Source organism: Bacillus sp. FSL M8-0063, from assembly GCF_038005545.1.
In the GTDB taxonomy this organism is placed as follows: domain Bacteria; phylum Bacillota; class Bacilli; order Bacillales; family Bacillaceae_G; genus Bacillus_A; species Bacillus_A wiedmannii.
The window spans coordinates 3,245,669-3,476,354 of the sequence record NZ_JBBOTJ010000001.1; the positions used below are offsets into that span (position 1 = coordinate 3,245,669).

Consider the following 230,686-nt stretch of genomic DNA (forward strand, 5'->3'; position numbering starts at 1 on the left):
ACTGGGCCTCGAGGTAACACAGGCGCTACTGGTGCCACTGGGCCTCAAGGGAACACGGGCGCTACCGGACCTCAGGGCGTTCAAGGGAACACAGGCGCTACTGGTGCTACTGGACCTCAAGGGAACACGGGCGCTACCGGACCTCAGGGCGTTCAAGGGAACACAGGGCGTGGACCTCAAGGGAACACAGGTTCAAGGGAACACAGGTGCTACTGGACCTACGGGTGCTCGGACCTCAGGGCGTTCAAGGGAACACAGGCGCTACTGGTGCCACTGGACCTCACCTCAGGGAACACAGGCGCTACCGGACCTCAGGGCGTTCAAGGGAACACAGGCGCTACTGGTGCTACTGGACCTCAAGGTGTTCAAGGGAACACAGGCGCTACTGGACCTCAGGGTGTTCAAGGGAACACAGGGTGCTACTGGTGTTGGACCTCAAGGGAACACAGGCGCTACTGGTGGACTCTCACTGGGACCTCAGGGCGTTCAAGGGAACACAGGCGCTACTGGTGCTACTGGACCTCAAGGTGTTCAAGGGAACACGGGTGCTAGGACCTCAAGGTGTTCAAGGGAACACGGGCGCTACTGGACCTCAGGGCGTTCAAGGGAACACGGGGAACACCTCAGGGTGCTCAAGGGAACACACTACTGGTGCTACTGGACCTCAGGGTGTTCAAGGGAACACTCAGGGCGTTCAAGGGAACACAGGGCTACTGGTGCTACTGGACCTCAGGGTGTTCAAGGGAACAACACTGGTGCTACTGGACCTCAAGGTGTTCAAGGGAACACGGGTGCTACTGGGACCTCCCTCAAGGTGTTCAAGGGAACAGGGTGTTCAAGGGGGTGCACTGGACCTCAGGCGTTCAAGGGAACACAGGCGCTACTGGTGCTACTGGACCTCAGGTGTTCAAGGGAACACAGGCGCTACCGGACCTCAGGGCGTTCAAGGGAACACAGGCGCTACTGGTGCCACTGGACCTCAAGGTGCTCAGGGGAACACAGGTGCTACCGGACCTCAAGGTGTTCAAGGGAACACGGGTGCTACTGGGCCTCAGGGTATTCAAGGACCTCAAGGGAACACGGGCGCTACTGGCATAGGAGTTACCGGACCTACTGGACCTCAGGGGCCTCAAGGTAATACTGGTGCTACTGGGCCTCAAGGTGTTCAAGGGAACACAGGCGCTACCGGACCTCAAGGTGCTCAAGGGAACACGGGTGCTACCGGACCTCAGGGCGTTCAAGGGAACACGGGTGCTACTGGGCCTCAGGGTATTCAAGGACCTCAAGGGAACACGGGTGCTACTGGGCCTCAGGGTATTCAAGGACCTCAAGGGAACACGGGCGCTACTGGCATAGGAGTTACCGGACCTACCGGACCTTCTGGCGGGCCTCCTGGACCTACTGGACCTCAGGGGCCTCAAGGTGTTCAAGGGAACACAGGCGCTACTGGACCTCAAGGTGTTCAAGGGAACACGGGTGCCACTGGACCTCAAGGTGTTCAAGGGAACACGGGTGCTACTGGACCTCAAGGTGTTCAAGGGAACACGGGTGCTACTGGACCTCAAGGTGTTCAAGGGCCAACAGGCGCTACCGGTGCCACTGGTATAGGAGTTACTGGCCCTACTGGACCTAGCTTCCCTGTAGCAACAATTGTTGTTACAAACAACATTCAACAAACAGTACTACAATTTAATAACTTTATTTTCAGTACTGCAATTAACGTAAACAATATTATCTTTAATGGCACAGATACAGTTACGGTTATCAACGGCGGTATTTATGTGATTAGCGTATCTATTTCTACAACTGCGCCAGGATGCGCTCCTCTTGGAGTAGGCATTTCAATTAATGGAGCAGTCGCAACTGATAACTTTTCTTCAAATTTAATAGGCGACTCACTTTCATTCACTACAATCGAAACGTTAAGAGCTGGCGCAAACATTTCTGTCCAATCTACTCTTAACGAGATTACGATCCCTGCAACAGGAAACACTAACATTCGCCTTACTGTATTTAGAATTGCTTAAATTTCACTATGTATTGTTTATAGCAAATAAAAAAAGAGCGAGAAACTCGCTCTTTTTTTGTTATGTACAATAATTCATTACTACTCTAATTCAATTGAAACATTTTTTTGTGGTACAAATGTAGAAATTGCATGTTTATAAATAAGCTGTTGCTTACCCTCTGTTTCCAGTAGGACTGTAAAATTATCAAATCCTTTAATTAATCCACGAAGCTGGAAACCATTTAATAAGTACAGCGTAACAAACGTATTTTCTTTACGGAGTTGATTTAAAAACTGATCTTGAATATTGATTGATTGCTTCATGTCGAATCCTCCTCTTTTTCTCTACTTACTATTATTCGACTTTAGTTGTAATTTTCCTTCTATGTATCGTAAAATTTCTGACGTTTTTTCACCGCCTGTAACATCAAACCACGTGACATCCATCTTATTACGGAACCACGTTAATTGACGCTTTGCATAACGACGTGAATTAGTCTTTAATTGTGATACCGCTTCTTCTAAAGAGACACGATCCTCAAAATAATCATATATCTCTTTATACCCAATCGCTTGAATAGATTGACAATCTCGTATCCCTCTATTATACAATCCTTCTACTTCTTCTAATAACCCTTGGTCCATCATTATATCAACTCGTAAGTTAATGCGATCGTATAGCATTTCTCGATCCATTGTCAAGCCAATCAAGGAAACATCGTATAATAACTCGTTTTCTTGTTTTTCAAGTTGATCACTCATTTTTTCACCCGTCGTGTGGAAAATTTCTAACGCTCTAATGACACGACGTACATTATTTGCATGAATACGCTCAGCACTTTCTGGGTCTACTTCTTGTAATTTCTTATGTACATATTCCACACCACGTTCTAATGCTAACTTTTCCATTTGTTCTCGGTATATAGTATCGCCAGCATCATCCGTAAACTGATAATCGAATAAAACAGATTGTATATACAGACCAGTTCCACCAACGATAATTGGCAATTTACCACGCTCTGTAATCTCTCGAATATGCTTACGAACACGTTCTTGAAATTCGGCAACAGAAAATGATTCTTCCGGATTTTTTATATCGACCATATAATGCGGCATTCCATCCATCTCTTCTTCTGTCACCTTTGCAGTTCCAATATCCATCGTACGATAAATCTGCATGGAATCTCCACTTATAATTTCACCATTCAACGCTTTGGCAAGATCAATACTTAACTTCGTCTTTCCAACAGCAGTTGGTCCAATGATGACAGCAACTTTTTCACGTTGCACTTCTCCCATATCATTCAACTCTCTTTATGTAATGTACTCCATCTATTGATTATATCCAATCTTACCAATTTTAACGGCATGATTGCAAGTTCTTTCATTTCGGTACATGAAATTATAAATAAAAAAGAACATAGTTTGTCCAATTCCGCATATACATGATTAAAAATACCTTCGAGAGGATGAGTTGACTATGAAACAATCCACCATTAATTTTTCATCTTTAACAAAAGACCTTATTTTAGCTACTGCTACAAAAGAACAAAATTGTTCACAAGAAGAATTATATTTCGCCTTAAATTGTTTGCTACGTTCTTTTCATTCTACTCTCCAAGAAACAACATTACATCCAGAAAATAAAAATACAGAGTATATACAAAATCAATTTTGCAGTGCCTATAAAATTATTACAGGTAAAACTATTTATCCTTTTCAATAACCTATAAAAGGCGGTTGCTTACATACTTTCAAGCAACCGCCTTTTATATTAATACATATACACTATTTGATCACTTTCACTTTTACAGATTTGCGCCCCCAGCTATTGGCACTACCATCTGAACCGACTAATACATCAATACGATTTCCTTTAATCGCACCACCAGTATCTCCAGCAATCGCTTCTCCATATCCTTCTACCCATACTTTTGATCCAAGCGGAATTACTTTAGGATCAACAGCAATTACTTTCATATTCGGATTTGCTGTTAAATCATGCCCCATTGCAGTTAATACACGACCACCATACGTACCATTCTCACTTGGATGGGCTGTATACGCTGTCGCTTCTACTGTTATTTCACGTCCACCAGCAGGTGCACTTGTTTCAGTAGATTTCGTAACTTGTTTCGTAGTTGACTGTTGTTTTGCGACAGGTTTACTTGATTCTACATTTTTAACAGACTCTTTGCTCTTAACTACTTTATTATTTTTAACTGGCGTATTTACTCTTACTGGCGCCTCTTCTTGCGTTACAACTTCTTTCTTTTCTATTACAGGTGCCGTCCCTGTTAAAAATGGCATGTGAACATATCCCGTTTTTCCATTATAGTCAAATTGTAACCATTCATTTTGAACTTGATTTGTCGTTTCAATTACATCATCTTTATTCAGTTTACCAAGAATTTCAGAGTCAGTATTCGCTCCAGCACGAACATTTAACGCGCCCGCCGTTACATAATATGTACTTTTTGTAAATTCAGCACTTACAAACGCTTCTTTACCATTTAATTTAATTTTTGCCCATCCGTTTTCTGTATTTATAACATCTAATTTATTTCCACTTAACATTTTACCTACAAGCTTTGACTCTACAGTTGGGTTTTCTCTAACATTTAATACGTCTGTTGTTACAATCGTTTCTGCTTTCGCAGAACCTGCAAAAATCCCAAGACCAAAAACTGCCGCCGTTGCTATACCTAATAATTTTTTCATGAATAGCCTCCATTTGCTTTGTTTTCGTATTTTCATTATAGCAACAGATTTTTAAGATTTTTAGAAATCACACAATTACAAACCATTCGTAATACACGATTAATGAGTTGTAACATAAATTTCCATATTAATGAATTCCATTTCTAATAGAATTCCCAATAGTTTTCATATATTTTCTACATATCAGCCCAGAATTTTTTTCCAAAAAAAATTACAGTATTACTTTTTTGTTACAAAAAAACCATATTTCATTACATCTTTTACCAAAATTCATCATTCTCCAATTATTAATCTCCTTTTTTGTAATAAAAAAGAGCAGCTAATAAAAGCTACTCCTTTTTCATGTGTTATTTAACTTTCTTTTTCCAAATCCCCATCATAAGAGCTGAAATAACTGTCCCTATAAATATCGAGAAAATATATAGCACCGGTTTATTTACTAATGCGATAACAAACAATCCACCATGCGGTGCTGGTAATGTAATTTGGAATAACATAGATAATGCACCCGCAATACTTGAACCAACAACACAACTTACTATTACTCGAATCGGATCTGCAGCTGCAAATGGAATCGCACCTTCTGTAATAAACGATGCTCCCATAATATAATTTGTTAAACCAGATTTACGTTCTGCTTCAGTAAATTTCGATTTAAAGAAAGTAGTTGCGAATGCAATCGCTAATGGTGGTACCATACCACCCGCCATAACAGCAGAGTGCACGCCAAAGTTCTGCGCTTCTATTGCAGCAATACCAAATGTAAATGCAGCTTTGTTAATTGGACCACCCATATCAATTGCCATCATACCACCTAATATAAGACCTAGTAATATAGCATTTGTACCGTTCAAACCATTTAACCAACCTGTTAACATTTCATTCAATGCTACTACAGGCGGAATTACTACTTTTTGCATAACAACTCCTGTAATCAACAATCCAAAGACCGGATATAACAATACAGGTTTAATTCCTTCTAACTGTGCTGGTAATCCTGAAAACAATCTTTTCAATCCTAAAACAACATACCCAGCTAAGAAACCAGCAATTAATCCCCCTAAAAATCCAGCATTCGCATGTGCTGCTAAGAATCCACCGACAACACCAGGCATAAATCCTGGACGATCAGCAATAGAACTCGCAATAAATCCAGCTAAAATTGGTACGAGGAATAAAAACGCACCTGTTTTGCCTCCACCAATAGACATTAACAATTCAGCCAATGGTCCTTCTGCTTTTATACCACCAATCCAAAATGCTAGTGCAATTAAAATCCCGCCACCAACAACGAATGGAAGCATATTACTTACACCACTCATTAAGTGCTTATAAATCCCTAATCCTTTTTCTTCCTCTGTACTTTCTGTCTTCCCATCTTCCTTTATTCCTTTAAAGATTGGCGCATCTTGTTTTACAGCTCGATTAAGAAGCGCTTCCGTTTTTCTAATCCCATCAGCGACTGGCACTTGAATGACATGTTTCCCAGCAAAACGGTTCATTTCTACTTGTTTATCTGCCGCAACAATTATAGCCGTTGCGCGTTCAATGTCCTCTTTCGTTAAACCGTTTTTTACTCCTGTTGATCCGTTCGTCTCAACTTTAATTGCTATACCTAGCTCTGCTGCTTTTGCTTTCAAGCTATCCGCTGCCATATAGGTGTGAGCGATTCCAGTTGGGCAAGCCGTAACTGCTAGTACGTATGGTTCGTTTCCTTCTGGTTTTGCAACTTCAATGTCTTCTTCTTCTTTTTCATTCTCTTTTTCATCAAATAAACGAAGAAGTTCCTCTTCATCCTTTGCTTCTAACAATTGCTTACGAAATCCTTCATCCATTAATAATGTAGATAGGCGCGATAACGTTTCTAAATGAGTATTATTCGCCCCTTCGCTCGCAGCAATCATAAAGAATAAATGCGCTGGCTGTCCGTCAAGCGATTCATAGTTGATACCGCTTACACTTCTACCAAAACAAATCGCTGGTTGTTTAACAGCTTTTGTTTTCGCATGAGGTATTGCAATCCCTTCCCCTATGCCAGTTGTACTTTGTGACTCCCGCTTTAAAATAGCTTCTTTAAATTCAGCTTTACTATTTAAACGATTTGCGCCGTCTAATTTCTCAACTAATTCATCTATGACAGCTTCTTTATTTGAAGCTGTCAAATTCATAATAACTGTATCCCTTTTTAATAGTTCTGTAATTTTCATATGTTGCTCCCCCCTATCGCTTAGCTACAATTACTTGCGACAATAATTCTTCTACTTTTTCTTTTTCACATAAATCAGCTGAAAATGCTGTTGCACTCCCTGTTGCAACGCCATATTGAAATGCCTTTTCAATATCTTTTGTCTGTTCATATTTACCCACAAATCCTGCAACGAGAGAATCTCCGGCCCCAACCGAATTAATTACAACACCTTTTGGAACAGTTGCTTCATATATACCTTCTGCCGTAAATAATAAAGCCCCATCTCCAGCCATTGATACGATAACATGCTCTACACCTTGTTCAACTAATTTTCTTCCAAACGGTAAAACATCTTCTACTGTTGAAATCTCTACTCCGAATAACTCACCAAGTTCATGATGATTAGGCTTTATTAAAAATGGTTTATTTTTAATTACATGCTGCAGCGCACTTCCACTTGCATCGACTACTACGCGAATACCTTTCTCAGCTCCGAGCGTTGCGATTGATTCATAAAAAGTAGTTGAGATAGACGCCGGTACACTTCCAGCTAGTACAACACAATCTCCCTGCCTCATACTTTCGATTTGTTTCATTAATTGTTCAAATTGTTCATTTGTCACATTAGGACCTTGCCCATTTAATTCTGTCTCTTCTTGCCCTTTTATTTTCACATTAATTCGGGAATCACCGTCTACTTGGACGAAGTTTGTTGTTACACCTTCCGCCTGTAATACATCTTTAATAAATCGACCGGTAAATCCACCAGTAAATCCAAGCGCTACATTTTCAACACCTAAACGATGAAGAACACGAGAAACGTTAATACCTTTCCCTCCAGGAAATTTCATATCTTTCTCTGCTCGATTTACTGCGCCTAAATCGAAGGAATTAACTTGTACTACATAATCAATAGATGGGTTTAAAGTAACTGTATAGATCATTGTTTATCAGCCTCAATTACATTGGTTTGTCTTTTATATTTTTCTAAATCAATTTCTAAATGGTTTGTAATAATATTCGCTTCTTCAACATTGGCTATTTTCGCAAACGCAACTTCTGAAAACTTACTTTCATCAATTAAGAAATATCCTTCGTTCGCAAATGTTAATGCCATTTGTTTTAAAAGTGCCTCTTCTGGATCTGGAGTTGTAAAACCAAGCTGTTCATGTACACCATTCGCTCCTAAGAAACATTTATCAAAACGGTACTTCTGCATGCTTTCCTGTGCCATAGCACCAATTAAAGCTTTCGTCCTACTTTTCATCATTCCACCTAGTAAATACGCACGAATATTATTTTCAGCTAAAGCTTCAATATGCATAAGTCCATTCGTAACGACAGTAACATCTTTATTTATTAAAAATGGAATCATTTCAAATGTTGTACTTCCTGCATCTAAATAAATGCAATCACCTTGTTCAACAATGCTAGCCGCATAGTTAGCAATTTGTTGCTTTATTTGAATGTTTTTGGATGATTTTTCAACCATCGTTGGCTCTTGCCCTTTTCCTGTTAAAACAGCAGCACCACCATGAACTCTTTTTAATAACCTTTGCTTTTCCAATTGCGCTAAATCACGACGAATTGTTGATTCAGAGCTTTCTGTTCTTTCCACTAATTGCTGTAATTTAACAACCTTCTGCTCTTTTACAAGTTGCAATATCATTTGATGACGTTCAGGAGTTAACATTTTATTCACCTCTTCTTTGATTACAGTATAATGAAAACGATCACAAAAATCAACCATAAACATTCACAAATAACCAAAACCGGTCATAAACAGTTATAAACAATAAAAAAGAAACCCATTTGATTGTTATATCAAATGGGTTTCTTTTTTCGATTCACTTATAAAGAAGCTTTATATATACTTAAAACATCGTCTTTATTTAATTTTTTAAAGTTACCAAATTCACCATAAGCCATCGCTTTATCAGCCATTAAATCAATTTCATTTTCCCCAATACCGTAATCCGCTAACCTTACTGGTGCCTCAATTGAAGTCCAAAATTGACGTAACGCCTCAATTCCTTCTAGCGCAATTTCTCGATCAGCCTTTTCATCTGTTTCTACATCGAATACACGAATAGCGAACTGTTTAAAACGACTTACATTTTCATCTACAACACGCTTCATCCAGTTCGGGAATAAAATCGCAAGGCCACCCCCGTGTGGTATATCATGAACCGCAGATACTGCATGTTCAATATTATGAGTCGCCCAATCTCCTTTTACTCCCATCGCTAAAATACCGTTTAACGCCATAGTACCGCAATATAAAATAGTTTCTCTATGCTCATAATTTTCTAAATCACTTAAAAGCTTAGGAGCAGTTTCAATTACTGTTTTTAAAACAGATTCACAATAACGATCTTGTAATTCTGTATTTGTTCCATGATGGAAGTATTGCTCTAATACGTGCGACATAATATCTACCATACCGTAAATTGTTTGATCCCTCGGCACAGAAACAGTATGAACTGGATCTAAAATCGAAAACTGCGGGAAAGTAACTGGGCTACCCCAGCCATATTTTTCATTCGTTTCCCAGTTTGTAATGACAGAACCAGCATTCATTTCAGATCCTGTTGCCGCAAGCGTAAGTACCGTACCAAATGGTAACGCCCCACTAGCAAATGCTTTTTTCGTTACAATATCCCATACATCTCCATCATATTTGCTACCAGCAGCAATCGCCTTCGTACAGTCGATTACACTTCCTCCGCCAACCGCCAATATGAATTCGACGCCATTATCTTTACAGATTTGAATCCCTTTCTTTACAGTTGATACACGCGGATTCGGTTCAACACCTGTCAATTCAAATATTTCTGCATTTATATCTTTTAAAATAGAAATTACATTATCATAAATACCATTTCTTTTAATACTGCCTCCCCCGTATACGAGAAGAACCTTTTTACCGAACTGTGGAATTTCAGTTTTCAACTGTTCTAATTGACCTTTACCGAAAATAAGTTTCGTTGGATTACGAAATACAAAATTTTGCATATTTCTTTACCATCCCTTCTATATGAAAAGCAACTATACTTTTGTATACCATATTTTTTTCATTTCACAAAAATATTTGCCTAACAAAAAAATCCCAGCCTACAGGCTGAGATTTTTTTATTGGTAATAAGGTGAGATCATTAAGTAAACAATAACACCAGATAAACTTACATATAACCAAATTGGCATCGTCCAACGTACAATTTTACGATGACGTGTTAATTGATTTGTAAAACCAAATACAAGTGCAAACAATGCAAGTGGTACAATAATAGCTGCCAGGATAATATGTGTAATTAAAATAATGAAGTACACATATTTAATGAATCCTTCCCCACCAAAATGTGTTGCCGGCGCCAAGTAATGATACGATAAATAAGAAACACAAAATAGCAACGTCGTTGTAAATGCTGCGAGGATGAAACCACGGTGCATTTTCACATTCTTCTTAATAATAGAGTATAAAGCTGCTAATAAGAATACGAACGTAAAGCTATTAAAAATTGCATTTAACATTGGTAAAATTGTTACATCAAAATGTACTTCTCCTTCATAGCCAACAGGTCCAAAGAACAAAAATAAAATAATCGCATTTACAATTACAGAAAGCGTTATCACAATAGGAGCATAGCTTTTCTGATTCGTTGATTGATCCACCAAAATGGTCACTCCTCTTCCTTCAAATATGTATACGTAACCTCACTATTTTAACATATTATTCACAGTGTAAATGTGACAATAGTTTGACACAGTAAGACAAAGCAAAGAAAAAAATCCTTCTTAATAAAACTTCTTAAGAAGGATTTTATCGCTTTATTATTTAAATAGCAATGTAATTAGTTTTTGTTAAAAAACGTATTGCTATATGCTTGATAAATTTCAGACACTTGATATCCCATTAAAGAAATTGCTGTTAATGAAAAGAAACCAATCATAAGAAATCGAAACCACATATAAATCTCCTCCTTGTATTTAGCTTAAAAAGCAGTCGCTATATTACAAGTTGAGTGGCACTCTTCATCGTCACTTTCCTTTTTCTTTACAATTGCTGTTATAAATCGAAGCATAAAGAAAATCACAAAAGGAAATTGTTCGTAATTTACCTTGGCATAGTTTGGCAACGGCTCGCGTTGCACATCGAACGGAGATGCGAAGGAATAGAACATACCTTGCTCTTCCATATATACAATTACAATTTTCATACAAAACATTATTCCTAGAAACGAAACAATATCTTGCCATTCTGTCGTATATAACAAGTTATACAGCTCTAATACGTACTCTTCCATCGTCATCCCCCTTCCTTTTTTATCATTTTGCTCGCCTTCGTATAAAAAGTCAAGAAAAAAGTTTATATTCACTATGACAATAGTAATTACTTGTTTCTATGATTATATATGATTCTTTTATAGCAATGATTGGGTGTAACTCTCTTCTAAAACAAGAAATTAGAATCGAACAGATTCCTCATTCTTACTTTTAGGATTCAACAATGTACTATTTTTATTTCTATTAAAAATAAAATAAGAAATTATTATAAGAACAGTAACAAGCATTGTTAAAAGCGCTTGTGAACGTAAAGATTCAATTGCGATCATGGCAACTAAAACTGCTATAATCGCAGCAATTGTAACATATGTTACATATGGAAAAAGCCACATTTTCACTTTCAAATTTTGTTGTTCCGCTTTCCCCATTTTTTTACGTATCTTGAAATGTGAAACTGCTATAACGAGATAAACGAGTAACGCAATCCCGCCAGATGCATTCACTAAAAATAAAAATACTTTATCTGGAGATATGTAACTAAAAACAACTCCAATGTAAGCAAAGAAAGTTCCAAATAAAACCGCCCGAACTGGAACACCACTACTATTCAATTTCAAAAATGCCTTTGGCGCATCTCCTCTTTCTGCCATTGAAAAAAGCATTCTTGAGTTCGTATATAAACCCGAATTTAAACAAGAAAGTACAGCTGTTAAAACGATAAAATTCATAATTTGTGCTGCCGCTGGTATCCCTATATGTTCCAGTACCGCCACAAACGGACTTTTTAGTATGTTCGCTGAATTCCACGGAAGGAGTGTAACAACTACAGCAATCGATCCAATGAAAAATACGAGAATACGCCAAATTACACTATTTGTTGCTGTTTTTACTGCTTTTACAGGTTCGGCAGATTCACCAGCGGCTACTGCAACAATCTCAGATCCCATAAATGAAAATATAACGACGGTAATTCCAAGTAGCACCGAACTTATACCATTTGGCATAAATCCTCCTTGCCCTACTAAATTCGAAGTGCCAGGTGCTTCCGTTCCTGGTACAAATCCTAAAATAACAGCGAGCCCAAGACAAAGGAACAAAACAATACTTATTACTTTAATAAATGAAAACCAATATTCAAATTCTCCAAATGATTTCACCGAGAAAACATTCGTCAACGTTAATAAAATCGTTAATATTAAGCTTAATAACCAGAGCGGGATTTCTGGAATCCAATATTGAATAATACCAGCACCTGCTGTAGCTTCTATTGCAATAACAATTACCCAGAAAAACCAATATAGCCACCCAATTGTATAACCCGCCCATGGACCAATTGCTTCTCTTGCATATGTTGCAAATGAACCACTTGTCGGGTTAATAGCTGCCATTTCCCCTAGCATTCTCATAACGAAAATAACTAGAAGTCCTGCTAATGCATATGAAACGATAGAACCTGGTCCGGCTGAATGCACAACCGCACCGCTTCCAACAAACAAACCAGCTCCTATTACGCCACCAATGGAAATCATTGTAATGTGGCGTATTTTGAGGTCTTTCTTAAGATTTTTATCCAACTCTTGTACATCCCCTTCCAAACTTAATTTTGAAATTTATGTAAGAGTATTATGCGAAAAATCTTGTCCTATATTTTAAAATATATCAAAATATTCTGAATTTAACAATCGTAATTCGACCTCCTTCAAAAATTATTTCATTAGGTTTAATAGTTTTCCATATACAATTGTTGAGAAAATTATAATCGACTTACAAAAGAATGAATTTTCAGATATTATTAAACGAACAAGATTATACATCTAGACAACTTTTTGTATAGGAGTGTTGATATGTTAAACAAGTTCAAATTCATTTGTTGCGCTTTAGTAATTTTCTTACTGCTACCGCTAGCTCCCTTTCAAGCACAAGCAGCAAACAATTTAGAATCAAAATTACTCGTTGGATACTGGCATAACTTTGATAACGGTACTGGCATTATTAAATTAAGAGACGTTTCACCAAAATGGGATGTAATCAATGTATCTTTCGGTGAAACTGGGGGTGATCGTTCCACTGTTGAATTTTCTCCTGTGTATGGTACGGATGCAGAGTTCAAATCAGATATTTCTTATTTAAAAAGTAAAGGTAAGAAAATAGTTCTTTCAATAGGTGGACAAAATGGGGTCGTTTTACTTCCTGACAATGCGGCTAAGCAACGTTTTATTAATTCCATACAATCTCTGATCGATAAATACGGTTTTGATGGAATAGATATTGACCTTGAATCAGGTATTTACTTAAACGGAAATGACACTAATTTCAAAAACCCCACGACTCCTCAAATCGTAAATCTTATTTCAGCTATTCGGACAATCTCAGATCATTATGGTCCAGATTTTCTATTAAGCATGGCCCCTGAAACAGCTTATGTTCAAGGTGGTTATAGCGCATATGGAAGCATCTGGGGTGCTTATTTACCGATTATTTACGGAGTAAAAGACAAACTAACATACATTCACGTTCAACACTACAATGCTGGTAGCGGGATTGGAATGGACGGTAATAACTACAATCAAGGTACTGCAGACTACGAAGTCGCTATGGCAGATATGCTCTTACATGGTTTTCCTGTAGGTGGTAATACAAATAACATTTTCCCAGCTCTTCGTTCGGATCAAGTCATGATTGGACTTCCTGCAGCACCAGCAGCTGCTCCAAGTGGCGGATATATTTCTCCAACTGAAATGAAAAAAGCTTTAGATTATATCATTAAAGGAATTCCTTTTGGAGGAAAGTATAAACTTTCAAATCAGAATGGCTATCCTGCATTCCGCGGCCTAATGTCTTGGTCTATTAATTGGGATGCAAAAAACAACTTTGAATTCTCTAATAACTATAGAACATATTTTGATAGTCTTTCCTTGCAAAAATAATAAAAAACAACAATAGGTTTTATATGACCTATTGTTGTTTTTTATTTATGTAAATTACTTTTTCACTTCTACATGATGAAGAGATTCTTTTCCATCTCTTACATAACTATTTACAAGACTTAAAAGTAATTTTCCACCAATTAACATTGCTCGTTCATCAAAATCAAATTGAGGATGATGATGTGGATATGTTGCTCCTATTTCTTCATTACGCGCACCTGTGAAAAAAAATGCTCCTGGAACACATTCTAAGTAATATGCAAAATCTTCTCCACCCATAATAGGTGGCACTTCAATGACCCTTTCTCTTCCAAGGTCACGTTTCGCAATCTCCATAAAATGACTCGTTTCATCTAAATGATTTATTAATATTGGATAGCCTCGTTTATATTGAATACTAACCTCAGCATGAAGAGACTGACAAAGCCCCTCAACAACTCGTTTAAATTCATTCTCCATATATTCTCTCACTTCAGGATCTAGCGTTCGAATGGTTCCTGTAAACGTAGCAGTATCCGCAATGATATTATCCGCCTGACCAGCATGGAATGTACCAACTGTTAATACCGCAGATTGAAGCGGATCTATTTTTCGACTCACTAAAAGTTGTAACTGATTAATTACTTGTGTTGCAACGATAATAGCATCAACAGTATGATGCGGCATACCGCCGTGACCGCCTCGCCCTTGAATCTTTACTTCAAATGTATCAGCTGCCGCCATCATTGCTCCAGCTTTCGCTCCAACCATTCCTATAGGCATTTGAGAAGATAAATGTGTTCCAAACACAACATCTACACCTTCTAAACAACCATCCTCAATCATAGCAATTGCTCCGCCAGGCTCTTTCTCTTCTGCATGTTGATGTATAAGAACTATTTTTCCAGAAAGCTGGTCTCTATGATCACTTAATATTTTTGCAACGCCTAAAAGTGTTGCTGTATGTCCATCATGTCCACAAGCGTGCATTACGCCGGGAACCTTTGATTTATATGAAACTTGCTTTTCATCTTGAATAGGTAGTGCATCAAAATCAGCACGTAGCGCTATCGTCTTCCCAGGTTTTCCACCTTCAATTACGCCGATTACCCCTCTTCCCCCAACATTTGTTGTCACATCAATATGAAAACTTTTTAAGATTTCAGCTATTTTTTTCGGTGTTTCTATTTCTTGAAACGATAGCTCTGGGTATTGATGAAAATCTCTTCGCCACAAAACCATTTCGTTATATAAACTTTCCAATTCTTTATACCATGTTTCTATCATAGAAATGCCCCTTTCTTTTTTAACACTTTAATTAAAAGTTACATAATATTCCGTGTTTAATCAATAAAAAAGAGCACTTTCTTTGAAAGCCCTCCTACTACTCTAAAATAGTCTAGTTACTATTTTGCTTCAATACAAATACTGAAAGTTCAGGTACACTCCAAAATCTAACAGGCATTCGGGTTGTCCCAATACCACGATTTACGTATAAATGTAACGGCTTATTCTTCCCTTCTAATTCATACATACCTTCAACATGACTCTCAGCTAACTTTGTAGTAATTAATGGACCTATAAAAGGAATTTGAACTTGTCCTCCGTGACTATGGCCTGACATTTGAAAATCAACTGGGTAACGAGCTACTCTATCTACAACATCTGGCTCATGTACTAATAGCATATTGAAATCTTGTTGCCTTATATGTTTTAAAGTCGAGTCTATTTGCGGCTTACCTAATAAAAAATCATCCAAACCTGCTATTGTAATATACTTACCGTTTTCCGCTTTTATTTTCTGCACTTCATTTACTAACACAGAGAAACCAGCTTCCTCCATATACTTTTTATAAAATAAACTACCTCCCCCGCCCCTATCATGATTCCCAAACACAGCATATTTCCCTAAAGGCGCATGTATTTTCTGTAAAATACTTTTCGCTTCTTCTCTTTCGGCTTTATACGATCCAAACTTATCTATTAAATCCCCTGTAAAAACTACTACATCTGGATGTAACGCATTCATCTTCTCCACCAAATTTTCTAGTTGTTTCAGTGTAAATTCTGGCCCTAAATGTACATCTGAGAATTGTAATATTTTTTTATTATTAAACTCTTTAGGAATTGTAGATGCTTCTATTTCATTCCACGTAACTGTTACTAGTTTTCGTTCTATTTCTGTCGCATAGAAATACAAACTTACTGAAATCATTATTATACTTATGAAACTGATTGCAAATATTTTTATGATTGATTTTTTTTGTTCTTTTTTTACATGATGCGTATTCATGTTCTCACCTCTAGAAATACTTTAAAGCCTTATTGTTACATTAATGTGACAACATGAACAATGTTAGTTATATCCAATTCTACCCATTCACTTTGACAATTTTATACAGAAGGCATAACATATTTTTATAATACATAGATTCTTAAAAACATTCCTTCTATTTATTCTATCATTTTATTAAGGAGAGATTATTCATGTCTGTATTTACACCAGAAGAAATTACGGAACTTGCTGCGAATTCCGGAAGAAAAAAAGCTCATTTATCATTACTCCCTATGTTAATTCTCGGTTTTTTTGGTGGTGCTTTCATAGCATTAGGGTATTTACTCGATATTCATGTTATTGGAACAATGCCAAATTCTTGGGGATCATTTACTAGTTTTCTAGGTGCCGCTGTATTCCCTATCGGTCTTATACTCGTTATTCTTGCAGGCGGTGAGTTAGTAACTGGCAATATGATGACCGTTTCAATGGCGTGGCTTCACAAAAAAATCGACTTATTTCACTTCATTCAAAATTTAGTTATTGTTACGTTTAGCAACTTCATAGGTGCTGTATTCGTTGCTTATTTTTTCGGTCATATCGTCGGATTAACAGAGGGAGCTTTTTTAACGAAAACAGTTTCTATTGCGCAAACTAAACTACAAGATACACCACTACAAGCCTTCATTTCTGCAATCGGATGTAATTGGCTCGTTTGTTTAGCTGTTTGGCTCAGTATGGGAAGTAAAGAATTTATCGGAAAGATTATCGGCATTTGGTTCCCAGTTATGACTTTTGTTGCGATTGGATTTCAACACGTTGTAGCTAATATGTTTGTCATCCCAGCTGCAATTTTTGCCGGTCATTTAACTTGGATTGAATATTTTCCAAACTTCATTTTTGTTTTCTTCGGAAACTTAGTAGGAGGTATGTTATTTGTAGCATTACCTTATTTCATATCCTATAATAAGAAACTCCCTTCCAATAAAGAGCAAACTGCATTAAAGAAAAAATCTGTATCCGCTTAAATTGAATGTCTATAAAGTAGCTCTCAAAAATATTACAAATTTCATTTTTTTTACGAATATATGTACGTACACTTGTTCTCGAATGTTTTATACGTTATAATAACAACTTAAATAGCATTATTTACATATGAGGTGAAAAACATGAACAAAACAGAATTAATTAAAAACGTAGCACAAAATGCTGAGATTTCTCAAAAAGAAGCTACTGTAGTTGTACAAACTGTAGTAGAATCAATCACTAACACTTTAGCTGCTGGTGAGAAAGTACAACTTATCGGATTCGGTACATTCGAAGTTCGCGAAAGAGCTGCTCGTACAGGCCGTAACCCACAAACTGGTGAAGAAATGCAAATCGCAGCTTCTAAAGTACCTGCTTTCAAAGCTGGTAAAGAACTAAAAGAAGCTGTAAAATAATGAAAAAATAGCCTTCTCGTTTACGAGAGGGCTATTTTTTCATTACATAATTAATAAAAATCTGACCATTATGCTGTTTCTTTTGTTCCTTTATGCAAATAAAACCTTTACTTTCAAAGAAAGGTTTTGCTGTAATACTCGCCTCTGTATATACCTCCCCATGCCCCAAGTTCACTGCTTTTTTTTCTAACTTCTGTAGTATATAGGAAGCTATCCTTTTCCCTTGATAATCTTTATGCGTAAATAAGCGATCTACGTAATGATCTTCATTATAATCCCCAAATCCCACTATCACACCGTTATGATCCGCTACATAACTAATATTCCTCTCTAAAGAATTTAACCAGCTTTCTCTATCTAGTCAATCCGGTGCCCATGCCTGTAGCTGTAATACGTTATAATCTTTTGCATTAATTGTATGAACTGTTTCATAGAACAACTGTAATACTTGTTCTAAATCCTCTTTATGAAATGTTCTAATAATCGTGTCTTTTAACATATACGAACCTCCTTACTAAACTATCATTTAACTTTTCTACCATCTAGTATTCAATATTTCTGCTTTATTATATCTTTTTTCTTTCTATAGAAAGAAAAAAACAATACTTATTTCAAAGTATTGTTTTTTTGTTTGTAAGCATCTGCAATTACTCTATAGATTTTTATTTTTTAAATTTCACTCTTTGCAGTCGTAATGCGTTTAATACAACGGATACAGAACTAAATGCCATCGCGGCTCCAGCAACCCAAGGTGCTAAGAAACCGAACGCTGCAATCGGGATGCCTAAGCCGTTATAAGCTAGTGCCCAAAATAAATTTTGCTTAATATTTCTTATCGTCATCTTACTCATAAAGATTGCATCAGCAATACTATTTAAATCACCACGGATTAACGTAATATCTGCCGCCTCCATCGCTACATCCGTTCCTGTTCCAATTGCCATACCGATATCCGCCGTAGCAAGTGCAGGAGCATCATTTATTCCATCCCCAACCATTGCTACTTTCTTACCTTGTGCTTGCAGTTTTTTCACTTCTTCTGCTTTTCCTTCTGGTAATACTTCTGCAATTACGTGATCAATACAAACTTGCTTAGCGATTGCCTCAGCAGTTTGTGTATTATCTCCTGTAATCATAACAACGTCTAGACCCATTTTCTTAAGTCTTGAGATAGCTGCTTTTGAAGTATCTTTTACAGTATCTGCAACGGCAACTATTCCAGCATACTCCTTATCTATTGCTATTAACATTGCCGTTTTTCCTTCTCGTTCTAGGGCTTCCATCGATTTAGAAACTTCTTCAATATCAATATCGAATTTCTTCATTAATCGACGTGTACCAATTAATAATTGTTTCCCTTCTACGACTGATTCGATGCCGAATCCCGGAATTGCTTCAAACGTTTCTGAACTTGGGATTTCAATTTTCTTTTCTTTAATTCCTTCTACAATCGCTTCTGCAAGTGGATGTTCAGAATTTTTTTCTGCCGCACCTACTAAACGTAGTATTTCTTCTTTGTGGAATCCATCTGCTACAATTACATCTGTTAGCACCGGCTTCCCATTTGTCACAGTACCTGTTTTATCTAAAATAACTGTATCTAATCGGTGCGTTGCTTCTAAATGCTCCCCGCCTTTAAATAAAATACCATACTCTGCTGATCTTCCTGATCCCGCCATAATAGATGTAGGCGTTGCAAGACCTAATGCACATGGACAAGCGATAACAAGTACGGCTATCATTTTTTCAAGTGCTCCGCCAAAATCACCAGGTGTAACAAATAGCATCCACACTGCGAATGTGATAATAGCAATCACAACTACAACCGGTACGAAAATACCAGAAATTTGATCTGCTACCCGTTGAATAGGAGCTTTTGAACCTTGCGCCTCTTCTACTACTTTAATAATTTGAGCTAATGCAGTATCTCTTCCTACCTTAGTTGCTTTCACTTTTAAAAAGCCATTTTTATTTATTGTAGAACCAATTACTACATCCCCAATTGTTTTATCAACCGGAATACTTTCACCTGTTAACATCGATTCATCTATTGCTGACTTTCCTTCTACAATTTCCCCATCTACTGGGATTTTTTCACCAGGCTTTACATAAACGATATCACCAGCTACCACTTCTTCGATTAAAATTTTTATTTCTGTTCCATCTCGTACAACAGTAGCAGTTTTCGCCTGTAATCCCATTAATTTTTTAATCGCTTCTGACGAGCGTCCTTTTGCTTTCGCCTCAAATAATTTACCTAAAATAATTAATGTAATAAGTACTGCACTCGTTTCAAAATACAAGTCTGTCATATGTTCCGAAGAACCAATCGACCTAATACTTAAATACACACTGTAGAAATACGCTGCAGACGTTCCAAGTGCCACGAGAACATCCATATTGGCGCTTTTATTTCGTAACGCTTTATAAGCCCCAACATAAAACTGCCCACCAATGATAAACTGAACTGGAGTTGCAAGAGCTAGCTGCACCCAAGGGTTCATAAGCATATCAGGTAAATAAATAAATGATGTAAATGAGAAATGACTTACCATTGCCCACAGTAACGGGAATGATAAAATAAACGAAATGATAAATTTCTTCTTTTGTCGCTCAATTTCTTGTAAGCGATGATCAGTTGATCCATCTTGCTCATCTGATTTCACTTCTAATTTATATCCTAATTTCGTAATTGCACTCTTCATTTCATTTACATTAATTTCATCAGGATTAAAATCTACTGTAGCTGATTCCAAAGCGAAATTTACTGTCGCTCCGTTCACACCTTCTAACTTATTTAAACGCTTTTCTACTCTATTCGCACATGCTGCGCATGTCATCCCAGAAACAGTAAACTCAGCTTTATCACTGACAATTCCATATCCTAACGATTCAACTTTTTCCTTAAATTGTTGCGGATTTGTTTTTTTGGGATCATACATTATTTTTGTTTTTTCAAGTGCAAAATTTACATTTGCATCATGAACACCTTCTACTTTTTTTAGACCTTTTTCAATTCTATTTGCACATGCCGCACATGTCATTCCTGATATTTGAAGATTGGCCTCTTTCTGTTCATTCATGTCTCTCACCTCTATATACCCTCATAAGGTATAATTATTAACAAAATAAATCGTACTTCCTATAAAGTACGATTTATTTCCATATCTAAAAATAATTATTGAACATCGTACCCTTGATCTTCAATTACAGCAACGATATCTTTTAACGTTACAACTGATGAATCGATAGTAACTTCAACAGTACCTTCTGCTAATTGAACTTTCACTTGCTCAACACCGTTTAGTTCTTTCACACTGCTTTCAATAGAATTTACACAATGTCCACAAGACATACCTTCAACTTGTAATGTTAACTGTTCCATTTAAAATCCTCCTCTTGTTTCTTCATTGTTTGTTAATCACAATTACATTTTACCATACCCCCCTAAGGTAATCAATGGTTTTATATCATGATTTTTCAATTATTTTCTAAAAGTTTATTTTACACACACTTTTTCACACCAATACCTCGAAATCCTATATAAAAATAAACAAAAAAACAAGCCAGTGACATACTAGCTTGTTTTTACGCTTTTGAAAAACGTTCAAATACTGTCATTAATTCTTCAATTGCTTCGTCACCATTGCCATCTTTAATAGCACCTGAAACACAATGACTTGTATGGTTTTTTAATACACCCATTCCTACTTTTTTCATTGCTGCATTAATCGCTGAAATTTGCACTAAAATATCCACGCAATAACGATCATTTTCAATCATATTTTGAATACCGCGGACTTGTCCTTCAATTCTCTTTAATCTATTTATAATTTGTTCTTTTTCTTTTTCTGATCTATGTGTTACCGCTTCATGATCTTTATGATCCATATTATCACCTTCTTAAAGTTTCTCTTCATCCAATAAAACAATTGCTTTTACGAGTATACCAATTATAGCATTAAATATCTACGTATGATACCCCATATGAGTATATTTCTGCTCTATGCTTATTCTTAACAACTTATTAGCTTCTCAGACTCAATTATTATGATACCCTTACCTTTTTTTCAAAAAACAATAATAAGCAGGGATTATTCCTCCCCGCTTATTATTCATCCACAAATATAAAAGTCTCAATTTTCATACGTGTAAATTGAGACTTTTTTTCTTCCTATATATAATTATTGCTGATCACATACTTTTGTGTCATTCACTACTGAAGTTCCTTCAACGGTTACCGTATGAAAACAGTCATTTACACGAACTGTCACGACATTATCTTGCCGATCAATGATATGATATTCATTAAAATTTTTATTCAGAGCACTGCGAATTTGTTCTCCTTCATAAATTGGAATGCCATGTGATAAAACCCAAATAAGCCCAGCGATAGCAAGAATAGTTTTCATACGATCTACCTCCTTGAGAATATAGTGAACTTTTAATCCATGCTTTTTCAGCTCTACTAATCATGACTGGAATGAATCAAGCCTTTTTGGAAATAAGTTCATTTCGTCTATTTTATGTTTATGCTAATTGTGACCGAATTGTGACAACTTTTTGTCTCTTTAGACGAAAAGTTGAAACAAAACTTTCAAAAAGGACAATTCTACTTGCACAAACAAAAGGCTATGGAGAATTTCCCCATAGCCTTTTGTTTGCATTTTATTAGACAATCATTTCATTATGTTTAATGTTAAGTGTTTCAATTTGAATTGTAGCATGTTCAATATGGAACTCTTTTTTTAGCATATCAATAATATTTTGAAGTACTTCTTGATCATCCTGTTTTTTATCAATTATTACATGGACACTTAATGCATCTAATCCCGATGTAATTGTCCAAATATGAAGGTCATGTAAATCACGTACACCTTCTACTCCTTTAATTGCTTGCTTCACTTTCTCTATTTCAATTGCAACCGGTGTACCCTCCATAAGTATATGAATAGAATGTTTTGTTACTCCCCATGCGCTCTTTAAAATTAATAAAGCTACAACTACTGAAATAATTGGATCTGCAATATACCATGAGAATAATGACATAAGTACACCAGCTACTAATGCTCCCACTGACCCTAAAGCATCCCCAAGAACATGTAAATACGCGCTACGTAAATTCACGTTATTTTTCACGTCACCTTGTCTCATAAGTGCCCATGCACTAATTAAATTTGCTAATAAACCAATTGATGCGATTAACATCATTGGACCACTTGCTACAGTTGGTGGTTCAAAAAAACGACCAATTGCTTCCCATACGATAAGCCCTGCTACAACAAATAATGTGATTCCATTAATTAATGCTGCTAAAATTTCAAAACGATAATATCCATATGTTTTTGTAGAAGTAACCGTTCTAGCTGCAAGTCCGATTGCAATTAAACTTAATAATAATGAACTCGTATCACTTAACATATGTCCTGAATCTGATAATAAAGCTAAACTATTTGTAACTAGTCCTCCAAAAAATTCAAGAAACATAATAGTTGCTGTAATTACTAAAGCTGTAATTAATCCTTTTTTATTCCCTTTTCTACTCTCCTCAAAATGATGATGTCCATGGGAATGCCCGTGAGCATGCCCATGATGTTGGTGACCGTGATGATGTCCCATATAAATTCCTCCTTTTAATTTTGTTTTATCCTTAATACTTCCTCTATTGAATTTTCATTTTCTTTATAAATGGTTCTTTTCTTACCTGAATTGAACTTGTTGGGCAGCCATCACTAGCCGCCAACATTGCTTGCAAGAAAGTTTTTGGGATCCCCATTATTCCTTGATTACTATCTAATAGACCAAATGATTTTCCTCTTCCATCTAATTGATATATATCAGGTGCTATAGAAGTGCATAATCCACATGACTCACAATTCTTTTTATCTACAACCGTATAATGTAACACTATAAATCTCCTCCGTTATTTATATACAATACATAGGTAGGGTATATAAAACCGTTTGTTTTATACCAAATTTCCTTCCAAAGTTTCTATTTCCCTATTTAAATAATAATGGCATATCGGTTTTAAATCATTATCCAACTCATAAACCAATGGTGTTCCTGTTGGAATGTTTACATTTTCTATTTCTTCATCTGAAATTTGATCTAAATGTTTTACTAAAGCACGTATTGTATTTCCATGTGCTGCAATAATTACTTGTTTACCAGCTTTTACATTAGGAGCTACCTCTTCATTCCAATATGAAACAACTCGTTTCTCTGTATCTTCTAGATCTTCTGTAAGAGGAAATTCATACTCTTTTACATCTCTATATTTCGGATGTGCTGCTTCATATCTTTCGTCATCTTTTGTAAGTGCTGGTGGGCGTACATTTGTTGAACGTCTCCATAAAGTTACTTGCTCATCGCCATATTTTCTCGCTGTTTCTTCCTTATTTAATCCTTGAAGCGCACCGTAATGGCGCTCATTTAATTTCCATGTTTTATGAACAGGTATCCACATCAAATCCATTTCTTCGAGAGTGATCCATAAAGTACGCATCGCTCTTCTCAAAACAGACGTATATGCGATATCAAATGAGAAACCATTCGCTTTCAGCATTACTCCGGCTTCTCTTGCTTCTTCCAAACCTTTATTGGATAAATCAACATCCGTCCAACCAGTAAACCTATTTTCAACATTCCATTCACTTTGTCCGTGTCGTATTAAAACTAGCTTTACCATACTTGCTATCTCCTCTCCTTTTAAAGTTGCATTTTCATAAAGAAGTATCTTTATGAAAATGCGCGATTACATATCAAGTTCTTTATTCTTCATTTCACTACTATGACTAAACGCTAATTCAATTAATCCATTTACGTGAGAATCATCTAATGAATAAAAAACAAGTTTCCCCTCTTTACGCTTTTTCGCTAATCCTATCGTTTGTAATAGTCTTAAGTGATGTGAAGCTGTTGCAATACTACTATGAATAATACTTGCGACATCACGTACACAAAGTTCTTTCTCCGTATACAACGCATAAGCAATTTTCAAACGTGTTTCATCTGCAAGTGCTTTAAACATTTTTGCTACACTACTTATATTTTCTTTCTCTAGCATATCACTTGCATGTTTTACTTTTTGTTCATCATGATAACAAAGTTCACAATGCTCTTCGCTCATATGTAACACCTCTTATTCAAGTATATATTTGATTATGTATGTAGTATACCTTATAAACGAGAAACATTCAAACGTTTATTTGAATGTTTCTCGTTTATCCTAAAAACCCCACTAATTATTAGCCCGCAGTAATCGATCTTATGAGCTGTCCGACCGTTAATACCGGATAAATTAAACCATTTTTCTTTTAGTATTCCCCCTTTAAAAAACAAAACTTAGAAAAAAGCTCCCATATAAGTTCGTTTCTACTGCCTACTCCGACCTTTTCAAAAATTGACTTGAAATGATCCTGAACTGTATACGTAGAAATACACAATTCTTTTGCCACTTCTTTCGTTGACATCCCCCTAACAATTCCTACTATCACTTCTTTCTCTCTTTGAGACAAACTATAAGAATCTGCAAGAAGAGGAAAAACTTCTTCTGGCCGTGCACTTTCGAACAAAACCCTATATCCTGTATGACAACTACTGTAACTTTCTAACCTACTTGCACGAATAACCAAAAATTGTCCACACGTTAAACTTATACAGACTGTTGCTTCTTTATTAGTTTCATTTGCTTTTACTTGCGAACAAACTGCACGTATCGGCCTTGGAATGTCCTCTTCAGTCAATTGTTCATACTTTCTAAAGTTTGATAACCATATGTATCCTGTTTCATCCCAATAATTTAGTTTAAGATTTTCATTTAATATAATCATGCCCATTCCTACTACTTCTATTTTTTCTTCTGAACGGGTTATAAAGGATGTTCTTAAAGTATCTCCTGCCAATAAACCCACCTTCGATAAATACTTACATTCATCATGCTGAAAAGGTATTTTTGTATTATCTCGAAACAAACTTAAGTGTCCAAAACATTTTCCTTTACTCATACAAACCACTCTTACTTCATCTATAAAACCGGCTGGTTTTAAAATATTTCGATACCTAGCGCTTTTTATCGAATTATCATTTGTGACAATACGTATCGCACCAACATGAGGAGGCTTTCGTGCTAACTCTTTAAATTTGTTATAATCATCCTCTAAAAATTCATTCATAAATAACTGCGGATGCAGTTGTTCAATTCTTTGATCTGTATATGCTCCGGTTGATAAAAATGTACGCGGGTCTATAGCGGTGAAGCAGGAAGCATCAAAAGGAATTACCTTTTTTAATATATTTAAAAAATCTTTTTGAAATTGTCTAGTTGAGCTCTCGCTTTTCATTAACAGTGTTATTTCTTTCGTTGCCTGTTCATAAATCATCTTTATTCCCCCCAGATTTATGGGATTGTTTCCTCTAACCATTTCATTTCATAATAAAGTGAAACTTTATTGGAAAAGAGGAGGCTAAAAAATGAGCTGGAATGATCATACTGTACATACATATGAACGAACAATTCCGTTGAAAATCCCTGGATATTTTACCCTTTATAACATGATGAATCATTTTTTACTTACTACACTCCCTAAAGAAAATATGAATCCCAATTTAATAGTTATAGGTGCTGGTGGTGGACAAGAAATTCTCTCAATAGGCAAACAAAATAGCAACTTATCTTTTACAGGTGTTGATCCATCTGAAAGCATGCTACAGTTAGCTAAAAAAAGAATTGAAAACGAAGGCATACAAAATCCAATTCACTTTGTACATGGAACTGTGCATTCATTATTAACCAATCCATTATTTGACGCTGCTACTTGTATGCTTGTTCTTCACTTCATCCCAACTATTAAGGAGAAAAAAGAGTTACTTAATGAAATTAGTAGTCGCTTAAAGCCTGGTGCTCCATTCTTTCTCTCTTCAATAAATGGTGTACCCCATACAAGTATGTTTTCTGCACAATTAAATGCTTGGCACAACCATATGATGCAAAATCAAATTCCATTAGAAGATTGGAACAGATTTGAAAATTCTTTTGAAACGGAAATATTCCCTATTTCCGAAACGAATCTACTAACTATTATGGAGGAATGTGGCTTTACTCAAATTACTCGCTTTTTTACTAGTTTTTTAATTGATGGATACGTTGCCTTTAAACAATAAGGAAAAAAGGTAAGCAATTGCTTACCTTTTTTCTACCTTCTATACGTGACTAATAAATCTTAACCCTTTACTTAAAGAGGTCGGCACAACTGATGCGTGATTCTCCCCTTCAGCCTCATAAAACGTAAATCTAAACTGATCGTGTTTTACTTGAAGAAGGCGCTCTGATAATTCGTTTGCCCCTACAACCATATGCTCTCGTTCTAGTGATCCGACTGTAAGGAACACTCCTGTTTCAAACTTAGCGTTGTTTAATTCACTTATAAGGTTCTCTTCTTTTTCAAGTACGGATTGGTTATTCCACCAAATAGATGGACTACTTATAAAATAATTTTGAAAGGCATTTAAGTTGGTAAATAGTATATGTAAAGCAAATAAGCCACCTAACGAATGCCCAAATAACGTTTGCTTTCCTTTATCAATCTCATAATTATTTTCAATTTGAGGTTTCAGTTCTTCTTCCAGAAATGTAAAGAAGTTATGTGCTCCTCCTGTTTTAGGCCACGGTTTGCCATCTGGTTTTAAAGGTGCATCTTTTGAAATTACACTAGGCGTAAAATCATAGCATCTTTCTTCACCTGAAAATGCCCCTTCAATTGGATAACCAATACCTACTATAATGGCTGGTGAAACACCTGTTTTTTCCGCTCTAACTGATTGTATTTTAACCGCTTCATGGAATGTTTGAAAAAAAGCATTGCCATCTAATACGTATATAACAGGATATCCTGACTCTGGCGCTGGTCGCCTCGGCTTTGAAATATGAATTTGATATTCCTTACCTTCTAATTTCGAATACATTTTCCACTGTTCTGTATTACTTGTTATAATCTGCTGTTTTTCAATAGTAGTATTCATCTTATATCCCTCCCTCTTAACTCGTTACATATATTTCTACTTTCTCTTCTTGAGAGACAACACTATCGTATCCAAAGCAAACAGGAGATCCATTATACGGATCAATCATGACACGCGCATCAATATGAAATACTTCTTTTAACACTTCATTTGTAATGATTTCTTCTGGGATACCAGTTGTAACGATTTCCCCTTCCTTCATTGCAATAATCTCATCTGAAAACCTTGCTGCATGGTTAATATCATGTAGTACCATTACAACTGTACAATTATGTTCTTTATTTAACTTCTCCACAATTTGTAATACATCTAATTGATGAGACATATCAAGATATGTCGTTGGTTCATCTAGTAGTAACACTTCTGTCTCTTGTGCTAAAGCCATCGCTAGCCATACCTTTTGCCTTTGACCACCTGATAAATTGGCAATTTGTCTCGTTCGAAATTCAGAAGTTTTCGTTATATCTAATGCCCAGTCAATCATCTCTTTATCTTTTGAAGTTAACTTATTTACATTATTTCGATGTGGATAGCGTCCATAAGAAATTAATTCTTCCACTTTAAGTTCTCCTGGTGCAATTGGAGTTTGCGGGAGTAAAGCTAACTGCTTCGCAATTTCTTTCGTTGGAATCGTATTTAAATCCTGTCCTTGCAAATATACTTTACCGCTCTTTTGCTTTAAAATTCTTCCCATCGTTTTTAACAGTGTTGATTTACCGCACCCGTTTGGCCCTATAATTGTCGTTACTTTTCCTTCTTGTATTTCCACATTTAAATCGCGAAACACTGTAAGCTTTTCATAACTCGTTTCTAAATTTTTTGCACTTAAAATACTCACTTTTATTCCTCCTCTTACGCTTTCGCCTTATAAAGTAAATATAAGAAATACGGTACACCGACAATAGAAATAACGATCCCAACAGGTAACTCTACAGGGGTGAAAACTGTTTTTGCAATAAAGTCTGAAGCTATTACAAGGAACATTCCGATTACTCCACACGTAGGAATGATATGCTTATGTTGAATACCAACAAGTCTTTTCGCTATATGCGGTGCCATTAAACCAATGAAACCAATACTTCCTGAAACTGCAACACATGCACTGACAAGTCCGATACTACTTAGTAGTAAAATAGATTTCTCTCTTTCTACCGAAACACCTAAACTTGTAATACTCGTTTCTTCCAATTGAAATAAATCTAATAAATAAGCTTTTTTTTGTATAAGCGGAATTAATATGATAAGCCACGGCAACATAGCAACAATATACTTCCAGTTTGCGCTATATATGCTTCCTGACACCCAAACTGCAGCCATTTCGAAATCAGTTGACTTCATTTTGAGTGATAAGTACATAGAAAATGCTCCAAATCCTGATCCAATTGCAATCCCTGTTAATAAAAGACGTTGCGAGTCTAGCTTACCGTTTTTCCATGAAAACAGATAAATGATGATAGCTGCACCTAATCCGCCGACTAAACCAAACATTGGCATCATCATAATAGACATCCAGTCTGTGCTCTTTAATTGCCCTTGAAAGAAAAACATAAAAATAACGATGGCTGTGCCGGCCCCAGCATTCACTCCTAAAATACCTGGGTCTGCCAATCCATTCCTCGTAATCCCTTGAATAACAGCACCTGCAACGCCTAGGCCTAATCCTACTAATCCAGCGATTACGATGCGCGGAAGACGAAACTCAAAAATAACTAAATCATGATCTGGTACTGGATCTATTCTAAAGAGTGTTTTAAATACATCTTTAATCGTAATATCAAACGTACCATTCGTTAAACTAATATAAATTGCACATAGTATTAAAAATATAATAATCCCCATTGTCATTCCAAAGCGCTGACTCGAACTTTTAAGCATGTCTCTCTCCTCCTCTTGTACGGATTAAATAAAGGAAGAAAGGAATTCCAATTAAGGAGGTAACGACTCCAATTGGTGTTTCAAATGGATAGTTTACAAATCTACTTAAAACGTCACATAACGCTAAAAACACGCCACCAATCACGCCTGCACATGGCAATATCCACTTATAATCTACTCCAATGATAAAGCGAGTAATGTGCGGAATAATTAAGCCTACAAAACCAACTTTCCCCACTAAAGCAACTGCCGTTCCTGTTAAGAAAATAACCGATAAAATAGCCATCGCTTTAACTAGTTTTGTACGCTGTCCTAGATTAATAGAAACTTCTTCTCCTAAAGAAAGAATAGTAATAGATTTTGATATTAACAGCGCTAAAACTATTCCAATTATCCCAAACGGTATCGTGATTTTAATGATATTAGGGTCCACTTGGTCTAACTTTGCATTAAACCAAAAACTAACATTTTGAGAAATTTGGAAATATGAAGCCATTGCAGCAGATACACTACTTAAAAATGTTCCAATAACTGTTCCGATAATCGCTAACCTAACTGGTGATAAGCCATTTTGAAGGAGCGAACCAAAACCAAAAACGATACCGGCTCCTAGTGCAGAACCAATCATTGAACATAAAACCATACCAATTGATGACATTCCTGGAAGAAAAATCATGCAAAGTGTAATAACAAAGGCTGCCCCATCCGTCACACCCATAATAGAAGGGGATGCAAGATAGTTTCTTGTCATCCCCTGCATAAGTGCTCCTGATATGGCTAGAAACGCTCCGACTAAAAGAGCTGCAACTACCCTTGGTAAACGTGAAGTAATAATAATATTATGATTTACATCGCTTGAATCAAAATGAAATAATGCGTTCCACACTGTTTCAGCATCAATACTTTTCGCCCCATACAAAATAGAAAGTATAACTGTAAATAAGATCAGTATGGGTGCTATACATAATATGGTTACTGGTACTGCATTTGTTTTCTGCATATCATTCAACGCACCTTACTTATTGTATTATTTAGATAAATTTTTTACTGCTTCTTTTAAGAATACTGTTTTACTCCAAGCTGTACCACCTTGTGCCATTGGGTCTACAACGTTTACAAATACTTTCTTTTCCTTCGCAGCATTCATACTTTGCCAAATTGGATTGCTTTCAATTTCTTCTAGCACTTTCGGATTTTTATTTTCACTTGCCTCATATTGTAAGAAAATATAATCTGGGTTAAGTTCAGCAAGTTTTTCAAATGAAATTTTCTCTTGTGCTTTTACAGCTTTAAGTTGTTCTGGAGCAGTTAGCCCAAGATCTTTATAAATGACAGGGTTGAAGTATACTCCTTCTGGATATAGGAATAATTCGTTTGCTCTTAGTCTAATGACAAGTACTTTTTTGTCTTTTAACTTATCTCCTAGTTTTGCTTTTGCTTTTTCAGCATCTGCATTGTAATCTTTAATAATTTTTTCTGCTTTATCTTTTTTACCAGTTAATTCTCCCATTAACTTTAAGTTATCTTCCCAATCTGTTGAAACATGTGATACTGGGAATGTCGGAGCTACTTTCGTAAACTTTTCAGCTGTTTCTGCTGGGAATTTCGTACTTGATGTAATAACGTCTGGCTTTAATTGTAGTAATGTTTCAAAATTTGGTTGCATTTTCTCACCAACAGATTTCGCACCCTCTAAATCTTTCTCAAGATACTTCGGTAATTTACCACCTACAGTAATGGCACCTACCGGCTTAATACCAAGTACCGCTGCATCTTCCATTGACTCTAAACTAGCTGTCGCAATTTTATCTACTTTTGCTGGTACTGTATATTCTTTACCTAAATATGTAATTTTTCTTTTTTCGTCTTTTTTCGTTTCCGTAGCTTTTGTCTGTTGCTTTTGTTCTCCTGAAGTTTTATCCGTACTATTGCATGCTGCTAGTCCTACACTTAATACTGTAACCATCCCTAATGTAAATAACTTCTTATTCATCTTTATATATCTCCTCTCGAATTTTCAAACAATATTCTTAATAAAATTTAACTATATGAAACTTATCTTACATATATATTTCATTAAATTAATAATTCTATCCAGAACTCATTCTCGTTCACTTCCCCTAAGCTATAATTCTTTTTACACCTCATCCTTTGATAATCTTCCCCACTGATAATGATTATCGTTACTAAGTATATATTTAATATGCGATTATTTCAAGAAAGATTTGAAAAATTTTAACAAAATGAATAAAAAAAGAAGTATCTGCCTAATCCTAGGAAGATACTTCTTTTTTTAGAAATTTATATGTAATTCAACTGGGCAATGATCTGATCCCATTACTTCACTATTAATTTTCGCCTCTGTTATTTTATCTTTCATTCTTTCCGAAACAACAAAATAATCTAAACGCCATCCAATATTTTTTGCTCTCGCTCCCATACGATACGACCACCACGAATATGCACCTTCCTGATCAGGATACAGATAACGATACGTATCAATAAATCCCTCTTCTAAAATACGTGTGAATTTCTCCCTTTCCTCATCAGAGAATCCAGGATTTTTACGATTACTTTTTGGATTTTTTAAATCGATTTCTTTATGAGCAACATTTAAATCTCCGCAAAAAACAACGGGCTTTTTTTTATCTAATTGCTTAATATAAGCCCGGAAATCATCTTCCCATTTCATTCTGTAATCTAATCGTTCTAATCCACGTTTTGAATTTGGTGTATATAACGTAATTATGTAAAAATCTTCGAATTCTAAAGTGATAACTCGTCCTTCTTGATCATGCTCTTCAATTCCTAAACCGTATGTAACAGCAAGCGGTTCTTTTTTCGAAAAAATTGCTGTTCCTGAATAACCTTTTTTCACGGCATAATTCCAATATGCATAATATCCCTCTGGATTTAAATCAATTTGTCCATCTTGTAATTTAATCTCTTGTAGACAAAATATATCAGCACTTGATTCCTCGAGATATTCTAAAAATCCACCTTTTGCGATAACAGCTCGCAAGCCATTTACATTCCATGAAATTAACTTCACTTATAGCCCTCCTCTTGATGTTTATTTCCAAATTTCATGCTATCACAAAATAGAAAAACAATCATATTTTCACCTTTGTAATCTTGCTCTTACATTTGTGAATACATACATACGCACTTTATTCAGGTTATACTAATTTCAGAGGTGATGTTCTTTGCACAATGAAGGGGTTACGTTAACAAATGAGCATTGGCAAGCAATTATTCATAATGATTCTTCCTATGATAGTAAATTCTTTTATGCTGTGAAATCAACCGGAATCTTTTGCAGGCCATCATGCAAATCAAGAATACCGAATAGAAACAATGTACGAATTTTTCATCACGCAGAGCAAGCATTGAGTGAAAACTTTCGCCCGTGCAAACGTTGTAAGCCAAATGGGATCACTTTACCTAATGAAGAGTGGGTAAAACAAATTAAAGATTGTATCGAAAAAGACTTTAACGAATTATTAACTCTCGACATACTTGCTGAAATGTGCCATGGTAGCCCATTTCATTTACAACGCACTTTCAAAAAAATGACTGGGATAAGCCCAATAGAATATATACAACAGTTTAGGATTGTTAAAGCGGCAGAGCACCTTTTACAAACAAATCAATCCATTAAAGAAATTAGTACTGCTATCGGGATAGAAAACCCAGAGTATTTCGCAACTTTATTTAAAAAGAAAACCGGGTTTACTCCTACTGAATATCGAAAAAAGAACGAAATGAAAGAAGGATACAATAATGAATTCCTCCAAAAATAAATTTATATATTGGACGCTACTTACACATGAAGATTGGCATTTTCATATTGCTGCAACTGAAAATGGACTATGCTTCATTGGATCACAAGATGAAAGCTTTGAAGAACTAAATATATGGGCTAGAAAAAAATTGCCACAACATATATTGGCATGTAATCCAGATTACCTGCCATCATATACGAAAGAAGTTATCGAGTATTTAGAAAGTAAGCGAGAAACTTTTACATTCCCTATCGATGCTTACGGAACTGATTTTCAATTATCTGTTTGGAATACGGTACGTGAAATTCCTTATGGAAAGACATATTCTTATTCAGAAATTGCCGAAAGAATGCACAAACCTACTGCTGTGCGTGCCGTTGCTACTGCTATTGCTGCCAACCCTCTTCTCATTACAATTCCTTGCCATCGTGTTATTGGAAAGAATGGTAAACTAACTGGTTTTAGAGGTGGATTAGGAATGAAGAAAGAGTTGCTTACATTAGAAAAGTCGCAGGTAGAATTCATATGACAACAGAATATACTAACGCATTAACTTTAGCAGTTCCAACAGAATTTAGTTTCCAAGAAAATTTACGCTATCTATCACGTTCTAACAATGAATGTATGTTCCAAATTGAAGATAACAAAATTTATAAAGTTATTCCTGTTCACGATGTAAATCCTTTAGTTGAAATTAGTATGAATACGAATGGTAATATTCAAATACGTTTTTTAGAAGAATTATATACATCTGAAGAATCGGTATGCGAAGCTGTAGCTACTTATGTGAAGGATTGGTTTGATTTAACTACTGATTTAGCTCCCTTTTATACATTAGCTAAACTTGATGTACTCCTTCAAGGACCAATTGAACAATATTATGGCCTTCGTACTTTAGGTATTCCAGACTTATTTGAAGCACTTTCCTGGGGAATTATCGGTCAGCAAATTAACCTCACATATGCTTATACGCTAAAAAGAAGATTAGTCGAGCAATTTGGTAATTATGTAGAATGGAATGATAGAAAACATTGGATATTCCCTTCTCCTGAAACGATTGCACATTTACACGTAGAGGAACTTAAAAAATTAAAAATGACGACTAGAAAATGTGAATATTTAATCGGTATTGCAAAGCTTATTACAGAAGGAAAACTATCAAAAGAATCTTTACTGCAAATACAAGATGTGAAACAAGCTGAAAAACAATTAACTGCTATACACGGTATAGGACCGTGGACTGCCAACTATGTTTTAATGCGTTGTTTACGATTTCCTTCCGCTTTTCCAATTGACGATGTTGGCTTGCACAATGCAATTAAATATATAACAGGTTCTGAAAGTAAACCGACTAAACAGGAAATAAAAGATTTTGCGGCAAATTGGACCAACTGGGAGTCTTACGCAACTTTTTATTTGTGGCGAGTATTATACTAAAAAACCAAGTAGCGCATCCGCACTACTTGGTTCTTTTTTAAGCTTGTTCCTCGAATCGTCTTGCGATTTCCACAATAACTTGAACAGCTTTTTCCATCGTATCCACCGAAACATATTCAAATTTACCGTGATAGTTTTCACCACCTGTGAAAATATTCGGCGTTGGTAATCCCATATACGATAATTGTGATCCATCTGTTCCACCACGAATCGGATGAATGTTTGGTTCGATATTTAAACTTTTCATCGCTTCATATGCAATATCAACAATTTCTCTCACTGGTTCGATTTTTTCAAGCATGTTATAGTATTGATCATTCATTTCTAAAACGACTGCATTTTGTCCATACTTCTCTTGCATTTGCTTCACAATATTTTCAACGTTATGTTTACGCGCCTCAAAATTTTCACGATCAAAATCTCGAATAATATAATACGCTTTACTTTGCTCAACATCACCATTTAATGAAAGTAAATGATAGAATCCTTCATAGCCTTCTGTATATTCTGGTGCCTCTTCTACTGGTAAATATCCATTAAACTCCATAGCAAGTTTAGTTGCGTTACGCATTTTATTTTTCGCTGTTCCAGGATGTGTATTCGTTCCATTAAACGTTAACTTAGCGCCTGCAGCATTAAAACTTTCATACTCTAAACCACCTAATGGACCGCCATCCATCGTATAAGCACATGATGCACCAAACGCTTCTACATCAAAATGCGCTGGCCCACGGCCAATTTCTTCATCCGGCGTAAATGCAACTCTTATTTTCCCATGCTTAATTTGTGGATTATGTATTAAATAGTTCATTGCAACCATAATTTCTGTAAGACCAGCTTTATCATCTGCTCCTAGAAGTGTCGTACCATCCGTTGTAATAATCGTATGTCCTTTATATAATGGTAATTCTGGAAACTGTTCTGGCGTTAACACAACATTTAGCTCTTCATTTAACGTAATCGCATTGCCATCAAAATTTTCATGAATTTGTGGTTTTACGTTTTTCCCTGTAAAATCTGTTGCCGTATCTAAATGTGCTAAAAAGCCGATTACTGGCACATCCTTATCCGTATTAGCAGGAAGTGTTGCCATTACATACCCATTATCATCCATTGTTACTTCTGTTAAGCCAATCTCTTTTAACTCTTCCACTAATAACTTACCAAACTCAATTTGTCCAGGTGTTGTTGGTACTGTATGACTTTCTTCATTTGATTGTGTATCAATCTTTACATATCTCGTAAATCTTTCAATAAGCTCTTGTTTCAAACTCGTTCACTCCCTTTTATATTTCTTTCTCTATTATAATCCTTGAGACGAAATATTTTAACTTTTTTGACTGTGAATGCATAAATTTCATTTGTATTCAACAGTTTTAAACAAACCCTAAAAAGTCGTAATATTTGTACATCAAAACTCTTACATGTAATATACATAATTATACAATATAGGAGGTTTTAAAGATGAGGCTAACTCTCTTTCGCTATTTTCTTTTTTTCTTAGGGTTAATTTTCTTTGGCCTTGGAAATGCTCTTGCAGTCAAAGTAAAATTTCTCGGTTTACATCCTTGGGAAGTTTTAAATATGGCTCTCTACCAAAGATTTGGATGGACCATTGGTACGTGGAGTGTCATATGTGGATTATGTCTCGTTCTCATTTCTTTATTAGTAGATCGAAAATATATAAATGTGGGTACATTTTTAAATGCACTACTTATCGGTCCCATTATGGACTTTTTCTTACAATCAAACATTCTTCCAAACGCTAGTAATTATTTATGGATAAACTTACTCATTTTATTTGCTGGTATTGCAATTACAGGTATTGGGGGAGGGATGTATGTTGCGGCTGGGATTGGTGCTGGCCCTCGAGATGGATTCATGCTTACTATTTCCGACAAAACAGGGCTATCTATTAGTCGTGCTAGAATCATAGTAGAATGTGTTGTACTAGTTATTGGATTTATGCTAGGAGGTCCTGTTTTCATCGTAACTTTTCTTTACACCTTTATTCAAAGTCCAATCTTTCAGCAATCATTTAAGATGTTTCAAGCCCTCTTACATACTTTACATAACAAAGAGAAAGTTAGTGAACATATTTAAAATACAACTTAATACAAAGTATTCACCCTATTTACGATTCTCATCGCAAATAGGGTGTTTCTTTTTTTATCTCACAATTTAAGAATATATACTACTCATTCACAATAAATGTATATATATCATCATAAATACAACCATTTACTTTAATAACATACTTCCCTGGTTTACTAAAACGAATTGTGTATTTATTTAACTGAATTGCTTCTTTATCTCCAGAAAGAATATCAATACTTCTACCACTCAATACATAAAATGCACTTTGATTCATCGTTACATCAATTGCATTGAAATTTTCTTCTTTTACCTGCTGGGTTTCCGCAGCGCTTACACTTGGTTCTAAAAATAGTAGTCCACTTAATCCAACCGTACCTGCTAAAGCTACTCCCGCAAACTTTTTAATCTTTTTCATCACATTGTCCTCCTTATAAATTTTGTATAAAGGTGATTTTCCCCTTTACACCACAAAGCCTATATGTAATGAAATGAAAAGTAAACGGGGACCGTAAGACAAAATTCTACATCTTTTTTTCCAATTGAATAGAAATCCAACGTTTGGAGTTTTGTCACATTTAAAATTGTTTCCTTAAACCAACTTCCATTTATATTATTCAGAAATTGAATAATTACTTATTAATTTAACATTCTAAAAATAGTTGATAAAAATGCATTCTATAAAAAAGAGTGTGTTTTATAAGTACAAATTAAAACACACTCCATATATGCAGTTTCATTCTCCTATCCATAATCTTTCTACATTCATGAATTGCTCCTCTTTAAATTCCAACTTATATATGTCAGGCTTTGATGTATGTATTAAAAATTCAAACCCATATTGGTTATTGAAGTAATTCATCATTAATGTCATTACAAGTCCATGTGTGCCAATTACAATTTTTTGTCCTTGAAAATTCATTAATATTTTCTTTAACATTTTCACTACCCTTACCTGACAATCCTTATATGACTCTCCTTCTGTTAGTGCAAAATCCGGATCAGAGAACATCTTCTTTACAAGTGGATACACCTCTTTATCTGATATAATCTTATCCTCACTTAAAAACATACACTCTTTGAGATTCTCATATACTACTACTTCTTTTTCATAGAAATCGGCTGATTTTTCTATCGTTAACACAGCCCTCTTATACGGACTTGAAATGAAAGTATCGATTCCCTCTGTTTTTAATATGTCTGTTACTCTGTGAGCGTCTAAACTTCCCTTTTCAGTTAAACCACGTGTTCTTTCACTCCCTTCTAATTTTGATGATTCACCGTGCCTAACCATATAAATATATGTATTCATACTTCCTCCTTGAAAATATTCATTCGTTTTTTATAAATTTTGTTGTTTTGTTCGTGTAATCCATTCTCCTACTAAACTCTCGAATAGTTCAGGCTGTTCAATTTGCAAATTATGTCCCGCCATATCAAGCACCGCTAATGTTGCTCTTGGATAATCTTCAATAATTTCTATAATATCTCGATAACCTACCGATATATCTTGTCTTCCTGCTAATAAAAGAACGGGTTTCTCATATTTCTTTCGGTGAAACTCCATAGTAAGAGAATAATTTTTTTGCAACCTTTCAATAAATTCATAATTAGCAACATCTAACCCCGGCTTAATTTCTTCTTTAAATCGTTTATATGTATATTCATTTGCTACCACTGCTAACTCGCTAAATTCTTTTCTTTCGGTAGAAGTTAACGTATTTAAAAACTCCTTATCTTGTACAATTATCTGTTTATCCGGTAAACGTCTTTCTTTTTGCAGCGCAACAACCACAGGACATATTAATAATAATCCATTGACTCTCTCAAACATTTTTGAAAGTATCCCTCTAGCTAAATATCCGCCGAAAGACTCTCCTACTAGTAAAAAATCTTTCTTTGGAATGATTTCTTCAATAAATATAGTTAACACTTCTAATATATGATCTGAACTATTTATCCAATCTGGAGCGTTCGACTTTCCCATTCCAGGTAAATCAATATATATTCGTTGATAACCTTCATATTTTTGAAATACTGATTCCATACATTTCATCATTAACCTATGATCCGGCGCACAGCCATGTATGATAAGGACCGGTTTCCCCTCTCCAACAATTTCATAGTATATTTCCGCACCTTTCATTCGCCATAACATAAAAAGTCCTCCCTATTTAGTGAAAATACTATCCACTCTGTAAGAATACATGTTCTTATTTTATATCCCTTTGTAACATTTTTACAAATGTTAATTTTCAGATTAAAAATAAAAACCTTACTTAAAATAGCCTATAACAATCAAAAGATCAGCTAGAAAGAGGATTCTCATCATTTTATATGCAATTGTGCATCTCCACTTACAAATTACTAAAAAACCTTTACAATTCAAAGGATGACTAAATATACAATTTCCATTTAAAATCTTGATGAAGTACATATTATCAAACTCAATATTTTTCAATTTTAAGAAGTATTAAACTCTTCAATAGTTTCCTTATAAACAAGATTTTTACAAGGAAATCTGATACAATTCTTAAATAATATTATTATGTATAGATATTACGAATATAGTGCATAATTAAAGAAGGTGATTTCATTGAAATTAAATAAAAATTTACAACTATGTATATTAATCGGAACATTAATATGCTATTCAATCTATTTTATATTTTTTTATCTGTTCCCTACTCATTTTTCAAATTCGGATGTACGCTTCGCTTCACTTATCGTTGAAGCCATTACATTTGTATCACTAATTTATTCTATATATTCTAAAAAAGTCAGTTCAAATCCATTTTGGGTATGTATCACAATAGCAATTGGGAGTTTTTTATTAGGAAAAATAGTATATACATATCAAGATAGCTTCTTCGAAATTCCAATACATCGTTTTACTATTTCTGATGTATTTTACATGTTTTTTCTACTCTTTTGTCTTATCGCTTTCAGTTATAAAATTTTAAAAGAATGCGATAAATGGGAAAAAGCGTTCTTTATTTGTGATATATGTATAGTACTTACTTCCATATTCACATTAGAGTGGTATTTATTTAATCAGCCAAATTTAAATATATTCTCTCTTTCACTAGGAGATGTATTCCTTTCATTTCTATATCCAATTGCAGATTTATTATTTCTTCTACTAGGCGTTAGTCTCTTTTTCCGTCCGACAATTTTTAATTCTAAACGGAAGATTTATATCTTTATTTTTGTATTAATAAGTTCTGCAACTTTTAACTATATTTACTTTTACTTAAATAACCATTTATCAACTGAAACGATAACATTATTACGTCTTTTATATAGAATACCTATATTATTTATTGCAATAGCTGGATCTATTTCAGCAGATCGTAATAGCCATAAAAATTATTTCATTGTTAACCCTATAATAGGAAAAAAGGCTTTAGTTGTATTTCCCTATCTTGCTGTTGCAATACTAATTGGGTTTACATTAAAAGAACAAACATCATCTTCAACTCTCATTACAGGAAATTGTATTACTTTTATTTTCGTACTCATTCGTCATTCTATTGTACGTATGCAAAACAATTCCCTAACGAAACGTTTACAGGCATTTAATGCGCAACTAGAAGAAAAAGTGACTTTACGGACTTCTGATTTAGTTCATAAATCAGAGGCTCTATCTCAAAAACAACAAAAGTTTAAATCGTTATATGAATATCACCCTGATCCTATTTTTACAATTGATTTACATGGCGTATTCTTAAATGTAAATCAAGCCGGGAGTATACTACTTGGGGCACCAACGAACGAGTTACTCGGTGAAACATGTTTTTCGATTATTTTAGATGAAGACAAACATAAACTAACATCTGCATTAGAAAAGGTGAAACAACAAGAATCGGCATACTTACAACTAAGTTCTAAATATAAAGATGGTTTTACTTATTTCTTATACGTTACCATCGTCCCTATTATAATAGACGGACAAATTTCAGGAAGCTATATTATGGTAAAAGATATTACCGCACTAAAAAAGCAACAAGAAGAAATAAAGTATTTAGCATTCCATGATACTGTAACAAAAATTGGAAACCGTGCCTTTTTCCATAAGAAATTAAAAAGAGTTATAAAACATGCTAAAACGACAGAAAGCGAGTTTGCATTATTATATTTAGACTTAGATCGCTTTAAAGCGATTAACGATACACTTGGACATTCGGCAGGAGATCACATATTAGAAGAAGTAGCGAAGCGATTCCAATCATGTCTTCCATCACATACTCATCTGTCAAGAATCGGTGGCGATGAATTTACAATCTTAATTGAAAACTATACTGACGAAGATTCCTTATTCGATTTATGCAACCAGTTATTTGAATGCATGGAAAAACCGTTTGTCATACATGAGCATACATTAACTTTATCACTTAGTATCGGCATCGCTATTTATCCACATTCCGGAATCGATACCGCTACACTTTTGAAAAACGCTAATGTTGCAATGTATGATGCAAAGGCAAAAGAGCTTAACTCTGTCTCTATTTATGACGATGTAATCGCTAAAAAAATTGAAAGACGATTACGATTAGAAAAAGATTTACCAAACGCAATACAAAATGAAGAATTGTTCCTTTTATATCAACCTCAAGTTGATAGTGAATCTAATAAAATTATCGGTGCAGAAGCTCTAATCAGGTGGAATCATCCTGAATTAGGCGTTATTTCTCCATACGAATTTATTCCGATTGCAGAAGAAACACTACAAATTATTCCAATAGGAAAATGGACATTGCAGCAGGCCTGTGAGCAAATGAAACGTTGGCACACACTCGGATATTCTCATTTGAAAATTGGTGTAAACTTATCTGCTAAAGAATTTGAACAAGAAGATTTTGTAAAGTCTATTTCTTCTACATTAGCAACTACATGCTTACCGGCAAGTTCTCTCGACCTTGAATTAACAGAGCGCATTGCAATGATGGATGAGCGAGAAACATTGATAAAGCTCCGCACACTAAAGAGTTTAGGAGTTCACATTTCAATCGACGACTTTGGTACAGGTTATTCTTCACTAGCGTATTTACCTTTATATCCAATAGATACGTTAAAAATCCCAAGAGAATTTATAACAATGTCTGAAACGTGTGAAGATGGAATGGAAATTATTAAAACGATTATCACATTAGCACATACATTAGAAATGTCTGTCATTGCTGAAGGTGTAGAAACGAAAGAACATGTGAATTTCCTTCAAAAAAATAAATGTCAGTTTATTCAAGGTTACTATTATAGTAAACCTATCCATACTCATGCATTTACTGAGCTATTAGAAATCGGTATTCACCCATAGTATATAGCTAATATGGATAAGTAATAATGAATTTGAACAACTATAGTAAAAAGGAAAGAAGATACCTTCTTTCCTTTTGTTTTTTTATTTAAATTTCTATTACTTCACCACTTCATTTATTATATCTATTAATTGACGAATCCCCTCATCATTTGTTTTCTTATATCCATTCATGTTTTGAATATATCTCTCCTTATTTGTATGCAACTTATTTATTGCATGTATGAATACATTCGTACTTATTCTGTCCTGGAGTATAACTTCCGCATATCCTTGCCGAGAAAAATATTCAGCATTTAAAACTTGATCTCCCCTACTGGAACTGTTAGTTAACGGGATAAGCAACATCGGTTTCTTCAAAAATAGCAATTCAGAAATAGCAGTAGAACCCGCTCTAGAAACTACAACACTCGCCATATTTAGTATATGCGGCAACTCGTCCCCTATATACTCAAATTGCATATAACCCTCCATACCAATAGATGAATCCACCTTACCTTTACCGCACATATGAACAATATTAAAATTTAATAGTAATGTTTCCAAACTTTCCCTTACCATATCATTTATCCACTTAGCACCTTGACTCCCACCCATAATTAACAATACTGGTTTATCTTGCTGAAATTTACAATAGCTTCTTCCCCGCAATACGTTGCCCCTCTCAATTTCTTCCCTTACAATTGGTCCTACATAAACCTTCTTCTCATTACTGACAGTTTCTCCTGTCTGAGGGAATGTTGTGCATAGTTTTGTAGTAAAAGGTAATGCTATTTTATTTGCTAATCCTAACGTACTATCTGGTTCACGTATTATTACAGGCACTTTATTCATCCACGCTCCTATTACTACAGGAACGGACACAAATCCTCCTGCCGAAAAAACAACATCTGGTTTTATTCGTTTCATCAATTTATAACTTTGTATGCAACCTTTTATTATTTTAAAAGGATCTTTAAAGTTCTCCCAATCCCAATATCTCCTAAGCTTCCCCGTTGAAATACTATTGTATTTCACATTTTGAACTAATAGTTTTTCAATTCCATTTTGAGATCCAATATACTCAACTCCCCATCCTTTTTCCATAAATTTAGGAATCAATACCATATTAATCATTACGTGTCCGGCTGTACCGCCCCCAGTAAAGAGAATCTTTTTATTCATAATTTATATCCACCTTTATCATTAAAAATCTTGTTTTATACTAATCTATTAAATGTAAGTAAACTTACTATTATTTATATAAACATGTAACTCAAATCCTATATCTTGCAAAAAATCTTTAATGAGATCATAAAAATCATTTCCATACTCACTACATTCATAATGAGCAAAGACTTGAATTACATGCCTAGTTCCTGGACCTATTACTGGATTTTTCCTATCATCCTTTTTACCTTCCACATAGGCTCGACATTTATTTATCGCCTCATAGATATACAAAACATGCTCTTCCTCATCTTTCCAGTCCAGCGTATCAACAATTAAAAGAAATAGCGTATTTTGATTATCTATTGTTTTATAGCCATTCATATATTTCTTACACCCTTTTTATTTTTCATTGAATGCAGATTTCACTACACTTCGCATACTCGAGTACATCTTTTAATGATTGATGGAATTGAATTTCTGGGACCCAACCTAACCTTTTTATATCCTCTATTACTAAACTCTCATTTGATTCGCTCCCACTATGCTCGGCTTCTTTTATGGAAAAATTCAGCTGTGTTAATTCTTTGTATTGTTCTAGTACATCTAATAAAGATCGTTTCACTCCTGACCCGACATTATATTGTTTTCCATTTATCCCATCTCGTAATAACACATGATACGCTTTAACCGCATCACGTACATCTAGAAAATCCCTACTATCTTTCAAACTGTTTACTTCAATAATTGCTTCACTTTTGTTCGACTCTATAGTTATCATTTTTTTTGCAAGAATAGAACAAATACCATTCGATACTCCTGGACCAATTAAATTCGAGGGCTTTGCAATGATAATATTTGAATTCATTAATTCACTCCACGCCTCTGCAATAATGATTTGCATCGTTTTACTTAAACTATATGGATTTGAAATTTTTATTTTGTTCATACTATCTGCTTGCAAAGCAGATCCTATAACCAATATCCTACAATGAGGTGCTTCTTGCTTAATTGCTTCTAATAAATATAATGTCCCTATTACATTAATCTCTACATATTCAAGAGCGGCTGTCCAAGACTCTATGACCGAATTCTTTCCTGCTAAATGCAATACATAATCTGGCTTTATTTGTTTCATTACCTTCATTACTTCGCTCTTATTAGTTAAATTACAAGTAATACCATTCCCAATTATTTCTCTATGCGCACGATTTTGAAACATGGGAATTACATGAAAACCCTGCTCTAAAAAATATTGGCAAGCATGGCGTCCTGTGAAGCCATTTGCACCAGTTATTAAGAGCTTCGCATTTTTTTTCATCGTAAAAACCCTCCTTTTAATAACATTTGTTTCACCTCGTGTTTTGCAAGTAAGTCTTGTTGAGAACTAAAACTCTTCACATCTACTAGCGGATAACTAGTATAATATTCTTGCAGCCCTTCTATAGGAATAGTCGGTAGTACCACAAAATAATTTTGATCAAAGCTTATACTTGTTTTACTCTCTACCTCAGATAAAAGCATTTCACTTAATTTTTCACCCGGCCTTATCCCTATCTCTTTTAACTTCACGTTTTCTTTTTTTGAATCTTCAATTAACACTTCTGCTAAATCTGTTATTTTACATGCTGGCATTTTCATGACAAAGATTTCTCCACCTCTACCTTGATATACGGCTTTAAATAACAATCCAACAGCATCTTCAATCGTTAAGAAAAATCTAGTCATATTTGCATCGGTAATCCCTACTTGTGAAGATTTTTTAATTTGGTTTTTAAAAAGTGGTACCACACTTCCGCTCGTCCCTAAAACATTTCCACCACGAACACAAATAAATTTTGTTTTCTTCGTTTGCATATTCGCATGAACCATTAACTTCTCACCAATTGCTTTTGTCATCCCATACGTATTTGATGGGTCAGCTGCTTTATCCGTTGAAACATATATAACTTTCTCAACTTGCATCTGTATAGATGCTTCAATTACATTTTGTGTACCATGTATATTAGTTTTTATAGCTTCATAAGGATAATACTCACATACTGGAACATGTTTTAAAGCTGCAAGATGGAATACATAATGTACACCTTGGCATGCATAGGCTATTTGATCTTTATCACGAATATCTCCAATAATAAATTTTAACCTATCATCATTTATAAACTGTTGCTGCATTTCAAACTGAACCGTTTCATTTCTTGAAAAAACCCTAATTTCTTTCGGGGATTTTTCTAATAGTTGTTTTATAAGTTCATGTCCCCACGAACCTGTACCACCAGTAATTAAAATTATTTTATTCAGCATCTCTTTTCCTCCTACCAAACATTTCAATTCATATAGTATTTATAAAATTTATTGAATTATTTTCAATTGATTTAAATCATAATCGTCGTTTGTTACATTTAATTGACAAAATAAAAAAACAGAAACTATTAAAAATAGTTTCTGTTTTTTTATTTCACCTCACAACAGTAAGATTTTTTATACTTTTTGCATGATAACTAAACCTTTGTAAAAAACACCGCTCATTTATTTCTTATACTCGTAATAAAATAAATAGAATGATTCATAGCCAATAATCATGTTTAAATTTATGAAAAATGGAGGTAACGGAATGTACCGAAGCAATTCAAATCATACAGATAACGGACCTTCCAAAGCACTGCCTCTCTCCCTATTTGATGTAAAAAATGAATTAAAACAAAAAAGCAAACTCATACATTCTGGCACGATGTATAAATTAACGAAAGAAGAGCAACTCATCATCAACAACATAAAAATACAAACAGAACAACTAAATAAAAATAATGTGACAAGAACACGCGCATACTACCAATTTTACATTCAATATCCAGAAATACATTGGGCACTACTTGGGCATATGGTATCACGTAACGGCGGTTGGAATATGACTGATTTAAAGGGCGATTTATATACGAAAATTTTATCAGAGAAAGATCAAATCACATTTTTTTCTTTTTTAGAAAGAGGAAATTGGCTTATTTTCCAAGATGTATATCCTCAATTTCTGCTTTATGAACAAAGTGTAAAAAGAGCACAAAAGCTATTTCACCTTCTCCCTCACCTAAATGTTTCTACATTTATGGAAACGATGTGGAACGATTTTTGGAAAACAGGTAACAAAAAAACATTAGCTATTGCAACTATTATTAATGAACAAAACTACTTAGAAAAAAGAGTGATTCAAAATATACAATTTAAAAAGACTGTACTTAATAGTATTGGATTTAAACTCTTTGATTTCTTTCAGTTTAATCATATCCTTTTCCCATTCTACGAAAATGATAAGAAACACAAAGTATTACTATTTGGTGATACAATGAAACATTTTACTTCCTTACACGAACGAATCTTAATTGGAAAAAGGTTGTATTCATTATTATTTCGAGACACACATGTTTTATCTCAAATAATAAGCTGGGCCCAGCACCATCCGCATACAGGATCAAGGAAAGATTACTGGCCCCATTTATTCTCAAGTGTAAATGAATCTTTTTCCCGTGAGTTTTATAAACGTCGAATAAAGAAATGCCAGTTGCGTACTGGCACCTATCGTATATACAGTCCTGCACTTATCTATGCATGGCGAGATATGAAGCATGAAGAAGTTGACAGTGAAGATTGGTTTACGGACTGGCAAGTTGTAAATTACTTAGTAGATAAGGAGGAAAATATAAATGGACAAATTACAGAAGACTACTGTAAAACACTCGAAAAAATTGAGTTGGCAATTCTTGCAAAGAAAAACGTCCTCCTTCGAGAAGAAGAATGATTTTCTAGCATTAGCAGTTACAATCTTACTCTCTTCTATTATCGGCACTTGCTTAGATGCTTTCTTTGTTGCAAAACAAATCTATTCCTTTCCCGTTAGACCATTCTCATCCATATTTTCAGTTAACATTGGCTTTACTTTGTTTGTACTACCGATTTTAACAACGATTTTCATACAAATTTCAAAAACATTATCTGCAGTTTCTAGAATTTTATTTATTGTTTCAATAGGTATTTGTGCTAGTATTTTTGAACAGATTGCAGAAAGATTCGGTTTCTTTATTCATAGCGTAGATTGGAATCATACATACTCTTTATTTGGCTATATGATTTTCTTTTCTTTTATTTTGAAAACATATCATTTCATACAAAAATAAAGAGACCATAATCGATCTCTTCTTAAGCATAATCTTCAGTTATTGTTAATGATATAGGATTTTGAAGACTTTTTGAACGTAAACGATAGGCAACGATTTTCTTCTTATATTGCTTGATTACATCAACATGTTCCTCATGGCTATACAGAGAAAATCTAATCTCTTTATTCCCTTTCTTCGTATTAATAACGATTGGTGTTCCTTCCCCGTGCGGTGGGAAATAATGTTTATCTAAAAATAAAGCCTCATTAAATTCATGAATAACTTGTAGTTTCATTTCTCCCACTATATTTTTTCCATCTATCGATATAGAGGTATTCTCTTCTTCAAGTTTTTGATGCAATTCAAATCTACTAATAATTGATTCTACAACAGAAGTTGGCATACTAGAAACTAGTACTTTAAGAGCGCCAAAAATAAATAATGTAACTATAAACCATGTTGTCATTTTCATCATCTCCATTATATTTTAAAATATAAATTTCGTTCCATAAGGTATAAATATACTAATGAGTATTCCGGTTACAATCATCGTCACTGAACCGATCGTCGCCTCTTTCTCGCCTTCCTTCACGAGACGGCTCACACCAATAATATGTGATGCGCAGCCCATCCCCACTCCTTTTCCAATCGTACTTGTTATACGGAAAAACTTAAGTACTGTTGGTCCGATAATAGCACCTGTTATTCCTGCAACAACTACAAAACTAGAAGTCATAGATGGAATACCACCAATTTGATCCGCTAATGAAATGGCGATAGGCATCGTCGCTAATTGCGGCAGTGTTGTTAATATGAGTTCCTTATCTATATTTAACATTCCGCCTATCACTACATTCATACTCGTTAAAGCCACTATACCTACCGCTACGCCGATAAGTATCGACAAAAAATTTTTCATAAGTATATTTCGCTCTTTAAATAAAGGTATCGCTAACGCTACAATTGCAGGACTCAATAAGCCGGAAAGAATGTCTCCCCCATTTTCTCTATACTCATGATGAGAAATACCCAAAATCAGAAATAAGCAAATCATACTTGCTGTAACTGTTAACACCGGTAACGTAAATGGAAACGGAATTTTTTTATATAACTTTGTCGCCAATACATACATTACTACAGTAATAATAATTAAGACCATTTGCATCTTGCACCTTGTCGATTTTATTTTTTTGATGCTACTAATAATTGACTTATATACCCTGAAACAATCAATGTTACTATTGTGCTTGCAACTACTAAAAGGAATATAACACTCCCCTTACTGAAAAGAAAAGACCCATATTCCATCAGCCCTGTTGTCGAAGGAATTAGAAATAACGGTAAAAATATAATTAACTTTTCCGCACCTTCCTCAAACCACTTTAATGGTAAAATACGAGTAGCAAGGAGTAAAAACAGCATTAACATCCCTATTAAACTTCCTGGCATTGATAAATGGAATACTTCCTGAATCCACGTACCAACTAAGCTAAATACATATAGCACGCCTACTTGAAGTAAAAGCGTCACGTACTTCATTTCTTTCCCTCATTTCAATATGCATCACTATTATGAAATCTCGTTTAATGTTTCCGCAAACCTCGTGATTCCCAGTTGAATTTGTTCGACATCTACTCTTCCAAAAGTAAAACGAATATATTCACTTTTAGTACCTAAAACACTTCCTGGGACAAACGCTACACCATTTCGTATAGATTCGCCTAATAAATGATATTCATCAAACGTTCCTTGCACTTTGCACCATAAATGTATTCCACCCTCTGGAACAAAAAATTCAACCTGGTCCCCCAATATTTCTTCGAGCTTTCTAATTAACACATCTCTTCTTTCTTTCAATTGTTCACGAAGCATTGCAATATGTGCATGAAAATCTGCTGATTCTAAAAACTGATTTGCCACCCACTGCGTAAATACACTATGGCCAAAATCAACTTGCTGCTTCGCATCTGCTAAACGTTCTATTACACGTGTAGGGCCAATTACCCAGCCAATACGTAATCCTGATGCAACAATTTTTGATAATGAACTTATATAAAGAACATTCCCGTTTTGATCCATTGATTTTAATGTTGGATTCACTTCTCCATTAAATGAAGTTAAACTATACGGATCATCTTCTACAATCGGTATCCCAAATTCAGAAGACAGTTCTAAAATTTTTTTACGTCTCGCCAATGAAAGCACAGTTCCCGTTGGATTTTGATAATCTGGATTCAAAAACACCATACGAATACGATGCTTTTTATGCAAATCAATTAAATCATCTGGATTCATTCCATACTGATCAACAGGTAAATGGAATATTTTTAAGCCAGCGGATTTAAACATCGGCAATGAGAAACAATACGAAGGGTCCTCAATTGCAATCGCATCGCCAGGTTTTAATAAGCATTGAACGATAAGATTAAGTGCCTGTTGTGCGCCAGATGTAATAAGGATAGAATTCGAATCCGCTTCAATTTGTTTATATTGCTGAACATGTGCTGCAATTGTTTTTCTCAACATTTCATTTCCAAGTGGATGGTCATAACCGAGGTTCCCCATAAATGTTTTCTCCGACAAAATCGTTCGGAATCTATCACTCGGAATTAATTCTGGTGACAATTCACCACTCGCTAAATTAATTAAGTCATCTTTTTGTGTTTCCGTTCTAATTTGTTGAACGAGTGGTACATTAGGTAAGAACGATCCATCCTCAACGTACCTACCCCAGTTCGGTATTCGTTTATGTGAAACACCCCATATGTCTGTATTTACCCGTGTTCCGCTTCCTTTTTGCCGTTCTACTACTCCCAGTGATTTTAATTCTTCATATGCAGCTACTATCGTACTTCGGTTCACCTGTAATTCTTTCGCTAACGTACGCTCAGAAGGTAACTTGCTGTCAGAAGGAAACTCACCTGAAGAAATACCCCTTTCAATATAATCCGCTATTTGTTTATATACAGGCGTCTTATCTGCACGATTTGGTTTCCATTCCACCTTCTTGCCCCTCTCAAAACGAAATATACTTGATTTCCTACTAACAGTATTGACTGTAATAATAGTATTAATTAAGCGCATGATTTAAAAACATTTTTACAGTCCTATTAAAGCTAGTCGGCTGTTCTAAATAAGGTAAGTGACCACTACTTTTCAACTCAATGAAAGTTGTATTTTTCAAATGTCGTTCAAACTCTCTTACATATTTCTCAGGGACAAAATCATCATTTTCCCCTCTTATAATTAAAATAGGACATGAAATATTTGATAGAAACGGTCTTTGATCATAGTCCACTAATTCAGCAAATAACCTTTGAATATGCACCGAATTAATTGACTGTAAAGATTGATAAAATCCCCTGACAATTACTTCATTATCTGCTACTCCCATCGCCTTCAATAATGTATCCGCCCATGTTTTTCCGTCATCGTGCAAGCTAAGTAAATCATATACTTCAATTCGTTCTTTTCGATCTTCAGGCTCCAAATAGGGAAATGCATTTACAACAATTAAGCTAGAAACAAAGCCTGGATATTGAATAGCAAAATCGATACCGACTCTAGCTCCTTTTGAAAGACCACACATAACTACTTTTTGTAGCTTTAAATAACTGCATAACTCATACAAAACATTTGTATATTCTTTAAAAGGGATTTCCAGCCCTTCAGATTTCCCATGCCCCGGTAAATCAAGAGAAATCACCGTCCAATTCTCTTTGAAATATTGCCTTTGATATAGCCAATTGTTTGCGTTCCCACCAAGACCGTGTATTAACAATATAACAGGGCCCGACCCTTCTATATTGTAAGAAATTTTCCAATTATTATATTCAAAATACATATTCATCACCTTCAGCTATAACGTCACTTACTCTTATCTTTGAATGAATATATCCAAAATGGTTCCTTTTCTAACCACTCTACTATTTCCGGTACACCTTCTTCATACTCTCTTTTTAGTTCCGTTACTTTCGTCGCAAATTGTGATGCATGTGCTTGCAATGCCTCTAACTTTTTGGGAACATATTCTTTCACTTCATTTTTAAAATGCGGAGGACCTATTTCCGCTTCATGATTCTTCGAAAAAGCTACCGCATAAAATGTTGGCCTTTTATATTCCGGAATATTAGCTAACACCTCTGCTACCGCTTCTCCTGTTGCATCATGATCTGGATGAACCGCATATCCCGGATAAAAAGAAATGACTAACGAAGGATTCAATTCTTCTACACATTTTTGTATTACACATCTTAACTCTCCGGGAGTTTCAAATTCCAGGATTTTATCACGATATCCCATCATACGTACATCTTTAATCCCTAAAATATTTGTAGCCCTCTTTAGTTCCTTCTCTCTTATAACATATAATGATTCACGTGTTGCAAAAGGAGGATTTCCCATCGTCCTCCCCATTTCCCCTAACGTTAAGCAAACATAAGTAAGAGGAACATTTCGCTGCGCATAAGCTAAAATTGTACCTGCCACGCAATATGACTCATCATCTGGATGCGGAAATACAATTAAAACGTGGCGTTCATTTTTTATCAAAATCATACTCCTCCATCATACACAATATTAACCTTTTTCTTTCAAAACTATTAAATCACTACCGCATACCACGTTACCCCAACAAGTAGTACGAAAAGAAGGAGAATATAAATAGTTGATAAGTTTTTCACATTTCTCTTTGTAGACTTGCCGTAATTCTCCTCCACATTTCGTGCAACTAGCACGGTCCCAAACAGCGATACAATTACAATAATAACCACTAGTGAAATTGCAAAACTCATTGTATTTTCACCTCTCTAAAGACAATCTATTTTAATAAAGAACTTCCTCTTTAAAACATTAATAACATACTACCTTTCTTCTCTTATCATAATGTATGTTTGCAAAAAACGGACCAACCACTTTTGTGTTTTTTTGCTCATCCACTTTGAAAATAAAAAACAACTGATCACTTTGGACTCAGTTGCTTTTCACACGATAAATTATTTTCTTTTTTTATTTGAAATTAATTCGATTTAAAAGTTTAGTCTTTTCATAATGAAACATCGATTGAGATAACTCGAAAATTGTCCCGTTTACAAGACATACTGTATTTTCAATAAGAAGCGCCGGCTCACCTTCATTTAATTCTAACAGCTGCGCGTTTTCTTTATTTACTTTTTCACAACTAATAACTTTATCGGCAAAGCCAATATTTAATCGTAAATCTTCAATGAAATAACTGTATACAGAGCTTAATGCTATTTCTTTATTCAAATATGGAATAATATCCTTTTTGAAATAACTTACTTCAATAGAGAATGGTTTACCATCTACAATTCTTAAACGCTTCAAAAAATATATTCTAGTTCCAGCTTCGCATTGCATCCGCTTTGCTATATCTTCATCCGCATCTATTACTTCAAGCTCTAACACTCTCGTTTTAATATTTTGCGAAACGAGATTTTTCGTTAATCCACGTAAACTTCCTAAATTAATGTAATCTGTTACAGAAGTTTCGCGTAAAAACATACCACTACCTTGCACTTGAAAAATATAACCTCTATTTACAAGCTGGCTACTTACTTTACGTATCGTATTACGGCTTACTTCAAATCGATTCATCAACGCTTCTTCTGTAGGTAGTTTTTTCGTTTCATTAAAAAGCCCATCTCGAATGTTTTGCTCTAACACATCTGCAATTTGTTTATACTTTGCACTCATACACTTTCTCCTAAAATACTCTTTTATCTGTTATAACTCTTCTCCTCTCGTTTCGATCACATGTTTATACCAATGAAACGAAAGTTTTTTCTTACGTTTTAAGTTATCATTATGATCGACAAAAATAAAGCCATATTGCTTTTTATATCCATTTAACCAACTTAATAAATCAATTACTGACCATGCATAATAACCTTTTAAATTGATTCCCTCTTCAATTGCACGCTTTATTATTTTTAAATGCTTTTCAATAAATTTAATTCTCGGAACATCTACAACTTCTCCTTCAATGATTGGATCTTCATCACCAAGTCCATTTTCCGTTACATACATCTTTATGTCACCGTAACGCTCTTTCAACATATGCAATCCATCTAAGAAACCTTCGGGAGATATTTCCCATCCCCATTTTGTATATGTTTTATCATCCATTTTTACTGTTCGATAAAAACCATCAAAAGAAGGATTACCTGGAGCAAGTGTTGAGTTTTCTCGAGAATGCTCATCGCTCTTTATATCCATATCGTATCTTTCTACTCGTATTGGTTGATAATAATTCAAGCCAATAAAATCATTCTTTTCGGCATTTTGTTTAATGATTTCTAATTCTTCAACCGTCCAATTAGGAGTCCACCCTTTTTCCTTTAATTGTTGAACAACATAAGGTGGGTACTCACCTTTTAAAACTGGATCATAATACCAATACGTTTCATATTCATTCGCATGATTTGCTGCTAGTATATTTTCTTTTTCATCATCCACACTATAAGCAGGTAAGAAAACATGTGTAATCCCAATCTCCCCATATTGTTTCAGCTGCTTGTACACCGCAACTGTTTTCGCATGCGCATAAAATACATAATGAGTCGCTTGAAAATACTTTGGAACATCATTTTGTATTCCTGGTGGATGTGCACCTTTTAAATAGCCTAATCCACAAAACATTACGGTTTCATTAAAAGTAATCCAATGTTTCACTCTATCACCAAATGCCTTAAAGCAAATTTCGGCATACTTTACAAAAGCATCTGCTGTTCGTTTATTCGTCCACCCACCATCCTTTTCTAACGGTAATGGTAGATCCCAATGATATAAAGTGACAAACGGTACAATCCCGTACTTTAAACATTCATCAATTAAATTGTTATAAAATTTAATGCCTTTTTCATTTACCTCTCCATCTCCAGTCGGCAATATTCTCGCCCAAGAAATCGAAAAACGATATGATTCCAATCCCATCTCAGCCATTAAACGAACATCTTCCTTATATCGATGATAATGATCAACCGCTACATCACCATTTGTTCCATTGTATGTTTTGCCAGGAATTTTTGAAAACTCATCCCAATTCGTAACACCTTTTCCATCCTCATTCCATGCACCTTCTACTTGATAAGAAGCTGAAGCAGCTCCGAATAAAAAATCATGTGGAAACTTCATAGTATATACCTCCATTTCATTAGAATAAATCAAATTCATTATTACATATAAAGTTTGTAGGTACAAATTTAAATAATTATTATATAATAAGTTTCTGTTTTTCACTATAATTAAACATAGCATTCACACCATTTACAAAAAAAGAACCTATGAAGGTCCTTTTTCAAATTGTGCAACGCAGCACTATATTGAGTATCTTAAAGTTTATACTACTGATAAATGTTAACAAACTTATTCTTCAATAATGAATTGTGAAATGAGCATTTCTAAATTTTCGACTTTCTTTTTCATTTCATTAGATTTCGTCGTTATTTCTTGAATCAATGTGGCTTGTGCTTGAATTGATTGTACCGTTCGATTCGTTTCTTGTGCGACTTGTGTTGCAGTTTCAGAAACTATTGATAAAGAGGCATTCACTTCTTCTGTCCCAGCAGACATTTCTTCTGTGGCAGCAGACACTTCTTGAATTTGGGACGTTATTCTATTAATATCTTGCATAATAGATGAAAAAGCGAGTTCTGCCTTATGTGCCGCTTCTTTACCACCACTAGCCTGTTGTTGACCTTTTTTCATTACATGAACTGTATCCTGTGTATCTTGATGTATAAAACGTATTAAATTATTTATATCATTTACAGATGTTTTAGATTTCTCAGCCAGACCTCTTACTTCAGCTGCAACTACTGCAAATCCTTTTCCATTTTCTCCGGCGCGTGCTGCCTCAATTGCAGCGTTTAAGGCCAGTAAATTCGTTTGTTCTGCAATATTAGTAATAACATCTAGCGCTTCTTCAATTTGTTGTGTCCGCGTAACAAGTCTATCAATGACCTTAGAAGTTTCTTCAACAACTTCATTCACACTATTCATTTGACGAATAGATTGTTTTATAACTTCACTACCAGAATTTGCTTGGTCTATTGTTGTAACAGCAACTTCAGCAACCATCGCTGAAGATTCAGCTACTGTTTGAACTCCAGTTGCAATTTCTTCCATCGAAGTTGAACTTTCTTGAATACTAGTCACTTGTCCCTCTATTTCTTTATTTATTTCAGAAGTAGTTCGAACAACCTCGTTTGATATATGTGCTGCCGTTTTTGTCTCTTGTAACATATTTTCAGTTGAAATAATCACTTCTTTCGCTGTAACCTTCACCTGACCGACTAATTGTTGCAAGTTATCTAACATACTATTAAAGGATTGTACAATATGGCCTAATTCGTTCTCGGATTTATAAGAAGTTCGAATTGTTAAATCTCCAGCAGATACTCGTTCCATATCTTTTTGTAATAATACAATTGGTTTTTTTATAACATTTTTTATTATAAAACCAATAAAAATAATTATTATGATTCCAACAAATGAAATAATTACAAATGTTATTATCGTATTTTTCACACTATTGATATTCTCTTTTTGTAGTTGTTCAGCCGCGGTATTATTATATAAAATAAGTTCACGGATAGACTGAATTGTTTTTCCCATATTAGGCTCAATTTCTTTTAAATAATAGCTATACGCTTCTTCATTATTAGTCAGTCCCAAGTCCTGTGCTTTCTTCATTTGTATTCTTAAATCTTTGAATTGACTTTGAAATGCATTATACAAGCCCTTTTCTTTATGAGAACTAATTCTAGTTTCAAATTGTTTTAATAACTCATCATTTTCTTTCCTAGTCTTATCCATTTCTGTTATTAGTTCTTTCATTCTTTTTTCATCTTTCGATATCATAATCTCCATAAAATTCATATTCACATGGTAAAAATTTGATTCTACAGTTCCTATCCATTCAATTGGTAATAGCCTTTCGTCATACATACTAGAAGATGTATTTTCACCTTTTTGAAGCCCTAGAAACCCCAGAGAAGATAACATGATGCACGCCAAACTCGATATAATGACTAACACATTTAATTTCGTTCCAATTTTACTATTTTTAATAAAAGACAATAAATCCACCTCATCTGTATATTACACTTATATGTTTTATATTACAATATTAATCGACATTTATCGACAATTTTTTTCGTGTCGATTTTATAACCGTATTAAATTATTATATTAACTATATAAACCTATTCAAAGAACTTTGATTCTCATAATATTAAATACTAAAAAGTCTTATGGGAATTCCACAAGACTTTTAATAGCGTTACATTGTTTCTATGAAATTATGGTGAAACTTAAAGTGACTTATTAGTTCTTATAACTTCTTGATAGAGAATCGGTGACCACTTATCACTAACATAATCTTGGATCACCCAACCAACTCTTTTGGGATCCTCTTGTTTAATATATGCCGCAATTTCGGGATTTATATAAGAGGCATAATAATATGGACTATTCCATGCTGTACCACCAGAAGACAAGCTTGTAAAATTAATATATAGATGATTTAAATCCTCACTATTGTTAATCGTTTCATTTATCGTCTCTTTAATAGATTTTACTTTCTCATCATAACTCACTTTATATTTATCTTGTACTGTTACATTTATATTTTGATTTACAGTTGTCGTAAACGTCTCATTATCTGGCCAATAAAAATTATTATACCCTCCAGATTCATTACTACCACTATATCTTTTTAGTAGTACAATTTTCCCTCGAGCATCTCCAAGTTTTATATTTCCTTCTGTTTTTAAAAAGATAGGATCAACAAAATAATTTTTTTCAAACGTATTACTAAATGAACCTTCTGCCCCTTTCATATCCTCATACTCTTTTTTTAAAGACATAATAATTGTTTCACTTGGGTTATCTTTTAAAAATTGTTTCGCTTCGTTTATGAATTCATGCAGTGTTACATAAAGAAATAATGGCCCATGATGAAGAACTATCGTATTATCATCTGTTAAACGGCCTCTTATATCAAAAATGCGAGCTCCATGATCCATTTGATAACGAAAATCATACTCTTGCGTCATTCCCCATACTTGCTTTATTGGATTTTGTAATTTGAACGTACCACTATCATGTGTTCCTGGAATTGAAATTCGTGCTAACGGGATGTTATCAGGTATAGGTTGCATCCATTTTGACCAATTTTCAAGTTCAATAACAGAACTAGCTGCAACGACTTGCTTATCATGTAAAGCAAATACAGATGTGATAAATATCATACTACATATGAATAATTTCAAAATAAACTTCTTATTGCTCATTATTATTCCTCCTTTTTCTGTTTTACATCAAACTTATTGAATATAATATAATCTGGTGAGTAAAAAATAAATAATATTTCATCAATATGAAATATTGCATAGAAGTAAAGTTAAAAAATCATTCACATATACTGAATTAGAAAAATTTAAAGGAACTTCATCTGAAGTTCCTTTCGTTTATTTTATATTCAATATATATGAACCATCTTTATTCTCATACTTATAAACATATAAATAATATTTACCTGGCTTTGCATTATAAGTTCCCTTAACTACATTCCCTTCATTTTCACCATATGCTACATAGTTGTTTAAATCTGATTCATGATGAAGTACCCATGTCATTCCAATGTTTTGTTCATTTAGTAGAGAAATATTAATATTCTCTGGTGAGTCAATTTGGAAAGTAAATACATCTACCTTATCCCGATTATGTAGTGTTCCTTTCATTGGTGTATGAAAGTTAACTTTATTTGCCTGTCTAGGTTCATTATTTGGTTCATTTTCTGTTACTTGTAACTCATTCCCACCGTTCGGCTCTCTTTGTTCATACCCTAAGTTTACTAGTATAGACTTCAAATCTGGTAAAACACCAATTTTATCTGCATATGGATTTTTAGATTTCGTTCCAGTGTTATGGTTACTTAATATCGTTCTTAATTCACTCGGTCTATACGGTTGTCCTGAATTTTTTTTAGCAATGCTTTGTACTAAAGTCGCTGCCCCAGCAATAATTGGCGAAGCACTAGATGTTCCACTAAAGCTTGTAGTATAAAGATTTACAGCACTTCTACTTTGCTCGGCTTTAGTTGTATCTACATTTTCTCCCCACCCGTACACATCAATCCGACTTCCATAATTTGAAAACCACATACGCTCATGAGGGAATGTTGAAGAGCCCGCTCCTACCATAATTGCACCTGAATCTTTAAAATCTTTACTATTACGATTTAAAACTTGTTTACCATTTCTATCTTTAAATTGATCTAAATCATTCCAGCCATTTGCTCCAGCCTCTATAATTACAACACCTTTATCTGTACCAGCACGAATTGCATCAAAGATATCTGGTTGTACTTCAACAGGTAAATATTTATCACCATATCCATCAAAGGAAGCTTGTGCCTCTAATAATAAAACATCCCCAGCTTCTAAATGATTTACAGCACTTAATATTGCATCAGCTGTATTATACTGTCCGTTATCTCTTATTTGAGAAATCACTTTCGCTTTCGCTTTTGGCGCAATCCCAATATTCCCCACTTCATTATCTTCGGAGGATACAATTCCTAGTACAGACGTCCCATGTCCAACATGCTGATCTATATTTCTTCCAGACATTAATTCAATATTTTGATGTACTAAATCCTCATGATTTAATAACCATCCATATTCCATATCAACAAAAGTTATACCATTTCCATTACCGCCTTGAACTCCCCAGGCGAAAGGCGCATTAATACCGTATGGTGCTGCTTCAAGGTAACCTTGTTTTTTATATCTAGGATTGTTATTAGGATTAAAAGATACACTTAATGGTTGTACTTCCGGTGGCGTTATTTTTTCTTGTTTTTTCATATACACATCTTCTATTAAAGAAGATGCCTTTAACTTATCTACTAGTTCTTCTTTCTGCCCACCATTTTGAGTTTGAAGAATATAGTAGTTTAATAAACTTGTAGATACATTATTGGGTGCTTTCACTTCAAGGTCTTGTATTTCTTCTGGACTTACAGATGTGAATAAACGAGTGAATGTTACATCTGGATATTCTACCAAAAGATCTTCTAGTACTTTATCACTTGCTTGAGCTTGTATCTGTTTTTCAATACCATCTTCATATGGTAATTTCAAATCCGCATTGAATTTTACAATGATTTGTTTATCTGTTTCTTGTTCTATCCCTAATTTACTCTGCTGTTCTATAGAATCAGCATTTACAATATTGACAGTGTCCCCTATTCCTAAAAATGTTGAAATGATTACAGCTGAAACAGATATTCTTTTAAAGATATTCATTACATCACTCCTCCAACTTAAAAATCATTATATCAATCTATAATGATTTAACTTCTATAACATATAAAGTTACCTTTCTACTAAATAGATTATAGTAATCAGCAATATGAACTTCAATGTATTTTCATATGCAATATTTCATATTTGGACTCTACACTGCATAAATAAAAAACTTATGATGATTATTTATTTTATACGTGCTAATATACTTATATTAAAATATTATACATAGATATTCTGAACTACATTACTTAACAGTTTCACCTTAATTTTTTCTAGGAGGATTTACAATGAAATTATTAAAAATAAAACATATACTCCCTTTATCTGCAGCGGCAATTACATTCGTATGTAATCAAGGCATAGCTGAAGCATCTACCATTCATACAGTAAAAAAGAATGATACACTTTGGGGCATTAGTAAACAATACGGAGTTTCAATACAATCCATTAAACAGGCTAATAATAAAGGAAACGATCAAGCTTTTATTGGTGAACAGTTACATATTCCAGGGTCTACGAACTCAAATGAAATCACCGTTCGTCAAAACGCCAAACCTGCGAACATATCTGGACAAATTATTTATCAAGTACAACAGGGAGATTCATTAGAAACGATAGCAAAGCGTTACAATGTTACCGTTCAATCTATAAAACAAATTAACAATACAGTCGGAAACAAGCTTTATACAGGGCAACATCTAAAAATTAACTCAAGCATTTCAGAAAAAGAAAAAGACTTAATGGCACGCTTAGTTACCGCTGAAGCAGGTGGCGAATCCTATAAAGGAAAAGTGGCTGTAGCAAAAGTTATACTAAATCGTGTAAATGCAAAAGGTTTTCCAAATACAATAACAGGCGTTATTTATGAACCTATTAAATACGGATATGCCTTTACTCCTGTTACAGATGGAAGAATCAATCATCCTGCAAGCCCAGAAGCAAAAATGGCAGTAGAAGAAGCTATCTCCACAAATGGAATACATTCTGATTGGCTTTATTTCTACAATCCGAAAACATCAACAGACAAATGGATTACGACACGTCAAACAGTAGCAGTAATTGGTAACCATGTGTTTGCTAAATAACATTTAAAATCATTAACAGACCTCTTCACTTGGAAGGTCTGTTTTTTATATGTTAGATTTTATTAATCATATGACATAGTGATCATTTAAAACTATTTCTTCTTTCAAATAAAAACATTTGTATTTACCCCACCACTCGGAGAAATTAAAAAAGCATCCAGTTCAAAAACTCCCTCTTTATTAATAAAAGCTATTTCTTAACTTCATAAAATTGTTATACACTAGAAAAATAAAAACAAATTATTCGTTAGTAGGTGAAAAAATATGTATGATGTTACAATTATCGGTGCTGGAGTAAGTAGCATTTTTATGGCTTATTCACTAGCTAAAAGTAACAAAAAGGTTTTAATTCTTGATAAAGGTAAAGCGCTAGAAGATCGCCATTGTCCTTTAGACGAAGGAAAAGTGTGTACTTGTACTACATGTGATAAATATTTCGGGTTTGGTGGTTTAGGAAAATCTGAAGGGAAATTTAATTATACAAACGGATTTGGCGGAGAACTTGAGCAAAAAGTCGGTAAAGAAAGCTTTATTCAACTCATGGCTGAAGTAGATGAAATTCTATGTCAGTTCGGAGGAAGTTCTGTTTCAAAATACTCTACAGAAAATCCAAATCTCAATAAGAGAGCTGAAACGTGTGGTTTACAAATGCTAACAACAGAAGTAAGGCATCTTGGTACTACCCTTTCAAGTGACATTTTTCAGCAGCTCTATGAATTTTTACTTACAAAAATAAATATTCAATTTCATATAGATGTACAACATATTATGAAACAGAAAGATCATTTTACAATAGAGACAAATGAAGGAATAGTTGAATCTAAGCAACTAGTGTTTGCAACTGGGCGTTCCGGAGCGGATTGGTTAAAAGAAATGTGCACTTCTCTTAAAATTTCTCAGGAGCAAACTCGTGTAGATTTAGGGATTAGAGTAGAGATGAAAGAACACCAATTACGTTCTATATTAAAAGATACATTTGAGACAAAACTTTCTTATGAGCATGAACACTTCACCGCAACTACGTACTGTATGAATCCAAAAGGACGCATCATTAGAAAGTACGAAGAAGGTTTAGTTATGCCTGACGGTCAAAATTTTCGAGAGGAAGGAACTGGCACACCTAACTTAAATTTCACTTTATTTATCCCGCGCTATTTTTCAACTCTCAAAGAAGCAAATGTATACGCAAGTTCAATTATAAAAAACATTAACCAAGGACGAGATCGGATTGTTATACAGCGCTTAGAGGACTTACTAAATAAACAACCTACAATAAAGAACGACATGAAACATAACCGTATACAACCTACACTACAAGGAGATTATGGAGATTTGAATACAGAAATTCCCCCATTATATATTGAAGGACTAAAAGAGTTTTTATTACGCTTAGAACGATTTATCAAAGAACCGATCGATAAAGATACTTTGTTATATGGAATTGACGGAAAGTTCTATGCTCCTACGATAAAAATCAATAACCATTTTGAAACAAGTGTGCATGGACTATTTTTAGTTGGAGATTGTTCAGGCGTCACTCATTCATTATCTCAAGCTGCTGCAAGTGGGTTGTATGTTGGAAAATATTTATCTCATATTTAATTTCTTTCATTAAGATATCAATCAAATATTTTAACTTCCATAACGCTTTATTTATGTACCTTGTCCTTCCCCCGCTAATGATTATCCCGCCAAAAATCGGGATTTTACGAGATACATTTTTAACATAACTATGTATGGTAAAACTATCGACATTCAATTCTAAAAAATTGAATGTCAACAGTTTTAAAAGCCTCTATTCATTTCCACTTTCATTTGTTCGGTATTTTGTAACATCATCATAGTGTTTAATATGTTAGGATGTCTATAAGTATTTTTTACTACAACTATGACTTTTTCTGTTCTGTTTCCCAAAATAGATTTGCGCTTTAAAATTCCTCATTGTACGTATATGAATACTTCATATTGTTACCTTTAGAAACCATTAAATGGTACATTACACTCTAATAGTTATGAAAATATAATATATAACACAAGTTAAATAAATTGTATAAAGAAGGTGTAAAAATGAAAAATAAAATCAATTTACAAATGCAAAATATAAGCTTTGTTTTAATAATTGCTTTAGCAGTATGGTTAAAAACATATCTTATTACAAGATTCAGTTTTGATTTAAAAATTGAGTCTTCAACGCAAGAGCTTATTTTGTTTATTAGCCCTCTCGCTGCATCATTAGCTTTTGTCGGATTAGCATTATTTGCAACCGGTGAAAAGCGAAATTATATAGCGCTATGTATTAATCTCTTATTAACAATCATACTTGTTGGGAATGTAATGTTCTATGATTTTTATAGTGATTTCGTTACGTTACCAGTACTTGGACAAACATCAAACTTTGGCCAATTAGGCGGCAGTATTATAGAAATATTGAACTATAAAATTATACTCGCTTTCGTAGACATTATTTTCTTCTTTATTTTGTTAAAGAAGAAGGCACTAGTCTTCCAAACAGGACGTGTAACTCATCCGGCACGCTTGTTATATTTTCTCTTAACGTTTGGTGTATTTTTTGCGAATCTACACCTTGCAGAAAAAGAACGCCCTGAACTATTAACGAGATCATTCGACCGAGTCATGCTTGTTAAAAATTTGGGACTATACACTCATCAAGTATATGATTTAACACTACAAGTAAAAGCAGGATCACAAAAAGCACTTGCTGATAGTAGTAAATTACAAGAAACTGAAAACTACGTAAAGGCAAACCAAAGTGAGCCAAACCCTAACATGTTTGGTGCAGCAAAAGGAAAAAACGTAATTGTTGTCACTCTTGAATCCCTACAAACCTTTTTAATAGGCGCATCAGTTAACGGTCAAGAAGTTACACCATTCTTGAATGAATTCATAAATGAAAGCTATTACTTCGATAACTTTTTCCACCAAACTGGGCAAGGAAAAACATCCGATTCTGAATTTCTAATCGATACGTCATTGTATCCATTAAATCGAGGAGCTGTATTTTTCACACACGGTAACAATGATTATACTGCGACTCCAGAAATTTTACGTCAGCAAGGTTATTTCACTTCTGTATTCCATGCGAATAACGCAACATTTTGGAATCGTAATATTATGTACTCCGCTCTTGGTTATGATCGTTACTATAACGAACTTGATTACAAAATTACACCCGAAACAAATTTAAATTGGGGATTAAAAGATATCGAATACTTCGATCAATCAGTAGATATATTAAAAACTGTTGATCAACCATTTTACGCTCGTTTCCTTACGTTAACGAACCATTATCCATTTACGTATGATGAAGATACAAAATTCATTGAACCATATAACTCTGGTAATGGCGTATTTGATCGTTATATCGTAACAGCACGTTACTTAGACGAATCAATTAAAAAGTTTATTGAGCGTTTAAAAGCCGAAGGAATGTATGATGATTCTATTATTGTGTTGTATGGTGATCATTATGGTATTTCTGAAAAACATAATCGTGCAATGGCACAGTTTTTAGAAAAAGATCAAATAACAGAATTTGATACTTTAAATTTACAACGCACACCTTTATATATTCATGTACCTGGCCAAACAGAAGGTCAAACGATTTCAAAGCCTACGGGACAAATCGATATGAAACCTACTATTCTAAATTTATTAGGGATTGATACTACGAACGATATCCGTTTTGGTCATGATATGTTTTCAGATGAATATGCCGGTTTTGTCGTTTTACGTGATGGTAGCTTTATTACAGACAAGTATGCATACACAAACAATACTTTCTATGACCGCATAACAGGTGAAATTGTAGATTTACCAAAAAAAGAAGCACAAGCACTCATTAACCGTGCACAAAATGAATTACGAATGTCCGACAAAATTATTGAAGGCGATTTATTACGTTTCTCAGAAAGTAATAAAATTAAAACTGGCAAAGTACAAACTAAAATTAAAGAGACTGAAAAATAATCTAAATACGAAAAGGGAGCAACTTATTACAGTTGCTCCCTTTCACTCTCTTATAACATATGATGCAATGTCATATAAAAACCTCGTATATTTTACTTTTATTCTACGCTTGTTTCTAAAGTTACATCTGTATAGGTATGATCATCACCTATATTTAAAATTACTTCACATTGACGTAATCTCAATTCAAAGAGCATGATAGAATCTTGATAAACTTCAGGTTGTGATTTCATCTTATGTAACATCTCTTGTTTTTCTTGTATTTCTAAATGAGTGTTTTCTACAGCTTGTTTCAAGGAGTTAAATGGATTTCTAAAGAATATGTTAATATCCCGCTCTTGCGTGTTTTCAAATAGCTCAAATTGCAAGAAAAATTTCTTCATAATAGAAGCCGTTACCTCGGTATAATCTTCATTTTCTACATACTGTTTGTATTTGTTATATAGCATACCTTTGTTTTTAGGAAGAACTCCAAATAATTTACCGGCACTTTTCAGTAAAAATTGCGCTGGCGTAAAGCGACGTAAAATATTTACTTCATCCATTTGTATTCTAGTCGTCATTCTGTCAGTATCTCTGCGCCAGTCATCAAGCACTTTAAAATCACATTCTAACTGTATTCGATTTTCTCCAAATAAAGAATTAAGCCCTTCACTAAGTTCTTCTAAGTACGATTGACTTTGAAGGAGCTCATTATTAGAAATCGCAATCCAATTTTGCATAGAAAGAGCAAAATTAGGTAATACAGTTTGCTCTAAATATTTATGTACTCTTTCATTCATCGCTTTATTTAGTTCCGTATCAATGTGCCCGAAATCGCTTTCTTCACTAATTAAATCCGAACAACTCTGTAATATCTTCGGAATATTTTCAGTAAGGTCATTCATAATTTCAGTTTTCATTGTACGATATGATTTTGTAATGAAATGAATTTTTTCCTTCTCAAAAGCAGTAAGATTATTAATACTACCATTTAGTTTCACTAGCATATCTTCGTTCCAATTAATCGCATCCACTAGATTATTTTCTTTCTCAACGCGTTTATCCAAAAGATATGTAATTGTTTTTCGAATGAAAAACAATAGCTTTTCCGTACGTTCTGCATCGATATTTTTATGATTACAGTTAAAATGAATAAACTCAGTTAAATCATTTAATTGTTGACTACTTGTATATAGCGAAGAGTAAGGGAAAATTCTCGCATGCGGGAAATATGTGTTTATTCTCGCTTGCGTATCATGTAATACTCTTTTCACTTCTGCATCACTGTATATGTTATCGATTTTATTTAATAAGAAATGAATTTGTAAATTTGGTGTATGTTCTTGAATGCTTAATAGAATATCACGTTCTTTGTCAGTAAAAGGTGAATCCGCATTTAATACGAATAGTAATTCGTCTACAGAATTTAAATATTCGAATATCTCATCCCTAGTATCGTTATTTCTATTAAAGCCAGGTGTAACTACAAATGTAAGTTTATTTTCACTTAAAAATCTGCATGGTAATTTAAATTCAACACACGCTCTATCTCTATATGTTTGATGGTGCTGAGACATCATATTATAGTAATCAGAGACATCTTCCGTTGTTGTAATTGTAGAGTCTGTTATGGCGTTAATTTCTGTATGCTCATCATTTTTTAAAACTACTACATTTGAAATTGATTTTTCTAATATATTTTCTCCTAATATAGAGTTAATAAATGTAGTTTTTCCGTTTCCTGAAGTTCCCGTTACTAAAATGCGATTTGTGCTTAAATCTGCGAGCTCGCCAACTAACCATCTAAATCGGTGACCCATTTCTATATTATGCTTTTGTGCCCACTCTGTAATAGATTCAAAAAGATGCAAACTATACTCTAAGCCGTTCACATGATTAATAGAATATAACAACAGGTTTTCAGCATGTTTTATATTTGCTGCATCTATTTTAGAAGGGAAAATCTCATCCCATGCCAACACAGCTGCAGATGGAAATACAGCATAAGATGGATTGACTACCTTTAACCAATTTGTTAACAAGTTTGGAATGATGTCGTGTAATTGTTTAAGCTTATATTGACCTTGAATTAATTCAAAGTACGTTCCTTCGTAAAGAGAAGAAATTTTGTCCCATATATCGGACGAATGTATTTCAATATGTAAGAAAAATTCATTTATTGTGTTAAGCCATGATAAGTAATTTTGTTCGTTTTTATAACTATTCCAAAGTGATGAAACCATTTGCGTAAATTGTACTTGATCTACATTATTTAACGTAACTAATACTTCATAAAAATAATCTGGTGAAATATGTTTAGTAAATCTTTTATCGATATATCCTTTTAAAACCTCAAACCACGGATAAGATTCTGTTCGAATTAACTCATTGACAGCAAGCTCTACTGCACTATCAAAATCTTGCTGCTCCTCATAAAAGGAACGTGCAATTTTTGTAACATTTGGATAATCCGGATTTAAAGAAACTGCTTCTTTAATAACAGCGAAAGCAGAGTCAAAATTATTTTGCTCTATGTAAAGAGAAAGTAATTGTAATCTAATCTCCGTCATCAATATTATATTATCAGTAGTAATGGAAGTATAAACATTTTCAGCAACTGGTAATTGATTAAGCTCGAAATAAGCATCGGCAATATTTTTTTGTGCCCATGGTGCTAATTCATTACTAACCTTCTCCCATTTAAAAATAGCTGCTTCAAAATCTTGATGGCGATAATAAAATTCACCTTGTGCAAAACGAATGTAAGATCCATCAGAAATCTCATTTCTTTCTTCGTTTACATAAGCTTCTCCAAGTACGTCAATAGGTGGTTTTGTTTCATTCTCCATTAGGAATGTTTCATAATACATCTTTTTTATTAATTGTTTTTCTACTCTCATCTTTTCCCCCACTATATCTTGAAAATACATTTTTAAGATATGTCAATACTTTTTGTATGTATGCTTTTTATCTTAACAAAGAATATCTTTTGGAAAATTTCATTTTCCTTTCATTTTTTAAGTTAGATTGAATTTTTATGAGAAAAGTTTCAGTTTTTTTTCATTTTCCTTTCAGTTGTGAAACAGCATTAAATGTTCCTAATAACCTAATAAGACTATAATCTCCCGCATTATATTATCAGGAAAAATCTATATAAACCATATTATAAAAACAATTTATAACGAATATATATGCAATATTTCCTTCCCTAATAAATAAAAGAAGCATTATCATATATTTCTCACATTGTTTTCCTTTGAAATATTTCAGTAGTTACGTAATTTAATTCCATTAACCTATATAAATAACTAGTCCAAAAAAAATCTATATGCATATCATGTTATAGTAAAGAATTCAGGAAATCCTAAAAGGAGGCATTTTCATGTTTGAAGATAAATCTAAAATAAATTACCCATATGAATTTACTGAAACTACAACAATCCCGCTAAAAAACCCCATCAATAAAACTTTCAAAAACGGCTCTGGTACACATACTTTCCCAATTAAAAAACACTATAAAGAACAAGTGTTATATACGGAAAAAATTAATAATAATAAAAATAAATAAGCGTATAGTTCTTCATTTTGACGCTGCATAGTTACGTTTTAAGTAATTTATACTTTTTATACAGCTCATGTACTTTTAAAAAGTGCTGATATACAGCGCTTTTTTATACATAGATAATAGAAAAACAAAAAAGGTATGGATATTTTCCACACCTTTTTTGTTCTTTACTATTTATAAATGGAGTACGTCCATGTTCATTTTACCTAATAGCACTTTAATGGGCCTTCTAGAAGAAATAAGTTTCTTAGCGTTTTTAGAGATATTCAGGATAATACTATTCAAATACATTAGGCAATAAAGTCCACCATCACTGCACCTTAGCCAATGCTTCTACCAGCAAAGTTTTACTTGTTGGAGTCATTGAAGAAAGGAGTAGATCTATGGTGAATCACAAAGTTAAAGAAGTACCCAAGAATTATATAGGCATTATTGCTCTATTATATTTACCAAACATTGTTTCAAAGCTACCTAATTTTCATAAAATATTTTTTGTTTCCGTTGGAACGGATAGGCTTTAATCTCATTTGTATCTAAATTTTCATGAAATAAATGAATGGCTATAATTTGTCTACAATCGTAGGTATGATAATAATATGTTCCGGACTCCATACACATTACGCTTGTATATATGGTATTATCTAATGCACCTTCTTCTGTTATTACTCCGCCTTTAGGAACCTCGCAATTTGATAAAATATGAAATAGGGCCGATACTCCCTCTTCTTCACTATCTATACCTTGAATGTTTTGTTTGCCATATGCTGCTCGCACAAACCTTGATGGCGGGGTGAAATCCCCTGGAAGTCCCATTGAGCCTGAGCCCTGACCAAAAGCACTTAATGATAAGTTACTCCACTCAGTTGGCGCGAATGGCTGCGATTTAAGGCCTATATATTGTCTTAAATTTTGCAAATGCCAATTAAACTCCGGACTATTCGTCATCACTCCTAGTGGGTTATCATACATTTTTAATCCTTCATTTGTCGGCTCCAGTACAATACAATCTCCCCATTTATCCGCTAAAATCCAATGTAGTGGTGGCGTAAGTCCTAAATCCGGTAATGGTATATCCAAAAAGGTAAGGCTATCTACAGATTTCTTTAACTCTTTGACAGAATTGAATTGCGTGAGACTCCAAGTCACAAAATCAAATGGAGCCAAATTCGTTTTGTTGTCATCTATGCTTTGACTATAAGCAGCGAATCCTGGAAAATAGAGTGTTGCACATGTCATACCAGCTTCATTTACTCCGTCCGCCATAATGACCCTTCCGTGATGATTAATCCCCATTCCGACCGTAGCATGTTTCGTATTAATAATTTCACCAGTTATATTATTCCACTGGTAATGTCGAGGAATGATTATTACTTCTTGATTCATATCTAATGTGAAGTCCATCGTTCTTGCAAAAAGATGCTGACCGTTTTTTGTCTGTAATGTCAAACTAGTACACATAAAGAACACCCCGTTTTATGGTTTTATCTACACTTTACATAATTCTGATAAATCTGTAAATTGAAAACCTCTTTCCTTACAAAAAAATTGAGAAGGCACATATAAAGTACAAATAGGTTGAGGTTATCTCTAGTTTATAAATGAATTTTTAAAATGTAGTTGCAAAAGAATTATATTAAAAAGGAGCGACTTGTTATAATCTGTACCCTCTCTACTACGCTGATATTTCCAAAACAACTTTTGCACCGTGCAGCTTTTCCGAATTACTTAAGTAAAGGTTTCCACCGTGTTGCTTTGCAAAGCTTTTAGCAATGTATAACCCCATTCCATGATGATCTTTGGAGTTTCTACTTTTATCTCCTCTATAAAACTGCTCTGTAGCTGAATGCATTTCCTCTTCTGTAAACCCTCTTCCCGAGTCCTCTACAATAAATTGCAGTTTTTCACTAATCATTTCCACTGAGAACATCAAGTCACCCTTTGTTGGAGAATATTCAATTGCATTCATCATTATATTCATAATTGCTCTTTTCAAAGCGGTCTCGTCAATAGGAATAAAATTTGGTATGTCCTGAACATTTTCAATTAGATTTAACTGTTTGCCTAAAACACAAATTGCACTTTCTTCTATAATATTACGAATAAAGTCGCGGAGATCTGTTTGCTTGAATTGAAGTGAAGCGCCTTCCTCACATTTCGTAATATCGAGCAAAGATTTCATATATATTTCCATCTCATCAATACTTTTCAAAATATGCTCATTACATTTCTTCTGATTTGAATCTAGCATTGATTCATTTAATAGCTCTGCATTCCCTCTCAATATCGTTAATGGCGTTTTAATGTCATGTGCCAAAGCAGCAATCTGCTCTCTTCTATTTGTTTCCATATTCCACTGTGTACGTAACGAATGATTTAATTCATCTTTCATTTTTACTAAAGAAGTTAATACTTCATTCACTTCTTTTATTTTAGATTGTTCCACTTGAAAATCTAAATCTTCCTTTTGAATTTTATCTGTTACATTTCTCAAAATCAGCATTTCCTTTGACAATGTTTTACCAAAAGAGCGAGATAGAAATATCACTTCGGCAACAAATAATAGAATAAAAAGAACAATTTCACAAACTTCCGGACTTGGTAAATACTTCTTCAAAAAAGGATTTTTAAAAGTAGCATGTAACGTATATAGAATGACACAAATATCTTTATCACGTTCTATAACTGCATAGTAGTACTTACTATCACCTTTTTCATCCTTATGTATGTTATTCCATATTTGTCCCGCATAATCTTTATTAATACTCCCTTGAATAACGTTTCCAGAAAAATCATACACAACATATTTATATTGCTTTAAAATTTGATCATCGTCCTGCTCCGCTTTAACTATAGCATCTCTTTGCGACTCAATCTGCTTTTCATAATAATTTGCTGGCAAGATTACCTCTGCGTTAACTCCAACTTGGAATAGAATCATAAAAAAAGTAACTAATGCAATCGTCCCTATTGAAAATGCAAAAATATACTGTATTAAAATCTTACTAAGATTGACTTGCTTTTTCACTTTCTCCATTTATAACCAATTCCCCATACTGTTTCTATTGGATTCATGTTATGCTTACATAATTTTTGACGGATATTTTTAATATGTTCCACAATTACTTGGTTATCACTTTCTCCCTCATAACCAAAAACATTTTCGTAAATCTTTTCTCTTGAAAATACTTGTCCATGATTCAAAGCTAAATATTCGCAAATTCCATACTCACTTTTCGTAAATGCGATAGATGTATCGTCATGCCATATTTCTTTACATGACAGATGAAGTGTAAGACCTGACAGGAAAAATGCATTTTGCTTTTCTCTATGCTCACGCCTTACATGTGCGGATACCCTCGCACGCAGTTCTCCAATTCCAAAAGGTTTTGTAATATAGTCATCTCCACCGAGACTAAGCCCTGTGATCAGATCCTTCTCCATTGTTTTGGCTGTTAGAAATACAATTGGACTATCAACCAAATCCCGTATTTCCTTACAAAGTGTAAAACCATCTATTTCTGGCATCATGACATCTAATAGAATTAAATCATAATGACAAAATTTCTCCTTTGGTATAGTAAGAGGATTACTAACGGCAGTTACCTCATGGCCTTCTTTCTCTAAAGCACTTTTTATAATATAAAGGATGCCTTCTTCATCATCAATTGCTAATATTCTTGCCATATAGAATCCCTCCTCTCACTTCCATTATAATACAAATGCACTTACATTTCTTTACGGCCTTCATAAAAGGAAAACCATACAAGGGAAATAACAAATGCAATGATCGTGAAACAAACGCAAATCACTGCTCCAATTTTCCCCTCTACTTGTAAGACATGAATAGAAGCGGGGCTCAATTTGTGCTCCAAAAAATAATTGCATAATCTCACACTCCACGCACATGGCGTGTATTTCCAAATCACATCTCCCATCCCTGTAAGCATTAAAGCTACCAGCAAGCTTTCTATAATTCCAATCCCAATGGAAGCACCTTTACTAAAGCGAAAATTTAAGAACAGATGCCATATATACATAAAGATTTGACAACCAAAAAGAATGAAGGAAATTTCAACATACAAAGCAAATGGAAAGTTATTTTGTCCTAACAGAGAATGAAACCCTGCCGCAAACCCAACGACTGCCAACATAGTTGAACAAAACCCACATATTAAAAGTAAACATACTTTACTAATAAATGCTTTACGCCTTCCGTATTCCGTTGATAAAAGTTCTTTAAAATTCCCTGCCACAGCCTCCTGTTCCACAACAGAAGAGCACACAATGCTAATTAGCAACGGAAAAGATATCGATAATACTTGAATATATCCTGAAACCTTATTTATAGAATCAACTTTTGAAATGGAATAATAACTTAAAAAAAGAGCAATACCGATGATTGGCATCGCTATATGTATCCAGAAAAAAATCGTATGTTTCATTTTTATAAAATCAGCTCTTACTATCCTCGACAAAACCGCCATATTATTTTGCCTCCTGCTTTTCAAACCATTTTGCCGTCATATAAGTAAACAAAAAGAACAACACGACAGAAATTGCCACGCCTGGCAAAATTACATCGTAGGAAAGGAGTTCTGGTTTGAACGTTACACTTCCGGTTTCTGCATATAGACCATTTGGTAGTATTTTCAAAATAGGAATCATAAGTCTACTTGGATATGTGTATGGACTAATCATCCAAATATTTTTTGTTGCCAATACAACTCCAAAAATTCCATTTGCCCCTACATTCAACAGAAGCGTCGGAAATAGACCTATTTTGTTACCTAAAAACAAGCAGAGTGGAATTTGCCACATAAAAGTAACGATTAAAAGAACGCTTCCTAATAGCGCATTTACTGTAGGAATGATTTGGAAGTTCTCCTTATTTAATAGTAAACTAGATAACTGGATTCCACAGAAAAAAAGTATGCATGAAAAGCTCAAAATCCCTAAAATTAGTAATACTTTAGAAATCCATACTCGTTTTAATGAAACTGGTAACGATAAGATAGAACGATTATTCATTTTCTTATCTTTCTCCGCAAGAAGTACACAACTTAAAGAAATCATTCCTGGAAGCATCGTAATGTACCACCAATTGTAACTAGATAATTGAAAATAATCCGCCGATAATAAAAAAGCAATTAGTATTGTGGCAAATGGAACTAGCCATATAAGTTTGTTCAAAAAAGTATGTTTAATTTTAATTTTTTCAGATGCAATATATAAATTCATTTCTTATGCCTCCCTTCTATACTTTCCAGCCACTTGTACAAATAAATCTTCCAGGTCATCATCCTTATTCAGTTTCCCCTGATACCCCAACACACCGCCTGAGATAATCCCAACATGATCTGCAATTTGACTTACTTCGCTTAAAATATGACTGGATAAAATGACAGTAATTCCTTTTGTGGGAAAGGAAAGGATTAATTTTCTTAATTCCTGAATCCCAAAAGGATCTAGTCCATTCATCGGTTCATCTAATATTAAAAACTTCGGATGATTCAGCAATGCAATCGCAATTCCCAATCGTTGCTTCATCCCCATAGAGAATTCCCTCGCTTTTTTCCTATCTGTATTCTCTAGCTCCACAACATGCAATACTTCATCAATCCTTGATTTAGGTAATCCTAAAACAGTCGTACGAACCAACAGATTTTCTCTTGCTGTTAAATTTTCATAAAGTGGCGGAGACTCAATTAAAGCACCAATAGAATGTAAATCTTGCCGCGTCCATTTATGACCATCAAAATAAATCTCACCAGAAGTAGGTATAAGCATACCTGTTATCATTTTTAAAGTTGTCGATTTCCCTGCCCCATTAGGACCTAACAATCCATAAATTGCATATTTTGGTACAGAAAGCGAAATATTTTGTACTACACTTTGCTTTCTAAATGTTTTGCAAAGATTTTTTGTTTCTAACATCATCTCAGTCATCCTAAACTTCCTCCTCGTATATTGTAATTCTAGAGTAAACGACAATTATAAGGATTCTATAAGGAAAATAAAAAAACATAGAGAAAAAGGAAAAGCTTTTTCAAATGCTATATGTATGAAACTATAGATTCACTTGATTTTTCTACACATGGTTACAAATGAAAAATTTATAAAAAAATGAAAAGCTTTTAATATAAATGCAAACAAAAAAGAAGCGATTTATTTCATCGCTTCTTTTTTATTAAATCATATCCAAAATGACAGTATCCCTACATAACCCTCTTAAACATCTTCTCCAACTCATAAGTAGAATGATGCACAAGAATTGGTCTTCCGTGCGGGCATGTGTATGGGTTTGTTGTTGTACGTAGTTCTTCCAATAAAGCAAATATTTGATCGTTCGTTAAATATTGATTTGCTTTAATGGACGCTTTACAGCTCATCATGATGGCTGCTTCTTCACGTAATTTTTTAATATCAACTTTTTTTAGTTTGACGACTTGTTCCATCATTTCGTCGATAATTTCTGTTTCTTGTCCTTTCGGGAACCACGTTGGATGTGAGCGGACGATAAAGGATTGATGACCGAATTGCTCTAAGAACAGTCCAACTTTTTTCAGTTCTTCTAGTTGCTCTTCGACACGTAAAAATTCAGTAAGAGATAAGTCAATACGGTATGGTACAAGTAGCTCTTGTACTTCTTGCGCTACTCTTCCTACTTTGTCACGGAAGTATTCATAATTAATACGTTCCTGCGCGGCATGTTGGTCAATCATATATAAACCTTTATCATTTTGAGCGAAAATATATGTTCCATGCATTTGTCCAATTGGATAAAGCGGTGGTAAGTCATTACCGTTCATTTCAATCTCTTTTATTTCCTGAACTTCTTCTTCCAATTCCTCTAATTCAAAGTCTTCATCGTTACTGTTCCACGATTTCTCTTCTCGAATTGGTTCTTCTATTATCGGTTTAGTAGATGGCTGCCAACTTTGTTCTTCTCTTACGAGCGACTGTGTTGGTTGCCATTCTTGTTTCGGCGGTTGCCACAGTTGTGCTGGCTGTTTCACAGCCAGTGGTTCTTCTCGTTTTTCATCCATGCCCGTCGGTAAAATGATGTCCGGCATAGATGGCTCTTTCGGCTTCGCATGCTCAAACTTGAACTGTTCTTGCACACTTTCATCTTTTTCTTTTTTCTTCGTTGTTACACCTGCATCTGGGATGAGCTGTATTTTTTTAAATGCTGCTTGCAATGTTTCTTCGATAAGTTTTAGCAATTCTTGTTCTTTACTAAAACGGACTTCTAATTTCGCAGGATGTACGTTAACGTCAACAAGCATTGGATCCATTTCAATCGATAAGAAACCGATTGGATATCGTCCAATTGGCAATAATGTATGGTATCCTTGCTGAACTGCTTTCATTAATACGAAATTTCGAACGTAACGACCATTTACGATCGTTGACATATAATTTCGAGATGCTCTCGTTACTTCTGGTAGTGTTACATAACCTTTAATTGTGAAATCTAAAGATTCAGCTTCAATTGGAATAAGCTTTTTCGCAACTTGAATGCTGTAAATCGATGCAAGTACTTGTCTTACATCACCATTTCCTGATGTGTGAAGCAATTTCTTTTCATTATGAAACAGCTTTAATGATACTTCTGGATGTGACATTGCAATACGATACACGATATCCGTAATATTCCCAAGCTCTGTATGAATGGTTTTCATATATTTAAGACGCGCTGGTGTATTAAAGAATAAGTTTTGTACTGTAATATCTGTTCCTTTTCGGCTCGCTGTTTTCTCCTGCTTTATAATGTCTCCACCTTTAATCATAAGGTGTGTACCAGGCGCATCACCTGTGCTTGTGATTAATTCTAATTCACTAACTGAGGCAATACTCGGCAATGCCTCACCGCGGAAACCGAGTGTTCTAATGCGAAACAGATCGTTTTCATCTTTAATTTTGCTCGTCGCATGTCGTTCAAAAGCGACGATACAATCTTCTTCTGCAATGCCATCCCCATTATCAATGATGCGAATTTTTGATAAACCAGCTTCTTCTAAGTGGATTTCAATAGATGTACTATTCGCATCGATAGAATTTTCCACAAGTTCTTTTACGACTGAGGCAGGGCGCTCTACTACTTCCCCTGCCGCAATTAAGTTAGAGAGTTGATCATCGAGTTTGCGAATTTTCCCCATCTACTTACTCATCCTTTCTTTAACTTTTTCTGCAAGCGATACAGTTCGTTCATCGCCTCTAAAGGTGTCATATCAAGTAAATCAATTTTTTTAATTTGTGCAAGTACCGTCGTTTCTTTTGCATCTAGCACTGACTTGTCTTGTTTTTTTGAAGACTGTTCTCCACCAAAGAATGATAATTGCGATTCTTCCTCAGTCTCTACCTTCGGCTCTTGTATTTCTGCTGGTTCTTCTTTTACAACAGCTGGTTCTGGAGCCACTTCTTGTACTTTCACTTCTGTACGCTTTGGAATAATAATTTCTTCTTGTCCTTCTAGTTGCGCTAACACTTCTTTCGCACGAGCGATTAAGCTATCTGGAAGCTCCGCAAGTTGCGCAACGTGAATTCCGTAACTTTTATCAGCTGCTCCATCTTGAATTTTATGAAGGAATACTACTTTTCCGTTTTCTTCAATAGCTGAAACGTGTACATTCTTCAATTGTCCTAAACTTTCTTCTAGCACCGTCAATTCATGATAATGCGTAGAGAATAACGTTTTCGCACCAATTTGGTCATGAATATGTTCAATGATTGCTTGTGCAAGTGCCATACCATCATAAGTAGATGTACCGCGTCCAATTTCATCGAATAAAATTAAACTTCTTTCTGATGCATTTGCAATTGCATTTTTCGCTTCTAACATTTCGACCATAAATGTACTTTGACCCGAAATTAAATCATCCGCTGCACCAATTCTCGTAAAGATTTGATCGAATACAGGTAATACCGCTTCTGTTGCTGGTACGAAACAACCAATCTGTGACATAACAGTTACAAGTGCTAATTGTCTCATATACGTACTTTTACCAGACATGTTCGGTCCTGTAATTAAAAAGACATCCATCTTCTCCGGCATAATACAATCATTCGGTACATACAATTTCCCGTTCAATACTTTTTCAACGACAGGATGACGACCATCTTTTATAAAGATTTCGCGCTTAGTTGTTAAAACAGGTTTTACAAACTGTTCTTCTTCACTAACTGTCGCGAAACTTTGCAGTACGTCTAATTCACTAATTACTTTCGCTAAATGTTGTAATTTCGGAATAAATACTTTTACTTCTTCACGAAGCGCTGTAAATAAATCGTATTCTAATTGTACAATTTTTTCTTCTGCTTCTAAGATTAATGTTTCTTTTTCTTTCAATTCATCTGTAATGAAACGTTCCGCATTAGCAAGCGTTTGTTTACGCTCATAGCGGCCTTCTGGAAGTGCTGCAAGATTCGCCTTCGTCACTTCAATGTAGTAGCCGAAAATACGGTTGTACCCGATTTTTAATGATTTAACTCCTGTAATATCACGCTCTCGTTTTTCAAGCTCAGCGATCCACGTTTTCCCGTTTTTACTAACGTAACGATATTGATCAAGCTTGTCATTATAACCGTCTTTAATAATATCTCCATCTTTAATAGAAAGTGGTGGGTTTTCTTGAATACTTCTTCCTAGTAATTCAGTTAAGCTCTCACATGGATCCGCACCTTGAATTAACCTTGCTGCATAAGCATTATCTAATAGACTAATCGCTTCTAAAATAGCTGGTACTTGAAGTAAAGATCGTCTTAACTGTAATAAGTCCCGTGCATTCACATTACCAAATGCAACTTTCCCTGCTAAACGTTCTAAATCATATACTTCTTTTAATTTTTCTTTTAAATCTTCACGTAAGAAGTAATCATTTACAAATGTTTCAACCATTTCTAAACGCTCTTCTACTTTTTCTTTTTGAATCAGTGGACGTTCCATCCACTGTTTTAACATACGACCACCCATAGCTGTTTTCGTTTTATCTAATAGCCATAATAATGATCCTGTTTTTTCTTTCGTTCGAAGTGTTTCTGTCAGCTCTAAATTTCGCTTTGAATGCACATCAATTTTCATAAATTGATTCGTATAATAAATTTCCACTGGTTGCAAATGGTCTAACGAACGTTTTTGCGTTCTTATCACATAGTTAAATAAGCGTCCAACTGCTTTAATTAACTTTGCTTGCGAAACGTTTTTCACAAGATGTTCTAACCCTTCCGGAATCGTTGTTGCATCTTCATACGAAATCGTCATTTTTAATGTTGCAGTTAATTTATTTAATTCATCTTTTGAAAATGTAGAATCTACAACAATTTCTTTTGAACCAGTTGCATACACTTCTAATAAAATATCTTCTACTGAACCTGTTAACAACGTTACTGTATTTTGTCCAGTCGTTAAATCATTACAAGCTAAAGCATACGATCCATCTTCAAAATGTGTTAATGCTGCTAAGAAGTTATTTTCTTTCTCATCAATAGTACGCCCTTCCATCATCGTTCCTGGCGTAATTAGTTGTACGACTTCACGGCGCACTACACCTTTAGCTGTTTTTGGATCTTCCACTTGCTCACAAACAGCTACTTTATATCCTTTTTCAACAAGTTGTTCAATATAATTTTTAGCTGCATGATGCGGTACACCGCACATCGGTATACGATCACTACTACCACCATCTCGGCTCGTTAATGTAATTTCAAGTTCATGAGCTGCTTTAACCGCATCTTCAAAGAACATTTCATAAAAATCACCTAATCGGAAAAATAAAAAGGCATCTTGATAGTCTGCCTTAACCTTTAAATATTGCTGTATCATAGGGGTATATTGCGTCATACTTTTCCTCCATAATTCTTACATAGTAATCAATTTTCATATATGTCACACTTCACGGACATCCATATCTCCTATTTCAGGAGTCTTTCCTCATTATAGCACATTTCATAAGGAATCATGTTCATTCAAGCATCACTTATGTAAAGTAAAAAGCTAGGAAGAACTTCTCCCTAGCTTTCTATTACTCTTCTTCTGCATCGACGATAAAGTTCGGATCTAATTCTTCAAACTCATCATCATCGACTTGGAAATCCTCGTCTGATTCTACACAACCTTCAGGATTTACACTTACACAAATTTTCGTTTCCCCAACTACTTCTGTTACAAATTCACGTTCTACAGTTACAACAATTTTATTACCATTTGGTGATACAAGAGCTTCTAAACAATTTGGTGGCTGAATGACACGAGCAATAATTTCTAAATCATCACCAGAAAAGTTTTTATCACGATACCCAATACTCACTTCATCAGTGTAGTTCACACGTTCTGTTACAACTTCTGTCTTTGTATTACCATCAAATGAATACCAAGTGTTCACATCATAGAAACCTTCAATTTCCACATGCTTTCCATTCTTTCTTGCTTCGTACGAGTGGTTAATTACCCAGCACCCTAAAATACTTGTTGGCTCATTATTCGATTCACATGTATGCGTTGACTTTGTATACTTACGTCCTTTTCCAACCACTGCTTTTGTAATAATCTCTCTAAATTCGGACATTCGTAACCCTCCTCAATCACTATTCACTTAATCATATGCGTGACAATAGCGGAATGTGTCATTCTTTTTTCGAGAAGAACTTACGTTTAACCCACTAAAAAAAGAGATGTCAATTCGACATCTCTTTAACAACCACAATTTCCTTTTTTACTTTCTACCGCCGCACCCGTTTCACCCTTCAATACATCGCCATTAGTTGAAATTAATATTTCATCTGTTACGTTGTTAGAAATCGTACTTGCAACTAGCTGTAGTAAGTCATTTACATATGTTTGTGAAGATTTAAATTCTTGCACAACTGGGATACTATCCAACTTATCTTGCAATGCATCAATGTCAGCTTCTACTTTTTTCAAAGCTTCCCATTTCCCGTAATGCTGCAAGTTTACTGCTTGTTTTTGCAGTGCTTTAATTTCATCAATTGCGCGCTTTACATTTTCATTTTTATGAATTTGCGCCTCTGCTTTCTTAAAGAAATCAACTTCTTCTGTTTCAGAAATCATTTTTGCTAATTCTTTCGCTTGTTCAACAATTTCATCTTTCGAATATGCTTTCATCTATTATTCCACCTCAATCGGCTCTTCAACTAATTCCCCGTTAAGAGACCAAGTTTTTGCTTCCGTTACTTTTACTTTCACAAGCTGACCAATTAAAGATTTTGAAGCGACGAAGTTTACAAGTTTATTCGTACGAGTATAACCTGCGAGTACTTCTGGATTATTTTTACTTTCCCCATCAACTAACACTTCTACAATTTGACCTTTGTAACGATTATTCTTTTCAATTGCCAACGTATTTACTAGTGTATTTAAGCGTTGAAGACGTTCTTTTTTCACTTCCATCGGTACATTATCTTTCATTTTTGCAGCTGGTGTACCTTCGCGCGGAGAATAAATAAAGGTAAAGGCAGTATCAAATCCTACTTCACGATATAACGACATCGTTTCTTCAAATTGCTCATCTGTTTCATTTGGGAAACCAACGATAATATCAGTTGTGAATACTGCATTTGGAATTGCTTCTTTAATTTTTCTTACAAGTTCTAAATAATGCTCACGTGAATATTTACGCGCCATAATTTTTAACATATCTGTGCTTCCAGATTGAACTGGTAAGTGAATATGTTCTACTAAGTTTCCAGCTTTTCCAAGCACTTCAATTAAGTGATCATCGAAATCACGTGGATGGCTCGTTGTAAAACGAATACGAGCAATATCAACTTTACGGAGTTCGTCCATTAAATCGCCAAGTCCGTATTCAAAATCTTCAAAGTCTTTACCATATGCATTTACGTTCTGGCCAAGTAACGTAATTTCTTTATAACCATTCGCAGCTAAATGACGAATTTCTTGGATAATGTCTTCTGGACGTCTGCTTCGCTCTTTTCCACGTGTATACGGCACGATACAATATGTACAGAACTTATCACAGCCATACATAATATTTACCCAAGCTTTAATATCACCACGGCGTACTTTCGGAAGGTTTTCAATTACATCCCCTTCTTTTGACCAAACTTCAACTACCGTCTCCTTCGAGAACATTGCATCTTTTAGAATATACGGCAATCTATGAATATTATGCGTTCCAAACACCATATCTACATGCTGATTTTTTTGCATAATTTTATTTACAACAGATTCTTCTTGAGACATACAACCACATACACCAATTAAAAGGTCCGGATTTCTTCTTTTTAATGACTTTAAATGACCTAGTTCACCGAACACTTTATTTTCAGCATTTTCACGAATTGCACAAGTATTTAATAAAACTACATCTGCATCTTCAGTTGAAAAGGTTGGCTCATATCCAAGTGCGGTGAAAATACCCGCCATTACTTCCGTATCATGCTCATTCATTTGACAACCATATGTACGAATATAGAACTTTCTTCCTGTACCAAAATTGCGAAATTCTTCAGGTAAGCCAAAATCCCGTTCAATTTTAACTTCTTCTTTCCCTCGTTTTTTCGCGTCTTTTAAGGAAGGTGGCTGGTATACACTTTCAAAGTATTTACTATAATCTTTCTCTTCTTTTTTCGTAGAGGAATTTGCTTGTTGACTTGCTAATCGTTGTTGCTCGTTCATCGGTAATCTCCTTTCACCCTTAACTATACACACTCTATAGTCCATTTTAATGCGCTTTGACTCACCTCAAAAATGGTTAGATAGCTTGAGAGATAACTTGTCCTTTGAAACTTGAGTAATCAATCTAATCATTCATAAGAATGAAGTCTTCCCCACACAAATAGACATTCCCTTTTCATACTTCTTTTTGTCCTATCCAAAAGCATATTGCTTTATCCCTATAAACATTACCATAGTATGAAGCGTTGCGCCAATTTTAACAAGAAAGAGGCTCTGTCTGATCTTACATTTCATCAGCAATGAACTCGCCATTTTCATACAACGATTTATATATTATTTTACCATTCTGAATTTTCTAAGTAAATAAGACTACCCTATATTTTTTACTCATAAAAAAAGGTTACCAAATGGCAACCTCCTCTTCTTATATTACATAAATTCAGCAACAAGTTCATCAAACATTTTCTGATCCATATTTAAATCAGCTTGCACTAAAGGCTTCTCACTATAGCCTTTTACAAGTTCTTGGTATGAAGGTTGCGCTGTATTTTGATATATTAAACCTGTTACTAATCCGTTATTTTCCATTAACGTTTGCATAGCCATCATGCGATTAGACGGATCATATCCCTCTACTGTACTTAGTTTTGTTAAATTTTCTTTAAACCAATCGTAAGTATTTACTTTATTGTAAGTAACACATGGGCTGTATACGTTAATTAATGAAAATCCTTTATGGTTAATACCAGCTTCAATAATTTGTGTTAGTTCTTTTAAATCACTTGAAAAGCTTTGCGCCACAAATGTCGCACCAGCTGTTAAAGCCATTTCCATAACATTTAGTGACGGTTCAATTGAACCTTGTGGTGTACTTTTCGTTTTAAATCCAGCTTCACTACGCGGTGAAGTTTGCCCTTTTGTTAATCCGTAAATTTGGTTATCCATTACGATGTACGTAATGTCTATGTTACGACGAATAGAATGGATTGTATGTCCCATACCAATCGCAAATCCATCACCGTCACCACCTGATGCGATAACTGTTAAATCACGATTTGCCATTTTCACACCTTGTGCAATTGGAAGGGCACGACCATGAATACTATGCACACCATATGAATTAATATAACCCGAAATACGACCTGAACAGCCGATACCGGAGATAACAGCAAGTTCATCTGGATTTAAGCCAACGTTAGCTGCCGCACGTTGAATTGCAGCTTGCACCGAGAAGTCTCCGCAACCTGGGCACCAGTTTGGTTTTACACTGTTACGAAAGTCCTTAAATGTTGCCATTTAATACAACCCCTTTTTTGCATTCGTTGTAAATCTCTTTCGGCAAGAATGGGTTCCCATCATATTTTAAAAGACTAGAAATTTTCTCACCGTTACCAAGATTCATTTTCATAATGTTAGCAAGCTGACCTGTTGCATTGTTTTCTACTACTACAACACGCTTCGCATTTTTCACAAGTGGATCGATTTCAGCTGTTGGGAACGGGTGAATTAAACGCACATGAGCATGGTTTACTTTCATACCCTCTTGTTCTAAGCGCTCCATTGCCTCTTCGATCGCACCACGAGTTGAGTTAAATCCAACAAGCAATACGTCCGCTTCTTCATGCTTAACATTTTTATAGACAGGGGTGTTAAACTTCAAGTTCTCCATTTTACGGAAACGTTTGTCCATTTGATCTTTACGGTTTATTGCTGATTCAGATGGTTTACCAGTTTCATCATGTTCTACACCTGTAACATGGTGAACACCATTTTTCATACCAGGTAAAACACGTGGTGAAACGCCATCTTCGGTTACTTCATAACGCTTGAAGTATGCTTTATTTTCACGTTCTGGTAATTCCGCTTCTAAATCAAGCTTACCGCGACGAATTTCCACTTTATCTAACGTAAGCGGTTCTACAGTTTGTTTTCCTAAAGAAAGCTGTAAATCCGTTAAGAAAATAACAGGTACTTGATATTCTTCAGCTAGGTTAAATGCTTCTACAATATCATAGAAAGCTTCTTCAACTGTACTTGGCGCCATTACGATTTTTGGAATCTCACCGTGCGTACCGTAAATCATCGCCATTAAATCCGACTGCTCTTGTTTCGTTGGTAATCCTGTACTTGGACCACCACGTTGTGTATCAACAATTACTAATGGTGTTTCTGTAATACCCGCTAAACCAATCGCTTCCATCATTAAAGATAGACCCGGACCAGCAGATGCAGTTAATGTACGAACACCAGCATAGTTTGCACCGATTGCCATTGTACAAGCTGCGATTTCATCCTCAGTTTGGATTACTGTTCCGCCAACTTTTGGCAATTTTTTAATTAAGTATTCCATAATTTCAGATGCAGGTGTAATTGGATATGCAGACATAAAGCGAGCACCACCAGCTACCGCACCAAATGCGATTGCATCGTTTCCAATCATAAACATGCGTTTCTTACCATCAGCTTTTTCAAGCTGCATCATGTTTACTTTCTCACCTAGCAATTCTTTCATATATTGAGAGCCGCGCTTAATTGCGTCCATATTCTTTTGAACAACTTGCTCTCCTTTACGACCAAAGATTTCTTCAACAACATCTAAATAAGCTGTTTCATCTAATCCTAATACCGCACTTGATGCCCCAACAGCAACCATGTTTTTCATTAATGATGTGCCTAATTCTGAAGCAATATCTGTAAACGGTATCACATATAGATTTACATCTGTATTATCAGGTATTGTTGGATTAAATTTCGCATCCGCAACTACAATTCCACCTGGACGTAGTTCGTGGAAGTTAAAATCAATTGTTTCTTGATCAAAAGCAATTAGAATATCTAAATCATCTGAGATCGCGCGTACTTCTGTTGTACTTACGCGAATTTTATTATTTGTATGGCCGCCTTTAATACGTGATGAGAAGTGGCGGTAACCGTATAGGTAATATCCTAATCGGTTTAATGCAATACAGAAGATTTCTCCTGTACTTTCAATTCCTTCACCTTGTTGGCCTCCAACTTTCCATGAAAGTTGACTAATCATCTCCTACACCCCTTTTGGCTGCATTCATTGTAGTGTATTTTTTTACAGTAATAGTTTAGCATTTTTTATACAAATAAACTACAACGGACGCAAATTATGCCTCTTCTGATTTCCCTGAATCTTTAGTATAAAGCTATTTTGTTTTTCATTCTAGTATTAGGTCTTAAAAAAAGCAATAATATCAAATGAATTAATTCTAATTTTTCTGGATTTTTAAAACAAAAATCTTAAAAGCTTATATGATCAACAAAATTATCATATAAAAATCGCTCTACTGTAGATGCAGCATAGTGTTTACAAAGCTCATTAATTACATTTTCATATTCTCCATACGCTGATACATTTACAACTGTTTCTAATATCCCATCAAAATCCGAACCAAACCCTATATTGTTCTCTCCACCTAATGAACAAATATATTCGATATGTTTTACTATATCTGCTATATTCGCTTGTTTTTCACTTATTAGAAACTGTGGTACGAAAGTAACACCAATCATGCTATTTCGCTTTATAAGAGCTCTAAGTTGTTCATCGTTTAAATTACGTGGGTGCTGACAAAGTTTCATACTATTTGAATGGGAGGCAATAGGATTTTTTGCAATTTCTATCACATCCCAAAAGCTTCTTTCATTCAGATGCGACACATCAGTCCATACATGTAACGTATTAAGTTCTTGTACAACATGTTTACCAAAGGTCGTTAAACCCGCCCCACGTGTCTCTAGCGCACCATCAGCTAATAAATTGGCATAATTCCATGTTAGTCCAAAAGAACGTACTCCTAGACGATAAAACAACCGTAATTTCATTGCATCTTTTCCAATTGCTTCGCATCCTTCTAGTGTTAATATCGCTCCAATCTCGTCCTGTTTTAACATGTTAATATCATCTTTTGTCTGAATAAACTTTACACCCGGTAATGATAAAATTTCATTATAAAAAATATCTACCATTTGTAATGCCGCTTCAAATCGTTTTTCATATAGCACCGTTTCTGGCACATATATAGCAAAACATTGTATACTTCCTTTTCTTTTCTTTAACTGTTCAAATGTAATATGTAATTGCGGATCGTTTTTAAAATCCTTTTTCCCCTGTGCACTCCATAACTGAAAGAGTACATCACAATGAGCATCAAAAATTTTCATTTCCATTCCTCCATTATAAAAACAACCTGTTTGCATACTGCAAACAGGTTGTTTAAACTTAACGAGGTTCTACAATTAATTTTATTGCTGTACGCTCTTCCCCATCAATCATAATATCTGTGAACGCTGGGATACAAATCAGGTCCAAACCACTAGGCGCTACAAATCCTCTTGCAATTGCTACTGCCTTTACCGCTTGGTTCAATGCACCTGCACCAATGGCTTGAATTTCTGCTGTTCCGCGTTCGCGAATAACACCTGCAAGTGCACCAGCTACAGAATTAGGGACCGACGTTGCTTTAACTTTTAATATTTCCATTCCGCGTTTCCTCCTCGTTTCTATAAAAAGTATTAGCAATTATTTCACTTTAACTTATATTCACGAGGAATGACGCGTATTCCTGCTAAATTTCTGTAATTTTTCTAAAAAATTAAAAAATAATAACTTTTCTAAATTCTATCCAGGAATTACTCAAAAAATGGCTGATCATCATTAATTAAGATACGCTGGATTTTCTTAGCTTTTCCTGTATTAGGATCCACATCAACTAACACTGCACTTAATTGTGTTCTACCACTTGTCACTTCAAATCGTACTGGTAAGTTTGTTAAAAACTTCTTCAATACCGCTTCTCGATCCATACCTAAAATCCCATCGTAAGGTCCTGTCATACCAACATCTGTGATATATGCGGTTCCGCTTGGTAAAATACGATTATCTGCTGTAGGAACATGTGTATGTGTACCCACTACTGCCGTAGCACGACCATCTACATACCAACCTAACGCTTGTTTTTCACTTGTAGTTTCCGCATGAAAATCAATAAAGATAATATTCGTACGTTTTTTTGCAATGTTAATCAATTCATCCACTTTACGGAATGGGCAATCAATCGGAGGAAGGAATGTACGTCCTTGTAAGTTAATAACTGCAACTTCTGTTCCATTACAGTTCACAAAGATAAGTCCTTTTCCTGGAGTTCCTTCTGGGAAGTTAGCTGGTCTTGCAAGATATTTTGCGTCATCAATAAATTCAAATACTTCACGGTTATCCCAAGCGTGGTTTCCAAGTGTAACCGCTTGTGCCCCGCATTCTAAAAAGTTTCGATATATTTTTTCCGTAATTCCACGTCCACCTGCTGCATTTTCTCCATTAATAATGGTTACTGTAGGTGTATATTTCTTTTTTAATGCCGGTACGTATTGTTGAATCATACCTCTACCAGGAGATCCTACTACATCCCCAACAAATAATATTCTCATATGTCTTACCCTTCCTATGTACTACATTTTTTATTACTATAGCTTCAAGTGATTTCCTTACAATATATTTATTATAAGTTTGTTTCACTTATATACTAGGTATAACTAATTTCCTTTATTTTAACCAATTCCAACACAAAAAAATAAAGTGGTGTTTCACCACTTTATTTTGCGTATTCCACTGCACGTGTTTCACGAATAACAGTTACTTTAATATGTCCTGGGTAATCCAGTTCATTTTCAATACGTTTTCGAATATCACGAGCTAAACGATGAGCTTCTAAATCATCAATTGTATCTGGTTTTACCAGAATACGAACTTCTCGTCCTGCTTGAATTGCGAAAGATTTTTCTACGCCTTCATAAGACTCTGAAATCTCTTCTAACTTTTCAAGACGACGAATATAGTTCTCAAGTGTTTCACTACGAGCTCCAGGTCTTGCAGCTGATAATGCATCTGCTGCTGCAACTAAAACTGCAATGATAGAAGTTGGTTCTGTGTCCCCATGGTGAGATGCAATACTGTTTATAACTACAGGATGCTCTTTATACTTCGTTGCGAGTTCGACACCAATTTCAACGTGGCTACCTTCTACTTCATGATCAATTGCTTTACCGATATCATGTAATAGACCAGCACGTCTTGCTAGTTTTTCATCCTCACCAAGCTCCGCTGCCATAAGTCCAGTTAAATATGCAACTTCCATAGAATGTTTTAAGACGTTTTGTCCGTAACTTGTACGGTATTTTAAACGACCTAAAATCTTAATTAAATCTGGATGTAATCCGTGAACACCCACTTCAAACGTTGTTTGCTCTCCGACTTCGCGAATATACTCGTCCACTTCACGTCTTGATTTTTCGACCATCTCTTCAATACGCGCTGGGTGAATACGTCCGTCCTGTACTAGTTTATCAAGAGCGATACGAGCTGTTTCACGACGAATTGGGTCGAATCCAGAAAGGATAACTGCTTCTGGTGTATCATCGATAATTAGGTCAATACCTGTTAACGTTTCTAACGTACGAATATTTCGACCTTCACGTCCGATAATACGTCCCTTCATTTCGTCATTTGGAAGATTTACAACCGAAACGGTTGTTTCAGCAACATGATCAGCTGCACATCTTTGCATTGCAAGAGATAAAATCTCTTTTGCTTTCTTATCCGCTTCTTCTTTCGCACGAACTTCACTTTCTTTTACCATTACGGCAATTTCATGAGAAACTTCACTTTCTACTTTACCAAGAATAATTGCTTTCGCTTGTTCGCGTGTCAGATTGGAAATGCGCTCTAATTCTGTTTGTTGCTTTTGAACTAACTCTCCCACTTTGCTTTCCAACTCTTCAATCTGTTGTTGTCTCGCTACAAAAGAATCCTCTTTCTTTTCTAACTGTTGCTCGCGTTTATCGAGCGTTTCGTCTTTACGATCAAGGTTCTCTTCTTTTTGCATTAAACGATTTTCTTGTTTTTGTAATTCGCTTCTACGGTCACGAATTTCTAATTCAGCTTCTGTACGAAGTGTATGAATTTCATCCTTTGCTTCTAAAAGCGCTTCTTTCTTAAGTGCTTCAGCCTCACGATTCGCTTCGTCTAGAATACGTTTCGCTTCATTAGCTGCACCATTAATCTTCGCTTCAGCAATAGACTTTCGAACAAAAAAGCCAACAACTGCACCGACTGTTGCAAGCAAAATGGAGATGAGTATCCAAACTGTACTACTCATGATTTCACCTCCCCTTGCTATGAATGAAAAAAGACTGTCGGCATGTACATTGAATACCAACATACAGCAAAGACCGTCGTCCCGCTTTTTTAAGGGACTTTCTTCATTTCACAATTAAAATGTCATATTATTATTTCGGCAAGATTTAAGTCTTACTCCGAATATTACTTCTCTTCTTGAGAAGAGTGTTTCGTATATAAGAAAAAATATACATTCTCATTGTATCTATCGCAATTTTCATTGTCAAGCGTTGTCTACTTTTACTTTCTTTACCTTCAGCCCTAATTCATATATGAATTTAAAAAGAAGACAGCATATTATCCTGGAAAACCTTAGTAAATTCCAGTTTATGCATACAAAACATGCATATATCCCTCTTTATACATAGCCTTTTAGGCAGATTAAATATTTTATCTCCAATGATATACAACGCTTTCATAATGATTAAAAAATAAAAGACACGGAACCGTGTCTTTTATTTTTTAATCTTGAAGATTTGAATCTTCCGTGTCTTCAGCACCAGAGTCTTCACCAATTCCGTGATGGTCACGAACAAAGAAGGCAATTTCCTCTCTTAAATCCGTATTCTCTTTTAAGAATTGCTTCGAATTTTCACGACCTTGCCCTAAACGCTCTTCATTATAAGAGTACCAAGCACCACTCTTTTGAACGATATCAAGTTCAGAAGCCATATCTAAGATTTCACCTTCTCTTGAAATACCTTCTCCATACATAATATCAACTTCAGCAACACGGAATGGTGGTGCCACTTTATTTTTAACTACTTTTACTTTTGTTTTATTACCAACGATGTCATTGCCTTGCTTTAATTGCTCCGCACGACGTACTTCAAGACGAACTGTTGAATAGAATTTCAACGCACGACCACCTGGAGTTGTTTCTGGCACTATCTATAGATTTTCCATCTCTATAGTCCGGACTATCTCTTCATCTCTTTACAGAGAGCCTTGCACTTCCAGCAGTAGCCTATCATCTGCCGTACCCTACTCAGTTAACTAAAAGTCCTTTTCGGTAGTCTCTACACCTTCCCCATATAAATATGAAGCTTGGCACGGTATTACCCTAAATAATGGTGGGCTTCACCGTTAGCAACTATATAAATAGTTACACCCTTAGGCAATAAGGTTCACAAGGTTTTTTAACATGCTATCACTAGCAAGGGAAACCCATGGTATACTCCTTAATCTTTTGTGCGACTTTTTCTTTATTTACTAACTCTTCTTCATGTATAACAAGATATTTATAGCAGCTCTCTTCCATAAATAAAAGTTTTCTTTTATCTCGTTCTTTTATTTTTTTGAGTGAGTGTGCCCATTTCCCATGGACGTCTAAACAATATTTTCTACCTAAGTAGAAATCAATAGACCACTTATCGATTCTTTTTTGCTTAATGAACGCCAGATCTAAGCTTAATAATATCTGTTCAACCTGTTGTTCCAGTAAAGTATCATAATTTTTCTTTCTGACCTTTAAATTAAGCTCTTTTCTCCTTTTAGCAACACATGTATCGGATACGCCATACTTAACGGCAATTTCAACATGTGATAAATATGGATTTTTTAACTCCTGTTCAACTTCTGCGGTTTTAGGTAAATAAACCTTCCTATGTCTGGTTCTTTTAATTCCGAGTAACTTTAATATTTCACCTACTCGCCTTTCATCAAGATTAATTTCTTTACCTATATCTTTTAATTTTCTCTCCGCATGTGTCGTGATAAAATCCACTTGCCATTGTTCTATGTTTCGATAAGTTCTATTTCCAATTGTCACTGCCACCTTAATCTCTCCTTATAAGAAATCCCTTATAAAGACTTAAATGAAGAAGACAAATAAAGATTCAAGTACTACGCTCTGATTAAGCAACTTGTGGTTGATTTCCGAACATAACCCCAACTTTTTCACGAATTTGGTTAATAAAGATTGCAATTGTTTTTGATTTATTGATTGCACCTGACAGCTTACGAAGTGCTTGAGACATTAAACGAGCTTGTAGACCTACGTGTGAGTCCCCCATGTCTCCTTCAATCTCAGCTTTCGGTACAAGAGCTGCTACAGAGTCAATTACGATAATATCAACCGCGCCACTTCGTACAAGTGCTTCTGCGATTTCTAGTCCTTGCTCTCCTGTGTCAGGTTGTGATAATAGTAATTCATCTATGTTAACGCCTAATTTTTGTGCATATACAGGATCCATTGCATGCTCCGCATCAATAAACGCTGCTTGTCCACCTTGACGCTGTACTTCCGCGATTGCGTGTAATGAAACTGTTGTTTTACCTGAACTTTCTGGTCCATAAATTTCGATAATACGGCCACGTGGGTATCCGCCTACCCCTAATGCCACATCAAGTGCTAAAGAACCACTTGAAATTGTAGAAATTCTACGCTCCGCTTGTTCTCCTAATTTCATAATTGAACCTTTACCGAATTGCTTCTCTATTTGTTTTAACGCCATATCTAACGCCGCTTGACGATCACTCATTCAAAATTCCTCCTTAACTGAATTGCTAATCTTATTATACCTATTTTCAATTCAATTTGCCAACAAAATCGAACATTTATTCGATTTTTTTATTTTCCATTAAATAAAAATGAGTTTAACCATAAAAAAAGCTAGAAGAAACTTATATCTCTTCTAGCTTTTTATATAAATGATAAAATCCATATTTCACCGAACGTTCCCTAATTTGTTGACGACTTCCACTTAAAATAAGAGGAAAGACTACAGTTGGTTCATCCTTCATCGCCAATCCAACGAATACTGTTCCCGGCTCTTTATGTTCTGAAGCATCCGGTCCTGCTACCCCAGTGAAACTAATTCCGATATCCGCTTTTAATAAGCCCTTAACATTTTCAGCAAGATAACGAGCACATTCTTTACTAACTGCACCATCAGTAGACAACACTTCCGCAGGTACATGTAAAACATGTTGCTTCACATCATTATGATAACAAATGACACCGCCTTTAAATACTGAAGACACACCAGCACTTTCTGTTACTTGATTGCCGAAGAGACCACCGGTTAAACTTTCTGCACACGCTAAAGTTAATCCTTTTTTCTTCAATAACTCTATTGCCTTATCATGCAGAAACTCTTGATCATACCCGTAGAAAAATTTTCCTACTCTTTCTAAAATCAAATCTTCCATATGCTGAATGCGTTTCGCAGCTTCATCAGCATTTTGATGTTTGGCAGTTAAACGTAGTGTCACTTCTCCATCATTCGCAAGGGGGGCGATTGTCGGGTTCGTTTGTCCATCAATTAAATCTTGAACTTTCACTTCTAATTGAGATTCCCCAATCCCGAAAAAGCGAAGCACACGAGAATAAATGTTTTCTCCTGTTGTAAAGTTACGTAAAAAAGGCTCTACATAACTTATATACATCGGCTTCATCTCTTTCGGTGGTCCTGGTAATAAAATATAAACTTTCCTGTTCTTATTTAGCCCCATACCAGGTGCCATGCCGTGATCATTCGCAAATACAGTTGCTCCATTCAAAACGAGCGCTTGCTTTTTATTATTCTCTGTGAACTCGCGACCTGTACGCTTAAAGTACTCGCTTATCGATGCTAATGCCTTTTCATCATATACAAGCTCTTCACCCAAACTAGAAGATATCGTTTCTTTCGTCAAATCATCTTTTGTCGGGCCTAATCCACCTGTGAAAATAAGTATGTCAGCACGTTCTTCCGCAACTTCAATCGCCTGCTGTAATCGCTTGTTATTATCTCCAACTACAGTATGGTAGTACACATTAATTCCGATTGAAGCTAACTTTTCAGATAAAAACTGGGCATTTGTATTTGCAATTTGTCCAAGTAATAATTCAGTTCCAACCGCAATAATTTCAGCATTCATCCCAATTCCCCCATAAACTTCTATTTTGAGTTTACAAAAGCAGCTCTATTTTTCCAGAAATAATCCCACCCTGAAATAACAGTAAAGATTAATGCAATCCATATGAAAATATCAGCAACTGGGATATGGATTAAATTTAAAGGTACATCGTGTAATAAATACGCCGCAATTGCAATAATTTGTGTCCACGTCTTAATTTTCCCTAACTGATTTGCTGCCACTACTTCTCCTGTTCCAGCAAGTACAAGACGTAAACCAGTTACTGCAAACTCACGGCTGATAATTACAATAACGATCCAAGCAGGTACGTATTGCATCTCAACTAATGTAATAAGTGCTGCTGAAACAAGTAATTTATCAGCTAACGGGTCAAGAAACTTCCCTAAATTCGTTACAAGATTATACTTTCTTGCGTAATGTCCATCAATCCAATCTGTAGCCGAAGCAATAATAAAGATAAGTGCCCCTACTAAATGTTGAATTGGTAAATCAACATCACCAATTGTGTATGAACCCCAATCAAAGGGCGCTAACATAATTACCATAAAAACTGGAATTAAGAAGATTCTAGATATTGTAATTTTATTTGGTAAATTCACAGCTATTCCTCCATCATATCAAAAACATTTGTTCATTGAAAAAAGTCATCGAGGCGATGACTATTATTGTGCAGGTTGCCCTATCCCTTGGTTTTTTATCACCAATCTTTGGTGAAGTTCTTTTTCTGGATTCAATGGATAAGCGACCACTTGGCCATTCAGTTTAACTTCAACATTCGTTGCATTCCCAATATTAAGTCGCACTTCTTTTAATGTTGATACATCACGTTTTTCTATTTGGCCCTCTTGTACTGTAGCGTTTAGAATCACATTCCCCGCATCATCTTTAACATCTACATAGCTCGCACCTTTACCCGATATTTCCAGTTCTAATGTTTTATTGTTATGAATTTCCAAAGTAGATACTTTACCAGTTGTACCAACTACTTTTACTTCTTCTTGTCCCGTTGGTTGTGCTGGTTGTTCCTCTTTCTTTGGCTCTTCTTTCTTTGGTTCCTCTTTTTTCGGCTCTTCCGCTTTCACTTCATCTTTCTTCGTATCTAACGGAGAGTTTTCTGCTTTTTTAACTTCAATTTTCTCACTTTGAGCATTCGGAACTTTCTCATCACCTTTTCCAGTTAACGCTTGGAAAACAAACCAAATTACCACTCCAAATGCAATTACTAATAGCGCAACTAAAACTTTCGGCATATGATCTGCAATTGGCCATGATGAAGATTTTTGCATTGTTTCTTGCGTTTTCTGTCCTGTTGATACTTGTGGAACGTCGCGTTTTTCAGATTGTGGTATCGTACTCTGATATTCTACAAGCAGTTCCTCTCCATTTAACCCAACCGCATCTGCGTATTGTTTAATGAATGCACGCGCATAAAAAGCTCCGGGCAATACATCATAATTGCCTTCCTCAATCGCTACTAAATGGCGTTTTTGAATTTTTGTAATCTCATGCAGCTGATCCATAGACAAGCCCTTCGTTCCTCTTGCTTCTTTCAGCTTTTGTCCTAATTCTGTCACTACTAACACCTCAATATTTCTTTAAAAGTCAAACATAGAGAAATTATTTTGCGTACCTTGCTCAATTTCATCTACTAAATTATATTGGATTTCTTCATCATAATCGTTACGCAACTCGATAATATAATCAAAATCATCCAATGTGTATTCTGACTGACTCACAAATACGTCAGGATGTTCCACAACTTTCGTTGCAGGTAATCTCATAATTTCACGAACAAGCTGCCAATGCCTTTCGTTAGCACGCTTTGTTGACACGATTCCATCTAAGATAAAAATATTGTCGTCGCTATACTCATCTTCAATCAATTGACTACGAACAGTTTGCTTAATAAGAGTAGATGATACAAATAACCATCTTTTATTTGCACAAACACTTGCGGCAACAATGGATTCTGTTTTTCCGACACGAGGCATTCCTCGTATCCCGATTAGTTTATGACCTTCTTTTTTCATTATTTCAGCCATAAAGTCTACAAGTAACCCTAATTCATCACGTACAAATCGAAATGTCTTCTTATCATCTGCATCTCGTTGTATGTACCTACCATGTCTAACCGCTAGCTTATCTCTTAGCTTTGGCGGACGATATTTCGTTACCGTTATGTTATCCATCGTATTTAAAATTGATTCAAGTCTAGAGATTTGCTCTTGATTATCACACATAAGGAGTAATCCACGTCGTGCATTATCTACACCATTAATTGTGACAATATTAATGCCGAGCATACCGATTAACGAAGAAACGTCACCAAGCAAGCCAGGTCGGTTTTTATGTATTTCATATTCAAAATACCATTCAATCATCCAAGATCACTCCCCTTGCTTACTTTACACCTACGTACTATATTATATGATTTCACCTTAATAGGGAAGCTAAATGTATAATCTATCCTGCGTTATTATTATACAAAAAAAATAGAGAGGAGAATCTCCTCTCTATTTTTTACTTATGCTGTACAAACTTCACCATTAAGTTTGCGATTGTATGTTGCTCTTGTTCATCAGCGACTTTCCAAAGCTCAGACAATAATTTCTCTTGATCGTTGCGCGCTTCTACTTCATTTGCTAAATAATCTCCAACACGAAATGCCATATCTGATACAGCACCACCATCAAGACCTTTTCCTGATGCTTGTTCTAAACGTTCTCCTAAAAAGCTCTTCCATTGATCAAAATTATCTAAAACTGACATGTTTAAGCACCTCACTACTTAGTAATAGAATCATGCTTAATTTGTACAGTTTTTTATTTTTTATGTAAAAATTTTTTAGCAATGCCAACCGCCATTCACTCCGATAATTTGTCCAGTTATGTAAGAGGCACCTGGTGACACGAGAAATGACACTGTTTTCGCTACTTCTTCTGGTAATCCTAATCGTCCTAACGGAATCTCTTCAGCAATTTCATTCTTATCCTCTTCTGAAAATACGTTTAACATTTCCGTTTCAATTGCACCTGGTGCTACCGCGTTCACTCTTACTCCACTTAATGAAACTTCTTTTGCTAATGCTTTCACATATGAATTTTGTGCACCTTTTACCATCGAATAAAGCACTTCACATGATGCGCCGATTTGGCCCCATATAGACGAAACAAGTACAATATTACCGCTTCTCCGCTGAATCATTGATGGCAGTGCCATTGATAATAGTTTATAGATGCTCTTCACTTGAAGTTCTACCATATAATTTAATTCATCGTTCGTTACATCTGTTACGAGTCCAAAAATACTCTTCCCAGCTGCATATACGATAACATCAAGAGGATGTTCAATTTGTTCCCACAATTGCTCCGCTCCATCACTAGAAGCTAAATCCGCTTGAACAGGAATCACTTCCCCCCACTCTTTCTGTAACTCATTCACTTGCCCTTCACCGTTATTATAATGAACATATACTGTATATCCATCTTGAATTAATTGTTTTGAAATAGCAGAGCCAATCCCTCCGCTTCCTCCAGTTACTAATGCATACTTCTTCATACAATTCCTCTCTTATCTCAACAAAATCTTTTTCCTATAAATAAAGTGAAACTTTAATCAGTGGGTGGATGAACATCCCCCACTGATTATTAGTTGAACCAATCGGGCTTTTACGGGCAGTTGATCCCCCCACCTACTTCTGTGCTTTCACTGAATTTTTAAGTGGGGGGTCTTACTGCCCGTTAATGCGGGGTAAATAATACCCTCATCTTACAATTTATCAATGATAAGATGAGGGTATTATTATGAAACCTTTTATTTTTTCGGTAAAACTTGACAAACACTCATTCTTTCTTCTGATAATAATAATTTGGCTACTTCTTGTAAATCTTGAACAGTTAGACTTTCTAATACAGTCAATGCCTCAAACAGACTAGATTCATTAAACGCATATCGTGTAAATTGATTCGCGATATATTCTGGCGAATTCAACGAGCGTAAAAAGCCACCTATTTTCTTTTTCTTTACTCGTTCTAATGCCGCCTCATCTAATTGATCATAATTTGTATTTAGTAAAATGCTTTTCAAACGCTCTTCCAGCTCATTAGGTTGCTTCGTATCGCCGCCAACCATTGCAAAACCGAAGTTATTCTCTTCCGTATAATCATACGAGAACGAATCATCAATAAGACCTTCATTATATAAAGATTCGTAATGAACGGAGCTTTTCCCAAATAAATAATCTAAAAGTAACGTAAGCGCAATTTCTTGTTTTAAAAGGGCTTTCCCTTTTTCTTTTAAATTTGTCGCTTTAATACCAACTAAACATTTCGGTGTTTGTACAGGCATGGAAATAATTTTCTTCTTTTCATTTACCTCATCAGGTTCTTCCTCAAATGAACGTACAATTTCTGACTGGTTTTTATAATCTTTTTTCGCTTGATTTTCACGTACTAAATCCATTGTTTCCTCTGGATCAATTGCCCCCACAACGAATAATAACATATTGCTCGGATGATAAAATGTTTCATAACATTCATATAATAAGTCTTTCGTAATTTTACTAATAGACTCGATTGTCCCTGCGATATCAATTTTAATTGGGTGCTTTACAAACAAGCTATCAATTAATCCAAAGTATAAGCGCCAATCTGGATTATCTTGATACATTTGAATTTCTTGCCCAATAATCCCCTTCTCTTTTTCAACTGTTTTTTCAGAGAAGTAAGGCTCTTGTACGAAGTTTAACAATGTATTTAAATTTTGTTCTACATTTGATGTACATGAAAACAGATAAGCTGTTCTTGTGAAAGATGTGAAAGCATTTGCTGATGCTCCTTGTTTACTAAACAATTGGAAAGCATCGTGATCTTCTTTTTCAAATAATTTATGCTCAAGAAAATGAGCAATTCCATCAGGCACACGAATCATTTCTTCTTTACCTAGTGGTACGAATGTATTATCCATAGAACCATATTTTGTCGTAAACGTTGCAAATGTTTTATTAAATCCTTGCTTCGGTAAAATATATACATCTAATCCATTAGGAAGTTTTTCATAATAGAGTGTCTCTTTTAATTGCTCATAAACAATTTTCTCCATTTATTCTCCCTCCGTTCCATGTAAAAAGTAAATTGTGTCTAGTTCAATATTTTTAGCAACTTTCACAATCTCTTCTTTCGTCACACTTTCAATACCTGAAAGCCATTCTTCAACCGGACGCGTACGGTCTGAAATAATACCATGATACAGCATTTCCACAAATCCGCGCGGTGTATCAATCGCCTCTAATATTTGATTTTGAATAACACTTTTCGTTTGATGCATCTCTTCTTCTGAAAAATCACCATTTTGCATCGCCAACATTTGTTCTTTAATAATCTCAACAGCTTTTTCATAATTTTTCGCTTCGATTCCTGACATGACAAACAATAAGCCTTTATGACTTTCAAAGCGGGATGCTGCATAGTACGCTAAACTATTTTTTTCACGAACATTAACGAATAACTTTGAATGAGAGAATCCTCCAAACAGTCCATTGAACAATTGCAGTGCAAAATAATCTTCGTCTTTATACGTAATAAACGTACGATAACCGATGTGTAATTTACTTTGTTTTAATTCTTGTTTTTCCACAACTTCTTTTTCTTCATTATTTCTCTTATGAAGAAGTACATTTCTTTCTCTCACAGGACGCGCTGAAATAGAAAAATACTTACTTACAAGATCAACTGCGTTTTCTGAAATATCACCAATAATGTATAGATCCATTTCATCTTCCGCTAACACTTTTTGATAATATTGATACAAACTTTCATTTGTAATAGATGCAACACTCTCTTTTTTTCCATTTGCACTTAATCGATACGGTTCTACTTTGCACATTTCTTCAATTAAACGCTCGTTTGCATAGCGCATTTTATCATCATACGTAGCTTCAATTCGTTGCAAGAGCGCTCTCTTTTCACTTTCTACAATAGAAGGTAGAAAACTATTCCCCTCTGTTGCTGGATGTAAAACTATATCCGATAACATAGAAAGTGCTTTTTCAAATAACGGTGGTGCATCATGTAAATATACTTCATTTGCAATGTCTACATAAATAGAGATGATATGGTCTTCTCCTTTTTTACTTACATCTACTGCCAAAGAAGATCCATATAATTCTTCTAAATATTGACGAAGACGAATTACAGAAGGAAGTTTTTCTGTCGCACTTTGCAATACGTATGGCAATAGGGCACGCTCTGTCACCGTCTCCTCATTTAAAGGTGCTTTAAAACGAAATACAAAAGTATTTGTTTTATATTTATCAGTCGGAATAATATGTACTCGCAAACCACCTAACTCATGTAACTGTTGTTCCATTAGTTTCATTTATAGCCCTCCTTTACGTATATAGGAATATTCCTCTTCAATATACAGTTTTTAGAAATGAAAAATCAACTTTTCTTCCTCACTATACTTACATCAGGCTCTTTCTAAAAACTTTTATATGTAAGGAACATAGTAAAATTCCGTATTACATATATTCTATGTAAAAAAGCCCGCACTAATGTGCGAGCTTTTTTATACTTATCGTTTTCCTTTTTCATACGGCGTTCCTAACGCTTTCGGAGCTTCAGAACGACCTACAAAACCAACAAGCGCTAATATTGTGAATACATATGGTAATATCGTTAATAAAACACTCGGAATTTGATCTAATACAGGAATTGTTCCACCTGTTACACTTAACGATTGTGCAAAACCAAAGAATAGCGCTGCACCTAATGCACCTAGTGGATTCCACTTCCCAAAGATCATGGCAGCTAACGCTAAGAAACCTTGTCCAGTAATAGTTGCCCCTGAGAAGTTATTAGAAATTGACATTGCAAAAATTGCTCCACCAATTCCAGCAAACACACCTGATATACAAACACCAATATAGCGCATTTTATATACGTTAATTCCCATCGTATCAGCTGCCATTGGATGCTCACCAACCGCACGAAGACGAAGACCGAACGGTGTTTTATAAATAACATACCAAACAACGAATGCTAAAATAATAGCAATATACGACGTTATCGGTACGTTAGAGAAGAATATTTTCCCTAAAACCGGGATATCCGAAAGGCCTGGAATATCAATCTTTTCAATACGGTACTGAATAAAGTCAGTCTGTCCTTTATCAAAAATCTTCTTAATTGCAAATACCGTTAATCCAAGAGATAAGAAGTTAATCGCTACACCACTTACAACTTGATCCGCTCGGAATGTAATAGATGCTACCGCATGAAGTAATGCAAATAACCCACTACCAATTGCCGCAAATAATAACGCAATCCACGGAGTCATCGTTCCCCATGTATCACCCATTAATAAGTTTGTAACAACTCCAATAAATGCACCAAATAGCATTAGTCCTTCTAATCCGATATTTACAACACCCGATCGTTCACTAAATACACCACCTAGTGCTGTAAAAATTATAGGTGCTGATGTATATAACGTACCCGTCACAAGAATGGCTAATATATCTAAAAAGCTCATTTATTTCCCCTCCTTGCTCATGCGTGTAAGCGCCCATCTTAACACATAACTACATGCAACAAAGAAGATGATACATGCAATAATCACATTAATAAGCTCTGATGGTACATCTGCCTCAAAGTTCATTTGAGGGGAAGCACTTTTCAAACCACCAAATAATAAAGCTGAAAGGATAATACCAAACGGATTATTCCCCCCAAGTAAGGCTACGGCAATCCCGTCAAATCCTACTCCTGTAAACGAAGACATTGCTGTCATACTTTGGAATGTTCCTAACCCTTCCATCGCACCACCAATCCCCGCAAATGCACCAGCAATTGTCATAGAGAATACTACATTGCGAGAAACTTTCATACCAGCATATTGGGAGGCATGTTGATTAAATCCTACCGACTTTAATTCATACCCTAAAGTTGTTCGATCTAATAAGAACCACATTAAAATAGCGATTAAAATTGCTACAACAATTCCCCAGTGAAGGCGCGAACCGTCAGTGATGGCAGCAAGCCAGTCTGAAGATAATGACGCACTCGCTTTGATGTCGTACGTTTTATCATTACCCTCGTGCAAGAAACGCTTAATAATGTCATATGTTACGTATAACGCAATATAGTTCATCATAATTGTTACAATAACTTCATTAACTTGAAATTTCCCCTTTAAATATCCAGGGATGAAACCCCAAATTCCACCTACCAATGCTGCAAATAAAATAGATAACGGAATGTGAAGAACAGCTGGTAGCGAAACTGCATAACCGAACCAAACTGCTGCAAGCCAACCAACTAGTAATTGACCCTCTACCCCGATATTAAATAAACCTGTACGAAATGCAAACGCCACTGATAAGCCGGCAAGAATAAGCGGGATCATTGTACGAAGCGTTTCACCTATTGCACTTGGGCTACCGAACATTCCTGTCCAAAGTGCACTATAACCAACAATTGGATCATAGCCACTAACTAGCATTACAATTGCTCCTACAAGTAAGCCGAAAATAACGGATAGTACTGGGACTAAAATATTTATCGTTCGTTCTGTTAAAAGTTTTTTAGCCATTTGTACCCACCTGCTCCTTCTTTGTTCCTCCAGCCATTAACAATCCAAGCTGTTGTTCATTCGTTTCTTTCGCATCAACAATTGCTACGATTTTCCCTTCATAAATAACAGCAATTCGGTCACTAACATTTAAGATTTCATCTAACTCTAAAGATAAAAGTAATACACCTTTTCCTTTATCCCTTTGCTCTATTAATCTCTTATGAATAAATTCAATTGCTCCTACATCTAAACCACGTGTTGGCTGTGCCGCGATTAATAAATCTGGATCACGGTCTACTTCACGTGCAATAATTGCTTTTTGTTGATTCCCCCCAGATAAAGCGCGCGCTAACGTTTGCTCACTAGGTGTACGTACATCAAACTGTTCAATAAGTGCCTTTGCTTTTTCTGTAATTTTACTAAAATTTAAAATCCCTTTCTTTGAAAACGGATTTTTATAGTACGTTTGCAGAACGATATTATCTCTAACAGAAAAATCAAGAACAAGGCCGTGTTTATGACGATCTTCTGGAATATGACCAATTCCTTCTTCTGTTATCCTTCTAACAGGCCAATTTGTTATTTCTTTTCCTTTAATTGCAATAGAACCTGACTCAACTTTTCGTAAACCAGTAATTGCTTCTATCAATTCACTTTGTCCGTTTCCATCAATCCCTGCAATTCCAACAATTTCCCCCGCACGAACAGTTAAGTCAAGGCCTTTTACAGCAGGTAGTTGACGTGCATCGTGAGCAACAAGATTTGCAATTGAAAGTACCTCTTCTTTTGGCTTCGCGTCTATTTTTTCTGTTTTAAAATTCACTTGACGTCCGACCATTAATTCTGCAAGTTTATTTTCATCCGTATTTGCAACGTCAACCGTTCCAATCCCTTTTCCTTTACGAATAATCGTACAACGATCGCAAACTTCCATAATTTCTTTCAACTTATGTGTAATAAGAACAATAGATTTCCCTTCTTGTACAAGCTTTTTCATAATTTGAATTAGCTCATGAATTTCTTGCGGTGTTAACACAGCTGTCGGTTCATCAAATATTAAAATTTCTGCCCCACGGTAAAGTGTTTTTAAAATCTCAACACGCTGCTGCATACCAACTGAAATATCCTGTATTTTCGCGTATGGATCTACAGCTAATCCGTATTGTTCAGACAGTTTTTGAATTTCTTTAGCAGCTTCCTCAACAGCAATTTTCCCGTTTTTCTTCGGTTCATTTCCGAGAATAATATTCTCTGTAACTGTAAAATTATGAACAAGCATAAAGTGCTGATGAACCATTCCAATACCAAGGTCATTTGCCACATTCGGATTGGTAATGTTTACAGACTTTCCTTTAATTTTAATTTCACCTTGTTCTGGTTGATACAAACCAAATAGTACATTCATCAATGTGGATTTCCCTGCACCATTTTCTCCAAGTAAAGCATGTATTTCTCCTTGCTTTACTTGCAGCGTAATATCATCATTCGCTACAATGCCTGGGAATACTTTCGTAATGTTATTCATCTCAATTACGTATTCCATTTTGTTCCTCCTTTTAACAGGGAACATTCCCCTATTACACTATTAACTTATTAAGCAATTTGGAAGTTTTATACATACAAAGGTTAGTTCTATGAACTAACCTTTGCTATTTCTCTATTTATTTTTTTAGAGAAGCTTCATATTCTTTATACTCTTTATCTGTAGCTGGTACTTTAATTTCACCATCTGTAATTTTCTTTTCAAACGCTTCTACTTTTGTTAAAATTTCAGGGTTAACTTTTTTCACGTTGTCAGTTGTTTTTGCAATACCAACACCGTCATCTTTTAAACCAAACGCTTCTACTTTACCGCCTTTTAATTTACCATCTTTCGCTTCTTGTGCTACTTTTTCAACAGCGATATCTACACGTTTTACCATTGAAGTTAATGTTACGTTTTCAGGCATACCTTCTTGTTTTTGGTCACGGTCAACACCGATTACCCAAACATTTTCACCTTTTTTCTTACGGTTTTTCGCTTCAGTGAACACGCCGTTACCTGTACCACCAGCAGCATGATAAATTACATCTACACCTTGACCATACATTGCTGATGCAAGAACTGTACCTTTTTCAGGTTTATCAAATGCTTCCGCATATTCAGATACGATTTCAATGTTTGGATTTACTGCCTTTGCACCAGCTTTAAATCCATTTTCGAATTTACTAATTAAATCACTCTTCATTCCACCAACAAATCCTACTTTATTCGATTTTGTTGACATAGCCGCTACCGCACCTACAAGGAATGATCCTTCATGATCTTTAAATGTAATACTTGTTACGTTCGGTGCTTCTACAACAGTATCAACGATTGCGAATTGTTGTTTTGGAGATTCTTTTGCAACTTCTTTAATTGCACCTTCTAATTTATAACCGATTCCGAAAGATAAATCATACTTATCTTTTGAAAATTTCTTTAAGTTCGGAATATAATCTGCTTCTTTTTCAGACTGTAGGTAACGATAATTTGTTTTTTCCTTTAATCCATTATCTTTACCAAACTTTTTCAAACCTTCCCAAGAAGATTGGTTGAATGATTTATCATCAACGCCCCCAACATCCGTTACCATACCAACTTTGAATTCTTTATCTTCTTTCTTGTCACTGCTCGCCTTATCCGAGTTACCACATGCACCTAAAACCGCGCTTGCTGCTAATGTTAATGATAATAAAAGACCTGTTTTTTTCTTCATACTAGAAACCCCTCCTAAAATGATTTGTCTATTTTTTATACGCTGCTGTCCCTAACTTCTTGCTGTCACCTCCCCAAAAAGGAACTTACCTACATACGTTTTCTTAATACGTGGAAGCTAAACTTATCAGCTCTAAAGTAATTGAGAGAATATAAGATTGGCTCATCATTTTGATCATAGTGCATTTGTTTTAAAACTAGCAGTGCCGTTTCCGGTTCACATTCTAAAATCGGTGAAATTTTCGGATGATAGCCAATTGGCTCAATGTGAGCAACTGCGTATGTGATACGTTTGTGCGTGTTGTTATGTATCACTGTAAGCAATGATTCTTCGTTGTATCCCGATAAATCTGGCAATATTTCTTTTGCAAGTTTATCGATACAATATACAACAGGTTCCCCATCTGCTGTACGCACACGCTCAATCATTACTGCATTAAAACCATCTTCACTATTAAACTTCTCTTTTTCTTCTTCTGTTAAACTTGTTGTAGATGATGATAAAAAGATAGTTCCTGGTGTTTTCCCCACACTAGAAATCATATCTGTAATACTAGAAAGTTGTTCAATCCCAGAAGAAAATAACGGCTTTGCATTTACAAATGTTCCTACACCATGTCTACGAATGACAACATTTTCTTCTTCTAAAATACGCAGTGCTTCCCTTAAAGTCGCCCTACTTACACCAAGTTCTTTCGCTAAATCAAACTCTGATGGTAACTTCTGTCTTTCTTTGTAAGCTCCATCTTTAATTTTTTCTTTAATGTGATCAATCACCCGTAAATATAGGTGACGACTATCGGATTTTACTGACATAAGACTCCCCCGCATTTCAATTATTCGACCTCTGATGTAAGACTTCTTTTCTCTTTTTTCAACTTACAACATAATAAAATTACTAAATACTAAAAATAAGCATAATTGTCGAATAAATATTAATAATTTTTTAAGATGAAATTTTCACTCTTTACTGCATAAAAAAAACTTTGCACCATAAACATTCCTCATTTCGAGAAAAAGTTCGGCACAAAGATCTCTTACATCCTTTGTTACACACTTTTCCCCTCATAGTCCAGCAATTCATGGTTGCCGGGTAGAAACTTATGGACCTTATCTCCAAGATTATATGAGGCAGTGATTCTTTTCGAAGTAATCTTACCACTTGCTCCCATACGTGTCAACAAAATTTAACATTTTTCTACATTAAATATCGAACATTCATTAAAAACATAATCAAAGTATTCGTATTCTAAAGAATCGCTTTAAATGTAAGCCCTTTCTTTATCGCTGAATATAGTATATAACAAAACTAGCATATAAAAAAGCCTAATTGTAAAAACAATTAGGCTTTTTTTATGAACTTTTTTCTTGTACATCATTAATGAGCACTTCTCGTGGTTTACTACCTTCATACGGACCTACTACACCATTCATTTCCATTGCATCAATTAAACGGGCAGCTCGCGTATAACCTACTCTAAACCTACGTTGCAACATAGAAACAGATGCTGTTTGCATTTCCACTACAAGCTGAACTGCTTCATCATATAATTCATCTTCTACTTCCTGCTTCGTATCAGGAACATCTTGTGGAATCATATCTTCTTGATATTGCGCTTTTTGCTGACCAATAACATACTCTACAACTCTCTCAACTTCATCATCAGATAAAAATGCACCTTGTACACGTACAGGCTTCGATGCACCAATTGGTATAAACAGCATATCTCCACGACCTAGCAGTTTCTCTGCACCACCACCGTCAAGAATTGTACGAGAGTCCGTTTGAGAAGATACCGCGAATGCAATACGTGATGGAATATTCGCTTTAATAACTCCCGTAATAACATCAACCGATGGACGCTGCGTCGCAATAATTAAATGAATACCAGCCGCACGAGCCATTTGTGCTAAACGCATAATCGCATCCTCTACATCTGATGAAGCAACCATCATTAAATCAGCTAACTCGTCCACTATTACTACAATATAAGGTAATTCCGGTTGTTTCGCTTCTGATTGACTATTATGTTCTTTAATATGATCATTATATCCTTCAATGTTACGCGTGCCACTATGAGCAAATAATTCATAACGTCGTTCCATTTCACTCACGACTTTTTTCAAAGCTTGTGATGCTTTTTTCGGATCAGTTACAACTGGTGTTAATAAATGCGGAACACCGTTATATACATTTAACTCTACCATTTTCGGATCAATCATCATTAATTTTACTTCATGTGGTTTTGCACGCATTAAAATACTAACAATAATACCATTAATACATACACTTTTCCCGCTACCTGTCGCACCAGCTACTAGTAAATGGGGCATTTTATTTAAACGCGCTAATACAGCTTCACCTGTAATATCTCGTCCAAGACCAATTAACAACTTCTCTTCCGGATGATTATTAGCCTTAGAATCAAGAACTTCTCTAAGCGTTACCATAGAAACTTCTGAGTTCGGAACTTCAATCCCTACAGCTGATTTCCCGGGAATAGGTGCTTCAATACGAATGTCTTTCGCAGCTAAAGCAAGTGCTAAATCATCACTTAAACTAACGATTTTGCTTACCTTTACTCCCATATCAGGATATACTTCATATTTTGTAACTGCAGGACCTCTATGTACTTTTGTTACTTTCGCTTTCACTCCAAAGCTTTGGAATGTACGTTCTAATTTACGAGCATTCTCATAAATTTCTGCATTTTCATTTGTAACTTGCTTATTCTTAGGAAATTTCAATATATCAAGTGCAGGAAGCTTGTAATCTTTATTTTCTACATTTGAAAATTGCATTGGCGGGGCACTTGTTTCCGCCTCTAAAGATTCTACAATCTTTTCTCCACGCTTTTTCTTAGATTCTTCAACAGGCGGAGCCTCTTCAATAGACGGTGAAGTTATTAACTCTGCTTCCTGTTCTTCGCTAATTCGTTTATTCTCTTCTTCATTTACAGGATAATTCTCAGTGAAATTTGAAATAATGGGAGGGTCAATTGAAATTTCTTCCATCGGCTCAATAATCTCTTCTTGTTCTGCAGCACGTTTGCTCCTTGTGCTTCTCGTTGTTTTTTTCTTTTCTGTTTGTTCAGCCGTCCTTTTGGATCTCCAATCTTTATAATCCCCTTGCATTACTTCAAATTGACTTCTAAGGATTCTTCCTACAGGGGCAAGTACTTCTCCGATATGCTTATTTGTTATACAAAGTATACCGAGAATCACTAAAATAATACCAATGATATAAGCTCCTACTTCGTCAAATAAGAAGTAACACGTCGCGAACATAAGGGCACCAAACATACCACCGCCTAAATGAACGCTATCCGGCCCCTTTTTCATTTCAAGAAAGAAGTTATCTTTCGTGCTCACAATAACAGAAGTATTTTGCACTGCTCCATCTTTCGTAAGAAGGTTAAATAATGTAATATGACTAAACATTAATATCGCCAATACTATTAAATAAAAACCGATTAACCGTTTATTTAAAAGGTTCGGCCATCCACGTTTGATAACAAACGAAACCGATAAAGCTATTACACCTAACACACCAATTATGTACCACTCACCAAAGAAGAAGCGAAAAAATAACACAAACGATTTCCCTACAACACCTAGCTGTAAAATCGTAATGATTGAAAGTGCAAAAAGAGTTAAACCGACGATTTCATAATACAAAGTTGGCTTTATCGTGCGTCTTGCTTTTGCCTTCGTCCCTCTTTGCTTTTGTTTTGCCATTTCTTCACCTCGTGTTCTACATGTAAGCAGGGCTTCCTTAAAAAAGCTTTACTTACATGTCTGTTTTCTCTATTTTTTCAGGTCTTATATCTTCTATTTTTACACTTCTTGTAAATTGTTAAATAAACAGAAGAAAGCAGCCCTCTCATGGCTGCTCAACCGTCTTGTTTTTTATATTATACCATAGCTTCTAAACAAAATCCTTCTTTTTGCTAAAAGGTTATTTTTTGGCCGGGCTCAAACTCTAAGTAGTGTAGCGGATCCGTACTTAACACACGTACAATAGAATAACACCCATGTTCTTCTTCAGAAACCATTAATTCAACACCGTTTATATTTACAACTTTTTGGCTTTCACATTGCGAATAATCAGTTGGATATACAAGTTGCTCTGGCATAATTGTGTATAAAATCATTGTAACATTGTCCCTTCTGCACTATCATCCATGCGAGCATCTATTAATTCATTCAGCTTTCGAATCGCATTCCCAATACCACCGACATCATCTATAAGACCATATTTCACTGCATCGCCACCAATTACATTCGTCCCAATATCTCGCGTCAAATTCCCTTTCGCAAACATAAGTTCTTTAAAACGATCTTCGGTTACTTTCGAATGCTTCGTCACAAATCGAATGACTCTTTCTTGCATTTTATCTAAATACTCAAATGTTTGTGGCACACCTATAACAAGACCTGTTAGACGAATGGGATGAATTGTCATCGTCGCAGTTTCCGCAATAAATGAATAATCCGTAGAGACGGCGATTGGTACACCGATAGAATGCCCGCCGCCCAGAACAAGTGATACCGTTGGCTTTGAAAGCGAAGCTACCATCTCAGAAATTGCTAAACCTGCTTCAACGTCACCTCCGACCGTGTTTAATATTAAAAGCAAACCTTCAATTTTCGGATTTTGTTCTATCGCAACAATTTGCGGAATAATATGCTCATATTTTGTTGTTTTATTTTGCGGCGGCAACTGAACATGACCTTCCACCTGCCCAATGATTGTTAAACAATGAATACTCGATTCATTCATTTGTGGTACATTCGTTTGCCCTAGCTGTTGAATTTTTTCCACTATCGAGGCTTCTTTCCCAGTTTCTTTCGGCTCAGCCTCTTTCCCTTCATTTGTATAACGATCACGTTCTGTCATATCGCATCCCCTTTCACTCGTATATAACTATTATTTCTTAAGTTAAAAATTTCATTCGATAGAGTTTAAAAAGAAAAAAAGATCACCCGTAAAGGTGATCTTTTTTATACTTCCATAATAATCGGTAAAATCATAGGTTTTCTCTTTGTCTCTTCGTACAAGAACTGCCCTAATAATTCACGAATATTTTGTTTTAACATAGACCATTCAATTGAATACTCTTTAATCGATTGCTCAACAATCATACGTACAATCTCTGTAGAGCGGTCAATTAACGCTTCTGATTCACGAACATACACAAAACCACGTGAAATGATTTCTGGACCAGAGATAATTTTCTTTTCATCTTTACCAAGTGTTACAACAACTACTAATATTCCATCTTGAGATAACATTTTTCTATCTCGAAGAACGATATTACCAACGTCACCTACACCTAATCCATCAATTAACACATTACCAGCTTGTACTTTGCCAACTAAGTTTGCTTCATCGTCACCAAAAGCAATCACATCGCCTTTTTCTACGATAAAGATATTCTCTCTTGCAATACCTACATCTTCAGCTAAATATGCATGTGCTTTTTGCATACGGAACTCACCATGTACGGGTACAAAATACTTAGGTTTCATTAAATTTAACATTAATTTTAATTCTTCTTGGCTACCGTGACCTGAAACGTGAACTTTTCTTTCACCGTAATAAATAACATCAGCTCCAGCTCTAAATAACAAGTCAATAATTTTCGATACAGATATTTCATTACCCGGAATTGGAGAAGCCGCAATAATAACCGTATCACCTTTACGAATTGAAATTTGTTTATGAGCTTGCTTCGCCATTCTAGAAAGGGCTGCCATCGGTTCACCTTGGCTACCTGTCGTTAAAATAGCTACCTTTTTCTCTGGGAAATTGTCTACTTCTTGTAGTGAAATAACCATACCTTCTGGAACATCTAAATAACCAAGACGTCTTGCGATATCTACCACTTTCACCATACTACGTCCTACAACCGCTACTTTTCGTCCTGTTTCAGCAGCTGCATCAAATACTTGTTGAATACGATGTACATTCGATGCAAATGAAGCAACGATAATACGTCCTTCTGCGCCGTAGAACACTTTAGAAATTTCTACACCAACTTCTTTTTCAGAACCTGTATAGCCTGGACGCTCAGCATTTGTACTATCAGATAATAAGCACAGTACGCCTTCATTTCCGATTTGTGCCATTTTTCCAAGGTCTGCTCCACTATTTCCAATTGGAGTTTGATCGAATTTAAAGTCTCCCGTATATACGATAGCACCTTTTGATGTATGGAAACAAACACCAACAGAATCTGGAATACTATGTGTCGTTCCAAAGAATGACACCGTTGTAGTATTAAACTCTACTGTTGAATTTGAATCGATTGTTTTTAAGTCTACACGGCCTAACATACCCGCTTCGCCAAGTTTTTCTTGTATAAGTCCTACTGTTAATTTCGTTGCATACACTGGAATTGATAATTTACGAAGTACGTAAACAATTCCACCAATATGATCTTCATGACCGTGAGTAATAAATAAACCTTTTACTCGCTCTTGGTTTTCCACTAAATATGTAATATCAGGAATAACGATATCAATTCCAAACATTTCATCTCCTGGGAACATTAACCCTGCATCTACAATAAAGATTTCAGAATCAATTTCAACACAGTACATGTTTTTCCCGATTTCACCTACTCCACCAAGAGCAAATACTTTAACAGACTCATTCTCTTTTCTCTTCATGTTGTTGCCTGGTTTAAAAATCTTTCAAACACTGATTTCACTAAAATTGCAGAGACACCAGGGGAAACTCTACAACCACCATATATTCACCGTCCAAGACGAATGTCCTTACCGTTATGCGATATCATGTCCTTGTTTATTTTTTAAACCAGGTTTCACCTCTCTTTCATTATATAAATCAAATATCTTATTCGATATGATATGAAAATGTAATCAAATTATAATTTTTACCAATTTTGCTAAGCATACCCGTACTAAGCTACTTAGCCATATTATACCTGATACAAGAAATAGAACACAAGTTAAATCGTGCGAAAGAAGAAGTAAAAGAACGGAATTACAACAAAAATATCGAACGTATTTCCTTTATATTTACTCCGATTTTATACTCCATATTATTTTGAAGAAATAACCATACATACGCTAAATTAATTTCATAATATGGATTTTCAAGACTTATTTTTCTAGAATCGAACAAAAACACTTATAAAATGAATCTTTTTTATGAATCACGTCATATTTGAGACAATCCCTCTAAAAAACAGAATCGATATTTTATTACGTTTATACAAATGTTTATCCTATAATAACTATGATTTTTTGATTCATTTAAAGGTGTACGATTATTTTCTTATACATGTTGCAACACATAATGAAGAAGCGGTTAAACAAGTGGCATAATATGATCTTATAAGAACACATGTAGGTGAGAAACGAGAGGCGAAGATTTTCATAACATAAAAAAATAACCTAGTTCTACACTAGGTCATTTTTTATTAACGAGGGATAGATTGCATAACAGATTGTAACGTTACTCTTTCTTCTTCTGTTAATGGAAGAAGCGGTAAACGTACAGAACCTACATCTAATCCAACCATTTGTAACGCTGTTTTTACTGGCGTTGGGCTTGGCGCCATAAATAATGAATCCGTTACTCTTACAAGTAATTGATGTAATTTTTGCGCCTTTTTAAATTCTCCTGCTTGGAATGCTGCAATCATTTCTTGCATTTCACTTCCGATAACATGAGATGCTACAGAAACGATACCTTTCGCTCCAACTGCCATAGCTGGTAACGTTAAACCATCATCACCGCTGTATACTGCAAAGTCGTCCGCTGTTTTTTCAATGATTTCTGTCATTGTTAACACATCGCCGCCTGCATCTTTAATCGCAACAATGTTTTCTATTTCTGATAAACGAACAACTGTATCAACGGAGATTTGTACAATAGATCGTCCTGGAACGTTATATAGCATAACCGGAAGCGGCGTGCTTTCAGCAATTGCTTTAAAGTGCTGATACATTCCTTCTTGACTCGGTTTGTTATAATACGGTGCTACTAGCATTACTGCATCAACACCAACCTCTGTTGCCTTTTTAGTTAAGTCAATAGAAGCATGCGTATTATTACTACCTGTTCCAGCGATTACGGGCACCCTTTTATCGACAACAGATACGACATGGCGATATAACGCTACTTTTTCTTCTGAAGTTAATGTAGGAGATTCTCCTGTCGTTCCTCCTACCACGATTGCTGTTGTACCGTTATCTATTAAATAATTTACCAATTTCGTTGTCTTCGCAAAATCGATATTTCCGTTTTTATCAAACGGAGTTACCATCGCAGTTGCAATTGTCCCAAAATCTATCATGGTCTCACTCCTTATTGTTCCAGTTGCTTTTCTTTTGAAAGCTCAAACGCACTATGTAATGCATTTACAGCCTCCACTAAATCAGTTTCTTTTACAAGAACCCAAATTGTCGTATGGCTATCTGCCGATTGCAAAATTTGAATACCTTTTTCCGCTAAAGCTGTAACGATTTTCGCAGTAACCCCTGGGTATCCTGCCATTCCAGCTCCTACAATAGATACTTTTGCACAATGCTCTGTCACAATTGGCTCATATCCAAGGTTTCTTAATAATTCAACTGCACGACTTGATACATTATCACTCACCGTATAAGCTACCCCAGTAGGTGAAATGTTAATTAAATCGACACTGATTCCTTCATTCGCCATTTCTTTAAACACATGCTGTTGTAAATCATATGCTGTTTCTTTTGCCAGCACTTTAATTTGCGTCACATTTGATACATGAGCGATACCTGTAACAGGACGTTCTTCTACATCACGGCCTTTTGTAGCACCGTCCGATGCTGAAATAAGCGTACCTTCACTATCAGAATACGTAGAACGTACACGAAGTGGTACTTTGGCATGCATCGCAATTTCAACTGCACGTGGATGAACGACTTTTGCACCTTGATATGCCATGTTACAAATTTCATTGTATGTTACCGTTTGAAGATGACGTGCATCTTTTACAATGCGAGGATCCGCAGTCATAACACCTTCTACATCTGTAAAGATATCAATAAATTCAGCATGAAGCGCAACACCTAATGCAGAAGCTGAAGTATCGCTACCTCCGCGTCCAAGTGTTGTCGTATCACCTTTTTTCGTTTGTCCTTGGAATCCTGTAACGACGATTACATCTACATTTTCTAACTCTTCATGTACACGATCGCAATTCATTTCAATAATCTTAGCATTCGTAAAATCCTCATTTGTTACAAAACCAGCTTGTGCACCATTTAATGCCGCTGCTTTTATACCGTTCTCATTTAACATGTTAGAAAAGACGATTGCTGAGATTAATTCTCCGCATGATAATAATAAATCTTGCTCACGATTAGAAATGCGAGATTCCTCTTGATTTACAAGACTTAACAAAGTATCAGTTGCATATGGTTCACCTTTACGGCCCATAGCAGATACGACAGTAACTACTTTATAACCCGCATCTAGCGATTTTTTTATATGATGAAGCGCATGCTTACGTCCATTTTTATCACGTACGGATGTGCCACCAAATTTTTGAACAATAATTTTCATATTTTGCACCTTCTCTTAGCCGTTTACACTAATTGTAATTTTACTAAGCGCTCTGCAATTTGAACAGAATTCCATGCAGCGCCTTTTAATAAGTTATCAGATACGACCCAAAGATGGAATCCTTTATCATTATTTAAATCTTTACGGATTCTTCCAACGAATACTTCGTTTTTACCTACTGCAGTAGCTGGCATTGGATATAACTGCTCTTCTGGATTATCTTGTAGAACAATACCTTCCGCATTTGCAAGTAAGCTCTTGAATTCTTCTACTGTTACACCTTCTTTTTCTACTTCGATGTAAACAGACTCAGAGTGACCTGATACAACTGGTAAACGTACACATGTTGCCGCTACTTCTAATTCAGGCATATGCATAATTTTTTTCGTTTCATTAATCATTTTCATTTCTTCAAACGTAAATCCATTATCTTGGAATTTATCAATCTGTGGAATCGCGTTGAAAGCAATTTGGAAATGCTTTTTATCACCTGATACAGGTAAAACATTTGCCTTCACTTCTTCACCATTTAAGATTGCTTGTGATTGTTCATGAAGTTCTTCAATCGCTGCCGCACCAGCACCTGATACAGCTTGATATGTGGAAACGATTACTCGTTTTAAACCATATTGCTGACGAACTGGCTCAAGAGCTACTACCATTTGAATTGTAGAACAGTTTGGATTTGCAATAATACCATTATGTTCTTTTAAGTCGTTTTCATTTACTTCAGGTACAACAAGTGGCACGTTTTCTGTCATACGGAATGCACTTGTATTATCAACAACAATCGCACCGCGCTTTGCTGCTTCTGGCGCTAATTGTTTTGATACAGATCCACCAGCACTAAATAGTGCGATATCTACTCCTTCAAAACTTTCAGGAGTTGCCTCTTGAACTGTAAATTCTTCGCCTTTAAATACAAGTTTCTTACCTGCAGATCGTTTAGATGAAAGTAACGTTAACTTCCCGATTGGAAATTCTCGTTTCTCTAAAGTATTTAACATTTGTTCACCAACTGCGCCGGTTGCTCCAACTACAGCGACATGAAAAGTTTTTTGCTTTTCCATCACTATGCCCCTTTCTAGATACCAATCCTTCTATAACTTAGAATCAGAAGGAGTATACAATACCCCTTCTAATCTTAATAACGTTAATTTTATCATATTCTACAGTAAGAATGATGGTTTCATCAAAAATTGTCCGTTTTTTTTCGTTTTTTAATTCATATATCTGAATTTTTCTACGACAACCGGTTGCAATTGCTTTCCTTGCAGCGCTTCTAATACTGTATCTTCAAGCAGCTCCATACGAGCTACCATTGAGTTCGGTTTTTTCTCTGGTGCATCTTGACCGAATGGGACGAAGTAGATGTTTTTTGTTGCCATTAGGCGCATGAGGTTGACGCCATTCAGCCCTAAAGCATCATTCGTCGAAACAGCCAATACGACAGGCTTGCCATTTCTTAGCGTCGCTTTTGCTGCCATTAATACTGGAGAGTCTGTCATTGCATTTGCAAATTTACTCATAGAATTTCCTGTTAGTGGCGCAATCACCATACAATCTAGTGGAATTTTAGGTCCTAGTGGTTCTGCACCAACGATGGAATTAATCGCTTTAAAACCTGTTACTTCTTCAATCTTTTTAATCCACTCTGCTCCTTCGCCAAATCTCGTATTTGTTGATTGAACAGTGTAAGAAACAACGGGGCGTACTTCTGCTCCCTCAGCAATTAATTTTTCTAAATGAGGCATTACTTCTTCGTACGTACAATGTGAACCCGTAAAACCAAACCCTATTCTTTTCCCTTTTAAATTCATTCCCCATTCTCCTTTCTTGCTATTACGTCTTCTGCTAGTAACTGAGAAAGAACGTTCGCTAAAATTTGTCCTGCTGTTTTTGGAGCAACAATACCAGGTAATCCAGGTGCTAACAGCGCTTTGACTCCTCTTTTTTCCGCATATCTAAAGTCGGTACCGCCTGGTTTAGAAGCTAAATCAATTACTAACGTATGAGCTGGCATTTTTGAAATGACATTCGCTGTCACGACGAGATGCGGAATTGTATTAATGACAATATCGATATTTCCTACTTCTTTCTCAATGTTTTGCATATGAAAAGGAGAAAACATCATTTCTGTAATACGTGCAATATGTTCCGATCGTCTTGCTCCAACTTTGACATGGGCCCCTAATGATTGAAATGCTCTGGCAACACTCATCCCTGTTCTACCAAATCCTAAAACCATTACATTGGAACCATGAATTGTATAGTCGGTATGTTGAATTACCATCATTAATGTACCTTCTACAGTTGGAATAGAATTGTAGATTGCCACATCATCACGATCAAATAATTTAACAAGTTTGCGGTTTGTAGTAGATACGAGATTTTCCAAGTAAGGCGTACCAATACCTGAATATATAGTAAAGTGTTCTGGTGTATTTTCAATTTGTTCTTTCGTTATTGAAACTTTTTCGTTTGAAAAAATAGTATCTACTTCTCCCTTGGCATTTGTACCTGCAACTGGCAAAATAATTGCATCTACAGAAGTGAAATCTAAATTTTGTATACTTTCTTTTGCTGCCCCTGTGAAGCCATGATCTAACTGATCAAACCCTATCAATGAAAGTTTCGCATCCAATTCAACTAGCTTGCGAATTACTTCTAGCTGTCTTGCATCTCCTCCTATGACAGCAATATGCATCTCAGTCAACATTCCCTAATTCACCTTCTTTTTCTGTCATTTATAAGAAAAGTGCCTACTTTTTCTTTTTCCTCCACATCTTATGTAATGTACGAGTTTTAGGTGATTGAAAAACAAAAAGCACGTATGATTTATCCTGCTATTTGTATGCAGTAAGACAACCGTCTGAAAATTCGGCATATTAGAGGACATTATGCGAGAAATTGATTGCCGGTAAAAGCTCAATTCATGTGAGCTAATAATCAAAGGGAAATGAACAAAAAAAGATGACCAAAATGGCCATCTTTCACTTCGAATTTGAACGATCCGTAATATCACAAAGGATCATATCATACCCCACTTTTTTAATTTGGCTCCACCCTACTCTTATTTCTTGTGGTTCCTTTTTAAAACCTCCCCATTTTCCAGCAGGTATGATAAGAGCCTGTATTTGGCCATCCTTCTCATCAATCTCTAAATCCACATATCCTAAAACCCCCATTTTCTCGGCACTTTCTAAATTTACGATCTCTTTACCACTTAATTCGCTTAAACGCATACACTCTCCCCCTACCGAAATTGTGAATTTAAGTTATCCATAATTAGTACCTATTCTGTATATCCAAAAAAAATAACCGTATCTCATTTAAAAGAGATACGGTTATTTTTACATACTTCATATAAAGCAATTATAGTTTTATTCCTTTTGGAAGTTTTCCATCTGGACTAATTAATGCTGCAGAGAATTCATCTGTAAACATGTTACGAATTAACTCATCAACATTTTCTTTTGTTACTGTGTTTACACTTTCAATAATCTCATCAAGTGAACGATGCTTACGAAGTAGCAATTCATTTTTACCATTACGGCTCATACGGCTATTCGTACTTTCTAAACTTAACATTAAGTTTCCTTTTAATTGCTCTTTACTATTAATAAGCTCTTTTTCTGTAATACCTGTATTTTTCAATGTGTCTAATGTTTCTTGCATTGTTTCATACAGTGTATCTAATTGTTGGCTACCTGTTCCACCATACAGCGTTAACATACCTGTATCTTCATAAGAAGAATGGTAAGAAAATACTGAGTAGGCTAACCCGCGTTGCTCACGTACTTCTTGGAATAAACGGCTACTCATACTACCGCCTAAAACGTTATTTAATACAATTAAGTTATAAATATCTTCGTGTCCCATTTGTAAGCCTTTATATCCTAAACATAAATGAGCTTGTTCTGTTTCCTTTTTACGTGCTACTTTATTAAAATGGAAAATTGGGCTATGTACTTGTTCACGGTTTGTTGTTCCTTCATAACTACCGAAATATTGCTCTACCGTTTGTAAAAAGGCTTCATCAATATTTCCTGCAACTGAAACAACGACATTTTCAGGTGTGTAATGATCTTTTATATATTGGCGTAGCGTATCACCTGTAAACGTATCAAGCGTTTCTTCAGTTCCTAAAATAGGATATCCAAGCGGATGCGTTTCATATGTTGCTTTCGTTAACATATCATGCACAATATCATCTGGAGCATCTTCGTACATTTTAATTTCTTCACATACGACATTCTTCTCTTTTTTCAGTTCTTCCTCATCAAATGTTGAATTAAAGAACATATCTGCTAATACATCTAAAGCATATTTAGCATGCTCATCTAGCACTTTTGCATAGTAACAAGTGTATTCTTTTGAAGTAAAAGCATTCACTTGCCCACCAATGCTATCAAATGATTCTGCAATTTCGCGTGCACTACGTGTTTCCGTTCCTTTAAAGAACATATGCTCTAAAAAGTGGGAAACCCCATTATTTTTTTCATTTTCATTTCTTGATCCCGCATGGATCCAAATACCAATCGCAACCGATCTTACGGTTGGTATATTCTCCATAACTATTCTTACACCATTTTTACAAGTATATTTTTTAATCAAAAACTTTCCTCCTACTGCCAGTTTCTCTAAATAAGTGCTATTATTTAATGATAACAAGTTTAAGGATGAATGTCATGCAAATGTATTTAATCCACACGTTTTTCATCCAGTAATTCTGTTATATTCCCTACTTTATATCCTTGTTCCTTCAATTTTGTAATCATTGTATCTAATGCTTCTGTTGTTGATGAAGTTGGATGCATTAATACGATAGCACCTGGATGTATTTTTCTCATTACTCTCTGCAATAGTACATCTGGATCAGGTCGCTTCCAATCAATTGTATCGACAGTCCACATAATCGTTCCCATTTGGAAATCATCAGCAATTTTCACGACTTCATCCCGAAAACTTCCACTCGGCGGAGCAAACCATCTCACCTTTTGATTCGTAGCTGCTTCGATCATTCGATTTGTTTTTTGTAACTGATCTCGTATTTCATCAGAAGATAACGTTTTCATATTAGGGTGTGTGTAAGAATGATTTCCGACTTCTTGATTTGCATCGACAATCATTTTTGCAAATCGTAAATTTTCTTTCACCCAGCGTCCTTCTAAAAAGAAAGTCGCCTTCACATCATGTTTTTTCAATATCTCTAATATACGTGGCAAATACTCGTTTCCCCATGCCACATTTATTGTTAATCCCACCATCTTTTTATTTGGATGTCCCCTATAAATTGGAGCTGGTGATAAATCTTTTAAGTGGACACCCGGTGATACTTCCTTGAATTCAAGATTTTTTTGATCAAATTTCTTTAGCTTCTTCATATTATTATAGGATGCTTCGATATCAACTTGTCTTCCATTATATCCTGGTGTTGCTTTCCATATTTTATCAATCATCGCATTTTGAGGTGCAATCTCATATTGTTTTGCATGTTTTTGAATTTCTTCATACAAGTTATCCTGTGCAAAAACGGAATAAGAGCCTACACTGACATATAAAAAAACTATACATATGTATGCCAATATACGAGCTTTCATATAAACCCTCCCATTAACTATATAAAAACCTTTTTTCTTCTTATCTTTGTTAATTTGAGCGTTATAATGAAAACTATACCTATACTGACATAAAAATATATGTAAATCATATTTTTTACATAACAAAAAAAGCCAGTTTAACTGGCTTTTACTTATTGCTGCTCTTGTTTGTTTTCTTCTTTAGCAGCTTCTTTTTCTTGCTCTTCTTTTAGCAATACTTTTCTAGATAGATTCACGCGACCTTGCTTGTCAATCTCGATAACTTTAACTGTAATTACATCACCGATTTTTACAACGTCTTCTACTTTACCTACACGCTCAAGTGCAAGTTCAGAAATGTGAACTAATCCGTCTTTACCGCTGAATAATTCAACGAAAGCACCGAATTTCTCAACACGTTTCACTTTTCCTTCGTAGATTTCACCTACTTGTACTTCGCGAACGATATCTTCGATAATTTTCTTAGCTTTGTCATTCATTTCTTGATTTATTGAAGAAATGAATACTGTACCATCTTGCTCGATGTCAATTTTAACGCCAGTTTCTTCAATAATTTTATTGATTTGTTTACCGCTCGGCCCAATAACGTCACGGATTTTATCTGGGTTAATTGTCATTGTAATAATCTTTGGAGCGTAAGCTGATAATTCAGTACGTGGCTCTGCAATAACAGATAACATATGATTTAGAATGTGCACACGACCGACTTTCGCTTGTTGTAATGCCTCTTCTAAAATTTCACGAGATAGACCATCGATTTTAATGTCCATTTGAAGTGCAGTTACACCTTTTGCTGTACCTGCTACTTTAAAGTCCATATCACCTAAATGATCTTCCATACCTTGAATATCAGATAAAATTGTGTAATGCTCACCAGTTTTAACTAGGCCCATTGCAATACCTGCAACTGGAGCTTTAAGTGGAACACCAGCATCCATCATTGCTAAAGTACTACCACAAATACTTGCTTGTGAAGTAGAACCATTTGATTCTAAAACTTCAGATACAAGACGTACTGTATATGGGAAATCTTTTTCAGATGGAATTACAGGCTCAAGAGCACGTTCTCCTAGTGCACCGTGACCAATTTCACGACGACCTGGTCCACGCATCGGTCTTGTTTCACCAACACTAAATGATGGGAAATTGTAATGGTGCATAAAGCGTTTTGATTCCTCTACACCAAGACCATCTAAAATTTGCACATCGCCTAATGCACCTAATGTACAAATACTTAATGCTTGTGTTTGTCCACGTGTGAACAGACCAGAACCGTGTGTACGAGATAAAATGCCAACCTCTGATGCTAATGGACGGATTTCGTCACCTTTACGGCCATCTGGGCGGATTTTTTCAACTGTAATAAGACGACGTACTTCTTCTTTTACAATTTTATATAAAATCTCACTTACTTGTCCTAATGTATCAGCGTCAGCTTCCTGCGCTTCGTAATGCTCAATTACACGCTTTTTCACTTCGTTAATTGCATCTTCACGTGCATGTTTCTCATGTACTTGAATTGCAGAATGCATATCCTTCTCAGACATTTCACGTACAGCTTGATTAAGATCAGCGTCAACTTCATACAGTTTCACTTCTGATTTCTCTTTACCTACAGCTTGTACAATCTCTTCTTGGAATGCAATTAGACGTTTAATTTCGTCATGTCCAAACATAATTGCTTCTAACATTGTTTCTTCAGGCACTTGATCTGCTCCTGCTTCAACCATATTAATTGCATCTTTCGTACCAGCCACAACAAGGTGAATATCACTTTGTTCTTGCTGTTCTACTGTTGGATTAATAACGAATTCGCCGTTAATACGACCAACTGTTGCACCCGCGATTGGGCCTTCAAATGGAATATCTGAAATCGATAACGCTAATGAAGAACCAAGCATAGCTGCCATTTCAGAAGAACAATCTTGATCAACACTCATTACTATGCTGACAACTTGTACTTCGTTACGGAAACCATCTGCGAAAAGTGGACGAATTGGGCGGTCGATTAAACGACTTGCCAAAATTGCTTTTTCACTCGGACGACCTTCACGTTTAATGAAACCGCCAGGAATTTTCCCGACTGCATATAAACGCTCTTCATAGTTTACTGTAAGTGGGAAGAAATCTACATTTTTTGGTTCTTTTGATGCAGTTGCTGTAGATAGAACCGCTGTATCGCCATATCTTACTAATACTGCTCCGTTCGCTTGCTTCGCAAGCTGACTTGTTTCAACTGTTAGCTGGCGACCAGCTAAATCTATCGAGAAGACTTGCTTTTCTTGACTCATTTAAGTACCCCTCTCAATTTAAAGTATTCAATTCTTCTATGTAAATGGATAGTATATCACAATATTCTACCTCTAGTATTACCGAAAATGAAGTAAGCTATAAAGGGTAGAAGATATATTTTTACCTAACAAAAAAGCGGGAATATTCCCGCTTCTTTGACTATCGACGTAAGCCAAGCTTTGTGATTAATTCACGGTAACGTGTGATATCGCTATTACGAAGGTAAGTTAGTAAGTTACGACGTTTACCAACCATCTTTAATAGACCACGACGTGAATGATGATCTTTCTTGTGAGTACGTAAGTGCTCGTTTAGAGTGTTAATTTGCTCCGTTAGGACAGCAATTTGAACCTCTGGAGAACCAGTATCAGTCTCATGAGTTCTAAATTGTGCAATGATTTCATTTTTACGCTCTTGTGTTAAAGCCATCCTATTTCACCTCCTATTAATTAAACCCCCAATTACCTAGCAAGCGTCGGTGAGTCGCAATGCCAAGCAATGGTTGTCATAAAGTACATAACATAGAATACTACTTTTCATTTGAAAAAGCAAGTATATTCTTTTCGTTCGCAAAATATTCTTGTGCTGTTTTCTTATCTTTTGCAATTTGTTCAACTAACTCATCGATGCCATTGAATTTCTTTTCTTCTCTTATACGCATATGCCACTCTACTGTAACATTTTGTTCATATATGTCTTTGTTAAATTCAAATAAGTGCACTTCAATAGATAATTGACGCTCATCTTCTTTAAAAGTTGGTTTATATCCAATATTACATACACCATCGTACCATTCATCGTGAACTTTTAATCTCACTGCATAAACACCTACAGGTGGTAATAGATACTCATCACTTAAACCTATATTAGCTGTAGGAAAACCAATTTGACGTCCACGCTTATCACCGTGTACAACCGTTCCCCCTACTGTATATGCTCTACCTAAAATAGATGGAATTTGTTCCATTTCGCCATTTCGAATTAACTTTCGTAATGCTGTAGAACTTACTTTCTCTTCTTGAAATTCAACTTTTTCAATCACAGTCTGTGTAAACTCCCCTCTTGCATGAAATGGTAAAGTCTCCATCTTTCCTTTTCCTAAACGTCCATATGAATAATCAAACCCTGCTACTACATGCTTTACATTCAAACCAATAATATAATCATCTACAAATTGTTGTGGCAATAAGCCTGCAAACGATTCATCAAATTTAATAACATATAATATATCGATCCCTAAGTTTTCGACTATTTTTTCTTTATCACACATTGGTGTAATATACTCCGCATGCGCTTCCTTTTTTCCTAAAACAACAGATGGGTGCGGATAAAATGTCATAACTGCACTTTTATATCCTCGTTCATCAGCTATTTGTTTCGCAGTTCGAATCACACATTGATGTCCTAAATGAATGCCATCAAAAAATCCTAATGCCATTACAGTAGGTGGTAATTCTAATTTATTTTGTTCATGTGGATGAGTTAAATGAATAAGTTTCACGCTTGAATTCACCTTTTTCTGTAATAATCCTTCCAATAATTCATTATAGCTTTAGTTCTTGATTATTCACAAGTACTTTCATCGGCTTTAGCATACCAGGGTGTTTTGGATGGTGCTCATAAATTGCAAGGCAGCGATTATTTTTATCAAACACTGTTATAAATGGCGCCGTTATTTGCAATTCATTTTTTAAGAACATACCATTCTTTATTTTCTCTGCTTGCTTTTCATCTACAACCATTTTTGGAAACTTACTTAATGCTTCATCAATTGAAATGAAGATAGACTCTACTGTTCCATTTTGCACGTTTTCTTCAATTTCTTCAAATGATATGCAATCTTCTAATAAAAATTCACCCGAAGCTGTTCTTACAAGGTGAGACATATGTGATGGGAAACCAAGTTTTTCACCAATCATTACTGCTAATGTTCTTACATATGTCCCTTTACTACACGTTACACGGAAACGAAATGAAATATTTTCCCCCTCAAACACTTCACGATCATCTAGTAATACAAATTCATGAATTGTAATTGTACGAACTGGACGTTCAACTTCTTGTCCTGCTCTTGCATATTCATATAGTTTTTTTCCGTTAACTTTTACAGCTGAAAACATCGGAGGCATTTGTTCAATCGTACCTGTTAATGCAGCAAGAGCCCCTTCTACTTCCTTACGAGTAATAACACGATCTACATTTTTCGTTTCAACAACTTCACCAGAAGCATCTTCAGTTGTCGTTGAAAATCCAAGTGTTACTTCACCTTCATATGTTTTCGTCTCACTCGTTAAAAATTGTGCAATCTTCGTTGCTCGTCCTACACAAATAGGTAATACTCCTGTTACATCTGGATCTAATGTTCCTGTATGACCAATTCGTTTCTCACGCAATATCTTTCTTAATTTAAATACACAATCATGTGATGTCATGCCTTTTGGCTTATGTAATAATACTACACCTTCCATATATGTTCACCTCATCATAATTCTTTCATAGTAATTATCCAAAATTAATTTTGCATTGAAAAAATGGATAGACAAATGTCTATCCATTATTCTTCACGTTTACCGTCTTTATTAATTTGATGTAAAAGTGTATCAATTCGATGACCATATCCGATAGACTCATCAAACTCAAAGGAAATTTCCGGTGTTTTACGAAGACGAATACGCTGGCCAATTTCTGAACGAATGAAACCTTTTGCCTTCGCTAAACCTTTTAATGTACTTTCTTTCTGTTCCTCATCACCTAAAACAGAAATATATACTGTAGCAATTTGTAAATCTCCACTCACTTGTACATCTGTTACTGTAACAAATCCAACACGTGGATCTTTAATTTTACGACTGATGATGTCGCCTAATTCTTTTTTCATTTGCTCGCCTACACGGTTTGCACGTAATTTCATAACTCTTCACCTCATTCAATACCATTCCAATTGTGTTATTGTACGTTCAATTTCAGGAAATGAATCGATGTACTCGAGTACACGATTCATTTCTTTTTCACAAATAACACGATTAGAGGATACAGAAACAATTGCAATTTCTGTACGTTGCCATACATCTTGATGCCCTACTTCTGAAACAGCTACATTATAACGCTGCTTCACACGAGTTAGCACCCGTTGCAAAATTGCTCGTTTCTCTTTTAAAGAATGCACATCGTAAATCATACACTCGAATGAGAGTGAAGCGATAATCATCGCTTCACTTCTTCCATAATGTACGCTTCAATGATGTCCCCTTCTTTAAGATCATTATATCTCTCAATTGTAATACCACACTCATAGTTTTGTGCAACTTCTTTTACGTCATCTTTGAAACGTTTTAACGTATCAAGTTGTCCTTCGAAAATTACTACGCCATCACGGATAATACGCACGCCACTATCACGTGTAATTTTACCGTCAATTACGTAACAACCTGCGATTGTTCCAACTTTTGTTACTTTGAATGTTTGGCGTACTTCCGCTTGACCGATTACTTTTTCTTCGAATTCTGGATCCAGCATACCTTGCATTGCTGATTCGATTTCTTCGATTACTTTATAGATAATACGGTGTAAACGAACATCAACATTCTCTAATTCAGCTGTACGCTTCGCATTCACATCAGGGCGTACGTTAAATCCAATTACAATTGCATTAGATGCAGAAGCTAAAATAACATCAGATTCTGTAATCGCACCTACGCCTGTATGGATAATTTTAACTTTAACACCTTCAACATCAATTTTACGAAGTGACGCTGCCATTGCTTCTACAGAACCTTGTACGTCTGCTTTCACAATTAAGTTAATTTCTTTTACATCGCCTTCTTGGATTTGTTGGAATAAATCTTCAAGGCTTAATTTAGATTTTTCACCACGTTGAGCAAGTAACGCTTCTTGTGCACGTGATTCACCGATTTGACGAGCTTTCTTCTCATCAGCGAATGCCATGAAACGATCTCCCGCTTGTGGTACTTCATTTAAACCTGTAATTTCAACAGGAGTTGATGGACCAGCAACTTTTACACGACGACCAATATCACTTACCATTGCACGAACACGTCCGAATGAAGTACCAACAACGATTGGATCTCCAACTCGAAGTGTACCGTTTTGAACAAGTAATGTCGCGATAGTTCCTTTACCTTTATCAAGCTGTGCTTCGATTACAGTACCAGTTGCATAACGGTTTGGATTTGCTTTATATTCTTCTACTTCACTTACAAGAAGAATCATTTCTAGTAAGTTGTCAATTCCTTCACCTTGAATTGCAGAAATTGGTACGAAAATTGTATCTCCGCCCCAAGCTTCTGGAACTAATTCATATTCTGTTAATTCTTGCATTACACGATCAGGATTTGCCGCTGGTTTATCCATTTTATTCACAGCTACAATAATTGGTACTCCAGCTGCTTTCGCATGGCTAATCGCTTCAACTGTTTGTGGCATAACACCGTCATCAGCTGCAACAACAAGGATTGTAATATCCGTTACTTGCGCACCACGAGCACGCATCGTTGTAAATGCCGCGTGACCAGGCGTATCTAAGAATGTAATCTTCTTGTCATTTACTTCAACTTGGTATGCACCAATATGCTGAGTAATTCCACCTGCTTCGCCTGCAGTTACTTTTGAATTACGGATAGAGTCAAGTAAAGTTGTTTTACCATGGTCAACGTGCCCCATAATTGTAACTACAGCTGGACGCTCTTTTAAGTTCTCTTCATCATCTTGCTCATCGATGAATGTTTCAAATTCAGTTTCACTTACAACTACTTCTTCTTCTACTTCAATACCATAATCAGTAGCAATTAACTCAATTGTATCTTTATCTAAGTCTTGGTTAATTGTTGCCATAATTCCAAGCATAAAGAGCTTCTTAATAATTTCAGACGGCTCTTTGCTTAATTTTTTAGCAAGCTCACCTACTGTAAGACTTCCAGAGAAAGTAAGTTTATCTGGTGTTTCTACAATTTGTGTTTGTTGTCTTCCAGCAAAGTTATCTTGACGTTTGTCTTCATTTCCTTTGCCTTTTTTCTTTTTCTTATTGCTGTTCTTTTTACTACGAACAACTTTTTCTTCTACTTCAAACTCATCTGCAACAGAAGGTTTTTCAGTTTGGTACGCATTATCTAATTTGTTTACTACTTCATCGTCTAACATTGTCATATGATTCGAAACCTCGATATTCATTTCTTTTAGTTTTGTCATAAGATCTTTACTTGAGATATTATGTTGTTTTGCATATTCATGCACTCGAATTTTACTCATACCTTCACCCCCGGTAATTTGTATCGAGCATGCTACGCAGCTTTTTCGCAAAGCCCTCATCTAACACAGCTACAACGACTCGCTCGTCTCTCCCAATCGCATGCCCTAATTGTTGTCGATTTTCGACCTTTCTCATTGGTACGTTGTAATACGTCGCTTTATCCGTGATGCGTTTTGTAGTATTTGCTGACGCATCTTCAGATAGCAATACAAGTTTTGCTTTGCCACTTCGTACTTCTTTTAAAACAAGTTCTTCACCCGAAATAATTTTCCGAGCCCGGTTTGCTAGTCCTAAAAACGATTTCCAATCGGACACTTATTTCGACTCCTTCTCAACAAGCTCAAGAAGCTCTTCGTATAGAGAACCGTCGATTTTCGCTTTTAGATGATGTTCCAAAACATTTTTCTTTTGGGCTTGAAGAATACTTTCTTTATCTTTTGATAAATAAGCACCTCGTCCTGATTTCTTTCCAGTTAAATCAATGGACACTTCTCCCTCTTTGGAACGAACAATGCGAACGAGCTCTCGTTTTGATTTCATTTCTTGCGTTGCAACACATTTTCGTAACGGAACTTTTCGATTGCTCATACTCATCACCTCTATTCGATTTCGTCTTCAACTGAATCGAATCCGAATGCGATTACGCTATCTTCTTCTGTTACAATACCAAGTTGTTTCGCATCAGACTCACTCTTAATATCAATTTTCCAACCTGTTAATTTAGCTGCAAGACGTGCATTTTGTCCACGCTTACCAATAGCTAATGACAGTTGGTGGTCTGGAACAACAACAGTTGTTGCTTTTTCTTCTTCATCTACAAGCACTTTAACAACTTGTGATGGGCTTAAAGCATTTGCAACATATTCTACTGGATCATTTGACCAGCGAACGATGTCAATCTTTTCGCCTTTTAATTCGTCTACAATGCGTTGTACACGTTGTCCTTTCGGTCCTACACAAGAACCTACTGGATCAACATCAATGTTCTCTGCATGTACAGAAATTTTAGAACGATCGCCAGCTTCACGTGCTACAGAACGAATTTCAACAGTTCCATCATAAATTTCAGGAACTTCCATTTCGAATAAACGTTTTAAAAGACCAGGATGTGTACGTGATACGTAAATTTGTGGTCCTTTTGTTGTTTTTTCTACTTTCGTAATGAATACGCGAATACGATCATGTGGTTTGTACTGTTCGTTTGGCATTTGCTCACTTACAGGTAATAAAGCTTCTACTTTCCCTAAGCTTACATAGATAAAACGAGCATCTTGACGTTGTACGATACCCACCATGATATCTTCTTCACGGTCACTAAACTCAGAGTAAATAACACCACGCTCTGCTTCGCGCACTCGTTGTGTTACAACCTGTTTTGCAGTTTGTGCTGCAATACGACCGAAATCTTTTGGTGTTACTTCAATCTCTAGTACGTCACCATCTTGATAGTTTGGATTAATTTGTCTTGCTTCTTCAACAGAAATTTCAAGACGTGGATCAAACACATTATCTACAACGTCTTTACGTGCTAAAACTTGAATTGTTCCCACTTCTGGGTTAAAGCTCACACGAACGTTTTGTGCTTGATTAAAATTGCGTTTATAAGCAGAGATTAACGCTGCTTCAATCGCATCAATAATAATATCTTTGCTGATTCCTTTTTCTGACTCTAATACGAGCAAGGCATCTAACAACTCAGTGCTCATGAAGATCCCCCTTCTAACTAAAACGTAACAGCAAGTCGCGCATTTGCAACTTTATCCATTGGAATTTGGATTTCTTTTTTACGTGTTTTAATTGTTAATAATAATGTAATTGTAGTACCATCGTAGGAAAGTAGCTTTCCTTCAAACATTTTTTCACCATCAATCGGCTCATATGTTTTAATTGCCACTTGTTTTCCTACCGCTTGCTGGAAGTCTTTCTCTTTCTTTAATGGGCGTTCCGCTCCAGGAGATGATACATCCAAAAAGTAAAGATGAGGAATTGGATCCTCTTTATCTAAAGCTTCGCTTAAACGTTCACTTACCGCACCGCATTCTTCAATGTCGACTCCCTTTTCAGAATCGATGAATACGCGTAAGAACCAGTCTTGTCCTTCTTGCACATACTCTACATCTACAAGTTCAAGATTTAACTCTTCAACGATTGGCTGCGCAAATGCTTCTACAACTTCTGTGACTTTCTTATCCATAAACAGCCTCCTTCCTGCCGCCATGTACCATTTACAAGAAAAGACCCCGTCCATAAAAACGGTCCATCTTATTCTTTCTCGTTAGCTAACAAAAGCCCCTGCCGTTAAGCAGGGAATATCTGTCTTAGTATTACCAAATTTAAGAAGTAAAACTTGTAACAAAATATGTATATACGACAGAAATTTCTTACCTCTCCACATCAATAAAACGTAGATAGTAACACGAAAGAGTGGGTTTCCCCACTCTTTTTTTTACACAATATACATGACATGGTTATCTCGGTTAATAGTATACCATAGCAAATGTTGATTTGCAAAGACTTTTCCTACCTATTAGAACAGTGATAACTGGTTTTGATCAGGTAGATCGCCTAAGCAACCTTGACTATCTAAATACTCAATAATTGTTTTCGAAACCTTACTGCGCTGCTGTAAATCTTCTTTTGATAAGAAATCTCCATTTTTGCGTGCTTCTACAATACTTAAAGCTGCGTTTGTACCAAGTCCAGGCACTGCATTAAATGGAGGAATTAAAGTATCCCCATCAATAATAAATTCTGTTGCATGCGAACGGTATAAATCAACCTTTTGGAATGAGTATCCACGCTCACACATTTCAAGTGTCATTTCTAGTACTGTTAATAAACTTTTCTCTTTCGGCGCTGCATCCAAACCTTTTTGCGCAATTTCATCAATTCTTACACGTATAGATGCTGAACCCTTCGCCATCGCCTCTATATCAAAGTCATCTGCACGAACTGTAAAGTATGCCGCATAGAATAGAAGCGCGAAATGTACTTTAAAGTATGCAATACGTACAGCCATAAGTACGTAAGCAGCCGCATGGGCTTTAGGGAACATGTACTTTATTTTCTTACATGAATCAATATACCAACCTGGTACATTATTACTTTTCATGTCATCTTCCCATTCTTCCGGTACACCTTTACCTTTACGAACTGACTCCATGATTTTGAAGGCTAATGATGGGTCTAAACCTTGATAGATTAAATATACCATAATGTCATCACGACAACCGATAACTTCACTCAGCGTACATGTACCGTTATAAATTAACTCGTTTGCATTACCAAGCCATACGTCTGTACCATGTGATAGTCCAGAGATTTGGACTAACTCAGAGAATGTCGTAGGTTTCGTCTCTTCTAACATCTGCCTTACGAATTTCGTACCAAACTCTGGTATACCAAGTGTACCTGTTTTACAGTTAATTTGTTCTTCCGTTACCCCTAATGATTCCGGGCCTGAGAAAATTTTCATTACTTCTGGATCGTCTGTCGGGATTGTTTTCGGATCAATACCACTTAAATCTTGTAACATACGAATAACAGTCGGATCATCGTGTCCTAGTATATCAAGTTTCAATAAATTATCATGAATGGAGTGGAAATCAAAGTGTGTCGTTCTCCACTCAGCCCCTATTGAATCCGCCGGAAACTGAATTGGTGAGAAATCAAAGATATCCATGTAATCTGGTACAACGATAATACCACCTGGATGCTGTCCGGTTGTACGTTTTACGCCCGTACATCCTGCTACTAAGCGGTCAATCTCTGCATTTCGAATCGTTAAATTATGATCATTTGCATAACCTTTTACATATCCATAAGCCGTTTTTTCCGCGACTGTACCTATTGTACCCGCACGGTATACATAATCTTCACCGAACAGTACTTTCGTATAGTTATGGGCACGTGGTTGGTATTCCCCGGAGAAGTTCAGATCGATATCGGGTACCTTATCTCCTTTAAATCCAAGGAACGTTTCGAACGGAATATCATGTCCATCTTTCACGTATGGAACATTACATGCAGGACATTCTTTATCCGGCAAGTCAAAACCAGAACCTACAGAACCATCATTAAAGAATTCTGATTGCTTACACTTCGGACATACATAGTGTGGTGGTAATGGGTTTACTTCTGTAATTTCCATCATCGTTGCAACGAACGATGAACCTACCGATCCACGCGAACCTACTAAATATCCGTCTACTAACGATTTCTTCACAAGCTTATGTGAAATTAAATAAATTACGGCGAATCCATGCCCAATAATACTTTTTAATTCTTTTTCTAAACGCGCTTCTACAATTTCAGGTAACTCTTCACCATAAATGCTACGCGCCATTTTATAACTCATGTCACGCGTCTCATCATCTGCACCTTCAATTTTCGGTGTATATAGATCATCTTTCACCGGATGAACATCACCAATCAATGATGCAACCTTTTGTGTATTCGTTACAACAATTTCTTTCGCTACGTCTTCACCTAAGAATGAAAAACACTCTAACATTTCATCCGTTGTACGGAAATGTACAGGTGGTAATGAATGTCGGTTTAACGGATTGGCTCCGCCCTGCGAACTGACTAAAATTTTGCGATACATTGCATCCTCTGGATCTATATAATGCACGTTTCCTGTAGCAACAACTGGTTTATCTAACGTCTCACCTAGTTTTACTAAGTTAGAAATAATTGTTTTTAATTGTCCCTCATCTCGAACCAGTTCACGTTCTACTAAATGACGTAACACCTCTGGAGGCATTACTTCAATGTAATCATAGAACTGCGCAATTTCTTCTACCTCTTCAGGAGCTTTTTGCATCATCGCCTCAAACACTTCACCTTTATCACAAGCCGTTCCTACTAAAATTCCTTCACGATATTTTTTTAATAGTGACCTTGGTACTCGTGGTACACGATAAAAGTAATTTAGGTGAGAATAGGAAACAAGTTTATATAAATTTTTCAACCCTACATCTGATGTGGCAAGTAACGTCATATGACTTGGACGTCCACGCTTATACGCATCCCCTTGCCCCATGCTATCATTTAATTGATCGTGATATTCAAATCCCTTTTCAATCACATCTTTTAACATTTTCACAAGTAAGTATCCCGTTGCTTCTGTATCATAAATCGCACGGTGATGTTGCGTTAATTCAATATCAAGCTTTTTACACATCGTATTTAATCGGTGGTTTTTCATTTCTGGGAATAAGAATCTTGCAAGTTCTAACGTATCAATAACAGGATTATTCGTTTTTTCTAGCCCAGCCTTTTTAAAACCTACGTTAATAAAGCCCATATCAAAACTTGCGTTATGAGCAACAAGTGTATGGTCGCCCATCCATTCTTCAAACTTTTTAAACACTTCGTCCACTTCTGGTGCATCCGTTAACATATCATCTGTAATACCTGTTAATTCAATAATCGTCGCAGATAATGGCTGATGTGGATTTGCGAAAGATTCAAAGCGGTCAATAATTTCGCCACCTTTTACTTTTACAGCCGCTAACTCGATAACAGTATCATATACAGCTGATAAACCTGTCGTCTCAACGTCGAAAACAACATATGTTTCCTCTGCAAGTAAACGATGCGCTTCGTTATATGCAATTGGTACACCATCATTAACTAGATTCGCTTCTACACCATATATAACTTTAACCCCAGCCTTTTTACCCGCAGAATATGCCTCTGGGAAAGACTGCGCAACAGCATGGTCTGTAACAGCGATTGCCTCATGTCCCCATTTACCTGCTTGGGCAACAAGTCTAGAAACAGGAGTAACAGCGTCCATTTGGCTCATCGGTGTGTGAAGATGCAGCTCTACACGTTTTTCACCTTCTGGCGCTTTATCTTTACGAGACGGTCCTGTTATTTCATTTATATCATTTGCAATCATTACTAAATCTCGAACGAATGTATCATTTTGAACAGAACCACGCGCTTTCACCCACATTCCTTTTTTCAAGGATTGCAGCATTGGAATATCTTCTTTGTCACGCGAGAACATTTTGATCATAATTGAATCCGTATAGTCTGTTATTTTTAAAGTTAATAACGTACGGCCACTACGCAGCTCTTTCGTTTCTACATGGAAGACGTATCCTTGAACTGTTTTTCTTCTTTCTTCATCTTGAATTTCTCGCATCGGTGTAATCTCTTCATCCGGCTTAATGAGATATCCGAGTACAACCGGTCCTTCATGCACAACGCTACTTTCTTCAGCTTGCTTCTTCGCCATTTCTTCCATAGCTTGTATAACACGTTCACGATCTTCTTGCTGCGTTTGCTCACGAAACTTTTGCATTTCTTCTGTATTTTGCTGTATATGTGTGTCTAACTGAAAACGCGGGAATCCAAAAGTTTCGTATTGATCCCCTACTGGTTTCGCAACGTTTTTCTTTAAAGCAGTAGATTCCAGCTCATTATTCACATTTATTAGCAACTTCACTCCATTCACCTGCGGAAGCTGCTTCTTTAAGTAAGCAAACATAGGTGAAAATGTAATTCGTTCCGTACAAAGCGGCCAATACGCCCTCACTTCTTCTTCTGTAAATTGTTTATTCTCTGTTTCTAATGCAAATGTTGTTCTTGCAATATGAGAAAATGATTGCTTAAGCTTTGTTTCTAGCAATTCATATAATTCTGTAGGCAAAATACGTGGCACTTGTAGATCAAAATGCCAACTTTTATTCGCTTTATCAATAACGAGCCTTTCAATACCACCACCTTGTAAATATTGATTTATAAGGTCGTCTGGTATTTGCAACTGCTGGAGCAAAATTTGAAATCGCTCTTGTTGTTCATTTGTTAAAGACATAAGCACTCTCCTTCCATTTGCTATTATAAATTGAAACGTACTACAAAGAAAGATTTCTCCCTTCTTCTTTTACAAAATACGTTTACAAAGAAAGAGAAGGTACCTCATTACGAGGTACCTCTTCTTATTTTAAAATATTTGTAATATATGTTTGAAGTTCTTCTACTTTCACTTCTTCAGACTCGCCTGTAGCACGTACTTTCACTTCTACAATACCTTCGTCTGCTTTTTTACCAACTGTCACGCGAACTGGAAGGCCGAATAAATCTGCATCTGCAAATTTAACACCCGCACGTTCTGCACGATCATCTAGTAATACTTCGTACCCTTGTTCTTGTAATGAGTTGTAGATATTTTCACCCATTTCACGTTGTGCATCAGATTTCATATTTACTGGAATTACATGCACATGGAACGGTGCAACAGCTTTTGGCCAAACTAAACCGTTCTCATCATTAAACTGCTCTGCGATTGCTGCCACTGTACGAGATACACCGATACCGTAACAACCCATAATAAGTGGTTGTGTTTTTCCGTTTTCATCTAGGAATGTTGCGTTCATTGCTTCACTATAACGAGTTCCTAATTTGAATACATGACCAACTTCAATTCCGCGTGCGAAAAGAATTGTTCCGTTTCCATCTGGAGACTGGTCTCCTTCTTGAATGAAGCGTAAATCTGTATATTGATTTACTTTAAAGTCACGTTCTGGATTTACATTTACATAATGGAATCCTTCTTCGTTCGCTCCTGAACAACCGTTAACAATTGATGCTACAGCATGGTCTGCGATAATTTCGATATCACCTGTTACACCAATCGGTCCTAAAGAACCAACTTCACAGTTTAATAATTCTTTCACTTCTTCATGAGAAGCAAGCTCAACAACTGAAGCGCCGTATACATTTTTCACTTTTACATCGTTTACTTCATGATCACCACGTACAAGTACAACTACTAATTTCTCATCTACTTTAAATACCATAGACTTAATGCACTTGTCAGCTTCAATGTTTAAGAATGCAGATACTTCTTCAATTGCTTTTTGATCTGGTGTTGCTACTTTTTCAAGTGCCTTTTCTGCTTCATCACTCTTCGTATACGTAGCTACAACAGGAGCCATTTCGATGTTTGCTGCATAATTAGATGTATCAGAGTATGCAATTGTATCTTCACCAACTTCAGATAATACCATAAATTCATGCGTATCTTTTCCGCCCATTGCTCCAGAGTCAGCAATAACTGCACGGAAATTCAAGCCACAACGAGCAAAAATGTTAGAGTATGCTTTGTATAAACGATCGTATACTTCATCTAAACTCTCTTGTGTAGCATGGAAAGAGTATGCATCTTTCATTAGAAACTCTCTTCCACGTAATAAACCGAAACGAGGTCTTTGTTCATCACGGAATTTTGTTTGAATTTGGTACAATGTTAACGGTAATTTTTTATATGATTTCACTTCATCACGTACAAGATCCGTAATTACTTCTTCATGTGTCGCTCCTAATGCGAATTCACGAGCGTTACGATCTTTCATACGCATTAATTCAGATCCGTAAGAATACCAACGGCCTGATTCTTGCCATAATTCTGCCGCTTGCATCGCTGGCATTAATAATTCTACAGCTCCTGCGCGCTCCATTTCTTCTCGAACGATACGTTCTACTTTGTGTAGTACTTTTAATCCAAATGGTAGAAAACTATAAATACCAGAAGCATTTTGACGCATAAAACCTGCGCGAAGTAATAACTGATGACTCTTAATCTCCGCATCAGCTGGAACTTCACGTAATGTAGGACTGAATACCATACTTTGTTTCATTTATTCGCACCTCTTCATTTTACTCTTTCACGCAGTAAAACCCCTCACCTCGAGTTAGGTGAGGGATTTTATTCTACGAGCTCTATTTCATTATAAGTTTCACTTTATTTTACAAGAAAAACTTACGAATGTCATTCCAAGTTACAACTAACATAAGTAACATTAATAATGCAAAACCAATAAAGTGAACCATTCCTTCTTTTTGGCGGTCAATTGGTTTCCCTCGTAACGCTTCAATTAAGAAGAAGAACAAACGTCCACCGTCTAAAGCAGGGACTGGTAGTAAATTAAATAAACCAAGGTTAATACTTAAAACTGCTGCTAAACTTAATACACGCGTAAATCCATAATCTACAACTTGATCTGTTAGATTATAAATTCCTACTGGACCTGACAACTCATTAATAGAGAATTGACCAGTTACTAATTTCACAAGTGAATCAAAAATTAGTTTTGTCCATTGGTATGTTTGTTCAAATCCTGATTTAATAGAACCCATTACTGTTTTCTCTACTGGAGAGTAAACACCAATTCTACCCACTTCGTCTTTTCCTTCTTTATCGAGTGTTGGCGTTACTTTTACATTAAACTGTTCATTATCACGCTTTACTTGTAACGTAATTTCTTTATTTGGGTTTTCACGTACAACGGTAACAACATCTTTCCATGTACTTGTGTTTTTCCCATCGATTGCTTGAATTGTATCATTTTCTTTTAATCCAGCTTGCTCGGCTGCACTATTCTCCATTACTTTTCCGACCATTGGCTTGTCAACAGGAACACCTTGTACAAATCCAAGAATCACAAAAATAACAAATGCTAAAATGAAGTTCATTGCAGGACCTGCAAAGATTGTTAAGGCACGTTGACCCAATTTCTTGGAGCCGAACTGCCTATTGTACGGAGCAATTTGTATTTCTTCACCAGCAGTAATAATACGAGCCTTTTCATTCACTCGGAATGTTTGAAGCTCTTCCTCGTACTCTTCATAGCCCGAAATTGTTAAATTATGCTCTAAATCAGCTTGTTCGACTTCAATGACACGAACATTTGGATACTTTTCATATCCATCAAAAACTAATTTCGCAACTTCGTCTTTTTCATTTAATACAAGGCCAACCTTTTTTCCAGGCTTTAACTCAACTGTGTCTGCATCTTCGCCAGCCATTCTTACATAGCCACCAAGGGGCAGTAATCGAATCGTATACACCGTTTCATTCTTTTCAAATGAGAATATTTTCGGACCAAAACCAATCGCAAACTCACGGCATAAAATACCTGCTCTTTTTGCGAAATATAGATGCCCTAGCTCATGGAAAAATACGAGTGCACCGAAAATTAATATAAAGGCAATCGCTGTATTCAATTCCATAACCACCTTTGCTAAATTTGTTCCATCACAAACCGTCTTGTGGCTGCATCAATTTCCAAAATTTCCTCTAAGCTCGGACGTGCAATGACATTGTGATGGTTCATTGCTTTTTCAATGAGGTCTTCCACTGTTAAGAAACCAATTCTCTTTTGTAAAAAAGCTTCAACAGCTACTTCATTCGCTGCGTTCATTACAGCTGGCATACTTCCACCTGCTTTTCCAGCTTCATACGCAAAACGTAGGCAACGGAATCGTTCTTGGTTCATTTTTTCAAAATGCAACGTCCCTATTTCCCATAAGTTTAACTGTTTTGTGTCTGTTAGAGGCAATCGATCAGGATATGTAAGCGCGTATTGAATTGGTACTCGCATATCAGGTGAGCCAAGCTGTGCCATTACACTACGATCTTCAAATTCAACCATAGAATGGATAATACTTTCTTTATGTAAAACAACATCGATTTGCTCATAAGGGATACCAAAAAGCCAATGTGCTTCAATTACTTCTAGCCCCTTATTCATCATTGTAGCAGAATCAATTGTAATTTTCGAACCCATTGACCAGTTTGGATGTCGAAGTGCATCTTCTACGGTCACATGATGCAATTCATCTCTCGTTTTATCACGGAAACTTCCACCGGAAGCCGTTATAATTAGTCGAGAAATTCTTTTTTCATTTTCACCATTCAAACATTGAAAAATAGCTGAATGTTCACTATCTACCGGAAGTAACGAAACATTATGTTTTCGTGCCGCTTCCATTACAAGATGCCCTGCAGTTACTAATGTTTCTTTATTTGCAATTCCAATTGTTTTTTTCGCCTCAATTGCACGAAGTGTTGGTAACAACCCTACGCTACCTACAACAGCATTTACTACAATCTCCGCATCTGGATGTAATGCTACTTCTAAAAGCCCTTCACTACCATATACAACTTTTGTATTACCAGAGACAGCTTGTAATTTTAAAACATCTTCCTCTCTTTGCACAGAGACGATTTGCGGAGAAAATTCTTGAATTACATTTACTGCGTAGTCAATATTTTTCCCTACAGAAAAAGCAACGAGACGGAATTGGTCTGGGTGCGAGCGTAATACATCTAAAGTTTGTGTACCAATTGATCCGCTTGCACCTAATAAACTAATGTTTTTCATGACTCCAACCCCTCGTTCATTTATTAATTGTATTGTAATAAGAAGTAGAGAATTGGTAAAACAAATAACCAACTATCTGTTCGATCTAATATACCACCATGTCCAGGTAAAATCGTACCTGAATCCTTTACGCCATAATGACGTTTAAATGCAGACTGTACTAAATCACCAATTTGTCCAAAAATAGAAATGATAATTGTCAACACAATTAAAATCCCTACATTAGCCTCAACAGGGAAGAACATATTGTAAACGAGTGCCACAACAATTCCACAAACGATGCCACCTATTGAACCTTCAATCGTTTTATTTGGACTAATTTCTGGCCACAATTTCCTCTTTCCTAATGCCTTTCCTACGAAATATGCGCCTGAATCAGTAGCCCATATAACAAATAATGCACAAAACACATATTTAATTCCTAATATTCTCGTTTCATTCAAATATAGGAATCCCATTCCAACATATGTTGTTGCCATTAGTAAAAATGAAGCATTGTCAAAAGTAAATGTATTCTTAGAAAGGACTGTATATGATAAAAGTAATAAAACAATCACAAATGTGATTTCTAATTTACCTAATCCAATCTGCGTAAATAGTTCTGATGCACTACTTGGAATTAAAATGATCCATAATAATACTGCAGCTAAAACTGTTGGTATTGAAATAAGCGTAAGCTTATTCATACGAATTAATTCATATAAACCTATAGAAGCAAGTGCATACACTAAAACCGTAAAAGGCACGCCACCGTAAATTACGATGGGAATGAATAGCGCGGCAGCAACCACTCCAGTAATAATTCTCTGTTTCACTACCAAACCCTCTCTTTCTACACGCCTCCGAATCTGCGCCCTCTATGCTGAAAGTCTGTAATCGCATTTAGCAAATGTTCCTCGGTAAAATCTGGCCAATACACATCTGTAAACCAAAATTCCGAATATGCAATTTGCCATAACATGAAATTACTAATACGTAGCTCTCCGCTCGTACGGATTAACAACTCTGGGTCAGGTAAAGAACTCGTCATTAAATAAGAAGAAAGCATTTCTTCACTTACATCTTCAACACGAATTTTTCCTTCCTCACTATCTTTCACCATATGTTGCACAGCAGAAACGATCTCATCTCGACTTCCATAGTTTAACGCGAAATTAAGAATTAATCCCGTATTCTCTTTCGTATCTTCCATGGCCTTTTCCATCGCTCTGCGTGTATGCGTAGGAAGACGATCTTGTTGTCCTATTACTCGGACTTGTACGTTCTCTTTAATCAATTCTGGTAAAAATGTACCTAGAAATTCTTCTGGAAGCCTCATTAAATAGTCAACTTCCTTTTTCGGTCTTTTCCAGTTCTCAGTTGAAAAAGCATAAAGAGTTAATACTTTGACATTAAGTTTGCTTGCAAATTTTGTGATTTTCTTTACAACTTGCATGCCTTCATGATGTCCCGCAATACGAGGCATCGCTCTCCTCTTTGCCCATCTTCCATTACCATCCATAATGATGGCAATATGTTCTGGGACGTATCCTTTTTTCACTTTTTCAACGAGATGATCAAACGATGCGACCTTTTTACTTTTAAAAAAAGGAAAGTTTTTAAACATCATTCATACCCTCCAGCAAGCAGACGTATGCCTAAAAGTGTAAAAAGACCCCCTTAAGAAGAGGGTCATATTTGCGAAGGTATCGCTATTACACTTCCATGATTTCTTTTTCTTTGTTTTTTGCGATTTCGTCAACTTTTGCAATATATTTATCTGTTTCTTTTTGGATATCTTCAGTATATCCTCTTAAATCATCTTCTGTAATATCGCCAGCTTTTTCAAGCTTCTTAAGATCATCGTTACTGTCACGACGTACATTACGAACAGCAACTTTTGCTTCTTCAGCATATTTTTTTACAACTTTTACAAGATCACGACGACGCTCTTCTGTTAATGCAGGGAATGCAATACGAATTACAGTTCCATCATTAGAAGGATTTAAGCCTAAATCCGCTTTTAAGATTGCTTTTTCAATATCACCGATAGAAGTTTTATCATAAGGTTGAATTACAAGTAAACGTGCTTCTGGAACTGTAATGTTCGCTAATTGCACAACAGGTGTTGGTGCACCATAGTAATCAACTTGTACCTTATCTAATACAGACGAGCTTGCACGACCTGCGCGAACTGTTGCCAATTCACGAGAGTAAGCAGCAACTGCTTTTTCCATTTTTTCATTTGAAGACTTCAATACTTGTTGTCCCATATTTATTTCCCCCTTACAACTGTTCCGATATTTTCGCCTAAAACGGCACGTTTAATGTTACCTTTTTCCATAACCGAGAATACAATTAATGGAATATCATTGTCCATACATAAAGAAGAAGCTGTTGAATCCATTACACCTAAACCTTCTTTTAATACATCTAAGTAAGTAAGTGTTTCGTATTTCGTAGCTGTTGGGTCAAGAGATGGATCTGCATTATATACGCCATCTACATTATTTTTCGCCATTAAGATGACGTCTGCTTCGATTTCCGCTGCACGTAGTGCTGCCGTTGTATCTGTAGAGAAATATGGGTTACCTGTACCTGCTGCAAAAATCACAACACGTTTTTTCTCTAGATGACGAATTGCTTTACGACGAATGTAAGGCTCTGCTACTTGACGCATTTCGATTGAAGTTTGAACACGAGTTTGAATTCCAATGTTCTCTAGGCTATCTTGAAGAGCTAATGAGTTCATAACTGTTGCTAACATACCCATGTAATCTGCTCCAGCACGATCCATTCCCATTTCACTTCCGATTTTTCCACGCCAAATGTTTCCGCCACCAACAACAACAGCAACCTCTACATCAAGTTCTGCAATTTCTTTCACTTGTTCCGCAACTGATTTAATAACAGACGGGTTAATTCCAAATCCTTGTTCGCCAGCTAACGCTTCTCCGCTTAGCTTTAATACGACACGATTATATTTCGGTTTACTCATAATGAACCTCCAATTGCTTACATCTTTATTTTAAAAAAGGGAACACAATGTGTTCCCTAATCTTTATTAGTTGCTACCTTTTACTTGGTTCATTACTTCTTCAGCAAAGTTGTCTTCGCGTTTTTCGATACCTTCACCAACAGCGTAGCGAACGAATCCTTTTAATGTTCCGCCTTTAGACTCAACGAACTGACGAACTTTCATATCAGGGTTTTTAACGAATGATTGGTCAAGTAAGCAAATTTCTTCGAAGAATTTGCCTAGACGGCCTTCAACCATTTTTGCAACGATTTTTTCAGGCTTGCCTTCGTTTAAAGCTTGTTGTGTTAATACTTGACGCTCATGCTCAACTTCTTCAGCTGTTACAGCATCGCGGTCGATGTATTTAGGGTTAACTGCTGCAATATGCATTGCTACATCTTTAGCAGCTGCTTCATCAGTAGAACCTTCAAGAACTGTTAATACACCGATGCGTCCACCCATGTGTAGGTAAGCACCGAATGCATCTGCATCAGTTTTTGTTACGATTTCGAAACGACGAAGTGTAAGTTTTTCACCAATTTTAGCGATTGCTTCGTTGATGTGCTCTTCTACTGTTTTACCGCCTTCGATTGTTTGAGCCATAGCTTCTTCAACGTTAGCTGGTTTGTTAGCTAATAAGTGAGCAGCTAATTCTTTAATTAATGCTTGGAAACCTTCGTTTTTCGCAACGAAATCAGTTTCAGAGTTTAATTCTAAGATTAAACCTTCGTTACCGTTTGTTTCGATGAAAGTTAAACCTTCAGCAGCAATGCGGTCTGCTTTTTTAGCAGCTTTCGCAATACCTTTTTCACGTAAGAAGTCAATTGCCTTCTCCATGTCGCCATTAGTTTCTGTTAAAGCTTTTTTGCAGTCCATCATACCTGCGCCTGTTTTTTCACGAAGTTCTTTTACCATTTGTGCAGTGATTGCCATATTTTTCATCCTCCTAAAATATGTATTTATACCTTTTATAAAGGTGTTTATACCTTAAAAAAGGTGATAAAAGGCCGAACCCCTTATCACCTTTCCAAATTTGTTACGCAGTAACAGTTTCTTCACCTTGTTTTGCTTCAAGGATCGCGTCTGCCATTTTAGATGTAAGAAGTTTTACAGCACGAATTGCATCATCGTTTGCTGGGATAACGTGATCGATTTCGTCTGGATCACAGTTTGTATCAACGATACCGATGATTGGAATGTGTAATTTGCGCGCTTCAGCAACTGCAATACGCTCTTTACGAGGGTCTACTACGAATAATGCACTTGGAAGACCTTTCATATCTTTAATACCGCCTAAGAATTTCTCAAGACGCTCTAACTCTTTTTTAAGTTGAACAACTTCTTTCTTAGGAAGTACTTCGAAAGTACCATCTTCTTGCATTCTTTCGATGTCTTTAAGACGCTTGATACGCTTTTGGATTGTTTGGAAGTTTGTTAAAGTTCCACCTAACCAACGTTGGTTAACGAAGTACATACCAGCACGAGTTGCTTCTTCTTTAATAGCTTCTTGTGCTTGTTTTTTAGTACCTACAAATAAAATGTCTCCACCTTCAGCAGCGATGTCACGCATCGTTCTGTAAGCTTCCTCAACTTTTTTCACAGTTTTTTGTAAGTCGATGATGTAGATACCGTTACGCTCTGTGAAAATGTAACGCTTCATTTTTGGGTTCCAACGACGAGTTTGATGTCCGAAATGAACACCAGCTTCAAGCAATTGCTTCATAGAAATTACTGACATAATATAGTTCCTCCTAAATGGTTTTTGATATCCTCCGTTTACTTCATCTCTAAGCGAAACTACAAACGTAGCACCAACACTTAAATCAGTAAACGTGTGTACTTTGTACTGACACCACTGCTTACTATATCATACTGAAATATTACAATCAAGTCGAAAATGCGAACAATGTAAAACTTTCTTTGTTTATACTCGAATTCTAGTATTACCAACCTGCATTTCTTTTAAGCAAAAAAATGAAATGCAATTCATAGCTTTTCCAAAGAACACGATTATGACGCTTTTTACAAACACCATTAATCTTTTATACACAAAAAACTCTCCTCAAAAAACGAGGAGAGTTTTATAAATTAGTTTGTTTTTAATTTAGCAAGTTCCTGTAGAAATTTGTCGTTTAGCACTTTAATGTATGTTCCTTTCATACCTAAAGAGCGAGACTCAATAACACCAGCACTTTCTAATTTACGTAGTGCATTTACGATTACAGAACGAGTAATTCCTACGCGATCAGCAATTTTACTTGCAACAAGTAAACCTTCTGTTCCATTTAATTCTTCGAAGATATGCTCGATTGCTTCTAACTCACTGTAAGATAATGAGCTAATCGCCATTTGAACAACAGCTTTACTACGTGCTTCCTCTTCGATTTCTTCTGCTTTTTCACGTAAGATTTCCATACCTACTACAGTTGAACTGTATTCAGCAAGGATTAAATCATCGTCTAAGAACTCTTGACCAAGACGAGCTAACACTAATGTGCCTAAACGCTCACCGCCACCAACGATTGGTACGATTGTAGTTAAACCTTGACCGAATAATTCTCTATTTTCTACTGGGAATGCTGTGTAAGCACTGTTTACATCTAAGTTCGAAGATGTTTCTGTAATGTTGAATAAGCTTTGCGTGTATTCTTCCGGGAATTGACGCTCTGCAAGCATTTGTTTCATACGCTCATTCTCAATTTGTTGGTGAATTGCATAACCTAGTAATTTACCACGACGACTTACTACGAATACGTTCGCTTCGATTACTTCACACATTGTGTCAGACATTTCTCTAAAGTTTACAGGCTTTCCTGCTGCGCTCTGTAATAACGCATTTAATTTTCTTGTTTTTGCTAATAATTCCATTTCAAAAGTTCCTCCTACATGTTACTTACATATTTTTTCATCACTTGGAAACTAGGGCGAGTCACCTGATGACACTATTACAAAATAAACTGGCTCACATCTTTATTTTTAGCAATCGTTGCTAATTTCTCCTCAACGTATTGAGGTGTTATCGTTATTTTCTCTAACGTAATTTCAGATGCTTCAAACGATAAATCTTCAAGGAGTTTCTCCATAATCGTATGAAGTCTTCTTGCTCCAATATTATCTGTATCCTGATTAACTTGATAAGCAATCTCAGCAATCTTACGAATAGCTTCGTCTGAAAATTCAATTTCTATACCTTCAGTCGCTAATAAAGCCATATATTGTTTAATTAACGCATTGTCAGGCTCGATTAATATTTTAACAAAATCATCTGTCGATAATTTTGTTAACTCTACTCGAATCGGAAATCTCCCTTGCAGTTCCGGAATTAAATCCGACGGTTTAGACATATGAAACGCTCCAGCTGCAACGAATAAAATATAATCCGTTTTTACTGATCCGTATTTTGTCGCAACATTCGACCCTTCTACAATTGGCAAAATGTCACGTTGCACACCTTCACGTGATACATCTACGCTATTCGACTGCTTACCAGCAATTTTGTCAATTTCATCGATAAAAATAATCCCGAGCTGTTCAGCACGATAAACAGCCTCTTGTGTAACTTCATCCATATCAATTAAGCGCTGTGCTTCCTCATTTGTCAAGAGTTTTCTTGCTTCTTTTACAGAAAGTTTACGTTTTTTTGTTTTTTTCGGCATAAAACTTCCTAATGCATCTTGGAAATTCATTCCCATTTGTTCCATGCCAGTTCCTTGTAACATATCGAACATGGAAGACTGTTGCTCAGTCACTTCAATCGATACAATTTCATCTTCAAGAAGTCCTGCGGCAAGCTTTCTTTCCACATCTTGACGTTTCTTTTCAATTTCAACATCTTCCTGTGCATCAGATGTTTGATTCGAATTTTGAGCACCGCCAAATAGCATTTCTAATGGGTTTTTAAATCCAGATTGTTTCTCCGGACTCGGCACTAAAATTTCAACAAGACGTTGGTTCGCTTGTTCTTCTGCTTTATCTTGTACTTTAATTACCATTTCTTCTTTCACGATACGAACTGACGTTTCCACAAGGTCACGTACCATCGATTCTACATCTCTACCTACATATCCAACTTCTGTAAATTTGGTAGCTTCAACCTTAATAAAAGGTGCTCCAACGAGTTTCGCCATTCGTCGTGCTACCTCTGTTTTACCAACACCTGTCGGTCCAATCATTAAAATATTTTTAGGCGCAATTTCATCACGTAGATTTTCAGCTAATTTACTTCGACGATATCGATTTCTTAAAGCTACAGCAACCGCTTTCTTCGCATCTTTTTGACCGATAATGTATTGATCTAATTTTTCCACAATTTGACGCGGAGTAAAATGTAAATGCATATAAAATGCCTCCCTTACGATTCTACAATTCTTCCACAATTATATTGTGGTTTGTATAAACACAAATATCGCCAGCAATGTCTAAACTCGCTTTTGCAATTTGCTTCGCTGTTAAATGTTCACTTGCATATTGCTTTAAAGCACGACCTGCAGAAAGCGCATAATTCCCACCAGATCCAATCGCTAAAATACCATCATCCGGTTCAATCACTTCTCCTGTACCTGAAACAAGAAGCATAGTTGTTTTATCCATGACAATGAGCATCGCTTCTAGCTGACGTAACATTTTGTCGCCACGCCATTGTTTTGCCATCTCAACTGCAGCACGCTGCAAGTTCCCATTGTACTCTTCTAATTTCCCTTCAAACATTTCAAAAAGAGTAAATGCGTCAGCGACGGAACCTGCAAAGCCAGCTAAAACTTTCCCTTGGAAAAGTTTACGGACTTTACGAGCTGTATGTTTCATTACAACTGCATTTCCCATTGTCACCTGACCATCTCCAGCCATTGCACATTCTCCATTATGATGAACTGCAAATATCGTTGTAGCGTGGAAATTTCCCATAGAAAAAACTCCTTTATATGTTTTTATAGCTTTAAAAGCAATTTATGCCCGTGGGTGATGCTTCATGTAGACCGAACGCAATCTTTCTTTAGAGACATGCGTATAAATTTGTGTCGTCGACAAATTCTCATGACCGAGTAGCTCCTGTACAGTACGTAAATCTGCCCCTTCATCTAACATGTGTGTAGCAAATGTATGCCTTAACATATGGGGACTTATCCGCATTGTCAGTGAAGCCTTCTTAATGAGTTCGTTTAATACATAGCGTACCCCTCGACTTGTTAGCGGCGTGCCTTTCGCATTTAAAAATACCATATGAGAGTGTTCTTCAGTTTTGTGAGCTAACTGTTTTCTCCCGTTCTCTATATAAGTAATTAAAGCATCTTGCGCATAGCTTCCGAACGGAATATACCTTTGTTTTTTTCCTTTTCCCATTACTAAAATTGTTCCCACCGCGAAGTCAATATCGGTAAGTTGTAAATTGACACATTCACTCACACGGATTCCAGTCGCATACATCAACTCTAATAAAGCTTGATTCCTTTGACCTAGCGGTGTTTCCGTATCAGCAACTTCAAATAATTCCTCTAATTCTTCAGCATATAAAAACTTTGGGATTGACAATTCTTTTTTGGGGAGTGACGCAAGTGCAAACGGATTATCTTTCCGATAACCTTCACGCATCAAAAAACGATATAAACTTCGTAAGCTTGATACTTTTCTTGCGACAGATTTACGGGCTAACTTTTCATCGTGCAACGTCGTTAAGTACAAACGAACATCCGCGTATGTAACATCTAAAAAAGAGGATATGCCTTCTCGCTCCATAAATTGCACAAAATGTTCTAAATCATTTTGATAACTTGCAATTGTATATTTTGAATAATTTCTTTCAATTTGTAAATATCCAACGAATAATTGTAACAATTTCTTCACATTCACACAATTCACCTCAATAAAGGCTACTAAATCGTATCACAACTTAGTAGCCTTTGCAAGAAATTTAACTAAATATTTACAAAATTTTGAATTGTTTCTAAAGCGCGTGTTGCATATGCTTCATTTCGTTCTGCTTTTCTCTTAATTTTCTTCTCTAACGGTGCAAACAAACCGAAGTTTGCATTCATTGGTTGGAAGTTTTTCGCGTTTGTCGCAGTAATATAATTCGCCATACTTCCCATTGCAGTTACAGGCGGTAATACAACTGGCTCTTCACCTTTCGCAAGTCGAGCAGCGTTAATACCTGCTAGTAATCCTGATGCCGCCGATTCAACATATCCCTCTACTCCAGTCATTTGGCCAGCGAAGAATAAATCATCACGTTGTTTATATTGATATGTTGGACGAAGCAAGTTAGGTGAATTAATAAACGTATTACGATGCATTACACCATAACGTACAATCTCTGCATTTTCCAGTCCCGGAATCAACTGTAACACTTCTTTTTGTGGCCCCCACTTTAAATGCGTTTGGAAACCTACGATATTGTATAATGTTCCTGCTGCATCATCTTGACGTAACTGAACAACAGCATATGGCGTTTTCCCTGTTTTCGGATCTTCTAATCCAACAGGTTTCATCGGTCCAAATACTAGCGTCTGTCTTCCTCTACTTGCCATAACTTCTACCGGCATACAACCTTCAAAGAAAATTTCTTTTTCAAATTCTTTTAAAGGTACTGTTTCAGCAGCAATTAAAGCCTCGTAAAAACGGTCAAATTCCTCTTCCGTCATTGGGCAGTTTAAATATGCAGCTTCACCTTTATCGTAACGAGACTTTAAATATACTTTATTCATATCAATGCTGTCTTTCTCAACAATCGGTGCTGCAGCATCATAGAAATAAAAATAATCTTCACCTGTTAATTCTTTTAATTGTGCAGCAAGATCAGGAGACGTAAGTGGACCTGTCGCGATAACAGTAGGCCCTTCTGGAATTTCAGTAATTTCTTCATTCATCACAGTTACGTTCGGATGGTTTTTCACATACTCCGTTACCTTTGCCGCAAATTCATGACGATCTACAGCTAAAGCTCCTCCTGCTGGTACAGAGCACTCATCAGCTGCACGAATAATAACAGAGTCCATTAGACGCATTTCTTCTTTAATAACACCAACAGCGTTTGTTAATGTGTTTGCTCGAAGCGAGTTACTGCATACTAACTCTGCAAATTTATCTGTGTGATGAGCTGGCGTTTGCCTTACTGGTCTCATTTCATATAATTTCACTTGGACACCACGTTTTGCAATTTGGTAAGCTGCTTCACTTCCTGCAAGACCTGCGCCAATGACGTTTACTACTTGTGTTGTCATATTTATCACCTTTCCTTTTCTTCCCGAAAAAAATGTGAGCAGTTACGCTCACATTTGTTGTTCTTCTTCATAATCACACGAAATACATTGTACTTGCACGCCTTTTTTCAACTTCTTCTCTACAAGCATACCTTCGCACTTCGGACATTTACGACCAATTGGTTTATCCCAAGATACAAAGTCACACTCTGGATACGTACCGCATCCATAGAAAAGACGTTTCTTTTTATTACTACGGCGTTCAATAATTTGACCTTTATCACACTTCGGACAAGTAACACCGATTTCTTTCACAATCGGTTTTGTATTACGACAATCTGGGAAATTCGAACAAGCCATAAATTTCCCGTATTTACCCATTTTAAAGACCATTGGGTGATCACACAATTCACAGTCTTCCCCAGCTGGTTCATCTTTAATTTCCACTTCACGCATTTCTTTTTCCGCTTTTTCTAAACGCGGTTCAAAGCCTACGTAGAAATCATCAACAATTTTTACCCAATTCGCATTTCCTTCTTCTACTTCATCAAGACTTTGCTCCATGTTAGCAGTAAATTCAATGTTAATAATTTCTGGGAAAAACTCTAAAATAAGTTCAATTACTATTTCACCAAGTTCAGTTGGAACGAAGCGTTTATTATCCAAACCTACGTATCCACGTTTTTGAATCGTTTCAAGTGTCGGTACGTAAGTCGACGGTCTTCCAATTCCAAGCTCTTCAAGTGTTCTTACTAGACGAGCCTCTGTATAGCGCGGCGGAGGTTGTGTAAAGTGTTGCTTCGGTTCTAAATCCTTTGAAAATACCGTTTCCCCTACTTCTAAAGGTGGCAACATTTTATCCTTTTCTTCAGCCCCATCATCTTTCGACTCTACATACACTTTCATAAATCCTGGAAACTTTACAACCGATCCACTTGCACGGAACTGAACATTGTTATTAATGAGTCTAGCTGTCACAGTATCCATTATAGCAGACGCCATTTGACTTGCAACAAATCGCTCCCAAATCAGTTTATACAACCGAAGTTGATCACGACTTAAGAAACTCTTTAGTTCCTCTGGCCTTCTCATTACCGAAGTAGGACGAATTGCCTCATGCGCATCTTGCGCGTTCGACTTTTTCGTTTCTTTCTTCTTTTCTGTCCCTATGTATTCCGCACCAAACGCCTCAGTAATGTAAGTACGCGCCTCTGTTTGAGCTGTTTCTGAGATACGTGTTGAGTCAGTTCTCATATACGTAATAAGACCTACCGTCCCTTGCTTTCCAAGATCTATACCTTCATACAATTGCTGCGCGAGCATCATTGTTTTCTTTGCTCGCATGTTTAACTTACGCGCTGCCTCTTGTTGCAAGGAAGATGTTGTAAACGGTAATGCAGGATTACGTTTTCGCTCTTTTCGCGTTACATTTTCAACTGAAAACGCATTATCTTTCATCTGTTCAATTATTTCATTCACTTGCGTTTCATTCGTTAATTGAACTTTTTCACCATCTACACCGTAAAAGCTTGCTTCAAATGTGTCTTTCCCCTTTACAAATTCTGTCTTAATTGTCCAGAATTCTTCAGGCTCAAAGATTTGAATTTCTTTTTCACGTTCGATAATTAAACGAACTGCTACAGATTGTACGCGTCCTGCACTTAATCCTTTTTTTACTTTCTTCCATAATAAAGGACTAATATTGTAACCAACAAGACGATCTAGTATACGCCTTGCTTGTTGTGCATCTACTAAATCCATATTAATCGCACGAGGGTGTTTAAATGATTCTTTTATTGCATCTTTTGTAATCTCATTAAACACAACTCGACAATCTGATTCAACGTCCACATTTAACGTATTGGCTAAATGCCAAGCAATTGCTTCCCCTTCGCGGTCTGGATCGGCCGCGAGATAGACTTTCTTTGCTTTTTTGGCCGCTGATTTTAAATCTTTTAAGACGGGACCTTTACCACGAATGGTAATATACTTCGGGGTGAAGTTGTTCTTTACTTCTATCCCCATTTGGCTTTTAGGTAAATCGCGAACGTGTCCCATAGACGCGACAACTTTGTATTTTTTCCCTAAATATTTCTCAATGGTCTTCGCCTTAGAAGGCGACTCCACGATTACGAGGTAATCTGACATGCTAGTGCCTCCTTAAGAGGTGGATTCAAGTCTTCATCAATCTTATTGATTTCTCTTGTTTTTGTCAATCAAGAATGAATATACCATACAGCGCCTATCTACCATTTGTCAATAATTGTTTAATAAAAACATAAAAATATACGGTTAATTTAAAACCTCTTCCAAGATATCTTCTGCATTTCTTACTAGTTTTGCTCCTTGTTGAATCAAATGATTCGTTCCTGATGCACTATCTATAAATATAGGTCCAGGAAGTGCAAATACCTCTCTATTTTGCTCTAAAGCAAGGTCCGCAGTAATAAGTGTTCCACTTCTTGATTTCGCTTCTACAACTAAAACACCCTTACTTATACCACTAATAATCCGGTTCCTTTTTGGAAAATACCATTTTTTCGGTGCATAGTGCGGCGGATACTCTGTTAATAACAATATATATTCATTCCACGTTTCATATAAATGTCTATTTTCTTTTGGATACATATACGATAATCCATGTCCTAGTATTGCAATAGTCGGGCAATGCCGTCTTACTGTAATTTCATGAGACATTGTATCTATCCCTCTTGCAAACCCACTGACAATAAGCCATTCCCTTTCTAATAATGGGTGTAAAATAAATTTTAAACTCTCATGTCCATATAAAGTCGGTTCTCTCGTTCCAATAACCGCTAATTTATTCGCTTTATTGAGAAAACCCTTCTCTCCTTTTCCATATAACACAAAGGGGGGATCTTGTATTTCACGTAATAATTGTGGATAATCTTCATCCCATATAGTCATATAAAAGATTCGATTTTTTTCTAAATAAGATATATATTGCGGGAGATTTGAACTTTGAAGAAAATTTACTAATTCTGAAGATTTTTTCGAGGATATTCCAGTGTAGTATTCCATTTGTTTTGTATTAAACGTGTATATTCCCTTCAATTCAGGATCGACATATAGTAGTCTTTCCATCGCCTTCCAATGATCTGCTAAAAAATAATGAAGATGTAACAATCGTTCTCTTTTCATCTTAATTCTCCTTACCCATAATTTTTATTATGTAAACAAGAATTACGTAAAAAGACACCTTCAAGCAAGAAGGTGTCTTTCAACAGATTAGTAGTTTTTACAAGTTTCAAATAGACCTTTTTCTTTTAAGACAGAGATTAGCGTTTCGCCCATAACCGCTGGAGTTTCCGCTACTTTAATACCACAAGCTTCCATCGTTTTAATCTTTTCTGCAGCAGTTCCTTTACCGCCAGAAATGATTGCACCAGCATGGCCCATACGTTTGCCAGCAGGCGCTGTTTGGCCACCAATGAAGCCTACAACAGGTTTTGTCATATTAGCTTTCACCCATTCAGCTGCCTCTTCTTCTGCTGTACCACCGATTTCACCAATCATAATTACAGCATGCGTTTCTTCATCTTCATTAAATGCTTTTAACGCATCTATAAAGTCCGTACCGTTAACTGGGTCCCCACCGATACCTACAGCAGTAGATTGACCAATACCTTCTTGTGTTAACTGATGTACAGCCTCATACGTTAATGTACCAGAACGAGATACGATACCTACATGGCCTTTTTTATGAATGTACCCTGGCATAATACCAATTTTACATTCATCAGGCGTAATAACACCAGGACAGTTCGGTCCAAGTAAACGTGTATGTTTACCCGCCATATATCTCTTTACGTTTACCATATCTAATACAGGAATTCCTTCGGTAATACATACTACTAAATCGATTTCTGCATCAACTGCTTCCATAATTGCATCAGCCGCAAAAGCGGGTGGAACGTATACAACTGAAGCGTTTGCGCCTGTTGCTTTCACTGCATCTTCTACAGTATCAAATACTGGTACACCTTCAATATCAGTGCCACCTTTACCTGGCGTTACACCACCGACAATTTTCGTACCGTATTCAATCATTTGTTTTGTGTGGAATAAACCTTGAGAACCTGTAATACCTTGAACAATAACTTTTGTATCTTTATTAACTAATACGCTCATTTTTCTCCCCCGCTTTCTATTAGCCCACTAGTGAAACAATTTTTTGTGCACCGTCTGCCATAGATTCTGCTGCAACAATATTTAAGCCAGACTCATTTAAAATTTTCTTACCTAACTCTACGTTTGTACCTTCAAGACGTACAACTAAAGGTAATTCAAGACCTACTTGTTTCGTCGCTTCAATAACACCTTCTGCGATAACATCACACTTCATAATGCCACCAAAAATGTTAACGAAGATACCTTTTACATTTTTGTCAGAAAGGATAATTTTGAATGCTTCTGTAACTTTTTCAGCTGTTGCACCGCCACCAACATCTAAGAAGTTAGCTGGATCGCCATGGTAATGTTTAATGATATCCATTGTAGCCATCGCTAAACCTGCACCATTAACCATACAACCGATATTTCCATCTAAAGGAATGTAGTTTAAGTCATATTTAGAAGCTTCAATTTCTTTTGAATCTTCTTCATCAAGATCACGAAGTTCTAAAATGTCTTTATTGCGATATAAAGCATTAGAATCAAAGTTTAATTTCGCATCTAATGCCATAACTTTACCGTCACCTGTTGTAACAAGTGGATTGATCTCCGCGATAGAGCAATCTTTTTCGATAAACGCACGGTATAAGCCCATCATAAACTTCACAGCTTGTCCTACAAGCTCTTTTGGAATATTGATGTTAAACGCGATTCGGCGCGCTTGGAAGCCTTGTAAGCCTACTGCTGGATCAATATATTCTTTAAAGATCTTTTCAGGTGTTTGCTCTGCTACTTCTTCAATTTCTGTTCCACCTTCTTCAGATGCCATTAAAACAACTTGAGAAGTTGCACGATCTAAAACTAGACCAACATAATATTCTTTTTTAATATCGCAACCTTCTTCGATAAGTAAGCGTTTTACTTCCTTACCTTCAGGACCTGTTTGATGTGTCACAAGTGTAGTTCCTAAAATGCTCTCTGCATATGTACGAACTTCATCTAAATTTTTTGCAACTTTTACTCCGCCAGCTTTGCCGCGTCCACCAGCGTGAATTTGTGCTTTTACTACACATACATCCGTTCCTAATTCTTTCGCTGCTTCTACAGCTTCTTCTACTGTAAATGCAACCTTCCCGTTCGGAACGCTAACCCCATAGCTTTTAAGGACTGCCTTACCTTGGTACTCATGGATATTCATGGTCCCATCCTCCCCTGTTTTCCTGTTTTACTCGAAAAGTTTTTTAATGTTTAAAAAACATTACATTGCCATTGTATAAGATGATTGGCACGCTGTCTACAATAAAGTGTCAGAAAACTGAAATCGCTTTATTCTTTTTTGGAAATAATAATGTTCATATACCAAAATAAAAAAATAAGCTGCATATTCGCAGCTTATTTTTGAATCGTATCTTTAATTGGTGCAAACGATTTGCGATGTTCTTCTAATACTCCATGCGCTTCAATCGCTTCTAAATGTTTTTTTGTGCCATATCCCATATGTTGTTCAAATCCATATGCAGGATACTTTTCTCCAAGCTCTTTCATCATACGATCTCTCGTTACTTTCGCAATAATGGATGCAGCTGAAATAGAAATACTTTTCGCATCACCTTTAATAATGGATGTTTGCGGAATTGGTGTAGGAAGTTTCATCGCATCAATTAATAAATGTTCTGGTGCACAAGATAAATTCGCAACAGCATCTAACATCGCTTGTTTCGTCGCTTGATAAATATTTATCTCATCAATAACTTGTGGTGATACAATTCCAACTCCAATTGCAATTGCTTGTGTTTTAATTTCATCATAAAAACGCTCTCGCTTCGCCTCACTCAGCTTTTTCGAGTCATTCAACCCTGGAATATAAAAATCTTCCGGAAGGACAACAGCTGCCGTCACGACAGGCCCAGCTAGCGGCCCACGCCCTACTTCATCTATACCTGCAATAAATGTGAGCCCTTTTTCACGTAATGCAATCTCATACTTAGACATTTCGAAAAACTTTTCTTTTTCTTTCTGCGCTAACTCTTTTTGTTTATGCCACTTCAAAATGAGCTTTTGTACCCCTTTTCGCTCATCTTTCATTAATATTTGAAAGCGGTCGTCTTCTTCACTTATAATTTCTTGCAGTAAATGTTCCGCTTCTTGAATAGTCACTTTTTGCATTCACGCACACTCCCTTTATATACAAAAAAGAAAAGACGTACAAACGCACGTCTTATACTTCTTCTACTTTTTCAACACCTTCTACTTGCTCCGCAAACTCTTCTGGTGTTTCAAACGTCATTTTTCCAAGTTTTCCACCACGAAGCTCACGAAGTATAAGCTCAGATGTTTTATCATAATCAATCATTCCGCCGCCCATTAAACAGCCTCTATTTTTTCCAATTGCATCGAATAACTCCACAATATCTTCTGGAATTTCATTTAAATTATATCGATCTTTCAATCGTTCTGGATAATGTTTTTCCATAAAACGTAAAGCGTAAACAGCAACATCTTGTAAATTTAAAATTGAATCTTTAATTGCGCCCGTTGTCGCTAAACGAAGACCCACTAATTGATCTTCAAATTTAGGCCATAAAATACCCGGTGTATCTAACAGTTCCATTTCCTTCCCAACTTTAATCCATTGTTGAGCTGTTGTCACACCAGGACGATCTCCTGTTTTAGCGATATTTTTCTTCGCCAACTTATTAATTAACGTAGATTTACCAACATTCGGTATACCTACAATTAATGCCCGAATTGCTCTTGGTCTAATACCTTTTGCAACCATTTTATCAAATTTTTCTTTCACCAACACTTTACAAGCCGCTGCAATTTCCTTCATACCTTGTCCAGCTTGTGCGTTAATTGAAATTGCCATCTGGCCTTTTTCTTTAAAATATGCGATCCATTGCTTTGTTAAACGATCATCTGCCATATCCGCTTTATTTAAAACAACAAGCCTCGGCTTATGTGTAATAATCTCATCGATCATTGGATTTCGAGAAGATAAAGGTAATCGAGCATCTACAAGCTCAATTACAACATCAATTAACTTTAATTTTTCTGTTACTTGGCGTCTAGCCTTTGCCATATGTCCCGGGAACCATTGAATTACCATGTTGCCACCTTCTTTTTCTTTTATTTCACAATACGAGCATCTTTTAACGGCCAATATAGTATATTTGCTTTTCCAATCACTTGGTCCATTGAAATTGTACCAATCGAACGGCTATCTTTACTAAAACGACGATTATCGCCTAAAACAAATAATTGACCTTCTGGAACAGTTTTCTTCCCTGTCATTTCTTCAAGAGTAAAATCATATGTAAGCGGTCCGTCAGCAATTTGTTTTTTTTGCTTGTCTAAATACGGCTCCTCATAAGCCTTTCCGTTAACATATAGTTTATCATTACGATACTCTATTTCATCGCCTGGCAGGCCGATAATGCGCTTAATATAATCTTTATCTTCCGTCGCTCGGAATACGATAATATCAAATCTTTTCGGATCTCCTATGTGATAACCAATTTTATTGACAATCATTCGATCGCGATCATGTAAAGTAGACGCCATCGATACTCCATCTACGAGAATTGGCGCAAAGAAAAACTGTCTAATAACACCTGCTAATACAACAGCAATCAAAATTGCTTTGATCCATTCCCAAAGTGAACTCTTTTCTTTCTTCATGCATTTCCCCTCCACGATTATGTAAGCTGCTCGTATTATATCAAAATTTTATATAGATTGGAAAAAGGGAGCTTGTGTATTTACAAGCTCCCATACATGTCTTATCGAATTTCTTTAATACGTGCTTTTTTACCGCGAAGGTTACGTAAGTAGTATAACTTAGCACGACGTACTTTACCACGGCGAAGTACTTCAAGTTTCGCGATTCTTGGCGTGTGAACTGGGAATGTACGCTCAACACCTACACCGTAAGAAATCTTACGAACTGTGAATGTTTCACTGATTCCGCCACCACGACGTTTAATTACAACACCTTCGAAAAGCTGAATTCTTTCACGAGTTCCCTCAACTACTTTTACGTGTACACGTAAAGTGTCTCCAGGACGGAATGAAGGAAGGTCAGTTTTTAATTGGCCTTGAGTAATTTCTGCGATTAATTGTTGCATATTAAATTCTCTCCTTTAAACAGATGCTCTTATAAAGTCTTAATAAATTACAGCGGAACATCGTTAATACGGCCACTGTTTTCAGTAGCACAAGTGTTATAATAGCATATTGCTAGGACTGTTGCAATAGAAAATATATCAAGCCCTTACTTGTCTTCTTTAATCTGTTCTAGCCATTTCGCTTCTTGCTTAGATAATTCTCGTTCTTCCAGTAAATCCGGTCTACGCGTGTACGTACGACGTAGTGATTCTTTGTGTCGCCATTCATCAATATTTTTATGATTTCCTGACATCAGTACATTCGGTACCTTCATACCACGAAAATCAGCTGGACGTGTATAATGAGGATGTTCTAATAAACCTGTACTAAACGAATCCTCGACTTGTGAAGCATGATTTCCTAGCACTCCCGGGAGGAGACGTACGACACTATCCGTAATAACCATAGAGGCTAACTCTCCGCCGGTTAATACGTAGTCACCGATAGAAATCTCATCCGTTACGAGATGCTCACGAATTCGTTCATCGTACCCTTCATAATGACCACACACAAAAATAACATGCTCTTCTTCAGCAAGTTCTTCTGCCTTCTTCTGCGTAAAACGCTCTCCTTGTGGACACATTAGGACAACTCTCGGTTTACGGTCTGTTTCCTTCGTTAACTCTTCCACTGCATCAAAGATAGGCTGGGGGGTTAATACCATCCCAGCGCCACCACCATACGGATAATCATCTACGCTATTATGCTTACTCGTTGTATAATCGCGAAAATTGACAACACGAAGCTCTACTGCTTCTTTTTCTTGTGCTTTCTTTAAAATTGAAGATCCAAACACACCCGTAAACATATCTGGAAACAATGTTAAAATGTCAATTTTCATTATAATAGCCCTTCCATTACATGAATGGTTACTAATTTATTCTCAATGTTAACTTGAAGTACAACATCATCAATATAAGGAATTAATAGATCTTGACCTTTTGGACGTTTAATTACCCAAACATCATTTGCACCAGGAGATAAAATTTCTTTTATTGTTCCTAACGCTTCTCCTTCTTCCGTTACAACACTGCAACCAATAATTTCATGGTAGTAGTATTCACCTTCAGCTAATTCACCTAACTGCTCTTCTGGTACTTTTATTAAAGAACCTTTAAACTTCTCTGCTTCATCAACATTGTTGTATCCTTCAAATGTTAATAGATCAAATGTCTTATGTTGACGATGAGAAGTTACTTTCACTGGAAGGTAGTCTGTACTTTTCTCATTACTTATGTATAACGTGTTTCCTACTTTATATCGCTCTTCTGGAAAATCAGTACGAGAAATAACACGAATTTCTCCTCTTACGCCATGAGTATTTACAATTTTCCCTACGTTAAACCATTTTGTCATAAATAGTATGTCACCCCTGGTTTCTATATAAATTAAGCATCTCCATTTCACATATGGAACATGCAACTTCTCTTTAAATGTTAAAAAAGGGAGAGGAAATAACTCCTCGCCCTTTTTACGTTTATTGAATTTCCAGTGTTACTTTTTCATCATTATGATGTCCCACTGAATACAAGAGCATTCGAATTGCTTTCGCAACTTTCCCTTGCTTTCCAATGACTTTTCCAACATCCTCAGGATGTACAGTTAATCGATACTTTATCTCTCCGTTGTAAAGTTCCTGTGTAACTTTTACATCTTCAGGATGATCGACAAGAGGCTTGACAATCGTCTCGACTAACTTCTTCATAGTCATTGCCTCAATTACTTACCTTGTTTAGATAAGTGGAATTTCTCCATGATACCTTGGTTAGAGAATAAGTTACGAACTGTATCAGATGGTTTAGCACCATTTCCTAACCATTTTAATGCTGCTTCTTCGTTGATCTTAACTTCAGCTGGTTGAGCAACCGGATTGTAAGTACCGATTTCCTCAATGAAACGTCCGTCACGAGGAGAACGAGAATCTGCAACAACTACACGATAGAAAGGAGTTTTTTTAGCTCCCATACGTTTTAAACGAATTTTAACTGCCATTTATAAAGCACCTCCGAATTTATTTCACACAGATAATTATATTAGCAAAAAGACTATTGCTTTGTAAAGTATTTTTTCTTAACAGAGCCATCTTTTTTCCTTACATGAATGGAAACTTCAATCCACCTAGTCCTTTTTTCTTACCTTTTTGCATTCCCGTCATCGTTTTCATCATCTTTTTCATATCATCAAATTGCTTGATTAAACGATTGATCTCTTGTACTGTTGTACCGCTACCTTTGGCAATGCGCTTTTTGCGACTAGCATTGATTATTTCCGGTTGTTCTCGCTCTAATTTAGTCATAGAACGAATAATTGCCTCAATATGCCCAATTTGTTTTTCATCAACTTGCGCATTTTTCAGCCCTTTAATTTTATTTGCACCAGGAAGCATTCCTAACAATTCATCAAGCGGTCCAAGTTGACGCACTTGTCCAAGTTGTTCTAGGAAATCGTCAAGCGTAAACGAAAGCGTACGCATTTTTTGCTCAAGTTCTTTTGCTTTCTCTTCATCAACTGTAGCTTGCGCTTTTTCAATTAATGTTAAGACGTCTCCCATCCCTAAAATACGGGATGCCATACGCTCTGGATGGAACGCTTCAATCGCATCTAGTTTTTCACCCATACCAACAAATTTAATCGGTGTATTCGTTACCGCCTTAATAGATAATGCTGCACCACCGCGCGTATCACCATCTAATTTCGTTAATACAACACCTGTTAAACCTAACTGTTCATGGAAACTTTGTGCAACATTTACCGCGTCTTGTCCCGTCATCGCATCGACAACAAGGAAAATTTCATCCGGTTTCGCAACTTCTTTCACTTTCGCTAATTCATCCATTAGTTCTTCATCAATATGCAGGCGACCTGCTGTATCAATTAAAACATAATCGTGATGATCTTCTTTTGCTTTTGCAATCGCTTGTTTCGCAATTTCAACAGGACTTACTTGATCTCCTAAAGAGAATACAGGCATGTCCAATTGCTTCCCTAATGTTTCAAGCTGTTTAATCGCTGCTGGACGGTAAATATCCGCTGCAACAAGCATTGGTTTACGATTATGCTTTTTACGAAGCAAATTCGCAAGCTTACCTGTCGTCGTTGTTTTACCCGCACCTTGCAGACCAACCATCATTATAACAGTCGGTGGCCTATTAGCAACAGCAATTTTGCTTTGCTCTCCGCCCATAAGTTCTGTAAGTTCTTCCTGTACGACTTTAATTACTTGTTGTCCAGGTGTCAAACTTGTCATTACATCTTGTCCGACAGCACGTTCAGACACACGCTTTACAAAATCTTTTACTACTTTAAAGTTAACGTCCGCTTCTAAAAGAGCTAGACGAACTTCTCTCATCATTTCTTTCACATCGGCTTCAGAAACTTTTCCTTTGCCGCGGATTTTTTGCATTGTCTGTTGAAGTCGGTCGGCTAATCCTTCAAATGCCATATTGCCGCCCTCCTAATCTAATTTTTCGATAGCTTCAACAACTTGTTTCATTTCTTCATTCACATGCTCTTCTTCGCTGATTAGCTGTTTTAGCTTTGCAACAAGTCGCTGTCGCTCTTGAAACTTTTGAAGTAATACTAATTTATCTTCATATTCTTCAAGCATCGCTTCAGTCCGTTTAATGTTATCATACACGGCTTGGCGACTTACATCAAATTCTTCCGCAATTTCACCAAGAGATAAATCATCTAGATAATAAAGCGACATATAACTTCTTTGTTTTTGCGTTAACAACGATTGATAAAAATCAAATAAATAGTTCATTCTCGTTGTTTTCTCGAGCATGTTGGATCATCCTTTGTTAAGTGATTTCCCTTTACATCAATTAGTTTACATGGAGTACAAAAGAGTGTCAAGTTTTTTTCTTAACATCACATATTTTTATAGAAAAAGAAGCGGAAAATACCGCTTCTTTCACTTACACTTCTTCAGTTTCTACTAAGTTCGCAAATAAACCATACACATATTGTTCTGGATCAAACTGCTGTAAGTCATCCATTTGCTCTCCTAATCCAACGAATTTCACCGGTACATCCATTTCGTTACGAATCGCTAATACAATACCACCTTTAGCAGTTCCATCTAACTTCGTTAAAACAATACCAGTAACATTCGTTGCTTCACGGAATGTTTTCGCTTGACTTAAACCGTTTTGTCCTGTTGTTGCATCAATAACAAGTAATACTTCGTGAGGAGCCCCCGGTACTTCACGCTCAATTACACGCTTCACTTTCTCTAACTCTTTCATTAAGTTTACTTTATTTTGTAAGCGTCCTGCTGTGTCACATAGTAATACGTCTACTTTACGTGCTTTCGCGGCTTGTACAGCGTCATACATAACCGCCGCTGGATCAGATCCTGACCCTTGTTTAATCACTTCTACACCAACGCGATCGCCCCATACTTCTAATTGTTCAATCGCTCCCGCGCGGAATGTATCTCCTGCCGCCAATAGGACAGACTTACCTTCTGATTTGAATTTATGTGCTAGTTTACCAATCGTCGTCGTTTTCCCTACGCCGTTAACACCGACAAATAAAACAACTGTTAATTGATCCTCTTGCATATTAATTTCATTACTAAACTCACTGTCGCCTTTGTAAATTCCTACTAACTTTTCTGAAATAACAGCTTGTACTTCTTTTGGATCTTGGATGTTACGACGTTGCACTTCTTCTTTCAATTGATCAATTAATTCCATTACCGTCGAAACTCCGACATCTGCACCAATTAAAATTTCTTCTAATTCCTCAAAGAAATCTTCATCTACTTTACGATAACGATAAACTAAATCATTTACTTTATCTGCAAACGAATTTCTCGTTTTTTCTAATCCATGTTTAAATTTCTCTGTTACCGTATCTGTTTGTTTTGAAATCTTTTCTTTTAATTTTTTAAAAAAACTCATACTGTCCCATCCTTCCTAATTACTTGCAACTAGTTCTTCTCCATCATCTAAACGAACCGAAACAAGTTTAGATACCCCTGACTCTTGCATTGTTACACCGTACAATACGTCAGACTCTTCCATTGTACCTTTTCTATGTGTAATGACAATAAACTGTGTCTCATCACTAAATCTCTTTAAATACTGCGCAAAACGGGCAACATTCGCCTCATCAAGAGCCGCCTCTACCTCATCTAGTACACAGAATGGGACTGGGCGCACTTTTAAAATACCGAATAACAGCGCAATTGCTGTTAAAGCACGCTCCCCACCAGAAAGTAAACCTAAGTTTTGCAGTTTCTTCCCTGGCGGTTGCGCTACAATATCAATACCAGTATTTAATAAGTCCTCTGGATTCGTCATGACTAAATCCGCTCTACCGCCTCCAAATAATTCAGAGAATACCGATTGAAACTCCATTCGAATTCCTTCAAACGTAGTAGAAAAACGTTTTTTCATTTCTTCATCCATCTCAGTAATAAGTTGGTGCAATGTCGCTTTCGCTTCTTCTAGGTCATCTTTTTGCTCTAGTAAGAATGTATGACGCTCTGCTACACGCTCATACTCTTCAATTGCACCTAAGTTCACTGTGCCTAGCTCTTCGATGGATAATTTAATTAGTTTCACCTTTTTACGTGCATCCTCTGCAGGCATCATCATTGTATACTTCAGTTTTGCTGCTTCAAATGAAATCGTATATGTTTCACGTAAATGTTGTAATCTATTTTCTAACTCTACATCAAGTCGGTTTATTTTTACTTCTTGATTTTTCAGCATCTCAAGAATGTACTTATGTTTACCTGTTGTTTCTTTCAGATTACGCTCTAAATGTTCTACTCTCTCTTGTAACGATACGCGTTGTTCACGACGAGAGCGAATTAACTCTGAAGTTTGATTACGATCATATGCTTTCTTCTCAATCATATTCGTAATTTGCTCTTCACCACTTGAATTCGATGTCATTTCTTGTTTTAAGAATGCTAAATCCTCTTTCGTTTTGACAAGCGTTGCATCCGTTTCTTCTTTTTCCTTCGTCAATCGTTCAACTTTTTCTTTTTGATTAGATAAGCGTTGTTGCTTTTCAGCCGCCAACACTTTTAACTCAGTCATTTCTTTTTGCACTTTTTCTTTCGAAGAATGCTGCTCACTTTTTTGTTTTGTTAAAGCGACAATTTTGCTATCTAATCCCGTAATCTCTGCTTGAAGAGTCGCTAAAATCTGTTCTAGCTCTTCTTTACGCCCTTGTATCTTCACTTGATCTTGTAAGAATCCTTCAATCTCTAAATCGTAAATAGATAAACGATCATTAATACGATGTTCTTCTAATTCTAAGCGATTAATTTCTTCTCTTAATTTCTGTTCATCTACACGCTCTGCTTCTACACTTTGCCTTAGTTCCCGTATTTGCACTTCTCTTTCTTGAATCTCTTGCTTTACTGCTTTAACAAAGTTTTCTAACTTCGTTGTTTTTTCTTCCATATCAGTTAACTTGCCCGTCCACTCTTCTAGTTCACGTTGACGTCCTAATAAAGAAGATTTCGCCTGTTTTACCGCTCCACCGGTCATAGAACCGCCAGGGTTCACTACGTCACCTTCGATTGTTACAATACGATAACGGTATTGCAGTTGTTTCGCTAACTCATTTGCCCCGCGTAAATCTTTCGCAACAATAACAGTACCTAATAAATTCGAAACTACATTTTCATACTTATTGTTATACTGCACAAGTTCTGCCGCCACACCTACAAACGATGGGTGTTGATTTACAATACGTAATTGTTCAAATGATAACGATCTACTTTTAATAACAGCTTGCGGTAAAAACGTTGCTCGTCCATGTTTATTTTGTTTTAAAAACGTAATTGCATTACGAGCATGTTCTTCTTTTTGTACAACAATATGCTGCATCGCTGCACCTAGAGCAATTTCCATGGCAATTTCATATTCTTTCGGTACCGTTAGCAATTCTGCAACAGCACCCTCGATACCTTGCAACCTATCTTCTCTAGCTTTTAATACTTCACGTACCCCTTGATAGAAACCAGAGTAATCCTCTTGCATCTCTTCTAGCATTTCTTTTCGAGAACGTGCCTGTTGTACAAATTGATACGCTTGATACAGTTTTGTTTCATTTTCACTATACTGCGTCTTGCATTTCCCAAGTGCCGCTTCTGTCTTTTGTATATTCGAAAGGATACCAGCTACTTTTTCTTTCACTTGTTCATAACTTTCCACAAGTTTCGTCTTTTTCGCTGTAATTTCCATGCGTATTTCTACATATTTCGCATTTTCTTCATCGAGGCGTTCATTTTTTGAGTTTTGTTGTTTAGATTGTTCTTCAATCATAGATAACTCATTACGATGACTAGCTTGTTGATTTAAAAGTTCAATATAGTCACCTTTTAAATTCTCAATTTGTTCCTCTAAATTGTCAGCAAAAGTTGCCAGCAGTAGCTCATTATCATGCAATTTTGTCTCCAACTCTTTTACTTGATTTACAAATTGCATCAACACTTCAGTACTGGATTCAATTTCACCATCATAACTTGTAGCTTTCTCTGTTAATTCAACAATTAACTGTTCGAGTTGTGCACAATGCGTCGTTGCATTTTGTTTTCTCTCTTTTAATAACTCACGCTGTCCGTCTAACTTTTCTAGCTCTTTACTAGAAAGAAGAAGTACTTCTTGTAAGGAATCTACAGACTCGTCTACTGCTTGTAATTGTCCTCGTAATTCCTCAAGCTCTTCTTCACCTTTTTGTAAATGCGTTGACATTTTAGCTTCTTCGTTTTTATTATGCCCAAACTGATTTCGAAGCGCTTCCCATTTCTCATGCAATTCTTCAATTTCATGTACAATAAGCGCCGCTTCTACTTTCTCTAATTCTTCTTTTTTCTCAAGATAATCTTTCGCAATAGAAGCTTGTCTTTCTAAAGGTTCTACTTGACTACTTAATTCGTGAATGATATCTTGTACACGATTTAAGTTTTCTTGTGTGTCTGCTAATTTTACTTCAGCTTTCTTTTTACGAAGTTTGTATTTCAGTACTCCCGCAGCTTCTTCAAATACACCACGACGTTCTTCTGATTTACTACTTAATATCTCTTCAACTTTCCCCTGGCTAATAATCGAAAAAGCTTCTCTTCCCATACCAGAGTCCATAAATAAATCGATAATATCTTTCAATCTACATGATTGTTTATTAATATAAAAATCACTATCACCAGAACGAGATACACGACGCGTTACACACACCTCATTATATTCAATCGGTAAACGTTGATCTTCATTATTTAAAGTTATTGTTACTTCAGCAACATTAACTGCTCTTCTCGTATCACTGCCTGCAAAAATAATATCCTCCATCTTTGCACCACGTAATGATTTTGCAGATTGTTCACCAAGTACCCAGCGAATCGCATCAGTAATATTACTTTTCCCACTTCCATTAGGTCCTACTACAGAAGTTACACCTGGGACAAAATCAACAGATACACGCTCAGCAAAAGACTTAAACCCTGCTATTTCTAATCTTTTTAAAAACACGAAAGGCCTTCCTCCTATTCTCCGTTGTTATAACTGTTGTCTATACAAAAACAAGCTATTATACGGATTTCCCTTCCCTTTATTCACAAACAAAAAGAAAGTTTCATTCTATGCATAAGGAATCCCCCTCATTCAAAGGGGGATTCCTTATAGTTGTTCTTTTAATTTTTTCAATGCCTCTGCAGCAGCTTGTTGCTCTGCTTCTTTTTTCGACTTGCCACTACCAAGACCTAAAGCCACGTTATTTAACGTAACACGTGACACAAATTCTCGATTGTGGGCCGGTCCTTTTTCCTGCAAAATTTGATACTCAATATTGCCACTACCATCACGCTGAATCAACTCTTGTAATTGACTCTTATAATCCATCACATGAGAAAAAGCACCTTCATTAATTTTAGGGTATACAATTTCTTTTAAGAATCCCCATACTGTTTCTAACCCTTGATCAAGATAAAGGGCACCAATAAACGCTTCAAAGACATCCGCTAATAAAGCTGGTCGTTCACGTCCACCTGTCATTTCTTCACCTTTTCCTAATAAAACAAGGCTACCAAATGACAACTCGTTTGCAAAACGAACAAGAGATGGTTCACATACAATAGCTGCACGTAGTTTTGTTAACTCTCCTTCGCTCATTGTCGGATATTTTTGAAACAGATACTGCGACACAGTAAGTTCCAATACTGCATCTCCAAGGAATTCGAGACGCTCATTGTCTTCATGCGGTTTTTTTCGATGCTCATTCACATACGATGAATGCGTAAATGCTTGAATCAATAATTTTTCATCTGAAAACGTAATACCTATCTCTTCTTGAAATACTTTAAACGCTTCACGATATTTTGTTTCGTATTTTTTTTCTCTATGTTTTCGGTACGGCATAAGTCCCTCCAGATATAAGCCGAGAAGCCCCGCTAAAAAACGGGACTTCACTTAAGCATTATAGATGACTCTCTATGTAAGTCACAGCATCGCCAACAGTAGCAATCTTTTCAGCATCTTCATCAGAAATTTCCATTTCGAATTCATCTTCCAATTGCATTACAAGTTCTACTACATCTAGGGAGTCTGCGCCTAAATCTTCTTTAAAGCTCGCAGCTGGTACTACTTCAGTTTCTTCTACACCTAAACGATCAACGATGATTTTTGTTACACGCTCTAAAACATCTGCCATTCCATTCACCTCCCCTCAAATATTATATTAAATATTGGACAAAAAAACTAGTTGAAATCGATTCTTTTATTACATTACCATTCCGCCATCAACATTTAACGTTTGCCCTGTAATATATTTGCTTTGATCAGAAGCAAAAAACGTTACAGTATTTGCGATATCTTCCGCTTCACCAAACTGAGCTGCAGGAATTAACTTTAACATTTCGGCTTTTATATTTTCATCTAATACATCCGTCATATCAGTCGCAATAAACCCAGGAGCAATTGCATTTACAGTAATATTACGGCTCGCTAACTCTTTTGCTGATGTTTTTGTTAATCCAATTACACCCGCTTTAGCAGCAACATAGTTTGCTTGTCCTGGATTACCTGTCACTCCAACAACAGAAGCGATATTAATAATACGTCCATGACGCTGGCGCATCATGTATCGAGATACTGCCTTCGTACATAAGAATACACCTTTTAGGTTTGTATTAATAACTGTATCCCATTCTTCTTCTTTCATACGCATTAATAAATTATCTTTTGTTACACCTGCATTATTTACAAGAATATCAACTTGTCCAAATGTATCTACAGTTTGTTTCACCATATTTGTAACATCTTCAGCATTTGCAACATCTGCCCTTACTGCAATTGCATCCGAACCTAATTTCTTTATTTCATCAACTACTTCATTTGCCTTTTGCTCATTACCAGCATAATTTACTACAACATTTGCCCCTTGTTTCGCTAAATCAATCGCAATCGCACGACCAATTCCACGTGAAGCGCCAGTTACTAATGCCACTTTCCCTTTTAACATCAGTTTTCTCCTCTCAAATTTGAAATGGTATCTTTTAATGTCTCTTCATCATATATCGCATATGCTTTTACTGATGGATCAATTGACTTCATAAGTCCAGCAAGTACTTTCCCAGGTCCAATCTCAATAAATGTATCTACCCCTTGACTCACCATGTTTTCAATGGACGGGTACCATAAGACAGGCGAATAGAGCTGTTCAATTAGCTTTTCTTGAATATGTGCACCACTTGTAATAACGTCTGCTGTTACATTTGCGATAACAGGAATATTCGTATCTTGAATTGTAATTTCATTTAAGACACTTTGGAACTTCTCCGCTGCTGGCTTCATAAGCGAAGAGTGGAACGGTCCACTTACCTTAAGCGGAATTGCTCTCTTTGCACCATTTTCTTTCGCTCTTTGAGAAGCAATCTCGACTCCTTGCTTTGTTCCAGAAATCACAATTTGCTTCGTACTATTCATATTAGCGATTTGCACTGCATATCCTTCACTTGTTACTTCTTCTGTAACTCGTTTCAGCATATGTGGATCAGCACCTAAAATAGCCGCCATTGCACCTTCTCCGCCAGGAACAGCTTCTTCCATATATTCCCCACGTTTTCTTACAGCATATACAGCGTCTTCAAAAGTTATTGCACCCGCTGCTACAAGAGCGCTATATTCACCTAAACTATGTCCTGCAACAAAGTCTGGTGTAATATCATACTCTTTCAAAGCTGTCAAAATAGCAAAACTCGTTGTTAATAAGGCAGGCTGTGCATTTGTCGTTAACGTAAGCTTTTCTTGCGGCCCTTCAAAAATCACTTCTGAAAGTGAATCTTGCAACACCTCATCTGCTTTTGCAAACACATTTGCAACCTCTTTATTATTCTCCGCTAACTGTTTACCCATTCCAACTGCCTGTGAACCTTGGCCCGGAAAAAGAAATGCTAGTTTTCCCATTTCAAATCCTCCTCTTATTGGAGTGGCTCTTTCTCCATTACGCTTGAAATAGTAGGAATAACTTCTTTCGCTACCATTTCTCTCGTTTGACGAATCGCACTAAATATTGATTGGTCATTAGAAGAACCGTGAGCCTTAATGACAGGAGCTTTCAATCCAAATAACGCCGCTCCTCCATACTCCGAATAATCCATTTTATCTTTTAATACCATAAGTTTTGGCTTTAATACCGCTGCTGCTAATTTGCTCGTAAATGAACTCATTAACTGCTCTTTTAACATAGAAAATAACGCAAGTGCTGTTCCTTCTAATGATTTCAGCGCTACATTCCCTGTAAAACCATCACACACAACAACATCTGCTACACCTTGCAATAAATCTCTTGATTCAACGTTCCCAACGAAATGAATTGGGGCATCCTTAAGCATTGCAAAGACTTGTTTTGAAAGTTCGTTCCCTTTGCCATCCTCTGTTCCAACATTCAAAAGTCCAACGCGAGGATTTTTAATTCCTCTTACTTTCTCAGCGTATACAGATCCCATTACTGCATATTGATATAAATGAATTGGTTTTGCATCAACGTTCGCTCCAACATCTAACATAACAAAACCTTCTCCATCAACAGTTGGCATTGTAGGGGATAAAGCTGGTCGCTCAATTCCTTCCATACGACCTACAACAAACAATCCAGCCGCCATTAAAGCTCCTGTACTACCAGCTGATATACAAGCATCGGCTACGCCGTCTTTCACTTGCTGCGCTGCTAGTACCATTGAAGCTTGTTTTTTTCGACGAACCGCTCTTACTGGTTCATCTGTCGATTCGATTTTTTCATCTGTATGAAGTATAGTAATTCGCTCTTCACTCGTTAAGTATTGACGAATTTCCTCTTCTTTCCCTACTAACGTAATATGTAAATCAGAATATTCTTTAATAGCTTTCATTGCTCCTAATACGACAGCCTTTGGAGCATGATCGCCGCCCATTGCATCTATTGCGATTTTCATAAGTTGTTACCTTCCTCACTATAATTACTAGATCGATACATTTCAAAAGTGCCTGTAAAAACAAGTTCTTCTCCAACAAAGCTACGCACTTTGACAACGGTCCGTCCTTTATCATTCTCTACATCTTCAACGCGCACTTTTGCAACAACACGCTCTCCTAATTTTACAGGACGAATGTATCGAATGGTAGACTTTGCAGTTAAAGCTAATTCTTCATCAATAACTGCAACAGCTAGTGAGTTTGCTTGTGCAAACAAATGATGCCCACGGGCAATCTGATTTCTTTTAAATACGTGTTCTACCTTCACTTCAAAGATAGAAATCGCATGTCTATCTAATTCTATATCGATAATTTCTCCGACAACCTCTTCTAACGGTAAAGATTTTACATCTTCTTCATGTTGCTTTGTAGCTACATGTTTAATTCTTTCTCTTAATTCAGGAATAGATAATTCCATACGGTCAAGACGTACGGTTTGTATACTCACTTGAAATTTTTCTGCTAAATCTTCATCCGTAATAAAAGGATTCGTTTCTATTGTGTGTTGTAATAATTCTTGTCTTTCTTTTTTACTTCTTCTTTTTTTCATACCGCACCATCCATTTTTATGACTAGGTACTAACAGTAGTATATAATCATTAAAAGTAGAATGCAACAAAAACTTTCGTTGCCTCCCTTTAATCGAGCTTCTCTCCTTGGAACACACCTGTCCCGTCAAGATAAGTACGCAGCGAAGCATACTGATCATTATGCCAAAACGCTTCTGACTCTACTAGTAACGCCGCATCTTGTCTAGCTGTTTCTAACGCTCGATAATCATGTACCATATCAGCAACCTTGAATTCTGGTAAACCACTTTGCTTACTTCCAAAGAAATCTCCAGGACCTCTTAACTCTAAATCTTTTTCTGACAATACAAATCCATCATTCGTTTCGGTCATAATACGCATTCGCTCTTTTCCCGTTTCCGATTTTGGATCCGCGATTAATAAACAATATGATTGTTCACTACCACGCCCAACACGTCCCCTGAGCTGATGGAGCTGCGATAAACCGAAACGCTCTGCATCATAAATAACCATTACAGTCGCATTCGGTACGTTCACACCTACTTCAACAACTGTTGTCGACACAAGAATTTGCACTTTATTTTCACTAAATCGTCCCATTATCTCTTCTTTTTCTTGAGATGAGAGTCTGCCATGCATTAATCCGACTTGACATTTCCCATGATAATGATGAGTCAGCATACTATGTAAGTCAATCGCATTTTGCACATCAAGTTTCTCAGATTCTTCAATAAGGGGACAAATAACATATGCTTGTCTTCCTTTTTTTATCTCCTTCTCCACAAAACCAAGAACTCGATCTAACATATCATGTTTTGCCCAGTATGTTTCAATTACCTTTCTACCAGCTGGCATCTCATCGATTATAGAAACATCCATCTCTCCAAATGCAGTAATTGCTAACGTACGCGGAATTGGCGTCGCCGTCATAAATAAAACATCCGGACTTTCACCTTTCTCCCTTAAAACTCGTCGCTGCGCTACACCAAATCGATGTTGTTCATCAGTAATAACAAGACCTAACCTATGAAAGATAACTTCATCTTGAATTAAAGCATGTGTTCCAACAAGGATATCTATTTCTCCTTGTTCTAATTTTGCCAAAATCTCTCGACGCCTTACACCTTTAACAGAACTGGTTAACAATTCAACATTCATACCAAAGTGCGAGAACGTCTCTGCGAGCGATTGATAATGTTGCTCTGCTAAAATTTCTGTAGGAACCATTAAAGCACCTTGATAATGTGCTAACTTCGCTGCATAAAGGCCAATTGCTGCAACGACTGTTTTCCCAGAACCTACATCACCTTGCAACAGACGATTCATCCGATAAGGAGATGTCATATCTTTCATAATTTCATCTACTACCCGACGCTGTGCACCAGTTAATGGAAACGGAAGTGCATCGATAAACTCTTGCAATTCTGCTGAAGGAATTTCTTTTTTCGTCCCTTTCGAATTTTCCCTCTCCATTTTCCGTAATGTTTGCATTTTCAGCTGAAATAAGAAAAACTCCTCATATACAAAACGGCGACGTGCTTGTTTTAAATCTTCCTGTCCTGCTGGAAAATGCAACGCCCGAATCGCTTCATAACGCGGCAATAATTTATATCGACTTAGCAATCCATCAGGTAACACTTCAACTATAGATTCTCCATACTCCTTGAACGCTTGGGCGATAAAACGGCGCATCTGTTTTACTGTAAGTTTCCCTTTCACTGAGTATACAGGCTCTACTTCTTGTTGACGTACAACTGGTCCAAAATGAAGCTCTGATACCGCAATCGTTTGACGGTGCTGATCCCATTTACCAGTAATCGTTACTGTTTCATTTAAATTTAACTTCTGCTTATAGTACGGCCTATTAAAGCATACAGCTGTAATTAAATAACGACCGACGAGGACACGAACCGTAAGACGCGACTTCTTCTTCCCATAATATTGCAGTAAAGGAGCACTATGAACCTTTCCCTCAACTGTTACACGTTCATCATGCTTTACTTCAGCAAGATCTTTCATCGCATAATCTTCATAACGGTACGGAAAATGTTCTAATAGATGAGAAACTGTATAAATTCCCATCTCGTGTAGTAATTCAGATGTTTCTCCTCCGATTCCCTTTACATCCGTAACAGGAACTTGTACAACTTCATTCAAGATTCTCACGCTCCGTCACATTATTTTCTTTGATTCATTCATACTATTGACATCTGTAATCGCTCTCTTTCACCCTATATATTCTATCATAGGCATTCTTAGAGAAACTACTCAAATCCCTCATAAGCAATACGAAAGAAAAGAGCCTCACTATTAGCAGCAAGGCTCTTTTTTATCTTCAATATGCTAGCCTTTTGAATAAGAACTAGTAATGAACTTCATATTACTACTTCTTATCCATTAGCAAGTAAGTAATCCATTTATTTTCAAAACGAATTTTTTCTTATTCTACAGAGAAGATAAACGAATACACCGGTTGGTTTCCAGCATGTACTTCTACTTCTGCATCTTCAAAATTCTCTTCTACAAATGCAACTAACTCAGCTACTTCTTCGTCAGTTGCATCTTCACCTTGTAGAATCGTTACAATTTCAGAATCTTCATCAATAAGTGCTTCTAGTAATTGCTTTGCAGCTCCTACTTTTGCAGCATTTGTTGATACGATTTTCCCATCTGCAATACACATGAAATCATCTTTTTGAATTGCTACACCATCAATTTCCGTATCACGTACAGCATACGTAATTTGACCGGTTTTCACATGAGATAAAGCTTCTTTCATGTTTTCTTCGTTCTCTTCTAACGTTCCAACTGGATTAAATGCTAACATTGCAGCCATACCTTGAGGAACTGTTTTTGAACGAATTACAATCACTTCTTGATCCACAACTGACGCTGCTTGTTCTGCTGCCATCACGATATTTCCGTTGTTCGGTAAAATAATGATTTTTTCAGCATTCGCTTCTTCAATCGCCTTCACAATATCCTCCGTACTTGGATTCATCGTTTGGCCACCTTCGATAACTTTCGTCGCGCCAATGCTCTCAAATAAAGTTTTGATACCAGATCCCATAGCAACAGTTACGATACCGTACTGTTGTTTCTCTTTAGACTGGCTAGTTGGCTCAGGCATCATAGTAGGCTCATCTAATAAAGCCGTATGCTGTTCACGCATATTTTCTACTTTAATCTTAATTAAACTACCATAGCGTTGTCCATAATTCATAGGATCTCCAGGATGTTCCGCATGAATATGAACCTTAACAACCTCATCATCTGATACAACAAGTAGTGAATCTCCGTACACACTAATATCTTCACGGAACTTTTGTTCAGAGAAATTATGTTCTTTCATTTTTTCAGGCTCTAATTTCACCATGAATTCCGTACAATATCCATACTTAATATCTTCTGTACTCAATTGGCTTTGTACACTACGGTGATGTTCTGCGCGTACCATGTCATTCATAGATGGTTGGGCAGACACATTAGAAGAAATCGTTTCTCCTTTTAAGTCAGCTAAAAATCCTTCGTATACAACAACAAGACCTTTACCACCGCTATCTACAACGCCAACTTGTTTTAATACAGGTAATAAATCTGGCGTACGATTTAACGATGCATTCGCTTCTTTCACAACGTCTTCCATAAACAAAACAAAGTCGCGCTGTTTTTTCGCAACTGTCACTGCATATTTACCCGTTTCTCTTGCAACCGTTAAAATCGTTCCTTCAATCGGTTTCATAACCGCTTTGTAAGCCGCTTCTACCCCAGCATCTAAAGCTGCAGCAAAATCAACTGTTGTTAATTCTTCTTTTTGTTCAATGGATTTAGAGAAACCACGGAATAACTGAGATAAAATAACTCCAGAGTTACCACGAGCTCCCATTAATAATCCTTTGGCTAAACTTACGCCGACTTTACCAGCATGCTGTGAAGGATTTGCTTTCACTTCACGTGCGCCTGAAGTCATTGATAAGTTCATGTTTGTACCGGTATCGCCATCTGGAACTGGAAATACGTTTAATGCATCAACAAGCTGAACATTATTTGTTAAATTATTCGCTCCTTGCATGATCATTTGTGATAAACGTTTCCCATCAATTTTTTGAATTGACACAGATTTTCCTCCTTAATGCACATTACAAGTTTATTACTTTAACTCCTTGTACGTAGATGTTTACAGAATCTACTGCTAGTCCTACAGTTTGATCTAATGTATATTTCACTTTCGTCTGCACGTTATGTGCTACTTCTGAAATTTTCGTACCATAGCTCACAATAATATACATATCAATATGTACTTCATCTTCATCTTTACGAACAATAACACCTCTAGTGAAGTTTTCTTTTCGTAAAATGTCTGTTAAACCATCTTTTAACTGATTTTTTGATGCCATACCTACGATACCGTAGCAATCTACTGCGGCACCTCCAGCAATTGTTGCAATTACATCTGTACTAATATCAATTTGACCATACTTCGTTTTAATTTCAATTGACATCTCGTTTCCCCCTTCATAAATGGTGAAAGTGAGCTAGACTACTTTAGTTACTATCATATAATCTTTTTAAAGAAAATTCCATCGTTCTTTCTTTTCACTCTCATATTTTATGTTTTAAATCACATTTTTTATGATGAGCAAAATAGTCCATTGTTATTATACAACATGTACCACTATAATATGTCAAGCAATTTTTCTTGATTTCAACTTTTCATCATCGACATATGGTGTCAAGTAATTTTTCTTGATTTCTTTTTTCTACGGTGTTGCATTCTCTTTTTAGTTGTGTTAAATTATAGTAGTGTTTTTAGCATCGCAAAAAAGACTAACATTGAAAAATTACGTATGGTAAGGTATCAAGGGAGGGAAATATAAATGGCTCGTGTTTGTGCTATCACTGGAAGAAAAGCTCGTTCTGGTAACTCTCGTTCTCACGCAATGAACGCTACAAAACGTAAATGGGGCGCTAACCTTCAAAAAGTTCGCGTACGCATCGACGGAAAAGTTCAACGTGTTTACGTTTCTGCTAGAGCATTAAAATCTGGCAAAATCGAACGTGTTTAATAATAAAAAAAAGAGCCGCTAGGCTCTTTTTTTACTATGACAATGGAAAAAGCACCGGTAATAGGTGCTTTTTTTAATCTTTTTTGAAGGTATTTAGCATGGCACGAACAATTCCACCAAGAAATTTAGGTAACTTAATTGTATAAAATCTCATGGTTTCCCTCCTAATCCCCATTACTCCACTTGTTCACTATATGATGTAAGGAGCAAAATTGTTTCTTTAATCAGTGCTTCTTATCACCATTAATATGCCAGAAGTAAATGAAAAAGTACCTTTTTCCTCAACGAGTTCATTACTAATACAAAGTGTTGATCCCCATTCTATTGTTTTATTAGTTAGAGGATACTTAAAACCAAGTAATGTAATCCCTTCTACTATTTCAGTAACCGGTACAAAAGATACATAAGGGAAATTTTTATTGTCTTCAATTATATGTGTACCCACTTTTTTCACGCTTATTTCATTTTTATTATCTACAATACACATTTCTACCCCTACTTCTAACCCTCTTAAAAGCATCTGTATATTTGCTAAACCGTGATCCAGTCTTCCACCAGTGGCACCAAAAATACGAATCAATGTGGGATTTTGTTCTAACGCCCAGTTAATCGCAATTTCTAAATCTGTTTGATCTTTTTCACGAGGAACAATATGTAAGTCATTTGTTTGCTGGCCCATCCATACTAATTCCTCTTCAGTAACTGAATCGTAATCTCCAAACGCAACAGTTGGAGTAATTCCTCCCTTTAATAGACGATATACTCCTCTATCAACTGCTGCCCATACTACTTTCTCATTTTCATATCGAGAAAAATCTGCACAATATTCCGCAGGTCCACCCGCTAAAATATGAATAATCATGTTTCCTTCCCCTTCTATTGTAAAAAGGCAATCTGCCATTCGGTAGATTGCCTTTTTACATGTTTTTTCTCTATCCTTTATAAATAGTGAACACTTACTACACTAGAAGTTTCACTGGGATAAAGACTCGTTCATTCATTATCCACGAATGACACGAATTGCTTCACCGCGGTCTTTTTGATTGTATACTGCTGATCCAGCTACAAGTACATTTGCTCCTGCTTCAACACAAAGTCGTGCTGTTTCAGCGTTTACACCACCATCAACTTCAATTTCTACTTCTAGATTGCGCTCTTTAACCATTTCTGCCACTTGTTTAATTTTCGGTAATACAGAATGGATAAATTTCTGTCCACCAAATCCAGGGTTTACTGTCATAAGTAATACCATATCGATATCTTCTAATACATGCTCAATCGTCGAAACTGGCGTATGCGGATTTAATACAACTCCCGCTTTAATGCCATGAGATTTAATTAGCTGAATTGTACGATGCAAATGAGGGCACGCCTCTACATGAACAGTAATAATATCCGCTCCCGCTTTTGCGAAAGTCGGGATATAGTTATCAGGATTTTCAATCATTAAATGTACATCTAATGGTAAAGATGTAATTGGGCGGATAGCTTCTACAATTAATGGTCCAATCGTAATATTTGGTACGAAATGTCCATCCATTACATCGACGTGAATGTAATCCGCTCCGCCTTTTTCTACATCTTTAATCTCTTCCCCTAATTTTGAAAAATCTGCTGATAAGATCGATGGTGCAATTTTAATCATAACTAATACCTCGGCTTTCTCTCTCTAATTTCTTCTACGAATTGTTTGTAATTTTTATAACGATATTCTGTAATCTTCCCTTCTTCAACCGCTGTCTTCACAGCACATTTCGGTTCAGCAAGATGTGTACACCCTCTAAATTTACAGTATTGGCTCGCTTCTTTCAACTCTGGAAAACAATATGTAAGATCTTCTACCTCTATATCTATGAAATCAAGTGAACTAAAACCAGGTGTATCTGCAACTAGTCCGCTTCCAACCGCAATTAATTCTACGTGTCTTGTCGTATGTTTCCCGCGTCCTAAATGCGAGGAAATATCATTCGTTTTCAGTTCTAACTCTGGACGTAAAACGTTAAGCATAGAAGATTTTCCAACACCAGATTGCCCTGCAACAACAGAAATGCAACCTTCTAAGAATGGTTTTAAAATATCAATACTTTCCGATGTGTTTATAGAAGTAAATAACACATCATATCCCATCTCACGATAGTCATTTGCATAAGATTCAACAGTCTCTCTCATTTTTTCATCCACTAAATCCATCTTACTAATGCAAATAATCGGCTTAATGTTATGATATTCAATCAGCACTAAAAATCGATCTAATAGTCCCGGGTTAAAATCTGGTTCTACTGCAGAGAAAACGAGAATTGCTTGATCAACATTAGCAATAGGAGGCCTAACAAGTTCATTTTTTCGATCAAATACTTCAAGTACATATCCTTCAGTTGGATTATCTGCTTGAAAAACAACTTGGTCTCCTACCAGTGGTGTAATTTTATTTTTTCTGAACACACCACGCCCGCGACATTGTGTAATCCCTTCTTCATGCTGCACATAATAAAATCCACTTAGAGCTTTTACAATTTTTCCTTCTGGCATATAATTCTCCTTTATTTTGTATAAAGTGAAGCTGTCATTAATATTGAATGGTTTAAAATTCTTTAAATACTTATTTCAAAACCCGTCATATATACAAGTTAATATATTTAATCTACCATCAAATTTAAAATATTATTTATAACAGTATCACTTTTATAGCTTTTTGAATCATATATTTTTGCCTGTTATACAGTCCACTATATGTAGACAGCATAACAGGCAAGAGTAATACATTCCATCCCCTCTAGAAAGAAAATGGAAGTCATTATTATTGAGTTGGGTATGGTACTTCTTTGTCGATAATCGTTACACCATCTCGTACAATTTTATAGTGTCCTTTTGTACCTTCTTGAATTACAAATTCTAAAGAAATAGTTGCCGACTCTGAAATTGTTCTAGTTTCAATTGGTCTATCCATTTTTTGTTGCATATCTTCTTTATAAATTTCTATTGTTTGCGGTTTTTTCTCACCAATTATAGAAGACTCATACGGAATAGAAATATTATCCACTTTCACTGTTTTCGTTACTTTCGGCTTAGGCCCCTCTGAAATGATAATCGTCACTTTATCTCCTTCTTTTAACGGCGTTCCTGGTTTTGGAGATTGCGAAATTACAAGTCCTTTATCAACAGTATCGGAATACTCTCGTTTTATATCTGGAGTTAGTTTTCTCTCATTCAAATAACCATTTACGCTATTTTCAGTCCATCCTGAAAAATCACCTGGTCTAATTTGATAAGGACCTTTACTTACCCAAATTTTTAGTTCTTGTTCCGCCTCTACTACCATTTGATCAGGCGTCGGAATTTGCTCTACGATTTCACCTTTTGGCCTATCATTTTCAATAAAATTTATTGTAACTTGCTTATATTTTTCTTCTAATTCATTCCTTATACTCTCAAAATCTTTTCCTGTGAGATCACTCATCTTACTTTTCTTTTTTCCACCTGATTGATAGATAGTAATTTTAGAGTTTTCTTTCACGACTCTTCCTGCTACGGGGTCTGTTTTTATCACATCACCGGTTTCAACATCATCTGTATATACAATATTAGGTTCCGTAATCTCAAAACCCTTTTCAACTAATGTATTTACTGCTGTCGTATATTTCATACCAGCCACATCAGGGACTTTTACATCTTTTGGAATAAAGAATCCTGGAACAACAGTAAGCGCTAACGTTATTCCAATCGCTAAAAGTAAAAATGTTGTAATTAAAATTTTGAGCCATTTATTACTTCGTTTTTTCTTCTTATTTAAATCCGTTTCTTCTTTTCTTGTCTGCTCATCCACTTTACTTCCTTTTAAAACAATTGTTTCATCAGTTACATTTTGGAATAATTGTTCTTGTTGAATAATTGGAATCGCTTTTGTCGCTTCCATATCTTCCGGTATGTAAAATGGCTGCTCATTTATCCTCTCTGGATATAACGCAGTTTCAATATCTCGTTTCATCGCATTGGCAGATTGATATCGGTGAAACGGATCTTTCGCAGTTGCCTTTAATATAATATTTTCGACACTTTGCGGAATATTTTCATTCCATCTTTTTGGAGACGGAATTTCACTTTGTAAATGTTTTAAAGCTATAGCAACAGCAGATTCGCCAGAAAACGGTTGTCTTCCTGTTAACAACTCAAACATAACGATTCCTAGGGAATAAATATCTGATTGTTTATTTGCTATCCCGCCGCGTGCTTGTTCTGGTGATAAGTAATGCACCGAACCGAGTACCGAATTTGTATGTGTAATTGTTGTTGCACTTGTAGCTGTCGCAATTCCAAAATCTGTTACTTTTATTACTCCATCAGCTCGAATTAAAATATTGTGCGGTTTAATATCACGGTGCACAATTTCAAAATGATGGGCGTGTGCCATGGCGGATGTTAACTGCTCCATAATATCAAGAGCTTCTCCTATAGGTAACATCCCTCGCTCAATTATGTATTGCTTCAATGTTTGTCCTGGTACATACTCCATTACAAGATAATATATACCATCTTCTTCTCCGACATCATACATATTCACAATATTTGGATGCGACAACGTTGTAACAGACTGCGCTTCTCGATGGAAACGTTTAATAAACTCTTCGTTATTTGAATAGTCGAGTCTTAATATTTTTACCGCTACATCTCGGCCAAGTATATCATCATGAGCTAAATACACATTGGCCATTCCACCACCACCAATCATTTTCAGCAGCTTATAACGGTCATTTAAGCGTTTTCCAATCAGCACGTTGCACTTCACCTACTTTCGTTTGTCGAACCCGCATAATCAATAAGAACAAGGGTGATATTATCTTCCCCGCCACGATCATTCGCCAATTGAATGAGACGTTGTCCCTTAGTTTCAAGCTGTTCATTTAACTGTAAAATTTGTTGCATATCAGCAATAGAAACTTTGTTAGATAACCCATCAGAGCAAAGAAGTAACTGATCATCTTCCTCAAGCACCAATGTTTTAACATCTAATCCGACTTTTTCTTCTGTTCCTAATGCCCTTAACAAAACATTCTTTTTCGGGTGATATTCTGCGTCTTCTTTTGAAATTTCACCATGTCTCACAAGTTCATTTACAAGTGAGTGATCTTCCGTTACAAGCGAGATTTCTCCCTCTGATACCATATAACAACGACTATCTCCTATATGACCTATTGTCACAAAGTTTGGCGTACAAATCGCTATTATAAGTGTTGTTCCCATACCATTACATTCTACATGTTGCTTAGAGTACTCATATATACGCTCATTAATAATCCCAACACTCGTATGTAACCACTCTTCTACTTTTTTTGGTTCATTCATATTATGCGTTTGCTTCCAATAATCATGGAATAATTGAATGGTCATCGAGCTAGCTACATCACCAGCTCGATGACCTCCCATTCCATCTGCTACTACCGCTAAAATATTTCCATCTAAATTGTGAAAAACTCCTGCACTATCTTCATTATGTTGACGAACTTTTCCTTTATCTGATAGAAACACGGCTTTCATCTCGTCACCTCGTCTCTTCTTTACGCTCCTTCGCACGTAACTGACCGCAGGCTGCATCAATATCATGACCTTGTTCACGGCGAATTGTTACATTCACTCCACGATCTTTTAACGTTTTTTCAAATAAGAAAATTTGTTCACGTGGCGTACGTACATAATCACGTTCAGGTACGTAGTTTACCGGAATTAAGTTTACATGACATTTTACACCTTTTAAAAGCGCAGCAAGTTCTTCAGCTTGCTCAACTTGGTCATTTTCTCCTCCAAATAAGCCATATTCAAACGTAATACGACGCCCTGTTCTATTTACATAGTATTTAACAGCTTCCATTAAGTCTGGTAGCTTATAAGCACGGTTAATCGGCATTAATTTTGAACGTAACTCTGTATTTGCAGAATGCAATGAAATCGCAAAATTAATTTGCATATCTTCTTCAGCGAACTTATAAATTTTTGGAACAATTCCACTTGTTGAAACTGTCATATGTCTTGCACCAATATGAATTCCTTTTTCATGGTTTACAATGCGTAAGAATGACATTAAGTTGTCGTAATTATCAAACGGCTCTCCAATTCCCATAACAACAAGCGAACTTACACGTTCTTCTGTTTCATCAAGTGCACGTTGCACTTCTACTACTTGCGCTACAATCTCTCCAGCCTCTAAGTTTCGTTTTAACCCACCAAGTGTAGATGCACAGAACGTACAACCGATACGGCATCCAACCTGTGTTGTTACACAAATAGAATTTCCATATTCGTGTCGCATTAACACTGTTTCAATAGAATAACCATCATATAATTGGAATAAGAATTTAATTGTTCCATCAGAAGATGTTTGTTTTACCAATGTATTTAAAGTAGTAATATCAAAGGAATTCGACAATTTATCGCGTAATCCTTTAGAAAGATTCGACATGTCGTCATAATTTTTTACACGTTTTTTATATAGCCAATCAAAGATTTGTCCTGCACGGAATTTAGGTTCTCCTTGTTCCTTTAACCAATCTTGCATTTCATGAAGTTGTAAAGAATAAATTGATGGTTTCTTCGTTTCTAGATTTTTCTTTTGTTTTCTCACAGTCGTTTCCACGATGCTACACCTTCTTCCTTAAACAAGCAATATAAAAGCCATCTGTTGCAAAATAATGCGGTAAAATTCGCACTTGACCTTCATCAATATGCGGATTTAACTTTTCTGGCATGCGATCTTTTATCGTAGTATCCCATTCAAATTCAGGATGCTCTTGTAAAAATTGCTTTATTACTTGTTCATTTTCTATTTTTTCTATTGTGCACGTACTATAAACAAGGCGACCACCTTGTTTTAATAACGGTGCTATTTTTTCTAGTATTGCAAGTTGAATCGTCGATAATCTTTCACTATCGCCTTTATTTTTACCTAACTTAATATCAGGTTTACGTCTAATCACACCAAATCCAGAACATGGTGCATCTACTAATATTTTATCAAATGTTTCATTCGCAAAGTGTTCTTGCACTTTTCTAGCATCTAGTGCTTTTGTTTCGACATTTTCTAGACCAAGTCTCTCTGCTTGTTGTTTAATTAAACGTACTTTGTGTGCATGTAAATCAAGAGACATAACTTGACCTGTTCCTTTTAATCGCTCTGCAATGTGCGTTGTCTTTCCGCCCGGAGCAGCACAACTATCAAGAACTACATCTCCCTCATTCGGTTCTAAAGCGCGTGCTACAAGCATAGAACTTTCATCTTGAATAGAAAGAAAACCTTTTTTGAACGCATCTGTATGCGCTACATTCCCTCTTTCAATTTGAATTGCATCCTCTGATAAATCGCCGCGCTTCGCTTCTATACCTTCACCAGCCAACAACTCAATTGCTTCTTCTACTGTTATTTTATCAACATTTACACGCGCTGTTGGTACCGGAGGTAACATGTTCACTTCACACATTTTCTCTGCTGTCTCTAAACCATATTCAGAAGCCCAGTCTTGCACAAGCCACATTGGATGACTTGTTGCAATTGCCAAACGTTCTATTGGATCCTTGATTTCATCTACAGAAGGTACCCCTTCTCTCTGAATCGAACGTAATACCCCGTTTACCATACCAGCAATCCCTTTATGCCCGCGACGCTTTGCAATTTCAACTGCTTCATGAATAGCCGCTCTTTCTGGCACTCGGTCTAAATAAATCATTTGATATAAAGATAAGCGAAGTAATACTCTTACCCACGCCTCAACCTTCTTTTTTAAAAAAGGCTGTAAATAATAATCTAATGTGTCACGACGTTGAATCGTTCCATATACAATTTCAGTTAACAAACCAATATCTTTTCTATCAATTGCATTTTTTTCAATTAGATTATTTAAAAGTAAGTTACTGTATGCACCACTTTTTTCTACTTGAATTAAGCCATCAAGAGCTAACTCACGAACATTTTGTCTCATGCATTTTCTCCTAACTTCGTTCCAATTTCAGGTTTTGTGCCACGTAAAAATTGCGAACAACTCATACGTTTTTTACCAGAAGGTTGCAATTCAGTGATTTTAACACCTGTCTCATTCCCTGTTGCAACAACAAATCCATCTTCTTCAAGAGCTACTATTGTACCTGGTTCAGCTTTCTCTGTAATAGAGACCTTTTCTCCCCACCATACTTTAATAACTTGTCCTGCCAAAGTCGTATAAGCGACTGGCCATGGATTCAATCCGCGAATGTGATTGTATACTTCTTCACCTGTTTTTGTCCAATCAATTTTCTCTTGCTCACGTTTTATATTATATGCAAACGTTACTTCTTCTTCGTTTTGTTTAATTGGTTCTAACTTACCTTGAATTAATAAAGGTACTGTTTTAGATAGAAGGTGTGCCCCTGCTTCACTTAACTTATCGAATAAAGAGCCTGTCGTTTCACGCTCTTCAATCTCGACTTCTACTTGCGTTAAGATATCACCAGCATCCAATTTCTCTACCATATACATAATTGTAATACCCGTTTTTTCTTTACCTTCCATAATTGCATAATGGATTGGTGCACCACCACGAAGTTCAGGTAGTAAAGACGCATGGACGTTAATACATCCATACTTCGGTGCTTCTAAAATTTCATTTGGTACAATCTGACCGAAAGCAGCTGTTACAATTAAATCTGGCTCTAATGCCAAGACTTGTTCATATTCGTCTTTTTCACGAATTCTTAACGGTTGTAACACCGGAATACCATGTTTTTCTGCTTCAACTTTAACAGGTGTAGGTGTTAATACTTTTTTTCTACCTACCGGACGATCGGGCTGCGTCACAACACCTATTACATCATAGCCATCTTCGATAAGACGACGAAGCACCGGCACTGAAAAGTCCGGTGTTCCCATAAATACTACTTTTATCATTTAAAAACCGCTCCTTTTAATACCTATTCTAATTCGTTTTCCTCATAATATCTTGTCACTTTTGATGTAAATAACACACCGTGTAAATGATCGATTTCATGTTGAATTGCACGTGCTAAAAATCCTTCTGCTTCTAGTAAAAATACTTTACCTCGGCGATTTTGCGCACGTACTTTAATATAATCCGCACGTTCCACTTCACCATAAAGTCCCGGGAAGCTTAGACAGCCTTCGGGACCTACTTGTTCACCACGTTTTTCTAGTATCGATGGATTGATTAACTCGATTTTCCCCGTATCATCACCGATATCAACTACCGCAACTTGCAAGCTTACACCTACTTGAGGCGCAGCTAAACCGACCCCGTCCGCAATTAACATTGTTTCATGCATATCTTTCAACAATTTCACTAACTTTTTATCAAAGTTAATTACTCTTTCGCATGGTGTTTCTAACACTTCATTTGGATGCTTTACTATTTCTAAAACTGCCATATTTCCCTCCGCTACATTAACATTGTTGGATTAAAATCAATTGAGATTTGTAGCTCTTTTTGCATTTCTGCTTGATAATGTTCATTTACCATTTTGAGCACGTTCTTTAAGTTTGGTTCCCGTTTGTATTTTATCATGCATTGATAACGATATCTATCTTTTATCCTTGGAATTGCTGAAGCAACCGGTCCTAACACCATTGTTTGCTGCGTGCAGTGTGCCCGTAAATGACCGACAATTTTTTCCGTCACTTGCACTGCCTTTAATAATTCTGGATGCGATACTGTTACAAGTACAACATAGTAATAAGGTGGATATTGTCTTGTTCGTCTCATTTGCATTTCTTGGTCAAAAAACACATCATATTGTTGGTTCTTTGCTAACTCTATACTGTAATGTTCTGGTGTATACGTTTGAATTATAACTTCCCCTGGCAATTCATGTCTGCCTGCTCGTCCACTTACTTGCGTCAATAACTGATACGTCTTTTCACTCGCTCGAAAATCAGGTAAGTGAAGCATCGTATCTGCAGTTAAAACCCCGACAAGCGTTACTTTAGGAAAATCTAACCCTTTCGCAATCATTTGTGTTCCAAGTAGTATATCTGCTTTTTCTTCCCCGAACGCCTTTAATAATTTTTCATGCATTCCTTTGCGACTTGTCGTATCTACATCCATTCGAATGACTCGTGCCTCTGGAAATAGTTTTGTAATTTCTTCTTCTACCTTTTGTGTACCTGTACCAAAGAAACGAATATATGTACTTTGACAAGCAGGACACTCAGTCGGCATATTCTCTTCGTGACTGCAGTAATGACATTTTAAACGATGGTTCATTTTATGATATGTCAGCGAGATATCACAGTGCGGACATTGTACAACATACCCACAATCACGGCACATAACAAATGTAGAATGACCTCTTCTATTTAAAAAGAGCACCATCTGTTCTTTCTTTTCTAATCGATCTGCTATTTTTTCATGCAATGCCTTCGAAAACATGGAACGATTCCCGTCACGAAGTTCCTCACGCATATCAACAATCTCTACTGTTGGTAAAGCTTGTTTATTCATACGTTTTTCCATCGTTAGTAATTCATACACACCTTTTTTCGCTCTTGCAAACGATTCAAGTGTCGGTGTTGCACTACCAAGAACGATAGGACATTTATGATATTGCCCCCTCCACACAGCTACATCCCTTGCATGATACCTCGGATTATCTTCTTGCTTATAGCTCGATTCATGTTCCTCATCAATAATAATAATCCCTAAATTTTCAAAAGGAGCAAATACAGCTGAACGTGCACCAACTACAACTTTCACTTCTTTTCTTAAAATCTTACGCCATTCATCATATTTTTCTCCAACAGACAGCGCACTATGAAGAACCGCAACTTGCGAGCCAAATCTGCCTTTAAAACGATCTACCATTTGAGGCGTTAGTGCAATTTCAGGAACAAGCACAATAGCTTCTTTCCCTTTCGCGAGCACCGCTGCTATAGATTGTAAATATACTTCTGTTTTTCCGCTTCCTGTAACACCATATAGTAAAAATGGATTGTAAGTTTCATTTGTAATTGATGATAAAATCGGTGCAATAACTTGCTGTTGTTCCTCCGTAAGTGGGAATGGTTTCGTTTGTTCAAAATCATCATCGTCATACGGATTTCGGTACACTTCCACATATTTTTCTGAAATTAGCCCCTTTTTAACAAGTGCCTTAATCGGAGCGTCTGTTATTTGCAACTCTTCTGTTATCACTTTCAACGGCACACTTTTATAATTTTCCACAAAATAATAGAGTACATCTTGTTGTTTTTTACTTTTCAGTTCAAATGCTGCTAATTCCAATCGATCTTCTGACAACTCAGGTTGAACGACTCTTTGTTTCTTCTTTTGCACTTTATCTTTTACCTGATAAACAACTTCAATCGTGCCATTTTTAATTTCTTGTTGAATCGTTCGGTATAGATGCGGCTGCGTCTCAATAGCTTCCCAATCTATCGCTTCTTTGTCTTGAAATAAAAACAGTAGTTCAGGTGCTACTTCTTCTTGTTTACGAAGTTGTAGACGCTTTTTATACGTAGCTTTTATCGCCGTTGGAAGCATGACTTGAAAGGCTGAAATCATATAACATAACGTTTCGCTTGTAAGCCAATATCCAAGCTTTAATAATTCCTCGTTTAAAACTTGTGTTACATCTAATATTTCATGGATTGTCTTTAGCTTCTTACTTTCTACTTCAGCCGAATCTTTGATCCCAATAATAAAGCCTTGCAATTTCCTTGGGCCAAATGGAACTACTACACGCATGCCTGTCTGGACAATATCTTCCCACTTTTTAGGGATAATATAATCAAATGGTCGATCTGTCTGACGTGCAGGTACATCAACAATTACACTTGCAAATTTCATAGACGATCATCTTCTAACATCATTTCAATTTGCTTTAATATTTCACGAGCAACCTCTTTCTTCGTTAAAAGTGGTAACTCGATAACTTCTCCATCTTTTCTATACATTGTTACAATGTTTGTATCTGTACCAAATCCAGCTCCTTGTGCCTTTACATCGTTCGCAACAATCATATTCGCATTTTTCTCACGTAATTTTTTTGTCGCGTATTCCTCTACCTTTGTCGTTTCAGCCGCAAAACCGATAAGTAACTGTTTATCCTTCATCTCACCTAACGTTTTTAAAATATCTACTGTTCTCTCGAGTTCGATTACAGCATCACCATTTTTCTTTTTCATTTTATTATCATGAACATATTTCGGGCGATAATCTGCAACTGCTGCTGTTTTAATGACAACATCTACGTTTTGATACTGTTGCAGAACTACTTCTAACATATCTTGTGCAGATTCCACTTGTACCGTATTTACATGTAATGGTGGGTTTAATGCTGTCGGTCCCGAAACAAGTATGACATCAGCACCTAAGTTCGCTGCCACTTCCGCAATTGCATATCCCATTTTCCCAGAAGAAAAATTGGTCATAAAACGCACTGGATCAATCTTTTCACGAGTTGGGCCGGCAGTTATTAATATTTTTTTTCCTTGCAATGGTTTTTGTTCTGAAAAAGCCTCTTCTAACCGTGCAATAATTGCTTCTGGTTCTTCTAGTCTTCCCTTCGCAACATAACCACACGCTAAAAAACCTTCTCCAGGCTCAATAAATGTATATCCTAACGTTTTTAACGTCATCATATTTTTTTGTACAATTTTATTTTCATACATATGCACATTCATAGCAGGTGCAATCCACACTGGGGCTGTAGTAGCTAACAAAGTAGTTGTAATCATATCGTCTGCAATACCACCAGCTAACTTTCCAATACAATTGGCAGTAGCAGGTGCAACAAGTACTACATCTGCCCAATCTGCTAAATCGATATGTGCAATAACAGCCGAGTCTTTCTCATCGAATGTATCTGTATATACGTCATGGCGAGAAAGTGCTTGAAATGTAAGAGGCGTAACAAACTTCATTGCAGACTCACTCATCATTACTTTTACAATAGCACCAGCTTGTGTCAATTTACTAGTTAACGCAGCCGCTTTAAAGACCGCAATGCCTCCTGTTACACATAGAAGTATCTTTTTCCCTTTTAGCATATGGCTCGTCCTCTTTCTTTTTCAAACTTATAATACTGAAACAGAATTCCCAGCTCGTCAGTACCAATATTTCTTCCCTATCGTAAAAAAATAACAACCTACTTGTAAATAGGTTGTTACCGTTACATAGAAAATTATAAAGTCTATGTTTTAATTTGTCGAAAAGAATGCCTTAATCGATGATTTTGTCTTCGCTTGGTACATATTTTAATACTTCTGCATCGATTTCTTCTAATGATTTACCTACACATTTATGAGAAACAGGTTGCTCGATAACACAGTTATCAGCAAGTTGCATTTCACGCGCACGTTTTGCAGCTACTGTTACAAGTGTATATTTAGAATCGATTTTTGTTAATAATGAATCAATTGATGGATTTAACATAATTATAGACCCTCCGTCATTTCTTTATAATATTTTGCTACTCTTTCGCGGCGGCAATGTTCACCAACCACAATTGCTTTAATTCTTTCACAAGCTAATTCAACTTGATCGTTTTCTACAACATAGTCGTAAGCGTCCATCATTTCGATTTCTTCTTTCGCTACCGTTAAACGATTTTCAATAACATCTTCAGTTTCTGTACCACGGCCGACAATACGGTTCTTTAGTTCAGATAAACTTGGAGGTGCTAAGAAAATAAATACACCTTCTGGGAAAGCTTTCTTAACTTGAATTGCTCCTTGCACTTCAATTTCTAAGAATACATCTTTTCCTTCTTGTAATGTTTTTTCAACATAGTCGATTGGTGTTCCGTAATAATTACCTACGAACTCAGCCCACTCAAGTAATTTTTCATTACGAATCATTTCCTCAAATTCTTCTCTCTCTTTAAAGAAATAATCCACACCATCAACTTCACCTTCACGTGGCTTACGTGTCGTTACTGAAATGGAGTACTGAAAACGTGTATCCTCATGACTAAATAGCTCTTTTCGAACCGTTCCTTTACCAACCCCAGAAGGTCCTGAAAGAACGATGAGCAATCCTCTTCTACTTCTCATAAATATGTAAAACCTACCCTTCCTCACTTAAATCTTCTTTATTATTCAAACGATGTGCAATCGTCTCTGGCTGAATTGGACTTAATACCACATGCCCATCATCCATAACAATAACCGCCCTTGTTTTTCTCCCATACGTAGCATCAAGCAAAGCATTATGTTCGCGTGCTTCCTGTACTGTTCGTTTAATAGGAGCTGACTCCGGACTTACAATAGCAATAATTCGATGAGCAGATACAATATTTCCGTATCCAATATTTAAAAACCGCATGGCCATAGTTTGCGCCTCCTAGTAAGTCTATCCGATTTCTCCACCACGTATAACTTTATATATTTTTTGAAAGCTACTCAATATTTTGTACTTGTTCACGAATTTTTTCAAGGTTATTTTTCATTTCTACAACATATTTTGAAATTGTTAAGTCATTTGCCTTAGAACCAATCGTATTAATTTCTCTATGCATCTCTTGCACGATGAAATCCATTTTCCTTCCAACAGGCTCTTCAATCTGCAGTGTTTCACGAAATTGCTCTAAATGACTTTGCAAACGAACTAACTCTTCGTGAATATCACAACGCTCTGCAAAGATTGCGACTTCTGTTAACAATCTTTGTTCATCTAGATCTTGATTATGTAATTCTTTTAAGCGATTTTCTAATCGTTCACGATATTTTTGTGTAACAATCGGTACATGCGGAATAATTGCATTTACACAATTGTGAATCTCTTGTAAACGATACGCTATATCTTTATGTAATCGTTCTCCTTCGCCATCTCTCATCGTTTTTAACATATGAGCAGCTTGGCGAACAGCCTCATATAAACCGTTCTCAAATTGTTCATTTACATTTTCTACTTCTTCAATCGCTGTTACTTCTGGCATTTCCATTAATTGCTGAAGTGTAATAGAATCTTGTAATTGAAATTTTCCTTTTATATCTTCCATAATCAATTGGTACTGCTCAAGAAGCGACCAATTCACACTTAATTTTCTTTCAACAAGTCCTTCACCCGTTATACTAATAGACACTTCAATGCGTCCACGCCGAACTTGTTCTGCAATTATTTTACGAATTTTGTCCTCAAATATCATCATTTGCTTCGGAAGTCGAATACTCATCTCTAGAAAACGGTGGTTCACCGATTTCATTTCTACTGTAATTTGAAAAGTATCATTTTCTACTTTCGATCTTCCAAATCCTGTCATACTACAAATCATTTTTATCACATCCAAGCCATGAAATAACTCAATGAAAAAGGTAATAGAGACAAGGCTCTACTACCTTCTGTAAATTATATCACATTTTCATATCATTGACTATTTCAAGTTTAATCCCTTCTTATATAATATTGGCTTTTCCTTCTTCCCCTTTTTCCCTGTTAATAAAGAACCTACTAATAAGAAGGTCGGAATTGATGACAAACCTCCAATTAACAACCAATCTCTCGCTTGTATTGGCATTGTACTAAAGATCGGTTGTAGCGGTGGGTAATATATAACCACTAACATTAACAGTAAAGAAATGATAACCGCTCCTACTAAATACACGTTCCCAAACGGATTACGGTGGAAGATAGAATGTTCACTTCGGCAGTCAAATACATGAATAAGTTGTGCAAGTACCAACGTCGCAAACGCCACAGTTTGTGCATATTTCAATTCATTTGGATGTTGATTATATGCAATAATAAACGCCACTAACGTCACTGCTCCAATTAGAAAGCCACGACTTATAATTTTCCAGGCAAGCCCTCTAGCAAATACCCCTTCTTTCGGATGACGCGGCGTTCTCTTCATCACGTCTCCTTCCGCCTTATCCAATCCTAATGCCATCGCCGGTAATCCGTCAGTAACTAAGTTCACCCATAAAATTTGAATGGGAACCATCGGCAGCGGTAATGCAAGTAACATTGCAAATAACATGACTAAAATTTCTCCTACGTTCGATGCTAATAAATAACGGATAAACTTACGTATATTCTCGTATATATTTCTACCTTCTTTAATTGCTGATTTAATCGTAGCAAAGTTATCATCTAGCAAAACAAGAGAAGACGCTTCTTTCGCAACGTCTGTCCCTGTAATTCCCATCGCTATCCCAATATCCGCTGTTTTTATAGCCGGAGCATCGTTTACTCCATCACCTGTCATCGCTACTATATGCCCTTTATTTTGCAACGCCTTAACAATTTTCAATTTATGTTCAGGTGATACTCGAGCAAATACATACGTGTCTTCTACAACACTTTCTAGTTCCTCTACATCCATATTCGCGAGTTCTACTCCTTCAACAACACGTCCACCAGGTGGTAAAACCCCTAATTGTTCCGCAATTGCCATTGCTGTCACTTTATGATCTCCTGTTATCATCACTGTTCGAATACCAGCTTCTCTGCACTCTTTTACAGCCTGTTCTACCTCTGGTCTTGGCGGATCAATCATTCCCTGTATCCCGACCAACATAAAATCTTTTTCAACGTCTCTTTCATGTTCAATAGAATCTGTTACTTTTAATGGCTTAAATGCAACTGCAATTGTTCGAAGCGCTTGACTACCTAAACTATGAATAGCCGCCTGTACTTCTTTTCTATACAACTCACTTATCGGTTGTTGCTTATCCCCCCATAAAATCGTTTGACTCATTTGCAGGAGGACATCTGGTGCTCCCTTCGTAACAAGAAACTTTTTCCCCTCTCTATCTCGCACAATAACACTCATCATTTTTCGAGTTGAATCGAATGGAAATTCACGAATGATTTCAAATTTCCCTTTCAGTGCCTCACGCGTTATCCCCGCCTTCATTGCTGCAGCTACTAGTGCTCCCTCAGTTGGATCTCCATCTAATACATACGCCTTTTTCTTTTGAATAATATTTGCGTTATTACATAGTGAACCAAATGTGAGTAGTTGATACAATGCTTTTGTTTTAGCTGGATCACATTCTTTTTCACCTTTCAAAAAAGAGCCATTAGGTTCATACCCTTGACCCGTCACTTTCCATAACTCTCCACCTGACCACATATGTGTTACCATCATTTTGTTTTGCGTCATTGTTCCTGTTTTATCAGAGCATATAACAGAAGCGCACCCTAACGTTTCTACCGCTGGTAACTTCCTTACAATTGCTCTCTTTTTAATCATACGCTGTACACCAAGCGATAAAGCTACTGTAACGATTGCTGGTAATCCTTCAGGAATAGCAGCAACAGCTAGCGACACGCCTGCTAAAAACATATGGTACACTTCATTCCCTTGATACACACCGGCTAATACGACAAGCGCTGTCAAAATAAGAGCCACAATAATTAATATTTTCCCGAGTTGCTCTAATCTTCTTTGCAGTGGTGTTTCCATTTGCTCTGCATTTTGTAACATATTTGCAATTTGGCCCATCGCTGTATTCATACCAGTTGCTACAACGACCCCTGTTCCAGCTCCTCGTGTAATCATCGTCCCCATAAAAGCCATATTTTTTTGATCACCAATTGAAACATCTTGCCCCTGCAGAGCTTCTACCTTCTTCTGCACCGGTACTGACTCTCCTGTCAAAGCTGATTCTTCGATATATAAACTTGATGCCTCAACAAGACGTACATCCGCCCCAATACGATCACCACTAGAAAATTTAATGATATCACCTAAAACAAGTGCTTTAGACGGTGCTTTTACCCACTTTCCATTCCGCATTACAGTAACTTGCGGGGCGGCTAGCTCTTTTAAAGCTTCCAGTGATTTTTCAGCCTTTCTTTCTTGAAAAAAGCCAAGAATACCATTGATAATAACAATCGCAACAATCGCAATAGAATCAATGTATTCCCCTAAAAAAGCCGAAACTACTGTTGCACCAAATAAAACAAGTACCATAAAATCTTTAAACTGCGCCAAAAATACCATCAGTGCAGAAGGCCTTTTGGCTTCATCTAATTCATTTGTACCAAATTTTTTTATTCGCCCTTCTGCTTCCTTCTCTGTAAGTCCAACCTTCACATTCGTATTCGTTCTTTCTTCCACTTCGTGTGCGCGCATTCCATACCAGTTCATCCCGCTATCGACCTCCTGATTCCAGACATACTCTATTGAAAGCTTATTCAGCCTCGTCCAAAAAAATGCTATAATTAACTTTTAGTTAGAAAGGAGTGTTCATTTATGGCATTCGATGGATTATTTACAAGAGCAATTACACATGAAATTGCAAATTCTCTTTACACAGGAAGAATTTCCAAAATATATCAACCTTCAAAATACGAGATTTTATTACATATTCGAGCAAACGGAAAAAATCAAAAACTAATTCTTTCCGCTCATCCGACATATGCACGTTTACACTTAACAAATCAAAATTACGATTCACCTGCACTTCCGCCAATGTTTTGTATGCTTCTCCGCAAGCATCTAGAAGGTGGTTTCATTGAAAAAATTGAACAAATTGATTTAGAGCGCATTATTCAAATCACCGTTCGTAGCAGAAATGAAATTGGTGATGAATCGCTAAAAACATTAGTAATTGAAATAATGGGACGACATAGTAACATCATTTTGGTAGACACAAAAACAAACAATATTTTAGATAGCTTAAAACACGTTTCTTTAGCAGTAAACCGCCATCGAACTGTATACGCTGGAGCTGAATATATTGCACCACCAGCACAACATAAAATTAACCCACTTCAGATTGAAACAAATGATGAATTTATTAGACCGCTAGACTTTCTATCTGGAAACATGGATAAACAGCTTGTCGGCACCTTTACGGGAATATCGCCGTTATTCGCAAAAGAAGTAGTGAAAAAAGCAGGTATGGTAAATGAAAAAGCATTAGCGGACGCATTTTTCTCCATACAAAAACCATTACTAACTCATACATATTCACCAACAATGACTACTTCAAATGGGAAAGAATTCTTTTATCTTTTCCCTCTTGCACACTTGCAAGGAGAAGGTAAGATATTTTCATCTGTTAGTGAATTGCTAGACCGTTTCTTTTTCGGAAAAGCAGAGCGCGACCGTGTAAAACAACAAGCTTATGATTTAGAGCGCTTTATGCAAAACGAAAAAAATAAAAATGTGAAGAAACTCATTAAACTAGAAAAAACATTACAGGATGCCGGAAAAGCAGATAAATATCAACTATTTGGAGAACTACTTACAGCCAATATGTACGCTTTGAAAAAAGGTGATAAAGATATTGAAGTCGTTAACTATTACGACGAAAATGGCGGAACTGTAAAAATTACATTAGATCCTTTAAAAACACCATCTGACAATGCGCAACGCTATTTCCAAAAGTACCAAAAAGCGAAAAATTCAGTTGTTGTTGTAGAAGAACAAATTGAAAAAACAAATGAAGAAATTCTTTATTTTGATAGCTTACTTCAACAAATGGAAGCTGCTTCTTCAAAAGATATTGAAGAAATTCGTGAGGAATTAGCTGAAGAAGGTTATATGCGTAATCGTAAAACGAAAAACGCAAAGAAAAAGCCTACTAAACCAGTATTGGACAAATATTTAGCAAGTGATGGCACAGAAATTTTCGTCGGTAAAAACAACAAGCAAAATGATTATTTAACAACGAAGTTTGCCCGTCGTGATGAAATTTGGTTACATACGAAAGATATCCCTGGGTCTCATGTTGTCATTCGTTCTCTTGAACCTACCGAAGAAACTGTGTTAGAAGCTGCTAAAATCGCTGCCTATTTCAGTAAAGCAAAAGATTCTAGTTCTGTTCCTGTAGATTTCACCAAAATACGCCATGTCAAAAAACCGAGTGGTGCAAAACTTGGTTTTGTTACGTACGACAATCAGCAAACCGTATATGTAACACCTGATGCTGATACTGTAATGAAATTAAAAGCGTAAATAAAAAAATGCGTTGCTTATAAGCAACGCATTTTTTATTTATTTTCAATTTAGTTGCTATATCCATTCAATATTGTCAAAAAAATTGACAGTGTCATTTCACATTTGTATAAATTTTTTTACAGCATGTAAATAAAGTACAAGTGTAACTCCAATCAATATTTTTTCATCCCCCTGCTATTTATTGAAGCAATCTGAATTTTATAAACAAACCGTCTCCCACAAATGGCGGGCTATTTTCTTATCTCCCCTAAAATATATGTTTTCCCTACTATCCTTTCTTCAAATATACATTTTGGCACACTATTTGCTTTATTAAATACTGTGAATAGGGGGAATTAACATGACTTTAAAAATTAATAAAATCCAAAATCAACTACAAAACTATGAAATTGACGGGTTACTCATTACAAAAAAAGAAAATCGCCAATATGCAACAGGCTTTACAGGTAGTGCTGGCGTCGTCTTAATCTCTGCGGATAAAGCTGTTTTTATAACTGATTTTCGCTATGTAGATCAAGCGAAATCACAAATAAAAGATGCTGAAATTATTATGCATACAGGAAATTTAGAAAAAGAAATTGCAAATCAAGTATCAAAATTAAACATTCAAAAACTCGGAATTGAAGAGAACAACATGACATTGCAACAATATAAAAACTTACAAAAATGTGTACATGTGGAAATGGTTCAAGTGTGCGAAATCATCGAAAATATTCGTATTATTAAAGACATGCCGGAAATAGAAACAATGAAAATCGCAGCTAATATTGCTGACGAAGCATTTCACCACATCATTACGTTTCTAAAACCAGGAATAAGTGAAAATGATGTACGAGATGAGTTAGAATTTTTCATGCGAAAAAAAGGGGCTACATCCTCTTCATTCCAAATCATTGTAGCTTCTGGCGTTCGTTCTTCACTTCCTCATGGAGTTGCATCAAATAAAATAATCGAGCGAGGCGACATCGTTACATTAGATTTCGGTGCACTTTACGATGGATATTGTTCCGATATAACTCGTACTGTAGCAATCGGAGAACCATCAGAAGAATTCAAAAAGATATACAATGTTGTACGAGAAGCGTTAAAGCGTGGAACTAAAGCAATTAAGCCTGGAGAAACTGCGAAAAGTATCGATGATATAACGAGAGATTACATTACAGAACATGGATACGGTCAATACTTTGGACACTCTACTGGTCATGGTCTTGGGTTAGAAATACATGAACCTCTTCGCCTATCCCAAGAAAGTAAGGCTACTTTAGAAGAAGGTATGGTTGTTACAGTTGAACCTGGTATTTACATACCAAACTGGGGCGGTTGTAGAATTGAAGATGATATTGTCATCACAAAAGACGGATATGAAGTTATTACAAAATCAAATCGGGAACTAATTGTGATTCCTTGTTAAAATCATGACCTTTTTAAAAGGAGTTTTTCTCTGCACATAGAATTCTTTCTCTGGAGTCATCGTTTAAAGAGGGGGAATTTTAATTGAATTTTGTAATCGACAAGATAGATGGTTTGCATCCTGAATTTTCCAAAATTGTTTCCATGATGAATTACGCTCGCTATACAACAATGCAAGCAGTGGAAGGTTTAACAATTGAAGAACTTGATTATTTATATGATGAGGAAGCAAACTCAATTGGTATGCTTTTGTACCATATGGCTGCTATTGAATTTTACTACCAAATTCATACTTTTGAAGACCGTGAACCAACGGAAGCTGAATTAGAACGGTGGTTACCTGCTATTGAATTAGGGAATCTTGGACGCGAGAAAATCAAAGGCAACTCTATAGAATTTTACATACATACATTGCAAGAAGTACGTTCCAAAACGATCGAGACTTTTCAATCGTTACCTGATGAATGGCTATTTAAAACGACAGATTTCTGGTATGACAAACCCGCAAATAACTACTTTAAATGGTTTCACGTTTTTGAAGATGAAATCAATCATCGCGGACAAATTCGTTTAATTAAAAAGATGCAAAAAGCTCATTCAGTAAAGTAAGAAAGTGCCACCAGATAAGGTGGCACTTTCTTTTATTCATTAACGAATAACTTTTCGTTTACTTTTTTAGCGATTATCGCTACCGACATTAATATACATATTAAATATAGCAATTTCACAATAAATAACCACCCTTGAAACATTACAATTGCATCTATTATCTCATTTCCTTTCAATAACAAAAAAGGAATCGTGCTAATTATAATGACAAACTCGATGCTGAAAACAATTTTCTTTTTTCTGCTATATGCTTTCCATTCATCCCAGCGATACATGGGAGCAAATATCAATACTCCTATACACCATATAATTGGTACCCATTCACTTTTAAGAAATTGCCCTGAAATAACTGATAATAGTAAACAAACGAGCACACCATAATACCCTATTTTCCCTCTCATTCGTACTCCCCCATTCTACTTCTCCTTTAATATGTAACTTACTATGCTTATAACAAGTCTTAGTAAAATAACAAATACAATTACAATATAAAAACCCTTCGCAGATGACATCCATTGTTGAAAAATAGACATTTTCTCCATTTGCTTCTGCCCTTCTATTAAAATAAACCCTACGAAAAATGAGCAAACAACAATGATACCTATTATAATTCCGATACTTTTCTTACTATATTGTTTTATATCATCCCAGTTATATAAAAGTATAAATACAAACCCGAAAACAGGTATGATACTGATCCATTCATTGCTTGTAAACAGATTCAAAATGATTAATAGACTACAAGATATAATGAATCCCCAAAACCCGATTTTTTTGCGCATAAGCCCTCCTTAAATTCCATTTTTAGGATTAATTGTATTGTAACATCCATTTCTACTTCTTACCATTACAGTACATGAAATTTCACTTTTTTTCTTTTTCCTATACTCACATACTTTTACTGCTTTCATACAATAAACTACACGAATGCCTAAAGGATGTGAATGTTATGGGAGTTGAATTAACGCTGTTGCATGCTCTCTATATTCTTTGTTTACTCACTATTATTACTTTTTTTATTCTCCGGAAAGATACGACGATTATTTGTATCGTTTTTATCTTTTTATTAGCATTAACCGCTACAAGTTCTATCCCTCTTGCCGTTAGCGGTATTTTTCAAAGTTTCATTTACGCTATTACTGAACTTTTACCAACTATATTAATCATCTCTATTATCGTATCAATGAGCAATCTACTCGTTCATACTGGCATAAATGATACGATGATTTCACCATTTACAAAGATGATTCGTACCCCTACCCTCGCCTACTGGATTATCGGCCTTTTAATGATGACAATTTCTTTCTTCTTTTGGCCTTCCCCAGCTGTCGCTTTAATGGGAGCTATTTTATTACCTGTGGCTGTACGCGTCGGTCTTCCGCCAATTGGAGTTGCCATCGCTATGAACTTATTCGGACACGGCATCGCCTTATCTGGTGACTTCGTTATTCAAGGTGCACCGAAATTAACAGCGGATGCTGCTGGTCTTCCTGTTTCCAGCGTTGTTTCTGCCAGTGTTCCCCTCGTTATCGTTATGGGTATTGTGACAACTTCCGTCGCATTTTTCTTCTTACGAAAAGAATTCCATACAGGCTTATCTATACAAGAATCTATCCCATCAACTGAATCTTCTAAAACGCTTACTTCATTATCTCCTCGGACAAAAAAATGGCTCGCTATTTGTATTCCGATCGTATATGCCATCGATATCCTTTGCATGATTCAATTTAAACTACAAGGAAGCGACGCAACTGCACTTATCGGCGGGACGACTGTTATTATGATTATCATTATTTCGCTCATCGCTTACAAAGGAAATGGACTGAATAAAACGACCGATTACTTTATAGAAGGGCTCCAATTTGGATTTAAAATTTTCGGCCCAGTTATTCCAATTGCTGCACTCTTTTATTTAGGAGATAGCGGCTTTGTAAAAATTATCGGGGACTATTTACCGAAAGGTTCACACGGAATCATTAACGACTTAGGAATCGCCTTATCTCAAACTGTTCCTTTAAACCAATATGTATCAGCAGGAACATTAACTATCGTTGGTGTCATAACAGGGTTAGATGGATCTGGCTTTTCCGGTATATCACTTGCTGGTTCGATTGCCAATCTTTTCGGCACAGCACTGGGGCACGGAACGGCCACATTAACAGCACTCGGGCAAATTGCAGCAATCTGGACCGGAGGCGGGACTTTAATTCCTTGGGCCCTTATTCCTGCCGCTGCCATTTGTAAAGTAGATCCATTTGAACTCGCACGCCGAAACTTTTTACCTGTTGTGATTGGCTTAATTGTCACCACGATCGTTGCGATGTTTATTCTATAAAGTAAGCAAGTGTTCTCTTGCTTACTTTTCTTATTGTGAAATCCATCATTTATTACTGACTTTCAAAAGGGATTATATATATATTAGCGAAATTATATTAAGAGAGTATTTATTTCAAAACGTTTACGAGAAACAGATTACTTCCATTAGAAAAGGGGACATAACTATGAATGAATTGATTTTCGTCTTATTAATTTGTCCATTACTTATCTTTATCGTTTCTGTTATTGGAACGCGCAAGACGAAAACGTATTACGTAATGCCGATTGTAACGTTTGCTAGTTTTTTAATAATAGGTGTTATCGCCTTTACTCCAAAATTTTTCTTTTGGGTTGGCATGTACAGCATCTTCTCATTTATTGTTTCTTATATGACTCTATTGTTTGTGAGAGGATATGAGATTGCAGAAAGCACTAAGTAGTATTTAGTAAAGAGATTATAATATGATTTTTTTGATATCGATAGGACTTTACATGAAGTTTTAACAATAATATAAAAAACGACCGCGTTCCCCCGCGGTCGTTTTTTTTCGTGTTACGCTGTAATCCAAGCTTCATTTGCTGGATTTTTACGCCACTCTTGTAATTTTTTCATTTCAGCTTGTCCAATCATACCTTTTTCTGCTGCTACTTCAGTTAATGCACTGTAGTCGCTTAAAGAGTATGATGCTACGTTAGCTGCTTCTAGTTTTTCTTTTCCTGCTTCTAGCTCGTATGTGAAGATTGATACGATTCCTAATACTTCACATCCAGCTTCGCGAAGTGCTTCTACACATGTAATTGCACTACCGCCAGTTGAAATTAAGTCTTCTACTACTACTACTTTTTGACCTTTTTCAGCTTTTCCTTCAATTTGGTTCCCTTTACCGTGACCTTTTGCTTTACTACGTACGTAGCACATTGGTAAATCCATACGATCACTTACCCATGCAGCGTGCGCAATACCAGCAGTTGCTGTTCCTGCAATAACTTCTACAGTTGGGAAGTGCTCTTTAATTAACTCTTCTAATCCAGCTGCAATCGCTTGACGTACTTTTGGATAAGATAAAGTTAAACGGTTATCACAATAAATTGGTGATTTCATACCTGAAGACCAAGTAAATGGATCATTCGGTTGTAAAAATACTGCTCCAATTTCTAATAAATGCGATGCGATTTCTTTTTTCATACTGTTACACCTTCCCACTGTTGTTTTACTGTTTTATACGCTTCAAGCGGATTTTCTGCTTTTGTAATACTACGTCCAACTACGATGTAGCTTGAGCCAAGTTCCCTCGCACGTTTCGGTGTTGCTACGCGCACCTGGTCATTTACATCATCGCTTGCAAGACGAATCCCCGGTGTTACTGTTACAAATTCATTTCCGCATACTTCACGTAATTTTGGAACTTCCAGTGTTGAACAAACAACGCCATCAAGTCCACTTTCTTTCGTTAGTTTTGCATAATGAGCAACCGCTTCTTCTAACGTTTTCTCAATGCCGATCTCTTTTTTCATCATAGCTTCCGAAGTGCTTGTTAGTTGTGTAACTGCAATGCAAATCGGTCTCTCTTTTCCTTCTTGCTTACCTTCCTCTAATCCCTCAATCGCGGCTTTCATCATACTGCTTCCCCCAGCAGCATGAACATTTACCATATCTACATCTAGACTAGCTAGGCTACGCATAGCGCTTTTTACTGTATTCGGAATATCATGAAGTTTTAAATCTAGAAAGATCTTATGTCCTTTTTCTTTTAAGTACGTAATAATCGCAGGGCCTTCTTTGTAAAATAACTCCATACCTACTTTGACAAATAACTCTTCCCCTTCAAAGTGGCGCAGGAATTGTTCTACATCTTGTTTCCCTGGAAAATCTAATGCAACGATTAACGTCTGTGACATACTTACTTCCAACTCCTTCCTTGACATTCCGAAATGTGATCAAATCCTAATTTATCTAGTAATGCTGGTAATTCTTCAATAATTGTCGGACATACGAACGGATCGATAAAGTTCGCTGTTCCAACTGCAACTGCGCTTGCGCCAGCGTAGAAGAATTCAATTACATCTTCCGCTGTTTCGATACCACCCATTCCGATAATCGGAATGTTAACCGCTTGGCTTACTTCATGTACCATACGAATCGCTACTGGCTTAATCGCAGGACCTGATAATCCGCCTGTACGGTTTGCTAAAATTGGTTTTGCAGTTTTTAAATCTAGACGCATACCAAGCAATGTATTAATCATCGTTAAACCGTCCGCACCCGCATTTTCAATTGCTTTTGCAATCTCCACAATGTTTGCCACGTTCGGTGACAATTTTACGTATACAGGTACTTCAGAAACCTCTTTTACTCGCTTCGTTAAATCAGCAGCAATTTCAGGATTCGTACCAAAAGCGATACCACCCGTTTTTACGTTTGGACAAGAAATATTTAATTCTAGCGCATGAACATTAGGTGCCTTTGAAATTTCCTTCGCAACTGCTACATAATCCTCAGCTTGTGAGCCAGCAACATTTGCAATAATCGGAAGATCAAATTGCTCGAGAAAAGGTAATTCAGAATTCATTACCTTTTCTAATCCAGGATTTTGAAGCCCGATTGCATTTAGCATTCCGCCTGGTGTTTCCGCAACACGAGGCGTTGGGTTTCCGTAACGAGGCTGTTCTGTTGTCGCTTTAATCATAATTGATCCAAGTACACTTAAATCATAGAACTGTGCATACTCACGACCAAATCCGAAGCAACCAGATGCTGGGATGATTGGATTTTTTAATGATAACCCTGGTAATTCAACTTGCAATCTGTTCATAGTAGAACCTCCCCGATTGGAAATACTGGTCCGTCGCTACACACCTTCTTGTAAGAATGTCCACTCGGATCTGCTTGTAAATGGCATACACAGGCGAAACATGCTCCAATGCCACAGCCCATACGCTCTTCTAATGAAATGTAGGCTTTTCTCTCTTTATAGCGTCCTTCTAATGCACGAAGCATCGCTAAAGGTCCACATGAATATAGAATGTCAAAGTCAATTCCATAGCTATCAATTACATCTGTTACAAAGCCCTCTGTACCGTGCGTACCATCAACTGTTGCAACATACGTATCACCAAGCTCTGCGAATTTCTCTTCATAGAAGACAACATCTTTCGTTTGGAAACCTAAGATGTGAATAACGCGTACTCCCTTTGCTACAAGACGCTGTGACAATTCATATAGTGGTGGTACACCAATTCCCCCTCCAACTAATAGAGCCGTTTGTCCAGCATCCGCTTCTTCTACAGGAAAACCATGTCCAAGTGGTCCTAACACATCTACAAGTTCACCTTGTTTTCTTTTCGCTAATGTTTTTGTTCCTTGTCCTTCGGCACGATATAGCATTGTAAATTCGTTTTTGTCTTGATCGACATTACAAATACTAATTGGGCGGCGCAGAAGGGGCGTAATGCCCTCTGCTACCTTAATGTGTACAAACTGCCCTGGATCGTTCATTTGCTGCACAAGATCCCCTTGAAGCACTAATTCGTAAATGTTTTTTGCGATTTCTTTTTGGTTAACGACGATCATATTTTGCTTTTGCATCATGCATGTACCACCTCGTGACGCTTCGTTTGCGTAATTTCTTTCATTGAATGAGCTGAGAATGTCATAGATTCTAGTACTCGTAAGATTGCTCTCGTTGTATCAAGTGATGTTAAGCAAGCCACACCATTTTCTACTGATTCACGGCGAATGCGGAAACCATCACGCGCTGGTTGTTTGCCTTTTGTTAATGTATTGATTACAAACTGTGCTTTTCCTTGACGGATAATATCAAGTAAGTTGTATTCTTCAGAATCAATTTTATTTACAACTTGCACTGGAATGTTTTGCTCTGCTAACGATTGTGCTGTTCCAGCTGTTGCTAATAAGTTATATCCGATTTCGTGGAAACGTTTTGCAATTTCCATTGCTTCTTCTTTATCTTTATCCGCTACAGTAATGATTACTGACCCGTGCGTTGGGATGTTAATTCCTGAAGCAACTAACCCTTTGTATAATGCTTTTTCAAGTGTTAAGTCTTTCCCCATTACTTCCCCTGTTGATTTCATTTCAGGTCCTAATGTTGTATCAACTGAACGTAGCTTCGCGAATGAGAATACCGGTGCTTTTACATACACTTCTTTCTCTTCTGGGTGATAACCAGTTCCATATCCTTGCTCTACAAGATCTTGACCTAAAATAACTTTCGTTGCAACATTCGCCATCGGTACGCCTGTAATTTTACTTAAGAATGGTACTGTACGGCTCGCACGTGGATTTACTTCAATTACATACACTTCATCTTTGAATACTACAAACTGAATGTTTAGTAATCCAACAATATTTAAACCTTTTCCAAGTGCAATTGTATGTTCAATAATTTGTTCTTTCAGTTTTTCAGATAAGCTTTGTGGTGGATATACTCCGATTGAGTCACCAGAGTGAACTCCAGCGCGTTCAATATGTTCCATAATACCTGGAATGAACACATTCTCACCATCTGAAATTGCATCTACTTCAATTTCTTTACCAACCATGTAACGGTCGATTAATACTGGGTGATCTGCGTGAACTTTAACCGCATTTTTCATGTAGTGCAGCAGTTCTTCTTGACGATATACGATTTCCATCGCGCGTCCACCTAGTACGTAAGATGGTCTTACTAATACTGGGTAACCAATTTTGTCAGCGATTGCTACCGCTTGCTCTACAGTCGTTGCTGTTTTACCAACTGGTTGCGGGATACCAAGCTGTGTTAAAGCTGCTTCAAACTTATCACGATCTTCTGCACGGTCTAAATCTTCAAGTGATGTTCCTAAGATTTTCACACCATGAGCCTCTAATTTAGCAGCTAAGTTAATTGCCGTTTGTCCACCGAATTGGACGATAACACCTTCTGGCTTTTCTAAATCGATAATGTGCATTACATCTTCAATTGTTAATGGTTCAAAGTATAATTTGTCAGAAATACTGAAGTCTGTTGAAACTGTTTCTGGATTGTTATTAACAATGATTGCCTCATATCCAGCTTCTTTAATTGCCCATACAGAGTGAACTGTTGCATAGTCAAACTCAACCCCTTGACCGATACGGATTGGACCAGACCCTAGTACTACAACACTCTTACGATCTGTTCTAACCGATTCATTCTCGTCACCATATGTGCTGTAGTAGTATGGTGTTGCAGATTCAAACTCTGCCGCACAAGTATCTACCATTTTATAAACAGGAGTTATATTGCTTTCTTTACGCATATCGTAAATTTCACGCTCTGTTTTGTTCCAAGCACTGGCGATGTAATGGTCACTGAAGCCCATTTCTTTTGCTGATTGTAATACTTCCATATTTCCTACACTTGCTTTTACTTCGCGTTCCATGTTTACGATATTTTCAACTTTTTGTAAGAAGAAGAAGTCCATTTCACACCAATCGTTGATTTCTTCTTTCGTTACACCTTGACGAATTGCTTCTGCTACAATAAACAGTCGCTCATCATCAGCTTTTATAATGCGTTTTTTCATTGTTTCTTTATTAAGCTCTTTTAAATGCTCTAACTCTAAGTGATAAACGCCAAGTTCTAAAGAACGGATCGCTTTTAATAATGATTGTTCTAAGTTACGTCCGATTGACATAACTTCACCAGTTGCCTTCATTTGTGTACCAAGTGTTCTGTTTGCTGATTCAAACTTATCAAATGGCCAACGTGGAATTTTTGAAACAACATAGTCTAATGCTGGCTCGAAGCAAGCGTATGTTTTTTGTGTTACTGGGTTTATAATTTCATCTAATGTTAAGCCAACTGCAATTTTCGCAGCTAATTTCGCAATTGGATATCCAGTTGCTTTAGATGCTAGTGCAGATGAACGACTTACACGCGGGTTTACTTCGATTACATAGTATTGGAAGCTATGTGGATCAAGTGCAAGCTGAACGTTACATCCACCTTCAATTCCTAATGCGCGAATAATTCTTAATGAAGTGTTTCGTAACATTTGATACTCACGGTCACTTAATGTTTGGCTCGGTGCTACAACGATAGAATCACCTGTGTGAACCCCAACTGGATCGATATTTTCCATGTTACATACTACAATCGCGTTATCATTCGAATCACGCATTACTTCATATTCAATTTCCTTACAACCAGCAATGCTCTTCTCTAATAAACATTGTGTTACTGGGCTATGTTTTAATCCACCTGATACGATTTCAATTAGTTCTTCTTCATTACTACAGATTCCGCCACCTGTTCCCCCCATTGTAAATGCTGGGCGAACAATAACTGGATAACCAATTTCTTTTACAAATTCATGTGCTTCTTCTAGCGTATGAATAATGGTACTAGATGGAATTGGTTCATTTAATTCTTGCATTAGTGTACGGAATAAATCACGATCTTCCGCTTGCTCGATTGCTGATAATTTTGTTCCTAAAATTTCAACTCCGCACTCTTCAAGTATGCCTGATTTCGCAAGTTCAACAGCCATATTTAGACCTGTTTGACCACCTAATGTTGGTAAGATTGCATCTGGACGTTCTTTACGAATGATACGGCTTACGAATTCTAATGTTAATGGTTCTATATATACTTTATCTGCTGTTGCAGTATCTGTCATAATTGTTGCTGGGTTAGAGTTAACAAGGATTACTTTGTAACCTTCTTCTCTAAGAGATTGACAAGCTTGTGTACCAGAGTAGTCAAACTCTGCTGCTTGCCCAATTACAATTGGTCCTGATCCGATTACTAAAATTGTGTTAATGTCTAGGCGTTTTGGCATAACTCTTCCCCTTCTTTCTTGAAGTTTTCAATCATTTCTAAGAAATCTTCGAATAAATCATTTGCATCTTCTGGTCCTGCTGAAGCTTCTGGATGGTATTGCACTGTAAATGCTGGGAACTTCGTATGACGAAGACCTTCTACTGTTCCATCATTTAAAGCAACATGTGTAATTTCAAGGTCTGTATTTTTAACTGATTCTTCTTCTACTGCGTAACCATGATTTTGAGATGTAATTGCTACTTTTCCAGTTGCAAGATGTTTTACTGGATGGTTTAAACCACGGTGACCGAATTTTAACTTACTTGTATTCGCACCAGATGCTAGAGCGAATAGTTGATGTCCTAAGCAAATTCCGAATAAAGGAACTTTACCGATAATGTCTTTTAACATTTCAATTGCTTCTGGTACATCTTTCGGATCTCCAGGTCCGTTACTTAACATAATTCCATCTGGGCTAAGGCGTAAAATTTCTTCTGCTGTTGTATTGTAAGGTACTACAATTACATCACAGTCACGTTTATTTAATTCTCGTAAAATACCATGTTTCATTCCGAAGTCTACAAGTACAACTCGGTGTCCACGGCCTGGGCTTGGGTATGGATCTTTCGTTGATACGCGTTTCACGTGATCTGTAAATACTGTCGCTTTTAATTGGCTTACGATGTATTCTACATCTGCATCCATGTTACATAGACGTCCACGTAATGTACCGTATTGACGAATTTTTCTCGTTAATTTTCTTGTATCAATTCCTGCTAACCCTGGGATATTTCTTTCTTTTAAGTAATCATTTAACGAAATTTCATTACGGAAGTTTGATGGATAATCACAAATTTCGTTTACGATTAAACCATTTACAGATGGGTGAATCGATTCAAAATCGTCACGGTTGATGCCGTAGTTTCCGATTAATGGGTACGTGAATGTTACGATTTGACCGCAATATGATGGATCAGATAATGTTTCTTGATATCCAGTCATTCCTGTTGTGAATACAACCTCACCTGACTTTTCAATTTCTCCTCCGAAACCTTTTCCAATTAATACTGTTCCATCTTCTAAGATAAGTTGTCTTTTCATACTAATGCACTCTCCTTTTGCCATGCGATCTTACCACCAACGATTGTCATTACCGGCCATCCTTGGCATTTCCAACCTGCGAATGGTGTATTTTTTCCTTTTGATAAGAATGTTGTTGGGTCAATCTCTTCTTCTTGTTCTAAGTCAATGATTGTAATATCAGCTGTTCTACCTTCTTTCAGGCGACCTGCTTCTAAGCTGAATGTATCAGCTGGCTTTTCTGTTAAGAATTGAATTAACTGCTCTAATGTAATAATTCCTTTTTTCACAAGGTGTGTGTATAGAAGTGGGAATGCTGTTTCAAAACCAGTAATTCCGAATGGTGCTCTTTCAATTCCTTGTGCTTTCTCTTCCGCTGTATGCGGTGCATGGTCAGTTGCGATCATATCGATCGTTCCATCTAGTAATCCTTCAATTAGTGCTGCGTGATCTTCTTTTCCACGAAGCGGTGGGTTCATTTTAAAGTTAGGATCAGCTGATGGGATATCATCTTCACATAACACTAAGTGATGAGGTGTTACTTCTGCTGTTACTTTAATTCCAGCGCGTTTCGCATCTCGAATTACGCGTACAGAACCTTTCGTACTTACGTGACATACGTGATAGTGACAATCGGCCGCTTCAGCAAGCAGTATATCCCTTGCAATATGTACAGATTCACATACTGATGGGATACCGTTTAATCCGTGTTTCTCAGAAAACTTCCCTTCATGTACACAACCTTTATTAATAAGAGTATTCTCTTCACAGTGTGCAACTACTGCCGTATTTAATTTCGCTGCACGCTTCATAGCAGCTAACATCATGCTAGCATCTTGTACGCCTACACCGTCATCAGTGAAAGCAAATGCTCCAAGTTCTTTTAATGTTTCGAAATCTGTCATTTCAGAACCAGCTTGGCGTACTGTAATTGCTCCGTATGGTAGTACGTTGACATGCGCTTTTTCTTTAATACGTTTTTGCAAGTCTTCCATATGTTCTCTGCAATCTGGTACTGGGCGTGTATTTGGCATTGCACAAATTGTAGTGAATCCACCTTTTGCCGCTGCTAGTGTACCTGTTTCAATTGTTTCTTTATGTTCACCACCTGGTTCACGAAGATGTACGTGTACATCTACTAATCCAGGTGCGATTAACTTTCCGTTCACATCGATTACTTCAGCATTATCTGCCGTAATATTTTCTGCTACCTTAGCGATTTTACCGTCTTGTACGAGAAGATCTGTTACTACGATTTTTCCTTCTTCATTCATATAACGACCATTTTTAAACAAGTAATTCATGTTTCATTCCTCCTAATACATTTGGTAAGGCGCGTTTTAGTACAGCCATTCTTACGTAAACTCCATTTTCCATTTGTTTAAATATGCGTGAACGCTCACACTCAACAAGTTCACTTGCAATTTCAACATTACGGTTTACAGGAGCTGGATGCATAATAATGCTTCCTTCTTTCATACGCTTTTCTCTTTCCACTGTTAATCCGTGTTTCTCATGATACTCTTTCATAATGTCTGTTTCATAATGATCATGACGCTCATGTTGTACACGAAGTAACATCATTACATCCACTTCTGAAACAAGTTCATCTAATGGTTTGTATGTTCCAAATGTGCTGTCTTCATCTTTCCACTCTTCTGGACTTGCAAAGTAAATTGTTGCACCCAGTTTCGTTAATGCTTCTGCATTAGAACGTGCTACTCGGCTATGACGAACATCTCCTACTATCGCAATCTTTAATCCTTCAAATCTTCCAAACTCTTGTTTAATTGTAAGAAGATCGAGTAGGCACTGCGTTGGGTGGTTTCCACATCCATCTCCAGCGTTTAAGATTGGGATATTTACCTGATCTTTTAGTTCATCGAAGTAGCGATCTTGCTCATGGCGGACGATCACCGCTTTTGTTCCGATTGATTCTAGTGTTCTTATCGTATCGTATAAAGTTTCTCCTTTTTGTACGCTAGATGCATCCGCTGAAAAGTTTAAAACTTCAAGTCCTAATCTCTTCTCAGCAACTTCAAAGCTAAATCTCGTTCTCGTACTATTCTCAAAGAACAAGTTCGCAACAAAAGTTTGCTCTGTCGGTTTGCTCTCTTTTCCATTCGCGAAATCTTCTGCGTCTTTTAGGATTTCTGAAATTTCTACTTCCGATAATTCACTCATCGTTAACAAATGGCTCATCGTCATCCCTCATCTTTCTGATTTTTATGTTACCACTTTTGTATTTTTATAACAACATTTGCATAAAAATACCCTAGTCGTGTGAGACTAGGGTGCAAGAAAGAAGCCACCCTTTCCGGTCTCACAGGACTGAATTAAAAGGTTATTATTATGAAGCAATCTGCTTAGATTGTTTTATTTGTTTCGTTTCCGGTAGTAGTAGATTTAATAGTACACCTACAATTGCTGCTAGTGCCATTCCTTCTACTTGGAACGATTCTCCTACTTGCAGTACCGCTCCACCAATACCGATTACTAGTATTACTGATGCAATCATTAAGTTTCGTTTGTCACTTAGGTCCGTTTTCTCATCTACCATCATGCGTAATCCACTTGATGCGATTACACCGAATAGTAAGATTGATACTCCACCCATAACCGGTGTTGGGATCGAATGAATCAGTGCCGAAATCTTACCGATAAATCCGAACATGATTGCGAACACTGCTGAGCCGATGAATAAGTATACGCTGTATGCTCTCGTAATTGCTAGCACACCAATGTTTTCACCATACGTTGTATTCGGTGGTCCACCGATTAGTGATGCAATTAATGTTGCTATACCATCACCGAATATCGAGCGATGTAAGCCTGGTTTTTCAATTAAATCTCTTTTAATAACATTTCCAAGTACAATTTGATGTCCGATATGCTCTGAAATTGTTACTAGTGCAACTGGTACCATCAAGAGTACAATCTTCCACGAAAACTCCGGAGTATATGTTACAAATGGCACTGTGAAATCTGGTACAACAAACCATTTTGCCTCAGCCACCGGCTTTAAATTTACTAGCCCTTGGAAGTAAGCGAAGATATATCCGCCGATAATGCCCAGTAGCACTGGTATGATACTGAAAAATCCTCTTCCGAATATAGAGCAGATAATTGTAATTGCTAATGTTACTAATGCTACTGAAAAGTGTGTAAAGCTATATTTGCCATCCGCACCGTTCATCGCCATGTTAACTGCTGTATGTGCTAAAGCGAGACCGATTACCATTACGACTGGACCAACTACGATTGGCGGAAGTAATTTCATAATCCACTCTGATCCTGACTTCTTAATTCCGAGTGAGATTAAGATATACACAAGCCCTGCTAGCAAACCACCGAGCATTGCTGCTCCAGGTCCACCTGCTGTTTTCGCTGTTATAATCGGTGCGATAAAGGCGAATGATGATCCTAGATAGGCAGGTACTTGACCTTTCGTTATAAGAAGAAACGCTAGCGTTCCTAATCCACTTGATATTAATGCTACTGACGGATTCAATCCTGTTAAAAACGGAACAAGCACTGTTGATCCAAACATCGCGAACAAATGTTGTATACTTAAAAATAACCATTTTCCCGGCTTCGGTACTTCATTAACGTCTAATACTGGCTTTTGTTCCATTGTTACATCCTCCTTCAGTTTAAATCTTTGCAATAAAAAAACTCTTTGTGCCTGTGCACAAAGAGTCCTACACTTTCGTATGCCAAATTTGACATATGAAAGCCAAGACCCTTTGGCAGCCTCACAGGACTACATTTAAAAGGGCTTTACTTATCGTATATGCTTACTCGATCTTGTTGATCTGTCTCTTGCAAATCAACTTCGATACGCTCTTCACTTGATGTTGGAATGTTCTTTCCTACATAATCAGCGCGAATTGGTAGTTCACGATGACCTCTATCAACAAGAACCGCCAGTTGGATTTGTGATGGTCTACCTAAATCCATAAGAGCATCCATTGCTGCTCGAACTGTTCTTCCTGTATATAATACATCATCCACAAGGATAACTTTTTTCTTCGTAATATCTACAGGGATATCAGAACCTTTTACAAGTGGTTCTTCATTTTTCGATTGTAGTGTTAGATCATCACGATATAACGTAATATCTAGCTCTCCAACTTCCATTTCTTTTCCTTCAATTTGACCAATTCGTTCTGCCAAACGTTGTGCAATAAAAATTCCACGCGTTTTAATTCCGACAAGAACACAATTATCGACACCTTTATTTCGTTCCACGATTTCATGACTAATTCGTGTTAAAGCGCGGCGAATCATTTGGTCATCTAAAACGACAGCTTTCTCTTGCATGCTCTACACCTCCAAGCTTTTTTCTTGCGTGAGAGTAATGGTATAAAAAAAGTCCTCTCAGCGTGTGCGAGAGGACTTTTGAAAAAAGGGTACAACATACCCTATGCATTTCAAACCGTTACCTTCTCAACCTCACGGGGCTGTGTTAAAGGATCATTATTTAACTGTTGTCAGTATCTCAGTTTTCTTATGATTTGTCAATACTATTTCCGTAAAATATTTAATGCGTCTTCAAACACTTCTGGAATCGGTGCCTCAAACTGAATATATTCACCAGTACGGGGATGGTCAAACCCTAAAATACCTGCGTGAAGTGCTTGTCCATTCATGTCTAATGTTTTCTTCGGACCATACTTCGGATCTCCTGCAAGTGGATAGCCAATATATTTCATATGAACACGAATTTGGTGCGTACGTCCCGTTTCTAAGCGACATTCTACAAGTGTAAAATCTTTAAAGCGTTCTAACACTTGGAAGTGCGTAACAGCATTCTTACCATTTTCATCAACTGTCATGCTTTGACGTTCTTTCTTATCGCGACCAATTGGTGCATCGATCGTTCCTTTATCATGCGGAATCACACCGTGTACAATCGCTTTGTAACGTCTTGTTACTGTTTTTGCTACAAGTTGATTTACAAGTGACTCATGCGCCACATCATTTTTAGCAACCATTAATAGTCCAGATGTATCTTTATCAATACGATGCACAATACCAGGACGCATTACACCGTTAATACCTGACAGGTCTGTACAATGGTGCATAAGTCCGTTTACAAGCGTACCGCTTGTATGCCCTGGAGCTGGATGTACAACCATACCACGTGGCTTATTTACAACGAGTACATCTGCATCTTCATAATAAATTTCTAAGCCCATATCTTCTGCTTGGATATTTAACTCTTCTGGATCAGGAATCGTTACTGTAATTTCATCGTTTTCTTTAACTTTATAATTCACTTTTACCGATTTTCCATTAACTGTAACGACATCATCTTTAATCCATTGTTGTACTTGTGAACGTGACCATTCACTGTTTATTTCTGCAACGAATTTATCAATTCGCTCACTTTTTTGTTCTTCTGCAACTGTTACTTGTACTACTTCACTCATTCAATTACTCCTTCGTTTTCTTGCCTTCTAATAATGTTTGAATAATAATTAATACAACACCAATACATAATGCTGAATCAGCTATATTGAATACTGGATAGTTGTACGAGAAAATATACACGTGAATGAAATCCACTACTTCTTGTCTAAATACACGATCAATGAAATTACCAATTGCTCCGCCTAATATTAGACCTAATGAAATCCCTAGAAGTTTGTCTGTTTTCGCATATTTTTGCATATAAATTACGATAAATACTACAAAAACGACTGTAATAATGTAGAAAAACCACATTTTATTTTCTAAAATCCCCCAGGCAGCTCCTCTATTTCGATGTGATGTTATGTATAATACATTATCGATAATCGGAATGCTCGTACCCAATTCCATGTTCTTTACAATTAGCCATTTCGATATTTGATCGATGGCAATGACAAATAACGCTATTACATAATATATCATTTTCATTTCCCCCACAAAGACAGTGTACCTCAAAATTTTAGCATAGCTGCAACCTTTTCACAATGAACCTTTATAGAAGAATAAAATAAATTTAAAAAAGGTAATATAATATCGTTGTGCGCATTCATACATTTACTTTTTCATAGAAAAATTCATGAATGGTACGGGCAGTCGGCATCGTCTTCATTTGTTTTACCGAAATTGCTCTCCCCGTTTCTTCACAAATACCATACATATCTATCTCCATTTTAAATAATGCACGTTCTACATCTTTTAAGTCCTCTTTTATATCATGTAATAGGAGTTTTTTCTTTATCTCTTCCTTAATTTCATATCCAAGCTCTTCGCTAAACTCTGTATCATATTTGTGCATGACCTCTTTAGCTAGCCTCTCTTGTAACTCTTTTCGCATCAATTGCAATTCTTCTTTGATTTCCATATACATTTCATTCACGTGTACATTCCTCCCAGCTGCAATGTACGATTAGTGTGTCCGAAATTTCTATGCTTACCTCACACACATTTTTCCTTCATAGGAAAGAGAGTGAAAGTTATTTTAATATATCATCAATAAAAAAACTGACTGTACTTATGCACAGTCAGTTTTTTTATTATTTTACATAGTTTTCTTTAACAACTGTTGCACAACGCTCACATAATGTTGCATGTTCAGCATCTTTACCAATTGTTTCTGAAACTACCCAACAACGTTCACATGTTTCACCAGTTGCTTGAGCAACAACAACCGCTGTATGCTCATATTTTGGCGCATCTGCTGGCGCTTCTTCCATCATACCACCAAGTTTATACTCAGAAACGATGAATAATTGCTTCAAGTCTTCGCTAATAGACTCTAACATAGTTTTCATTTCTACAGTCGGATATAGCGTAATACTTGCATTTAATGACTTACCGATTACTTTCTCATTACGAGCTACTTCTAACGCTTTTAATACGTCATCACGCAGCGTCATAAATGCATCCCATTTTGTTTTTAATGCTTCCGCACCATCTAATTGTACAGCTTCTGGCATGTTAGTTAGTTGTACACTTTCTTCTGTTACACCTGGAATGTATGGCCATACTTCATCAGCTGTATGCGGTAAGATTGGTGTTACAAGTTTCGTCAATGCAACAAGAACATCATATAATACAGTTTGAATTGCACGACGATCTTCATGGTTTGCACCTTCAATGTATAAAATGTCTTTTGCAAAGTCTAAGTAGAATGAACTTAAATCAATTGTACAGAAGTTATGAATTGCATGATACACAGCAGCGAAGTCGTATGTTTCATATGCTTCTTTTACTTTTGTAATTAAGTCATTTAATTTCACTAACATGTAACGATCTACTTCACGAAGTTCAGCTACAGCTACTGTATTTTCACTTGGCTTAAAGTCATCTAAGTTTCCTAATAAGAAACGGAATGTGTTACGGATTTTACGATACACTTCTGCTACTTGTTTTAAAATATCATCTGAAATACGTACATCAGATTGATAGTCAACAGAAGATACCCATAAGCGTAAAATATCTCCACCTAATTGATCCATAATTTTCTTCGGTACGACGATGTTTCCAATCGACTTACTCATTTTACGTCCTTCACCATCTAATACGAAACCATGGCTTAGTACGCCTTTATATGGAGCTTTACCTGTTACAGCAACTGCTGTTGATAATGAAGAGTTAAACCAACCACGATACTGGTCAGATCCTTCTAAATATAAATCAGCTGGACGTTGTAAGTCTTCGCGCTCTTCTAATACTGCTTGGTGAGAAGAACCTGAATCGAACCATACATCCATGATGTCTGTTTCTTTACGGAATTCACCATTTGGGCTACCTGTATGTGTAAATCCTTCTGGTAATAGATCTTTCGCTTCACGCTCAAACCATACGTTAGAACCGTGCTCACGGAATAAATCTGCTACATGGTTAATTGTTTCATCTGTAATAATTGGATCACCATTCTCTGCATAGAATACAGGGATTGGTACACCCCATGCACGCTGACGAGAAATACACCAGTCACCACGGTCACGAACCATATTATGAAGACGAGTTTCTCCCCATGCTGGTACCCATTTTGTTTCCGCAACAGCTTCTAATAATTCTTTACGGAACGCTTCAATAGATGCAAACCACTGTGCTGTCGCACGGAAAATAATTGGTTTTTTCGTTCTCCAATCATGTGGGTATGAATGCGTAATGAATGTTAGTTTCAGTAACGCGCCTACTTCTTCTAATTTTTCTGCAATTGGCTTGTTAGCTTTATCATAGAATAAGCCTTCAAATCCAGGTGCTTCATTTGTTAATACACCTTTATCATCAACTGGGCAAAGTACTTCTAATCCATACTTTTTACCAACAACGAAGTCATCTTCCCCGTGCCCTGGTGCTGTATGAACACAACCTGTACCTGCATCTGTTGTTACGTGATCTCCTAGCATAACTAATGAATCACGATCGTAGAATGGATGTTTTGCAACTGTATACTCAAGTTCGCTACCTTTTACCGTTTTCACAACTTCAGCATTTTCCCACTCTAACATTTTTGCAACTGTCTCAAATAGTTCAGAAGCAATAATATATTTTTCATCATTTACTTTTACAATAGCGTATTCAAGTTCTGGGTGAACAGAAATACCTAAGTTTGCAGGTAACGTCCAAGGTGTTGTTGTCCAGATAATGAATTTCTCATCACCTTCTAATACGTTCTTTCCATCTTTTACAGGGAATGCTACGTAAATAGATGCTGATTTTTTATCTTGGTATTCAATTTCAGCTTCTGCTAAAGCTGATTCACTCGTTGGAGACCAGTAAACTGGTTTTTGTCCTTTATAAATATAACCTTTTTTCGCCATATCACCGAACACTTTAATTTGTTGCGCTTCATAAGCCGGCTCTAAAGTAATATATGGGTTATCCCAATCTGCACGTACACCTAGACGCTTAAATTGTTCACGTTGACGTTCTACTTGTTCATATGCATACTCTGCACATAACTTACGGAACTCAGCAACTGTCATTTCTTTACGCTTTACACCTTTATTTGTTAAAGCTTGCTCAATTGGTAAACCGTGTGTATCCCAACCTGGTACATATGGTGCGCAGTAACCAGTCATTGATTTATAACGAACAATAAAGTCTTTTAACACTTTATTTAATGCATGTCCCATATGAATGTCACCATTCGCATATGGAGGTCCATCATGCAGTACAAATAAAGGACGACCTTTCGTATGTTCTTGTACCTTTTCATAAATATTCATTTCAGCCCACTGTTCTTGCATTGCAGGCTCACGTTTTGGTAAATTCCCACGCATTGGGAACTCTGTTTTTGGCATTAGTAATGTATTTTTGTACTCCATGCTCAATTCCTCCTTACATGTATAAAAGAAACACTTAAAAAACGGAATAAAAAAGAGACCTTCTCATCCCAAAAAGGGACGAGAAAGTCTCCCGCGGTACCACCCTAGTAGATCCTATACGTATGTATACAATCCTCTTTATATTCTTAACGCGAATATACGCCTACGCTTACTCTATTTGTTCAGCGCGGAACTCCAGGGTGATATTCCCATTATCTCCTTATCCTGAGCTTACACCATCCTCAGTTCGCTATATAAGGTTTGAAAAGGTACTTATCCCTATCTTCGTTTTTCTTAATAAATATGTTGTTTAAAATTATATGTAATAATGAGAAAAACGTCAAGCTTACACTGTTTCTTCTTTTTTCAACAGTTCATCTACTTCGTCTTCTAACTCAATTAGTTTATCCCAATCATCGTTGTTTAACATTTCAAGCTGTGTTTCTAATAACATACGGAAACGAGTGCGGAATACTTTCGCTTGTTTCTTTAGCTCTTCAATATCAAAAGCAACTTTTCTTGATTTTACTAACGCTTCGTTAATAATACGGTCTGCATTCTTTTCTGCTTCACGTACGATTAATTTTGCTTCTTTTTGCGCATTACGTTTTACTTCTTCCGCTGCTTCTTGTGCAACGATGATAGATTTGTTTAACGTATCTTCAATATTAGAGAAATGATCTAACTTCCCTTCTAATTGCGCAACTTTTTCTTCTAAAGCTTTTTTCTCACGAATGACTAATTCATAATCTTTGATAATTTGATCAAGAAACTCATTTACTTGATCTTCATCATAGCCACGGAATCCGCGACCAAATTCTTTGTTATGAATATCTAATGGTGTTAACGGCACAACGCCACCTCCAAGTAGTTATCTAAATTTCCTCTTTCAATTATATCTTTTCTTCGACAAAATAGGAGGATTTCCTTCTAAAAAACCAATCATTTTAGTATACCATACAAAATTCTCCATTTGTCGCGCTTTGTTCTACCTTCTACAGAAAACAATTTACTTCGTCCATATCCTCTTACTGAAAAAACATCTCCTGGATAACATTCATAAGAAGTTTGCTCCACTGTTTTCCAATTAACTTTTACTAAACCATTTTTTATGAAAGGTTGTACTTTTTGTCTGGATATATGTAACATTTCAGCTAACATAACATCTAAACGAAGTGAAGAAACCGTTCCAGATTTCTCTCCCCACGTTTCTTGCATCTGTAGAATTTTTTCTCCTTGCACTGGTGATAAGGAGACTTTCACTTTTGCTATAGATTGTAAGTTCATCTCAATATAAGATACAACTTCTTTCGCGACTACAATTTGGGCACGATCTTCTTGAAGCAAAATATCACCACATTTTTCTCTCGTTAAACCGAGAGACATAAATGTACCTAATATTTGCCTATGTTCTAGCGTATAAAACTTGGAAGGATAGTCAATTTCCAATACTTCTACTTGAAATTCCTCTTCATTCACTACTAGATAGTCCGGATAAATGAGTGCTCTCTTACGCTCTGCATGAGGCGTTGCACCATCAAACTGTACAGCAACATCCCCTTGTCCTATTACCATAGTGACAATTTGTTGTTGTCTTGGATCAAGGAAGTCTGTTAACTTCACTTGATGGTACTCCGCTGCTCGCTTCCACTCTAACACCTTATCCACAAAGACCTCTTCATCGGGTCTGAAATGTTCATAGATGCTCATTTATTTAACCTCTTACTATAAGAAATAGTTGAATATACTTATTAAACCATTCGTAGCAAGCTTTAACGTGAAAATCGCAACGAGTGGAGAGATATCAATCATACCAAGCGGCGGAATAAATCTGCGAAATGGTTCTAAATACGGTTCACAAATACGCGCAAGAATATCTCCGAAAGTTGATTCCTTTGCACCCGGGAACCATGATAGGAGAATGTAAATAATAAGTGCCCACGAGTAAATCTCGATAGCATAAACTAAAAGCCTTAAAACTGTTTCCATGGCGTATTACCACCTCTTTATATTTGTGTCTTCTTCTTCACCGAATAACTCTGAAATTGCACCAACAATATCTACATTTTCAGGTGTACACATAAATGTTTTCGGTCCTATTTTTTGAATATCCCCGCCTATAGCGTATACAGTACCACTTAAAAAGTCAACGATACGTACAGCTTGATCAGTAGACATTCGTTGTAAATTAATCACAACAGCTCGTCTACCTTTTAAATGGTCCGAAATCCCTTGCGCTTCCGAATATGTGCGTGGTTCTAATAAAACAACTTTTGAAGATTGCTTTGCCGTTTCAATGCTCACAACATTTTGTTTCGGTTGCGCTTTTGGAAACGTAACATCTTGTTGTTCTGGCGGATCTTGCTGCTTCTTCATGTCTGTTTGCTCCTTTTCATAACTATATTGAGCTGCTTCTTTTTCTTCCGGTGTATCAAAAAAGAAGTATTTTACTTTTGACCAACTCATAATAAGATTCTCCTTCCTTTTACGCTTTTCCTACTAAAATCGTCCCCAAACGAATATATGTAGCACCTTCTTCAATTGCAATCGTGTAATCATTAGACATTCCCATTGATAATTCTTTACATGGCGCATGTAATAATTCTAGCTCCTGCACCTCTGTTTGTAGCATACGTAACTCCTTAAAACAGCGTCTGATTTCGTCCTCTTCTTCTGTAAACGGAGCCATTGTCATTAGTCCAACCACTTCAATCTTATCCAATTCTTGCAAACTTTGAATGAAAGAAACGGTTTCTTCTATTGCCAATCCTTGCTTTGATTCTTCAGATGATGTTTTCACTTGAATAAAACATTTCACTTTCTTATCAGCACGTTTTTGAATTTCTTTTGCAAGTGAAAGTCGATCTAACGAATGTAAATAATCAATTTCATTAATGATTTCTTTTACTTTTCTCGTTTGTAATGATCCAATAAAATGCCAATTCACTTTTGAACCGAAATGTTCGTACTTCTGTAAGAAACCTTCATTTCTATTTTCACCTAAATCGCTAATTCCAGCTTCAATTACTTCGTTTGTCTTTTCAATTCCTACCGTTTTTGTAACTGCAACGAGTTTAATATCTTGCAAAGAACGTCCCGCTCGTGCGCAAGATTGTTTAATTTCTTCGTTTACAGTTGTTAAATTTTTTTGTACTGTCACTTGCTTTCTCCTCCTTAAAACCTATGAAACTCAACATTCTCCCCGTCTTACCTTGATCACGACGATGAGAGAAAAATAGTTGTTTTTCACAGCTTGTACAAAGAGATGACATTACAATATTCTCTTCTTTTATGCCTGCTTGTACACATAATATACGATTAATTTCTTTTAAATTAATTGCGTACTGCCCATCAGAAATTTTTTTATAAGGGACAGAACCGTTTACTACTTGCTCTGCTGCTGTTAACACTCTATCATCAACAACGTAACAACAAGACCCAATTGCTGGTCCAATTGCAACATGAATTTCATCGCTTGAAACCCCTTCTGCATTCCATTTTTGAATCATTTCCTTTGCAATCTCTTTTACAGTCCCTTTCCATCCAGCATGCGCAAGTCCTATCATACCATGTGATGGCGCATAAAAATAGAGTGGAACACAATCCGCGTAACATGATGTTAGAAGAACATCATTATTAGTCGTATAAATGCCATCTGTTTTTGAAATGCCGTCTTCATATGAATAGACGCCACTTCCTTTTTCCTGTTGTCCTACTTTTTCAACATGATGATCATGAACTTGTTCAGAGCAAATCCAGTTTTCTAATGGTTTTTGTAACTTATTTGCTAAAATGCGTCTGTTTTCATGAACATTCTCCACGATATCATTCACATGTAATCCTAAATTCATCGCATGAAAGGAGCCCGTACTTACCCCATCATCTTTTGTCGTAAATCCAGCAGTAATGTTTCCAAGTTCTTTCCACGCTTGTAAATACAATATACCGTCCACATATTTAAATGGTTCTCTCATAACAAAGCGGCTCCTTTTAATTAAAATAACATAAAAAAGCATGGTACTTCCTGTCTATTTTACCATACTTTTATTTTTTCATAATGCCAACAGAAAAAAAAGAGGAATTTGTAATATTCTTTATGAAATTGTCGGTGTTTGTATTGATTCTGTTACAGAATTAACAGGATTTACTCTTACAAGTATGACATCTTCCCCAATTTTCATAATTTCCTCCCAAGGAATTACAATTTCTACATCCTTTCCAAAGATCCCCAACATACGTGCCTGTTTGGAAATAATAATAGACCCGATCTTCCCTGTGTTCATATCAATTTCAATATCTCCAATATTCCCAAGCCTTTTTCCATCTGAAACATTTATTATCTCTTTCATCTGTAACTCTGAAATTCTTTTCATTTTCATCCTCTCCCTTATATATGACGAATTGAAAAAACACTGTTTCTCAAATTAACAGGAAGCACCCTCTACTAATTCCATATTATTTTCATTATATGAACACAGCTTCCCTACTATGAGCGAAGACAAACTATATTACATATAAAAAGGTTTCACCATAAATGGTGAAACCTTATCCTTGAATCGTTTTATTCATTTGTTTAATAGCTGATTTCTCTAAACGTGACACTTGTGCTTGAGAAATCCCAATTTCTTCTGCAACTTCCATTTGTGTCTTTCCTTGAAAGAAACGTTTTCGAATAATCATTTTCTCACGATCATTTAAACGCTTCATCCCTTCTTTCAGTGCTAACTCTTCAACCCACTGCTCGTCCTTTTGTTTTTCATCACTTAACTGATCCATTACAAAGATAGGATCTCCCCCATCGTTATAAATCGGTTCAAATAATGAAACTGGATCTTGAATCGCATCTAATGCAAAAACAATTTCTTCATGAGTCACTTCAAGCACTTTTGCAATATCCATTGCTGTTGGTTCTTTTGAATTTTCTGCAATCAATTTCTCTCTTACTTGTAACGCTTTATACGCAATATCTCGTAATGATCGAGATACACGAATCGGATTATTATCACGCAAATATCTGCGTATTTCCCCAATAATCATCGGCACAGCATACGTTGAAAATTTTACATTTTGGCCTAAATCAAAGTTATCAATGGATTTCATAAGTCCGATGCAACCAACTTGAAATAAATCGTCAACATATTCTCCTCTGTTATTAAATCTTTGGATGACGCTCAGTACAAGACGTAAGTTTCCATTCACTAATTTCTCTCTTGCGCTTATCTCTCCACTTTGCATTTCACGAAATAATTTACGCATTTCATCATTTTTTAGTACGGGAAGTTTAGCTGTATCAACACCGCAAATTTCTACTTTGTTTCTCGTCAAAGTGTTCCCTCCTATCGGGAGTTGCTGTACAGTGTAAAGTATTTCCTTTGAAGGGGATTTTATGCATGCGGTTTTCTCTTCATTTTTCATTTTCGTTGTCTCTTCTCATACAACGAAAGAGAATAAGACCAGCCTAGATAACGGCTGGTCTTATTCTTTACACCATTTTATTAAATTCTTTTCGTAATCTTTTTATGATTCTTTTTTCTAAACGCGAAATGTATGACTGTGAAATCCCAAGCATATCCGCCACATCTTTTTGCGTCTTTTCTTCTTCTCCAGCAAGCCCAAACCGAAGTTCCATAATTTGTTTTTCACGATCATTTAATTGATGCAATGCTTTCATTAGAAGATGACGATCTACAGTAGCTTCTAAATCTTTTGTAATAATATCATCATCTGTACCTAATACATCTGATAACAAAAGTTCATTCCCATCCCAATCGATGTTAAGCGGTTCGTCAAAAGAAACTTCTGAACGATTTTTATTATTCCGACGCAAATGCATTAAAATTTCATTTTCTATACAACGTGAGGCATATGTTGCTAATTTTATCTTCTTTTCTGGATTAAATGTATTCACTGCTTTAATAAGGCCGATTGTTCCTATACTAATCAAATCTTCAATGTTTATCCCTGTATTTTCAAACTTTCTTGCTATATATACAACTAACCGTAAGTTGCGTTCAATCAGTAACGATCTTGCTGCCTGATCTCCTTTTGGCAATTTATTCAAAAGAACTTCCTCTTCTTCTTTCGTTAACGGTGGTGGCAACGCTTCACTTCCACCAATGTAATAAATTTCATCGGTCTTAATTCCTAATTTCAGCAATACTTTATACCAAAGGTATACTAAATAAAATTTTAATTTCATCATATTATCCCGCCTCTCATTATTAAGCAATGACCATTTTTTGCGAAATTAACATTTTCGGATGCACAATACATTGATACTCTCCATTGGTTGACAGCTGTTGTGTATTTAATCCAATCAATACTTTGCTAACTACAATAGAACTACCTTCATGATAAATTTGCACACTGTCTGGCTTAATTGCCCATAAAAATTGATTCTCTACTCCTACTGCTCTGAAAGGAATTAAGCGTAATTTTGTCGCCCACCCAGAATCATTTTCTGGTATTTGAGGAATCTCTGTTTTGGAATAAATTTGTTCTGTTAACCAAGTTGGCAAGCAATGCTCTAATGATGAGATATGCATAATCATAACGGGTGTTTTTGTTAACGGGTCGTAAAGTTGGTTCCCACTATCAATTAAACCTGCGAGTTCTAGTTCCTCTTCGGCTAATTGAATTTTCAATTTCACAATTTGATCATAGTGTATTTTTGTAACCTCTACGCTTTCAATACGCTTTTTAGAAAAATAATAAATTACTGGAAAACCAAAAACAACAAACAACCAGCTAATTGGATCACCGTAAGAAATTGATTGAGATTGAACCAATCCATTTACCATTTCATTCGTTTGCAAAAAGAAATGAGTCCCAATTAACCCTCCGCCAACCATAAAGGTTACAAAGTAAAAAGTAAAAACAGTTTGTGTATAGTTTCTAAACGTTGTAAACCCAAATGCTGTATACACAATAAGTAACGAGTACAGTAGTTTCATAATTGGATGTGTCATCATAGAAGCAAAAGGAGTAAAGGCAAAAATAACAATGGTTGAACCTATAAATGCCCCTAACACAAGCCTCCATCTTTTGATCTTCTTTTTTAACACGGTTGCTGTTAATAAAAGTAAAAGAAAATCAATGCAGGCGTTTAACAACCAAACAACGTCGGCGTAAACAACCAAACAATTCACCTCTTTTTTTAAGTTGAGACTAGTATAATGCATATCCAATAGGAAAGTGTGTCAATTTGCGGAGGTGTTTTTTTGTTATTTTGTGTTTTCTAGACAAAATCTGTCGGTAAAAAATAAAAGTATAAGTTTCATAGAATACTATATTTTTTATTTTCATATAAATCGAAATATATAAAATAAAAAAAGACCTGCTTAGCAGATCTTTTCCCTGTATAAAACAAAAAAGGAGCATGAAAGCTCCTTTTCTTTTATCGTCTACGACGGTTACGTAAGAATGCTGGAATATCGATGTCATCTGAATCTGTATGACGCTCATGCACAACCGGCTCTTCACGTTTCATTTCACGCTTAACTTCACGTTGTTTTGAAGGTTGAGCTACTTGCTGTTGCTGTTGTTGCGTGTGATTCGCAGTCGGACGGATAATTGGTTTTGGTGGCTGCGTCGAAGCACTATCATCAAAACCAGTTGCAATTACAGTTACAACGATATCATCTTTTAATCCTTCATTAATAACAGAACCGAAGATCATATTTACTTCTGGATCTGAAGCTGAAGCTACAATGTCTGCCGCTTCTTGTACTTCATATAAGCTTAGGTTAGCTCCACCCGTAATGTTCATGATAACACCTTGAGCTCCATCAATAGATGTTTCTAATAATGGACTAGAAATCGCTTTTTTCGCAGCTTCAGCAGCACGATTTTCTCCATTACCAGAACCAATACCCATTAAAGCAGAACCTCTATTAGACATAATTGTCTTTACGTCTGCGAAGTCTAAGTTAATTAAACCTGGTGTTGCAATTAAATCAGAAATACCTTGAACACCTTGACGTAATACGTTATCTGCTTCACGGAATGCTTCTAACATCGGCGTATTTTTATCAACAATCTCTAATAAGCGATCGTTTGGAATTACAATAAGTGTATCTACATTTTCTTTAAATGCCGCAATACCAGATGCTGCTTGTGTTGCACGCTTACGTCCTTCAAATGTAAATGGACGTGTCACAACACCAACTGTTAATGCACCTAATTCTTTTGCAACTTGAGCAACAACTGGAGCTGCACCAGTTCCAGTTCCGCCGCCCATACCAGCAGTTACGAAGACCATATCTGCACCACGAAGTGCTTCTTGGATCTGTTCTTTACTTTCTTCTGCAGCTTTTTTCCCTACTTCAGGGTTTGCACCTGCACCAAGTCCACGTGTTAATTTTCCACCAATTTGCATTTTTGTTTCAGCTTTTGATAGATTTAATGCTTGTGCATCAGTATTCACAGCGATAAAGTCTACACCTTGTACACCGTGTTCAATCATACGGTTTACAGCATTGTTTCCGCCACCGCCGACACCGATAACTTTTATATTCGCTAATTGATCTTGAGTAGTATCAAACTCTAACATGTCGAAATCCCCCTAGAACCTCATTTTTCGTGTCCAATTTTAATCCCATAAATAACGGAATACACGTTTTACTTTTGACATCATACGGTCATCATTTTGATTATTATTGTTTTGATTACGAGTTTTTTGTTTCGCAGGTTGCTGTTGTACCGGCGTTGGTGCTGGTGCTGGTACTGGTTCAAAATGTTCTTGCTTTTCCTGCACATTTTTCCCACGTAATTTAGCTTTTTGATAAGAATGTTTAATTAATCCTACTCCACTTGTATATTGGGGCTCACGCACACCAATATAATCAGGAGTCGCTATACGAACATTTTCATGTAAAATATCATATGCAAGATCAAGAACACCCGGCATAGAAGCAATTCCACCAGTTAGTACATAGCCAGAAGCTACTTGCTTTACTCCTAATTTACGCACTTCATCTTGAACAAACATTAAAATTTCCTCTACACGAGCCTCTATTATATCCGATAATTCCAACTGAGAATATTGTTCTGTTTGATCGCTTCCCATAATAGGAACCGTAAACATCTCTTCTTCAGATGCTGTATCATAAAAAGCATGTCCATATTTCAACTTAATTTGATCTGCATTTTCTGTTGAAGTTTTCAACCCAATCGCAATATCCTTCGTTATATGGTCTCCACCTAACGGTAATACGCTCGTTGCTTGTAACTCTCCATCTTTAAAAATAGATAAGGTTGTAGATCCTCCCCCCATATCAACAAGGGCTACTCCTCTATGTTTTTCATCTGAAGATATAGCAACTGTTGCAGCCGCTAAAGGTTGAAGACAAATATCAACTATTTCAAGACCTGCTTTTTCTACACAACGAAGTAGGTTATGTAGTAAAGTTCTCGAGCCTGTTATAAGTGTACCTTCCATTTCTAATCTTACACCGATCATCCCGCGTGGATCGTTAATCTCGTCAAGACCGTCTACGATGAACTGTCGAGGTACCACATCAATAAACTCACGTTCTGGAGCAATTGACACAACTTGTGCTGCATCTAGAACGCGTAAGACATCTTCATTCCCGATTTCACGATCTTCATTTGAAACAGCGACTACTCCGTGACAAGGAAGTAGTTGTACCTGGTTTGCATTGACGCCTACTACAACTTGCTCAATGTGGATTCCCACCATGCGCTCAGCTTGTTCAATTGCTTTTTTAATTGATCGAACAGTCTCGTCTATATCAACTATCGATCCCTTCTTTAAACCATTTGATTTTACATTTCCAACACCAATAATGTTTAAGCTGTCATTAACCATTTCACCAATGATGACTTTAACATTGGATGTACCGATGTCAAGACTAACATATATTTCATTGCTGTTCATTCTTTGGCACCTCCTTCTTTATTTATACCATACAACTCAATATATGGAACAACAATCGCAACTTTACTATTTATAAGAAAAATATTCAACGTCTTTATACGTTTCCCTTTTTTAACCCTATATTTTTCTTATTTTTATTTAACATTCATTTAAGAATATCGCAGTAAACTGTGAATAACTGCTTATCTTGAAATAATTCTATTTCAAGTGTAAAGATTACCGCCAAGTATAAGTCTACACTAAGATGTACTCATAGAAAAGTGAAACTTGTACCAATCCTAGTATGAATCTAAGAATTTTTACATCTTTTTCATCAAATGAACCATTCTTGTAAATTCAGATGCATTCAACAGAACATTCGTTTCGTTTTTTCTACAGGAACGTAGTAAAAACTATCGTTCTATTCTTTTTTTTCTTCCGCTCCTAATTCTTTCGTATATGCCCCTACTTCTAAATCAATTAATACCTTTTTACCCGGCTCAATTGTTTTTAAGATAAGCGGATAAGCTTCCATACGCTTTGCGAAATTTTGAATCGTAGTGCTCACTTCGTACCCTTCGTTCATATATAAAGTAAGGTGATCTTCATTCGCATTCGTCGGTGAATAACGGATTTCAGAAATAGACCTTAAAATCGTTGGTGTTAATTTTTCAAGCTCAGCAATTAACTCCTTCATTTTCTCCTCTTTAAAAGGTTCAAAAATTGGCGCTGCAACAGGAAGTTTTCCGTTCGGAAGTACATCAAGTGTTTTCCCGTTCTCTAGTAACGGTTGTAATTTCCCATCTTTGTTTATATAACCAATCGTTACATATTCTTCAATATGAACATCAATTTTATTTGGAAAACGTTTTTTTACATTTACCGCTTTAATTTCTTTTCGTTTCGTTAGGTTTTCTTCTGCTTTATGTGCTGTCACTCGGAAATAACTTGTATCATACGTCACACCTGATTCCTTCATCACTTGTTCATCTGTCATATAATGATTTCCAAACACACTTATCTTTTTGATATTGCTTAGCGGAGACCGAAAATAAATTAAAAAGAGCACTAATAAAAATAAAATTGATATGTATAGAATCAACCGATGATTAACATTTTTCTTGTTTTTCTTCTGTTGATTTTTTAACTTTGGTACACGATCCTGTAGTTTAATCACTTTACTATTTTTCATGTACGATCCCCCTACGTAACATAAAAAACGGCATGTTCCTCATGCCGTTCTTATCTTCTTATTATAACATAAATGATAATGAGCGGAACGAATAACCGTTATCTTCCAATGATTTCTACTTCTGTATGCATTTCTACGCCAAATTTATCCTTGATTGTTTGTTTTATTAATGCAATTAAAGATAAGACATCTTGCGCACTGGCTCCCCCAGTATTAATAATAAAATTCCCATGCATTTCAGAAATTTGAGCTCCGCCTATTTGATAACCACGAAGCCCCGCCTTTTCTATTAAGTCTCCTGCAAAGTATGGGATTGGATTCCGAAATATGCTTCCTGCACAAGGATGATTCCACGGCTGTGTTTCACGGCGGTAGTCTTTATTCTTTTGCATGACGCTTACGATTCCCTCACGCTCTCCTACCTGCAATTGAAACTCAGCTTCCAAAACAATACCAGGACGTTTCGTTTGCAATACAGAAGTACGATAGGAAAACTCCATTTCTTCATGTGTTAACCAATCAATTGTTCCGTTTTCAAACAAAATAAGAGCTTTTGATAATATGTTTGATATATCCGATTTATGTGCTCCTGCATTCATATACACTGCACCACCAACACTTCCTGGAATACCACTGGCAAATTCCAGGCCGGATAACCCTTGACGACTAAGTAAAGTTGATAATTTAATAAGGGGATACCCACCACCAACTCTTACTCTATGTTTTTCGACTTCTAAGTGGTCTAATCCTTCTCCTAAACGAATAACGACACCTTCTATACCTAGATCAGATACAAGAAGGTTCGAACCCCGACCAATTACAGTCCACTTGGTTTTATATTTTTTTACTAACTGCAACGTTTTTTCAATACTGGCAACATGCTTTGGCACAATTAAAATATCAGCTGGTCCACCTATTTTCATAGTGGTATAACGCGCTAACGCTTCATTCACTAACACGCGACCAACATTTGCTTCTATAAGCTCATTTACTAATTGCTCCATAAACAATCTCCCCCATACTAAGTATCCTTATTACAGTAGTATGCAGGGCGTTCACCTAACGTTATTTTTTTACAAGCTTATTCATTACTTCATACAGCTTATTTGCTGCATCTGGAATACCTAATTGCCCCGCAGCCAGCTTCATATTTTGTAATGTTTGTGCATCTAATAAAATCTCATCAATATCACGAATAAGCGTTTCTGCTGTTAAATCTTTTTCAAGCAACATTTTTGCTGCTCCTTTATCGACAACAGAACGTGCATTCTTTTCCTGATGGTTATTTGTTACGTAAGGACTCGGTATTAACACACTTGGCTTACCTAACGCGGTTAATTCTGCAAGTGTTGTTGCCCCCGCTCTTGAAACAACAAGATCTACACCTGTAAGTACCTCTGGCATATTATGAATGAAAGGTTTAATAATAACATTATTCGGATTCCCTTTTTGCTTCACTGCTTCCATCACTTTATCATAATGAACTTCACCTGTTACATACAATATTTCGTAACTTTTATTTCCAAACTGTTCAATTGCCTCTACGAAAGCATCATTAATCGGTCTAGCCCCACGACTTCCACCAAAAATAAGTACCGATTTTTTAGGAAGAGATAAACCTACTGAACGTTTTCCTTTCATTCCATTCTGATCCATTACTTCTGATGCTCTTGGATTTCCTGTCATCACCACTTTTGACTGTGGAAAATGTTCTATAGCCGCTTCAAAACAAACCGCAACTTTATCAACATAGCGGCTTAAAAATTTATTCGTTACACCAGGTACACTATTTTGTTCATGTACAATGGTTGGAATACCTAATTTTGCTGCAGCATATACAACTGGTCCACATACATATCCACCCGTTCCAATTACAATATCCGGATTAAAACGACGAATATATCGTTTACTATCTTGTACACCCTTTAGGAAACGCATCACCGTTTTCACGTTATCTAACGATATTTTACGCTTAAATCCACTTATAACAATAGATTGAAACGGTATGCCTGCTTTTGGAACGATTGTGCTCTCTAATCCACTCTCCGTACCAATATATAAAAACCTTGCTTCCGGATTTAATTTTTTTATTTCTCTTATTAGAGCAAGAGCCGGATAAATATGACCTCCAGTGCCCCCACCACTTACTAATACACGCACTACTAACTCCTCCGCTTCTCTTTTCTTATTTCAGTCGTATTTATTTCTATATACATCATGTTTCTTCGCGCACATACGAAAAACCCTGTCTTATAAAACAGGGTTTAGTAGCGAGAATGGCGACTTATATTTAATAATACACCTACTGCCATTAACATTAATGTCAAACTTGATCCACCATAACTTAAAAACGGCAAAGTAATACCTGTTACAGGCATCAATCCTGTTACAACACCAACATTAATCATTACTTGAATCGCAATCATCGCCACAATACCTACTGCTAAAAACGTACCATATAAATCTGGCGCTCCTAAAGCTATACGAATCCCACGCCATAATAATAGACTAAATAATAATAACACAAATGAACCACCAATAAAACCTAATTCCTCGGATAAGATCGCAAATATAAAGTCTGTTTGCGGTTCAGGTAAATAAAGAAACTTTTGTCTACTTTGTCCAAGTCCAAGCCCGAATAATCCACCTGGTCCAATTGCGAGTAACGATTGAATAATTTGAAATCCACTTCCAAGCGGATCTGACCACGGATCTAAATATGATGTAATACGTTTCATTCGATACGGTGCTGATGCAATTAGCCCTACAAATCCTGCTACACCAAGCAAACCAAACATTGCAAAGTGAAAGACCCTTGCTCCCGAGATAAATATCATAATAATACATGTCCCAACCATTACCGTTCCTGTGCCAAGATCTGGCTGTAACATAATCATCCCAAAAGCAAGAAATACAAAACTAAGAGCTGGTAGTAAACCACGTTTAAAAGAGGTAATTAATTTTTGTCGTTCCGCTAAAAATTTTGCTAAGAAAATAATCATCGCAAACTTCATAAATTCTGACGGTTGAATGGAAAATGCCCCGATTCCAATCCAACTTCGCGCTCCTCCTCGAACAAGTCCTACCCCAGGAACAAGAACAAGAATAAGAAGAATGAAGCAAACTAGCAAAATTACTTT

General features: G+C 36.2%; 213 protein-coding genes, 4 pseudogenes, 1 riboswitch and 1 other annotated feature (2 of these 219 cut by a window edge). Of the genes and pseudogenes, 23 read left to right on the plus strand and 194 right to left on the minus strand.

The annotated features are described in order from the left end of the window. Positions 1 to 2,027 (plus strand): annotated as a pseudogene (locus MKX31_RS16405) (Gly-Xaa-Xaa repeat protein) (it extends 486 nt beyond the left edge of the window). A gap of 80 nt (positions 2,028 to 2,107) precedes the next feature. On the opposite strand, the gene hfq reads toward MKX31_RS16405, so the two are convergent. Together hfq and miaA are read right to left on the minus strand one after the other, a co-directional pair. Next, positions 2,108 to 2,332, minus strand: coding sequence for an RNA chaperone Hfq (gene hfq, locus MKX31_RS16410; protein WP_000813896.1), 225 nt, complete (start codon positions 2,330 to 2,332; stop codon positions 2,108 to 2,110). A 21-nt stretch (positions 2,333 to 2,353) separates the two neighbouring features. Beyond that, entirely contained in the window at positions 2,354 to 3,307 is a 954-nt protein-coding gene (gene miaA, locus MKX31_RS16415; protein ID WP_064475075.1) for a tRNA (adenosine(37)-N6)-dimethylallyltransferase MiaA, read from the minus strand. A gap of 181 nt (positions 3,308 to 3,488) precedes the next feature. Here miaA and MKX31_RS16420 point away from each other — a divergent pair, with 181 nt between their 5' ends. After that, positions 3,489 to 3,734, plus strand: a complete 246-nt coding sequence (locus MKX31_RS16420; RefSeq protein ID WP_000814419.1) for a hypothetical protein — start codon at positions 3,489 to 3,491, stop codon at positions 3,732 to 3,734. 62 nt (positions 3,735 to 3,796) lie between these two features. On the opposite strand, the gene entD is transcribed toward MKX31_RS16420, so the two are convergent. From entD to gabP, 8 genes are all read right to left on the minus strand, one after another. Continuing rightward, a complete protein-coding gene (gene entD, locus MKX31_RS16425) occupies positions 3,797 to 4,729 on the minus strand; it encodes a cell wall-binding protein EntD (protein ID WP_098103122.1) in 933 nt (310 codons plus the stop codon). A gap of 347 nt (positions 4,730 to 5,076) precedes the next feature. Continuing rightward, complete coding sequence (locus MKX31_RS16430; RefSeq protein WP_098103415.1) at positions 5,077 to 6,936, minus strand: PTS fructose transporter subunit IIABC; 1,860 nt, start codon at positions 6,934 to 6,936, stop codon at positions 5,077 to 5,079. 13 nt (positions 6,937 to 6,949) lie between these two features. After that, on the minus strand, positions 6,950 to 7,861 hold the full coding sequence (gene pfkB / locus MKX31_RS16435; protein WP_088047334.1) for a 1-phosphofructokinase: 912 nt from the start codon (positions 7,859 to 7,861) through the stop codon (positions 6,950 to 6,952). Further along, a complete protein-coding gene (locus MKX31_RS16440; protein ID WP_098103414.1) occupies positions 7,858 to 8,610 on the minus strand; it encodes a DeoR/GlpR family DNA-binding transcription regulator in 753 nt (250 codons plus the stop codon). Before MKX31_RS16440 ends, pfkB begins: the two co-directional genes overlap by 4 nt. A gap of 158 nt (positions 8,611 to 8,768) precedes the next feature. Next, positions 8,769 to 9,932 (minus strand): iron-containing alcohol dehydrogenase, encoded by a 1,164-nt coding sequence (locus MKX31_RS16445; protein WP_064475071.1) that lies wholly within the window; start codon positions 9,930 to 9,932, stop codon positions 8,769 to 8,771. A 117-nt stretch (positions 9,933 to 10,049) separates the two neighbouring features. Further along, positions 10,050 to 10,592: a DUF420 domain-containing protein gene (locus tag MKX31_RS16450; protein WP_000228316.1), complete on the minus strand. Its 543-nt coding sequence runs from the start codon at positions 10,590 to 10,592 to the stop codon at positions 10,050 to 10,052. A 317-nt stretch (positions 10,593 to 10,909) separates the two neighbouring features. After that, entirely contained in the window at positions 10,910 to 11,221 is a 312-nt protein-coding gene (locus tag MKX31_RS16455) for a hypothetical protein (protein ID WP_064475070.1), read from the minus strand. A 159-nt stretch (positions 11,222 to 11,380) separates the two neighbouring features. After that, complete coding sequence (gabP, locus tag MKX31_RS16460; RefSeq protein ID WP_098103413.1) at positions 11,381 to 12,775, minus strand: GABA permease; 1,395 nt, start codon at positions 12,773 to 12,775, stop codon at positions 11,381 to 11,383. Between the two features lie 270 nt (positions 12,776 to 13,045). Here gabP and MKX31_RS16465 point away from each other — a divergent pair, with 270 nt between their 5' ends. Further along, positions 13,046 to 14,128, plus strand: coding sequence for a chitinase (locus MKX31_RS16465; RefSeq protein WP_098103412.1), 1,083 nt, complete (start codon positions 13,046 to 13,048; stop codon positions 14,126 to 14,128). A 54-nt stretch (positions 14,129 to 14,182) separates the two neighbouring features. Here MKX31_RS16465 and MKX31_RS16470 read toward each other — a convergent pair whose 3' ends face one another. Then, entirely contained in the window at positions 14,183 to 15,394 is a 1,212-nt protein-coding gene (locus MKX31_RS16470; protein ID WP_098111007.1) for a M20 metallopeptidase family protein, read from the minus strand. A 112-nt stretch (positions 15,395 to 15,506) separates the two neighbouring features. After that, positions 15,507 to 16,400, minus strand: a complete 894-nt coding sequence (locus MKX31_RS16475; RefSeq protein ID WP_088047331.1) for a metallophosphoesterase — start codon at positions 16,398 to 16,400, stop codon at positions 15,507 to 15,509. 194 nt (positions 16,401 to 16,594) lie between these two features. Here MKX31_RS16475 and MKX31_RS16480 point away from each other — a divergent pair, with 194 nt between their 5' ends. Beyond that, positions 16,595 to 17,410 carry a formate/nitrite transporter family protein gene (locus MKX31_RS16480; RefSeq protein WP_098102220.1) on the plus strand — a complete coding sequence of 272 codons (816 nt, stop codon included), beginning with the start codon at positions 16,595 to 16,597 and terminating at the stop codon, positions 17,408 to 17,410. 141 nt (positions 17,411 to 17,551) lie between these two features. Then, positions 17,552 to 17,824, plus strand: coding sequence for an HU family DNA-binding protein (locus MKX31_RS16485; RefSeq protein WP_001043904.1), 273 nt, complete (start codon positions 17,552 to 17,554; stop codon positions 17,822 to 17,824). Positions 17,825 to 17,855: 31 nt separating this feature from the next. Here MKX31_RS16485 and MKX31_RS16490 read toward each other — a convergent pair. The 10 genes and pseudogenes from MKX31_RS16490 to MKX31_RS16535 all read right to left on the minus strand — a co-directional run bounded on the left by MKX31_RS16490 (position 17,856) and on the right by MKX31_RS16535 (position 26,208). Beyond that, positions 17,856 to 18,323: pseudogene (locus MKX31_RS16490) on the minus strand (GNAT family N-acetyltransferase). Between the two features lie 163 nt (positions 18,324 to 18,486). After that, positions 18,487 to 20,907 carry a heavy metal translocating P-type ATPase gene (locus tag MKX31_RS16495; RefSeq protein WP_088047329.1) on the minus strand — a complete coding sequence of 807 codons (2,421 nt, stop codon included), beginning with the start codon at positions 20,905 to 20,907 and terminating at the stop codon, positions 18,487 to 18,489. A 95-nt stretch (positions 20,908 to 21,002) separates the two neighbouring features. Continuing rightward, complete coding sequence (gene copZ, locus MKX31_RS16500; protein WP_000436980.1) at positions 21,003 to 21,209, minus strand: copper chaperone CopZ; 207 nt, start codon at positions 21,207 to 21,209, stop codon at positions 21,003 to 21,005. Between the two features lie 203 nt (positions 21,210 to 21,412). Beyond that, complete coding sequence (locus tag MKX31_RS16505) at positions 21,413 to 21,715, minus strand: metal-sensing transcriptional repressor (RefSeq protein WP_000349635.1); 303 nt, start codon at positions 21,713 to 21,715, stop codon at positions 21,413 to 21,415. A gap of 293 nt (positions 21,716 to 22,008) precedes the next feature. Continuing rightward, positions 22,009 to 22,236, minus strand: a complete 228-nt coding sequence (locus MKX31_RS16510) for a hypothetical protein (protein ID WP_000849103.1) — start codon at positions 22,234 to 22,236, stop codon at positions 22,009 to 22,011. A 259-nt stretch (positions 22,237 to 22,495) separates the two neighbouring features. Further along, positions 22,496 to 23,443, minus strand: a complete 948-nt coding sequence (locus MKX31_RS16515) for a cation diffusion facilitator family transporter (RefSeq protein WP_064475064.1) — start codon at positions 23,441 to 23,443, stop codon at positions 22,496 to 22,498. 43 nt (positions 23,444 to 23,486) lie between these two features. Continuing rightward, complete coding sequence (locus MKX31_RS16520) at positions 23,487 to 23,732, minus strand: ferredoxin (protein WP_064475063.1); 246 nt, start codon at positions 23,730 to 23,732, stop codon at positions 23,487 to 23,489. Between the two features lie 60 nt (positions 23,733 to 23,792). Beyond that, complete coding sequence (gpmA, locus tag MKX31_RS16525; RefSeq protein WP_064475062.1) at positions 23,793 to 24,515, minus strand: 2,3-diphosphoglycerate-dependent phosphoglycerate mutase; 723 nt, start codon at positions 24,513 to 24,515, stop codon at positions 23,793 to 23,795. Positions 24,516 to 24,581: 66 nt separating this feature from the next. Next, positions 24,582 to 24,956 carry an ArsR/SmtB family transcription factor gene (locus MKX31_RS16530; protein WP_064475061.1) on the minus strand — a complete coding sequence of 125 codons (375 nt, stop codon included), beginning with the start codon at positions 24,954 to 24,956 and terminating at the stop codon, positions 24,582 to 24,584. A 187-nt stretch (positions 24,957 to 25,143) separates the two neighbouring features. Next, complete coding sequence (locus MKX31_RS16535) at positions 25,144 to 26,208, minus strand: helix-turn-helix transcriptional regulator (RefSeq protein WP_088047326.1); 1,065 nt, start codon at positions 26,206 to 26,208, stop codon at positions 25,144 to 25,146. A gap of 91 nt (positions 26,209 to 26,299) precedes the next feature. On the opposite strand from MKX31_RS16535, the gene MKX31_RS16540 reads away from it, so the two are divergent. Further along, on the plus strand, positions 26,300 to 26,989 hold the full coding sequence (locus MKX31_RS16540) for a class I SAM-dependent methyltransferase (RefSeq protein WP_064475059.1): 690 nt from the start codon (positions 26,300 to 26,302) through the stop codon (positions 26,987 to 26,989). Positions 26,990 to 27,028: 39 nt separating this feature from the next. Here the strand turns inward: MKX31_RS16540 and MKX31_RS16545 are convergent, their stop codons facing one another. From MKX31_RS16545 to MKX31_RS16570, 6 genes are all read right to left on the minus strand, one after another. Then, the gene (locus tag MKX31_RS16545; protein ID WP_340981316.1) at positions 27,029 to 27,847 is read right to left on the minus strand and encodes an alpha/beta hydrolase; all 819 of its coding nucleotides are present in this window, start codon (positions 27,845 to 27,847) and stop codon (positions 27,029 to 27,031) included. A gap of 16 nt (positions 27,848 to 27,863) precedes the next feature. Further along, a complete protein-coding gene (locus MKX31_RS16550; RefSeq protein WP_048545874.1) occupies positions 27,864 to 28,685 on the minus strand; it encodes an ABC transporter ATP-binding protein in 822 nt (273 codons plus the stop codon). A 14-nt stretch (positions 28,686 to 28,699) separates the two neighbouring features. Further along, the gene (locus tag MKX31_RS16555) at positions 28,700 to 29,722 is read right to left on the minus strand and encodes a FecCD family ABC transporter permease (protein WP_064475057.1); all 1,023 of its coding nucleotides are present in this window, start codon (positions 29,720 to 29,722) and stop codon (positions 28,700 to 28,702) included. Beyond that, positions 29,715 to 30,722 (minus strand): FecCD family ABC transporter permease, encoded by a 1,008-nt coding sequence (locus MKX31_RS16560; protein WP_001173055.1) that lies wholly within the window; start codon positions 30,720 to 30,722, stop codon positions 29,715 to 29,717. The genes MKX31_RS16555 and MKX31_RS16560 overlap by 8 nt, the downstream gene beginning before the upstream one ends. A 27-nt stretch (positions 30,723 to 30,749) precedes the next feature. Further along, positions 30,750 to 31,715 carry an iron-hydroxamate ABC transporter substrate-binding protein gene (locus tag MKX31_RS16565; protein WP_048545878.1) on the minus strand — a complete coding sequence of 322 codons (966 nt, stop codon included), beginning with the start codon at positions 31,713 to 31,715 and terminating at the stop codon, positions 30,750 to 30,752. Positions 31,716 to 32,015: 300 nt separating this feature from the next. After that, complete coding sequence (locus MKX31_RS16570; protein WP_000767613.1) at positions 32,016 to 32,774, minus strand: exodeoxyribonuclease III; 759 nt, start codon at positions 32,772 to 32,774, stop codon at positions 32,016 to 32,018. 154 nt (positions 32,775 to 32,928) lie between these two features. On the opposite strand from MKX31_RS16570, the gene MKX31_RS16575 reads away from it, so the two are divergent. From MKX31_RS16575 to MKX31_RS16585, 3 genes are read left to right on the plus strand one after another with little or no spacing between them, the layout of a single operon-like run. Further along, complete coding sequence (locus MKX31_RS16575) at positions 32,929 to 33,525, plus strand: bifunctional transcriptional activator/DNA repair enzyme AdaA (RefSeq protein ID WP_088047325.1); 597 nt, start codon at positions 32,929 to 32,931, stop codon at positions 33,523 to 33,525. Next, positions 33,506 to 34,036 carry a methylated-DNA--[protein]-cysteine S-methyltransferase gene (locus MKX31_RS16580; RefSeq protein WP_064475055.1) on the plus strand — a complete coding sequence of 177 codons (531 nt, stop codon included), beginning with the start codon at positions 33,506 to 33,508 and terminating at the stop codon, positions 34,034 to 34,036. The genes MKX31_RS16575 and MKX31_RS16580 overlap by 20 nt, the downstream gene beginning before the upstream one ends. Beyond that, positions 34,033 to 34,944, plus strand: coding sequence for a DNA-3-methyladenine glycosylase family protein (locus MKX31_RS16585; RefSeq protein ID WP_064475054.1), 912 nt, complete (start codon positions 34,033 to 34,035; stop codon positions 34,942 to 34,944). The genes MKX31_RS16580 and MKX31_RS16585 overlap by 4 nt, the downstream gene beginning before the upstream one ends. Before the next feature lie 37 nt (positions 34,945 to 34,981). Here MKX31_RS16585 and pepT read toward each other — a convergent pair whose 3' ends face one another. Then, positions 34,982 to 36,214, minus strand: a complete 1,233-nt coding sequence (gene pepT / locus MKX31_RS16590) for a peptidase T (RefSeq protein ID WP_000807012.1) — start codon at positions 36,212 to 36,214, stop codon at positions 34,982 to 34,984. A 194-nt stretch (positions 36,215 to 36,408) separates the two neighbouring features. On the opposite strand from pepT, the gene MKX31_RS16595 reads away from it, so the two are divergent. Then, on the plus strand, positions 36,409 to 37,047 hold the full coding sequence (locus MKX31_RS16595; RefSeq protein ID WP_064475053.1) for a YczE/YyaS/YitT family protein: 639 nt from the start codon (positions 36,409 to 36,411) through the stop codon (positions 37,045 to 37,047). Between the two features lie 91 nt (positions 37,048 to 37,138). Here MKX31_RS16595 and MKX31_RS16600 read toward each other — a convergent pair whose 3' ends face one another. The 3 genes from MKX31_RS16600 to MKX31_RS16610 form a co-directional block, all read right to left on the minus strand. Beyond that, positions 37,139 to 37,456 carry a hypothetical protein gene (locus MKX31_RS16600; protein WP_064475052.1) on the minus strand — a complete coding sequence of 106 codons (318 nt, stop codon included), beginning with the start codon at positions 37,454 to 37,456 and terminating at the stop codon, positions 37,139 to 37,141. A gap of 318 nt (positions 37,457 to 37,774) precedes the next feature. Then, entirely contained in the window at positions 37,775 to 38,350 is a 576-nt protein-coding gene (locus MKX31_RS16605) for a histidine phosphatase family protein (protein WP_064469414.1), read from the minus strand. Between the two features lie 30 nt (positions 38,351 to 38,380). Then, the gene (locus MKX31_RS16610) at positions 38,381 to 39,196 is read right to left on the minus strand and encodes an alpha/beta fold hydrolase (protein WP_064469413.1); all 816 of its coding nucleotides are present in this window, start codon (positions 39,194 to 39,196) and stop codon (positions 38,381 to 38,383) included. A gap of 438 nt (positions 39,197 to 39,634) precedes the next feature. On the opposite strand from MKX31_RS16610, the gene MKX31_RS16615 reads away from it, so the two are divergent. Further along, positions 39,635 to 42,355: a sensor domain-containing phosphodiesterase gene (locus MKX31_RS16615; RefSeq protein WP_064475051.1), complete on the plus strand. Its 2,721-nt coding sequence runs from the start codon at positions 39,635 to 39,637 to the stop codon at positions 42,353 to 42,355. Positions 42,356 to 42,454: 99 nt separating this feature from the next. Here MKX31_RS16615 and MKX31_RS16620 read toward each other — a convergent pair whose 3' ends face one another. Genes MKX31_RS16620 through MKX31_RS16635 form a run of 4 tightly spaced genes read right to left on the minus strand, consistent with a single transcriptional unit; the run spans position 42,455 to position 45,808 of the window. Then, positions 42,455 to 43,519 carry an undecaprenyldiphospho-muramoylpentapeptide beta-N-acetylglucosaminyltransferase gene (locus MKX31_RS16620; protein ID WP_064475050.1) on the minus strand — a complete coding sequence of 355 codons (1,065 nt, stop codon included), beginning with the start codon at positions 43,517 to 43,519 and terminating at the stop codon, positions 42,455 to 42,457. A gap of 48 nt (positions 43,520 to 43,567) precedes the next feature. Continuing rightward, positions 43,568 to 43,888, minus strand: coding sequence for a DUF6572 domain-containing protein (locus MKX31_RS16625; RefSeq protein ID WP_340981331.1), 321 nt, complete (start codon positions 43,886 to 43,888; stop codon positions 43,568 to 43,570). A 25-nt stretch (positions 43,889 to 43,913) separates the two neighbouring features. After that, positions 43,914 to 44,825 (minus strand): NAD-dependent epimerase/dehydratase family protein, encoded by a 912-nt coding sequence (locus MKX31_RS16630; RefSeq protein ID WP_064469409.1) that lies wholly within the window; start codon positions 44,823 to 44,825, stop codon positions 43,914 to 43,916. After that, entirely contained in the window at positions 44,822 to 45,808 is a 987-nt protein-coding gene (locus MKX31_RS16635) for a UDP-N-acetylglucosamine 4,6-dehydratase family protein (protein ID WP_064475047.1), read from the minus strand. Before MKX31_RS16635 ends, MKX31_RS16630 begins: the two co-directional genes overlap by 4 nt. A 310-nt stretch (positions 45,809 to 46,118) precedes the next feature. Between MKX31_RS16635 and MKX31_RS16640 the strand changes: the two genes are divergently transcribed. Next, entirely contained in the window at positions 46,119 to 47,297 is a 1,179-nt protein-coding gene (locus MKX31_RS16640; RefSeq protein WP_064469407.1) for a DUF2515 domain-containing protein, read from the plus strand. After that, positions 47,260 to 47,673 carry a CBO0543 family protein gene (locus MKX31_RS16645; RefSeq protein WP_088047322.1) on the plus strand — a complete coding sequence of 138 codons (414 nt, stop codon included), beginning with the start codon at positions 47,260 to 47,262 and terminating at the stop codon, positions 47,671 to 47,673. Before MKX31_RS16640 ends, MKX31_RS16645 begins: the two co-directional genes overlap by 38 nt. Positions 47,674 to 47,695: 22 nt before the next feature. Here MKX31_RS16645 and MKX31_RS16650 read toward each other — a convergent pair whose 3' ends face one another. From MKX31_RS16650 to MKX31_RS16705, 12 genes are all read right to left on the minus strand, one after another. After that, on the minus strand, positions 47,696 to 48,121 hold the full coding sequence (locus MKX31_RS16650) for a YfmQ family protein (protein ID WP_064469405.1): 426 nt from the start codon (positions 48,119 to 48,121) through the stop codon (positions 47,696 to 47,698). 21 nt (positions 48,122 to 48,142) lie between these two features. Then, positions 48,143 to 48,814 (minus strand): LrgB family protein, encoded by a 672-nt coding sequence (locus MKX31_RS16655; RefSeq protein WP_048545914.1) that lies wholly within the window; start codon positions 48,812 to 48,814, stop codon positions 48,143 to 48,145. Between the two features lie 23 nt (positions 48,815 to 48,837). Beyond that, on the minus strand, positions 48,838 to 49,194 hold the full coding sequence (locus MKX31_RS16660) for a CidA/LrgA family holin-like protein (RefSeq protein ID WP_000878487.1): 357 nt from the start codon (positions 49,192 to 49,194) through the stop codon (positions 48,838 to 48,840). Between the two features lie 30 nt (positions 49,195 to 49,224). Further along, positions 49,225 to 50,658, minus strand: coding sequence for a MocR-like pyridoxine biosynthesis transcription factor PdxR (pdxR, locus tag MKX31_RS16665; protein ID WP_064469404.1), 1,434 nt, complete (start codon positions 50,656 to 50,658; stop codon positions 49,225 to 49,227). A 67-nt stretch (positions 50,659 to 50,725) separates the two neighbouring features. Continuing rightward, the gene (locus tag MKX31_RS16670) at positions 50,726 to 51,499 is read right to left on the minus strand and encodes an alpha/beta fold hydrolase (protein ID WP_064475045.1); all 774 of its coding nucleotides are present in this window, start codon (positions 51,497 to 51,499) and stop codon (positions 50,726 to 50,728) included. Positions 51,500 to 51,522: 23 nt separating this feature from the next. Further along, positions 51,523 to 52,203: a bacillithiol biosynthesis deacetylase BshB2 gene (gene bshB2, locus MKX31_RS16675; RefSeq protein ID WP_064469420.1), complete on the minus strand. Its 681-nt coding sequence runs from the start codon at positions 52,201 to 52,203 to the stop codon at positions 51,523 to 51,525. A 53-nt stretch (positions 52,204 to 52,256) separates the two neighbouring features. Further along, entirely contained in the window at positions 52,257 to 52,448 is a 192-nt protein-coding gene (locus MKX31_RS16680; RefSeq protein WP_000006469.1) for a hypothetical protein, read from the minus strand. Between the two features lie 214 nt (positions 52,449 to 52,662). Continuing rightward, positions 52,663 to 53,370 (minus strand): GntR family transcriptional regulator, encoded by a 708-nt coding sequence (locus MKX31_RS16685; protein WP_064469403.1) that lies wholly within the window; start codon positions 53,368 to 53,370, stop codon positions 52,663 to 52,665. 30 nt (positions 53,371 to 53,400) lie between these two features. Further along, the gene (locus MKX31_RS16690) at positions 53,401 to 54,810 is read right to left on the minus strand and encodes a glycoside hydrolase family 1 protein (protein WP_064469402.1); all 1,410 of its coding nucleotides are present in this window, start codon (positions 54,808 to 54,810) and stop codon (positions 53,401 to 53,403) included. Positions 54,811 to 55,041: 231 nt separating this feature from the next. Continuing rightward, positions 55,042 to 56,757 (minus strand): methyl-accepting chemotaxis protein, encoded by a 1,716-nt coding sequence (locus MKX31_RS16695; RefSeq protein WP_064475044.1) that lies wholly within the window; start codon positions 56,755 to 56,757, stop codon positions 55,042 to 55,044. Between the two features lie 233 nt (positions 56,758 to 56,990). After that, complete coding sequence (locus tag MKX31_RS16700; RefSeq protein WP_064475043.1) at positions 56,991 to 57,971, minus strand: phosphatidylinositol-specific phospholipase C; 981 nt, start codon at positions 57,969 to 57,971, stop codon at positions 56,991 to 56,993. Positions 57,972 to 58,148: 177 nt separating this feature from the next. Further along, positions 58,149 to 59,990 (minus strand): S8 family peptidase, encoded by a 1,842-nt coding sequence (locus tag MKX31_RS16705; protein WP_064475042.1) that lies wholly within the window; start codon positions 59,988 to 59,990, stop codon positions 58,149 to 58,151. 290 nt (positions 59,991 to 60,280) lie between these two features. Here MKX31_RS16705 and MKX31_RS16710 point away from each other — a divergent pair, with 290 nt between their 5' ends. From MKX31_RS16710 to MKX31_RS16720, 3 genes are all read left to right on the plus strand, one after another. Beyond that, on the plus strand, positions 60,281 to 61,078 hold the full coding sequence (locus MKX31_RS16710) for a cell wall hydrolase (RefSeq protein WP_064475041.1): 798 nt from the start codon (positions 60,281 to 60,283) through the stop codon (positions 61,076 to 61,078). 264 nt (positions 61,079 to 61,342) lie between these two features. Next, positions 61,343 to 62,680 carry an NAD(P)/FAD-dependent oxidoreductase gene (locus MKX31_RS16715; RefSeq protein ID WP_064469397.1) on the plus strand — a complete coding sequence of 446 codons (1,338 nt, stop codon included), beginning with the start codon at positions 61,343 to 61,345 and terminating at the stop codon, positions 62,678 to 62,680. Positions 62,681 to 63,145: 465 nt separating this feature from the next. Next, complete coding sequence (locus MKX31_RS16720; RefSeq protein ID WP_064475040.1) at positions 63,146 to 65,065, plus strand: LTA synthase family protein; 1,920 nt, start codon at positions 63,146 to 63,148, stop codon at positions 65,063 to 65,065. Between the two features lie 98 nt (positions 65,066 to 65,163). Here the strand turns inward: MKX31_RS16720 and MKX31_RS16725 are convergent, their stop codons facing one another. Further along, positions 65,164 to 67,947 (minus strand): dynamin family protein, encoded by a 2,784-nt coding sequence (locus tag MKX31_RS16725; RefSeq protein ID WP_064475039.1) that lies wholly within the window; start codon positions 67,945 to 67,947, stop codon positions 65,164 to 65,166. Between the two features lie 482 nt (positions 67,948 to 68,429). Here MKX31_RS16725 and MKX31_RS16730 point away from each other — a divergent pair, with 482 nt between their 5' ends. After that, entirely contained in the window at positions 68,430 to 68,615 is a 186-nt protein-coding gene (locus tag MKX31_RS16730) for a hypothetical protein (protein ID WP_000461129.1), read from the plus strand. Between the two features lie 468 nt (positions 68,616 to 69,083). Here the strand turns inward: MKX31_RS16730 and MKX31_RS16735 are convergent, their stop codons facing one another. The 96 genes and pseudogenes from MKX31_RS16735 to MKX31_RS17210 all read right to left on the minus strand — a co-directional run bounded on the left by MKX31_RS16735 (position 69,084) and on the right by MKX31_RS17210 (position 174,554). Continuing rightward, a complete protein-coding gene (locus MKX31_RS16735) occupies positions 69,084 to 70,070 on the minus strand; it encodes a choloylglycine hydrolase family protein (protein WP_064475038.1) in 987 nt (328 codons plus the stop codon). A gap of 214 nt (positions 70,071 to 70,284) precedes the next feature. Further along, a complete protein-coding gene (locus MKX31_RS16740) occupies positions 70,285 to 71,646 on the minus strand; it encodes a sensor histidine kinase (protein WP_064475037.1) in 1,362 nt (453 codons plus the stop codon). After that, positions 71,634 to 72,296 (minus strand): response regulator transcription factor, encoded by a 663-nt coding sequence (locus MKX31_RS16745; protein WP_340981344.1) that lies wholly within the window; start codon positions 72,294 to 72,296, stop codon positions 71,634 to 71,636. The genes MKX31_RS16740 and MKX31_RS16745 overlap by 13 nt, the downstream gene beginning before the upstream one ends. A gap of 41 nt (positions 72,297 to 72,337) precedes the next feature. Beyond that, the gene (locus MKX31_RS16750; RefSeq protein ID WP_000279847.1) at positions 72,338 to 73,096 is read right to left on the minus strand and encodes a lantibiotic immunity ABC transporter MutG family permease subunit; all 759 of its coding nucleotides are present in this window, start codon (positions 73,094 to 73,096) and stop codon (positions 72,338 to 72,340) included. Position 73,097: 1 nt separating this feature from the next. After that, entirely contained in the window at positions 73,098 to 73,850 is a 753-nt protein-coding gene (locus MKX31_RS16755; RefSeq protein ID WP_064475035.1) for a lantibiotic immunity ABC transporter MutE/EpiE family permease subunit, read from the minus strand. A gap of 3 nt (positions 73,851 to 73,853) precedes the next feature. Further along, complete coding sequence (locus MKX31_RS16760) at positions 73,854 to 74,558, minus strand: lantibiotic protection ABC transporter ATP-binding protein (protein ID WP_000138158.1); 705 nt, start codon at positions 74,556 to 74,558, stop codon at positions 73,854 to 73,856. 269 nt (positions 74,559 to 74,827) lie between these two features. Beyond that, complete coding sequence (gene mutL, locus MKX31_RS16765; RefSeq protein WP_149173484.1) at positions 74,828 to 76,771, minus strand: DNA mismatch repair endonuclease MutL; 1,944 nt, start codon at positions 76,769 to 76,771, stop codon at positions 74,828 to 74,830. A gap of 8 nt (positions 76,772 to 76,779) precedes the next feature. Further along, a complete protein-coding gene (mutS, locus tag MKX31_RS16770; protein ID WP_064475033.1) occupies positions 76,780 to 79,452 on the minus strand; it encodes a DNA mismatch repair protein MutS in 2,673 nt (890 codons plus the stop codon). Positions 79,453 to 79,633: 181 nt separating this feature from the next. Continuing rightward, the gene (gene cotE / locus MKX31_RS16775) at positions 79,634 to 80,176 is read right to left on the minus strand and encodes an outer spore coat protein CotE (RefSeq protein ID WP_001288802.1); all 543 of its coding nucleotides are present in this window, start codon (positions 80,174 to 80,176) and stop codon (positions 79,634 to 79,636) included. Between the two features lie 125 nt (positions 80,177 to 80,301). Further along, positions 80,302 to 80,733, minus strand: coding sequence for a RicAFT regulatory complex protein RicA family protein (locus MKX31_RS16780; RefSeq protein WP_000649386.1), 432 nt, complete (start codon positions 80,731 to 80,733; stop codon positions 80,302 to 80,304). Positions 80,734 to 80,736: 3 nt separating this feature from the next. Then, complete coding sequence (gene miaB, locus MKX31_RS16785; protein ID WP_001005383.1) at positions 80,737 to 82,266, minus strand: tRNA (N6-isopentenyl adenosine(37)-C2)-methylthiotransferase MiaB; 1,530 nt, start codon at positions 82,264 to 82,266, stop codon at positions 80,737 to 80,739. A 429-nt stretch (positions 82,267 to 82,695) separates the two neighbouring features. Next, entirely contained in the window at positions 82,696 to 83,562 is an 867-nt protein-coding gene (locus MKX31_RS16790) for a 2-oxoacid:ferredoxin oxidoreductase subunit beta (RefSeq protein ID WP_000190158.1), read from the minus strand. Then, the gene (locus tag MKX31_RS16795; RefSeq protein ID WP_000625413.1) at positions 83,549 to 85,306 is read right to left on the minus strand and encodes a 2-oxoacid:acceptor oxidoreductase subunit alpha; all 1,758 of its coding nucleotides are present in this window, start codon (positions 85,304 to 85,306) and stop codon (positions 83,549 to 83,551) included. Before MKX31_RS16795 ends, MKX31_RS16790 begins: the two co-directional genes overlap by 14 nt. Positions 85,307 to 85,533: 227 nt before the next feature. Then, positions 85,534 to 86,457, minus strand: a complete 924-nt coding sequence (locus MKX31_RS16800) for a dipeptidase (RefSeq protein ID WP_088047318.1) — start codon at positions 86,455 to 86,457, stop codon at positions 85,534 to 85,536. A gap of 58 nt (positions 86,458 to 86,515) precedes the next feature. Next, the gene (gene spoVS / locus MKX31_RS16805) at positions 86,516 to 86,776 is read right to left on the minus strand and encodes a stage V sporulation protein SpoVS (RefSeq protein ID WP_000404341.1); all 261 of its coding nucleotides are present in this window, start codon (positions 86,774 to 86,776) and stop codon (positions 86,516 to 86,518) included. Positions 86,777 to 86,925: 149 nt separating this feature from the next. Further along, positions 86,926 to 87,720 carry a TIGR00282 family metallophosphoesterase gene (locus MKX31_RS16810; protein WP_001221093.1) on the minus strand — a complete coding sequence of 265 codons (795 nt, stop codon included), beginning with the start codon at positions 87,718 to 87,720 and terminating at the stop codon, positions 86,926 to 86,928. Positions 87,721 to 87,884: 164 nt separating this feature from the next. Beyond that, positions 87,885 to 89,447, minus strand: coding sequence for a ribonuclease Y (rny, locus tag MKX31_RS16815; protein ID WP_064475030.1), 1,563 nt, complete (start codon positions 89,445 to 89,447; stop codon positions 87,885 to 87,887). A 482-nt stretch (positions 89,448 to 89,929) separates the two neighbouring features. Beyond that, a pseudogene (locus MKX31_RS16820) lies at positions 89,930 to 90,352 on the minus strand (recombinase RecA); the annotation flags it as partial. 268 nt (positions 90,353 to 90,620) lie between these two features. Beyond that, on the minus strand, positions 90,621 to 91,244 hold the full coding sequence (locus MKX31_RS16825) for a topoisomerase I (protein WP_340981349.1): 624 nt from the start codon (positions 91,242 to 91,244) through the stop codon (positions 90,621 to 90,623). A 97-nt stretch (positions 91,245 to 91,341) separates the two neighbouring features. After that, positions 91,342 to 91,950, minus strand: a pseudogene (gene recA, locus MKX31_RS16830) (recombinase RecA); the annotation flags it as partial. Between the two features lie 142 nt (positions 91,951 to 92,092). After that, entirely contained in the window at positions 92,093 to 93,331 is a 1,239-nt protein-coding gene (cinA, locus tag MKX31_RS16835; RefSeq protein ID WP_088047316.1) for a competence/damage-inducible protein CinA, read from the minus strand. Positions 93,332 to 93,351: 20 nt separating this feature from the next. Further along, positions 93,352 to 93,930: a CDP-diacylglycerol--glycerol-3-phosphate 3-phosphatidyltransferase gene (gene pgsA, locus MKX31_RS16840; RefSeq protein WP_048563304.1), complete on the minus strand. Its 579-nt coding sequence runs from the start codon at positions 93,928 to 93,930 to the stop codon at positions 93,352 to 93,354. 63 nt (positions 93,931 to 93,993) lie between these two features. After that, positions 93,994 to 94,905 carry a helix-turn-helix domain-containing protein gene (locus MKX31_RS16845; protein ID WP_064475028.1) on the minus strand — a complete coding sequence of 304 codons (912 nt, stop codon included), beginning with the start codon at positions 94,903 to 94,905 and terminating at the stop codon, positions 93,994 to 93,996. A gap of 21 nt (positions 94,906 to 94,926) precedes the next feature. Beyond that, a complete protein-coding gene (locus tag MKX31_RS16850) occupies positions 94,927 to 95,712 on the minus strand; it encodes a DUF3388 domain-containing protein (RefSeq protein ID WP_000574107.1) in 786 nt (261 codons plus the stop codon). A 139-nt stretch (positions 95,713 to 95,851) separates the two neighbouring features. Further along, positions 95,852 to 96,100: a DUF3243 domain-containing protein gene (locus tag MKX31_RS16855; protein ID WP_000114455.1), complete on the minus strand. Its 249-nt coding sequence runs from the start codon at positions 96,098 to 96,100 to the stop codon at positions 95,852 to 95,854. Positions 96,101 to 96,175: 75 nt separating this feature from the next. Beyond that, on the minus strand, positions 96,176 to 96,889 hold the full coding sequence (gene ymfI, locus MKX31_RS16860) for an elongation factor P 5-aminopentanone reductase (RefSeq protein ID WP_048563302.1): 714 nt from the start codon (positions 96,887 to 96,889) through the stop codon (positions 96,176 to 96,178). A gap of 255 nt (positions 96,890 to 97,144) precedes the next feature. Next, positions 97,145 to 98,431: an EF-P 5-aminopentanol modification-associated protein YfmH gene (gene yfmH / locus MKX31_RS16865; protein ID WP_340981352.1), complete on the minus strand. Its 1,287-nt coding sequence runs from the start codon at positions 98,429 to 98,431 to the stop codon at positions 97,145 to 97,147. Next, on the minus strand, positions 98,432 to 99,706 hold the full coding sequence (gene yfmF, locus MKX31_RS16870) for an EF-P 5-aminopentanol modification-associated protein YfmF (RefSeq protein WP_000772421.1): 1,275 nt from the start codon (positions 99,704 to 99,706) through the stop codon (positions 98,432 to 98,434). Positions 99,707 to 99,904: 198 nt separating this feature from the next. Next, complete coding sequence (locus tag MKX31_RS16875; RefSeq protein ID WP_000008857.1) at positions 99,905 to 100,864, minus strand: ABC transporter permease; 960 nt, start codon at positions 100,862 to 100,864, stop codon at positions 99,905 to 99,907. After that, positions 100,865 to 101,923 carry an ABC transporter permease gene (locus tag MKX31_RS16880; RefSeq protein WP_001085261.1) on the minus strand — a complete coding sequence of 353 codons (1,059 nt, stop codon included), beginning with the start codon at positions 101,921 to 101,923 and terminating at the stop codon, positions 100,865 to 100,867. Next, on the minus strand, positions 101,916 to 103,448 hold the full coding sequence (locus MKX31_RS16885) for an ABC transporter ATP-binding protein (protein ID WP_064475025.1): 1,533 nt from the start codon (positions 103,446 to 103,448) through the stop codon (positions 101,916 to 101,918). The genes MKX31_RS16880 and MKX31_RS16885 overlap by 8 nt, the downstream gene beginning before the upstream one ends. A gap of 118 nt (positions 103,449 to 103,566) precedes the next feature. Further along, positions 103,567 to 104,643: a BMP family lipoprotein gene (locus MKX31_RS16890; protein ID WP_340981354.1), complete on the minus strand. Its 1,077-nt coding sequence runs from the start codon at positions 104,641 to 104,643 to the stop codon at positions 103,567 to 103,569. 89 nt (positions 104,644 to 104,732) lie between these two features. Then, positions 104,733 to 105,458, minus strand: coding sequence for a GntR family transcriptional regulator (locus MKX31_RS16895; protein ID WP_064475023.1), 726 nt, complete (start codon positions 105,456 to 105,458; stop codon positions 104,733 to 104,735). A 232-nt stretch (positions 105,459 to 105,690) separates the two neighbouring features. Next, positions 105,691 to 105,792: riboswitch (purine riboswitch) on the minus strand. Between the two features lie 203 nt (positions 105,793 to 105,995). Further along, positions 105,996 to 108,380, minus strand: coding sequence for a DNA translocase FtsK (locus tag MKX31_RS16900; RefSeq protein ID WP_001118773.1), 2,385 nt, complete (start codon positions 108,378 to 108,380; stop codon positions 105,996 to 105,998). A gap of 212 nt (positions 108,381 to 108,592) precedes the next feature. Beyond that, positions 108,593 to 108,796: a YlzJ-like family protein gene (locus tag MKX31_RS16905; RefSeq protein WP_000605035.1), complete on the minus strand. Its 204-nt coding sequence runs from the start codon at positions 108,794 to 108,796 to the stop codon at positions 108,593 to 108,595. After that, the gene (tepA, locus tag MKX31_RS16910; protein ID WP_000139828.1) at positions 108,793 to 109,542 is read right to left on the minus strand and encodes a translocation-enhancing protein TepA; all 750 of its coding nucleotides are present in this window, start codon (positions 109,540 to 109,542) and stop codon (positions 108,793 to 108,795) included. Before tepA ends, MKX31_RS16905 begins: the two co-directional genes overlap by 4 nt. Positions 109,543 to 109,646: 104 nt before the next feature. Then, positions 109,647 to 111,317: a ribonuclease J gene (locus MKX31_RS16915; protein ID WP_000823080.1), complete on the minus strand. Its 1,671-nt coding sequence runs from the start codon at positions 111,315 to 111,317 to the stop codon at positions 109,647 to 109,649. A gap of 776 nt (positions 111,318 to 112,093) precedes the next feature. After that, positions 112,094 to 112,972 (minus strand): 4-hydroxy-tetrahydrodipicolinate synthase, encoded by an 879-nt coding sequence (dapA, locus tag MKX31_RS16920; RefSeq protein WP_340981355.1) that lies wholly within the window; start codon positions 112,970 to 112,972, stop codon positions 112,094 to 112,096. Positions 112,973 to 112,983: 11 nt separating this feature from the next. Then, the gene (gene dapG / locus MKX31_RS16925; protein WP_340981356.1) at positions 112,984 to 114,216 is read right to left on the minus strand and encodes an aspartate kinase; all 1,233 of its coding nucleotides are present in this window, start codon (positions 114,214 to 114,216) and stop codon (positions 112,984 to 112,986) included. Positions 114,217 to 114,239: 23 nt separating this feature from the next. Then, positions 114,240 to 115,286: an aspartate-semialdehyde dehydrogenase gene (gene asd, locus MKX31_RS16930; RefSeq protein WP_000414854.1), complete on the minus strand. Its 1,047-nt coding sequence runs from the start codon at positions 115,284 to 115,286 to the stop codon at positions 114,240 to 114,242. Between the two features lie 150 nt (positions 115,287 to 115,436). Continuing rightward, on the minus strand, positions 115,437 to 116,036 hold the full coding sequence (gene dpaB / locus MKX31_RS16935) for a dipicolinate synthase subunit B (RefSeq protein WP_001049480.1): 600 nt from the start codon (positions 116,034 to 116,036) through the stop codon (positions 115,437 to 115,439). Further along, positions 116,033 to 116,935, minus strand: coding sequence for a dipicolinic acid synthetase subunit A (gene dpaA, locus MKX31_RS16940; RefSeq protein ID WP_000954740.1), 903 nt, complete (start codon positions 116,933 to 116,935; stop codon positions 116,033 to 116,035). The genes dpaB and dpaA overlap by 4 nt, the downstream gene beginning before the upstream one ends. Positions 116,936 to 117,209: 274 nt before the next feature. Further along, positions 117,210 to 117,461 carry a YlmC/YmxH family sporulation protein gene (locus MKX31_RS16945; protein WP_064475021.1) on the minus strand — a complete coding sequence of 84 codons (252 nt, stop codon included), beginning with the start codon at positions 117,459 to 117,461 and terminating at the stop codon, positions 117,210 to 117,212. Positions 117,462 to 117,591: 130 nt separating this feature from the next. After that, positions 117,592 to 118,833, minus strand: a complete 1,242-nt coding sequence (locus MKX31_RS16950; RefSeq protein ID WP_000593005.1) for a M16 family metallopeptidase — start codon at positions 118,831 to 118,833, stop codon at positions 117,592 to 117,594. An 86-nt stretch (positions 118,834 to 118,919) separates the two neighbouring features. Further along, positions 118,920 to 119,819 (minus strand): polysaccharide deacetylase family protein, encoded by a 900-nt coding sequence (locus MKX31_RS16955; protein ID WP_064475020.1) that lies wholly within the window; start codon positions 119,817 to 119,819, stop codon positions 118,920 to 118,922. A gap of 152 nt (positions 119,820 to 119,971) precedes the next feature. Beyond that, positions 119,972 to 122,110 carry a polyribonucleotide nucleotidyltransferase gene (gene pnp / locus MKX31_RS16960; RefSeq protein ID WP_046957398.1) on the minus strand — a complete coding sequence of 713 codons (2,139 nt, stop codon included), beginning with the start codon at positions 122,108 to 122,110 and terminating at the stop codon, positions 119,972 to 119,974. A gap of 160 nt (positions 122,111 to 122,270) precedes the next feature. After that, positions 122,271 to 122,540, minus strand: coding sequence for a 30S ribosomal protein S15 (gene rpsO, locus MKX31_RS16965; protein ID WP_001229392.1), 270 nt, complete (start codon positions 122,538 to 122,540; stop codon positions 122,271 to 122,273). Between the two features lie 100 nt (positions 122,541 to 122,640). Continuing rightward, positions 122,641 to 123,612, minus strand: a complete 972-nt coding sequence (gene ribF / locus MKX31_RS16970; protein WP_064475019.1) for a bifunctional riboflavin kinase/FAD synthetase — start codon at positions 123,610 to 123,612, stop codon at positions 122,641 to 122,643. Positions 123,613 to 123,655: 43 nt separating this feature from the next. Continuing rightward, positions 123,656 to 124,579 (minus strand): tRNA pseudouridine(55) synthase TruB, encoded by a 924-nt coding sequence (truB, locus tag MKX31_RS16975; RefSeq protein ID WP_076539679.1) that lies wholly within the window; start codon positions 124,577 to 124,579, stop codon positions 123,656 to 123,658. 86 nt (positions 124,580 to 124,665) lie between these two features. Continuing rightward, positions 124,666 to 125,022 (minus strand): 30S ribosome-binding factor RbfA, encoded by a 357-nt coding sequence (gene rbfA, locus MKX31_RS16980; protein ID WP_000776445.1) that lies wholly within the window; start codon positions 125,020 to 125,022, stop codon positions 124,666 to 124,668. Between the two features lie 15 nt (positions 125,023 to 125,037). Then, positions 125,038 to 125,319 carry a DUF503 domain-containing protein gene (locus MKX31_RS16985; RefSeq protein WP_000582364.1) on the minus strand — a complete coding sequence of 94 codons (282 nt, stop codon included), beginning with the start codon at positions 125,317 to 125,319 and terminating at the stop codon, positions 125,038 to 125,040. Continuing rightward, a complete protein-coding gene (gene infB, locus MKX31_RS16990; RefSeq protein ID WP_064475018.1) occupies positions 125,316 to 127,376 on the minus strand; it encodes a translation initiation factor IF-2 in 2,061 nt (686 codons plus the stop codon). Before infB ends, MKX31_RS16985 begins: the two co-directional genes overlap by 4 nt. A gap of 4 nt (positions 127,377 to 127,380) precedes the next feature. After that, on the minus strand, positions 127,381 to 127,692 hold the full coding sequence (locus tag MKX31_RS16995; protein WP_001286521.1) for a YlxQ family RNA-binding protein: 312 nt from the start codon (positions 127,690 to 127,692) through the stop codon (positions 127,381 to 127,383). Then, positions 127,693 to 127,965, minus strand: coding sequence for an RNase P modulator RnpM (gene rnpM / locus MKX31_RS17000; protein ID WP_000071127.1), 273 nt, complete (start codon positions 127,963 to 127,965; stop codon positions 127,693 to 127,695). A gap of 11 nt (positions 127,966 to 127,976) precedes the next feature. Beyond that, complete coding sequence (gene nusA, locus MKX31_RS17005; protein ID WP_000102596.1) at positions 127,977 to 129,083, minus strand: transcription termination factor NusA; 1,107 nt, start codon at positions 129,081 to 129,083, stop codon at positions 127,977 to 127,979. A gap of 17 nt (positions 129,084 to 129,100) precedes the next feature. Next, entirely contained in the window at positions 129,101 to 129,571 is a 471-nt protein-coding gene (rimP, locus tag MKX31_RS17010; RefSeq protein WP_000359098.1) for a ribosome maturation factor RimP, read from the minus strand. A 333-nt stretch (positions 129,572 to 129,904) separates the two neighbouring features. Continuing rightward, on the minus strand, positions 129,905 to 134,206 hold the full coding sequence (locus MKX31_RS17015; RefSeq protein ID WP_064475017.1) for a PolC-type DNA polymerase III: 4,302 nt from the start codon (positions 134,204 to 134,206) through the stop codon (positions 129,905 to 129,907). Between the two features lie 124 nt (positions 134,207 to 134,330). Then, entirely contained in the window at positions 134,331 to 136,031 is a 1,701-nt protein-coding gene (locus tag MKX31_RS17020) for a proline--tRNA ligase (RefSeq protein ID WP_064475016.1), read from the minus strand. 109 nt (positions 136,032 to 136,140) lie between these two features. Continuing rightward, positions 136,141 to 137,397 (minus strand): RIP metalloprotease RseP, encoded by a 1,257-nt coding sequence (gene rseP / locus MKX31_RS17025; RefSeq protein ID WP_142315321.1) that lies wholly within the window; start codon positions 137,395 to 137,397, stop codon positions 136,141 to 136,143. 17 nt (positions 137,398 to 137,414) lie between these two features. Beyond that, the gene (gene dxr, locus MKX31_RS17030; RefSeq protein WP_064475014.1) at positions 137,415 to 138,557 is read right to left on the minus strand and encodes a 1-deoxy-D-xylulose-5-phosphate reductoisomerase; all 1,143 of its coding nucleotides are present in this window, start codon (positions 138,555 to 138,557) and stop codon (positions 137,415 to 137,417) included. A 23-nt stretch (positions 138,558 to 138,580) separates the two neighbouring features. Next, complete coding sequence (gene cdsA, locus MKX31_RS17035; RefSeq protein ID WP_064475013.1) at positions 138,581 to 139,372, minus strand: phosphatidate cytidylyltransferase; 792 nt, start codon at positions 139,370 to 139,372, stop codon at positions 138,581 to 138,583. 17 nt (positions 139,373 to 139,389) lie between these two features. Then, positions 139,390 to 140,166 (minus strand): isoprenyl transferase, encoded by a 777-nt coding sequence (gene uppS / locus MKX31_RS17040; RefSeq protein WP_064475012.1) that lies wholly within the window; start codon positions 140,164 to 140,166, stop codon positions 139,390 to 139,392. Between the two features lie 85 nt (positions 140,167 to 140,251). Then, on the minus strand, positions 140,252 to 140,809 hold the full coding sequence (gene frr / locus MKX31_RS17045; RefSeq protein WP_000531506.1) for a ribosome recycling factor: 558 nt from the start codon (positions 140,807 to 140,809) through the stop codon (positions 140,252 to 140,254). Between the two features lie 2 nt (positions 140,810 to 140,811). Next, positions 140,812 to 141,534, minus strand: a complete 723-nt coding sequence (gene pyrH / locus MKX31_RS17050) for a UMP kinase (protein WP_000042666.1) — start codon at positions 141,532 to 141,534, stop codon at positions 140,812 to 140,814. A 66-nt stretch (positions 141,535 to 141,600) separates the two neighbouring features. Further along, positions 141,601 to 142,488 carry a translation elongation factor Ts gene (gene tsf / locus MKX31_RS17055; protein WP_098110641.1) on the minus strand — a complete coding sequence of 296 codons (888 nt, stop codon included), beginning with the start codon at positions 142,486 to 142,488 and terminating at the stop codon, positions 141,601 to 141,603. 103 nt (positions 142,489 to 142,591) lie between these two features. After that, on the minus strand, positions 142,592 to 143,293 hold the full coding sequence (gene rpsB / locus MKX31_RS17060; protein ID WP_000111485.1) for a 30S ribosomal protein S2: 702 nt from the start codon (positions 143,291 to 143,293) through the stop codon (positions 142,592 to 142,594). Between the two features lie 350 nt (positions 143,294 to 143,643). Then, positions 143,644 to 144,423 (minus strand): GTP-sensing pleiotropic transcriptional regulator CodY, encoded by a 780-nt coding sequence (gene codY, locus MKX31_RS17065; protein WP_000421290.1) that lies wholly within the window; start codon positions 144,421 to 144,423, stop codon positions 143,644 to 143,646. Positions 144,424 to 144,500: 77 nt separating this feature from the next. Beyond that, on the minus strand, positions 144,501 to 145,892 hold the full coding sequence (gene hslU / locus MKX31_RS17070) for an ATP-dependent protease ATPase subunit HslU (protein WP_000550070.1): 1,392 nt from the start codon (positions 145,890 to 145,892) through the stop codon (positions 144,501 to 144,503). A gap of 22 nt (positions 145,893 to 145,914) precedes the next feature. Beyond that, entirely contained in the window at positions 145,915 to 146,457 is a 543-nt protein-coding gene (gene hslV, locus MKX31_RS17075) for an ATP-dependent protease proteolytic subunit HslV (RefSeq protein WP_000526271.1), read from the minus strand. 42 nt (positions 146,458 to 146,499) lie between these two features. Continuing rightward, a complete protein-coding gene (gene xerC, locus MKX31_RS17080; RefSeq protein WP_001101235.1) occupies positions 146,500 to 147,399 on the minus strand; it encodes a tyrosine recombinase XerC in 900 nt (299 codons plus the stop codon). Positions 147,400 to 147,464: 65 nt separating this feature from the next. Next, positions 147,465 to 148,769 carry an FADH(2)-oxidizing methylenetetrahydrofolate--tRNA-(uracil(54)-C(5))-methyltransferase TrmFO gene (gene trmFO / locus MKX31_RS17085; RefSeq protein ID WP_064475009.1) on the minus strand — a complete coding sequence of 435 codons (1,305 nt, stop codon included), beginning with the start codon at positions 148,767 to 148,769 and terminating at the stop codon, positions 147,465 to 147,467. Positions 148,770 to 148,817: 48 nt separating this feature from the next. After that, positions 148,818 to 150,896, minus strand: coding sequence for a type I DNA topoisomerase (gene topA / locus MKX31_RS17090; protein ID WP_001286953.1), 2,079 nt, complete (start codon positions 150,894 to 150,896; stop codon positions 148,818 to 148,820). A 144-nt stretch (positions 150,897 to 151,040) separates the two neighbouring features. Then, on the minus strand, positions 151,041 to 151,910 hold the full coding sequence (gene dprA / locus MKX31_RS17095; RefSeq protein ID WP_088047267.1) for a DNA-processing protein DprA: 870 nt from the start codon (positions 151,908 to 151,910) through the stop codon (positions 151,041 to 151,043). A gap of 87 nt (positions 151,911 to 151,997) precedes the next feature. Then, positions 151,998 to 152,900, minus strand: coding sequence for a succinate--CoA ligase subunit alpha (gene sucD, locus MKX31_RS17100; RefSeq protein ID WP_000115178.1), 903 nt, complete (start codon positions 152,898 to 152,900; stop codon positions 151,998 to 152,000). Between the two features lie 19 nt (positions 152,901 to 152,919). Continuing rightward, positions 152,920 to 154,080: an ADP-forming succinate--CoA ligase subunit beta gene (sucC, locus tag MKX31_RS17105; RefSeq protein WP_001020778.1), complete on the minus strand. Its 1,161-nt coding sequence runs from the start codon at positions 154,078 to 154,080 to the stop codon at positions 152,920 to 152,922. Between the two features lie 194 nt (positions 154,081 to 154,274). Beyond that, entirely contained in the window at positions 154,275 to 155,048 is a 774-nt protein-coding gene (locus MKX31_RS17110; RefSeq protein ID WP_064475007.1) for a ribonuclease HII, read from the minus strand. A gap of 52 nt (positions 155,049 to 155,100) precedes the next feature. Beyond that, the gene (gene ylqF / locus MKX31_RS17115) at positions 155,101 to 155,991 is read right to left on the minus strand and encodes a ribosome biogenesis GTPase YlqF (protein WP_048546006.1); all 891 of its coding nucleotides are present in this window, start codon (positions 155,989 to 155,991) and stop codon (positions 155,101 to 155,103) included. A 20-nt stretch (positions 155,992 to 156,011) separates the two neighbouring features. After that, on the minus strand, positions 156,012 to 156,563 hold the full coding sequence (gene lepB, locus MKX31_RS17120; RefSeq protein WP_000711857.1) for a signal peptidase I: 552 nt from the start codon (positions 156,561 to 156,563) through the stop codon (positions 156,012 to 156,014). Between the two features lie 101 nt (positions 156,564 to 156,664). Beyond that, on the minus strand, positions 156,665 to 157,009 hold the full coding sequence (gene rplS, locus MKX31_RS17125) for a 50S ribosomal protein L19 (protein WP_001186518.1): 345 nt from the start codon (positions 157,007 to 157,009) through the stop codon (positions 156,665 to 156,667). A gap of 146 nt (positions 157,010 to 157,155) precedes the next feature. Then, complete coding sequence (gene trmD, locus MKX31_RS17130; RefSeq protein WP_064475006.1) at positions 157,156 to 157,890, minus strand: tRNA (guanosine(37)-N1)-methyltransferase TrmD; 735 nt, start codon at positions 157,888 to 157,890, stop codon at positions 157,156 to 157,158. Then, positions 157,890 to 158,405: a ribosome maturation factor RimM gene (gene rimM, locus MKX31_RS17135; RefSeq protein ID WP_000170282.1), complete on the minus strand. Its 516-nt coding sequence runs from the start codon at positions 158,403 to 158,405 to the stop codon at positions 157,890 to 157,892. Before rimM ends, trmD begins: the two co-directional genes overlap by 1 nt. 121 nt (positions 158,406 to 158,526) lie before the next feature. Further along, on the minus strand, positions 158,527 to 158,754 hold the full coding sequence (locus MKX31_RS17140) for a KH domain-containing protein (protein WP_000737397.1): 228 nt from the start codon (positions 158,752 to 158,754) through the stop codon (positions 158,527 to 158,529). Between the two features lie 14 nt (positions 158,755 to 158,768). Beyond that, on the minus strand, positions 158,769 to 159,041 hold the full coding sequence (gene rpsP / locus MKX31_RS17145) for a 30S ribosomal protein S16 (RefSeq protein WP_000268750.1): 273 nt from the start codon (positions 159,039 to 159,041) through the stop codon (positions 158,769 to 158,771). 100 nt (positions 159,042 to 159,141) lie between these two features. Continuing rightward, positions 159,142 to 160,491: a signal recognition particle protein gene (gene ffh / locus MKX31_RS17150; protein ID WP_048546014.1), complete on the minus strand. Its 1,350-nt coding sequence runs from the start codon at positions 160,489 to 160,491 to the stop codon at positions 159,142 to 159,144. Between the two features lie 12 nt (positions 160,492 to 160,503). Further along, positions 160,504 to 160,836 carry a putative DNA-binding protein gene (locus MKX31_RS17155; RefSeq protein WP_000891061.1) on the minus strand — a complete coding sequence of 111 codons (333 nt, stop codon included), beginning with the start codon at positions 160,834 to 160,836 and terminating at the stop codon, positions 160,504 to 160,506. 133 nt (positions 160,837 to 160,969) lie between these two features. Next, complete coding sequence (gene ftsY, locus MKX31_RS17160; protein WP_000007644.1) at positions 160,970 to 161,959, minus strand: signal recognition particle-docking protein FtsY; 990 nt, start codon at positions 161,957 to 161,959, stop codon at positions 160,970 to 160,972. Positions 161,960 to 161,974: 15 nt separating this feature from the next. Then, the gene (gene smc, locus MKX31_RS17165; protein WP_064475004.1) at positions 161,975 to 165,544 is read right to left on the minus strand and encodes a chromosome segregation protein SMC; all 3,570 of its coding nucleotides are present in this window, start codon (positions 165,542 to 165,544) and stop codon (positions 161,975 to 161,977) included. Positions 165,545 to 165,691: 147 nt separating this feature from the next. Further along, on the minus strand, positions 165,692 to 166,429 hold the full coding sequence (rncS, locus tag MKX31_RS17170; protein ID WP_001146867.1) for a ribonuclease III: 738 nt from the start codon (positions 166,427 to 166,429) through the stop codon (positions 165,692 to 165,694). A 58-nt stretch (positions 166,430 to 166,487) separates the two neighbouring features. Further along, a complete protein-coding gene (gene acpP, locus MKX31_RS17175; RefSeq protein ID WP_000786062.1) occupies positions 166,488 to 166,721 on the minus strand; it encodes an acyl carrier protein in 234 nt (77 codons plus the stop codon). A gap of 69 nt (positions 166,722 to 166,790) precedes the next feature. Beyond that, on the minus strand, positions 166,791 to 167,531 hold the full coding sequence (gene fabG, locus MKX31_RS17180; RefSeq protein WP_064475003.1) for a 3-oxoacyl-[acyl-carrier-protein] reductase: 741 nt from the start codon (positions 167,529 to 167,531) through the stop codon (positions 166,791 to 166,793). Next, the gene (gene fabD, locus MKX31_RS17185; protein ID WP_340981361.1) at positions 167,531 to 168,475 is read right to left on the minus strand and encodes an ACP S-malonyltransferase; all 945 of its coding nucleotides are present in this window, start codon (positions 168,473 to 168,475) and stop codon (positions 167,531 to 167,533) included. Before fabD ends, fabG begins: the two co-directional genes overlap by 1 nt. Positions 168,476 to 168,489: 14 nt before the next feature. Beyond that, on the minus strand, positions 168,490 to 169,482 hold the full coding sequence (gene plsX / locus MKX31_RS17190) for a phosphate acyltransferase PlsX (protein ID WP_046956482.1): 993 nt from the start codon (positions 169,480 to 169,482) through the stop codon (positions 168,490 to 168,492). After that, a complete protein-coding gene (gene fapR / locus MKX31_RS17195) occupies positions 169,479 to 170,072 on the minus strand; it encodes a transcription factor FapR (protein WP_340981362.1) in 594 nt (197 codons plus the stop codon). Before fapR ends, plsX begins: the two co-directional genes overlap by 4 nt. An 88-nt stretch (positions 170,073 to 170,160) precedes the next feature. After that, the gene (gene recG / locus MKX31_RS17200; RefSeq protein WP_064475000.1) at positions 170,161 to 172,209 is read right to left on the minus strand and encodes an ATP-dependent DNA helicase RecG; all 2,049 of its coding nucleotides are present in this window, start codon (positions 172,207 to 172,209) and stop codon (positions 170,161 to 170,163) included. A 283-nt stretch (positions 172,210 to 172,492) separates the two neighbouring features. Then, entirely contained in the window at positions 172,493 to 174,169 is a 1,677-nt protein-coding gene (locus MKX31_RS17205; protein ID WP_088047265.1) for a DAK2 domain-containing protein, read from the minus strand. A 22-nt stretch (positions 174,170 to 174,191) separates the two neighbouring features. After that, positions 174,192 to 174,554 carry an Asp23/Gls24 family envelope stress response protein gene (locus MKX31_RS17210; RefSeq protein WP_000021109.1) on the minus strand — a complete coding sequence of 121 codons (363 nt, stop codon included), beginning with the start codon at positions 174,552 to 174,554 and terminating at the stop codon, positions 174,192 to 174,194. A gap of 375 nt (positions 174,555 to 174,929) precedes the next feature. Here MKX31_RS17210 and rpmB point away from each other — a divergent pair, with 375 nt between their 5' ends. Then, positions 174,930 to 175,118 carry a 50S ribosomal protein L28 gene (gene rpmB, locus MKX31_RS17215; protein ID WP_000124776.1) on the plus strand — a complete coding sequence of 63 codons (189 nt, stop codon included), beginning with the start codon at positions 174,930 to 174,932 and terminating at the stop codon, positions 175,116 to 175,118. 73 nt (positions 175,119 to 175,191) lie between these two features. Here the strand turns inward: rpmB and spoVM are convergent, their stop codons facing one another. From spoVM to MKX31_RS17300, 17 genes are all read right to left on the minus strand, one after another. Continuing rightward, a complete protein-coding gene (spoVM, locus tag MKX31_RS17220) occupies positions 175,192 to 175,272 on the minus strand; it encodes a stage V sporulation protein SpoVM (protein ID WP_001213599.1) in 81 nt (26 codons plus the stop codon). A 66-nt stretch (positions 175,273 to 175,338) separates the two neighbouring features. Next, positions 175,339 to 176,019, minus strand: coding sequence for a thiamine diphosphokinase (locus MKX31_RS17225; protein ID WP_064474998.1), 681 nt, complete (start codon positions 176,017 to 176,019; stop codon positions 175,339 to 175,341). Between the two features lie 99 nt (positions 176,020 to 176,118). Further along, positions 176,119 to 176,763, minus strand: a complete 645-nt coding sequence (rpe, locus tag MKX31_RS17230) for a ribulose-phosphate 3-epimerase (protein WP_061678216.1) — start codon at positions 176,761 to 176,763, stop codon at positions 176,119 to 176,121. A gap of 2 nt (positions 176,764 to 176,765) precedes the next feature. Further along, positions 176,766 to 177,647, minus strand: a complete 882-nt coding sequence (gene rsgA / locus MKX31_RS17235; protein ID WP_064474997.1) for a ribosome small subunit-dependent GTPase A — start codon at positions 177,645 to 177,647, stop codon at positions 176,766 to 176,768. 268 nt (positions 177,648 to 177,915) lie between these two features. Continuing rightward, positions 177,916 to 179,889: a serine/threonine protein kinase PrkC gene (prkC, locus tag MKX31_RS17240; protein ID WP_088047264.1), complete on the minus strand. Its 1,974-nt coding sequence runs from the start codon at positions 179,887 to 179,889 to the stop codon at positions 177,916 to 177,918. Positions 179,890 to 179,897: 8 nt separating this feature from the next. After that, positions 179,898 to 180,650 carry a Stp1/IreP family PP2C-type Ser/Thr phosphatase gene (locus MKX31_RS17245; protein ID WP_000648694.1) on the minus strand — a complete coding sequence of 251 codons (753 nt, stop codon included), beginning with the start codon at positions 180,648 to 180,650 and terminating at the stop codon, positions 179,898 to 179,900. 4 nt (positions 180,651 to 180,654) lie between these two features. Next, positions 180,655 to 181,743 (minus strand): 23S rRNA (adenine(2503)-C(2))-methyltransferase RlmN, encoded by a 1,089-nt coding sequence (gene rlmN / locus MKX31_RS17250; RefSeq protein WP_000450539.1) that lies wholly within the window; start codon positions 181,741 to 181,743, stop codon positions 180,655 to 180,657. Between the two features lie 4 nt (positions 181,744 to 181,747). Then, entirely contained in the window at positions 181,748 to 183,082 is a 1,335-nt protein-coding gene (gene rsmB / locus MKX31_RS17255) for a 16S rRNA (cytosine(967)-C(5))-methyltransferase RsmB (protein ID WP_064474995.1), read from the minus strand. After that, on the minus strand, positions 183,079 to 184,023 hold the full coding sequence (gene fmt / locus MKX31_RS17260) for a methionyl-tRNA formyltransferase (protein ID WP_000598793.1): 945 nt from the start codon (positions 184,021 to 184,023) through the stop codon (positions 183,079 to 183,081). The genes rsmB and fmt overlap by 4 nt, the downstream gene beginning before the upstream one ends. A 23-nt stretch (positions 184,024 to 184,046) precedes the next feature. Beyond that, the gene (gene def / locus MKX31_RS17265) at positions 184,047 to 184,517 is read right to left on the minus strand and encodes a peptide deformylase (RefSeq protein WP_000279468.1); all 471 of its coding nucleotides are present in this window, start codon (positions 184,515 to 184,517) and stop codon (positions 184,047 to 184,049) included. 11 nt (positions 184,518 to 184,528) lie between these two features. Beyond that, positions 184,529 to 186,934 (minus strand): primosomal protein N', encoded by a 2,406-nt coding sequence (gene priA / locus MKX31_RS17270; protein WP_064474994.1) that lies wholly within the window; start codon positions 186,932 to 186,934, stop codon positions 184,529 to 184,531. Then, positions 186,931 to 188,136: a bifunctional phosphopantothenoylcysteine decarboxylase/phosphopantothenate--cysteine ligase CoaBC gene (coaBC, locus tag MKX31_RS17275; protein ID WP_000911721.1), complete on the minus strand. Its 1,206-nt coding sequence runs from the start codon at positions 188,134 to 188,136 to the stop codon at positions 186,931 to 186,933. The genes priA and coaBC overlap by 4 nt, the downstream gene beginning before the upstream one ends. Positions 188,137 to 188,308: 172 nt before the next feature. After that, positions 188,309 to 188,521 carry a DNA-directed RNA polymerase subunit omega gene (gene rpoZ, locus MKX31_RS17280; RefSeq protein ID WP_000933964.1) on the minus strand — a complete coding sequence of 71 codons (213 nt, stop codon included), beginning with the start codon at positions 188,519 to 188,521 and terminating at the stop codon, positions 188,309 to 188,311. 2 nt (positions 188,522 to 188,523) lie between these two features. After that, the gene (gene gmk, locus MKX31_RS17285) at positions 188,524 to 189,141 is read right to left on the minus strand and encodes a guanylate kinase (RefSeq protein WP_001257740.1); all 618 of its coding nucleotides are present in this window, start codon (positions 189,139 to 189,141) and stop codon (positions 188,524 to 188,526) included. A 13-nt stretch (positions 189,142 to 189,154) separates the two neighbouring features. Further along, positions 189,155 to 189,418, minus strand: coding sequence for an extracellular matrix/biofilm regulator RemA (remA, locus tag MKX31_RS17290; protein ID WP_001251456.1), 264 nt, complete (start codon positions 189,416 to 189,418; stop codon positions 189,155 to 189,157). Between the two features lie 67 nt (positions 189,419 to 189,485). Further along, positions 189,486 to 190,361: a YicC/YloC family endoribonuclease gene (locus MKX31_RS17295; protein ID WP_064474993.1), complete on the minus strand. Its 876-nt coding sequence runs from the start codon at positions 190,359 to 190,361 to the stop codon at positions 189,486 to 189,488. 99 nt (positions 190,362 to 190,460) lie between these two features. Continuing rightward, on the minus strand, positions 190,461 to 193,184 hold the full coding sequence (locus tag MKX31_RS17300) for a calcium-translocating P-type ATPase, SERCA-type (RefSeq protein ID WP_064474992.1): 2,724 nt from the start codon (positions 193,182 to 193,184) through the stop codon (positions 190,461 to 190,463). 105 nt (positions 193,185 to 193,289) lie between these two features. Here MKX31_RS17300 and MKX31_RS17305 point away from each other — a divergent pair, with 105 nt between their 5' ends. From MKX31_RS17305 to MKX31_RS17315, 3 genes are all read left to right on the plus strand, one after another. Then, positions 193,290 to 194,999 (plus strand): Rqc2 family fibronectin-binding protein, encoded by a 1,710-nt coding sequence (locus MKX31_RS17305; protein ID WP_064474991.1) that lies wholly within the window; start codon positions 193,290 to 193,292, stop codon positions 194,997 to 194,999. A gap of 343 nt (positions 195,000 to 195,342) precedes the next feature. Then, positions 195,343 to 196,413, plus strand: a complete 1,071-nt coding sequence (locus tag MKX31_RS17310; protein ID WP_064474990.1) for a M24 family metallopeptidase — start codon at positions 195,343 to 195,345, stop codon at positions 196,411 to 196,413. Positions 196,414 to 196,496: 83 nt separating this feature from the next. After that, positions 196,497 to 197,021: a DinB family protein gene (locus MKX31_RS17315; protein WP_064474989.1), complete on the plus strand. Its 525-nt coding sequence runs from the start codon at positions 196,497 to 196,499 to the stop codon at positions 197,019 to 197,021. A 32-nt stretch (positions 197,022 to 197,053) separates the two neighbouring features. On the opposite strand, the gene MKX31_RS17320 is transcribed toward MKX31_RS17315, so the two are convergent. Continuing rightward, entirely contained in the window at positions 197,054 to 197,422 is a 369-nt protein-coding gene (locus MKX31_RS17320) for a YoqO family protein (RefSeq protein ID WP_064474988.1), read from the minus strand. Positions 197,423 to 197,437: 15 nt separating this feature from the next. Further along, positions 197,438 to 197,803, minus strand: a complete 366-nt coding sequence (locus MKX31_RS17325; RefSeq protein WP_064474987.1) for a YoqO family protein — start codon at positions 197,801 to 197,803, stop codon at positions 197,438 to 197,440. A 167-nt stretch (positions 197,804 to 197,970) separates the two neighbouring features. Between MKX31_RS17325 and MKX31_RS17330 the strand changes: the two genes are divergently transcribed. Further along, on the plus strand, positions 197,971 to 199,356 hold the full coding sequence (locus tag MKX31_RS17330; RefSeq protein WP_064474986.1) for a hypothetical protein: 1,386 nt from the start codon (positions 197,971 to 197,973) through the stop codon (positions 199,354 to 199,356). 166 nt (positions 199,357 to 199,522) lie between these two features. Beyond that, a complete protein-coding gene (locus MKX31_RS17335; RefSeq protein WP_064474985.1) occupies positions 199,523 to 199,777 on the plus strand; it encodes a YbeF family protein in 255 nt (84 codons plus the stop codon). 113 nt (positions 199,778 to 199,890) lie between these two features. On the opposite strand, the gene pyrE is transcribed toward MKX31_RS17335, so the two are convergent. From pyrE to spoVE, 30 genes are all read right to left on the minus strand, one after another. After that, the gene (gene pyrE / locus MKX31_RS17340; protein WP_064474984.1) at positions 199,891 to 200,523 is read right to left on the minus strand and encodes an orotate phosphoribosyltransferase; all 633 of its coding nucleotides are present in this window, start codon (positions 200,521 to 200,523) and stop codon (positions 199,891 to 199,893) included. Then, positions 200,520 to 201,236, minus strand: coding sequence for an orotidine-5'-phosphate decarboxylase (pyrF, locus tag MKX31_RS17345; RefSeq protein WP_048563196.1), 717 nt, complete (start codon positions 201,234 to 201,236; stop codon positions 200,520 to 200,522). Before pyrF ends, pyrE begins: the two co-directional genes overlap by 4 nt. Before the next feature lie 2 nt (positions 201,237 to 201,238). After that, positions 201,239 to 202,150, minus strand: a complete 912-nt coding sequence (gene pyrD / locus MKX31_RS17350) for a dihydroorotate oxidase B catalytic subunit (RefSeq protein WP_340981368.1) — start codon at positions 202,148 to 202,150, stop codon at positions 201,239 to 201,241. Beyond that, positions 202,147 to 202,926 (minus strand): dihydroorotate oxidase B electron transfer subunit, encoded by a 780-nt coding sequence (gene pyrK / locus MKX31_RS17355; RefSeq protein ID WP_098110651.1) that lies wholly within the window; start codon positions 202,924 to 202,926, stop codon positions 202,147 to 202,149. Before pyrK ends, pyrD begins: the two co-directional genes overlap by 4 nt. After that, positions 202,923 to 206,141: a carbamoyl-phosphate synthase large subunit gene (carB, locus tag MKX31_RS17360; protein ID WP_064474983.1), complete on the minus strand. Its 3,219-nt coding sequence runs from the start codon at positions 206,139 to 206,141 to the stop codon at positions 202,923 to 202,925. The genes pyrK and carB overlap by 4 nt, the downstream gene beginning before the upstream one ends. Then, positions 206,126 to 207,223, minus strand: a complete 1,098-nt coding sequence (locus MKX31_RS17365; RefSeq protein WP_242288652.1) for a carbamoyl phosphate synthase small subunit — start codon at positions 207,221 to 207,223, stop codon at positions 206,126 to 206,128. The genes carB and MKX31_RS17365 overlap by 16 nt, the downstream gene beginning before the upstream one ends. Further along, positions 207,220 to 208,506 (minus strand): dihydroorotase, encoded by a 1,287-nt coding sequence (gene pyrC, locus MKX31_RS17370; RefSeq protein ID WP_088047260.1) that lies wholly within the window; start codon positions 208,504 to 208,506, stop codon positions 207,220 to 207,222. Before pyrC ends, MKX31_RS17365 begins: the two co-directional genes overlap by 4 nt. After that, a complete protein-coding gene (gene pyrB, locus MKX31_RS17375) occupies positions 208,490 to 209,404 on the minus strand; it encodes an aspartate carbamoyltransferase (protein ID WP_088047259.1) in 915 nt (304 codons plus the stop codon). The genes pyrC and pyrB overlap by 17 nt, the downstream gene beginning before the upstream one ends. 148 nt (positions 209,405 to 209,552) lie before the next feature. After that, the gene (uraA, locus tag MKX31_RS17380) at positions 209,553 to 210,836 is read right to left on the minus strand and encodes a uracil permease (RefSeq protein WP_064474979.1); all 1,284 of its coding nucleotides are present in this window, start codon (positions 210,834 to 210,836) and stop codon (positions 209,553 to 209,555) included. Between the two features lie 146 nt (positions 210,837 to 210,982). Beyond that, entirely contained in the window at positions 210,983 to 211,525 is a 543-nt protein-coding gene (pyrR, locus tag MKX31_RS17385) for a bifunctional pyrimidine operon transcriptional regulator/uracil phosphoribosyltransferase (RefSeq protein WP_001156490.1), read from the minus strand. Positions 211,526 to 211,728: 203 nt separating this feature from the next. Next, on the minus strand, positions 211,729 to 212,637 hold the full coding sequence (locus MKX31_RS17390) for an RluA family pseudouridine synthase (protein WP_088047257.1): 909 nt from the start codon (positions 212,635 to 212,637) through the stop codon (positions 211,729 to 211,731). Positions 212,638 to 212,641: 4 nt separating this feature from the next. After that, complete coding sequence (gene lspA / locus MKX31_RS17395) at positions 212,642 to 213,100, minus strand: lipoprotein signal peptidase LspA (protein WP_000642186.1); 459 nt, start codon at positions 213,098 to 213,100, stop codon at positions 212,642 to 212,644. A 124-nt stretch (positions 213,101 to 213,224) separates the two neighbouring features. Beyond that, a complete protein-coding gene (locus tag MKX31_RS17400) occupies positions 213,225 to 213,554 on the minus strand; it encodes a hypothetical protein (protein WP_001004658.1) in 330 nt (109 codons plus the stop codon). Between the two features lie 157 nt (positions 213,555 to 213,711). Then, complete coding sequence (gene ileS2, locus MKX31_RS17405; protein WP_098110653.1) at positions 213,712 to 216,477, minus strand: isoleucine--tRNA ligase; 2,766 nt, start codon at positions 216,475 to 216,477, stop codon at positions 213,712 to 213,714. A gap of 71 nt (positions 216,478 to 216,548) precedes the next feature. After that, positions 216,549 to 216,772: a binding site (T-box leader), on the minus strand. 51 nt (positions 216,773 to 216,823) lie between these two features. Beyond that, a complete protein-coding gene (gene divIVA, locus MKX31_RS17410) occupies positions 216,824 to 217,330 on the minus strand; it encodes a septum site-determining protein DivIVA (protein ID WP_001131609.1) in 507 nt (168 codons plus the stop codon). A gap of 89 nt (positions 217,331 to 217,419) precedes the next feature. Further along, complete coding sequence (locus tag MKX31_RS17415) at positions 217,420 to 218,187, minus strand: YlmH family RNA-binding protein (RefSeq protein WP_088047255.1); 768 nt, start codon at positions 218,185 to 218,187, stop codon at positions 217,420 to 217,422. 15 nt (positions 218,188 to 218,202) lie between these two features. Beyond that, positions 218,203 to 218,466 (minus strand): YggT family protein, encoded by a 264-nt coding sequence (locus MKX31_RS17420; protein WP_064474975.1) that lies wholly within the window; start codon positions 218,464 to 218,466, stop codon positions 218,203 to 218,205. 6 nt (positions 218,467 to 218,472) lie between these two features. Continuing rightward, the gene (locus tag MKX31_RS17425; RefSeq protein WP_064474974.1) at positions 218,473 to 218,943 is read right to left on the minus strand and encodes a cell division protein SepF; all 471 of its coding nucleotides are present in this window, start codon (positions 218,941 to 218,943) and stop codon (positions 218,473 to 218,475) included. Between the two features lie 19 nt (positions 218,944 to 218,962). Then, entirely contained in the window at positions 218,963 to 219,637 is a 675-nt protein-coding gene (locus MKX31_RS17430; RefSeq protein ID WP_064474973.1) for a YggS family pyridoxal phosphate-dependent enzyme, read from the minus strand. After that, complete coding sequence (gene pgeF, locus MKX31_RS17435) at positions 219,594 to 220,451, minus strand: peptidoglycan editing factor PgeF (protein ID WP_098110654.1); 858 nt, start codon at positions 220,449 to 220,451, stop codon at positions 219,594 to 219,596. Before pgeF ends, MKX31_RS17430 begins: the two co-directional genes overlap by 44 nt. Positions 220,452 to 220,571: 120 nt before the next feature. Next, complete coding sequence (locus MKX31_RS17440; protein ID WP_142289349.1) at positions 220,572 to 220,850, minus strand: YlmC/YmxH family sporulation protein; 279 nt, start codon at positions 220,848 to 220,850, stop codon at positions 220,572 to 220,574. A 172-nt stretch (positions 220,851 to 221,022) separates the two neighbouring features. Further along, on the minus strand, positions 221,023 to 221,802 hold the full coding sequence (gene sigG, locus MKX31_RS17445; protein WP_000197753.1) for an RNA polymerase sporulation sigma factor SigG: 780 nt from the start codon (positions 221,800 to 221,802) through the stop codon (positions 221,023 to 221,025). A gap of 157 nt (positions 221,803 to 221,959) precedes the next feature. Further along, positions 221,960 to 222,679 (minus strand): RNA polymerase sporulation sigma factor SigE, encoded by a 720-nt coding sequence (gene sigE, locus MKX31_RS17450; RefSeq protein WP_000976947.1) that lies wholly within the window; start codon positions 222,677 to 222,679, stop codon positions 221,960 to 221,962. Positions 222,680 to 222,698: 19 nt separating this feature from the next. Then, positions 222,699 to 223,616, minus strand: a complete 918-nt coding sequence (spoIIGA, locus tag MKX31_RS17455; protein ID WP_048563202.1) for a sigma-E processing peptidase SpoIIGA — start codon at positions 223,614 to 223,616, stop codon at positions 222,699 to 222,701. 257 nt (positions 223,617 to 223,873) lie between these two features. After that, positions 223,874 to 225,028: a cell division protein FtsZ gene (ftsZ, locus tag MKX31_RS17460; protein WP_000888983.1), complete on the minus strand. Its 1,155-nt coding sequence runs from the start codon at positions 225,026 to 225,028 to the stop codon at positions 223,874 to 223,876. Positions 225,029 to 225,067: 39 nt separating this feature from the next. Then, positions 225,068 to 226,375 carry a cell division protein FtsA gene (gene ftsA / locus MKX31_RS17465; RefSeq protein ID WP_001087544.1) on the minus strand — a complete coding sequence of 436 codons (1,308 nt, stop codon included), beginning with the start codon at positions 226,373 to 226,375 and terminating at the stop codon, positions 225,068 to 225,070. A 400-nt stretch (positions 226,376 to 226,775) separates the two neighbouring features. After that, positions 226,776 to 227,546, minus strand: a complete 771-nt coding sequence (divIB, locus tag MKX31_RS17470) for a cell division protein DivIB (RefSeq protein WP_016086556.1) — start codon at positions 227,544 to 227,546, stop codon at positions 226,776 to 226,778. Positions 227,547 to 227,644: 98 nt separating this feature from the next. Further along, positions 227,645 to 228,550 (minus strand): UDP-N-acetylmuramate dehydrogenase, encoded by a 906-nt coding sequence (gene murB, locus MKX31_RS17475; RefSeq protein ID WP_000437052.1) that lies wholly within the window; start codon positions 228,548 to 228,550, stop codon positions 227,645 to 227,647. Between the two features lie 61 nt (positions 228,551 to 228,611). Beyond that, a complete protein-coding gene (gene murG, locus MKX31_RS17480; RefSeq protein ID WP_064474971.1) occupies positions 228,612 to 229,706 on the minus strand; it encodes an undecaprenyldiphospho-muramoylpentapeptide beta-N-acetylglucosaminyltransferase in 1,095 nt (364 codons plus the stop codon). Between the two features lie 104 nt (positions 229,707 to 229,810). Next, a protein-coding gene (gene spoVE / locus MKX31_RS17485; protein WP_000753517.1) for a stage V sporulation protein E crosses the window boundary here: on the minus strand, positions 229,811 to 230,686 show its 3' portion. Its footprint extends 216 nt past the window's final position; the window shows 876 of its 1,092 coding nt (coding positions 217–1,092); its start codon lies beyond the right edge, outside the window — the gene reads right to left on this strand; its stop codon occupies positions 229,811 to 229,813.

What these genes read in the sequence shown, in the direction of transcription:
- hfq (WP_000813896.1), bottom strand. Translation starts at nt 2,332, where the DNA reads ATGAAGCAATCAATCAATATTCAAGATCAGTTTTTAAATCAACTCCGT.
- miaA (WP_064475075.1), bottom strand. Translation starts at nt 3,307, where the DNA reads ATGGGAGAAGTGCAACGTGAAAAAGTTGCTGTCATCATTGGACCAACT.
- MKX31_RS16420 (WP_000814419.1), top strand. Translation starts at nt 3,489, where the DNA reads ATGAAACAATCCACCATTAATTTTTCATCTTTAACAAAAGACCTTATT.
- entD (WP_098103122.1), bottom strand. Translation starts at nt 4,729, where the DNA reads ATGAAAAAATTATTAGGTATAGCAACGGCGGCAGTTTTTGGTCTTGGG.
- MKX31_RS16430 (WP_098103415.1), bottom strand. Translation starts at nt 6,936, where the DNA reads ATGAAAATTACAGAACTATTAAAAAGGGATACAGTTATTATGAATTTG.
- pfkB (WP_088047334.1), bottom strand. Translation starts at nt 7,861, where the DNA reads ATGATCTATACAGTTACTTTAAACCCATCTATTGATTATGTAGTACAA.
- MKX31_RS16440 (WP_098103414.1), bottom strand. Translation starts at nt 8,610, where the DNA reads ATGTTAACTCCTGAACGTCATCAAATGATATTGCAACTTGTAAAAGAG.
- MKX31_RS16445 (WP_064475071.1), bottom strand. Translation starts at nt 9,932, where the DNA reads ATGCAAAATTTTGTATTTCGTAATCCAACGAAACTTATTTTCGGTAAA.
- MKX31_RS16455 (WP_064475070.1), bottom strand. Translation starts at nt 11,221, where the DNA reads ATGGAAGAGTACGTATTAGAGCTGTATAACTTGTTATATACGACAGAA.
- MKX31_RS16465 (WP_098103412.1), top strand. Translation starts at nt 13,046, where the DNA reads ATGTTAAACAAGTTCAAATTCATTTGTTGCGCTTTAGTAATTTTCTTA.
- MKX31_RS16470 (WP_098111007.1), bottom strand. Translation starts at nt 15,394, where the DNA reads ATGATAGAAACATGGTATAAAGAATTGGAAAGTTTATATAACGAAATG.
- MKX31_RS16475 (WP_088047331.1), bottom strand. Translation starts at nt 16,400, where the DNA reads ATGAATACGCATCATGTAAAAAAAGAACAAAAAAAATCAATCATAAAA.
- MKX31_RS16480 (WP_098102220.1), top strand. Translation starts at nt 16,595, where the DNA reads ATGTCTGTATTTACACCAGAAGAAATTACGGAACTTGCTGCGAATTCC.
- MKX31_RS16485 (WP_001043904.1), top strand. Translation starts at nt 17,552, where the DNA reads ATGAACAAAACAGAATTAATTAAAAACGTAGCACAAAATGCTGAGATT.
- MKX31_RS16495 (WP_088047329.1), bottom strand. Translation starts at nt 20,907, where the DNA reads ATGAATGAACAGAAAGAGGCCAATCTTCAAATATCAGGAATGACATGT.
- copZ (WP_000436980.1), bottom strand. Translation starts at nt 21,209, where the DNA reads ATGGAACAGTTAACATTACAAGTTGAAGGTATGTCTTGTGGACATTGT.
- MKX31_RS16505 (WP_000349635.1), bottom strand. Translation starts at nt 21,715, where the DNA reads ATGGATCATAAAGATCATGAAGCGGTAACACATAGATCAGAAAAAGAA.
- MKX31_RS16510 (WP_000849103.1), bottom strand. Translation starts at nt 22,236, where the DNA reads ATGAAAACTATTCTTGCTATCGCTGGGCTTATTTGGGTTTTATCACAT.
- MKX31_RS16515 (WP_064475064.1), bottom strand. Translation starts at nt 23,443, where the DNA reads ATGGGACATCATCACGGTCACCAACATCATGGGCATGCTCACGGGCAT.
- gpmA (WP_064475062.1), bottom strand. Translation starts at nt 24,515, where the DNA reads ATGGTAAAGCTAGTTTTAATACGACACGGACAAAGTGAATGGAATGTT.
- MKX31_RS16530 (WP_064475061.1), bottom strand. Translation starts at nt 24,956, where the DNA reads ATGAGCGAAGAGCATTGTGAACTTTGTTATCATGATGAACAAAAAGTA.
- MKX31_RS16535 (WP_088047326.1), bottom strand. Translation starts at nt 26,208, where the DNA reads ATGATTTATGAACAGGCAACGAAAGAAATAACACTGTTAATGAAAAGC.
- MKX31_RS16540 (WP_064475059.1), top strand. Translation starts at nt 26,300, where the DNA reads ATGAGCTGGAATGATCATACTGTACATACATATGAACGAACAATTCCG.
- MKX31_RS16545 (WP_340981316.1), bottom strand. Translation starts at nt 27,847, where the DNA reads ATGAATACTACTATTGAAAAACAGCAGATTATAACAAGTAATACAGAA.
- MKX31_RS16555 (WP_064475057.1), bottom strand. Translation starts at nt 29,722, where the DNA reads ATGCTTAAAAGTTCGAGTCAGCGCTTTGGAATGACAATGGGGATTATT.
- MKX31_RS16560 (WP_001173055.1), bottom strand. Translation starts at nt 30,722, where the DNA reads ATGCAGAAAACAAATGCAGTACCAGTAACCATATTATGTATAGCACCC.
- MKX31_RS16565 (WP_048545878.1), bottom strand. Translation starts at nt 31,715, where the DNA reads ATGAATAAGAAGTTATTTACATTAGGGATGGTTACAGTATTAAGTGTA.
- MKX31_RS16580 (WP_064475055.1), top strand. Translation starts at nt 33,506, where the DNA reads ATGAATTCCTCCAAAAATAAATTTATATATTGGACGCTACTTACACAT.
- MKX31_RS16585 (WP_064475054.1), top strand. Translation starts at nt 34,033, where the DNA reads ATGACAACAGAATATACTAACGCATTAACTTTAGCAGTTCCAACAGAA.
- MKX31_RS16595 (WP_064475053.1), top strand. Translation starts at nt 36,409, where the DNA reads ATGAGGCTAACTCTCTTTCGCTATTTTCTTTTTTTCTTAGGGTTAATT.
- MKX31_RS16600 (WP_064475052.1), bottom strand. Translation starts at nt 37,456, where the DNA reads ATGAAAAAGATTAAAAAGTTTGCGGGAGTAGCTTTAGCAGGTACGGTT.
- MKX31_RS16605 (WP_064469414.1), bottom strand. Translation starts at nt 38,350, where the DNA reads ATGAATACATATATTTATATGGTTAGGCACGGTGAATCATCAAAATTA.
- MKX31_RS16610 (WP_064469413.1), bottom strand. Translation starts at nt 39,196, where the DNA reads ATGTTATGGCGAATGAAAGGTGCGGAAATATACTATGAAATTGTTGGA.
- MKX31_RS16620 (WP_064475050.1), bottom strand. Translation starts at nt 43,519, where the DNA reads ATGAATAAAAAGATTCTCTTTACTGGGGGCGGTACAGCCGGACACGTA.
- MKX31_RS16625 (WP_340981331.1), bottom strand. Translation starts at nt 43,888, where the DNA reads ATGAATGGCTATAAAACAATAGATAATCAAAATACGCTATTTCTTTTA.
- MKX31_RS16630 (WP_064469409.1), bottom strand. Translation starts at nt 44,825, where the DNA reads ATGAAAAAAAATGCGAAGCTCTTAATAACTGGTGCAAATGGCTTCACA.
- MKX31_RS16635 (WP_064475047.1), bottom strand. Translation starts at nt 45,808, where the DNA reads ATGCTGAATAAAATAATTTTAATTACTGGTGGTACAGGTTCGTGGGGA.
- MKX31_RS16640 (WP_064469407.1), top strand. Translation starts at nt 46,119, where the DNA reads ATGTACCGAAGCAATTCAAATCATACAGATAACGGACCTTCCAAAGCA.
- MKX31_RS16650 (WP_064469405.1), bottom strand. Translation starts at nt 48,121, where the DNA reads ATGACAACATGGTTTATAGTTACATTATTTATTTTTGGCGCTCTTAAA.
- MKX31_RS16655 (WP_048545914.1), bottom strand. Translation starts at nt 48,814, where the DNA reads ATGGTCTTAATTATTATTACTGTAGTAATGTATGTATTGGCGACAAAG.
- MKX31_RS16660 (WP_000878487.1), bottom strand. Translation starts at nt 49,194, where the DNA reads ATGAAGTACGTGACGCTTTTACTTCAAGTAGGCGTGCTATATGTATTT.
- MKX31_RS16670 (WP_064475045.1), bottom strand. Translation starts at nt 51,499, where the DNA reads ATGTATTTTGAATATAATAATTGGAAAATTTCTTACAATATAGAAGGG.
- MKX31_RS16680 (WP_000006469.1), bottom strand. Translation starts at nt 52,448, where the DNA reads ATGAGTTTTGCAATTTCACTAGTGGTTATTATTGTAATTGTATCGCTG.
- MKX31_RS16685 (WP_064469403.1), bottom strand. Translation starts at nt 53,370, where the DNA reads ATGAGTGCAAAGTATAAACAAATTGCAGATGTGTTAGAGCAAAACATT.
- MKX31_RS16690 (WP_064469402.1), bottom strand. Translation starts at nt 54,810, where the DNA reads ATGAAGTTTCCACATGATTTTTTATTCGGAGCTGCTTCAGCTTCTTAT.
- MKX31_RS16700 (WP_064475043.1), bottom strand. Translation starts at nt 57,971, where the DNA reads ATGAGCAATAAGAAGTTTATTTTGAAATTATTCATATGTAGTATGATA.
- MKX31_RS16705 (WP_064475042.1), bottom strand. Translation starts at nt 59,990, where the DNA reads ATGAATATCTTTAAAAGAATATCTGTTTCAGCTGTAATCATTTCAACA.
- MKX31_RS16710 (WP_064475041.1), top strand. Translation starts at nt 60,281, where the DNA reads ATGAAATTATTAAAAATAAAACATATACTCCCTTTATCTGCAGCGGCA.
- MKX31_RS16715 (WP_064469397.1), top strand. Translation starts at nt 61,343, where the DNA reads ATGTATGATGTTACAATTATCGGTGCTGGAGTAAGTAGCATTTTTATG.
- MKX31_RS16720 (WP_064475040.1), top strand. Translation starts at nt 63,146, where the DNA reads ATGAAAAATAAAATCAATTTACAAATGCAAAATATAAGCTTTGTTTTA.
- MKX31_RS16725 (WP_064475039.1), bottom strand. Translation starts at nt 67,947, where the DNA reads ATGAGAGTAGAAAAACAATTAATAAAAAAGATGTATTATGAAACATTC.
- MKX31_RS16730 (WP_000461129.1), top strand. Translation starts at nt 68,430, where the DNA reads ATGTTTGAAGATAAATCTAAAATAAATTACCCATATGAATTTACTGAA.
- MKX31_RS16735 (WP_064475038.1), bottom strand. Translation starts at nt 70,070, where the DNA reads ATGTGTACTAGTTTGACATTACAGACAAAAAACGGTCAGCATCTTTTT.
- MKX31_RS16740 (WP_064475037.1), bottom strand. Translation starts at nt 71,646, where the DNA reads ATGGAGAAAGTGAAAAAGCAAGTCAATCTTAGTAAGATTTTAATACAG.
- MKX31_RS16745 (WP_340981344.1), bottom strand. Translation starts at nt 72,296, where the DNA reads ATGGCAAGAATATTAGCAATTGATGATGAAGAAGGCATCCTTTATATT.
- MKX31_RS16750 (WP_000279847.1), bottom strand. Translation starts at nt 73,096, where the DNA reads ATGGCGGTTTTGTCGAGGATAGTAAGAGCTGATTTTATAAAAATGAAA.
- MKX31_RS16755 (WP_064475035.1), bottom strand. Translation starts at nt 73,850, where the DNA reads ATGAATTTATATATTGCATCTGAAAAAATTAAAATTAAACATACTTTT.
- MKX31_RS16760 (WP_000138158.1), bottom strand. Translation starts at nt 74,558, where the DNA reads ATGACTGAGATGATGTTAGAAACAAAAAATCTTTGCAAAACATTTAGA.
- mutL (WP_149173484.1), bottom strand. Translation starts at nt 76,771, where the DNA reads ATGGGGAAAATTCGCAAACTCGATGATCAACTCTCTAACTTAATTGCG.
- mutS (WP_064475033.1), bottom strand. Translation starts at nt 79,452, where the DNA reads ATGACGCAATATACCCCTATGATACAGCAATATTTAAAGGTTAAGGCA.
- cotE (WP_001288802.1), bottom strand. Translation starts at nt 80,176, where the DNA reads ATGTCCGAATTTAGAGAGATTATTACAAAAGCAGTGGTTGGAAAAGGA.
- MKX31_RS16780 (WP_000649386.1), bottom strand. Translation starts at nt 80,733, where the DNA reads ATGAAAGCATATTCGAAAGATGAAATTGTTGAACAAGCGAAAGAATTA.
- miaB (WP_001005383.1), bottom strand. Translation starts at nt 82,266, where the DNA reads ATGAACGAGCAACAACGATTAGCAAGTCAACAAGCAAATTCCTCTACG.
- MKX31_RS16790 (WP_000190158.1), bottom strand. Translation starts at nt 83,562, where the DNA reads ATGGCAACATTTAAGGACTTTCGTAACAGTGTAAAACCAAACTGGTGC.
- MKX31_RS16795 (WP_000625413.1), bottom strand. Translation starts at nt 85,306, where the DNA reads ATGATTAGTCAACTTTCATGGAAAGTTGGAGGCCAACAAGGTGAAGGA.
- MKX31_RS16800 (WP_088047318.1), bottom strand. Translation starts at nt 86,457, where the DNA reads ATGAAAATTTTTGATGCTCATTGTGATGTACTCTTTCAGTTATGGAGT.
- spoVS (WP_000404341.1), bottom strand. Translation starts at nt 86,776, where the DNA reads ATGGAAATATTAAAAGTTAAAGCAACGTCGGTCCCTAATTCTGTAGCT.
- MKX31_RS16810 (WP_001221093.1), bottom strand. Translation starts at nt 87,720, where the DNA reads ATGAGAATATTATTTGTTGGGGATGTAGTAGGATCTCCTGGTAGAGGT.
- rny (WP_064475030.1), bottom strand. Translation starts at nt 89,447, where the DNA reads ATGAGTAGTACAGTTTGGATACTCATCTCCATTTTGCTTGCAACAGTC.
- cinA (WP_088047316.1), bottom strand. Translation starts at nt 93,331, where the DNA reads ATGAATGCTGAAATTATTGCGGTTGGAACTGAATTATTACTTGGACAA.
- MKX31_RS16850 (WP_000574107.1), bottom strand. Translation starts at nt 95,712, where the DNA reads ATGATTGAATGGTATTTTGAATATGAAATACATAAAAACCGACCTGGC.
- MKX31_RS16855 (WP_000114455.1), bottom strand. Translation starts at nt 96,100, where the DNA reads ATGTCAGTTTTAGATAATTTTGATCAATGGAAGAGCTTTTTAGGAGAA.
- ymfI (WP_048563302.1), bottom strand. Translation starts at nt 96,889, where the DNA reads ATGAAGAAGTATGCATTAGTAACTGGAGGAAGCGGAGGGATTGGCTCT.
- yfmH (WP_340981352.1), bottom strand. Translation starts at nt 98,431, where the DNA reads ATGGAGAAAATTGTTTATGAGCAATTAAAAGAGACACTCTATTATGAA.
- yfmF (WP_000772421.1), bottom strand. Translation starts at nt 99,706, where the DNA reads ATGAAACTAATGGAACAACAGTTACATGAGTTAGGTGGTTTGCGAGTA.
- MKX31_RS16875 (WP_000008857.1), bottom strand. Translation starts at nt 100,864, where the DNA reads ATGAGCTTTTTAGATATATTAGCCATTCTTGTGACGGGTACGTTATAT.
- MKX31_RS16880 (WP_001085261.1), bottom strand. Translation starts at nt 101,923, where the DNA reads ATGGCTAAAAAACTTTTAACAGAACGAACGATAAATATTTTAGTCCCA.
- MKX31_RS16885 (WP_064475025.1), bottom strand. Translation starts at nt 103,448, where the DNA reads ATGGAATACGTAATTGAGATGAATAACATTACGAAAGTATTCCCAGGC.
- MKX31_RS16890 (WP_340981354.1), bottom strand. Translation starts at nt 104,643, where the DNA reads ATGAAGAAAAAAACAGGTCTTTTATTATCATTAACATTAGCAGCAAGC.
- MKX31_RS16895 (WP_064475023.1), bottom strand. Translation starts at nt 105,458, where the DNA reads ATGTCAGTAAAATCCGATAGTCGTCACCTATATTTACGGGTGATTGAT.
- MKX31_RS16900 (WP_001118773.1), bottom strand. Translation starts at nt 108,380, where the DNA reads ATGGCAAAACAAAAGCAAAGAGGGACGAAGGCAAAAGCAAGACGCACG.
- MKX31_RS16905 (WP_000605035.1), bottom strand. Translation starts at nt 108,796, where the DNA reads ATGATTTTATACACAATTATGCCAGAGCAACTTGTATATCCAACTGAT.
- tepA (WP_000139828.1), bottom strand. Translation starts at nt 109,542, where the DNA reads ATGACAGAACGTGATCGTTATACAAATGAAGGGAAAGAGGCTGAGCCG.
- MKX31_RS16915 (WP_000823080.1), bottom strand. Translation starts at nt 111,317, where the DNA reads ATGAAGAGAAAAGAGAATGAGTCTGTTAAAGTATTTGCTCTTGGTGGA.
- dapA (WP_340981355.1), bottom strand. Translation starts at nt 112,972, where the DNA reads ATGATAGATTTTGGGACAATTGCAACTGCGATGGTAACTCCGTTTGAT.
- dapG (WP_340981356.1), bottom strand. Translation starts at nt 114,216, where the DNA reads ATGAAAATTATTGTTCAAAAATTTGGTGGCACATCCGTACGTGATAAA.
- asd (WP_000414854.1), bottom strand. Translation starts at nt 115,286, where the DNA reads ATGGAAAAGCAAAAAACTTTTCATGTCGCTGTAGTTGGAGCAACCGGC.
- dpaB (WP_001049480.1), bottom strand. Translation starts at nt 116,036, where the DNA reads ATGAATTTAAAAGGGAAAAGAATAGGGTTTGGTTTTACGGGTTCACAT.
- dpaA (WP_000954740.1), bottom strand. Translation starts at nt 116,935, where the DNA reads ATGTTGACTGAGATGCATATTGCTGTCATAGGAGGAGATGCAAGACAG.
- MKX31_RS16945 (WP_064475021.1), bottom strand. Translation starts at nt 117,461, where the DNA reads ATGCGTTTAAGCGAATTAAGTGGTAAAGAGATCGTAAATTTAGAAAGT.
- MKX31_RS16955 (WP_064475020.1), bottom strand. Translation starts at nt 119,819, where the DNA reads ATGAAAGCTCGTATATTGGCATACATATGTATAGTTTTTTTATATGTC.
- pnp (WP_046957398.1), bottom strand. Translation starts at nt 122,110, where the DNA reads ATGAGTCAAGAAAAGCAAGTCTTCTCGATAGATTTAGCTGGTCGCCAG.
- rpsO (WP_001229392.1), bottom strand. Translation starts at nt 122,540, where the DNA reads ATGGCTTTAACACAAGAGCGTAAAAATGAAATCATTGCACAATTTAGA.
- truB (WP_076539679.1), bottom strand. Translation starts at nt 124,579, where the DNA reads ATGGAAGGTGTAGTATTATTACATAAGCCAAAAGGCATGACATCACAT.
- rbfA (WP_000776445.1), bottom strand. Translation starts at nt 125,022, where the DNA reads ATGAAATTACGTGCAAACCGTGTAGGCGAGCAAATGAAAAAAGAATTA.
- MKX31_RS16985 (WP_000582364.1), bottom strand. Translation starts at nt 125,319, where the DNA reads ATGATTATCGCTTCACTCTCATTCGAGTGTATGATTTACGATGTGCAT.
- infB (WP_064475018.1), bottom strand. Translation starts at nt 127,376, where the DNA reads ATGAGTAAAATTCGAGTGCATGAATATGCAAAACAACATAATATCTCA.
- rnpM (WP_000071127.1), bottom strand. Translation starts at nt 127,965, where the DNA reads ATGAGCAATCGAAAAGTTCCGTTACGAAAATGTGTTGCAACGCAAGAA.
- nusA (WP_000102596.1), bottom strand. Translation starts at nt 129,083, where the DNA reads ATGAGCACTGAGTTGTTAGATGCCTTGCTCGTATTAGAGTCAGAAAAA.
- rimP (WP_000359098.1), bottom strand. Translation starts at nt 129,571, where the DNA reads ATGGATAAGAAAGTCACAGAAGTTGTAGAAGCATTTGCGCAGCCAATC.
- MKX31_RS17015 (WP_064475017.1), bottom strand. Translation starts at nt 134,206, where the DNA reads ATGTCTTTAACAAATGAACAACAAGAGCGATTTCAAATTTTGCTCCAG.
- MKX31_RS17020 (WP_064475016.1), bottom strand. Translation starts at nt 136,031, where the DNA reads ATGAAACAAAGTATGGTATTCAGTCCTACATTACGTGAAGTTCCAGCT.
- dxr (WP_064475014.1), bottom strand. Translation starts at nt 138,557, where the DNA reads ATGAAAAACATTAGTTTATTAGGTGCAAGCGGATCAATTGGTACACAA.
- uppS (WP_064475012.1), bottom strand. Translation starts at nt 140,166, where the DNA reads ATGATGTTTAAAAACTTTCCTTTTTTTAAAAGTAAAAAGGTCGCATCG.
- frr (WP_000531506.1), bottom strand. Translation starts at nt 140,809, where the DNA reads ATGGGACAACAAGTATTGAAGTCTTCAAATGAAAAAATGGAAAAAGCA.
- pyrH (WP_000042666.1), bottom strand. Translation starts at nt 141,534, where the DNA reads ATGAGTAAACCGAAATATAATCGTGTCGTATTAAAGCTAAGCGGAGAA.
- tsf (WP_098110641.1), bottom strand. Translation starts at nt 142,488, where the DNA reads ATGGCAATCACTGCACAAATGGTAAAAGAACTTCGTGAAAAAACAGGC.
- rpsB (WP_000111485.1), bottom strand. Translation starts at nt 143,293, where the DNA reads ATGTCAGTAATTTCTATGAAGCAATTGCTTGAAGCTGGTGTTCATTTC.
- codY (WP_000421290.1), bottom strand. Translation starts at nt 144,423, where the DNA reads ATGGAATTATTAGCAAAAACAAGAAAATTAAATGCGTTATTACAGAGC.
- hslU (WP_000550070.1), bottom strand. Translation starts at nt 145,892, where the DNA reads ATGCATTTACATTTTACTCCGCGTCAAATTGTGGAAAAATTAGATCAA.
- hslV (WP_000526271.1), bottom strand. Translation starts at nt 146,457, where the DNA reads ATGGGAAATTTCCACGCTACAACGATATTTGCAGTTCATCATAATGGA.
- trmFO (WP_064475009.1), bottom strand. Translation starts at nt 148,769, where the DNA reads ATGACAACACAAGTAGTAAACGTCATTGGCGCAGGTCTTGCAGGAAGT.
- topA (WP_001286953.1), bottom strand. Translation starts at nt 150,896, where the DNA reads ATGTCAGATTACCTCGTAATCGTGGAGTCGCCTTCTAAGGCGAAGACC.
- dprA (WP_088047267.1), bottom strand. Translation starts at nt 151,910, where the DNA reads ATGAAAAGAGAACGATTGTTACATCTTCATTATTTTTTAGCAGATCAT.
- sucD (WP_000115178.1), bottom strand. Translation starts at nt 152,900, where the DNA reads ATGAGCGTATTAGTTAATAAAGATACAAAAGTTATTGTTCAAGGTATT.
- sucC (WP_001020778.1), bottom strand. Translation starts at nt 154,080, where the DNA reads ATGAATATCCATGAGTACCAAGGTAAGGCAGTCCTTAAAAGCTATGGG.
- MKX31_RS17110 (WP_064475007.1), bottom strand. Translation starts at nt 155,048, where the DNA reads ATGCAAAAAGTGACTATTCAAGAAGCGGAACATTTACTGCAAGAAATT.
- ylqF (WP_048546006.1), bottom strand. Translation starts at nt 155,991, where the DNA reads ATGGTAATTCAATGGTTCCCGGGACATATGGCAAAGGCTAGACGCCAA.
- lepB (WP_000711857.1), bottom strand. Translation starts at nt 156,563, where the DNA reads ATGAAGAAAGAAAAGAGTTCACTTTGGGAATGGATCAAAGCAATTTTG.
- rplS (WP_001186518.1), bottom strand. Translation starts at nt 157,009, where the DNA reads ATGCAACAATTAATCGCAGAAATTACTCAAGGCCAATTAAAAACTGAC.
- trmD (WP_064475006.1), bottom strand. Translation starts at nt 157,890, where the DNA reads ATGAAAATTGACATTTTAACATTGTTTCCAGATATGTTTACGGGTGTG.
- rimM (WP_000170282.1), bottom strand. Translation starts at nt 158,405, where the DNA reads ATGACAAAATGGTTTAACGTAGGGAAAATTGTAAATACTCATGGCGTA.
- MKX31_RS17140 (WP_000737397.1), bottom strand. Translation starts at nt 158,754, where the DNA reads ATGAAGAAGTTAGTCGAGACGATTGTCAAGCCTCTTGTCGATCATCCT.
- rpsP (WP_000268750.1), bottom strand. Translation starts at nt 159,041, where the DNA reads ATGGCAGTTAAAATTCGTTTAAAACGTATGGGAGCTAAAAAAACTCCT.
- ffh (WP_048546014.1), bottom strand. Translation starts at nt 160,491, where the DNA reads ATGGCATTTGAAGGATTAGCCGACCGACTTCAACAGACAATGCAAAAA.
- MKX31_RS17155 (WP_000891061.1), bottom strand. Translation starts at nt 160,836, where the DNA reads ATGCTCGAGAAAACAACGAGAATGAACTATTTATTTGATTTTTATCAA.
- ftsY (WP_000007644.1), bottom strand. Translation starts at nt 161,959, where the DNA reads ATGAGTTTTTTTAAAAAATTAAAAGAAAAGATTTCAAAACAAACAGAT.
- rncS (WP_001146867.1), bottom strand. Translation starts at nt 166,429, where the DNA reads ATGCCGTACCGAAAACATAGAGAAAAAAAATACGAAACAAAATATCGT.
- acpP (WP_000786062.1), bottom strand. Translation starts at nt 166,721, where the DNA reads ATGGCAGATGTTTTAGAGCGTGTAACAAAAATCATCGTTGATCGTTTA.
- fabG (WP_064475003.1), bottom strand. Translation starts at nt 167,531, where the DNA reads ATGTTAAAAGGGAAAGTGGCATTAGTAACTGGCGCTTCACGTGGAATT.
- fabD (WP_340981361.1), bottom strand. Translation starts at nt 168,475, where the DNA reads ATGGGAAAACTAGCATTTCTTTTTCCGGGCCAAGGTTCACAGGCAGTT.
- plsX (WP_046956482.1), bottom strand. Translation starts at nt 169,482, where the DNA reads ATGAAAATCGCAATAGATGCAATGGGCGGCGATCATGCTCCAAAGGCT.
- fapR (WP_340981362.1), bottom strand. Translation starts at nt 170,072, where the DNA reads ATGAAAAAAAGAAGAAGTAAAAAAGAAAGACAAGAATTATTACAACAC.
- MKX31_RS17210 (WP_000021109.1), bottom strand. Translation starts at nt 174,554, where the DNA reads ATGTCAATTGAAATTAAAACGAAGTATGGTCAAATTGATATTAGTACA.
- rpmB (WP_000124776.1), top strand. Translation starts at nt 174,930, where the DNA reads ATGGCTCGTGTTTGTGCTATCACTGGAAGAAAAGCTCGTTCTGGTAAC.
- spoVM (WP_001213599.1), bottom strand. Translation starts at nt 175,272, where the DNA reads ATGAGATTTTATACAATTAAGTTACCTAAATTTCTTGGTGGAATTGTT.
- MKX31_RS17225 (WP_064474998.1), bottom strand. Translation starts at nt 176,019, where the DNA reads ATGGCAGATTGCCTTTTTACAATAGAAGGGGAAGGAAACATGATTATT.
- rpe (WP_061678216.1), bottom strand. Translation starts at nt 176,763, where the DNA reads ATGATTAAAATTGCACCATCGATCTTATCAGCAGATTTTTCAAAATTA.
- rsgA (WP_064474997.1), bottom strand. Translation starts at nt 177,647, where the DNA reads ATGCCAGAAGGAAAAATTGTAAAAGCTCTAAGTGGATTTTATTATGTG.
- MKX31_RS17245 (WP_000648694.1), bottom strand. Translation starts at nt 180,650, where the DNA reads ATGAAAGCCGTGTTTCTATCAGATAAAGGAAAAGTTCGTCAACATAAT.
- rsmB (WP_064474995.1), bottom strand. Translation starts at nt 183,082, where the DNA reads ATGAGACAAAATGTTCGTGAGTTAGCTCTTGATGGCTTAATTCAAGTA.
- fmt (WP_000598793.1), bottom strand. Translation starts at nt 184,023, where the DNA reads ATGATAAAAGTAGTATTTATGGGAACACCGGACTTTTCAGTGCCGGTG.
- def (WP_000279468.1), bottom strand. Translation starts at nt 184,517, where the DNA reads ATGGCAGTTTTAGAAATAGTAAAGCATCCAAATGAAGTGTTAGAAACA.
- priA (WP_064474994.1), bottom strand. Translation starts at nt 186,934, where the DNA reads ATGAAATTTGCAAGTGTAATTGTTGATGTACCTGCACGTCAGACAGAT.
- coaBC (WP_000911721.1), bottom strand. Translation starts at nt 188,136, where the DNA reads ATGCTAAAAGGGAAAAAGATACTTCTATGTGTAACAGGAGGCATTGCG.
- rpoZ (WP_000933964.1), bottom strand. Translation starts at nt 188,521, where the DNA reads ATGTTAAATCCATCAATTGATTCATTATTAACAAAAATCGATTCTAAA.
- gmk (WP_001257740.1), bottom strand. Translation starts at nt 189,141, where the DNA reads ATGAGAAGTAGAAGAGGATTGCTCATCGTTCTTTCAGGACCTTCTGGG.
- remA (WP_001251456.1), bottom strand. Translation starts at nt 189,418, where the DNA reads ATGGCCATGCGGTTTTTAAATATTGGATACGGAAATATTGTATCTGCT.
- MKX31_RS17295 (WP_064474993.1), bottom strand. Translation starts at nt 190,361, where the DNA reads ATGATTTGTAGTATGACAGGATTTGGAAGATCGAAAGTAGAAAATGAT.
- MKX31_RS17300 (WP_064474992.1), bottom strand. Translation starts at nt 193,184, where the DNA reads ATGAACTGGTATGGAATGCGCGCACACGAAGTGGAAGAAAGAACGAAT.
- MKX31_RS17305 (WP_064474991.1), top strand. Translation starts at nt 193,290, where the DNA reads ATGGCATTCGATGGATTATTTACAAGAGCAATTACACATGAAATTGCA.
- MKX31_RS17310 (WP_064474990.1), top strand. Translation starts at nt 195,343, where the DNA reads ATGACTTTAAAAATTAATAAAATCCAAAATCAACTACAAAACTATGAA.
- MKX31_RS17320 (WP_064474988.1), bottom strand. Translation starts at nt 197,422, where the DNA reads ATGAGAGGGAAAATAGGGTATTATGGTGTGCTCGTTTGTTTACTATTA.
- MKX31_RS17325 (WP_064474987.1), bottom strand. Translation starts at nt 197,803, where the DNA reads ATGCGCAAAAAAATCGGGTTTTGGGGATTCATTATATCTTGTAGTCTA.
- MKX31_RS17330 (WP_064474986.1), top strand. Translation starts at nt 197,971, where the DNA reads ATGGGAGTTGAATTAACGCTGTTGCATGCTCTCTATATTCTTTGTTTA.
- MKX31_RS17335 (WP_064474985.1), top strand. Translation starts at nt 199,523, where the DNA reads ATGAATGAATTGATTTTCGTCTTATTAATTTGTCCATTACTTATCTTT.
- pyrE (WP_064474984.1), bottom strand. Translation starts at nt 200,523, where the DNA reads ATGAAAAAAGAAATCGCATCGCATTTATTAGAAATTGGAGCAGTATTT.
- pyrF (WP_048563196.1), bottom strand. Translation starts at nt 201,236, where the DNA reads ATGTCACAGACGTTAATCGTTGCATTAGATTTTCCAGGGAAACAAGAT.
- pyrD (WP_340981368.1), bottom strand. Translation starts at nt 202,150, where the DNA reads ATGAACAGATTGCAAGTTGAATTACCAGGGTTATCATTAAAAAATCCA.
- pyrK (WP_098110651.1), bottom strand. Translation starts at nt 202,926, where the DNA reads ATGATGCAAAAGCAAAATATGATCGTCGTTAACCAAAAAGAAATCGCA.
- carB (WP_064474983.1), bottom strand. Translation starts at nt 206,141, where the DNA reads ATGCCAAAACGCCTAGACATTAACACAATTTTAGTAATCGGATCAGGA.
- MKX31_RS17365 (WP_242288652.1), bottom strand. Translation starts at nt 207,223, where the DNA reads ATGAAAAGACAACTTATCTTAGAAGATGGAACAGTATTAATTGGAAAA.
- pyrC (WP_088047260.1), bottom strand. Translation starts at nt 208,506, where the DNA reads ATGAATTACTTGTTTAAAAATGGTCGTTATATGAATGAAGAAGGAAAA.
- pyrB (WP_088047259.1), bottom strand. Translation starts at nt 209,404, where the DNA reads ATGAGCCATTTGTTAACGATGAGTGAATTATCGGAAGTAGAAATTTCA.
- uraA (WP_064474979.1), bottom strand. Translation starts at nt 210,836, where the DNA reads ATGGAACAAAAGCCAGTATTAGACGTTAATGAAGTACCGAAGCCGGGA.
- pyrR (WP_001156490.1), bottom strand. Translation starts at nt 211,525, where the DNA reads ATGCAAGAGAAAGCTGTCGTTTTAGATGACCAAATGATTCGCCGCGCT.
- MKX31_RS17390 (WP_088047257.1), bottom strand. Translation starts at nt 212,637, where the DNA reads ATGAGTGAAGTAGTACAAGTAACAGTTGCAGAAGAACAAAAAAGTGAG.
- lspA (WP_000642186.1), bottom strand. Translation starts at nt 213,100, where the DNA reads ATGATATATTATGTAATAGCGTTATTTGTCATTGCCATCGATCAAATA.
- ileS2 (WP_098110653.1), bottom strand. Translation starts at nt 216,477, where the DNA reads ATGGAGTACAAAAATACATTACTAATGCCAAAAACAGAGTTCCCAATG.
- MKX31_RS17415 (WP_088047255.1), bottom strand. Translation starts at nt 218,187, where the DNA reads ATGAGCATCTATGAACATTTCAGACCCGATGAAGAGGTCTTTGTGGAT.
- MKX31_RS17420 (WP_064474975.1), bottom strand. Translation starts at nt 218,466, where the DNA reads ATGGAAACAGTTTTAAGGCTTTTAGTTTATGCTATCGAGATTTACTCG.
- MKX31_RS17425 (WP_064474974.1), bottom strand. Translation starts at nt 218,943, where the DNA reads ATGAGTTGGTCAAAAGTAAAATACTTCTTTTTTGATACACCGGAAGAA.
- pgeF (WP_098110654.1), bottom strand. Translation starts at nt 220,451, where the DNA reads ATGAGAGAACCATTTAAATATGTGGACGGTATATTGTATTTACAAGCG.
- MKX31_RS17440 (WP_142289349.1), bottom strand. Translation starts at nt 220,850, where the DNA reads ATGAAAAGAATTTCAGAGTTACAGATGAAAGAGATAATAAATGTTTCA.
- sigE (WP_000976947.1), bottom strand. Translation starts at nt 222,679, where the DNA reads ATGATGAAATTAAAATTTTATTTAGTATACCTTTGGTATAAAGTATTG.
- ftsZ (WP_000888983.1), bottom strand. Translation starts at nt 225,028, where the DNA reads ATGTTAGAGTTTGATACTACTCAAGATCAATTAGCGAATATAAAAGTT.
- ftsA (WP_001087544.1), bottom strand. Translation starts at nt 226,375, where the DNA reads ATGAACAGCAATGAAATATATGTTAGTCTTGACATCGGTACATCCAAT.
- divIB (WP_016086556.1), bottom strand. Translation starts at nt 227,546, where the DNA reads ATGAAAAATAGTAAAGTGATTAAACTACAGGATCGTGTACCAAAGTTA.
- murB (WP_000437052.1), bottom strand. Translation starts at nt 228,550, where the DNA reads ATGGAGCAATTAGTAAATGAGCTTATAGAAGCAAATGTTGGTCGCGTG.